Annotated in this window: 208 protein-coding genes, 15 tRNA genes, 2 rRNA genes, 1 pseudogene, 2 riboswitches and 1 other annotated feature (2 of these 229 cut by a window edge); of the genes and pseudogenes, 181 read left to right on the top strand and 45 right to left on the bottom strand. The window is 46.8% G+C overall.

Annotation, left to right across the window (positions count from 1 at the left end; all coding sequences use genetic code 11):
* From AC3ITG_RS27770 to AC3ITG_RS27740, 7 genes are all read left to right on the top strand, one after another.
* Positions 1–52: the 3' end of an ABC transporter ATP-binding protein gene (locus AC3ITG_RS27770; protein ID WP_413373698.1), read on the top strand. The gene continues 872 nt to the left of window position 1, outside the view; the window shows 52 of its 924 coding nt (coding positions 873–924); the start codon falls outside the window, past its left edge; the stop codon is at positions 50–52.
* Positions 45–743: an ABC transporter permease gene (locus tag AC3ITG_RS27765; protein ID WP_413373697.1), complete on the top strand. Its 699-nt coding sequence runs from the start codon at positions 45–47 to the stop codon at positions 741–743. Before AC3ITG_RS27770 ends, AC3ITG_RS27765 begins: the two co-directional genes overlap by 8 nt.
* A 104-nt stretch (positions 744–847) precedes the next feature.
* Positions 848–1,660 (top strand): bifunctional hydroxymethylpyrimidine kinase/phosphomethylpyrimidine kinase, encoded by an 813-nt coding sequence (gene thiD / locus AC3ITG_RS27760; RefSeq protein ID WP_413373695.1) that lies wholly within the window; start codon positions 848–850, stop codon positions 1,658–1,660.
* 244 nt (positions 1,661–1,904) lie between these two features.
* Positions 1,905–2,585: a response regulator transcription factor gene (locus tag AC3ITG_RS27755; RefSeq protein WP_413373694.1), complete on the top strand. Its 681-nt coding sequence runs from the start codon at positions 1,905–1,907 to the stop codon at positions 2,583–2,585.
* A complete protein-coding gene (locus tag AC3ITG_RS27750) occupies positions 2,582–4,339 on the top strand; it encodes a sensor histidine kinase (protein WP_489251944.1) in 1,758 nt (585 codons plus the stop codon). Before AC3ITG_RS27755 ends, AC3ITG_RS27750 begins: the two co-directional genes overlap by 4 nt.
* Positions 4,340–4,359: 20 nt before the next feature.
* On the top strand, positions 4,360–4,905 hold the full coding sequence (gene pssA / locus AC3ITG_RS27745; protein WP_063566539.1) for a CDP-diacylglycerol--serine O-phosphatidyltransferase: 546 nt from the start codon (positions 4,360–4,362) through the stop codon (positions 4,903–4,905).
* 13 nt (positions 4,906–4,918) lie between these two features.
* Complete coding sequence (locus AC3ITG_RS27740) at positions 4,919–5,404, top strand: DedA family protein (protein ID WP_053780148.1); 486 nt, start codon at positions 4,919–4,921, stop codon at positions 5,402–5,404.
* 141 nt (positions 5,405–5,545) lie between these two features.
* On the opposite strand, the gene AC3ITG_RS27735 is transcribed toward AC3ITG_RS27740, so the two are convergent.
* The gene (locus AC3ITG_RS27735) at positions 5,546–6,736 is read right to left on the bottom strand and encodes a cation:proton antiporter (RefSeq protein ID WP_489251943.1); all 1,191 of its coding nucleotides are present in this window, start codon (positions 6,734–6,736) and stop codon (positions 5,546–5,548) included.
* Between the two features lie 376 nt (positions 6,737–7,112).
* Here AC3ITG_RS27735 and AC3ITG_RS27730 point away from each other — a divergent pair, with 376 nt between their 5' ends.
* The 5 genes from AC3ITG_RS27730 to AC3ITG_RS27710 all read left to right on the top strand — a co-directional run bounded on the left by AC3ITG_RS27730 (position 7,113) and on the right by AC3ITG_RS27710 (position 10,378).
* Complete coding sequence (locus tag AC3ITG_RS27730) at positions 7,113–7,697, top strand: DUF420 domain-containing protein (protein WP_170867957.1); 585 nt, start codon at positions 7,113–7,115, stop codon at positions 7,695–7,697.
* A 72-nt stretch (positions 7,698–7,769) separates the two neighbouring features.
* Positions 7,770–8,513 (top strand): 2,3-diphosphoglycerate-dependent phosphoglycerate mutase, encoded by a 744-nt coding sequence (gene gpmA / locus AC3ITG_RS27725; protein WP_489251942.1) that lies wholly within the window; start codon positions 7,770–7,772, stop codon positions 8,511–8,513.
* 219 nt (positions 8,514–8,732) lie between these two features.
* Complete coding sequence (locus AC3ITG_RS27720) at positions 8,733–8,906, top strand: hypothetical protein (RefSeq protein ID WP_413373687.1); 174 nt, start codon at positions 8,733–8,735, stop codon at positions 8,904–8,906.
* Between the two features lie 152 nt (positions 8,907–9,058).
* A complete protein-coding gene (locus AC3ITG_RS27715; RefSeq protein ID WP_413373686.1) occupies positions 9,059–9,967 on the top strand; it encodes an aldo/keto reductase in 909 nt (302 codons plus the stop codon).
* 84 nt (positions 9,968–10,051) lie between these two features.
* On the top strand, positions 10,052–10,378 hold the full coding sequence (locus AC3ITG_RS27710) for a thioredoxin family protein (RefSeq protein WP_063566544.1): 327 nt from the start codon (positions 10,052–10,054) through the stop codon (positions 10,376–10,378).
* A gap of 203 nt (positions 10,379–10,581) precedes the next feature.
* Here AC3ITG_RS27710 and AC3ITG_RS27705 read toward each other — a convergent pair whose 3' ends face one another.
* Positions 10,582–11,370, bottom strand: coding sequence for an undecaprenyl-diphosphate phosphatase (locus tag AC3ITG_RS27705; protein WP_064641143.1), 789 nt, complete (start codon positions 11,368–11,370; stop codon positions 10,582–10,584).
* 239 nt (positions 11,371–11,609) lie between these two features.
* Here AC3ITG_RS27705 and AC3ITG_RS27700 point away from each other — a divergent pair, with 239 nt between their 5' ends.
* From AC3ITG_RS27700 to AC3ITG_RS27680, 5 genes are all read left to right on the top strand, one after another.
* Positions 11,610–12,242 carry a TetR/AcrR family transcriptional regulator gene (locus AC3ITG_RS27700; protein WP_489251941.1) on the top strand — a complete coding sequence of 211 codons (633 nt, stop codon included), beginning with the start codon at positions 11,610–11,612 and terminating at the stop codon, positions 12,240–12,242.
* A gap of 175 nt (positions 12,243–12,417) precedes the next feature.
* Positions 12,418–13,251 carry a substrate-binding periplasmic protein gene (locus AC3ITG_RS27695; RefSeq protein ID WP_489254540.1) on the top strand — a complete coding sequence of 278 codons (834 nt, stop codon included), beginning with the start codon at positions 12,418–12,420 and terminating at the stop codon, positions 13,249–13,251.
* Between the two features lie 31 nt (positions 13,252–13,282).
* On the top strand, positions 13,283–13,927 hold the full coding sequence (locus tag AC3ITG_RS27690; protein ID WP_076291212.1) for an amino acid ABC transporter permease: 645 nt from the start codon (positions 13,283–13,285) through the stop codon (positions 13,925–13,927).
* Positions 13,928–13,943: 16 nt separating this feature from the next.
* On the top strand, positions 13,944–14,690 hold the full coding sequence (locus AC3ITG_RS27685) for an amino acid ABC transporter ATP-binding protein (protein WP_413373682.1): 747 nt from the start codon (positions 13,944–13,946) through the stop codon (positions 14,688–14,690).
* A gap of 148 nt (positions 14,691–14,838) precedes the next feature.
* The gene (locus tag AC3ITG_RS27680) at positions 14,839–15,261 is read left to right on the top strand and encodes an OsmC family protein (protein WP_413373681.1); all 423 of its coding nucleotides are present in this window, start codon (positions 14,839–14,841) and stop codon (positions 15,259–15,261) included.
* A 97-nt stretch (positions 15,262–15,358) separates the two neighbouring features.
* Here AC3ITG_RS27680 and AC3ITG_RS27675 read toward each other — a convergent pair whose 3' ends face one another.
* The gene (locus AC3ITG_RS27675) at positions 15,359–15,970 is read right to left on the bottom strand and encodes a TetR/AcrR family transcriptional regulator (RefSeq protein ID WP_413373679.1); all 612 of its coding nucleotides are present in this window, start codon (positions 15,968–15,970) and stop codon (positions 15,359–15,361) included.
* A 143-nt stretch (positions 15,971–16,113) separates the two neighbouring features.
* On the opposite strand from AC3ITG_RS27675, the gene AC3ITG_RS27670 reads away from it, so the two are divergent.
* The 31 genes from AC3ITG_RS27670 to AC3ITG_RS27520 all read left to right on the top strand — a co-directional run bounded on the left by AC3ITG_RS27670 (position 16,114) and on the right by AC3ITG_RS27520 (position 59,432).
* Positions 16,114–17,292 (top strand): MFS transporter, encoded by a 1,179-nt coding sequence (locus AC3ITG_RS27670; RefSeq protein WP_489251940.1) that lies wholly within the window; start codon positions 16,114–16,116, stop codon positions 17,290–17,292.
* Between the two features lie 193 nt (positions 17,293–17,485).
* A complete protein-coding gene (locus tag AC3ITG_RS27665; RefSeq protein ID WP_413373677.1) occupies positions 17,486–19,276 on the top strand; it encodes a sensor histidine kinase in 1,791 nt (596 codons plus the stop codon).
* Positions 19,269–20,873, top strand: a complete 1,605-nt coding sequence (locus tag AC3ITG_RS27660) for a response regulator transcription factor (protein WP_489251939.1) — start codon at positions 19,269–19,271, stop codon at positions 20,871–20,873. Before AC3ITG_RS27665 ends, AC3ITG_RS27660 begins: the two co-directional genes overlap by 8 nt.
* A 355-nt stretch (positions 20,874–21,228) precedes the next feature.
* Positions 21,229–22,212, top strand: coding sequence for an ABC transporter permease (locus AC3ITG_RS27655; protein WP_489251938.1), 984 nt, complete (start codon positions 21,229–21,231; stop codon positions 22,210–22,212).
* A 15-nt stretch (positions 22,213–22,227) separates the two neighbouring features.
* On the top strand, positions 22,228–23,130 hold the full coding sequence (locus AC3ITG_RS27650; protein ID WP_489251937.1) for a carbohydrate ABC transporter permease: 903 nt from the start codon (positions 22,228–22,230) through the stop codon (positions 23,128–23,130).
* Between the two features lie 186 nt (positions 23,131–23,316).
* Positions 23,317–25,005: an ABC transporter substrate-binding protein gene (locus AC3ITG_RS27645; protein WP_489251936.1), complete on the top strand. Its 1,689-nt coding sequence runs from the start codon at positions 23,317–23,319 to the stop codon at positions 25,003–25,005.
* Between the two features lie 382 nt (positions 25,006–25,387).
* Complete coding sequence (locus AC3ITG_RS27640; RefSeq protein ID WP_489251935.1) at positions 25,388–27,091, top strand: ABC transporter substrate-binding protein; 1,704 nt, start codon at positions 25,388–25,390, stop codon at positions 27,089–27,091.
* Positions 27,092–27,410: 319 nt separating this feature from the next.
* Positions 27,411–29,108, top strand: coding sequence for an ABC transporter substrate-binding protein (locus AC3ITG_RS27635; RefSeq protein WP_489251934.1), 1,698 nt, complete (start codon positions 27,411–27,413; stop codon positions 29,106–29,108).
* Between the two features lie 268 nt (positions 29,109–29,376).
* Complete coding sequence (locus tag AC3ITG_RS27630) at positions 29,377–31,758, top strand: glycoside hydrolase family 95 protein (RefSeq protein ID WP_489251933.1); 2,382 nt, start codon at positions 29,377–29,379, stop codon at positions 31,756–31,758.
* A gap of 16 nt (positions 31,759–31,774) precedes the next feature.
* Positions 31,775–33,121, top strand: coding sequence for a GH1 family beta-glucosidase (locus AC3ITG_RS27625; protein WP_489251932.1), 1,347 nt, complete (start codon positions 31,775–31,777; stop codon positions 33,119–33,121).
* A 396-nt stretch (positions 33,122–33,517) separates the two neighbouring features.
* A complete protein-coding gene (locus AC3ITG_RS27620) occupies positions 33,518–33,781 on the top strand; it encodes a hypothetical protein (protein ID WP_489251931.1) in 264 nt (87 codons plus the stop codon).
* Between the two features lie 317 nt (positions 33,782–34,098).
* Positions 34,099–35,052 carry a ubiquinol oxidase subunit II gene (cyoA, locus tag AC3ITG_RS27615; RefSeq protein WP_489251930.1) on the top strand — a complete coding sequence of 318 codons (954 nt, stop codon included), beginning with the start codon at positions 34,099–34,101 and terminating at the stop codon, positions 35,050–35,052.
* Positions 35,053–35,073: 21 nt separating this feature from the next.
* Positions 35,074–37,044 (top strand): cbb3-type cytochrome c oxidase subunit I, encoded by a 1,971-nt coding sequence (locus AC3ITG_RS27610; protein WP_063566559.1) that lies wholly within the window; start codon positions 35,074–35,076, stop codon positions 37,042–37,044.
* Positions 37,045–37,665: a cytochrome o ubiquinol oxidase subunit III gene (gene cyoC / locus AC3ITG_RS27605; protein ID WP_489251929.1), complete on the top strand. Its 621-nt coding sequence runs from the start codon at positions 37,045–37,047 to the stop codon at positions 37,663–37,665.
* Positions 37,666–37,995 carry a cytochrome o ubiquinol oxidase subunit IV gene (cyoD, locus tag AC3ITG_RS27600; protein ID WP_063566561.1) on the top strand — a complete coding sequence of 110 codons (330 nt, stop codon included), beginning with the start codon at positions 37,666–37,668 and terminating at the stop codon, positions 37,993–37,995.
* Positions 37,996–38,208: 213 nt separating this feature from the next.
* Positions 38,209–39,225, top strand: coding sequence for a LacI family DNA-binding transcriptional regulator (locus AC3ITG_RS27595; RefSeq protein WP_413373658.1), 1,017 nt, complete (start codon positions 38,209–38,211; stop codon positions 39,223–39,225).
* Between the two features lie 156 nt (positions 39,226–39,381).
* On the top strand, positions 39,382–41,712 hold the full coding sequence (locus tag AC3ITG_RS27590) for a glycoside hydrolase family 65 protein (RefSeq protein WP_489251928.1): 2,331 nt from the start codon (positions 39,382–39,384) through the stop codon (positions 41,710–41,712).
* Positions 41,713–41,738: 26 nt separating this feature from the next.
* A complete protein-coding gene (locus AC3ITG_RS27585; protein ID WP_413373654.1) occupies positions 41,739–43,025 on the top strand; it encodes an ABC transporter substrate-binding protein in 1,287 nt (428 codons plus the stop codon).
* A gap of 59 nt (positions 43,026–43,084) precedes the next feature.
* Positions 43,085–43,981 (top strand): carbohydrate ABC transporter permease, encoded by an 897-nt coding sequence (locus tag AC3ITG_RS27580; protein ID WP_053780124.1) that lies wholly within the window; start codon positions 43,085–43,087, stop codon positions 43,979–43,981.
* A 14-nt stretch (positions 43,982–43,995) separates the two neighbouring features.
* Positions 43,996–44,838: a carbohydrate ABC transporter permease gene (locus AC3ITG_RS27575; protein ID WP_063566566.1), complete on the top strand. Its 843-nt coding sequence runs from the start codon at positions 43,996–43,998 to the stop codon at positions 44,836–44,838.
* Between the two features lie 56 nt (positions 44,839–44,894).
* A complete protein-coding gene (locus tag AC3ITG_RS27570) occupies positions 44,895–47,090 on the top strand; it encodes an alpha-L-rhamnosidase-related protein (protein ID WP_489251927.1) in 2,196 nt (731 codons plus the stop codon).
* 214 nt (positions 47,091–47,304) lie between these two features.
* Positions 47,305–47,994, top strand: coding sequence for a beta-phosphoglucomutase (pgmB, locus tag AC3ITG_RS27565; protein WP_413373651.1), 690 nt, complete (start codon positions 47,305–47,307; stop codon positions 47,992–47,994).
* 21 nt (positions 47,995–48,015) lie between these two features.
* On the top strand, positions 48,016–49,659 hold the full coding sequence (locus AC3ITG_RS27560) for a glycoside hydrolase family 13 protein (RefSeq protein ID WP_413373649.1): 1,644 nt from the start codon (positions 48,016–48,018) through the stop codon (positions 49,657–49,659).
* 121 nt (positions 49,660–49,780) lie between these two features.
* Positions 49,781–50,764 carry a zinc-dependent alcohol dehydrogenase family protein gene (locus tag AC3ITG_RS27555; protein WP_489251926.1) on the top strand — a complete coding sequence of 328 codons (984 nt, stop codon included), beginning with the start codon at positions 49,781–49,783 and terminating at the stop codon, positions 50,762–50,764.
* Between the two features lie 170 nt (positions 50,765–50,934).
* The gene (kduI, locus tag AC3ITG_RS27550; protein WP_413379833.1) at positions 50,935–51,774 is read left to right on the top strand and encodes a 5-dehydro-4-deoxy-D-glucuronate isomerase; all 840 of its coding nucleotides are present in this window, start codon (positions 50,935–50,937) and stop codon (positions 51,772–51,774) included.
* Between the two features lie 229 nt (positions 51,775–52,003).
* Entirely contained in the window at positions 52,004–52,762 is a 759-nt protein-coding gene (locus tag AC3ITG_RS27545; RefSeq protein WP_489251925.1) for a DeoR/GlpR family DNA-binding transcription regulator, read from the top strand.
* An 81-nt stretch (positions 52,763–52,843) separates the two neighbouring features.
* Positions 52,844–53,596, top strand: a complete 753-nt coding sequence (gene kduD / locus AC3ITG_RS27540; RefSeq protein ID WP_413373645.1) for a 2-dehydro-3-deoxy-D-gluconate 5-dehydrogenase KduD — start codon at positions 52,844–52,846, stop codon at positions 53,594–53,596.
* A gap of 35 nt (positions 53,597–53,631) precedes the next feature.
* Positions 53,632–54,477 (top strand): sugar phosphate isomerase/epimerase family protein, encoded by an 846-nt coding sequence (locus AC3ITG_RS27535; protein WP_489251924.1) that lies wholly within the window; start codon positions 53,632–53,634, stop codon positions 54,475–54,477.
* 246 nt (positions 54,478–54,723) lie between these two features.
* On the top strand, positions 54,724–56,031 hold the full coding sequence (locus tag AC3ITG_RS27530) for a homocysteine synthase (RefSeq protein WP_489251923.1): 1,308 nt from the start codon (positions 54,724–54,726) through the stop codon (positions 56,029–56,031).
* Positions 56,032–56,392: 361 nt separating this feature from the next.
* Entirely contained in the window at positions 56,393–58,405 is a 2,013-nt protein-coding gene (locus AC3ITG_RS27525) for a heavy metal translocating P-type ATPase (protein ID WP_489251922.1), read from the top strand.
* A 211-nt stretch (positions 58,406–58,616) separates the two neighbouring features.
* Entirely contained in the window at positions 58,617–59,432 is an 816-nt protein-coding gene (locus AC3ITG_RS27520; RefSeq protein WP_413373641.1) for an alpha/beta fold hydrolase, read from the top strand.
* A 152-nt stretch (positions 59,433–59,584) separates the two neighbouring features.
* On the opposite strand, the gene AC3ITG_RS27515 is transcribed toward AC3ITG_RS27520, so the two are convergent.
* A complete protein-coding gene (locus AC3ITG_RS27515; protein ID WP_053779008.1) occupies positions 59,585–60,316 on the bottom strand; it encodes a ZIP family metal transporter in 732 nt (243 codons plus the stop codon).
* A 253-nt stretch (positions 60,317–60,569) separates the two neighbouring features.
* Here AC3ITG_RS27515 and trxB point away from each other — a divergent pair, with 253 nt between their 5' ends.
* Together trxB and AC3ITG_RS27505 are read left to right on the top strand one after the other, a co-directional pair.
* A complete protein-coding gene (gene trxB, locus AC3ITG_RS27510; protein ID WP_064640605.1) occupies positions 60,570–61,511 on the top strand; it encodes a thioredoxin-disulfide reductase in 942 nt (313 codons plus the stop codon).
* A gap of 60 nt (positions 61,512–61,571) precedes the next feature.
* Positions 61,572–61,802 carry a glutaredoxin family protein gene (locus AC3ITG_RS27505; RefSeq protein WP_024631391.1) on the top strand — a complete coding sequence of 77 codons (231 nt, stop codon included), beginning with the start codon at positions 61,572–61,574 and terminating at the stop codon, positions 61,800–61,802.
* A 219-nt stretch (positions 61,803–62,021) separates the two neighbouring features.
* Here AC3ITG_RS27505 and AC3ITG_RS27500 read toward each other — a convergent pair whose 3' ends face one another.
* Both AC3ITG_RS27500 and AC3ITG_RS27495 read right to left on the bottom strand, forming a co-directional pair.
* Positions 62,022–62,219, bottom strand: a complete 198-nt coding sequence (locus tag AC3ITG_RS27500; protein ID WP_053779005.1) for a hypothetical protein — start codon at positions 62,217–62,219, stop codon at positions 62,022–62,024.
* Between the two features lie 145 nt (positions 62,220–62,364).
* On the bottom strand, positions 62,365–63,531 hold the full coding sequence (locus AC3ITG_RS27495) for an ROK family protein (RefSeq protein WP_489254539.1): 1,167 nt from the start codon (positions 63,529–63,531) through the stop codon (positions 62,365–62,367).
* Positions 63,532–63,730: 199 nt separating this feature from the next.
* Between AC3ITG_RS27495 and xylA the strand changes: the two genes are divergently transcribed.
* The 9 genes and pseudogenes from xylA to AC3ITG_RS27450 all read left to right on the top strand — a co-directional run bounded on the left by xylA (position 63,731) and on the right by AC3ITG_RS27450 (position 75,913).
* Positions 63,731–65,047 (top strand): xylose isomerase, encoded by a 1,317-nt coding sequence (xylA, locus tag AC3ITG_RS27490; protein ID WP_063566575.1) that lies wholly within the window; start codon positions 63,731–63,733, stop codon positions 65,045–65,047.
* A gap of 479 nt (positions 65,048–65,526) precedes the next feature.
* Positions 65,527–67,020 carry a xylulokinase gene (xylB, locus tag AC3ITG_RS27485; RefSeq protein ID WP_489251921.1) on the top strand — a complete coding sequence of 498 codons (1,494 nt, stop codon included), beginning with the start codon at positions 65,527–65,529 and terminating at the stop codon, positions 67,018–67,020.
* Positions 67,021–67,313: 293 nt separating this feature from the next.
* Complete coding sequence (locus AC3ITG_RS27480; protein WP_489251920.1) at positions 67,314–68,030, top strand: glycosyltransferase; 717 nt, start codon at positions 67,314–67,316, stop codon at positions 68,028–68,030.
* A pseudogene (locus AC3ITG_RS27475) lies at positions 67,927–68,514 on the top strand (glycosyltransferase family 2 protein); the annotation flags it as partial. The gene AC3ITG_RS27480 and the pseudogene AC3ITG_RS27475, both read left to right, overlap by 104 nt.
* A gap of 426 nt (positions 68,515–68,940) precedes the next feature.
* Complete coding sequence (locus tag AC3ITG_RS27470; protein ID WP_489254538.1) at positions 68,941–70,011, top strand: glycosyltransferase; 1,071 nt, start codon at positions 68,941–68,943, stop codon at positions 70,009–70,011.
* A 234-nt stretch (positions 70,012–70,245) separates the two neighbouring features.
* Complete coding sequence (locus AC3ITG_RS27465; RefSeq protein ID WP_413373637.1) at positions 70,246–70,878, top strand: bifunctional 4-hydroxy-2-oxoglutarate aldolase/2-dehydro-3-deoxy-phosphogluconate aldolase; 633 nt, start codon at positions 70,246–70,248, stop codon at positions 70,876–70,878.
* A gap of 155 nt (positions 70,879–71,033) precedes the next feature.
* On the top strand, positions 71,034–71,984 hold the full coding sequence (locus AC3ITG_RS27460; RefSeq protein ID WP_413373635.1) for an alpha/beta hydrolase: 951 nt from the start codon (positions 71,034–71,036) through the stop codon (positions 71,982–71,984).
* Positions 71,985–72,186: 202 nt separating this feature from the next.
* The gene (locus tag AC3ITG_RS27455; protein WP_489251919.1) at positions 72,187–74,586 is read left to right on the top strand and encodes a YcdB/YcdC domain-containing protein; all 2,400 of its coding nucleotides are present in this window, start codon (positions 72,187–72,189) and stop codon (positions 74,584–74,586) included.
* 199 nt (positions 74,587–74,785) lie between these two features.
* The gene (locus AC3ITG_RS27450) at positions 74,786–75,913 is read left to right on the top strand and encodes a transglutaminase domain-containing protein (protein WP_413373632.1); all 1,128 of its coding nucleotides are present in this window, start codon (positions 74,786–74,788) and stop codon (positions 75,911–75,913) included.
* Positions 75,914–76,080: 167 nt separating this feature from the next.
* Here AC3ITG_RS27450 and AC3ITG_RS27445 read toward each other — a convergent pair whose 3' ends face one another.
* Together AC3ITG_RS27445 and AC3ITG_RS27440 are read right to left on the bottom strand one after the other, a co-directional pair.
* On the bottom strand, positions 76,081–77,547 hold the full coding sequence (locus AC3ITG_RS27445; protein ID WP_413373631.1) for an amino acid permease: 1,467 nt from the start codon (positions 77,545–77,547) through the stop codon (positions 76,081–76,083).
* Positions 77,548–77,663: 116 nt separating this feature from the next.
* Positions 77,664–77,881: riboswitch (Lysine riboswitch) on the bottom strand.
* Positions 77,882–78,023: 142 nt separating this feature from the next.
* Positions 78,024–79,166: a virulence factor gene (locus tag AC3ITG_RS27440; protein ID WP_489251918.1), complete on the bottom strand. Its 1,143-nt coding sequence runs from the start codon at positions 79,164–79,166 to the stop codon at positions 78,024–78,026.
* 225 nt (positions 79,167–79,391) lie between these two features.
* Here AC3ITG_RS27440 and AC3ITG_RS27435 point away from each other — a divergent pair, with 225 nt between their 5' ends.
* Positions 79,392–79,832, top strand: coding sequence for a hypothetical protein (locus AC3ITG_RS27435; RefSeq protein ID WP_489251917.1), 441 nt, complete (start codon positions 79,392–79,394; stop codon positions 79,830–79,832).
* 40 nt (positions 79,833–79,872) lie between these two features.
* Here AC3ITG_RS27435 and AC3ITG_RS27430 read toward each other — a convergent pair whose 3' ends face one another.
* Positions 79,873–80,571: a response regulator transcription factor gene (locus AC3ITG_RS27430; RefSeq protein ID WP_413373628.1), complete on the bottom strand. Its 699-nt coding sequence runs from the start codon at positions 80,569–80,571 to the stop codon at positions 79,873–79,875.
* 344 nt (positions 80,572–80,915) lie between these two features.
* Here AC3ITG_RS27430 and AC3ITG_RS27425 point away from each other — a divergent pair, with 344 nt between their 5' ends.
* The 6 genes from AC3ITG_RS27425 (at position 80,916) to AC3ITG_RS27400 (ending at position 89,649) form a co-directional block, all read left to right on the top strand.
* Positions 80,916–83,762 carry an ATP-binding protein gene (locus AC3ITG_RS27425; RefSeq protein ID WP_489251916.1) on the top strand — a complete coding sequence of 949 codons (2,847 nt, stop codon included), beginning with the start codon at positions 80,916–80,918 and terminating at the stop codon, positions 83,760–83,762.
* A 327-nt stretch (positions 83,763–84,089) separates the two neighbouring features.
* Complete coding sequence (locus AC3ITG_RS27420) at positions 84,090–85,436, top strand: cytochrome ubiquinol oxidase subunit I (RefSeq protein WP_489251915.1); 1,347 nt, start codon at positions 84,090–84,092, stop codon at positions 85,434–85,436.
* Positions 85,433–86,467, top strand: a complete 1,035-nt coding sequence (locus AC3ITG_RS27415; protein ID WP_489251914.1) for a cytochrome d ubiquinol oxidase subunit II — start codon at positions 85,433–85,435, stop codon at positions 86,465–86,467. Before AC3ITG_RS27420 ends, AC3ITG_RS27415 begins: the two co-directional genes overlap by 4 nt.
* An 8-nt stretch (positions 86,468–86,475) precedes the next feature.
* Entirely contained in the window at positions 86,476–86,673 is a 198-nt protein-coding gene (gene cydS, locus AC3ITG_RS27410; RefSeq protein ID WP_413373624.1) for a cytochrome bd oxidase small subunit CydS family protein, read from the top strand.
* Between the two features lie 70 nt (positions 86,674–86,743).
* Positions 86,744–87,808 (top strand): MBL fold metallo-hydrolase, encoded by a 1,065-nt coding sequence (locus AC3ITG_RS27405; protein WP_489251913.1) that lies wholly within the window; start codon positions 86,744–86,746, stop codon positions 87,806–87,808.
* Positions 87,809–88,023: 215 nt separating this feature from the next.
* A complete protein-coding gene (locus AC3ITG_RS27400; protein ID WP_413373622.1) occupies positions 88,024–89,649 on the top strand; it encodes an ABC-F family ATP-binding cassette domain-containing protein in 1,626 nt (541 codons plus the stop codon).
* 168 nt (positions 89,650–89,817) lie between these two features.
* On the opposite strand, the gene AC3ITG_RS27395 is transcribed toward AC3ITG_RS27400, so the two are convergent.
* Entirely contained in the window at positions 89,818–90,006 is a 189-nt protein-coding gene (locus AC3ITG_RS27395) for a hypothetical protein (protein WP_063566591.1), read from the bottom strand.
* Positions 90,007–90,298: 292 nt separating this feature from the next.
* On the opposite strand from AC3ITG_RS27395, the gene AC3ITG_RS27390 reads away from it, so the two are divergent.
* On the top strand, positions 90,299–91,189 hold the full coding sequence (locus AC3ITG_RS27390; protein ID WP_413373621.1) for a cation diffusion facilitator family transporter: 891 nt from the start codon (positions 90,299–90,301) through the stop codon (positions 91,187–91,189).
* Positions 91,190–91,294: 105 nt separating this feature from the next.
* Here AC3ITG_RS27390 and AC3ITG_RS27385 read toward each other — a convergent pair whose 3' ends face one another.
* Positions 91,295–91,798, bottom strand: a complete 504-nt coding sequence (locus tag AC3ITG_RS27385) for a hypothetical protein (protein WP_489251912.1) — start codon at positions 91,796–91,798, stop codon at positions 91,295–91,297.
* Positions 91,799–92,196: 398 nt separating this feature from the next.
* Positions 92,197–92,361: a DUF1328 domain-containing protein gene (locus tag AC3ITG_RS27380; protein ID WP_017692264.1), complete on the bottom strand. Its 165-nt coding sequence runs from the start codon at positions 92,359–92,361 to the stop codon at positions 92,197–92,199.
* 219 nt (positions 92,362–92,580) lie between these two features.
* On the opposite strand from AC3ITG_RS27380, the gene AC3ITG_RS27375 reads away from it, so the two are divergent.
* From AC3ITG_RS27375 to AC3ITG_RS27325, 11 genes are all read left to right on the top strand, one after another.
* On the top strand, positions 92,581–93,093 hold the full coding sequence (locus AC3ITG_RS27375; protein ID WP_413373618.1) for a DUF948 domain-containing protein: 513 nt from the start codon (positions 92,581–92,583) through the stop codon (positions 93,091–93,093).
* Between the two features lie 66 nt (positions 93,094–93,159).
* The gene (locus AC3ITG_RS27370; protein WP_489251911.1) at positions 93,160–93,693 is read left to right on the top strand and encodes a hypothetical protein; all 534 of its coding nucleotides are present in this window, start codon (positions 93,160–93,162) and stop codon (positions 93,691–93,693) included.
* A gap of 93 nt (positions 93,694–93,786) precedes the next feature.
* The gene (locus AC3ITG_RS27365) at positions 93,787–94,131 is read left to right on the top strand and encodes a YflT domain-containing protein (RefSeq protein ID WP_064640589.1); all 345 of its coding nucleotides are present in this window, start codon (positions 93,787–93,789) and stop codon (positions 94,129–94,131) included.
* 391 nt (positions 94,132–94,522) lie between these two features.
* Positions 94,523–95,692 (top strand): PP2C family protein-serine/threonine phosphatase, encoded by a 1,170-nt coding sequence (locus AC3ITG_RS27360; RefSeq protein ID WP_413373615.1) that lies wholly within the window; start codon positions 94,523–94,525, stop codon positions 95,690–95,692.
* The gene (locus AC3ITG_RS27355) at positions 95,689–99,408 is read left to right on the top strand and encodes a response regulator (RefSeq protein ID WP_489251910.1); all 3,720 of its coding nucleotides are present in this window, start codon (positions 95,689–95,691) and stop codon (positions 99,406–99,408) included. Before AC3ITG_RS27360 ends, AC3ITG_RS27355 begins: the two co-directional genes overlap by 4 nt.
* Before the next feature lie 71 nt (positions 99,409–99,479).
* Positions 99,480–100,352 carry a CheR family methyltransferase gene (locus AC3ITG_RS27350; protein WP_489251909.1) on the top strand — a complete coding sequence of 291 codons (873 nt, stop codon included), beginning with the start codon at positions 99,480–99,482 and terminating at the stop codon, positions 100,350–100,352.
* A gap of 16 nt (positions 100,353–100,368) precedes the next feature.
* Complete coding sequence (locus AC3ITG_RS27345) at positions 100,369–102,045, top strand: response regulator (RefSeq protein ID WP_489251908.1); 1,677 nt, start codon at positions 100,369–100,371, stop codon at positions 102,043–102,045.
* An 86-nt stretch (positions 102,046–102,131) separates the two neighbouring features.
* On the top strand, positions 102,132–102,470 hold the full coding sequence (locus AC3ITG_RS27340) for an STAS domain-containing protein (RefSeq protein ID WP_053778980.1): 339 nt from the start codon (positions 102,132–102,134) through the stop codon (positions 102,468–102,470).
* 18 nt (positions 102,471–102,488) lie between these two features.
* Positions 102,489–102,941, top strand: coding sequence for an anti-sigma B factor RsbW (gene rsbW / locus AC3ITG_RS27335; protein WP_063566601.1), 453 nt, complete (start codon positions 102,489–102,491; stop codon positions 102,939–102,941).
* Positions 102,938–103,711 carry a sigma-70 family RNA polymerase sigma factor gene (locus tag AC3ITG_RS27330; protein ID WP_024631358.1) on the top strand — a complete coding sequence of 258 codons (774 nt, stop codon included), beginning with the start codon at positions 102,938–102,940 and terminating at the stop codon, positions 103,709–103,711. Before rsbW ends, AC3ITG_RS27330 begins: the two co-directional genes overlap by 4 nt.
* Positions 103,712–103,840: 129 nt before the next feature.
* A complete protein-coding gene (locus AC3ITG_RS27325) occupies positions 103,841–104,869 on the top strand; it encodes a magnesium transporter CorA family protein (protein WP_489251907.1) in 1,029 nt (342 codons plus the stop codon).
* Between the two features lie 25 nt (positions 104,870–104,894).
* On the opposite strand, the gene AC3ITG_RS27320 is transcribed toward AC3ITG_RS27325, so the two are convergent.
* From AC3ITG_RS27320 to AC3ITG_RS27305, 4 genes are all read right to left on the bottom strand, one after another.
* On the bottom strand, positions 104,895–105,260 hold the full coding sequence (locus AC3ITG_RS27320) for a DUF5665 domain-containing protein (protein WP_489251906.1): 366 nt from the start codon (positions 105,258–105,260) through the stop codon (positions 104,895–104,897).
* Positions 105,261–105,342: 82 nt separating this feature from the next.
* Positions 105,343–105,750 carry a YtxH domain-containing protein gene (locus tag AC3ITG_RS27315; RefSeq protein ID WP_413373609.1) on the bottom strand — a complete coding sequence of 136 codons (408 nt, stop codon included), beginning with the start codon at positions 105,748–105,750 and terminating at the stop codon, positions 105,343–105,345.
* A 64-nt stretch (positions 105,751–105,814) separates the two neighbouring features.
* A complete protein-coding gene (locus tag AC3ITG_RS27310) occupies positions 105,815–106,072 on the bottom strand; it encodes a GlsB/YeaQ/YmgE family stress response membrane protein (RefSeq protein ID WP_413373608.1) in 258 nt (85 codons plus the stop codon).
* A 134-nt stretch (positions 106,073–106,206) separates the two neighbouring features.
* A complete protein-coding gene (locus AC3ITG_RS27305; protein ID WP_489251905.1) occupies positions 106,207–106,902 on the bottom strand; it encodes a phosphatase PAP2 family protein in 696 nt (231 codons plus the stop codon).
* 179 nt (positions 106,903–107,081) lie between these two features.
* Between AC3ITG_RS27305 and AC3ITG_RS27300 the strand changes: the two genes are divergently transcribed.
* Both AC3ITG_RS27300 and AC3ITG_RS27295 read left to right on the top strand, forming a co-directional pair.
* Positions 107,082–108,101: an asparaginase gene (locus tag AC3ITG_RS27300; RefSeq protein ID WP_489251904.1), complete on the top strand. Its 1,020-nt coding sequence runs from the start codon at positions 107,082–107,084 to the stop codon at positions 108,099–108,101.
* A 143-nt stretch (positions 108,102–108,244) separates the two neighbouring features.
* Positions 108,245–108,970 (top strand): pirin family protein, encoded by a 726-nt coding sequence (locus AC3ITG_RS27295; protein WP_489251903.1) that lies wholly within the window; start codon positions 108,245–108,247, stop codon positions 108,968–108,970.
* A gap of 73 nt (positions 108,971–109,043) precedes the next feature.
* Here AC3ITG_RS27295 and AC3ITG_RS27290 read toward each other — a convergent pair whose 3' ends face one another.
* Positions 109,044–109,268: a DUF1128 domain-containing protein gene (locus tag AC3ITG_RS27290; protein ID WP_413373603.1), complete on the bottom strand. Its 225-nt coding sequence runs from the start codon at positions 109,266–109,268 to the stop codon at positions 109,044–109,046.
* A gap of 160 nt (positions 109,269–109,428) precedes the next feature.
* Here AC3ITG_RS27290 and yyaC point away from each other — a divergent pair, with 160 nt between their 5' ends.
* From yyaC to AC3ITG_RS27265, 5 genes are all read left to right on the top strand, one after another.
* The gene (yyaC, locus tag AC3ITG_RS27285; RefSeq protein ID WP_413373602.1) at positions 109,429–109,971 is read left to right on the top strand and encodes a spore protease YyaC; all 543 of its coding nucleotides are present in this window, start codon (positions 109,429–109,431) and stop codon (positions 109,969–109,971) included.
* A 76-nt stretch (positions 109,972–110,047) separates the two neighbouring features.
* Complete coding sequence (locus AC3ITG_RS27280; protein ID WP_413030464.1) at positions 110,048–110,839, top strand: alpha/beta fold hydrolase; 792 nt, start codon at positions 110,048–110,050, stop codon at positions 110,837–110,839.
* A 241-nt stretch (positions 110,840–111,080) separates the two neighbouring features.
* On the top strand, positions 111,081–111,770 hold the full coding sequence (locus AC3ITG_RS27275; RefSeq protein WP_489251902.1) for a DUF6483 family protein: 690 nt from the start codon (positions 111,081–111,083) through the stop codon (positions 111,768–111,770).
* Positions 111,771–111,860: 90 nt separating this feature from the next.
* Positions 111,861–113,138 carry a class I SAM-dependent methyltransferase gene (locus tag AC3ITG_RS27270; protein WP_413373599.1) on the top strand — a complete coding sequence of 426 codons (1,278 nt, stop codon included), beginning with the start codon at positions 111,861–111,863 and terminating at the stop codon, positions 113,136–113,138.
* Between the two features lie 239 nt (positions 113,139–113,377).
* Positions 113,378–115,552: an O-antigen ligase family protein gene (locus AC3ITG_RS27265; RefSeq protein WP_489251901.1), complete on the top strand. Its 2,175-nt coding sequence runs from the start codon at positions 113,378–113,380 to the stop codon at positions 115,550–115,552.
* Positions 115,553–115,621: 69 nt separating this feature from the next.
* Here the strand turns inward: AC3ITG_RS27265 and AC3ITG_RS27260 are convergent, their stop codons facing one another.
* Positions 115,622–115,969: a hypothetical protein gene (locus tag AC3ITG_RS27260; protein ID WP_064640579.1), complete on the bottom strand. Its 348-nt coding sequence runs from the start codon at positions 115,967–115,969 to the stop codon at positions 115,622–115,624.
* A gap of 160 nt (positions 115,970–116,129) precedes the next feature.
* On the opposite strand from AC3ITG_RS27260, the gene uptA reads away from it, so the two are divergent.
* The 17 genes from uptA to AC3ITG_RS27175 all read left to right on the top strand — a co-directional run bounded on the left by uptA (position 116,130) and on the right by AC3ITG_RS27175 (position 129,764).
* Complete coding sequence (gene uptA / locus AC3ITG_RS27255) at positions 116,130–116,744, top strand: undecaprenyl phosphate transporter UptA (RefSeq protein ID WP_413373595.1); 615 nt, start codon at positions 116,130–116,132, stop codon at positions 116,742–116,744.
* Between the two features lie 2 nt (positions 116,745–116,746).
* Positions 116,747–117,316 carry a thioredoxin family protein gene (locus AC3ITG_RS27250; protein ID WP_113055371.1) on the top strand — a complete coding sequence of 190 codons (570 nt, stop codon included), beginning with the start codon at positions 116,747–116,749 and terminating at the stop codon, positions 117,314–117,316.
* A gap of 6 nt (positions 117,317–117,322) precedes the next feature.
* Positions 117,323–117,955, top strand: a complete 633-nt coding sequence (locus AC3ITG_RS27245; RefSeq protein WP_090904734.1) for an MBL fold metallo-hydrolase — start codon at positions 117,323–117,325, stop codon at positions 117,953–117,955.
* A gap of 359 nt (positions 117,956–118,314) precedes the next feature.
* Positions 118,315–118,551 (top strand): hypothetical protein, encoded by a 237-nt coding sequence (locus AC3ITG_RS27240; protein WP_489251900.1) that lies wholly within the window; start codon positions 118,315–118,317, stop codon positions 118,549–118,551.
* Between the two features lie 107 nt (positions 118,552–118,658).
* Entirely contained in the window at positions 118,659–119,186 is a 528-nt protein-coding gene (gene sigY / locus AC3ITG_RS27235; RefSeq protein WP_113055490.1) for an RNA polymerase sigma factor SigY, read from the top strand.
* A 2-nt stretch (positions 119,187–119,188) separates the two neighbouring features.
* Positions 119,189–119,524 (top strand): YxlC family protein, encoded by a 336-nt coding sequence (locus AC3ITG_RS27230; RefSeq protein WP_413373593.1) that lies wholly within the window; start codon positions 119,189–119,191, stop codon positions 119,522–119,524.
* Positions 119,517–119,750 carry a sigmaY antisigma factor component gene (locus tag AC3ITG_RS27225; RefSeq protein ID WP_413373592.1) on the top strand — a complete coding sequence of 78 codons (234 nt, stop codon included), beginning with the start codon at positions 119,517–119,519 and terminating at the stop codon, positions 119,748–119,750. Before AC3ITG_RS27230 ends, AC3ITG_RS27225 begins: the two co-directional genes overlap by 8 nt.
* A 128-nt stretch (positions 119,751–119,878) precedes the next feature.
* Complete coding sequence (locus tag AC3ITG_RS27220; RefSeq protein ID WP_024631336.1) at positions 119,879–120,262, top strand: hypothetical protein; 384 nt, start codon at positions 119,879–119,881, stop codon at positions 120,260–120,262.
* A 303-nt stretch (positions 120,263–120,565) separates the two neighbouring features.
* Positions 120,566–120,853, top strand: a complete 288-nt coding sequence (gene gatC, locus AC3ITG_RS27215; protein ID WP_110001637.1) for an Asp-tRNA(Asn)/Glu-tRNA(Gln) amidotransferase subunit GatC — start codon at positions 120,566–120,568, stop codon at positions 120,851–120,853.
* A gap of 27 nt (positions 120,854–120,880) precedes the next feature.
* Positions 120,881–122,338: an Asp-tRNA(Asn)/Glu-tRNA(Gln) amidotransferase subunit GatA gene (gatA, locus tag AC3ITG_RS27210; protein ID WP_064640573.1), complete on the top strand. Its 1,458-nt coding sequence runs from the start codon at positions 120,881–120,883 to the stop codon at positions 122,336–122,338.
* A gap of 26 nt (positions 122,339–122,364) precedes the next feature.
* On the top strand, positions 122,365–123,804 hold the full coding sequence (gatB, locus tag AC3ITG_RS27205; RefSeq protein WP_090954751.1) for an Asp-tRNA(Asn)/Glu-tRNA(Gln) amidotransferase subunit GatB: 1,440 nt from the start codon (positions 122,365–122,367) through the stop codon (positions 123,802–123,804).
* 121 nt (positions 123,805–123,925) lie between these two features.
* Positions 123,926–124,390 carry a GNAT family N-acetyltransferase gene (locus tag AC3ITG_RS27200; RefSeq protein WP_413373590.1) on the top strand — a complete coding sequence of 155 codons (465 nt, stop codon included), beginning with the start codon at positions 123,926–123,928 and terminating at the stop codon, positions 124,388–124,390.
* A gap of 33 nt (positions 124,391–124,423) precedes the next feature.
* Entirely contained in the window at positions 124,424–125,134 is a 711-nt protein-coding gene (locus AC3ITG_RS27195; RefSeq protein WP_099858589.1) for an MgtC/SapB family protein, read from the top strand.
* Positions 125,135–125,281: 147 nt separating this feature from the next.
* A complete protein-coding gene (locus AC3ITG_RS27190; RefSeq protein WP_413373588.1) occupies positions 125,282–125,875 on the top strand; it encodes a hypothetical protein in 594 nt (197 codons plus the stop codon).
* 26 nt (positions 125,876–125,901) lie between these two features.
* The gene (locus AC3ITG_RS27185; RefSeq protein ID WP_489251899.1) at positions 125,902–127,302 is read left to right on the top strand and encodes a DUF4097 family beta strand repeat-containing protein; all 1,401 of its coding nucleotides are present in this window, start codon (positions 125,902–125,904) and stop codon (positions 127,300–127,302) included.
* A gap of 172 nt (positions 127,303–127,474) precedes the next feature.
* A complete protein-coding gene (perR, locus tag AC3ITG_RS27180) occupies positions 127,475–127,897 on the top strand; it encodes a peroxide-responsive transcriptional repressor PerR (RefSeq protein ID WP_024631328.1) in 423 nt (140 codons plus the stop codon).
* A 136-nt stretch (positions 127,898–128,033) separates the two neighbouring features.
* On the top strand, positions 128,034–129,764 hold the full coding sequence (locus tag AC3ITG_RS27175) for a glycosyl hydrolase family 18 protein (protein WP_489251898.1): 1,731 nt from the start codon (positions 128,034–128,036) through the stop codon (positions 129,762–129,764).
* A 123-nt stretch (positions 129,765–129,887) separates the two neighbouring features.
* Here AC3ITG_RS27175 and AC3ITG_RS27170 read toward each other — a convergent pair whose 3' ends face one another.
* Entirely contained in the window at positions 129,888–130,292 is a 405-nt protein-coding gene (locus AC3ITG_RS27170) for a YgzB family protein (RefSeq protein WP_053778954.1), read from the bottom strand.
* 122 nt (positions 130,293–130,414) lie between these two features.
* On the opposite strand from AC3ITG_RS27170, the gene AC3ITG_RS27165 reads away from it, so the two are divergent.
* The 18 genes from AC3ITG_RS27165 to AC3ITG_RS27080 all read left to right on the top strand — a co-directional run bounded on the left by AC3ITG_RS27165 (position 130,415) and on the right by AC3ITG_RS27080 (position 138,090).
* The gene (locus AC3ITG_RS27165) at positions 130,415–131,296 is read left to right on the top strand and encodes a nucleotidyltransferase-like protein (protein WP_489251897.1); all 882 of its coding nucleotides are present in this window, start codon (positions 130,415–130,417) and stop codon (positions 131,294–131,296) included.
* A 458-nt stretch (positions 131,297–131,754) separates the two neighbouring features.
* Positions 131,755–133,306, top strand: a 16S ribosomal RNA gene (locus AC3ITG_RS27160).
* Positions 133,307–133,614: 308 nt separating this feature from the next.
* Positions 133,615–136,540, top strand: a 23S ribosomal RNA gene (locus AC3ITG_RS27155).
* Together the 16S and 23S rRNA genes with 15 tRNA genes alongside form the textbook arrangement of a ribosomal RNA operon.
* Before the next feature lie 67 nt (positions 136,541–136,607).
* A tRNA-Asn gene (locus AC3ITG_RS27150) sits at positions 136,608–136,683 on the top strand.
* 3 nt (positions 136,684–136,686) lie between these two features.
* A tRNA-Ser gene (locus AC3ITG_RS27145) sits at positions 136,687–136,778 on the top strand.
* A 6-nt stretch (positions 136,779–136,784) separates the two neighbouring features.
* Positions 136,785–136,856 (top strand) — tRNA-Glu (locus AC3ITG_RS27140).
* Positions 136,857–136,924: 68 nt separating this feature from the next.
* Positions 136,925–137,000 (top strand) — tRNA-Val (locus tag AC3ITG_RS27135).
* A gap of 18 nt (positions 137,001–137,018) precedes the next feature.
* Positions 137,019–137,092: transfer RNA gene (locus tag AC3ITG_RS27130), tRNA-Met, on the top strand.
* A gap of 27 nt (positions 137,093–137,119) precedes the next feature.
* Positions 137,120–137,197 (top strand) — tRNA-Asp (locus AC3ITG_RS27125).
* Between the two features lie 96 nt (positions 137,198–137,293).
* A tRNA-Phe gene (locus AC3ITG_RS27120) sits at positions 137,294–137,369 on the top strand.
* An 18-nt stretch (positions 137,370–137,387) separates the two neighbouring features.
* A tRNA-Thr gene (locus AC3ITG_RS27115) sits at positions 137,388–137,463 on the top strand.
* 9 nt (positions 137,464–137,472) lie between these two features.
* Positions 137,473–137,558 (top strand) — tRNA-Tyr (locus AC3ITG_RS27110).
* Between the two features lie 6 nt (positions 137,559–137,564).
* Positions 137,565–137,638, top strand: a tRNA-Trp gene (locus tag AC3ITG_RS27105).
* A gap of 29 nt (positions 137,639–137,667) precedes the next feature.
* Positions 137,668–137,740, top strand: a tRNA-His gene (locus AC3ITG_RS27100).
* Positions 137,741–137,753: 13 nt separating this feature from the next.
* A tRNA-Gln gene (locus AC3ITG_RS27095) sits at positions 137,754–137,828 on the top strand.
* Between the two features lie 4 nt (positions 137,829–137,832).
* A tRNA-Gly gene (locus AC3ITG_RS27090) sits at positions 137,833–137,907 on the top strand.
* 6 nt (positions 137,908–137,913) lie between these two features.
* Positions 137,914–137,987, top strand: a tRNA-Cys gene (locus AC3ITG_RS27085).
* A 24-nt stretch (positions 137,988–138,011) separates the two neighbouring features.
* A tRNA-Leu gene (locus AC3ITG_RS27080) sits at positions 138,012–138,090 on the top strand.
* Between the two features lie 438 nt (positions 138,091–138,528).
* Here the strand turns inward: AC3ITG_RS27080 and AC3ITG_RS27075 are convergent.
* Entirely contained in the window at positions 138,529–138,780 is a 252-nt protein-coding gene (locus AC3ITG_RS27075) for a zinc-binding dehydrogenase (protein ID WP_489251896.1), read from the bottom strand.
* Positions 138,781–139,641: 861 nt separating this feature from the next.
* Between AC3ITG_RS27075 and AC3ITG_RS27070 the strand changes: the two genes are divergently transcribed.
* From AC3ITG_RS27070 to AC3ITG_RS27040, 7 genes are all read left to right on the top strand, one after another.
* Positions 139,642–140,736 carry a GntR family transcriptional regulator gene (locus AC3ITG_RS27070; protein ID WP_489251895.1) on the top strand — a complete coding sequence of 365 codons (1,095 nt, stop codon included), beginning with the start codon at positions 139,642–139,644 and terminating at the stop codon, positions 140,734–140,736.
* A 273-nt stretch (positions 140,737–141,009) separates the two neighbouring features.
* Positions 141,010–141,921 carry an ABC transporter permease gene (locus AC3ITG_RS27065; protein WP_413373574.1) on the top strand — a complete coding sequence of 304 codons (912 nt, stop codon included), beginning with the start codon at positions 141,010–141,012 and terminating at the stop codon, positions 141,919–141,921.
* A 12-nt stretch (positions 141,922–141,933) separates the two neighbouring features.
* Positions 141,934–142,824, top strand: a complete 891-nt coding sequence (locus tag AC3ITG_RS27060; RefSeq protein ID WP_489251894.1) for a carbohydrate ABC transporter permease — start codon at positions 141,934–141,936, stop codon at positions 142,822–142,824.
* A 61-nt stretch (positions 142,825–142,885) separates the two neighbouring features.
* The gene (locus AC3ITG_RS27055) at positions 142,886–144,544 is read left to right on the top strand and encodes an extracellular solute-binding protein (protein ID WP_489251893.1); all 1,659 of its coding nucleotides are present in this window, start codon (positions 142,886–142,888) and stop codon (positions 144,542–144,544) included.
* Positions 144,545–144,620: 76 nt separating this feature from the next.
* A complete protein-coding gene (locus tag AC3ITG_RS27050) occupies positions 144,621–146,789 on the top strand; it encodes a glycosyl hydrolase family 95 catalytic domain-containing protein (RefSeq protein ID WP_489251892.1) in 2,169 nt (722 codons plus the stop codon).
* Positions 146,790–146,831: 42 nt separating this feature from the next.
* Complete coding sequence (locus AC3ITG_RS27045) at positions 146,832–149,495, top strand: glycoside hydrolase family 38 N-terminal domain-containing protein (RefSeq protein ID WP_489251891.1); 2,664 nt, start codon at positions 146,832–146,834, stop codon at positions 149,493–149,495.
* Between the two features lie 391 nt (positions 149,496–149,886).
* Entirely contained in the window at positions 149,887–150,813 is a 927-nt protein-coding gene (locus AC3ITG_RS27040) for a class I SAM-dependent methyltransferase (RefSeq protein ID WP_489251890.1), read from the top strand.
* A 167-nt stretch (positions 150,814–150,980) separates the two neighbouring features.
* Here the strand turns inward: AC3ITG_RS27040 and AC3ITG_RS27035 are convergent, their stop codons facing one another.
* Entirely contained in the window at positions 150,981–153,368 is a 2,388-nt protein-coding gene (locus AC3ITG_RS27035) for a helix-turn-helix domain-containing protein (RefSeq protein ID WP_489251889.1), read from the bottom strand.
* Positions 153,369–153,861: 493 nt separating this feature from the next.
* Here AC3ITG_RS27035 and AC3ITG_RS27030 point away from each other — a divergent pair, with 493 nt between their 5' ends.
* The 12 genes from AC3ITG_RS27030 to AC3ITG_RS26975 all read left to right on the top strand — a co-directional run bounded on the left by AC3ITG_RS27030 (position 153,862) and on the right by AC3ITG_RS26975 (position 164,432).
* Positions 153,862–154,170, top strand: a complete 309-nt coding sequence (locus tag AC3ITG_RS27030; RefSeq protein WP_062324034.1) for a LiaF transmembrane domain-containing protein — start codon at positions 153,862–153,864, stop codon at positions 154,168–154,170.
* Positions 154,171–154,203: 33 nt separating this feature from the next.
* Positions 154,204–154,875 carry a PspA/IM30 family protein gene (locus AC3ITG_RS27025; protein ID WP_063566170.1) on the top strand — a complete coding sequence of 224 codons (672 nt, stop codon included), beginning with the start codon at positions 154,204–154,206 and terminating at the stop codon, positions 154,873–154,875.
* Between the two features lie 4 nt (positions 154,876–154,879).
* Complete coding sequence (locus tag AC3ITG_RS27020; RefSeq protein ID WP_063566169.1) at positions 154,880–155,116, top strand: PspC domain-containing protein; 237 nt, start codon at positions 154,880–154,882, stop codon at positions 155,114–155,116.
* Positions 155,117–155,133: 17 nt separating this feature from the next.
* Positions 155,134–155,640: a PspC domain-containing protein gene (locus tag AC3ITG_RS27015; RefSeq protein WP_063566168.1), complete on the top strand. Its 507-nt coding sequence runs from the start codon at positions 155,134–155,136 to the stop codon at positions 155,638–155,640.
* A gap of 1 nt (position 155,641) precedes the next feature.
* Positions 155,642–156,349, top strand: a complete 708-nt coding sequence (locus tag AC3ITG_RS27010) for a PspA/IM30 family protein (protein ID WP_413373563.1) — start codon at positions 155,642–155,644, stop codon at positions 156,347–156,349.
* 149 nt (positions 156,350–156,498) lie between these two features.
* Positions 156,499–157,146, top strand: coding sequence for a cell wall-active antibiotics response protein LiaF (gene liaF, locus AC3ITG_RS27005; RefSeq protein ID WP_413373562.1), 648 nt, complete (start codon positions 156,499–156,501; stop codon positions 157,144–157,146).
* A gap of 33 nt (positions 157,147–157,179) precedes the next feature.
* Positions 157,180–158,301 carry a sensor histidine kinase gene (locus AC3ITG_RS27000; protein ID WP_489251888.1) on the top strand — a complete coding sequence of 374 codons (1,122 nt, stop codon included), beginning with the start codon at positions 157,180–157,182 and terminating at the stop codon, positions 158,299–158,301.
* Positions 158,237–158,911: a response regulator transcription factor gene (locus AC3ITG_RS26995; protein WP_489251887.1), complete on the top strand. Its 675-nt coding sequence runs from the start codon at positions 158,237–158,239 to the stop codon at positions 158,909–158,911. Before AC3ITG_RS27000 ends, AC3ITG_RS26995 begins: the two co-directional genes overlap by 65 nt.
* 242 nt (positions 158,912–159,153) lie before the next feature.
* Positions 159,154–159,891: a YwmB family TATA-box binding protein gene (locus AC3ITG_RS26990; protein ID WP_489251886.1), complete on the top strand. Its 738-nt coding sequence runs from the start codon at positions 159,154–159,156 to the stop codon at positions 159,889–159,891.
* A gap of 246 nt (positions 159,892–160,137) precedes the next feature.
* Positions 160,138–161,688, top strand: coding sequence for a glucose-6-phosphate dehydrogenase (zwf, locus tag AC3ITG_RS26985; RefSeq protein ID WP_489251885.1), 1,551 nt, complete (start codon positions 160,138–160,140; stop codon positions 161,686–161,688).
* Between the two features lie 403 nt (positions 161,689–162,091).
* On the top strand, positions 162,092–162,490 hold the full coding sequence (locus AC3ITG_RS26980; protein ID WP_413373553.1) for a DoxX family protein: 399 nt from the start codon (positions 162,092–162,094) through the stop codon (positions 162,488–162,490).
* A gap of 358 nt (positions 162,491–162,848) precedes the next feature.
* Entirely contained in the window at positions 162,849–164,432 is a 1,584-nt protein-coding gene (locus AC3ITG_RS26975) for a peptide chain release factor 3 (protein WP_489251884.1), read from the top strand.
* A gap of 394 nt (positions 164,433–164,826) precedes the next feature.
* On the opposite strand, the gene sspI is transcribed toward AC3ITG_RS26975, so the two are convergent.
* Complete coding sequence (sspI, locus tag AC3ITG_RS26970; protein ID WP_413373550.1) at positions 164,827–165,060, bottom strand: small acid-soluble spore protein SspI; 234 nt, start codon at positions 165,058–165,060, stop codon at positions 164,827–164,829.
* 184 nt (positions 165,061–165,244) lie between these two features.
* Between sspI and AC3ITG_RS26965 the strand changes: the two genes are divergently transcribed.
* The 4 genes from AC3ITG_RS26965 to AC3ITG_RS26950 all read left to right on the top strand — a co-directional run bounded on the left by AC3ITG_RS26965 (position 165,245) and on the right by AC3ITG_RS26950 (position 168,308).
* Complete coding sequence (locus tag AC3ITG_RS26965) at positions 165,245–165,907, top strand: potassium channel family protein (protein WP_064635682.1); 663 nt, start codon at positions 165,245–165,247, stop codon at positions 165,905–165,907.
* A 101-nt stretch (positions 165,908–166,008) separates the two neighbouring features.
* On the top strand, positions 166,009–166,797 hold the full coding sequence (locus AC3ITG_RS26960; RefSeq protein WP_489251883.1) for a TrmH family RNA methyltransferase: 789 nt from the start codon (positions 166,009–166,011) through the stop codon (positions 166,795–166,797).
* 175 nt (positions 166,798–166,972) lie between these two features.
* Positions 166,973–167,560: a sigma-70 family RNA polymerase sigma factor gene (locus AC3ITG_RS26955; RefSeq protein WP_489251882.1), complete on the top strand. Its 588-nt coding sequence runs from the start codon at positions 166,973–166,975 to the stop codon at positions 167,558–167,560.
* A complete protein-coding gene (locus AC3ITG_RS26950) occupies positions 167,547–168,308 on the top strand; it encodes a DUF3600 domain-containing protein (protein ID WP_489251881.1) in 762 nt (253 codons plus the stop codon). Before AC3ITG_RS26955 ends, AC3ITG_RS26950 begins: the two co-directional genes overlap by 14 nt.
* A gap of 77 nt (positions 168,309–168,385) precedes the next feature.
* On the opposite strand, the gene AC3ITG_RS26945 is transcribed toward AC3ITG_RS26950, so the two are convergent.
* A complete protein-coding gene (locus tag AC3ITG_RS26945; RefSeq protein ID WP_489251880.1) occupies positions 168,386–169,252 on the bottom strand; it encodes an AraC family transcriptional regulator in 867 nt (288 codons plus the stop codon).
* Between the two features lie 112 nt (positions 169,253–169,364).
* Here AC3ITG_RS26945 and AC3ITG_RS26940 point away from each other — a divergent pair, with 112 nt between their 5' ends.
* Positions 169,365–170,522: a Gfo/Idh/MocA family protein gene (locus tag AC3ITG_RS26940; RefSeq protein ID WP_489251879.1), complete on the top strand. Its 1,158-nt coding sequence runs from the start codon at positions 169,365–169,367 to the stop codon at positions 170,520–170,522.
* Positions 170,523–170,605: 83 nt separating this feature from the next.
* Here AC3ITG_RS26940 and AC3ITG_RS26935 read toward each other — a convergent pair whose 3' ends face one another.
* Positions 170,606–171,733: a glycoside hydrolase family 88 protein gene (locus AC3ITG_RS26935; RefSeq protein ID WP_489251878.1), complete on the bottom strand. Its 1,128-nt coding sequence runs from the start codon at positions 171,731–171,733 to the stop codon at positions 170,606–170,608.
* Positions 171,734–171,875: 142 nt separating this feature from the next.
* Here AC3ITG_RS26935 and AC3ITG_RS26930 point away from each other — a divergent pair, with 142 nt between their 5' ends.
* Positions 171,876–172,748 (top strand): AraC family transcriptional regulator, encoded by an 873-nt coding sequence (locus tag AC3ITG_RS26930; RefSeq protein ID WP_489251877.1) that lies wholly within the window; start codon positions 171,876–171,878, stop codon positions 172,746–172,748.
* Between the two features lie 164 nt (positions 172,749–172,912).
* Here AC3ITG_RS26930 and AC3ITG_RS26925 read toward each other — a convergent pair whose 3' ends face one another.
* On the bottom strand, positions 172,913–173,233 hold the full coding sequence (locus AC3ITG_RS26925; RefSeq protein ID WP_024632671.1) for a winged helix-turn-helix transcriptional regulator: 321 nt from the start codon (positions 173,231–173,233) through the stop codon (positions 172,913–172,915).
* 414 nt (positions 173,234–173,647) lie between these two features.
* On the opposite strand from AC3ITG_RS26925, the gene zwf (AC3ITG_RS26920) reads away from it, so the two are divergent.
* The 4 genes from zwf (AC3ITG_RS26920) (at position 173,648) to yunB (ending at position 178,196) form a co-directional block, all read left to right on the top strand.
* The gene (zwf, locus tag AC3ITG_RS26920) at positions 173,648–175,102 is read left to right on the top strand and encodes a glucose-6-phosphate dehydrogenase (RefSeq protein WP_489251876.1); all 1,455 of its coding nucleotides are present in this window, start codon (positions 173,648–173,650) and stop codon (positions 175,100–175,102) included.
* A 393-nt stretch (positions 175,103–175,495) separates the two neighbouring features.
* Positions 175,496–176,389, top strand: a complete 894-nt coding sequence (gnd, locus tag AC3ITG_RS26915; RefSeq protein ID WP_063566149.1) for a phosphogluconate dehydrogenase (NAD(+)-dependent, decarboxylating) — start codon at positions 175,496–175,498, stop codon at positions 176,387–176,389.
* A gap of 86 nt (positions 176,390–176,475) precedes the next feature.
* Positions 176,476–177,120 carry a fructose-6-phosphate aldolase gene (gene fsa / locus AC3ITG_RS26910; protein WP_024632668.1) on the top strand — a complete coding sequence of 215 codons (645 nt, stop codon included), beginning with the start codon at positions 176,476–176,478 and terminating at the stop codon, positions 177,118–177,120.
* Between the two features lie 206 nt (positions 177,121–177,326).
* The gene (gene yunB / locus AC3ITG_RS26905; protein ID WP_489251875.1) at positions 177,327–178,196 is read left to right on the top strand and encodes a sporulation protein YunB; all 870 of its coding nucleotides are present in this window, start codon (positions 177,327–177,329) and stop codon (positions 178,194–178,196) included.
* Positions 178,197–178,330: 134 nt separating this feature from the next.
* On the opposite strand, the gene AC3ITG_RS26900 is transcribed toward yunB, so the two are convergent.
* A complete protein-coding gene (locus tag AC3ITG_RS26900) occupies positions 178,331–179,401 on the bottom strand; it encodes a M23 family metallopeptidase (RefSeq protein ID WP_489251874.1) in 1,071 nt (356 codons plus the stop codon).
* Positions 179,402–179,604: 203 nt separating this feature from the next.
* Here AC3ITG_RS26900 and lipA point away from each other — a divergent pair, with 203 nt between their 5' ends.
* Together lipA and AC3ITG_RS26890 are read left to right on the top strand one after the other, a co-directional pair.
* Positions 179,605–180,504: a lipoyl synthase gene (lipA, locus tag AC3ITG_RS26895; protein ID WP_413373529.1), complete on the top strand. Its 900-nt coding sequence runs from the start codon at positions 179,605–179,607 to the stop codon at positions 180,502–180,504.
* Positions 180,501–180,902, top strand: a complete 402-nt coding sequence (locus AC3ITG_RS26890) for a YutD family protein (RefSeq protein ID WP_413373527.1) — start codon at positions 180,501–180,503, stop codon at positions 180,900–180,902. Before lipA ends, AC3ITG_RS26890 begins: the two co-directional genes overlap by 4 nt.
* A gap of 28 nt (positions 180,903–180,930) precedes the next feature.
* Here AC3ITG_RS26890 and AC3ITG_RS26885 read toward each other — a convergent pair whose 3' ends face one another.
* Positions 180,931–181,734 carry an NAD kinase gene (locus AC3ITG_RS26885; RefSeq protein ID WP_024634403.1) on the bottom strand — a complete coding sequence of 268 codons (804 nt, stop codon included), beginning with the start codon at positions 181,732–181,734 and terminating at the stop codon, positions 180,931–180,933.
* A gap of 104 nt (positions 181,735–181,838) precedes the next feature.
* Positions 181,839–183,092, bottom strand: coding sequence for a sporulation integral membrane protein YlbJ (gene ylbJ, locus AC3ITG_RS26880; protein WP_489251873.1), 1,254 nt, complete (start codon positions 183,090–183,092; stop codon positions 181,839–181,841).
* Between the two features lie 562 nt (positions 183,093–183,654).
* Here ylbJ and AC3ITG_RS26875 point away from each other — a divergent pair.
* Positions 183,655–184,032 carry a globin domain-containing protein gene (locus AC3ITG_RS26875; protein ID WP_489251872.1) on the top strand — a complete coding sequence of 126 codons (378 nt, stop codon included), beginning with the start codon at positions 183,655–183,657 and terminating at the stop codon, positions 184,030–184,032.
* A gap of 36 nt (positions 184,033–184,068) precedes the next feature.
* A complete protein-coding gene (locus tag AC3ITG_RS26870) occupies positions 184,069–184,800 on the top strand; it encodes a DUF2225 domain-containing protein (protein ID WP_489251871.1) in 732 nt (243 codons plus the stop codon).
* A 17-nt stretch (positions 184,801–184,817) separates the two neighbouring features.
* On the opposite strand, the gene AC3ITG_RS26865 is transcribed toward AC3ITG_RS26870, so the two are convergent.
* Together AC3ITG_RS26865 and AC3ITG_RS26860 are read right to left on the bottom strand one after the other, a co-directional pair.
* Positions 184,818–185,051 carry a hypothetical protein gene (locus AC3ITG_RS26865; RefSeq protein WP_063566143.1) on the bottom strand — a complete coding sequence of 78 codons (234 nt, stop codon included), beginning with the start codon at positions 185,049–185,051 and terminating at the stop codon, positions 184,818–184,820.
* Positions 185,048–185,218, bottom strand: a complete 171-nt coding sequence (locus AC3ITG_RS26860; protein WP_064506463.1) for a YycC family protein — start codon at positions 185,216–185,218, stop codon at positions 185,048–185,050. The genes AC3ITG_RS26865 and AC3ITG_RS26860 overlap by 4 nt, the downstream gene beginning before the upstream one ends.
* Positions 185,219–185,336: 118 nt before the next feature.
* Here AC3ITG_RS26860 and AC3ITG_RS26855 point away from each other — a divergent pair, with 118 nt between their 5' ends.
* Positions 185,337–187,136, top strand: a complete 1,800-nt coding sequence (locus AC3ITG_RS26855) for a M3 family oligoendopeptidase (protein WP_489251870.1) — start codon at positions 185,337–185,339, stop codon at positions 187,134–187,136.
* A gap of 272 nt (positions 187,137–187,408) precedes the next feature.
* Entirely contained in the window at positions 187,409–187,822 is a 414-nt protein-coding gene (locus AC3ITG_RS26850; RefSeq protein ID WP_413373518.1) for an O-methyltransferase, read from the top strand.
* Positions 187,823–187,902: 80 nt separating this feature from the next.
* Here AC3ITG_RS26850 and AC3ITG_RS26845 read toward each other — a convergent pair whose 3' ends face one another.
* Entirely contained in the window at positions 187,903–188,136 is a 234-nt protein-coding gene (locus AC3ITG_RS26845; protein ID WP_017692382.1) for an alpha/beta-type small acid-soluble spore protein, read from the bottom strand.
* 202 nt (positions 188,137–188,338) lie between these two features.
* Complete coding sequence (locus AC3ITG_RS26840) at positions 188,339–189,313, bottom strand: aldose 1-epimerase (RefSeq protein WP_489251869.1); 975 nt, start codon at positions 189,311–189,313, stop codon at positions 188,339–188,341.
* A gap of 249 nt (positions 189,314–189,562) precedes the next feature.
* Positions 189,563–189,829 (top strand) — a binding site (T-box leader).
* A gap of 64 nt (positions 189,830–189,893) precedes the next feature.
* On the opposite strand from AC3ITG_RS26840, the gene trpS reads away from it, so the two are divergent.
* Positions 189,894–190,886 (top strand): tryptophan--tRNA ligase, encoded by a 993-nt coding sequence (gene trpS, locus AC3ITG_RS26835; protein WP_489251868.1) that lies wholly within the window; start codon positions 189,894–189,896, stop codon positions 190,884–190,886.
* A 105-nt stretch (positions 190,887–190,991) separates the two neighbouring features.
* On the opposite strand, the gene AC3ITG_RS26830 is transcribed toward trpS, so the two are convergent.
* Positions 190,992–191,189 (bottom strand): hypothetical protein, encoded by a 198-nt coding sequence (locus AC3ITG_RS26830; protein ID WP_489251867.1) that lies wholly within the window; start codon positions 191,187–191,189, stop codon positions 190,992–190,994.
* A 120-nt stretch (positions 191,190–191,309) separates the two neighbouring features.
* Between AC3ITG_RS26830 and AC3ITG_RS26825 the strand changes: the two genes are divergently transcribed.
* Entirely contained in the window at positions 191,310–191,528 is a 219-nt protein-coding gene (locus AC3ITG_RS26825) for an alpha/beta-type small acid-soluble spore protein (protein WP_017692386.1), read from the top strand.
* Between the two features lie 105 nt (positions 191,529–191,633).
* Here the strand turns inward: AC3ITG_RS26825 and AC3ITG_RS26820 are convergent, their stop codons facing one another.
* Entirely contained in the window at positions 191,634–192,614 is a 981-nt protein-coding gene (locus AC3ITG_RS26820) for a metal-dependent hydrolase (RefSeq protein ID WP_413373510.1), read from the bottom strand.
* A 253-nt stretch (positions 192,615–192,867) separates the two neighbouring features.
* On the opposite strand from AC3ITG_RS26820, the gene cyoE reads away from it, so the two are divergent.
* Positions 192,868–193,797, top strand: a complete 930-nt coding sequence (cyoE, locus tag AC3ITG_RS26815; protein ID WP_489251866.1) for a heme o synthase — start codon at positions 192,868–192,870, stop codon at positions 193,795–193,797.
* Between the two features lie 231 nt (positions 193,798–194,028).
* A complete protein-coding gene (locus tag AC3ITG_RS26810) occupies positions 194,029–194,640 on the top strand; it encodes an SCO family protein (RefSeq protein ID WP_053783327.1) in 612 nt (203 codons plus the stop codon).
* A gap of 80 nt (positions 194,641–194,720) precedes the next feature.
* Here AC3ITG_RS26810 and AC3ITG_RS26805 read toward each other — a convergent pair whose 3' ends face one another.
* Both AC3ITG_RS26805 and AC3ITG_RS26800 read right to left on the bottom strand, forming a co-directional pair.
* Complete coding sequence (locus AC3ITG_RS26805; RefSeq protein WP_024631255.1) at positions 194,721–195,068, bottom strand: toprim domain-containing protein; 348 nt, start codon at positions 195,066–195,068, stop codon at positions 194,721–194,723.
* A 505-nt stretch (positions 195,069–195,573) separates the two neighbouring features.
* Positions 195,574–196,749 (bottom strand): MFS transporter, encoded by a 1,176-nt coding sequence (locus AC3ITG_RS26800; RefSeq protein ID WP_489251865.1) that lies wholly within the window; start codon positions 196,747–196,749, stop codon positions 195,574–195,576.
* Between the two features lie 217 nt (positions 196,750–196,966).
* On the opposite strand from AC3ITG_RS26800, the gene AC3ITG_RS26795 reads away from it, so the two are divergent.
* From AC3ITG_RS26795 to AC3ITG_RS26745, 11 genes are all read left to right on the top strand, one after another.
* Positions 196,967–197,422, top strand: coding sequence for an ATPase (locus AC3ITG_RS26795; RefSeq protein WP_489251864.1), 456 nt, complete (start codon positions 196,967–196,969; stop codon positions 197,420–197,422).
* Between the two features lie 69 nt (positions 197,423–197,491).
* Positions 197,492–198,589 carry a transglutaminase domain-containing protein gene (locus AC3ITG_RS26790; RefSeq protein ID WP_489254537.1) on the top strand — a complete coding sequence of 366 codons (1,098 nt, stop codon included), beginning with the start codon at positions 197,492–197,494 and terminating at the stop codon, positions 198,587–198,589.
* Positions 198,590–198,694: 105 nt separating this feature from the next.
* A complete protein-coding gene (locus AC3ITG_RS26785; RefSeq protein WP_413373502.1) occupies positions 198,695–200,719 on the top strand; it encodes a peptidoglycan D,D-transpeptidase FtsI family protein in 2,025 nt (674 codons plus the stop codon).
* Between the two features lie 366 nt (positions 200,720–201,085).
* Positions 201,086–203,065, top strand: a complete 1,980-nt coding sequence (locus AC3ITG_RS26780) for a peptidoglycan D,D-transpeptidase FtsI family protein (protein WP_489251863.1) — start codon at positions 201,086–201,088, stop codon at positions 203,063–203,065.
* 203 nt (positions 203,066–203,268) lie between these two features.
* Complete coding sequence (locus AC3ITG_RS26775; protein ID WP_489251862.1) at positions 203,269–204,252, top strand: metal ABC transporter solute-binding protein, Zn/Mn family; 984 nt, start codon at positions 203,269–203,271, stop codon at positions 204,250–204,252.
* 31 nt (positions 204,253–204,283) lie between these two features.
* A complete protein-coding gene (locus AC3ITG_RS26770) occupies positions 204,284–205,105 on the top strand; it encodes a metal ABC transporter ATP-binding protein (protein ID WP_489251861.1) in 822 nt (273 codons plus the stop codon).
* Between the two features lie 3 nt (positions 205,106–205,108).
* A complete protein-coding gene (locus tag AC3ITG_RS26765; protein ID WP_489251860.1) occupies positions 205,109–206,068 on the top strand; it encodes a metal ABC transporter permease in 960 nt (319 codons plus the stop codon).
* Positions 206,068–206,940 carry a metal ABC transporter permease gene (locus tag AC3ITG_RS26760; protein ID WP_489251859.1) on the top strand — a complete coding sequence of 291 codons (873 nt, stop codon included), beginning with the start codon at positions 206,068–206,070 and terminating at the stop codon, positions 206,938–206,940. The genes AC3ITG_RS26765 and AC3ITG_RS26760 overlap by 1 nt, the downstream gene beginning before the upstream one ends.
* Positions 206,941–207,221: 281 nt before the next feature.
* On the top strand, positions 207,222–207,971 hold the full coding sequence (locus tag AC3ITG_RS26755; protein ID WP_285078475.1) for a Cof-type HAD-IIB family hydrolase: 750 nt from the start codon (positions 207,222–207,224) through the stop codon (positions 207,969–207,971).
* Between the two features lie 3 nt (positions 207,972–207,974).
* The gene (locus AC3ITG_RS26750; RefSeq protein WP_488732125.1) at positions 207,975–208,466 is read left to right on the top strand and encodes a DUF456 domain-containing protein; all 492 of its coding nucleotides are present in this window, start codon (positions 207,975–207,977) and stop codon (positions 208,464–208,466) included.
* A gap of 60 nt (positions 208,467–208,526) precedes the next feature.
* Positions 208,527–210,155 (top strand): putative polysaccharide biosynthesis protein, encoded by a 1,629-nt coding sequence (locus AC3ITG_RS26745; RefSeq protein WP_489251858.1) that lies wholly within the window; start codon positions 208,527–208,529, stop codon positions 210,153–210,155.
* 149 nt (positions 210,156–210,304) lie between these two features.
* On the opposite strand, the gene AC3ITG_RS26740 is transcribed toward AC3ITG_RS26745, so the two are convergent.
* Entirely contained in the window at positions 210,305–211,585 is a 1,281-nt protein-coding gene (locus AC3ITG_RS26740) for a DUF2515 family protein (protein WP_489251857.1), read from the bottom strand.
* 143 nt (positions 211,586–211,728) lie between these two features.
* On the opposite strand from AC3ITG_RS26740, the gene AC3ITG_RS26735 reads away from it, so the two are divergent.
* The 6 genes from AC3ITG_RS26735 (at position 211,729) to AC3ITG_RS26710 (ending at position 217,262) form a co-directional block, all read left to right on the top strand.
* The gene (locus AC3ITG_RS26735) at positions 211,729–212,073 is read left to right on the top strand and encodes a thioredoxin family protein (RefSeq protein ID WP_413373495.1); all 345 of its coding nucleotides are present in this window, start codon (positions 211,729–211,731) and stop codon (positions 212,071–212,073) included.
* A gap of 296 nt (positions 212,074–212,369) precedes the next feature.
* Entirely contained in the window at positions 212,370–213,308 is a 939-nt protein-coding gene (locus AC3ITG_RS26730; protein ID WP_489251856.1) for a COX15/CtaA family protein, read from the top strand.
* A 214-nt stretch (positions 213,309–213,522) separates the two neighbouring features.
* Positions 213,523–214,251: a Cthe_2314 family HEPN domain-containing protein gene (locus tag AC3ITG_RS26725; RefSeq protein WP_489251855.1), complete on the top strand. Its 729-nt coding sequence runs from the start codon at positions 213,523–213,525 to the stop codon at positions 214,249–214,251.
* 130 nt (positions 214,252–214,381) lie between these two features.
* A riboswitch (SAM riboswitch) is annotated at positions 214,382–214,523 on the top strand.
* Between the two features lie 128 nt (positions 214,524–214,651).
* Positions 214,652–215,686: a methionine ABC transporter ATP-binding protein gene (locus AC3ITG_RS26720; protein WP_489251854.1), complete on the top strand. Its 1,035-nt coding sequence runs from the start codon at positions 214,652–214,654 to the stop codon at positions 215,684–215,686.
* A complete protein-coding gene (locus AC3ITG_RS26715) occupies positions 215,687–216,346 on the top strand; it encodes a methionine ABC transporter permease (RefSeq protein WP_072735491.1) in 660 nt (219 codons plus the stop codon).
* 79 nt (positions 216,347–216,425) lie between these two features.
* A complete protein-coding gene (locus tag AC3ITG_RS26710) occupies positions 216,426–217,262 on the top strand; it encodes a MetQ/NlpA family ABC transporter substrate-binding protein (RefSeq protein ID WP_053783256.1) in 837 nt (278 codons plus the stop codon).
* A gap of 168 nt (positions 217,263–217,430) precedes the next feature.
* Here the strand turns inward: AC3ITG_RS26710 and AC3ITG_RS26705 are convergent, their stop codons facing one another.
* On the bottom strand, positions 217,431–218,429 hold the full coding sequence (locus AC3ITG_RS26705; protein ID WP_489251853.1) for a DUF2167 domain-containing protein: 999 nt from the start codon (positions 218,427–218,429) through the stop codon (positions 217,431–217,433).
* A gap of 324 nt (positions 218,430–218,753) precedes the next feature.
* Here AC3ITG_RS26705 and AC3ITG_RS26700 point away from each other — a divergent pair, with 324 nt between their 5' ends.
* Positions 218,754–219,533, top strand: coding sequence for an SDR family oxidoreductase (locus AC3ITG_RS26700; protein ID WP_489251852.1), 780 nt, complete (start codon positions 218,754–218,756; stop codon positions 219,531–219,533).
* A 68-nt stretch (positions 219,534–219,601) separates the two neighbouring features.
* Here AC3ITG_RS26700 and AC3ITG_RS26695 read toward each other — a convergent pair whose 3' ends face one another.
* Positions 219,602–219,847, bottom strand: coding sequence for a NifU family protein (locus AC3ITG_RS26695; RefSeq protein WP_024632664.1), 246 nt, complete (start codon positions 219,845–219,847; stop codon positions 219,602–219,604).
* Between the two features lie 80 nt (positions 219,848–219,927).
* Between AC3ITG_RS26695 and AC3ITG_RS26690 the strand changes: the two genes are divergently transcribed.
* Positions 219,928–220,182 (top strand): YuzB family protein, encoded by a 255-nt coding sequence (locus AC3ITG_RS26690; RefSeq protein ID WP_413373483.1) that lies wholly within the window; start codon positions 219,928–219,930, stop codon positions 220,180–220,182.
* Here AC3ITG_RS26690 and AC3ITG_RS26685 read toward each other — a convergent pair.
* Positions 220,179–221,240, bottom strand: coding sequence for an NAD(P)/FAD-dependent oxidoreductase (locus tag AC3ITG_RS26685; protein WP_063566178.1), 1,062 nt, complete (start codon positions 221,238–221,240; stop codon positions 220,179–220,181). The genes AC3ITG_RS26690 and AC3ITG_RS26685 overlap by 4 nt on opposite strands.
* A 216-nt stretch (positions 221,241–221,456) precedes the next feature.
* Positions 221,457–222,563, bottom strand: a complete 1,107-nt coding sequence (gene mqnE, locus AC3ITG_RS26680) for an aminofutalosine synthase MqnE (protein WP_413373481.1) — start codon at positions 222,561–222,563, stop codon at positions 221,457–221,459.
* Between the two features lie 441 nt (positions 222,564–223,004).
* Here mqnE and AC3ITG_RS26675 point away from each other — a divergent pair, with 441 nt between their 5' ends.
* Both AC3ITG_RS26675 and AC3ITG_RS26670 read left to right on the top strand, forming a co-directional pair.
* Positions 223,005–223,361 (top strand): HesB/IscA family protein, encoded by a 357-nt coding sequence (locus tag AC3ITG_RS26675; protein WP_163761050.1) that lies wholly within the window; start codon positions 223,005–223,007, stop codon positions 223,359–223,361.
* Positions 223,362–223,577: 216 nt separating this feature from the next.
* Positions 223,578–224,219 carry an NAD(P)-dependent oxidoreductase gene (locus AC3ITG_RS26670; protein WP_489254536.1) on the top strand — a complete coding sequence of 214 codons (642 nt, stop codon included), beginning with the start codon at positions 223,578–223,580 and terminating at the stop codon, positions 224,217–224,219.
* Positions 224,220–224,320: 101 nt separating this feature from the next.
* On the opposite strand, the gene AC3ITG_RS26665 is transcribed toward AC3ITG_RS26670, so the two are convergent.
* The 3 genes from AC3ITG_RS26665 to AC3ITG_RS26655 all read right to left on the bottom strand — a co-directional run bounded on the left by AC3ITG_RS26665 (position 224,321) and on the right by AC3ITG_RS26655 (position 226,924).
* Positions 224,321–224,830 carry a hypothetical protein gene (locus AC3ITG_RS26665; RefSeq protein WP_489251851.1) on the bottom strand — a complete coding sequence of 170 codons (510 nt, stop codon included), beginning with the start codon at positions 224,828–224,830 and terminating at the stop codon, positions 224,321–224,323.
* A 470-nt stretch (positions 224,831–225,300) separates the two neighbouring features.
* Positions 225,301–226,281, bottom strand: coding sequence for a glycoside hydrolase family 53 protein (locus AC3ITG_RS26660; protein ID WP_413379817.1), 981 nt, complete (start codon positions 226,279–226,281; stop codon positions 225,301–225,303).
* Positions 226,282–226,696: 415 nt separating this feature from the next.
* A complete protein-coding gene (locus AC3ITG_RS26655; protein ID WP_413373477.1) occupies positions 226,697–226,924 on the bottom strand; it encodes a hypothetical protein in 228 nt (75 codons plus the stop codon).
* A 437-nt stretch (positions 226,925–227,361) separates the two neighbouring features.
* On the opposite strand from AC3ITG_RS26655, the gene ppk1 reads away from it, so the two are divergent.
* Positions 227,362–229,443, top strand: a complete 2,082-nt coding sequence (gene ppk1 / locus AC3ITG_RS26650) for a polyphosphate kinase 1 (RefSeq protein ID WP_413373476.1) — start codon at positions 227,362–227,364, stop codon at positions 229,441–229,443.
* On the opposite strand, the gene AC3ITG_RS26645 is transcribed toward ppk1, so the two are convergent.
* Positions 229,403–230,686 carry the 3' portion of a Ppx/GppA phosphatase family protein gene (locus AC3ITG_RS26645; RefSeq protein WP_413373474.1) on the bottom strand. 243 nt of this gene lie beyond the right edge of the window, so the window shows 1,284 of its 1,527 coding nt (coding positions 244–1,527); its start codon lies off the right edge, out of view; the stop codon is at positions 229,403–229,405. The genes ppk1 and AC3ITG_RS26645 overlap by 41 nt on opposite strands.

The raw sequence follows: 230,686 nt of genomic DNA, 5'->3' as shown, positions 1-230,686 counted from the left end.
ATTGGAAGAACACTTCATGAACTTAATGAAAGGGGATGGGGACGTTGCTTAAACTGATCCAGCTGGAACTGCGCAAACATCGGTTTGCCCGGAATTTCAGAACGGCAGGTATCGCCAATCTCGTCCTTATCCTGTTTCTCATCATGGTTGGAGTCACCGATCAGGGGGCAGAAGATTACGCTTTTGCCGATTACCACGTCTCCTTCATGTTAATAGATACGTTTGCCCGAGCCGTCTTTATCATCTTTGGCGGTGCGTTGATAGCGAAACTGATTATCAGTGAGTATCGAAATAAAACGATGAACGTCATGTTTACCTACCCGATCAAACGCCAGAAAATCATTGCCGCCAAACTGATCATCATCTTTGTTTTTACCTTTGTGATGATTTTGTTTACCGATCTGCTGATGGGAGCATTGTTAGTTATTACAAACCATTTCTACTCCTTCATTCCAGACACGTTGTTGGTGAGTGATGCGCTGGTACTGTTGCTGAAGTATACCATTAGTTCTTTGTCCGCTGCGGGCATGGCTCTGATCCCTCTATTCTTCGGGATGCGCAAATATTCGGTCACGACCACACTGGTATCATCCATTCTGCTTGTTCTTGTGGTGTGTTCAGGATTCAATGGGCCTACGTTTTCCATCAACACGGTTATCGTGATTCCACTGACGCTTGGGGCAATTGGACTGTGGATTGCTTCGCTGTCCATGATTCGTCTGGAGACAAAAGATGTGAACTGATTCCTCTGGAAACCATACTCCGTCTGGCTTCACATGCCATTGACATCTGCTCGTACAAGGGATAGGATAATGTCAACTGAAGGACGAAGGAGAATGCAACTACCATGACGATTCCAAAAACATTAACAATCGCTGGTTCGGATACGAGCGGCGGTGCTGGGATTCAAGCAGATTTGAAAACTTTTCAGGAGCTTGGTGTGTATGGCATGACTGTGCTGACTACCGTTGTGGCGATGGAGCCTGATACGTGGGATCACCAGGTCTTTCCTGTGGAATTAAGTGTAGTCGAGGCTCAACTGCGCACCGTTCTGGATGGTATCGGCTTTGATGCAATGAAGACGGGTATGTTGGGTTCTGTAGACATCATTGAATTGGTTGCGAAGCACATCCGACGGAGCGGACTGCCACAGATCGTTATCGATCCGGTAATGGTCTGCAAAGGTACGGACGAAGTGCTGCAACCTGAGAATACAGAAGCAATGATCGAATTCCTGTTGCCGGGTGCTGATCTGGTTACCCCGAATCTGTTTGAAGCATCGCAGCTCGCGAAAAGCGGACCGATTCGCTCCAAGGAGCAGATGGAAGCTGCAGCAGCTGTCATTCACAATCATGGGGCGAAACATGTCCTGATCAAGGACAGAGGCGTTATTAACCCCGGTAAAGCGATGGATCTTCTCTATGACGGAACGAACTACGAATGGTTTGAAGCCGATGTTGTTGGCTCCGGATACACACACGGTGCAGGCTGCACCACATCTGCGGCAATTACCGCAGGTTTGGCGCGCGGTCTTACCGTGAAAGAGGCTGTTCGTGAAGGTAAGGCCTTCGTGACCAAAGCGATTGCTGGCGGATTTCCGCTGAACCGCTTTGTTGGCCCAACGTTACATGTAGCACACCGACTGGAGAATCAACGCTAAGCGGTGCGCACATGTGGTGTGTAATCGCGGAGAAAAAAACGTGGTCTTAACCGGAAGTAGCTGTCAATGAGCAGAGGTTTGCTCGTTGACGGCTTCTTTTTTGTGGGAAAACGTATGGGATTTAGTAACTTTTGGTATATATTAATCGTATATAAGATGGAGTTCATTCCAGAACATGGCTGGACACACGGACGACACACGGAATCGTTATGTTAACAACAGAATGCTAAAAGGAGAGTCGGCCATGGTCAGAACAGTGCTTCTGGTGGAAGACGAAAGCCGCATTCGTGAGATTGTGGCCGATTATTTCATAAAAGAACAATGGAACGTTATTGAAGCAGAACATGGGGTAGAGGCGCTGGAATTGCTGGCACTGCATGAAGTCGATCTAGTCATTCTGGATGTGCTGATGCCGGAAATGGATGGATGGACCCTCTGTGGGCATATTCGTTCCCAGTCGACCGTACCTATTATAATGCTGACTGCCCGATCGGAAGATGATGACAAGATTCATGGCTTCCAGCTCGGCGTGGATGATTATGTTACGAAGCCATTCAGTCCTCGTGTACTGGTGGCACGTGCAGAGACATTAATGAAGCGAGTAGAGGGTGCCGTTAGCAAGGAGCAGAGTGTGATCCGGTTTGGATGTGCCACACTTGATCCTTGGGCGCGGCGGCTTGAGAAGGATGGAATCGAAGTGGAGCTTGCTCCCAAGGAATATGACCTGCTGCTGTATTTAACTCGCAATCAAGGGATTGTACTGTCCCGTGATGCCATACTTAATCGGGTATGGGGATATGACTTTGAGGGCGATTCGCGTGTGGTGGATACCCATATCAAAAAGCTTCGCAGCAAGCTTGGGGATGAAGCCAAGTGTATCCGAACCGTTATCGGGACCGGTTATCGATTCGAGGTCGAGGCATGAGACGTAACGGTGTAACGATGAAACTGTTTCTGGTCATGGCTGGATTTCTGCTTCTTCTATATGGAACAACGGTGATTGCCCAACTGGTTTGGTTCCCGGACTTTTACCAACATCAGAAGATCAGCAGCATTAAGAAAAAATTAACGAAATTCGAACAACAATATTCCACTGGACATTGGAACGATGTGCAGCTGGCCAAGGAAACCGGGAAGTTCATGCGGCAGAACCAGTCGCATCTGGTCATCCTGACGAATACAGGCAAGCTGGTCAATGACCCATTCCACATCGTGCTTCTGCAAGAGGATGGCAAGCAGGTAAATATATCGCTGTCGTTGTTTATCAACAGTGAGAACGCAGGATGGCTTGCTTCACACTTGAAGTATGGTCAGCAATTGACCGTTACAGGCTCTGCAAGTGGCATGAATGATCCTATGGTCTATCCGCTGAAGATAAAGGATCAGAGCTCCGTGGTCAGCGGAACGGAAGATTTTCAGGAGTTAACGGAGCCGGTAGAAGAATGGTCAGGAACATTGAAGGACGTTGTTCTTCCCAACCTAGGAACATGGAGCCAGAGACAGGGTCTGCTCGTGCAGGCGCTGGATAGCCGCTTCCCACTCTCTACGGAAGACCAGCTCAGTCTCGCCAATGGAAAAATGATTAATGAGGAATGGACCGACAGCTGGAGTGGTGTACGAAATGTGCTTACCATTGCTCCGGTGCACAGCTCCGGACCCCAGCAGCAGCTCATTTTTTCTCTGACGTCCCTGCAGGAGATGAGGGAGGCGAGTGAAGCTACACAACTGTTTTATGCGTATTTTGGTATTGCTGCATTTGTGCTGATTGTGTTCCTTTCACTGCTTCTGTCCCGAATTGTCACCAAGCCATTGCTTGCCCTGAACCATGTTGCCAAAAAGATGTCTACCCTTGATTTCACAGTGAAATCGCCCATCCGCCGCAATGATGAAATTGGCAGCCTGTCCAACAGTCTCAACGCGCTGTCAACGACATTGGGTCAGACTTTGGAAGAACTAAGGCAGGCGAACAGTCAGATGCGTACCGATATGGAGATGAAACAGCGGATTGAACAGCGTCAGCGGGAGTTTTTTGCCGATGCATCCCATGAACTCAAAACTCCTATCAGCATCATCAAAGGGTACTCCGAAGGGTTGAAAGATGGAGTCAGTGAGAGCAAACGTGAGCGTTACATCGAGATCATTGCCGATGAAGCGGTCAAAATGGAAACGATGGTCGAAGAGATGCTGGATCTGGTACGGCTGGAATCCCAAGCGATTAAGCTGAACACCGATGCGGTAGCTCTTGGAGATATGATTGAAGATATTGCCGGACGTCTGGGTCCACAACTGAAGGAAAAGGAACTGGAGGTTGTACTGGTCTCCACTACCGAGCAGACTGTTGAGGGAGACCGCAGCAAGTTAGAGCAAGTCTTCTATAATATGATGATGAATGCTATACGTCATGCCGTTCCTAAGACCGATATTATGATTGAGATCAGCAGGCCGGAAGGGCAGGTTCGAATCTCCATCGAGAATCAGGGTGAGCAGATTTCGGAAGCGGAGCGCCAGTACATCTGGGAAAGATTCTACCGTGTGGAACGCTCGCGTAATCGCAAAATGGGGGGGACCGGGCTCGGCCTGGCCATCGCGAAGCAGATTCTCGATTTGCATGGATGCAGTTATGGCGTGGAGAACACGCCGGACGGAGTCCGTTTTTATATTATTTTTCCTAATGCTTAGTACGAAGGGGAGTCAAGTCTATGAAATCTTTACCGTCCATTCTAACGTTGGGCAACTTAACTTCAGGCATGCTGGCTGTCATTATGGCTATTCATGGCGAGTTTGCGCTGGCCGTGACGATGATTTGGGTAGCCATGTTCTTTGATCTGTTTGACGGGTTTGCAGCCCGCAAGCTGCATTGTGAGGGGGAATTCGGCAAAGCGCTGGATTCATTGGCTGATGTTGTTTCGTTCGGGACCGCACCCGTGTTGATCCTGTATTTGAACTCCATGAATGAGGTAAGTGCACTGGGTATGGCGCTAACAGCATTATTCCCGGTTTGTGGTGCATTGCGTCTTGCCCGTTACAATTGCCAGAAGACAGCAAGCCATGGTTTTGTGGGTATGCCGATTACGTTTGCAGGCGGTCTTATGTCCTTTTTCGCGCTCTGGAGTCCTTATTTTACTCATGGTGTAGCCTATCTTGTCATTATCGTATTATCCGGTCTAATGGTTAGCCAAATCCGATTCCCGTCTCTAAAACAAGTGCTAGCCCCCCATGAGAAGGATATTGTGGAACCGAAATAAGGAGCGAGTCAGTATGGAATTTGCAAGAGAATTTATTGGTCAATATGGTTATTTCGCAATTTACGGACTGCTGGCTCTTGGCGTGATTGGCATGCCTATTCCGGATGAGGTGATGATGACCTTTGTCGGTTATCTCGCCTCCATCTCGGTGCTGAATTATTCGGTGTCCATTGTTGTTAGTTTTGGTGGAGCGTTTACTGGAGGACTTCTGAGTTACACGATTGGCAAGAAGGCCGGCCGGCCACTGGTTGAGAAGTATGGTAAATGGGTCGGAGTCAACGCCAAACGGCTGGGCAGGGTGGAGTCCTGGTTTTTGAAATACGGGTACTGGTCCATCATACTGGGCTACTTCATTCCAGGCATTCGTCATCTGATGTGTTGCTTCTCCGGGATCAGCCGCATGGCTATAGGGCGATACGTGCTTGTCTCCAGCATTGGCGCGTTTATATGGTGTGTTGTCTTTATATCAATTGGTTTTTACGTAGGTGTGTTAACTTAAAATGGGACAACCTGTTATGAACAGGCGAGGATAAAGACCTCTTGTTAATGGAGTGGTCTTTTTTTGTTTGTGTTTAATTAACTCCCTTGGAAAATGAAAAGCCCACCGCAAGATGCACGGTGAGCTGATTATAAATTTTGTTTACCCGCTTAGATGGGATTCCTCAATACCTTTTTCAACACGAGTTTCCCCTTTTTTGCGTGCAAAGGTGATTTTGAGTAAAGGTGGCGTAACCAGGGTTGTAACGATAACCATGATGACCACACTGGTGAAATACTCGGCGTCGAGTAATCCGGAAGCAAGTCCAGTGGAAGCGATAATAAGAGCAACTTCTCCCCGGGAAATCATGCCTGCACCGATGGCGAGGGAGGATGAGCGATCAAATCCGGTCAGACGCGCACCTGCTCCTCCGCCCAGAAGCTTGGTTACAATGGCAATGAGACTGATGACGATAATGAACCAGATTTGTGAACCCACTCCGTCAAAAGTCACGTTCAAACCGATACTTACAAAGAATACCGGAACAAAAATCCCGTAAGCGATCGGTTCAAGCTTGGTTTCGACCTCATGTTTGAAGTTCGTTTGGGAGATGGCGATACCCGCCGCAAAAGCCCCGATAATGCCTGCAACACCCATCCATTCCGCAAAGTACGAAAAGCCAAAACAGATGATTAATCCGGCTGTAATAACGGTCTCGGTGACCTTCAGCGGTGCCATCCACTTCATGATCCGTGGAACAAGGAACCAGCTGGCGGCAATAATAACAACAAAGAATAACAGCTTCTTGCCAATTAGCAGAGAGATTGAAGAATCGGTTGCGCCTGTTCCGAGCAAACTCATCATGATAGCGAGGATGACCACAACGAGTACATCATCGACGACAGCTGCTCCAAGAATCGTTGTACCCTCACGAGAGCTGAGCTGATTCATGTCTTTTAACGTTTGAACCGAAATGCTGACCGAAGTGGCACAGAACAAAAGTCCAAAGAACAAAGCGTGTGTCTGCGACATGCCGAAAGCACCGGCAGCTCCATAACCTCCGATGAATGGTAAAATAATACCACCCACCGCAACAGCAAAGGCTGCCTTCCAATTTTTCTTCAATTGCTCCAAATCCGTTTCGAGTCCAGCAATGAACATGAGCAGTAATACCCCAATTTCGGCCATATAATGGATGAAATCATTCGGTTGAACCCAGCCGAGCAGGGCAGGTCCGAGAATAACACCGACAATCAATTTGCCCAATACCGATGGTTGACCGAGTCTTACCGACAAATCTCCAGCCAACTTGGTGAAAATAAGAATGAGTGCAAGAACCAAAATAAATTCCATAGGTGTACTCCTCTCCAGCAGTAGCGTTTATAGGATTACCAGTCCAAGGGGGGATCATTCCAGGCCTCAGGAACAGAAAAAGGCATAAAACGGCGCTTGTAATAGTGCCGCTTTATGCCTTAAAAAAAGACAAGGAGGGCCCTTGGTGACAGGCTCCTCCAGTTCAACGCGTATTTGATTAATTGCATTAATTATACCATGAATACAGGATGGGGTAAACCAGTGATGGTGGGCTTTTAATGAAAATGGCCTGAAGGGGGCACTTTAAGGGTACCTGACAAGGCTTTTTGTTCAGAGTGTTGTCACTTAACAGTCGAGAAATGGCAAGATATAATGAGATAGAACATAGAAGTTAGGATATGAGGAGGATTTTTCATTGGGCAAACAGGACAAAGGGGACCCGAACATTCAATCCAATCAGATTGCCCCGACCAGTAATAAAAATTTTGCAGGTCTCATTATTACCATTTCCATTATCGCCAATGTCATTATTTTATTGTTGTTCTTTGCGCCGTCGATCGGATACAAAGGCGATGTAGCCTTTGACATTACAGTGTTGCCGCGGTTTAACGCCGTGTTCAACAGCTTCACCTTCATCTTCCTGCTTGCGGCCTTGATAGCCATTATTAAGCGGAATGTGAAATTGCACAAACGTTTCATTCTTGCTGCATTTTCAACAACCCTTTTATTTCTCGTTACGTATTTGTCGTTTCACTATCTGTCTCCGGAAACGTCCAAATACGGCGGAGAAGGTATCATTCGTTCCATCTATTTCTTCATTCTGATCACACACAGCATCCTGGCAGCCATTATTGTGCCGCTTGCTCTGTTCACTCTGGTATGGGGCTGGACGAATCAATTGAAGAAACACCGTAAAATTGCTCGCTGGACGATGCCAATCTGGCTCTACGTGAGTTCTACGGGTGTAGTTGTATATCTGATGATGGCACCTTACTATTAATAATTTCACATATCATGGGCATATCCGGCTCGCCTTGCGGGTAATGGTTTCATGGAAGGAGGATTCACGCTTATGTACAGAGTCGTATTGATTCGCCATGGACAGAGTATGTGGAACGTGGAGAACCGTTTTACCGGTTGGACGGATGTGGATCTGACGACCGATGGATACGGAGAAGCGCGCAAAGCGGGAAAGATCCTGAAGGAACAGGGTTTTGATTTTGACTACGCTTATGCTTCGGTACTCAAACGCTCCATTCGAACACTGGATATTGCACTTGATGAGATGGACCGAATGTGGATTCCGATCACGAAGACGTGGAAGCTGAACGAACGTCACTATGGTGCACTGCAGGGATTGAACAAACAGCAGACTGCGCTGAAGTACGGCGAGGAGCAGGTGAAGGAGTGGAGACGCTCCGTTAGCGTATCTCCTCCGGCACTGGACGAAACAGATGAGCGTTATGTTCAGGATCAGGACAAGTATCAACGGCTAGGCTGCATCATCCCGCGTACCGAGAATTTGATGGATACATCGAAGCGGGTGCTGGAGTATTGGAATGCAGAGATCAAACCGGTTGTGTCAGCGGGCAAAAGGGTACTCATCTCCGCGCACGGAAATACGCTCCGTTCACTCGTCATGCATCTGGACCAAATGTCCGAAGCAGACGTAATGGCGCTTAATATCCCGACAGGCATTCCGCTGGTCTATGAACTGGATGAAGATCTGCATCCGATCGGGCATTTCTACCTGACTGCGGATGGTTCAACATACAAACATGAGGAAATGACGCATGTCGCACCACCGTCCGATTGATCGGACGATTGTTCTGACCATACGGGTATACAGTAGTAACGATGAGTTCGACTTATACATCACGTTAGAAGATGGCTCCTGAATTCTCAGGGGCCATCTTTTTACGCTGTAATAGGCCATTCTCTAATTTTAGCGATTGCATCTGACGTTTCGTTTTTCTCCTACAGGGTAATCTCAAGCAAGACACGATGTACACTAATCCTGAAGGAGGAACAACATATGTCTAAAAAAAGTGGAATTATTGTAACAGCCATAGGAGCAGGCGTGACTTATTTGATGAGGAACAAACAAGCAAGGGATAAGCTGTTCAGTACGGTGTCAGGACTGATGAAAAGTTCAAGTCCATCTTCAAGCCCGTCTTATGGAAGCAAAAAAGGTTCACGTGTGAATTAAAATAGATATTGGTATGCGAGTCACTTTGCATGAGAAGCCCGGAGCTGGTATGGTCCCGGGTTTTTGTGTGTACTCATATGTCACATGCGATTTTTGCCATCAAGAATGATACAATGGAAACTTGCAGACGTATGGAAGGGGATGTACAACATATGAAGAAAAATCGTCTGGGTTCATCCGAACTCATGGTTGGTGAAATTGGGCTAGGCTGTATGTCACTTGGAACCGAAGTGAAACCTGCTGTAGCCTTGGTTCATGAGGCATTGGATCGTGGCGTTAATCTTCTGGATACCGCTGACCTGTATGATGCAGGATTAAACGAAGAAATCGTGGGCCAGGCTATCCAGGGACGCCGGGATCAGGTCATTGTGGCAACCAAGGTTGGTAATCGTCGCATACCGGGAAAAGAAGGCTGGTCATGGGACCCGTCCAAAGCCTATATCAAACAAGCTGTACGAGACAGCCTGAAACGGCTGCAGACGGATTATATTGATCTTTATCAGCTGCATGGTGGCACTCTGGATGATCCAATCGAAGAGACGATCGAAGCCTTTGAGGAACTGAAGCAGGAAGGTCTTATCCGGTATTACGGCATATCCTCTATCCGGCCTAACGTGATTCGTGAATATGTGCAAAGAGCTTCCATTGTCAGCGTGATGAACCAATACAGCGTTGCGGATCGCCGGGCCGAAGAGGAAGTATTGCCTTTATTGGAGCAAAAGGGTATTAGCGTTATCGCTCGTGGACCTGTGGCAAGTGGGGTTCTCGCCGATTCTGGTGCTGCCAAGGCAGATAAGGGGTATCTGGATTATACACCTCAGGAGTTGCACATCATACGGGAAGGCCTGAGCCGTTTGGTAACAGACAATCGCAGCATGGCTCAAACGGCTATTCGTTATGCTCTGGCGCATCCCGCTGTTGCCGCTGTCGTGCCAGGCGCCAGTTCGAGAGAGCAGTTGTTGCATAATATCGCTGCTTCGGAATCTGCACCACTTACGGCTGCGGAGATTAACGAATTACGAGAGATCAGCCCCGCCAATCTGTATAAGCAGCACCGTTAAACGTTGGCAGCCTATTTTCAATTGTAACTATACAAGGTACAATGAAGGTCAACCATAAAGAATCAAATAAGGGAGAGAAGACATATGGAAAGAATTCAAAGTGAACAACAATATCGCGATACAATCAATTCTGACGGAATGACCGTCATTAAATTTGATACAACCTGGTGTCCGGATTGCAAAAACCTGGATCGCTTTATTGGGGACGTTATCGACCAGCATGCGGATAAAACCTTCTATGCCCTCGATGCAGAAGAGTTCCTGCCGTTTGCTGAAGAGAACGGTGTACGGGGCATTCCAAGCCTGCTCGTATTCCAGAACGGCAAGAAAATTGCACATCTGCACAGCAAATGGGCAAAAACGCCTGCTCAAATCTCGGAGTACCTGCAGACTTTGGAGTCCAAGGTATAACAGGAATCAGTTCATTTAGATCGCAGTAGTCCTATGAAACGCCTCCTATCGCAGATAGGGGGTGTTTTGGTGTTGGGGGAGGGGGGAAGGTAGAAGTGAAAATCGGCTTGTTGATGAGGTTGTGCAAATTAAAAATGGCAACCTGGTTCCGAAGGGAACACAGGTTGCCATTGGCTTTTTTGTTACATGACTTGAAGATATGGTTACATCATTAAAATGATAAAGAATACGGCTGCCAGCACGAAACGATAGACTGCAAAGACGGTCAGACTCAGTTTTTTCAAAATGGACAAGAACGTCTTAATGGCAAGCATGGCTACGATAAATGCGGCAATGAATCCAATCGCGAAGATTGGGAAATCGCTGGTATTCAGATGATCGATACTTTTGTATAGATCATATCCTGTGGCCCCAATCATAATCGGCACAGATACCAGGAATGTAAATTCCGCTGCAGCTACCCGGCTTACCCCTGCGAACAGTCCACCGGAGATCGTCGAACCGGAACGGGAGAAGCCTGGCCATAATGCGAGAATCTGAAAAAGACCCACTACAAATGCCTGTTTATACGTAATATCGTCCACATCATGGGTTGTAATGCGCTCGCTACGGTGGCTCCAACGTTCAGCAACAATCATTAGAATACCACCAATAACAAGACTGTACAGCACCGTTTGTGCTCCAAACAGATGCGCCTTGATCCAATCCCGGAATACAAGTCCAATGACCACGGCTGGAACCATCGCCAAAAAGATATGTATGAGGTTCAGACGGGAGGTGTAACTCCTTTTGCCTCCGGTGAAGCGGAACATATCAATGAATTTGTTCCAGTACAGTACAACGACAGCAAGTACAGCTCCGAGTTGCACAACCACCTCAAACGTTTTGACTGACTCGTTGTCCTCTGATAATCCCAGCAAATGGGCAGTCAGAATCATGTGTCCGGTCGAGGACACGGGCAAAAACTCAGTCAAACCTTCGATGATGCCCATAATAATCGATGATATAAAGTCCAATTCTCTTCCTCCTTGAAATGCAGATGACAGCTTATAGGCTGTCCTGCGTGACAATGCCCGCTCATTTGAACAAGGCTATCATCTATTATGATCACAAATGCGCCCAACTTCAACTTATGCTCGTAATGAATTGTTTAAAACCATATTGACAAAAACCTAGTTATCCAATAGGATATACATTAACTGACTGACTGATCAATCGGGAGGATAGGCAAATGTCTAAAAACAATCATTTGGAACCCGGAGAAGAACGCCGGGACCAAATTATACGCATAGCGATGGAACGTTTTGCGACCCAGGGCTACCATCAGACGAAAATTTCCGATATCGTCCGGGAAGCGGGCGTCGCGCAAGGCACTTTTTACTGGCACTTCAAAAGTAAGGAAGCCATTGCATCGGAGATTGTGTTAACCGGCAGGGAGAAGCTGCTTGAAGCGATTGGACAAGGCTACCGCAAGGATGCCGGATCGGTTGAGGATATGGTAAGAGCTTCGGAACGGCTGTTTACCGACTTATTCTCCTTTGCAGCGGACAATCGTTACTTTATGGAGTTGTTGCTTAAAGGCATCGTGTCGGAGGATTCGGTACGCAGTTTGGTCGAGGAGACACGGGGTGCGGTGGAACAAGCGTTTCGCCACAATATGCAACGGGCCATTGAGCTGGGTATGCTGCCTGATTCCATGGATGTACCGCTCCGTGCTGCGCTGCTGGTTAGCATGATTGAAGGCATGATTACGCGCTGGCTGTTTGGCTCGGAGGAGCTTCACAGCGAGTTCTCATCAATGACAGCAACGAAGCTGGCTGCGGAGGCGGCAAGCTTTGAGTTTTACGGACTGCTCGGCACATAAAGTGTGCTGGCCCTGAAGCTTTATTTTCAATAACTGGATTAAATATTTACATGATTAAGCCAGCAGCAGGGAATAATGGGTACAACTGCAGTTTAGGAAGATAGGAAACAGAAGTTTCAACAAGACATGACTACATGGATGAGAGGAAGTTAATGACATGAATAAAACATATGGAATGAAATCTCGCAAAGGCTGGACTTTAACAGCCCTGCTGCTAATGACCGTGCTGGTACTCAGCGCTTGTGGCAGTAAAACTACGGACAACGGAAACAGCAATGGAGCACAGGCGAACAATGAACTGGAGCAGATTAAGTCTGCTGGCGTCATCAAAGTGGGCATGATGGGCACATACGCACCATACAACTTCCTGAACGATAAGAAAGAAATGGACGGCTACGATGCAGATATCGCACGTGAGGTTGCGAAGCGTCTTGGGGTTGAGGTTGAATTTATATCCCAGGAGTTCTCCGGCCTGACACCAAGTCTGCAAGCCAAAAAGCTGGATGCCATCATCAGCCAGATGACGATTACCGATGACCGCAAAAAAGTATTGGATTTCAGTGATCCATATATTACGAACGATGTGAAAATCATTGTGAAAAAAGATAACAATGACATTACCAAGCTGGAAGATTTCAAAGGGAAAACGATCGGTGTAGGCCTCGGTACCAATGATGAAACGTACCTGCGTAACGAAGTGCTACCGAAAGTCGGCAATTTCACCATCAAGACTTATGACGATGTTATCACATCATTGAAAGATTTGGACGCTGGACGGATCGATGCAACGATCAACAACCTGTACGCGCTGAAACCGATCGTAGATGCCAACGGCTTCAACATCAAAGCAGTAGGTGAGCCAATCAAGAGTGACCAAGCGGGCATCGCTGTTCGCAAAGACAATCCGGAACTCGTAGCTGCACTGAATGATGCACTGAAAGGGATGAAGGATGACGGAACGTACAATACCATCTTCAAAAAATGGTTTGGTGAAGAGCCTGCGCAATAATGAACCGGCAGGGCGAAGGGAAGTTTGATCCATGGAATTGGTATTTGAGAATATCCCCTTCTTTCTGAAGGGGGCTTACTATACGCTGTATGTAACTGTGATCTCCATGTTTTTTGCCTTTATCATCGGAGTGCTAGTCGCTATCGCTCGTCTGAAGGGGCCGATGTGGCTTAGGTTGATCGCAAGGTTTTATGTATCCATCATGCGGGGAACACCGCTGCTAGTGCAATTATTCGTTATTTATTTTGGGCTGGTCGATTATGGAGTAACTTTGGGCTCGCTCACGGCAGCATGTCTCGGGCTTAGTCTTAATGCGGGTGCATTTCTGTCCGAAACGTTCCGTGGAGCGATTCAGGCTGTACCAAAGGGGCAGACGGAAGCCGCATATGCTACAGGCATGACACCGGCTCAGACCATGAGAAGGATTATATTCCCCCAAGCGGTGCGAATTGCGATCCCTCCGATGGGCAACACTTTTATCGGGATGCTGAAAGAAACATCACTTGTGGCAGCCCTCGGGGTTACAGAGTTGCTTCGCTCGGCACAGTTGCTGGTCGCGCAATATTACGTTAATATGCCGTTTTATCTGGCAATTGGCGTGATCTACTGGATTATGAGTATCGGCTTCTCGGCCATTCTGGAACAAGTGGAGCGCCGGCTGGCCCGGGCTTACTGATAGGAGGGGAGAACCGATGATTACAACAACAGGACTGACCAAACGTTTTGGGGAAAATGAAGTTCTCACAAATATAGATCTTCATGTCGATGCGAAAGATATTGTTGTTCTGCTGGGACCCAGTGGATCGGGCAAAAGTACATTGTTGCGCTGTCTAAACGGTCTGGAAGAGCTCTCTGGCGGCAAGATTGAAGTGAATGGTGTTGTAGTAGACAGTGCCGACTCGCAGCGAATCCAGCGGGCTCGGGTATTGGAAATCCGTCGGCAGACCGGCATGGTATTCCAACAGTTCAATCTGTATCCGCACAAGACGGTGCTCGGCAATGTGATGGAAGGGCTCGTGACTGTGAAAAAAATCAAGCGGGACGAAGCGGCCGAACGCGGCCGGATTCTGCTGGATCGAGTCGGCCTGTCGGACAAGCAGGATGCATATCCATCCCGTTTGTCTGGTGGACAGCAGCAGCGCGTAGCGATTGCCCGCGCGCTTGCCATGGAGCCTGAGGTGATGCTGTTTGATGAGCCTACCTCAGCCCTTGATCCCGAACTGGTGGGAGAAGTGCTCTCCGTTATGAAGGAGCTGGCACAGGAAGGCATGACGATGCTGGTCGTTACGCATGAGTTGAAGTTTGCCCGGAATGTGGCTAACAAAATTGTCTTTATGGCGGATGGATCGATTGTGGAAGAAGCAAGTCCGCAGGCCTTTTTTGAACACCCGACCCAGGAGCGGACACGCAGATTTTTGCAGCAAATTACTGAATTCTAAGAATTCTCAGAGATAAGCAGACTGAGTGAAGGGGACGGAATCGATTCTGAAGAAGCGTAGCGTTCGCCTTTGTCTCCAAATGAACGATCCGTACCCAGAACGGATATCTGCAGAGCGTAAACTATTCTAAGAAAGAAGGATAAACATCATGAATGTAACAACTGTATGGAAAGGCAAACGCGCGTTTACTTCCGAAGGACCCTCTGGCTACGCGATTGGCATGGATGCCACAGCAGCCTATGGTGGTGACAGCAAGGGTGCTACACCCATGGAATTGTTACTGGCAGGTCTCGGAGGTTGTATGGGGATCGATATCACGATGATTCTGGACGCTTTCCTGGACAAAATTACTGGCATTGAGATTGAAGCACAGGGTACTCGCAGTGAAGGTATGCCGAAAGGTTTTACTGCCATTGATCTGATCTTCAAGGTGGACGGCGATATCCCGGATTACCGGATCTGGAAAGCCATCCAAATGGCTGAAGAGAAGTATTGTGCAGTTTCCGCTTCACTTAGCGCAGATATTCATCCCAAACTGATTCTGAATGGGGTAGACACACCCCGTCCATAACGGGACGGACATGGGTAAATTATATACTGAAGAGGCACTTCCAATTATGGGAGTGCCTTTTTGATTGTTCTAACATTTCGACCATTAGGAATTAAGGTCACGCTGGATGTTGAGCAAGGTCCCAGATGCCCATAATTTCGGTGATAGCCTGATCAAGCGTTGCATAAGGAACACCGTCCCGGGCTTGTGTAGAGATACCTTGCATAAAAGTATCAAAAACAGTGGTCAGCATCGAGACATTCGTGGAGGCAGGCAGTTCGCCGATTTCCACAGCGCGCTGGATGCAACCCTGCAGGCGGTTGCGAGTCAGCTTTCTTTTCTCTGCGGTAATGTCTCGGATATGATTGTTTTTGGAAGAACATGTGCTGGCTGACAGCACAATTAAACAGCCAGATGGATGTGCGCTGTCTGTTTGCATTTTGGCGGTACTTCTTAAAGTTGTTTCAATCGCTTCTCTTGGAGATAGCGTAAGATCCGAGAAGCTTTCCGTAACGCGTCCAAACGAACCCATATATCGTTCTACCGCTTCTTTATAAAGAGCTTCTTTGGATTCAAAGGCTGCATAGAAGCTGGCTGCTGAAATATCCCCCATGACCGCTCGAAGTTGAAGCAATGAGGTGGCTTCGAATCCTTGTTCCCAAAAGAGCATCATTGCCTGCAACAGGGCTTCATCCCGATCAAAAATGCGGGGACGTCCGGTTCTTGCCATAAGAGATTCCCCCTCGTTTTTCTTAATTATATACTAATCGATCCAAAAGTCGTTGACAAGGTGGGAGAGGGTGGATAATATAAGGAATGATCGATCCATAATTCGATTCTATGTCCTATATTATCTAAAAAGGAGCTGCACAGATGTCCGATAAATCTTCTCAACGTTTCCCATGGTTTGGGCTGCTGGCCTTGGCTATGGCTGGTTTTATAGCTATTATGACTGAAACTCTTCCTGCGGGGTTGCTGCCGCAAATTAAGGAAGGGCTGCAGGTCTCTGAGGCAGGGGCAGGGCAGCTTGTCACATTTTATGCAGTAGGTTCTCTGATTGCCGCCATACCTGTGGCCGTGTTGACAAGAGGCTGGCGACGCCGTCCGCTTTTACTTCTAGCGATTATCGGTTTTCTGGTCTTCAACACCATTACAGCCCTCTCTTCAAACTATGTACTGACTCTTGTCGCTCGTTTTTTTGCCGGTGTTGCAGCCGGTGTCTCCTGGGGTCTGATTGGCAGTTATGCACTACGGATGGTGCCTGATCATCTGAAGGGCAGGGGCATGGCTGTTGCGATGATTGGTACACCGATTGCCTTATCGTTCGGTGTTCCCGCAGGTACGCTGCTGGGTTCCTTTATGGGCTGGCGCTCGGTATTCTGGCTGATGTCGCTGCTGGCGTTTGTACTGATTTTCTGGGTGCTCTGGAAAGTACCCGATTATCCTGGGCAGTCTGCTGATCAGCGCATTTCTTCAATAAAGGTGCTGCTGACCCCTGGAGTAATACCCATTCTGGCTGTCGTTCTGGCCTGGATGCTGGCTCATAATATTTTGTACACCTATATCGCTCCTTTCCTTGCCGATGTTGGTCTGGAATCAAAGGTTGGACTTATGCTACTTGTGTTTGGCCTGATGGCATTGGTGGGCATCTGGATTACAGGTATTCTTATTGATCGTTGGTTGCGTATGCTGGTTCTCATCAGTCTTGCGGGCTTTGCCCTAATCTCTCTGGTATTGGGTCTTTGGAGCGAGCACGTTGCCGTTGTCTTTGGTTCAGTTGCACTGTGGGGGCTGACATTTGGCGGTGCGGCTACACTGTTACAGACTGCACTTGCCCAAGCCGCCGGGGAGCAGGGTGTAGATATCGTTATGCCGATTAATACGACTGTGTGGAATCTCGCTATTGCTATTGGTGGATTGGCGGGAGGCGTGCTTCTGAATCAATGGGGAGCCCCGTCCTTTACCTGGGCCATCCTGCTCCTATCACTTGTAGCTCTGATTGTTGCGCTACGTGCCAAAGGACATGGATTCCGCTCAGCACGCAGCCGCTAAGCAATCTGCTTTCCTTCCTACATTAGAAACAGCTATACAAACTTCATGTTTGTTTTATCACTCAGCATACAGCCTTTTTTTGAAGCCCTTTTGCAGGGCTTTTGCTGTTATGTGGTATGATGAATTGGAAGGGCAGGCGTAATATGTACTGACCTTTATATGTAAGCGCTTATAAGCGACGGAAGGTGCAGATATGTTTAAAAGGCTCATACGAACATCCAACAATCTTAAATTAAAGCATAAATTGCTCATATCCTATGTACTTGTCGTCATGATTCCGGTACTAATTATTGGACTTGCTGTAACCGGATACTTTCGCAAGCAGGCGCTGGACAATGCAATTGGACAGACGATCAACAACGTGGACAAGGTCAAGAGTCAGACCATCACACTACTGCGTGTACCTACGGATATTTCCAACATTCTGATGTTCAACAATGAACTGAAGGAAATTGTGAACAAACGATACCAAAGCGTTGTGGAGCTGACCTCGGCTTATCTCGCGTATAAAGATTTTCAGGAATATAAGCGTCTGTACCGTGAGGTTGCGGGCATCCGGTTTTACTCCACCAATCCGACGTTGATCAACAATCTGGAGTTCATTCCGGTGGACAAGCAGACCGAGGAGAGCTACTGGTACCAAAAGGCACTGAAAACGACGAGCATCGGCTGGTTTTATATTCCCGACAAGGGAGATAATCCGGTGCACAAGCTCAGTCTGGTGCGCAAAGTGCCTTTTGCCGAATATCGGACCGAGGGTGTGCTGATGATTGTAATCAATCAGGATGAGCTGAATGGATTGTTACGTCAGGAACCGTTCGAGACGTTGATTACGGACGAACAGGGTTATGTGGTTGCAGCCAAAAATACCGAACTGGTGGGTAAAACGCTGGACGAGCTTGATTTTGGTGTAGATCTGCAAAATCAGGCCAAAGGCACAATTGAAGCAGATTTTCAGGGGGAGCCATCCAATATTGTCATTGATGAGCTGCGTCCTGGATCGAGCATGAACAGCCTGAAGATCATTTCGGTTTTTGCCACCAAAAATATTGTCAAAGACGCCAATACGATTAGCATGATCGGTATGCTTTTCATTACGCTTGTGCTGGTCATTGCATTGTTGCTTGTATATATCATTTCATTTCTCACGTCGAACCGATTGTTACGCCTTAGCAAACATCTGAATAAGCTCGCGCTGGGTGATTTGAATGTCACCTCCCGCATTGATGGGAATGATGAGATTGGGCAACTGTCGAGGCAGTTCAATTACATGGTGAAGAGCATTAATGAACTGATGACTCAGGTGGTGGAGGCAACGGAACAGAACAATCAATTGGAAATCGCGCAGAAAGAGATTAAACTGAAAATGATGGCCAGCCAGATCAATCCTCATTTTTTGTTTAATGCACTGGAGTCGATCCGCATGAAAGCCCATATCAAAGGCGAGGCGGAGATTGCCAATATCGTCAGGCTGCTAGGCAAACTGATGCGCAAGAGCCTTGAGATTGGCAGCGGCAAAACGACTTTCAGAGCCGAACTGGAGATGGTACGTTCTTATCTGGAAATTCAGAAATTCCGTTACGGCGACCGACTTGCTTTCCAGATCCATATCGATCCGGAGGTGGAGAAGATGTACATCCCTCCTTTGATCATTCAGCCTCTGGTTGAGAATGCGATTGTGCATGGTTTGGAAAATAAAGAGGGCACGGTCCGTGTGAATATAAATATTCGTTTGGTGGAGGATGTTGTCCAGGTGCGTGTCGATGACGATGGGGCAGGCATTACGCCGGAGCGTCTGGCTGAAGTGATGCAGTTCATCTGTGGACCGGAAGAACAGGAGAAAAGCCGAATTGGCATGCGTAACGTACATCAACGTTTAACGTTGACCTACGGCGAGCCATACGGATTACAGATTAAGAGTGTGTATGGGGAAGGAACAGAGGTTTCTTTCACCTTGCCAGCAGGAGGAGACCAGCATGTATAAAGTGTTATTGGTAGATGATGAACCGAGCATACGTGAAGGACTGACAACGATCATTGATTGGGAAAAATACGGCTTTCAGGTGGTTGGTACAGCTGCCAGCGGGCGTGAGGCCATCACCCGGTTCGAAGAGCTGGAACCGGACCTGACGATCATCGATATTCGCATGCCCGGCATGACCGGACTGGATGTCATAGAAGAATTGCGGCAGCACCATCCGGGGTCGCACTTTCTGATCCTGAGTGGGTACGCCGATTTCGATTATGCCAAGAAAGCCATCAGTTTTGGCGTGGATGGCTATCTGCTCAAGCCAGTGGATGAAGAGGAGATTATCAGTGAGCTGGAGCGGATCTCTGTGATGCTGACAAGGGAGCGTGTGACACTGGCCCGCCATGCTGGCGAGGATACAGCCTACCGTGAGCATCAGATTGAAGCATTGCTTTTTGATAGCCTGGAAGGTACGGAAACAATGGAAGCAAATGCTCTTGGGTTGAATTGGTCGCAGTATCAGGTTGTGCTGCTGGAGATGCATGCCGAACCTGATTTACAGCGTGGTAGTGTGGTGAAACGCAGACTGGCGGAAGCTTTTGACCAGAAAGATCGGGGCATTGTGTTTTCGTTCCATTCCGGACTGGGACTGTTATGCAAAGAGCCTATTTTGACTGAACGAGCTGCCGGGAATTTATATGATGAGTTGGAAGGGCTGCTGGGAGAGTGGAATATTCATATGTACGCGGCAGCAGGTCAACCTGTAAACTCCACAGCAGACATCGCACATTCCTATAATCAGGCCAACGGCGTATTGGGCGGACGTTTCCTATTCGCGGAACAACGAGTTACGTTATGGAATGAAGGTGAGAAGAGCGAAAGTGATTCCGGGCCAGTTGTTGCCATTGAGGAAAAAAGTAGTGAACCGGATGAAGCAGAGCTGGCGGACAAGCTGTATTATGCGCTCGACATTCGGAGCAACGAGTCAGTAATGCGTGTGCTGACCGAGATGGAGGAACGCCTAATTCCGCATCACCAGACAGAGCAGGCGATTAAGACGGCGTTCTCCCAAGTGTTTTCATTGGCTATTAACAAACTTGCGGCAACCAATCAGCATATGCAATCCATTATGCAGGAGCATTCTGTTCTTATTACGGAGGTTTACCATCAATTAACGTTGTTGGATCTCAAAGTGATGGCCGCTGAACACCTGAACCGGCTTATTCAGCGCATGGGTGGAGGCAGCAAGGATACGGTACTGAAACAGATGATTGAATTTATCCGTCGTAATCCCGGCGAAAATCTCAAGCTGGAGGTACTCGCAGAGGTATTTAACTACAATAGCAGTTATCTGGGCAAGCTGTTCAAAAACCATACCGGAGAATATTTCAATGCATTTCTCGATAAGGTTCGAATGGAGAAGGCGAAGGAACTGCTCGATGAAGGCTTAAAGGTACACCAGGTTGCCGCGAGGGTGGGGTATGCCAACGTGGATTACTTCCACGGCAAATTCAAGAAGTATGTAGGAGAATCACCTTCCGCTTACAAACATGCTAGAGAGCTTGCCAGATCACAGTCTAAAGATTCTTCAGGAGACCCGGAACGGGAGTAGCCCCTGTTCAGAGGATAGTACTTCTATACCTGGTATTTCTCCTGATTAGGTAAAAAACGTTTTCGAACTATTAGTCTATTGAAAGGACCCCTGAGGTCCTTTTTCTTTTTGGTATGAAGTAAAGTAAACGATTTCTATAAAACGTTTTCGATAATTACCATTTTCAAATTAAATTCCCTTTTAATTTCAATGATTAATAATAAACAGCGTCATTATCACTAATTTTATAGATATAATATCGGATTTTATAGGGGGATATCTAATTTTCATATGATTTTCTCTAAAATCCAGCTGGTATTTTGAAAACGCTCTATCAGGTATGATTATTTTATAAATCAGAGGAGGGGGAACGGAGATGGAAACGCTAACAGAAAAATCCGCTTCCGCGAAAAAAAGCAGTGACCCCAATCCGCCAACACAAAAACGGCGGAACAGAGTTTGGGACAGTATGAAACAGCAAAAGTATCTCTATCTCATGTCATTGCCATTCGTAGTTTGGGTTTTTGTATTTAACTATCTGCCACTATGGGGATGGACGATGGCTTTCCAAAACTATAAACCGGCCAGATCGTTCGGCGATCAACAGTGGGTTGGTTTTAAACACTTTGCAGAGCTGTTCAGCGATGATCGCTTCTATCTAGTACTTCGAAATACGCTTGCAATGAGCTTGATGGGACTGATTATCGGTTTTATCGTGCCGATTTTCTTTGCGATTCTCTTAAATGAGATGAAAGGCATGTTCTTCAAGCGCGCAGTGCAAACGGTATCATATCTGCCTCACTTTGTATCCTGGGTCGTAGTGGCAGGGATTATTACCAAGATGCTCTCCACCGATGGTGGGATTATCAATGACATTTTGGTAAACCTAAACATTATCGATCAGCCAATCCAATTCATGGCGAAGGGGAACTTGTTCTGGTACATTGTAACCGCTTCAGATATGTGGAAGGAAACCGGTTGGAATGCGATCATCTATTTGGCGGCCATTACCGGTATTGACCAGGAGCTTTACGAAGCATCCCGGGTAGACGGAGCAAACCGCTGGAGACAAATGTGGCACATTACGTTGCCTGGCATACGGACCACGATTTCCGTACTTTTCATTATGTCGATCGGGCATCTGATCAGTATCGGTTTCGAGAAGCAGTTCTTGCTTGGCAACAGTCTGGTGACCGATTACTCGGAAGTCCTTGATCTATACGCACTTAATTATGGTTTGAATATGGGACGATTCTCGTATGGTACAGCCATAGGCATATTCAACTCCGTTGTTAGTATCATCCTTCTGTTTACAGCGAACGGATTGTTCAAAAAATTCACCAAAGAAAGCATCATGTAGGGAGGGGACGACATTATGGCGAACAAAGCATTCAATGCTACTCGGGGCGATAAGCTGTTCGATATATTCAACATCCTCGCGATGACCCTGGTGCTGATTGTAACACTGTATCCATTCCTGAACGTACTGGCTATCTCACTCAATAACTCGACAGATACCGTACGTGGTGGAATTTACTTGTGGCCTCGTGATTTCACATTGCAAAACTACAAAACGATTTTCCAATACGATGGATTGCTGCAAGGTTTGCAGGTATCCATTCTACGTACGCTTGTAGGTACGTTACTCGGCTTGATCAGTTCCTCAATGATCGCATTTACACTGAGTCGTCCTGACTTTAAGTTGAGAAAGTTTGTTTCTACTGCACTTGCACTCACGATGTATTTCTCCGGTGGTCTGATTCCGGTGTACATCCTGATGCGTGACCTAAACCTGATCGGTACATTCTGGGTATATGTATTGCCAGGTATGATCAGTGCGTTTAACGTGTTCATTATCCGTTCCTTCATTGATGGCCTGCCGTATGCATTGCAGGAATCAGCAAAGCTGGATGGTGCGAATGACTTTAAGATCTATTACAAAATCATTTTGCCGCTCTGTAAACCGGTACTTGCAACCATCGCGTTGTTCCTGGCTGTAGGCCAGTGGAATGCCTGGTTCGATACGTACCTGTATAATGGTTCGAAGGCGCATCTGACCACGCTCCAGTACGAGCTGATGAAAGTACTGCAAAGTACACAGCAAGGCTCTGGAGCCGGACGTAACGCCAATGACATGGCACAGCAGATGACACAGATTTCACCGGAATCCATCAAAATGGCGATCACGATCGTTGTTACGGTTCCAATCCTGATTGTGTATCCATTCCTGCAAAAGTATTTTGTAGGTGGTATGACATTGGGTGCAGTAAAAGCTTAAGCAAGTTTGTACAGGCCGCCACATAGATAGAGTGGCCGTATAATAAAAGAAGCATCAGAATGCCCGAAGCGCAGCCATTTGGCCTGCGCTTCACCGTATAGGGCTGCGGAGTGGCATTCATGAAGCTATAGACAGGGACAAAAAAGTCCCGGATAGACAGACATATGAAACGGGAGGATTACCATTATGGCAAGTAACAAAATGAAGATTGCACTGGCTCCAGTGCTTGCGATGTCTTTGCTCGCAGGTTGCGGTGGAGGAAACAGCGGCGAAACGTCGTTTAAGGACACTAGCGGTGATACGTCTCCGATTACTTTTGACTTTTTTAGCGTCGATCCCAGTCCGAACTGGAACGGTATGAAGGATGAAGTGGGGAAGGTCCTTACAGAGAAAACGGGAGTAACCCTTAACGGTGAGTTTGCCGTCAGTGGTGGTCAGGATAAAGTATCCTTAATGGCAGCAAGCGGAGACTATCCGGATATCGTGTCACCCAAAGGAGAGCTAAGCAAGCTCGTGGATGCTGGGGCAATGGTCGATCTGACTGATCTGATCGAGCAATATGCTCCCAATCTGAAGAAGCTGTATGGTAATTACATGGACCGGCTGAAATATAGCAACGAAGATCAAGGGATTTATGTACTACCTACGTATTATGCGGTAGACCAGAAGTATTTTGATGCAGGTGGCGGATTTGGGATTCAGCAGCGTGTACTGAAAGAGCTGGGATACCCTGAAGTGCGTACGCTCCAGGATTACGAAAATGTATTGAAGGCATATAAGGAGAAACATCCAACGATTGACGGTCAACCAACGATTCCGTTATCCCTGGACGCAGATGACTGGAGAATCATGATTACGGTAACAAATCCGGCCTTCTTTGCAACAGGCGCTCCCGATGACGGCGAGTACTATATTGATCCTGAGACATTTGAGGCAAGTCTGCATTACAAACGTCCGGAAGAGAAAGAGTATTTCCGTTGGTTGAACCATATGTACGCAGAAGGACTGCTTGATCAGGACAGTTTCGTACAGAAAACGGATCAATACAAATCCAAAATTGCAAGTGGACGTGTACTGGGCGTCATTGACCAGGATTGGGGTTATTCCGATGCGGAGAACGCATTGAAAGCAGCGGGCAAAGATGAAGCGACCTATTCACACTTCCCGGTAACTCTGTCTAAAGATATCAAGGATCATTCCTTCCAGGACCCTGGGTTTGTATCTGGATGGGGTGTAGGGATTACAACATCGAATCCGGACCCGGTTCGTACAATTAAATTCTTTGATTACCTAGCTTCTGAGGAAGGTCAAGTGCTGATGAACTGGGGTATTGAAGGTAAGCAGTACGAAGTGAAAGATGGCAAACGTGTGATTCCGGCGGATATTCAGGACCAAAAAACGAATAATGCTGCCGTATTCCAGAAAGAAACAGGTATTGGCCTCTATACCAATATGTCTGGTCACTATGGAGATGGCGTTAAAGATTCCACGGATAACTATTACACAACGAATTTCCCTGAGCAGATTGTAGCGGCTTATTCCGATGCGGAGAAAGAGACACTCAAAGCATACGGCGCAACAACGTGGAAAGATCTGTTCCCAAGTGAAGATGAGTTCCCAGTTAAATCATGGGGAGCAGCGTACAATATGCCGACTCCAGGTGACTCGGATTACAACGTTATTTTCCAAAAAACACAGGATATTATCCGTAAACGGATCCCAGAAGCAATCCTCAGTTCTCCAGAGCAATTTGATGCCATCTATGACGGAATGATTGCTGAACTTAACAAAGCAGGAGCAGAGGACATGGAAAAACAATACACCGAGTTGGTACAAAGCCGTGTTCAATTGTGGAGCGGTGAAGAGAGCAAGTAATGCATTTCAGCAGACTTAGTTTTTTCGAAAAAAAGGGCCCAGGAAACTGGGTTCTTTTTTATACCTAAAACGTTTTCCGAAAAACGTTTTCAATTTTGTGAATTCACTATTGACAAGGACTTTTAGAGGGATTATTATTCAAATATGAAAGCACTTTCATTGCTAATTTATCAAGGCGTGTACACGATTCTCTTCAGTCAAAAAGAGTAAGGATTGGTTCCTCGAATTACTGGATAGAATGAGTGTTTTTCACTTCATTTAGAAAACGCTTTTTATGTTATAAAATCAAACGTTTTACAATGAGAATCACCCAATTACGGTATGTGCAGGTCAGCCTGTTCTACAATAGATAGCTTCATTTTATCCATAAGGGGGATTACACATGAAGGGAAAAACACCAAAAACATTCGCAATGCTTCTGTTAGCAAGCGCTCTTGCCATTACAGCAGGATGCAGTGGTAGCGGAGGAGGAACTACGGCTTCAGAGACACCAACGGACACAGGGGATACGACCAGTCCAATCACCTTTACGTTCTTTGGTGCTGACGCAAGTCCAAACTGGAACAACATGAAGGACGCAGTCGGCCAAGAAATTACGAAACAAACAGGTGTTACAATTGAAGCCGAGTATGATGTGAATAATGGTGGCGACCAAAAGATACCTTTGATGGCTGCCAGCGGTGAATACCCTGATATTATCTATCCTAAAGGTAACTTGTCTAAGCTTGTGGATGCAGACGCGATGCTTGACCTGACAGATCTGATTGACAAATATGCACCAAACCTGAAGAAAATCTATGGGGACCAGATGAACCGTCTGAAATACAGTTTGGAAGATCAGTCCATTTACACGATCCCAACGAACATGGGTGTAGACAATGTTGCGTTTGATGCTACAGGCGGATTCGAGATTCAGCAAAAGGTATTGAAAGAACTTGGCTACCCAGAAGTAAAAACGCTTGAGGATTACGAGAAAGTTCTGAAAGAATATTATGCAAAACATCCAACACTTGACGGACAGCCGACCATTCCGCTGACGCTGAATGCAGATGACTGGAAGATTATGATTACGGTAACGAATCCAGCCTTCCAGGCAACAGGAGGCCCGGATGACGGTGAATATTACATTAATCCTGAAACGTATGAAGCGGTGCTGCACTATAAACGTCCAGAGGAGAAAGAATACTTCCGCTGGTTGAACAAAATGTACAATGAAGGCATTCTCGACAAAGATACATTTGTGCAGAAGGACGATCAATACAAATCCAAAATCGCAAGCGGTCGGGTACTGGGGCTGATTGACCAGGAATGGAACTATGGTGAAGCTGAGAATGCTTTGAAATCAGTTAAAAATGGCGAGAATACCTACGCTCACTTCTCTGTATCCCTCAACAAGGATATTGTGGATCATACGTTCCAACCAACCGGATTCGATGGATATGGCATCGGAATTTCCAAAACTGCAAAAGACCCAGTACGTATTATCAAATTCATGGATTGGCTCGCTTCGGATGAAGGCCAGGTGCTGAGAAACTGGGGGATTGAAGGCGAACAATACAAAGTGGAAAATGGCCAACGTATCATTCCTGAGGATGTACAGGACCGCAAGACCAATGACAACTCTGCGTTTACCAAAGAAACAGGAGTCGGTATGTATAACATCTTCAGCGCAAGATATGGCGATGGTGTTAAAGATTCCACAGGTAACTACTACACAACGAACTTCCCTGAGCAGATCCAAGCAGGTTATACTGCCGCAGAGAAGGAAACATTGAAAGCCTATGGCATCACAACGTGGAAAGATTTCTATCCTTCTGAAGACGACTTGAAGCTGAAAGATTGGGGCGCAGCATATAACATGCCAGTACCTTCGGATACGGATTATAACGTAGCGTTCCAGAAATCACAGGACATTGTCCGCAAACGTATTCCTGAAGCTATCCTTGCCAAACCTGAGAACTTCGACAAAGTGTATGATGATCTCCTGGCAGAGCTTGATAAAGCAGGTGCGGTAGAGATGGAGAAACAATACACCGTTTGGATCAAGGAACGTGTAGCTCTGTGGACAGGTAAAGACGTGAAATAATACTGAAAATAAGTCAATATAAACGATCATTTTCAAAGCGAAATGGGTCCCTTGAAAGGGGCCTTTTTTGTTGTTGACGAAAGGGGGAGGATAGCATATAATCATTAATGTAAGCACTTTCAGTAAGCGTTTTAAATTATTTTCCGAAAACGTTTTACGGATGTTGGAAGAGAGTTTTCATGAGTTTTAGATTTGATAAAAAAGAGTGCAAATTTAATTTTTTAGTAAGCGCATACAGAAATGCGTCTTACAGCGGTATCCTCAGGCTTAAAACCTGTTATACAGATAAAACCTTCATAAATAATAGGGGGACTAGACAATGAGAGGCAAAATGAAAGGCAATACACCCAAGACGTTTGCAATGTTGATGCTCGCAAGTGCAATGCTGGTTACAGCTGGCTGCGGAAATTCGGGAAGTAAAGAAGCCTCGGAGTCCAGTGGAACCGATCCGGTTACTTTCACATTCTTTGGTGCGGATGCGAGTCCAACCTGGAACAAGATGCAGGATGCAGTCGGTAAAGAGATTACCAAGCAAACAGGCGTTACGATTGAAGCAGAGTATGATGTAAACAATGGTGGAGACCAGAAAATTGCACTTATGGCGGCTAGCGGTGAGTACCCTGATATTGTTTTCCCAAAAGGTAACTTGTCTAAACTAGTAGATGCAGGGGCGATGCTTGACCTGACGGATCTGATTGAGGAGCATGCTCCAAACCTGAAAAAAATATATGGGGACCAGATGAACCGTCTGAAATACAGTTCGGAAGATCAGGCCATTTATACAATCCCAACAAATATGGGTGTTGATAATGTTGCGTTTGACGCAACAGGCGGATTTGAAATTCAGCAAAAAGTACTTAAAGAGCTCGGATACCCTGAAGTGAAAACACTTGAGGATTACGAGAATGTATTGAAAGAATATGTGAAAAATCACCCAACGATTGACGGTCAGCCGACCATTCCATTGACGCTGAATGCAGATGATTGGAAGATTATGATTACAGTAACGAACCCGGCCTTCCAGGCAACTGGAGCACCGGATGATGGAGAATATTACATCAACCCTGAAACATATGAAGCGATGTTGCACTACAAACGTCCAGAGGAGAAAGAATACTTCCGCTGGTTGAACAAAATGTACAATGAAGGACTGCTGGACAAAGATACATTTGTCCAAAAGGATGACCAATATAAATCCAAAATCGCAAGTGGTCGCGTACTCGGTCTGATTGACCAGGAGTGGAATTATCAAGAAGCAGAAAATGCACTCAAATCAGCGGGCAAAGATGACAGCACATATGCTCACTTCTCTGTATCCCTGAACAAGGACATTGTGGACCATACATTCCAGCCAACCGGATTTGACGGATATGGCATCGGGATTACAACTTCTGCCAAAGATCCGGTTCGCATTATCAAATTCATGGACTGGCTCGCTTCGGACGAAGGTCAAGTGTTGAGAAACTGGGGAATTGAAGGCGAACACTACAATGTAAAAGATGGTCAACGGGTGATTCCTCAAGATATCCAGGATCGTAAAACCAATGACAACTCCAACTTCACTAAAGAAACAGGAATCGGTATGTATAGTGTGTTTAGTGCGAGATACGGTGATGGCGTGAAAGATTCCACGGATAACTATTACACAACGAACTTCCCTGAGCAGATTCAGGCTGGTTATACTGCGGCAGAGAAAGAAACGTTGAAAGCATATGGCATTACAACATGGAAAGAATTCTATCCTTCTGAAGATGATTTGCAACTGAAAGACTGGGGCGCAGCATACAACATGCCTGTACCTTCAGGTACAGATTATGAGGTAACGTTCCGAAAAACACAGGATATCGTGCGCAAACGTATTCCTGAAGCTGTTCTGACTACAGCTGCGAACTTTGATAAAGTATACGATGATTTCCTCGCCGAGTTGGATAAAGCTGGCGCAGTCGAAATGGAGAAACAGTACACTGTTTGGGTTAAGGATCGTGTTTCCCTGTGGACAGGTAAAGACGTAAAATAACTTATGTTTTAATTGAATAGGCGGATATACAAAAAAAGGCCCTGAGCAAGGGTCTTTTTTTGCTGTCCATGTGATGTTTAACATTGACGCAAATTTCAAAATCAAATATAATTTTCTTACTGTAAGCACTTTCAGATGAACGACGATTTAGCCTTGTAGGTAAGCGGATTTCGAGCAAGTAAAACAGTATTTATATTGGTTATTTAGTTATACCGAAAACGTTTTAGTAATAATTAAAAAACAGCTGATTCATGAATAGGAGTTATCTATGTCCCCATTTAATGAGAGAACAAAAGAAAATCGTCTGTGGTATCGTCAGCCCGCTACTCGCTGGGAAGAGGCGTTGCCTATCGGCAATGGTCGCCTTGGCGGTATGGTGTACGGCGGAGCAGCGGATGAACAAATCCAGCTAAATGAAGATACATTGTGGTCCGGATTTCCACGCGACACCATTCAGTACAGCAGTCAGCGGTATCTGAAGCAGACCCGTGAACTGATTATGTCCGGGCAATATAGCGAAGCTGAACAATTACTGAATCGCGAAATGTTGGGACGGGATGTGGAAGCTTATCAGCCGATGGGCCACTTTAAGTTGCAGCACGATGAACTGGATGGGATCCCGTACGATGAATTTGAGCGGGAGCTTAATCTCCACACCGGCATTACAACGACGAAGTATTCATATAAAGGCATTCGTTATGTACGTGAAGTATATGCCAGTGCGCCGGATGATCTCATGGTCTGTACCATCACTGCTGATCATGAGGGATCTGTAAACGTCAGCGTTACGTTGGACAGTCCACATCCTTATAACGTTCAGGCTTCGGGCGATGCACTTACACTGTTCAGTCGCTGTCCAAGTCATGTTGAATCGAATTATTTCAGGGATCATCCGGAGTCTGTCATCTACGAAGAAGATCGGGGAACGGCTTATGCTATGCGATTGGCCGCGACTGTGACGGGCAAGAATGCCGAAATATCGGTTATGGACGGGAGACTTCATATTCAGGGAGCTAACCAGGTTATTTTTTATCTGGCAGCGGTGACCGCCTTTGAAGGCTATGATGTGGCGCCTGTTAAAGATGGTGTGCTTCTGGATCAGGAGTGCAGGGAGGTAATCACTAAAGCGATGGTTCATGGCATGAAAGTACTTCGGGAGCGCCATGTGATGGATCATGGGACTTTATTTTCCAGAGTATCTATTGATCTCGGCGCATCAGCGAATGAAGCATTGCCTACTGATGAGCGACTGCAAGCTTACCAGGCTGGAGCCAATGATTCCGGTCTGGAGGCACTCTATTTTCAATATGGCAGATATCTATTAATGGGTAGTTCACGAAAGGGAAGTCAGCCTGCCAATCTGCAGGGAATCTGGAATCATCAGGTGGAGCCGCCCTGGCACAGTGATTACACGATTAACATCAATACCGAGATGAATTACTGGCCAGCAGAAGTATGCAACCTGAGTGAATGCCATGAGCCACTGTTTGGCTTGTTGGAGGATCTAAGCGATACCGGGAGAAGGACGGCACGCATTTTGTACGGAGCGCGCGGCTGGACAGCCCATCATAATGTAGATATCTGGCGGACATCCACGCCTACAGGCGGAGACGCAAGTTGGGCGTTCTGGCCGATGGGCGGTGTGTGGCTGACTTCACACCTATGGGAGCATTATCTGTTTACCCGTGATCAGCAATTCCTCGCGGAACGCGCGTATCCAATCATGAAGGAAGCGGCACTCTTCTGTCTCGACTGGCTGGTGGAGGGACCGGACGGATATCTGGTTACGGCTCCATCAACCTCTCCAGAGAACAAGTTTCTCACCGAGGAAGGTGAGGCTCGCAGCATCTCCATGGCTTCGACTATGGATATGACATTGATTCGTGAGTTGTTCGATCGATGCATTGAGGCAACCAAACAGCTGGATGTGGATCAGCAACTGGCGAATGAGTGGAGCGAGGCACGCAGCAAACTCTATCCATTCAAGATCGGAAGCGAGGGGCAGCTGCAGGAATGGTTTAAGGATTTTGCCGAATCCGAACCGGGGCATCGTCACGTCTCCCATCTGTATGGTCTGTATCCGGGGGAGCAGATCAACCGACTGGATACGCCTGAACTGGTGGAAGCAGCGCGAGTGTCACTAGAACGTCGCATCTCACAAGGTGGCGGGCATACAGGTTGGAGCTGTGCTTGGTTGATCAATCTGTATGCGAGGTTGCTGGATAGTAAGCTCGCACATCAGTTTGTCCGTACACTGCTGGCTCGATCCACGCATCCTAATCTGTTCGATGATCATCCGCCGTTCCAGATCGATGGCAACTTTGGTGGCACTGCGGGGATCGCCGAGATGTTGTTACAAAGCCATTTGGGTGAATTACATCTGCTGCCAGCGCTGTCTGAGTACTGGGCCAGTGGCAGTGTGAAGGGGCTTCGGGCACGAGGTGCATATACGGTGGCAATTGAGTGGACAGATAGCAGACTCTCAAGCGCCGAAATCAAGGCTGATCACGATGGCTCGATAACCATTCGGAGCACATACCCACTGCGTGTGGAAGGGAACGATCAGGCTAAGGCGCAGCTTACACCTCAGGGTGATTATGTAGTTATTTTAACCATGACCGCAGGACAGACGATCTGCGTGTCATCATGAGACGGAGGAGTAAACGATGACGATTTTTCAATTTCCACAAGATTTCCGCTGGGGAACAGCTACAGCTTCCTATCAAATTGAAGGTGCAGCGCAGGAAGGCGGACGCGGGGTATCCATCTGGGATACGTTTGCCCGTACGCCCGGCAAAGTATTCAATGGAGATAATGGTGATGTGGCATGTGACAGTTACCACCGTTACGAGGAAGACATCGAGCTGATGAAAAAGCTTGGGATCAACACCTACCGATTCTCCATCGCCTGGCCGCGTATTATTCCTGATGGAGATGGCGAGATCAATCGTGAAGGATTGGACTTCTATCATCGATTCGTGGATAAGTTGCTTGAAGCGGGAATCGAACCTTTCTGTACGCTGTATCATTGGGACCTGCCCCAGACGTTGGAAGATATCGGAGGTTGGGGCAATCGCAGGACGGTGGATGCATTTGTAAAATATGCTGAAGTCATCTTCAAGGAGTTTTCCGGTAAAATTAATTTCTGGCTGACTTTCAATGAACCATGGTGTATTGCGTTTCTGTCCAACTTGCTTGGCATTCATGCACCAGGAAATAAGGACCTGCAAACATCCATTAATGTTGCTCACGGACTGCTCGTTGCTCACGGTAAAGCCGTTCAGTCGTTCCGTCGCTTGGATACAACAGGACAGATTGGTATTGCACCCAATGTATGCTGGGCTGAGCCTTACAGCAAATCTCCAGAAGATCAGGCAGCCTGTGATCGGGCAATTGCTCTGAATACGGATTGGTTCCTAGATCCGATCTACAAAGGATCGTATCCACAATTTATGGTTGACTGGTTTGAAAAAGCAGGTGCCACAGTGCCGATTCAGGAAGGCGACATGGAAATTATCTCGCAGCCCATTGATCTTCTTGGAATTAACTACTACACCATGGGAATCAATCGTTTCAATCCAGAGGCGGGTGCATTGCAATCCGAAGAGGTCGATATGGGACTTACCAAGACTGATATTGGCTGGCCTGTGGAATCACGTGGACTGTATGAGTTCATGCATTACTTGCAAAAATACGGGAATGTGGATGTCTACATCACAGAAAATGGTGCTTGCATCAATGATGATTTGGAAAACGGAAAAATCAATGATGATCGCCGGATTGCATACTATGAGCAGCATTTGGCCCAAATTCATCGGATTATCAACGACGGGATCAACCTGAAAGGCTACATGGCTTGGTCTCTGATGGATAACTTTGAGTGGGCGGAAGGATACCGTATGCGCTTTGGTCTTGTGCATGTGGATTACCGTTCATTGGTCAGAACACCTAAAGAAAGCTATTACTGGTATCAAAATGTGATCAAAAATAATTGGTTGGAAACTCGAATTTAGGCTTTAATTTCAATGTTTAGGAAGAAGTGTTCTGAAACCTGACATAAAAAGTAATAACGTTAGTTCAATTGTTAAATGTAGGAACATACGTGGTAATCAGAATAAAGACGGTGGTTCGGTAATCCGAAGCACCGTCTTTTTTATTGTTTTATTTTCAGCTAGGACTTACATGTTCATGAAGGTTTCATAAGGTCTAGGCTGTTTCATGTTATGAAAAGAGCGTTTTTGGGTTATAAGAAGTAAGAAGAAGTGATCTGGTTCTTGTCAACAGTTAAAATACAAATAAAGTGTCCAAATTGCGAAATAAATTTGAACATTTGTTGACTAAAAATCATACTGATGTGGTATATTGGTATAAGGAAAGCACTTACAAAAAGGGAAAAGGAAGTGTTTACTATGGCATCGAAGACAGCAATGGTAAGCCAATTGGATCGCAAAGATAAAAATATGCGGCGTGCAGTGTTAACGATGACAGTTCTGGCTTGGATTGCCCTCATTACGGGAGTAATCATGTGCCTGATCAACCTGAATGATTTTAATGATCGTAACCTCGGATTAATGGTGGGTATTGGTTTCTTGGTCGGTAGTGTATTTATTTATGTAATTGCCAAATCGATTGGACTTGTTCATACACGCCGGGAAGACGAAGGCGCCGATTAAATAATCTTGCGTTAATTCGTTCATAATAAGACTGGATGAGCACCCGGAATCCCAGTCAATAAAGCCCTTTGCGGATTCGTTGATACTGTTCAACGGGACTGCAAAGGGTTTTATTTTGTGACTTGAAGTGTAAAGATTACAATGAGGAAATATCAAGTGTGCAAGTGATTTGTGAGAAAAAATTCACACATTTAAGGTGCAAAATCGACAAATTTGTTAACATGAACAAAAAAGTTGCTCATTTCTGATATCTTTAGAAGGAAGAGAGTAGTATACTGTTTTTTCAGTATGAGCGAATTTAAGGAGAGGGGATCAAGATGAACAAGAAACCTAGGTCGCTAATTCGGATAATCATTCCGGTTGTCCTGACGTTGGTTACAATTGCATTGATTGTCTGGCCAATGCTGGCAGGCGGGCAGTACGTTGTTCTGGATCCGAAAGGGCCTATTGGCGCTTCGCAGAGAGATTTGATTGTCATTTCGACAATTCTGTGTGCAGTCGTTATTGTGCCTGTATTGATTTTGTCTGCTGTAATTGTATGGCGTTACCGCGACAAACCGGACAATAAATCTGCTTATGAGCCTAACTGGTCTCATAGCACTAAAGCGGAGGCTATCTGGTGGACCGTTCCGATTATTATTATTGGGTTGCTGGCGGTTGTAACAATTCGCTACACCTATGATCTGGAACCTTCGAAGCCATTGGCTTCCGAGAAAGCACCGGTGACCATTCAAGTATCTTCACTGGACTGGAAATGGTTGTTTATGTATCCGGAGCAAGGTATTGCAACGGTCAACACGTTGAATATCCCGGCAGACCGGCCCGTAAAATTTGAGCTCACCGCGGATTCACCGATGAACTCGTTCTGGATTCCGCAGCTTGGTGGACAGATTTATACAATGTCGGGTATGGCGATGACCTTGTACTTGCAAGCTGATCATGAAGGTCAATATTGGGGTTCAGGTGCCAACTTTACCGGGGAACACTTCGCCCAAATGCGTTTTGACGTCAATGCTACATCGGAGGAAGACTTCGACAAATGGGTGACTGAAGTGAAACAACAATCCCAACCGCTGACGCAAGAAACGTATAAAACACTGGCGGAACCGGGAACAAGCAATGTAGCTTATTATTCTTCCTTCCCTGAAGGACTGTTCCAAGACATCGTGACCAAGTATGTTATTGACGGTCAAAGTGCTCACAGCAAGCACGGTGAAGCTTCAGGTGCCAAAGAGATTACTACGCAAGACGTGGACAAGAGTGCTAACTAAAGATTCGAAAGGAGGCCCCCAATGTTAGAGAGACTTAAGGAGTTTGCATCGGAGTTTTTCGTTACCGGTGATCCGCTGATTTATGGTGCGGACGTGGCGATCGGAATTACGATGATTACCATCGTAGCGGTGCTGACTTATTTCAAAAAATGGGGCTGGCTCTGGCGTAACTGGTTAACTACCGTCGATCACAAAAAGATCGGTATTATGTATATTATTGCTTCCATTATCATGCTTTTCCGTGGTGGTGTGGATGCACTGATGATGCGTCTTCAGCTAGCTATGCCTAACATGGATTTCTTACATCCCGAGCATTATAATCAGGTCTTTACGACTCACGGTACGATCATGATCCTGTTCATGGCGATGCCGTTTATGTTCGGTTTATTTAATGTTATTGTACCGCTTCAAATAGGGGCAAGGGACGTTGCGTTCCCATTCCTTAATGCACTAAGCTTCTGGTTATTCTTCCTGGGAGCAATGCTGTTCAACCTGTCCTTCGTTATCGGTGGTTCACCGGACGCAGGCTGGCTCAGTTATCCGCCTTTATCGGAGCTATCGCATAGCCCGGGGGTGGGCCAAAACTTCTATATATGGGGTATTCAGATTTCGGGTATCGGTTCCCTGGCTACCGGTATCAACTTCCTGGTTACCATCATTAAAATGCGTGCGCCAGGCATGAAATGGATGAAAATGCCGATGTTTACATGGTCGGTATTCTCCACTTGTATTATCATTCTGTTTGCATTCCCAATCTTGACAGTGACACTTGCATTGCTCTTCCTCGACAGGTTTGCGGGGGCGCATTTCTTCACACTTGATCTGGGCGGTAATCCAATGATGTATATCAACTTGATCTGGATGTGGGGTCACCCTGAGGTATATATCGTTGTCTTGCCGGCATTCGGTGTGTTCTCCGAGATTGTAAGTACATTCTCGAAGAAAAAATTGTTTGGTTACAAATCAATGGTATTTGCGATGCTGATCATTAGCTTCCTGTCCTTCTTTACATGGGCGCATCACTTCTTCACGATGGGTTCGGGAGCAGACGTTAATGCATTCTTCGCCGTAACCACGATGTTGATAGCCATACCAACAGGGGTTAAGATCTTTAACTGGCTGTTTACCATGTTCCGGGGAAGGATACGCATGGATACCCCGATGCTATGGACACTTGCATTTATTCCATGCTTTATCGTCGGGGGTATGACGGGGGTTATGTTATCCGTGGCACCTGCTGACTTCCAGTTCCACAACAGTTACTTCCTGATTGCCCACTTCCACCAAGTGTTGATCGGTGGTGTAGTATTCGGATACTTTGCAGGTCTGTACTACTGGTGGCCTAAAATGTTTGGATTCCAACTGCCAGAAAAACTGGGTAAATGGGCTTTCTGGACTTGGAATATCGGTTTCTATGTCTGCTTCATGCCGCAGTACGCTGTCGGTTTGATGGGTATGACACGTCGTCTGAGCACCTATGGCTGGGATACCGGCTGGTGGGAACTTAACTTTGTATCCACAATCGGGGCTTTCCTGATGGGTGTCGGATTCTTGTTCCAGGTAGCACAAATCGCAGACGGCATTCGGAAATACAAAACACTCAAAGCATCTGGCGACCCTTGGGGTGGTCGTACGCTCGAGTGGTCGATTCCTTCACCTGCTCCTGAATATAACTTCGCCATTACACCGCGCGGAGATGATATTGATGAGTGGTGGGAAGAGAAAGAACGTCGTGCCAAAGGCATCTATCCACCTGAACAGCCGCTTGAGCCGATTCATATGCCTAAAAATTCCGCGATTCCGTTCATCATGTCTATATGCTGGTTCGTTGCCGGTTTCGGCTTTGTATTCGGATGGCTGTGGATGGCGATTCTTGGACTCGCTGGCGTAGGGATTTGCATGATCGCTCGTTCATTCTCATACGATACGGATTATTATATTCCGGTTGACGAAATTAAGCGTACCGAAGCGTCGTTAAGGGGGTCGGTATAAATGGCTCAAGCAGCCGCGAAGCACGGTCATAACCATGCACATGATCATGACCATGGTCACCATGACCCGCAAGAATTGAAAATACTCGGATTCTGGTTCTTCCTGATTTCCGACGTTATCCTGTTCTCCGTGTTGTTCGCAACCTTTATTGTGTTGCGTGACAATTCGGCGGGCGGACCTGTATTGTCTGAACTGATCAAAATGCCTGGCGTTATTGCCGAGACATTTATCTTGCTCACAAGTTCATTCACAAGTGGACTTGCGGTTCTTGCCATGAATCAGGGCAAGGTGAAGCAATTGATCAGCTGGCTGGCAGTTACAGCTGTTCTGGGTGCGAGCTTTATCGCCCTGGAAGTAACGGAGTTTATTGAGTTGATTCATGAAGGGTTCAGTTATACAACGAGTGCAGCTTCTGGTGCATTCTTCACCCTTGTGGGAACTCACGGGCTTCACGTATCGCTCGGTCTGATCTGGATGATCGGATTGATGCTTCAACTGAAAAAACGTGGAATTACCGATGTTACTCGCGGTAAAATCAACGTAATCAGCTTGTACTGGCACTTCTTGGACGTCGTCTGGATTTTCCTCCTGTCGATCGTCTATCTGATGGGGGTGATGTAGATGGCAGAGCATAACTCACATGAATCCCATGGCCACGAACAGCATGGTTCACTCAAGTCCTATGTCATCGGCTTCATTCTGTCCGTTGTCCTGACCATTGTTCCTTTGGTAGTGGTTCTGAATGACATGATGGGCAGAACAGCAACGCTGAGTGTCGTTCTGGTAACAGCAGCACTTCAGTTTGTGGTTCAACTCTTCTTCTTCATGCATATCCGTGAATCGGAGAAGCCGCGTTGGAATGTAATGGCTTTGATCTTTGGTCTGTTGATCATGATGACCATCGTTATTGGTTCCATCTGGATCATGTTGAACAATACAGTTGCACATTAAGTTTTATGCAATAGGTAGGGATCTCCCGACTTTATTTAAAAGTCGGGAGATCTTTTTTTTACCCTTTTTTCATCCTGAATGCGGGCAGAATAAGGGAAGGGACGCATGAGATATAAAAAGGCGAAAATAATGTCGAAAAAAGTTCTTGATTTTTTCTCTCGAATCCGTATACTCAGAAATATAAGTAATCCGAAACGTTTTGGAGGAAAGCAATTGGCTACAATCAAAGACATATCACAAATGACGGGATTTTCGATTACGACCGTATCCAGAGCTCTGAATGGGTACTCGGACGTCAGCGATAGTACGCGCAAACTGATAAAAGAAGCCGCCGAAACCCTGAACTATAGTCCAAATGGTCTAGCGAGAGGCCTGGTCATGAAGGAAACCAAAACGCTGGGGTTGCTCGTATCAGGCATGACGTACAAAAACATCGATAACAACTTTGTATTCGAAGTGCTTTGCGGTATTAATGATAGCGCTGCCAATTCGGATTATGATCTGATTTTGTTCAGCACAAATACAGCGAAGCAAAAGATGAAAACGTACACACAGCTGTGTAGGGAACGAAAAGTGGATGGTGTCATTCTTCAGGGTGTGAAGACGGATGATCCGTATTTGCAGGAAGTATTGGATAGTGACATTCCTTGTGTATTGATTGATATACCCATTCACAGTGAGTATGTTGGTTTTGTATCAACGAATCACAAACAAAGTGCACAGACTGCTGTAGAGCACCTTATTGGTTTGGGTCATCGGCAGATTGCCATGGTGAACGGGTACCCCGAGGCTTTTGTATCCAAGGAGCGCTATGAAGGATATTCCGATGCAATGCGAAATGCAGGGTTGAGCTTGAAGCCTGAATGGATCGTAAACGGGAATTTCACGGAAGAAGAAACACAGCAGCAAGCTTCAGAGTTGTTGAAGGCTTATCCGGAAATTACCGCAATCTTCTGTGCAAGCGACATGATGGCTCTGGGTGTAATGAAGGCTGCGAATGAACTAGGCATCTCTATACCAGATGAATTGTCTGTAGTGGGATTTGACGACATTCCAACAGCCGCATATTTTCAACCACCACTCACCACCATCGGACAGAACATGTATCAGTTGGGACATGAAGCTGCAAACCTGCTGATGGGCATGCTGAGATCGGAAGACAGCCCCAAATTTAATATTTTGCAAAATGAATTGGTTTTGAGATCCTCGACAGCCAAACCAGGTCGCTGAGTTTAGCTGAGAATACGGTTCGCGAGGGATTGCAAAATGAACGAGATGAAGAGAGAACCGAAATGTTTTATTAAATCCGAAACGTTTCGGTATTATTTTCACTCAAATCCAAAACGTTTCGGATACAACATAAGATAGACATAGGGGGAATACACATTGCTGAAATATGATGCAGGACAAGGAGAATGGAGTAACTGGCTGGTAACTGAAACCGGGTTTGATCCGGCTCATCAAGGGAAAGGCGAAGCTGTGCTCTCACTTGGAAACGGCTACATGGGACTTCGCTCGGCAACGGACGAAAATTATGTTGGACAGGTGCGGAACTGGTTCGTAGCCGGAACGTTCAATAAGTTTGACGAGCATGAGGTAACAGAACTCCCTAATGCAGCGGATGTAACGGAACTTTCAATCACCCTGAATGGGGAAACCTTCAGCTTGGAAAAAGGAAGAACGATCAGCTACAGTCGTCAACTGAATCTCAAGAACGGTGAGCTGACCCGTAACGTGGTATGGCAGAGCCCGACAGGAGAAAGCTTTGAACTTGAATTCCGTCGCTTTGTTTCCTTGAGTAACCGTCATCTGGTTGGTTCATCTGTAAGCATCAAGCCACTGGATGGTCAAGCGCGTGTTCACATTGCATCCGGTATTAATGGACAATGGACGAACTCGGGTGCGCAGCATTTCACGGAAGGCGAAAAACGGATATTTGAAAAGACTTATATCCAAATGACGTCAACGACGACACAATCGGCTGTTGATTTTGTAACCAATACGGTGCACCACTGGCAGCTGAATGGTGCAAAGGTTGAGCCGGAATTGCGTCAAACGATGGGACGCCGCAAGGTTGGCATCGAAGGCACAGTAACCGTGGAAGCCGGACAATCGGTAACACTGGAAAAAATCTCGAATGTGCATACCAGCCGCGATCTGGTGTACAACAACGGTGGATATTCACTGGAGCAAATGCGTGAATCTGCACTGACGGAGTTGAAGCAAGAGTCGCAAAAAGGGTATGATCAGCTATTTCGTGAAAGCGCTAACGCCTGGGCGGATACTTGGTCCACGTACAACATTGAAGTGGACAGCACAAGTGGATATGACCAGCTTGCCATCCGTTTCGCCATCTATCACCTCGTCATTATGACACCTGCTCATGATAATCGTATGGGAATCGGGGCGAAAGGATTAAGCGGTGAAGGGTACAAGGGACATTCCTTTTGGGATACGGAAATCTTCATCCTTCCATTCTTCATCTACAGCAATCCCAAGATCGCAAGATCCTTGCTGGAATATCGATATCAGGGGTTGGATGGAGCTAGAAGCAAGGCCAAGGAGAACGGATTCGAAGGAGCCATGTATCCGTGGGAAGCAGCCTGGATCGAAGATGGCGAAGTTACACCGGTATGGGGAGATGTAGATATCGTAACCGGAGAGCAGACGAAGATCTGGTCCGGCTTCATTGAACAGCATATTACCTCTGACATCGCTTATGCCGTTTGGCATTACGTCCAGTCTACAGGCGATGAGGCGTTCATGGATCAATATGGCTACGAGATCATTTTTGATACAGCCACATTCTGGGCCAGCCGTCTGGAGTGGGATGAGGCCCAAGGCCGCTATCACATCAATGAGGTTGTTGGACCGGATGAGTATAAGGAGCATGTGGACAACAATGCATTCACCAATCATATGGCTCACTTCAATATGGAACTGGCCATTCAATATTATGAAAAGCTTCAGCAGGAGAAACCTGAGTTGCTCAAAGCATTGTCTGCGAAGCTTGACCTGACATCTGCTCGGGAAGCATGGAACAGACTGGATCAAATGTATCTGCCAGGGCCGAATGAACAAGGACTTATTCCACAAGATGATACCTACTTGCAGAAGAAAGTCATTGATCTTACCCCTTATAAAAATCAGACGAAAGTCGCCAGCATCTTCAATGACTACAACCTGGATCAGGTTGGTGAAATGCAAATTTCGAAGCAGGCTGACATCATGATGCTATTCTTCCTGCTTGAGAATAAATTTGAACCCGCTATCAAACGTGCGAACTATGACTACTACGAGGAAAAAACATTGCATGATTCCTCATTGTCCTTGTCGACGCACAGTATCCTTGCCAGTGACTTCGGTAATCGTCCGCTCGCATATGATCTGTTCCGCCGGGCGTCCGAGATTGATCTGGGACCGCATATGCACTCTTCGGATGCAGGCATCCATTCAGCTTCTCTGGGCGGAATCTGGGAATGTGTTGTGATGGGATTTGCCGGAGTTCGTATGTTGGATGGCCAGCTTCATCTCGATCCAAAGCTGCCAGAGTCCTGGAGCAGTCTGAAATTCCCGCTTTACTGGCAAAACCAGCTGTTGCATATCACAATCACGTCCGAGGGTATTCTAATCGAGAGTGATGCAGAGGAAGAAATTTCTCTCCTTCTGTCCGGTCAGCAAGTTACTTTCAGCAAACGGTTTCAAACCTTGGTTTAATATAAATCCATGTGGAGGTCATTCAAATGAAAAAAGGGTCCGCAAGTTTGGTCATGATGCTGATTTTGGTATTAGTGTTATCCGCGTGTTCTTCAGGTGGAAGTAATAGCGCGGAAGGCGGAAAAGGAGAAAAAGTAAAACTCACCTTCTCCGTATGGGGAGATGTCAACTCCGGTGCGGATGAAGTGAAGCTTGCGGAAGAGTTCAATGCTGCACACCCGGATATCGAAGTGAAGTTTGAGCCTATTCCAAGTGAAGGTTATGGAACAAAACTCACTACATCTCTGGCAGCAGGTCAGGCACCAGACGTATTCCTGGTTGGTGAAGGCGACTACTACAAATACGTTGATAAAGGTGTAATTGAGCCACTCGACGATTATTTGAGCAAAGACACTGCGTTTAATCTGGATATTTTCCAAAAGGATCTCATTGAAAATATGAAAATCGAAGGCAAACAATACTACTTGCCTAAAGATTTCAACCCACTTGCTCTGTGGTACAACAAACGCATGTTTGATGAAGCGGGAATCCCTTATCCAACAGATGAATGGACATGGGATGACATGATTGCAACTGCACAGAAACTGACTAAAAAAGATGGAAAAAAATATACTCAATTCGGATTCAACGCCGGCAAATGGGAATATCCAATCTATACGTACCTGTGGGATTACGGTACAGACATCGCGAATGAGGATGGAACAGCTGCAGAAGGTTACATGAACAGTGAAAAAACGATAGCGGCAATGGATCAATATGTTTCCTGGTCTCAAGGAGATAGCCGTGTATCCCCGACGCCACTGGATTCCGAGACGCTTGGCGGAGATTCATCGATGTTCATGACAGACAAGCTTGCCATGATGATTACAGGTCGTTGGATCAAAGGTGATCTCGACAAATCCGATGTTCAATATGGTTCTGCACTTATTCCACAAAATACGGACGGTACTCGTTCAAGCATCATCGCAAGTGCGGGTTGGGCTATCAACGCAGCAGGTAAAAATAAAGAAGCGGCTTACGAACTGGTGAAGTGGCTCTCGGGTACAGATGCACAGAAGCTTCGCTCTGCGAACGGTAAAGTATTACCAGCGACTGTGAAAGAACTAGACGAAGTCAAAGCCAAAGAAGTAGCAGACAAACCAGTCATCGAAATGATGGATTATGCTAAAAAACCGGTAACCATGCGTTCTACAAACGGTCCTGTGTTTGTTGAAGAATTCACCAAGGCGCTGGAAAAAGTGCTGCTTGGCAAACAGGATGTCAAAGGCGCTCTGGATGAAGCTGCGAAGAACGTTGACAGCAAAATCAAGTAAAAACCATGCGGGTGAGTCGGCGGCCATGCTGATTCACCCTCTTCATCAAGGAGGCTGCTATGCGTAATTCTAAATCCGAGCGTGCCGGGTATTGGTTCATATTGCCCTGGCTTATAGGCTTGTTGCTCTTTACCATTGGTCCAATGTTATTCTCCCTGCTGCTGGCTTTTAGCAAATGGGATATTATTACCGGCGTACAATCGATTGAATGGGTCGGTCTGGATAACTTCAAAACGATGTTTCATGATGAGCTTTTCTATCAATCGTTGAAAGTTACCTTTATTTTCGCTCTGGTATCCGTACCGCTGTATCAAGTGGCATCACTGCTTATCGCCTTGCTGCTGAATATGCGGAACAGAGGGATGAAATTTTTCCGCTTGATCTATTTCATGCCATCCGTCATTCCGGCTGTAGCGGCATCGATGATGTGGATTATGATTTTCAATCCGGAATACGGCATTCTGAACCGGGCGCTTGCCTTCTTCGGCGTACAGGGGCCAGCTTGGCTTCAAGATCCGAGCTATGCGCTGGGTGCACTGATTGTCATGGGTTTGTGGGGCGTCGGCAACACGATCATCATTTATTTGTCTGGCTTGCAGGGAGTTCCCGAAGAGCTGTATGAAGCTGCCAATCTGGATGGAGCGGGACCGTTTCAACGGTTTTTCAACATCACATTACCTATGATTTCCCCAACGGTGTTCTTCAACGTGATTATGGGTATCATCGGCGGATTCCAGTATTTTACACAAGCATTTGTTATGACCAACGGGGGACCGCTTAACTCGACCTTGTTCTATAACTTGTATTTGTACAATAAAGCTTTTACCGATTTTGAAATGGGTTATGCTTCGGCATTGTCCTGGGTATTGTTCATCATCATTCTGGCGTTTACGTTGCTGGTCATCCGCAGTTCTTCGATGTGGGTCTATTACCAGGGCGATAACGAAAAGGATTGAGAGGAGGACAAATGATGAATCAAGCAACGACACGGAAACCGGTCTACTCGAAACTATTCTCTATGCTCATGCTTATCGCTGGTGCAGCCGTCGTGCTGATCCCGCTGTTATGGACGTTTGCAACGTCTCTTAAAACACCTGCCGAGGTGTTCAAAGATGATTTTTTCCCGGCTGTATGGATGTGGTCTAACTATAAAAATGCCGTCTTGGCCATCCCGTTTTTTACATTTTTGAAAAATACGCTGATTATTCTGATTCCGGTATTAGTCGGTACCGTATTCTCGTCTGCCCTATGTGCGTATGGTTTCGCCCGGTTTAACTTCCGCGGCAAACGCACGCTGTTCCTGGTGCTATTGGCGACGATGATGCTGCCTTCGCAGGTAACGATGATCCCGATGTTCATCATGTTTAAGGAAATCGGCTGGGTTGATACATTTTTACCACTCATTATCCCTGCATTCTTCGGGGGCGGAGCGTTTAACATCTTCCTGATTCGCCAGTTCATGCGCGGTATTCCGCGTGATCTCGATGAGTCCGCTTTTGTAGACGGAGCAAATAAAATGCAGATTTTCACCAAAATCATGCTGCCACTGTCCATGCCGCCACTGATTGCCGTATCGATCTTTACCTTTATGGGCGTATGGAATGACTTCCAGGGACCACTCATTTATCTGAACTCCAGTGAGAAGTATACGCTGGCACTTGGTTTGTCAATGTTTAAAGGACTTTATAACGTGGAATGGAACATGCTAATGGCTGCAACGATGCTGATTATGCTTCCGCCACTCCTTGTGTTCTTTGTTGCACAAAAATACTTTATTGAAGGCATTTCCATCTCTTCTGCAATCAAGGGCTAATCGTCCGTATGAATAGAAGAGATGAGCGGTGAGCCAAACCGCAGAGGAGGATTATCATGGCCACATTAACAAGCAGACATCCATTTAATTTGTATTATAACGCAGGTGAATACGTGAAAATTTGCGGTACCCAGGACGGATACTTTCCCGATTTTGGGCATCATATGGCTAACGAAATGGGCGGTGTATGGCTGCATCCGATCAAGCTGTTGGACGGCTTCTGGCTGAAGGTAACCGATCTGGATCGCAACATTGCGGTATGGGCAAGGGCAGACGGATTCACAAGTGAATCCTGGGGCGGAAGCCGGTTCGATTATGATCACGGATTGAGCCACATTCCGGTATCCATTGAACGCAACCAGTTTGCCCCCGATTATGAAAAAGGCATGGTCGCAGAATATGAGATCAGCGCTTACGGCAAAGGAACAACCCGGCTCAAGTTGGAGCTGCTGTCACGTACCGATCTCCGTCCAGTGTGGTATTCCGATGAGATCGGAATTATCCCAGGAGCGGGTGAAACAGCAGAAGCCATTTCTTCGCGCAAAGTCATCGTCAAAGATGATGCCCAAGACTGGTATGCTGTGATTGGAAGTGACCTGCCTGGAACGGAAATGACAGTTGGTCCTGAGATTTACGGACCAGAACTGACGGCAGGCAAGGGCACAGGCATTTCTTTTGTAACCGAATGCACGCTGGAGGAGAAGGATGTATTCCGCTTCCGGTTATTTGTTGCCGGTTCGGAGTCGTCCCGTGAAGCCTGTGAGCAGACTTATGCAGTCATCGAACGTGACTACGTCAGCTTGAAAGAGCAGAAGCAGCAACTCTACGACAAGTTGGATCAGCGCGCAGTGTTGACCATTGAAGGCGAGGATGAGCTGAACGAGCAATTTGCCTGGGTGAAGCGCAATAATCAGTGGCTGGTGCAGCAAGTAGACGGAATCGGTCGCGGATTGACGGCAGGTGGACCCACGTATCCGTGGTGGTTCGGCTGTGACAGTACGTATGCGCTTCAGGGTGTGCTTGCTACGGGAGATCATCAACTGGTGCGGGATACGTTGAATCTATTGCTGGAGAAATCCAAGGAAGCGAACGGCAATGGACGTTTTGTGCATGAAGTGACCACGATAGGAGCCGTGTCTAATCGCGGCAACACGCAGGAGACGGCACACTATATCGCCTTTGTATGGGAAATGTTCCTGTGGACCGGAGACGATGCACTTCTGCGGGAGCATTATGACTACTGTGTTCAGGGAATCGACTGGCTGCTGGGTGAGATGGATCCGGACGGAGACCTGTTCCCTTCCGGTTATGGCATCATCGAGATTGCCGGATTGAATATGGAACTGATTGATAGTGCCGTATATACAGCCAAGGCTCTTCAGGCGCTGGAGCACATGAGTCTCTATTTGGGTGAAACGAAGCGGCACCAGACATATCAAAAACTGGCCGAACAAGCGGTACGTGCGGTGAATGATGTGTATTGGTCTGAAAAAGACAGCCTCTATGCGGATGCCGTTGCACCTATTTCCGATATTGTGCCCAAGGTGGATTACATGGTTTCTCTCGCTGAAAAGCAAGGGATCACAGACTACCGGGAGTACGTGGAAGGATTGCTGGCCGATGCAGGTGAAAATCAGAAAGACCGCGGTTGGCTGCTGAACAAAAACTGGGTCATTGTCACTCCGATGGAAGCAGGAATTGCCGATCAGGACAAAGCACAGCGTGCTCTGGAAGCAATGCGAAACCGCGATTTCATTGGTGAATACGGTACGTATCTTGCTGCCATGTATCAACAGGGCACGATGACAATCTCTACTGGAGCACATGCGGTTGCAGAAGCGGCGTACGGGCATCCGGATCACGCGCTGGATTTACTTCGCCGGATGGGGAAAAGCTTCTCACGTGTACTGCCGGGTTCATTCTCGGAGATGTCCCCGGACTACGGCTGTGTAGTCCAGGCGTGGACGATCTATGCACTGGCTGTACCTGTGGTACGACATTTCTTCGGCGTTCAACCGGAAGCACAGCATCGCCGTGTAACCTTATCACCTAATATGCCGCAGGCATGGGAAAACAAAACATGCAGTCTGGAGCATCTGATGGTAGGCGATGCAGAGTTCGATATTCATTTTGAATCCCGTGAGGGCAAACGGTATGCGAGCATTTCCAATGCATCGGGCTGGACGGTCGTTCTGGACTGGAAGGGCGAGAGACGGGAAAGCAACGAGAAACGAATTGAATGGCAACTATAATGTTCAACTAAAAATTTATACGATAACGGAGAGGGCAGAAATAACCTGAAGAAACGCAGTGTTCGCCTTTATTCCCGGATTTTCCCTTCTGAGAAGGATATCAAAAAAATCTGGGGATAACAGCGATCGGAAGGTTGTTCTGTCATCGTAGTGGCCAGTGTAAATATCTTTTAGTTGAACTCAACTAGAGCAATAACATGGGGAGGAACGGGTAATGAAAGGGAACGGAGCACTTCAAGCCGTTATTTTTGATTTGGATGGTGTCATTACTGACACGGCGGAGTACCATTATGTAGCGTGGAAAAAGCTGGGGGAATCGCTGGATATTCCGTTTGATCGGGAGTTCAACGAGCAGTTAAAGGGCATTAGCCGTGGGGAGTCGCTGGCGCGCATTTTACGTCTGGGTGGCAAGGAAGATACGTTTTCGGCTGAGGAAAAGGAAGAATTCGCACAGCGTAAAAACGAACATTATGTTTCGTTGCTGGACTCGCTGACACCCGAGCACACCTACCCTGGAATTCGGGAATTGCTGCTTGAACTGCAAGCTTCCGGCATTCCTGCGGTTATCGCCTCGGCCAGCAAAAATGCCCCTCAAATTCTGAAGGCGCTGGAGTTGGACTCGCTGTTCCGCTATGTGGTACATCCAGATTCCGTACCGCACGGCAAACCTGCACCAGATCTGTTCCTGCGTGGAGCAGAAGAAGTAGGTGCTGACGTTAAAGCCTGCATCGGCATCGAGGATGCGCAGGCAGGTATTGAGGCTATCAAATCCGCAGGCATGATCGCCGTGGGTATTGGTGAAGAAGCTGTACTTAAAGGTTCCGGAGCGAACGTGGTGCTGAAAGATACGACACAGCTCACGCTGTCATTCCTGGAGCGTACGTTGCGGGAGCACAGCCATTAAGCACAAAAGGGGAGATGCAGCATGAACCGGGCATGGTGGAAAGAAGCCGTTGTATATCAGGTCTACTGGCGGAGCTTCCTGGATGCGAATGGAGACGGCATCGGGGATTTGGAAGGATTGATGCTCAAGCTGGACTATATCAAAAGTCTGGGTATTGATGTCATCTGGCTTAATCCCATCTATGAATCGCCGGATAAAGATAACGGATATGACATAGCGGATTATTATCGCATCATGGCGAAAGCCGGAACGATGGAGCAGTTCAAGCAATTGCTGGACAAGGTCCATGAACTGGGCATGAAGCTCATTATGGATCTGGTGGTCAATCATACATCAGAGCAGCATGCATGGTTTGAAGAATCACGTTCATCTGTCGATAATCCGAAACGCGACTGGTATATATGGAAGCCGGGGAAGCCGGATGGCCCGCCGAACAACTGGCGCTCCTATTTTGAACCGTCGACCTGGACATATGACGAGCGGACGGGAGAGTATTATTTCCACTCCTTTGCCAAGGAGCAGCCTGATCTGAATTGGGAAAATCCCGAGCTGCGTGAGGAGATTTATCGGATGATGCGTTTCTGGCTGGATCAGGGCATTGATGGCTTCCGCATGGATGTTATTAATCTGCTCGCCAAGCTGGAAGGTTTCCCGGATGCGGAGCACCCGGAGAACATTGATTATCTGGGCAATAATCCGGGCATTCATGAATATTTGCAGGAAATGAATCGGGAGGTTCTCCAGCATTATGACATCATGACCGTAGGAGAAATTCCGTTTGTCACACCTGAGGATGGCCTTCTGTATGTGGGCGACAATCGGAAAGAGCTGCATACGTTATTCCATTTCCAGGTGGCGGATGACATGCCTACATGGGATCTGGCACGGTACAAGGAAATTCAGGAGAGCTGGTATGAAGCGTTCCGCCATGAAGGTTGGAACTCCCAGTTCCTGAACAATCACGATCACACCCGACAGGTTTCAAGGTATGGCAATGATGGACAATACCGTGTGGAATCGGCCAAACAACTGGCGACCATGATTCATACCCTTCCGGGAACACCGTATGTATTCCAGGGAGAGGAGATCGGCATGACGGGTGTCCGGTTCTCTTCCATTGATGAATATCACGATATTGCAATGAAGAACAAATATAAGGAAGAAATCGGTAAAGGCCGTGCGCCAGATGAAGTCCTCCACAGTCTTCAGCCGCTGAGCCGGGATAATTCCCGCACACCAATGCAGTGGGACAGCAGCAAGCATGCCGGGTTTACCGAAGGGCAGCCGTGGATGCAGGTGAATCCCAACTATGAAGAGATTAATGTGGAGCGGGATTTGGCCGCGCAGGACTCCATATTTGCATATTACCAGCAGCTGATTGCCCTGCGTAAAACGCACGCGGTTATGGTCTATGGAGATTATCGTGACCAATCGGCCGGGGAAGAACATGTATATGCATATAGCCGCAGTCTAGATGGAGAGACATGGCTTGTCATGCTCAATCATTCGGACCGGGAGCAGTCCTATCGTCTGCCTGCTTCTTTCGCAGATCGAGCCATGAATGCCCGCTTGGTCATTGGCAATCTGGATCGCTCAACCTCGGATGAGGTTAGAGAAGGCACCCTTCGTTTGCGTCCTTATGAGGCGCTGATTTATTCCTTGTAATACATCGTAAGATCACCAGAGCCTGGCGGGGATTTTCCCGTCGGGTTCTTTGATTTATCCGAACATTGGGGACACTAGTGATATATTTTATTTAAGAAAAATGATTTTAGGAGATGCAATAATGAAGACTAAGGTTATACGTTATTATCGTTTCGGCGAGCCGAACGAAGTGATGTGCATAGAAGAGAAGGAGTTAGTACCCCCTGGCCCTGGTGAATTAGCGGTGAGGATGTGCGCAAGGCCTATTAATCCCTCAGATGTCATTCCTGTTCGAGGCGCATATCCGCATCGGACCCTTCTGCCAGCTGTTCCGGGGTTCGAGGGAGTGGGTGTAGTGGAGGCAGTAGGGCCGGGAGTATCCAATCAAATGTTGGGTCGGCGCGTCCTGCCGCTGAAAGGCGAGAACACGTGGCAAGAGATGGTGAGAACTTTGGATCGAAATGCGATCATTGTGCCTGATGATATTAATGATCAATCGGCAAGTCAGATCTACATTAACCCGATAACAGCTTGGCTGATTTGTACGGATATACTTCATCTTACGTACGGCGATACCTTGATTGTCAATGCCGGTGGTTCCGCAATTGGGCGAATCTTCGCACAATTATCGAAGATTCTGGGATTTCGTATGATTGCGCTCACAAGAAATGTTCGCCATACTGCTGAGTTATATTGCCTTGGGGCAGTTTCTGTTGTGAATACGATGGAAGAGTTGCTACAGGAGAGAGTTGCAGAATTAACGGAGGGGCGTGGCGCTAATGCGGCTGTCGACTGCATCGGAGGGGCAGATGGAGAGCAGCTCGTGAGTTGTTTAAGGCCGCATGGCACGGTAATAAGCGTCGGACTGCTCTCGGGTATCTCACCGTTATGGCATGAGATGACCCGCGGAACGCAAGTTAACGTTAAACTCTTTTGGCTAAAGCATTGGGTAGAGCGATGTTCGCAAGAACGATGGGAACAGGTATTCAATGAAGTGATTGAGTTAGTTCGGGAAGGCCGACTATTGATGGCAAACATTGGGGCAACATATGAGCTTGCAAATGTGAAACAGGCCATTGCAACCGCTGAATCGAGCATCGAGGGAAAGGTTCTTCTATTAAGCTAATGCAATAGATTGTAAAAATATCGAAGTATAGGATGCTGTTCGTATTATGAGGTTAACCAATAAATACTGGTTAGCCTTTTTTTTATAAAAAAAGGTACACAAAAGATACAAAATGAACTAAAATGAACTTATATGAACATTATCTGACTAACGAAAGGAATGGATTAATGATGCAAAACCGTTATGCTGCACACCCAAATGAAGTGAAAAACTATGATACATCCCGTCTTCGCGAGGAATTCCTGATGGAGCAATTGTTTGCAACAGATGAATTGGTGACCGTTTACTCTCATGTGGATCGTTATATTGTAGGAACGGCTGTACCTCAAAGCAAGGATATTGCACTTGAAGTGAATCTGAAGGATATCGGAACGAACTTTTTCCTGGAACGTCGTGAAATCGGTATCATTAATGTGGGAGGCCATGGAACCGTGACAGCCGACGGTCAAGGATACGAGATTGGTGCGAAAGAGTGCCTGTATATCGGCAGAGGTGTAAAAGAGGTTGTATTCAAGAACAGCGGCAACGACCAGCCAGCTCAGTTTTATTTTGTTTCCACACCGGCGCATCATACTTATCCTACGCAAAAGGCAACTCAGGAGCAGGCTCAGCCGAACCATCTCGGTAGCATCGAAAGCTCGAATGAACGGACCATTTATCGCTATATCCACCAGGGAGAAGGCGGAATCCAGAGCTGTCAGCTGGTAATGGGTATTACGGAACTCGACAAGGGTAACATGTGGAACACAATGCCTGCACATACCCACAACCGCCGTTCCGAAGTATACTTATATTTCAACCTGCCGGAAGATGGCGTCGTGTTCCATATGATGGGCGAGCCAAACGAAACACGGCATCTGGTTGTACGTGACCGTCAGGCCATCATCTCTCCTAGCTGGTCTATCCACAGTGGTGTCGGTACGAGCAGCTATACCTTCTGCTGGGCAATGGCTGGGGAAAACCAGACGTTCGAGGATATGGACGGCGTGGCGATGAAGGACTTGAAATAATAAATTACAAATATCTTTTTTAAGTTGAACTCAAGAAGACATGAGAACGGAGGGGACAGAAAGGACCTGAAGAAGCGAAGCGTGCGCCTTTATCACCGGATTTCCCCCTTGAAGAAGGGGTTCAAAAAAATCTGGGGATAAGAGCGATCGGAAGGTTTTCTGTACCCAAAGTGTTACGTGTTAAACTTGTTATTCACCTTAATAAAGATGTATAGGAAGTTGATCTGTGATGAATCCATTGAAAAGACATGAAAAAATTATGGAGGCTCTGCTGGAGCGGCAGGAAGTCACCGTCAGTGATCTGAGTGAACTGCTGCAGGTGACGGGCAAGACTGTACGGGAGGATCTCGATAAGCTGGAAGGCATGGGATTGCTCGTACGTGTCCACGGGGGCGCGATGCTGGCTCAGAACGACCAGTACGGCATCCTCACGAGTCGTGGGGCTACGGAAAAGCATCATTCGGAGAAAACCGAGATTGCCGAGCGAGCCCTTGCTTATATCCGCCCAGGAGATATTGTTGCCCTGGACGGCGGAAGCACCACGTTGGAGATGGCGAAGCGTATGGACAATCAACCCATTACCGTGGTTACCAATGATCTGTTCATTATTGCTGAGCTGACCAAAAAGGAGCAGGTGCGACTGGTTGTGCCTGGCGGGGCAAGAGTCCGCAATATGCTGGTGGGAGACGACACGGCGGCCTTCATTTCGGGTCTCAACATTCACAAAGCGTTTATCTCAACGACGGCACTTCATCCGGAATTTGGACTTTCCATATATACAGGAGATCTGGTGCCACTTAAAAAATCGATGATCTCTGCATCTCAGCAGGTCTATGGCGTCGTGGATCATTATAAATTCGGACAATTTGCCCTTCGGACCTTTGCACACTGTTCGGAGCTGGACTGCATCATCAGCGACAGTCGGCTGAATGAGGAAACAGCAGCCCTGTACAGGCAAAATGGCATCGAAGTCGATTATCAGAGCTGACCTTCAGTTCCACAGTGGTTACGTGACTGCCGAGGCTGAAGAACACGGTTTGCAACCCAATAACATGCGGAGGAATCATTCATGAACCCATTTGATTTAAGCGGACAAGTTGCACTTGTCACTGGTACATCAGGAGGTCTTGGGCAAGGAATGGCGATTGGCCTTGCCGAAGCCGGGGCAGATGTTGTGCTGGTGTCTTACTCCAATCCATCGGAAACAGCGCGTGCCATTGAGGCTCTAGGACGCAAAGCGTATGTGGTTGAAGCTGATTTGAGTCGTGAGGACGAATTGACCGGGGTGTTTGAAAAGGCATTAGACTTTCAAGGGAGAATTGATATTCTGGTCAATAATGCGGGAATTATTCGTCGTACACCTGCAGCCGATCACGGTCAACAGGACTGGCATGATGTCATAGGTCTTAACCTGAATACGGTATTTTTCCTGAGCCAGTTGGCCGGCAGACATATGATTGAACGGGGAAGCGGAAAGATCATTAACATTGCCTCCATGCTGTCTTATCAGGGTGGAATTAACGTACCGGGATACACGGCCAGTAAACATGGGGTAGCCGGTTTAACGAAAGCACTCGCGAATGAATGGGCAGGCAAAGGTGTTCAAATCAACGGGATTGCACCAGGCTATATGGAAACAGACAATACAACTCAGATTCGCGCCGATGAAAATCGGTACCGTGACATCACAGCACGGATTCCGGCTGGACGCTGGGGAACACCTGAGGATCTGAAAGGTCCGGTTGTTTTCCTGGCATCGGCGGCTTCGGATTATTTGAATGGTCACGTACTGAATGTGGATGGCGGCTGGATGGCTCGTTAACCCTGTCAGCGATCGATGGCAAAGGAGGCAGTGACATGAAACTTGGTATTCTTGCGCATACGTTTGGCAAACAGCCTACAGCACAGCTTGCACAGACCATCGCGGATAACGGATTTAATTCGGTACAGCTGGCATTAGCCAAGGCTTTGTCAGATGTGGACTCGGCCAATGGCAAGCTGAGCCCTGGACTGGCGAATGAGATCGGAGATCGATTTGCACAGCGCGGAGTCAAGATTGCGGTATTGGGTTGCTACATTAACCCGATTGATCCTGATCCTGTGGCCCTTCGTGCAGACATTGATCGATTCAAGGAGCATCTGCGTTATGCCCGGGATTTCGGTTGCAGCATGGTGGCAACGGAGACCGGGGGCCTGGATACGTATCGCGACTCTCATCCGGACGGATATGAAGAAAAGGCGTGGACGGTGCTGCGGGAGACGGTAGAGGAACTGGCGGAAGAGGCGGAAAAGTGGGGCGTTCATGCGGCGATTGAGCCTGTATCTACTCATACACTTCATACACGTGAACATATGATCCGCCTGTTTGAAGAAATTCCTTCATCCAATCTGGGCATGCTGTTCGATCCTTGTAATTTGATCAAACAACCGCATGTGGCTGACCAGTCTGCATTTCTGCGTGAAGTGATGGAAACGCTGTATCAGCGCATCATTGTCATTCATGCCAAAGATGTGGCTTTCAATGCACAGGGTGAAAAGTTCAATCCGGTGCCGGGTGAGGGCATTCTGGATTATCCGTTATTTTTTGAACTATTGAAGACCTATAAACCACACATCGATATTTCACTAGAAGGGGTAACGGCGAAAGATGCTGTCCCAGCGGCCAAGCATTTACGTGAGATATGGAGTGGCGTTCGGGTATAGACGGTATAAAGTCGGGCAGAAGTTCAGCAGGTGATGGTTGAAAAAAATCCGGAAAACCTTTGCGGGAGCAAAGGTTTTTTTGGTGTAGCAGTCTTACTGTTACATATTTAACATTTCTTATCGGAAAGATCGGAAATACTTCTTTTCAAAAGCGACATCTTGTGAGAGAATATGGAAAACATACGCCACCATGTCATGACATCTAGGGATTTGCCAAACGTATAAGTTAAGGGAGGAAACAGATTTATGTCAAACGAACGTGAGCTTTCATTTGAAACATTGGCAATCCATGCCGGCCAGGAGATTGATCCGACCACCCATGCACGTGCTGTACCGTTGTACCAAACAACATCCTACGGATTCCGTGATACGGAGCATGCAGCCAATCTGTTTGGATTGAAAGAGTTTGGCAATATCTATACGCGTCTGATGAATCCGACCACGGATGTGTTCGAACAACGTATTGCTGCACTTGAGGGAGGCGCTGGTGCACTGGCTACCGCTTCCGGTCAGGCAGCGATTACGTTCTCTCTCTTAAACATCGCAGGTGCGGGTGACGAGATTGTTTCCGCAGCGAGTCTGTATGGAGGAACGTATAATCTGTTCTCAACCACACTACCGAAACTTGGCCTGGATGTAAAGTTTGTAGATTCCAGTGATCCTGAAAATTTCCGGGCGGCGATTACGGATAAGACAAAAGCATTGTACGCTGAAACTATCGGTAATCCGCAAGGCAACGTACTGGATATTGAAGCTGTGGCAGCCATCGCCCATGAACATGGCATTCCTTTGATTGTAGACAATACATTCCCAAGTCCATATCTGCTTCGTCCAATCGAGCATGGAGCTGATATTGTCGTTCATTCGGCTACCAAATTTATTGGCGGTCACGGTACTTCCATTGGTGGAGTTATTGTGGACAGCGGCAAATTCGACTGGAAAGCGAGTGGCAAGTTCCCGGGACTGACAGAACCGGATTCCAGCTATCATGGTGTCGTATATACAGAAGCGGTTGGACCGATTGCTTATATTATCAAAGCTCGTGTACAATTGCTGCGTGACTTTGGTGCTACTATCTCACCTTTCAATTCATGGTTGCTCATTCAAGGACTGGAGACACTGCATCTGCGTGTTGAACGTCATAGCAGCAACGCACTGGCTGTGGCGCAATATCTGGAGAAACATGAGGATGTGGACTGGGTAAGCTACGCAGGTTTGCCGAGTCACCCTTCCTATGAACTGGCACAGAAGTATTTGCCGAAAGGCCAGGGAGCCATTCTGACCTTTGGTATCAAAGGCGGAGTGGATGCAGGACGCAAACTGATTGAGAATGTGAAGCTGTTCTCTCACCTTGCCAACGTAGGTGACTCCAAGTCACTGATCATTCATCCGGCAAGTACGACGCACCAACAGCTGACAGAAGATGAGCAGACTGCAGCAGGCGTTAATCCTGAGCTGATTCGTTTATCTGTGGGTACAGAGAATATTCAGGATATCCTCTACGATCTGGAGCAAGCCATTAAGGCTAGTCAGCAATCAAGTGTTAGTGTTTAATTCATAACGTTAATAAATTAAATTCACACGAGCCGCTTGTCCTTATGGACGAGTGGCTTTTTTTAATTTTACATCGGCTAAGGTGAAAAACCCATTTACAAATGCAGAACACAGGCATATAATGAAGCAAAAGTTGCATTGGGTAAAAATAATTGCATAAGTACAAAAATGATTATCATTCTCATTCAAAATCATTCAATAACCATTCAATAACCATGCTGCTGCGGGATTCCCGCAGCAGCATGTGTCATTTTTAGGGCATTAACAATGGCTCTCATTCTCAATACGACTTCAATACAGGGAACATGGATGCTGCAAAATGCACTCCACAACCCGACAATCAGAAAGGATTGTGATTCATATGCAAGCGATACACCAACCTATTCAAACCCAAGCAAAAGCTGAACAGCGCTCTGCCAACACACCTGGTCCGGGACGAGGGCGCAAACCAGACTTTCGGGCTATGCTGCGCAACAAGGAAATGCAAGCTGCTCTGGGCAGTGGACTTTTGATGCTTATTGCTTGGGCGACTGCATCGTGGTCCAACCCATTATCCGTACTGCTATATATCGTTGCGTATGCCATAGGTGGATGGACCAAGGCCAAAGAAGGCATAGAGACACTGGTCAAGGATCGTGATCTCGATGTAAATCTGCTCATGATTGCAGCATCGTTGGGAGCGGCAGCCATCGGTTACTGGAATGAAGGCGCCATGCTAATCTTTATTTTTGCGTTAAGTGGTGCGTTGGAAAGCTATGCAACGGAGCGCAGTCACAAGGATATTTCATCACTGCTGGCGCTCAAACCGGAAACGGCGCTGCGTATTGAGGACGGGAAGATGAATCGTGTATCCATCGATGATTTGCAGCCGGGGGATCTGTTGCTGGTCAAACCAGGCGAACTGGTTCCGGCGGATGGTGTAGTGTACCGGGGTAGCTCTTTTATCAATCAGGCCTCGATTACAGGAGAATCCTTACCTATAGACAAAATCGCTGGTGACGAGGTATACGCAGGTACCGTGAATGGCGAAGGTGCTCTATATGTGGAGGTGACCAAATCCGCTGAAGGATCGTTGTTTGGCAAAATCATTAAACTGGTGGAAGAGGCGCAGACGGAAGTGCCGGATTCCCAACGCTTTATTGAGCGATTCGAGGGGATATACGCCCGTATTGTTGTCGCCGTAACGGTGCTGGTTATTGCGGGAACACCGTTATTGCTTGGTTGGACATGGAACGAGGCGTTTTACAAAGCAATGGTGTTTCTGGTTGTAGCTTCACCTTGTGCCCTGGTTTCTTCGATTATGCCGGTCATGTTATCAGCTATGTCCAGCAGTGCGCGTCGCGGTATTCTCTTCAAGGGCGGCGCTCATGTGGAGAACATGGCCCAGACCCGGGTGGTTGCTTTTGATAAAACAGGGACATTGACGATGGGCACCCCACAGGTGACCGATATTATAACGGCAGACGGATATGACCGGGCACAGTTGTTGGGTACGGTAGCCGCGATTGAGAACCTTTCGATGCACCCGCTGGCTCGGGCCATTGTGGAGCAGGCAAGCAAGGAGGACATCATACTCCCGATTGCTGAACAGGTTCAAGCTCTGACGGGCTGGGGGATTGAGGGGAAAGTAAACGGTGTTCTCTGGAAAATTGGCAAAACGGATGAATTGAATACGCATCATATCAGTGAGGTAAATAATGCAAATGATACAGAAGGACAATTGGGTGCTTCTGATATGAACGATCTGGCTGTGTGGCATGGCATACGTGCCCAACTTGAGGGAGAAGGCAAGACCGTGTCTGCCATAACAGCGAACGGGGAGATGGCCGGACTGATCGCGATGAGGGACACCGTGCGCCCACAAGCGTCCGCAGCGGTGGAAAAGCTGGAAGCTATGGGCGTGAAGGTAGCCATGCTGACAGGTGATCGTTCCGAATCGGCAGCGGTGATCGCCCGTGAGACAGGTGTAGGCTTGGTGTATGCAGATCTGTTGCCTGAAGATAAAGTGAAACAGGTGCATCTGCTTCGTGAACAGTATGGGCAAGTGTTAATGGTTGGCGACGGTGTGAATGATGCACCTGCACTTGCAGCGGCGACGGTGGGTATGGGCATGGGAGTATCGGGCAGCGGTACGGCACTGGAAGTAGCAGATGTTGTACTGATGAATGACAATATTGAAGAGATCGCCTGGGTGATCAGGCAGGCGCGCCGGGCACAGCGGACGGTGAAGCAGAATATTTTTTTTGCCATCACGGTAATTCTGGTTCTAATCACGGGCAACTTCTTACAAGATGTTGCATTACCATTGGGTGTAGTAGGCCATGAGGGCAGCACGATCCTGGTTATTCTAAATGGGCTGAGATTGCTACGATAACAAGGCTGAGAGTGGTTTATGTTGGATATCGCTTCTAACTCAGCTAAATCGCATGGCGTTTGAACCTTGGGTCAGAGGGTAATGATTCGAAGAGGCGATTCCAGAGGAACGTTCCGCACGGAACAGGAAATGGAGCGTTGTTATTGAAACATAACCATGCAGTTCGGCATATGCCGTTGCAACGACATGACAATAAAGGGAGCTGTGAAATATGGGACGTTACGTACAAGTTGAACCGAATGTGAGTGTATTTGTTGAAGATATTGGTCAAGGAACACCAGTTGTCTTTTTGCACGGCTGGCCAGTCAATTATAAAATGTTTGAATATCAATTAAATGTACTGCCGAATCATGGCATTCGTGCCATCGCAATAGATTTCAGAGGTTATGGCAAGTCGGACGCACCGTCCACAGGCTATGACTACGACCGGATGGCGGACGATGTGCGTGCTGTAATTGATGATCTGGAGTTGACTGACGTGGTACTTGCAGGCTTCTCCATGGGTGGAGCGATTGCCGTGCATTATATGGCCCGCCATGCGGGACATGGTGTATCCAAGCTGGCCCTATTGTCTGCGGCGGCACCGGTGTTCACGCAGCGTGATGGTTATCCGTATGGGCTGACTCCAGCGCAGCTCACCGAGCAGATTATCGAGCCGATCTTCGCAGATCGTCCGAAGCTGCTGGAGACATTTGGCGGCATGTTTTTCGCGAAGCAGCACAGTCAGCCGTTTATGGATTGGTTCCATGCACTCGGTATGGAGGCTTCGTCTTACAGTACGATTAACAGTGCCATTGCCTTGCGAGATGAGGATTTGCGAGGTGACCTGAGTGCAATTCAGGTGCCAACAGCGATTTTACACGGGAAGAAGGATGAGATCTGTCCGTTTGAGTTTGCCCAAGAGATGCACAAAGGCATTGCTGGTTCTCATTTGATTGCTTTTGAGGAAAGCGGTCACGGGGCGTTCTATGATGAATTGGAAAAATTCAATGCCGAATTGATTCGATTTATCAAATCCGGATTGTGATCGTCAAACGACCTTTACAGATCGTTCCAACTATTTCATTGAATCTTCATTTGTGAACAAAAAAAGAACCTGAAAGTCAGCGAGCCGCTGTCCTTTCAGGTTTTTGCCGTTCATCGTTGTGTTCATGTAAGGGCTGTTCTTTGTTCTTACCATTAAAAGAGTTCAGTCAGGCCAATCATGGTGATTAATCCGAGCAAAAAGGAAACCGTTGCCGCCCGTGCATTGCCGTCGCCGTGGCTTTCAGGAATCAGTTCCTTGTATACGATGAACATCATGGCACCCGCTGCAAAGGCAAGACCATAAGGGACCAGACCGGAGACCAGACTACTGAGTGTATAACCAATCATAGCTGTAACAATCTCAACTGCACCAGTCAGCGTGGCAATGCCGAGCGCCTTGAAGCGACCGATGTTCTGATTAACGAGGAAGAGGGCGACCAGGAATCCTTCCGGCGCATTCTGCAATCCAATGGAAAAGGCAATCAGATTGCCAAGTCCTGCGTCACTGCTTGCGTAGCTGACACCTACCGATAACCCTTCGGGCAGGTTATGCATGGTGATGGCTGCAATGATCATGAAGGCTTTGGCTTCAATTTTGAAAGGCATCTTCTCGGGATTTTCCAAATCAACATGTGGAATCTTCATCTCCAGCACAAGCAGGACCATGCTGCCCAGCATAATACCAAGGGCAAGTACAAACAAATTGGATTGCCCGAGCGCTTCCGGAATAAGATTGTACACCGAGGCAGAGGTCATGATCCCTGCTGCATAGGCAAGCAAAATATCACGCAGACGGTGGGTAACTTTACGCATAAATAGAATAGGTATGGCCCCAAGGCCGGTAGACATGGCTGAGATAAAGCTGCCAATGAGTGCATCGTTCATGCTTCCATTTTCCCTCCTGATGAAGACTTCTTCATAATCGCTGCCGAGCATTGACACCGTACATAAAAGAGATCATAATGAACAACAGATTAGAATGATTATAAATTAGAATTCCGTTTCTGCATAGGTTAATTGTCATAACGGGCAGTTCATGTGGACATGATGTAGGCTTTCGTTCTAGTGTATGCAAAAGCATTTGCTTTTGATGCCGGAGAGCCTGACCTTTTTGCAGAACCCGGGGGAGGAACTATACATGTATAAATCAATTATTATTGGAACAGGCCCTGCAGGGCTGACAGCAGCAATCTATTTGGCACGTGCCAACTTGAGCCCACTCGTTATTGAAGGACCGCAACCTGGTGGTCAATTGACAACAACAACAGAAGTGGAGAACTTCCCAGGTTTCCCTGACGGCATTATGGGGCCTGAACTGATGGACAATATGCGCAAACAAGCAGAACGCTTCGGTGCAGAATTCCGTACAGGCTGGGTAAACAACATCGATATGAGCGAGCGTCCATTCAAAATTCAGGTTGAAGGTATGGGTGAACTCGTATCCGAAACCTTGATCCTGTCTACAGGCGCATCTGCTAAATACCTCGGTATTCCTGGAGAAGAAACGAATGTGGGCCGTGGTGTCAGCACTTGTGCGACATGTGACGGATTCTTCTTCCGCAACAAAGAAATCATTGTTATTGGCGGTGGCGACTCCGCGCTGGAGGAAGCGAGCTTCCTGTCCCGTTTCGGTTCCAAAGTAACTTTGGTACACCGTCGTGAAGAACTGCGTGGTTCCAAAATCATGCAGGATCGTGCACGCAGCAACGAGAAAGTGGAGATGGCATTGAACCGTACCCCTCTTGAAGTGCTGGCTGGCGACAACGGCGTAACTGGATTGAAAGTACTGAACAACGAAACAGGTGAAGAAGAAATCATCCCTGCTAGCGGTGTATTCGTTGCAATTGGTCACACACCAAACACTGGATTCCTGGGCGGACAAATCACAACCGACGAACACGGTTATATTTTGACTACACCGGGCACATCCGAAACCAATATCCCAGGCGTATTCGCTTGTGGTGATGTACAGGATACCCGTTACAAACAAGCGATCACAGCTGCAGGTAGTGGATGTATGGCTGCGATGGATACAGAGAAATATATTGAGAGCTTGGAGCACAGCGCAGTAGTTCTGTAAGGGAAGAGCTGTTTTGATCAATAGATTAGTCTATAAAATAACAATATGAGGTGAATAAACATGGAAAACGTAATTGTATACACATCAACCAACTGCCCAAACTGCAAATCAGTAAAAAGCTTCTTGGCTGACAAAGGCATCTCTTATGAAGAGCGCAACATCGAGACAAGCGATGAGTTCGCACAACAAGTATGGGACATGGGCGTACGTGCCGTACCTCTGACTGTTATTGGTGAACACCGCATTCTGGGTATGAACAAAACTCAATTCGCCAAAGCGCTGGACGCTTAATTTACCCTGTATAGGGTAAGTTCAAGTCACATGCAGCTATTCCGGTTCGCGCGAGCCGTTTGAATATATATTGGAGAAGCCTTAGTCCGAATCAGGACTGAGGCTTCTTTTATCTGCAACATGAAAAATCCCCTTTCACAGCTACAACAGAGCACATGTTTCATGAACTCTTTTGTGGATGTAAAAGGGGATTTGACGTTAAAATCAAACATATTTTATCTAAAAAAATATACTCATAAAGGTCTGAAATACTACATACACCAGTACGCCTGACAGCATGTACATGAAACCAGCCTTCTTTTTGCTCTGAAACAATCGAAGTATGCCAAGGCTGAACAGCGGCGCAAGCACGATCAGGAACAGGAGTACGGTGACAAACATTTGCGCCGAGATATCTGAAGTATCCACGTAGGTCACGAATTTTCACTCCGTTTCGTCATCGGAATTAACACGGCGACATTCATGCCACCATGACAAAAATCACATAACCCTATTATACCTCTGGATTTCTTTAACAAAAAGGGAGGAAATGGGGCAAAATGATGTCAATTTTCATCGGTTATTAGACGGACACTCTTATTTTACCTAGAAATTGGGAAATTGCTGAGTAAGCGGCACCAACACGTGTGGACCGACTGCCCAGAGCAGCCCATTCAATCTGCAAACTGCGGCGGTGATAGGGCAACGTACGCTCCTCCACCACTTGTTTCAGCGCCGTTTCAATCCATGGCCCTGCTTCAGAAAGAGGGCCGCCGATAATGATGCGTTCAGGATTGAAACTGTTGACGATATTGGTGATGCCAACCCCCAGTTTGCGGCCGATTTCCTCATATAACTTCAATACATCTTCATGGCCTTGCTGTGCATAATCAATCAATTCCCGTGTCGTATGTGCCGGCAAAAGCAACTGATGATCCGGGTGCTCATAAGCTTTCTCCGAAGCATATAACTCCCAGCAGCCACGATTACCACAGGAGCATGGTCTGCCTTCTGCTTCAATGGACATATGGCCGGTTTCTCCGGCATATCCCCAGGCTCCTTTGTACAGCTCACCATCCACCATAATGCCTGAACCGATCCCGATGCCTGCACTAATGTAAATCAGATGACGTACACCGATGCCTGCACCAAAATTTAACTCTCCGTGAGCACCTGCATTCGCTTCATTATCGATCGTAACAGGTAGCTTGAATGCTTCTTCCAGCATGGCGCGCAGTGGCACCTTCTCCCACCCCAGGTTGGGTGCAAACAGCACCGTTCCTTCCTCGTCCACCATACCCGGCACCCCGATACCAATGCCAATTACCCCGTGAGGGGAGGGAGGGGCTGCATGAATCAGATGTTCTGCCGCAAGTTTCAACTGTTCAAATACAGAGGACACATCATGATGTTCCAGCTTCACGGCGTACTCTGTGATGATATGACCTTCCAGATCGGTGAGCACACCCTTTAAGTGGGTTACGCTGAGCTCCAAACCTACGGCATATCCCGATGTACCGCGAAATAGCAACATCAGAGGTTTACGTCCACCGCTGGATTCCCCAGGGCCAATTTCCTGCAAGAGTTCATCATTGATCAGATCGGCAACCAGATTGGATACCGTTGCTTTATTCAGCCCTGTAATCTCGGATACCCGCGCACGGGAGAGGGGGGCATGACGCCGAATCGTATCCAGGACGATCGACTTGTTTATTTTTTTGACCAGCATCTGGTCTCCGGTAATTTTCATATCCATAAGGCACTCCTATTCTTCTATAAAAGGGTTCAGACCCGCAATCCGTAAACAAGCTATTCGACTATTATAGCGTAAACAAACGTGCAAAAAAAATTTTATTTTTACTTTGTTTAACCAATAGACAAAGTATAACCGATGTGTTAGGATAACGTTGTAAACGATTACTTTTAAAACTATTGAGGAGGCATTTTATATGGCCTATTTTGAATCCGTTAATAAAATTTCATTCGAAGGTAAAGATTCCACGAATCCATTTGCTTTTAAACATTATAATCCGGAAGAAGTTGTAGCCGGCAAATCGATGGAAGAGCACTTCCGTTTCGGCATGGCTTACTGGCATACATTAACAGCGGGCGGTAGTGACCCGTTTGGTGCAGAGACTGCTGTTCGTTCTTGGGATAAATACTCCGGTCTGGACCTCGCGAAAGTACGCGTGGAAGCGGCATTTGAATTTTTGGAAAAAATGAATCTCCCGTTCTTCTGTTTCCACGATGTGGACATCGCACCAGAAGGCAACAGCCTGCGTGAGTTCTACAGCAACATCGATACGATCGTTGACCTGATTGAAGGCCACATGAAATCCAGCGGCAAAAAACTGCTTTGGAATACAGCCAATATGTTCTCCAACCCACGCTTCATGTTTGGTGCAGCTTCCACTTGCAACGCAGATGTGTACGCTCATGCTGCAGCGCAAATCAAGAAAGGTCTGGAAGTGGGGAAACGTCTGGGCGCAGAAAACTATGTGTTCTGGGGCGGTCGTGAAGGTTATGACACGTTGCTCAACACAGACATGCAACTGGAGCAGGACAACATTGCCCGCATGTTCCACATGGCAGTAGACTACGCTAAGGAAATTGGCTTCGATGCACAATTCCTGATTGAGCCTAAACCGAAAGAGCCAACCAAACACCAATATGACTATGATGCAGCAACTTCCATTGCCTTCCTGCAAAAATACGGTTTGGACAAACACTTCAAACTGAACCTGGAAGCAAACCACGCTACATTGGCTGGTCACACATTCGATCACGAGATCCGCGTTGCCCGCACAAACGGTATGCTCGGTTCCCTCGATGCTAACCAAGGCGACATGCTGATCGGTTGGGATACGGATGAGTTCCCGGTTGATATGTACGATGCTACATTGACTATGTACGAAGTATTGAAAAATGGCGGTATCGGCCGTGGTGGTGTGAACTTCGACGCCAAAGTACGTCGTGGTTCCTTCGAAGCAGACGATCTGTTCCTGGCACACATCGCTGGTATGGATACGTATGCTAAAGGTCTGAAAGTAGCAGCGAAATTGATTGAAGATCGTGTATTCGATGACTTCATTGAAAAACGTTACAGCAGCTTCAGCGAAGGTATCGGTGCAGATGTAGTTGCAGGTAAAGCAACACTGGCTTCCCTTGCAGAGTACGCGCTGAACAACGAAAGCCCACGCAAAAACCAATCCGGACGTCAGGAATTGTTGAGAGCAAAACTCAACCAATACATCCTGGCTGACTAATATCGGATTTCATCTGTGCAAGGCATGGCATGTAGCCATGCCTGCCCTGTACAAGCTTGTACCACGGAACGCCTGAACAAGCATGACATTCGGACCGTTCCCGACTTTCCCCTGGGAAGGCGGGGGCGGTTTTTTGATACCCGAGCCAATGATACACGAGTGACCTACAGGCGTATCAAGGTTTCATTTATAACCAATGACGAATCAAGGTCATTGGTCAATCTTTCCGCTATAAGAACGAGTACGTTTTACTGTTTTGATATAAATGTTTTTCTAAGATGGTGCATGCAGAACGAAGTGAGCAGAAAGGACCCGAGGAAGCGAAGCGTTCGCATTTATCCCCGGATTTCTCCCTTGCTAAAGGGTATAAAGGAAATCCGGGGGTAACGGCGATCCGAGGGTTTTCTGATCACGGAGTGCCCACATGAGCATCAAAGTTTCATTTATACAATCCTGTTACAAACGAGAGGAGTTAACTCATGAGTTACGTAATTGGTGTCGATCTGGGAACAAGTGCAGTCAAAACTGTGCTGGTTAACCGTGAAGGGAAAGTGGCGTTTGAAGCATCCGAGGCTTATCCACTGTACCAGCCCAAAGCTGGATACAGTGAGCAGAACCCTGAAGATTGGGTAGAGCAGACAATTGTTTCGCTGCGCAAATTGCTGGAGGTGTCCGGCGTACATCCTTCGGAAATTGAAGGACTGAGCTTCTCCGGACAGATGCATGGATTGGTGCTGGTGGATGCCGAGGGCAAACCGCTACGCAATGCAATTCTGTGGAATGATACACGGACAACGGCTCAGTGCCGCCGCATTGAGAAGGTGCTGGATGGCAAACTGCTAAGTATTGCCCGCAACCGTGCACTCGAAGGTTTTACCCTGCCCAAAATTCTGTGGGTACAGGAGAACGAGCCGGAATTGCTGCAACAGGCAGCCCTGTTCCTGTTGCCGAAGGACTATGTGCGGTATCGCCTGACAGGTGATTATGCCATGGATTATTCGGATGCAGCAGGCACATTGCTGCTGGACGTTGCAGGCAAACAGTGGAGCAAGGAAATCGCGGAAGCTTTTGAACTGTCGGTATCCTTGTGCCCACGACTTGTGGAGTCATTTGAAGAAGTGGGCACACTGCTGCCTGAGATTGCGGATCAAACCGGACTTGCAGCCGCAACCAAAGTATATGCAGGCGGTGCGGACAATGCATGCGGAGCCATTGGCGCAGGCATTCTGAGTGAAGGACAGACCATGTGCAGCATCGGAACGTCCGGGGTTGTGCTTTCCTATGAAGAGCGTAAAGATCTCGATTTCGAAGGCAAAGTGCACTTTTTTAACCATGGCGAGAAAGATGCGTTCTATATTATGGGGGTAACGCTTGCGGCAGGATATAGCCTGTCCTGGTTCAAGGATACTTTTGCAGCAGACAAATCATTTGATGTGCTCTTGCAGGGCATTGATGCAATTCCGGCTGGAAGCAACGGGTTGCTGTTCACGCCTTATATCGTCGGCGAGCGTACACCACACCCGGATGCGAACATTCGTGGTAGCTTTATCGGCATGGATGCCGGACATAAGCTGGAGCATTTTGGACGTGCTGTGATGGAGGGCATTACATTCTCGCTGCGCGAGTCCATTGATATTCTGCGTAACGCTGGCAAAACGGTCAATGAAGTTATCTCCATTGGTGGTGGTGCTAAAAATGAAGCCTGGCTTCAAATGCAGGCCGATGTCTTCAATGCAACCATTGTGAAATTGGAAAGTGAGCAGGGCCCAGCAATGGGCGCGGCGATGCTGGCAGCTTATGGCTGTGGCTGGTTCCCATCCTTGCAGGAATGTGCAGCAGCGTTCATTCGCCCTGCCAAATCCTACGCGCCTAACCCGGAAACGGTCAAGGTTTATGACGGACTATTTGCACTGTATCAGGATGTGTACGGGCAAACACGCAGCCTGAATGACCGTCTGGCAGCATATCGTTGATTATTCAGACCTCTTCCATATCGAGATCCCAATAGGTCATTAAATATTAAACCAATGAAATATTAAATTAAGGAGGTACCTGCGAAAGCGGGTGCCTTTTTTGTCGTTGTTCATGAAAGAAGGACATATCATATTTTGAAGGTTCCTAAACGTCATGAAAGGTTCCATGCCAGACATAACCCTATTCCAGACGCGCATAGATTAGATATTAAGGTTAACAGGGGTTATGCCATTTTAATCAGCCATATTACATCAGGTAATATGCGTGACAGACTCAGCCTGGAGGTGGGGAGTTGGAAGATAGTGAAACAACCACGAGGCCGCATGTCACCTTGTCCATGATTGTCCGCAATGAGGGGTACAGGTATCTCAGACAGGCGTTGGAGACGCACCGGCCGTGGATTGATCGTGCGGTGATCATTGACGACGGAAGTACAGACCATACCGTCGCTTTATGCCAGGAAATGCTGGAGGGAATCCCGCTTACGTTGATTGTGAACCCGGTCTCCCTGTTTGCAGATGAGGTGAGTTTACGCAAGCAACAGTGGGAGACTACGGTGGCTACCAAACCGGAATGGATTTTGAATCTGGACGCGGACGAAATTCTGACGACGGATTTTGGTATTGTTCGGAATCAACTGTTGGGTGGAACGCAGGACGCCATTTATTTCAGGTTGTTTGATATGTGGAGCGATACACATTACCGGGAAGACCAATACTGGCAGGCTCATGTGTATTATCGGCCATTTCTGGTCCGATACCGACCGGAATGGAGCTATGAATGGAAGGAAACTCCGCAGCACTGCGGCCGTTTCCCTTTAACCATTCAGCATTTTGCCTATGGATGTCACTCCCCTCGGGTGAAGCATTATGGTTGGGCACGTGCAGAGGACCGGATTCGTAAATATGAGCGCTATCAGGCACTGGACCCGGATGCGAGATATGGCTGGAAGGAACAGTACGAATCGATTTTGGATGCAGATCCAAGACTCCTGCAATGGTCGGAATAAGGGAAGGAGGACAATAGATTTGAAGAGGGAAAAAGAAAAAGGTAAAGAAGAGCCAAAGGAAAAGGTTCTTATCGCAAGTCCTGTTCGGCAGACGGCTGCGGTACTCCGTGAATTTCTCCAGTCCTTGGAATCGCTTGAGCGAACGACGGTAACGACAGACTATCTGTTTGTGGACGACAACGAAGAAGAAGCGGCATCCAATATGCTCCAGGAGTTTGTACTTCGGCATGAAGGCAACCTTTTGGATGCCAATGTAGATGAGGCAGATGCCAGTCAGGGAAAAGGAATTTACAACAAGGACGAGGGTGGGCATTATTGGCGCGACGAACAGATCTGGCGGGTAGCCGGACTGAAAAATCGTATTTTGGCATATGCCCATGACCAGAAGTACGATGCCGTTTTCTTGATTGATTCCGATCTCGTCCTGCATCCACGGACATTGGAACAGCTCGTATCGAAAAGGAAGGAGATCATCTCCAATATCTTCTGGACACGATGGCAGCCGGGCACAAGGGAAATGCCACAAGTCTGGTTGCAGGATGAGTACGCCCTATTTCGTAAGAACAAACGGGTCACAGGGGAGGAGGCAGAGGACGAGAGTACACAAACGGATACATTTCTGAGGCAATTGCGTACCCCGGGTTGTTATGAAGTGGGGGGACTTGGGGCGTGTACCCTCATTCGTAGGAACGTATTGGACTCCGGGATTTCCTATGACCAGATTCCGAATGTATCTTTCTGGGGTGAGGACCGTCATTTTTGCATTCGTGCACAGGCACTGGGTTTCCGTTTATACGTGGATACACATTTTCCGGCCTATCATATCTATCGACTATCGGAATTGCCGGGAGTAGCTGCTTTTAATCGCAGAGCCATACGCGGAGAGGAATCGATCAGTATTTCGCTGTGTATGATTGTGAAAAATGAAGAGGCTTCCCTTGCCAGATGTCTGGATTCGGTTAATGGGATTGCTGACGAGATTGTGATCGTAGATACGGGTTCGACGGACCAGACGCGTCAGATCGCGGCTCGTTATACGGAACGCATTGTTGATTTTGAGTGGGTGGATGATTTTGCGGCAGCACGGAACTTTGCCTTTGAACAAGCAAAAAGTGAATATATACTATGGCTGGATGCAGATGATGTGTTTGAACCGGATGACCGGGTGAAGCTCATTGAACTGAAGCGTTCCCTGGACCCCGCTGTGGATAGTGTTACGATGGATTATCATCTGTCCTTTACGGCGGAGGGACAGGTGGCATATAGTCTGAGGCGGAACCGGCTGGTGCGCCGGGATCGGAATTATCGCTGGATTGGTGCAGTGCATGAATATCTGGAAGTGACCGGTCATCTGCTGCATAGTGACGTGGCAGTCACGCATAAGAAAGACAAGGAATACACGGACCGCAATCTAAAGATTTATCGTAAACGCGAACAGGCAGGGGAGGAATTCTCTCCGCGTGATTTATATTATTTTGGCAATGAACTGAGAGACCACGGGCATCTTGAAGATGCAGTACAATACTATGGAAAATTTCTGGACACCGGGCTGGGATGGGTCGAGGATCAGATTGCAGCATGCCAGAAGATAGCTGATTGTGAGGTAGCACTTGAACGTTCGGAAAAGGAAGTCTCGGCATTGCTGAGATCCTTTGCCTTTGATTTGCCGAGGGCAGAGATCTGCTGCCGATTGGGTGGATATTTTGCCGATCGTACCGATTACCGCAAAGCCTTATACTGGTATGAACAGGCGACCCGCGCCGTACGCCCGACTGATCCAATGGTTGTATTGAACGAAGCTGCATGGACATGGATGCCGCATTTACAATTGTGTGTGTGTTATGACCGGATGGGCAATCGAGCAAAAGCCAAAGAGCACAATGACATTGCTTTGATATACCATCCGACACATCCCAGCATGTTGTATAATGATAAGTATTTTAAGGATCTGGAGAAGGATAATGTACTGGAAAATGCTTAGAACAAACCTCTCTAATGGAACAAAGTGGATGAATAATCCCTTTTTCCATGGAGAGGTTTTTGCGTTTCCAATTAAGTGTATATCGGAGACTTTGATGCACACTCTCTTACAAGAAATTGGATCAAATGATTTCATCCAGGGGACGATATGCTTTACAATAGTGACTAACGGAAAAGCGGTGATAAAGAATACTTGTCTTCGGCTGCCGAATCTATGAAACAAGGGGAAGTTGGCATGAATCTGACGGAAGTATTATTGGAATCGAGACTGGTCGCTATTGTGCGCGGTATTAGCCGGGAATCTGCTCAGGCAGCAGGGCAGGGGATGACAGATGGGGGAATCCGTCTGATGGAAGTGACGCTGAACACACCTGGGGCACACGATATTATTGCAGACTGGCGTGCAAGGCATGAGGGTAAGGCTTATATCGGGGCGGGCACGGTACTCAATGTGCAGATGGCCAAAGAAGCCGTTGCAGCGGGTGCTCAATTTCTGGTGTCTCCGAATGTCGATCTGTCCGTTATTGAATATGCTGTAGAACATGGAGTGGAGATCTGGCCCGGTGCGATGACTCCAACGGAGATTGTGGCTGCCTATGAAGCAGGAGCAAGAGTGGTGAAGCTGTTTCCAATGGCGAGTCTGGGTATTCCGTATTTACGTGAAATCAAGGCTCCATTGAATCATATTCCACTGCTTGCCACAGGAGGAGCCACTCTGGATAACATTGCAGATTATTATGCTGCGGGTGCGGCAGCAGTGGGCCTTGGAAGTGCACTTTTACCACGAGAAGCACTTGCAGCAGGGAATGATGAGCAGATTGCCGCTTGCACACGTGCATTTGTGGAAATAGCGAAAATCGAGGGTTGAACCTTGAAGCCAACGGAAGTGGATTAGACACATCAGGGTATATAAGAAGAGCTTCTGTACCATTAGATAATATAAGAAGTGATGTGGATTAACGTCCTGTTAACCTTGCTGTCGTATGATGGAGTTAGGCCAGAAAACGGAGAGGAGTGACACCAGTGAAAGCTAAAACGATGATTGGCGGGATGATTGCTGTTGCCGCGGTAACTGCGGGTAGTTTATGGAAGGCAGCTGTGAAGAGTCAAACCCCCAAAAAGATTCCGATTACGCTCACACCGCCCATGCCATTTGAGGATATAACCTTCGAGAGTGGAGGCGGGCGAGTGCATGGCTGGTTCATTCCGGCTGGAGCTCATGTCCCGAAGCCTTGGCCGTTGGTTATTATTGCACATGGATGGGGCTCCAACCGATCCCGGGTCCTCCGTTATGCACGTCCCATTTGGGAAGCAGGTTATGCGCTCTTTATGTACGATGTTCGAAGCCACGGAGCCAGTGATCCGGTTAAAGCGGCCTCAGCTTACCTGTTCCGCGACGATCTGCTGTCAGCATTGCAATATACGTCGTCACGGCCGGAAATTGATCCTGCTGCAATCGGTGTGCTTGGGCACTCCTTAGGCGGACTAGGGACGATCCTCGCTGTGACGGAGGGCATTCCTGTATCAGCGGTGATCACGGACTCCATGCCATCCCAATTCGAGGTTATTGTCAGTTCCGAGCTGAGACGGCGACGTCTGCCTCTGTTTCCACTGGCCCAGCTGATTCCGCGAATCTGGTTCTGGCGGCTTGGAGAATCTCTGAAAACGTATCGCCAGCGTGATCCAGTTATGCTGCTGAATGAACGGCGCAAGGGAATGCAGCTGCCGATGCTTATGGTACATTCCAAAGGTGATAACTTTATTCCACCGAGCGAACTTGAATATTTTATGTCTAAAGCGGATCCGCCCGTAGAGCATCTATGGGTCAATAGTGGAGGCCATAGCTGTTCAGAAGAAGATCCTGTGTTCTGGAATACGGTGATTCCTTTTTTGAAAACTCATGTACAGGTGCAGGCTCAGTCCAATGAATCTGTTATACCTAACGTCAATATAGAGAAAATTCAGCCCAATTAATGCTCAAGCTGATCGTTGAAACGCCAACGCTGTTGGCGTTTTTTGCTGTTTCTATAAAATATGCAGAAATTCACATTTGTAAAATTGTTGGGAAAATGACGATTAAAAAGGAAGCTTATGGTATCATAGAATAGACTGGCAATATTCATGCGAGGTGATTTTGCATGCATCCTTGTATGAAATTGAAGGGAGAGGTCCAGATTTGAGTTTTGATTGGAATTTTAATGTACGATTCAAAATGTTTACAGCCAAAGCGGCTACAGCAGCCATGGCAACTTTGCTTCTGGCATCACAGACACCAGGGTTTGCAGGCAGCGCGTCGGCAGCGACAGCGGAACAGGTAACAGAATCCGCAGCGGGGGAAACGGAACAACAACTTGGATTAACAGACAACGAGGTGCCTGAAGGAGCCAAAATCTCCTCCAAGCAAGCCAGCGAGAATATACTGAAATTATTTCCATTGTTAAAGAAGGCAACGATTTCATACGCACGATTTGATTCACCGAATTCTTTTCCACCACCAGATTATAAGGCGTGGGATATCGGATTTGAACTGCGTGAAGGGAACCGATCCACTGGATTCAGCGCAACGGTACATGCGGTTACAGGGGAAGTGCTAAGTGTACATTTGCCTTCTGAGTTGCTGGAAAAGCAGGTTTCGGATTCGGAGACGAAATTAACGAAAACCGAAGCGAGAAAGCAGGCAGATGAGTTCCTGTATAAGGCAATTCCGAATCTGAAGGAAGGTGGTTTTGTTGCCGTTGATGAACGGTATATAAACAACGCGCAGCAATCCCTATTTGGCCGAACAGAATATACTTACAGCTACCAACTGAAACATGAAGGCTTGGTATCCGAGGCGGAAACAGCCTACATAAGTGTGGATCAGAGCGGTGTGGTGACAGGATATTCACGAACTACGATTGGAGCTGAATATCCATCATCGAAGGCAGCCATTTCAGCGGAGCAGGCTCAGCAGAAGTTCGAGGAACAGTTCGATGTTCAGCTGGCCTATATTAGCGAAGAACGATTTTCTTCTCGCAAAGGCCAGAAGTATTACTTGGGGTACACGCCGAAGAACTCAAGTGTTACTCCACTAAATGCGGATACACTGGATCGAATCAATAGCTTGACAGGTGAATCCCTTGCCCAGGAAGCTTCCCAGAAGGACAAACCTCTTAAAGGCAGTGTAGCTGCTTTTACACCGAATACTGGATCGAAATTGAATGCTCAGCAGGCAGAGAAGCTGGTCAAAAAGAGTTTTAATATACCGGAAGGTTATCAATTGGAGTATAGCCAGTTAACCAAAGGCAGCTTTGCAAGTCCAAACAATCAGGTCTGGAGCCTGAGCTGGAGCAACCGCAATGCAAGTGTGTCTTATATGTTTATGAGAGACATTTCGGCACAGGTTGATGCGGCAACCGGACAGATCTACAGTGTGAACATTTATCAGCGCATGATGCCGGGCATGGATCAGGAGAAGCCGGAGATGGAAGTGAAGGGCAAGACCGTGACCAAATCTCAGGCAGAGAAACTGGCTGTCAATACAGTCATCTCACTTGTGCCGGATGCAAGCAAGCAATTCCGACTTTCAACGGTGCTTGAATTGGACGATGCACGAACATTTATATTCGAACGGTACCTAAACGGAATTTTGGTTAAGGATGATACGGTTCAGGTACAAGTTTCAAATGATGGAACGCTCAATGAATATTATGCGCTGGTTGCTGCAACGCCAGAACAGCTGCCGACGGATGTCAAACCGGCCATCAGCTATGAGAAAGCCAGAGCTACCTATCTTGAAGAATTCAAATTGGTACTGGTCTACTCTCGTTATGGGGGGTTCAGCATGGGCAACAGTGAATCCGTTCCCGTGGGTGTGAAGCTTGCCTACATGCCTACTCGAACTGACAGTTCGTTGACTAGCATCACGTATGAAGTGCTGGATGCCAACACGGGAGAATGGAAGTCGATGTACGGCAGTATCACTGGAGCAGTTCAAGTTACAACCAGTGATATTACGGGACATGCCGCTGAAGCAGCCCTTCAGAACATGGTGCAACATGGAGTGCTTCTTCCAGATGAACAGGGACGTGTATTCCCAGACCGGGTCATCACCAAGGGTGATTGGTTTACCTATCTGGCAAGAGCAGTTAATCCAAATATGGATATGTATTATAGTGGAGATGGGGATGGCAATTTATATGCTGACATTACCCCGGAGAGCCCTTATTACCAAGCTGTGCGGACATTGATTGATCAGCGCTGGTTAGCGGGTGCTGACTCTGAAACGAAGCTAAATCCAGAAGAGGAGATGACTCGTGAAGAGCTGGCGGTATTGCTCGTACGCATTTTGCGCTATGAGAAATTAGCCGGATTCTACACATTGCCATCGGATCTTCCCAACCTGGCAGATGCCAGTGCAGTCAACAACAAGGGAGCTGTCTCCCTCAGCATCAAGCTGGGATTGTTGCCTTCAATCGAAGGACGATTCATGCCTGCACGCAAAGTGACGGTTGCCGAAGCGGCTCAGGTATTGGAACGTCTGGCCAAGCTTCAGGGTAAGACGGATACCTTTATGAGCGGCAATCGTTTATATTGATTGGAGTTTGTTGCATAAATGCCCGGAAGAGTCATATGATGAGGATAACGGGTAGGTTAGGTTTGGTTTGATGAAGACAGAGGGACCTTCTGCGGAGGGTCTCTTTTGATGCTTTTCGACAAAACTAGAAGCCTGCCGTCAATCCCTTTTGTGATACAATGAGGCATGAGAACTTTGCAAAGAGAGGTGGTATCCTTTCATGGGCAAGCACGGAAAACGAGTGATAACCCTGCTATTGGCTGGCTGTCTCGTCGCTGTGGCACTGCCACATGCGGTCGATCTGGATCAGCTGTACGCGGCGTCGGGAACATCGGACATATCCACGAATACGGATCTGCGCGAGACGTTGCTTAATGCGATGTCCCAGCGTACGGAGGAACTTGTTTTTACATACAAAGGCAATGTGAAAGGCCTCAAGAAACAGTTGCAGAGCTCCATTGACGAAGCAATGACCAGTGATCCTTATATTCAATATACCGTTAAAAGTTACGCATTTAACTATAAAGGCTCCAATGTATCCGCAGAGGTGCATGTGAAGCTGGCATATCGGGAAACGAAGGAGCAGACCGATTATGTGAACCGTAAGGTGACCAACGTGCTCAAAGAGATTATCGTGCCTGGCATGACGAATCATGAGAAAGTTAAAGTCATTCATGACTGGATTGTACTTAACCTTTCCTACGATACATCCTTGCAGAAATATACTGCCTACGATGGACTTGTTACCGGCAGTACCGTATGTCAGGGGTATTCATTACTGGCTTATCGTATGCTGGAGCAGGTGGGTATAGAGAACCGGATTGTGGAAGGAACGGCTGGTGAGCAATTACACGCCTGGAATCTCGTCAAGCTGGATGGCAAGTGGTACCATATGGATACGACGTGGGACGATCCTACTCCAGACCGTAAAGGCAAGGTAAGTCACAGTTATTATTTGCTCAGTGATGATGAGATGGCACGTGACCATGTCTGGACAGCTAAAGGCAAGTATCCTGCTGCATCTGCCCCTTATCGTGAAGCTTTGCAAACTTTGGTGAAGGCGGGAGGCAGCAAGGCAACCACGTATCAGAAGCTGTATCGTACGCTGGAATATTCGCTCTATGATGAAAGTGATGCGGTTAGTGGTCATTCCGCTCTGAAAACAAAAGTTCAGAGTGCGCTCAAGGATGGCGGAACCTCGCTGACTTTCAGATACAAGGGTACTGAGACAGGACTAGTAGAGGATTTGCAGGATTTGTATCAGCTTGGCATGAAGTCGATATCGTATTACGTGTCCAACATGGAGGATACCGTCGATCTGCGTGTGAAGATTACTTGGACCATGTGAACAGCAGACTTTTTATGAATGATTATAATAGGACACACCTTATGGTGAACAAGGACGCTCGTGGATGAGCGTTCTTTTTTTGCGTGGATGATAGCTATCTCGAAACTTGGACGAACCAAAAAGGCATCCTTCTCTCCAGTGGAAAGAAGGATGCCTGTGCAATATCGTTATTCGTTTGTTGTTGTAAAATCACATTCCTGTAATGGTACAACTTTTGTTTTCTTAATGAATTTATAACCCAGCCATAAGATCAGGAACAGCGGAACGCTCAAGTAAGCGACGAGGGCACCGCTCCAATCGATCTGATCGCCCGTGAACGCCTGATAGTTTTGTCCAATAATTACGATGATACATAACACAAAAGCAAAGATCGGACCAAATGGGAACCAGCGTGCACGGTAGGGCAGATCGTTCAGATCCCGACCTTGGGCCACATAGGCACGGCGGAAGCGATAATGGCTGATGGCAATACCAAGCCAGGTGATAAAGCCACACATACCAGATGCATTAAGCAGCCAGGTGTATACAATACCATCACCGAAAAGGGAGGCTAGAAAAGCGAGCATACCCACCGCTGTGGTCAAGAGAAGGGCATTCATTGGAATGCCCTTTTTGTTCAACCGACCCAGGAAGCGAGGCGCTTTGCCATCCCGGGCAAGAGCATACAGGACACGACTTGAAGCGTACATGCCTGAATTCCCGGCAGACAGTACAGAAGTCAGAATAACGGCATTCATGACGGAAGCAGCAATGGCCAGACCCGCTTTTTCAAAGACAAGGGTAAACGGACTAACTCCGATGTTGTTCAGATCACCTTTAAGCAGATTCGGATGTGTGTAAGGAATGATCAGACTGATGACTGTAATCGCCAGAATGTAGAAGATCAGAATACGCCAGAACACTTGCCGAATAGCACGAGGGACATTTTCACGCGGATTTTCGCTCTCACCGGCTGCGACACCAATGAGCTCTGTTCCCTGAAAAGAGAACCCAGCAGCCATAAATACACCGAGAACCGCGAAGAATCCGCCATGGAATGGTGCGTCCCCTACAGTAAAGTTACTGAACCCCACCGCTTCTCCCCCGATAATGCCGAAGATCATGAGCACACCAACGGTAAGGAAGATGATAACTGTAGCGACTTTGATAATGGCGAACCAGTATTCCGACTCTCCATACCCTTTAACGGACAACACATTCAGGGCAAAGATTAATACAAGAAATAACAGACTCCACAACATGGATGAACTGTCAGGGAACCAGTATTTGATGAGTACGGTTGCGGCAGCGAGCTCTGCCGCAATGGTGACTGCCCAGTTGTACCAGAAGTTCCAGCCCATGGCGAACCCAAGGGCCGGATCGACAAAGCGGGCCGCATACGTATTGAATGAACCGGAGTCGGGCATGAAGGTAGCCAGTTCTCCGAGACTGGTCATTAGAAAGAAGACCATGATGCCGACGGCAACGTAAGCAATCAGTGCACCGCCGGGTCCGGCAGTGGAGATGGCGGTGCCGCTAGCGAGGAACAGTCCTGTACCAATGGATCCACCAAGTGCAATCATGGTCATATGTCGTGCACGTAGTCCTTTTTTCAGGGTGGGTCCTGTTGTGGTTTGGTTGTTGCGGTCTTGCATGGAAACACTCCTTCTTTCAGCGTACTAATGGGTTCAGAACAATGGAAAATAACACAAAAGACCGCAGGCATTAGCCTGCGGTCTTTATTATCGATCGTCCGCACCTCGTCCCAAATGTTTAAGATAGCTCAACACAGATGAAATCATACCCTCCGAGGAAGGCATCATACATCTGTGACAGTTCTGCACCTTTCGGCAACAGCCCCAGCCGCGCTGGACAACGTAAGGAACCGTCCTGCGGGCTTCGGCGGGTGCACCTTTCGGCTGAATTCATAAGCGGCTCCTTAGCGCCTCCTTCAGCGTACTGATCGCACCCGCGACCTCTACCTCATCATCATGGATGAGGTGTATCTATTGTCTATGAAATTATAAATCACAGAACGTAACACTCGATGTTCTGTTTAGTAAACAGACAATCAGTATAACCCCCATGGTATTCCAGTGCAATAACAATTGTTGGATATGAATCGAAAGGACTATTCCGACGTCTTGTTACGCCCAGCCATCTGCTGCCATACGGTTCCGGCTGCCTGTTCCCCGGATTCAATCCGTTCCAGTGCCATTTTGGCTTGCAGGCTGACTTCAAACTCCGGGTCATCGGCTGCTTTCCGCAGAGCTTGCTCTGCTTCTTCGGTTCCCACTTCGTACAGGAAGCGGGCCGCACGCCAGCGTACAAGCTTGCTTTTGTCGGATAACGTAGCTGTCATGGCTGCCGTTGCTGCAGGATCACCGATATCGGAGAGGGTATCTCCGGCAGTCCGACGTACAGCAGGTGAACTATCCTGCAGAGCTTCGTACAGCAGTTCCATCGCTTCCGGTGTACGGATATCCCCAAGATATACAACAGCCAGGCGGCGAATCTGCATTTTATTATCATGAAGTGCATGGGCAACGAGTGGCAGTCGTTCTACTGTGGGCTCCATACCATCAAATGCAGCGTAGCGAACATTCCAGTCCTCATTATGCAGAGCTTCTTCAAGCTCGGCACCATCCAGCTGGCGGCGACGTTCCACGAACTCTTCAGAATTAGTGCCGTGCTCAATGGCTTGTTGGATCACGCGTTCCAGACGCTCTGGCGGATAGGCTGCTTCCAGCTCCTGTTCAACTTCTCTTGCAATTTCAGGCAATTCCCCGTAGCGGACGCCGTAATCACTCAGTTTCCGTTCCTTGATCAGCGTTGCACTGGCGACTTCAGTAACCGCTTTGACGAACCGATCCGAGAGCGAGATCCGCTCTTCCTTGGCGCCGGCTTTAACCCGAATTTGCATCGGCACACCTCTGAAGAATTGAACGAATACCTGTGCTTCACCGAAGTGTTCACCAGAGACGTCTTCAGATTCAATCCAGTCCAGATCAATTCCTTGCTGCCCGAGACGACTTTGAACTTCGCCAAGTATGACGGACCAATCCGCATTTCCCTTGCGGTCAAGCGCTACGAAGTCGGTCGTGTGGAATACACTTTTTACTCCGGGAATATGAAGCATCTGGCGAATAAACGCCGGAGCAGACCGTTCGTTATCCAGTGTATATGTTCTGCGGATCCCGTCCTCCAGACGTTCATCCAGATGCAGCATCATCGTATTGGGACTGGGTGTTGGTTCAATGGAAACAATATTCATCGGTTCATAACCTCCTGTACCGGATTCATTCTTAAAGTTCCCGCAATTAGCACGGGCATATCCCTATTTTACATGAATTGCCGCAAACTGCGAAATGGGTAATGAACCTTACACAGTTTGTGAAGAGGTACGAAGATAGTTAACACTTCTTTTATGTTCACACACGAACATTTTTAAATGAAGATTGGCACAATAAGAAGAGAGAATGAACTGGAGGTTATAACTATGGAACCCATTACCGTACTTTCGGACGGAAGTCGTGGTATTGATTATGACAATATGATTGAATTGTTGAATGAATGGATAACAGACGAGCAGAGGGAGTCCGCAGTTAAAAAAGAAAGGAACGTGGAAAGCGAGGCTGGCTCGGAATGGGGCACAGCTCGATATTGTATTATCGATTATCAGGACGCCGGGCAAGCCGTTTCAGCAGCAAATGCCATTCGGGCATTTATGCCTCAGATTCCTTTACTGGTGATTACGGATTTCCAATCCCTGATTCGCAAGCGCCATTTGCAGCTTATTACCGGTACGGGTCTGATGAAGATGATCCTCTGGCAAGAGAAAGAACCAGATAGGCTGATCGTGGAAATCCAGCGGTGGCTGCATTCTTTTGCATACAAAACAAAAACAGCTCAGCCCTCAACCCAGTCGATGAGACGATGACAGAGTGAGGACATGAGCCATTATTTCATTTCGGCGTGTACTAAATGACGTATTTATATCCCGTTCCCCAAACCGTCTTGATATACCGTGGGTTTTTGGGGTCGGGTTCAATTTTTTTACGCAGGCTGGAGATGTGCACATCGATTGTACGATCCAGATATGCCCGTTCTGAGCCTTTAATTCGATCCATGAGTTCATTGCGGGTGAACACTTTGCCGGGATTTCGGTACAACTCCTTCATAATTTCAAACTCAATATGAGTGACCTCAATTTCAATGCCATTCACAAACAAGGTTCTTCTGTACTCATTCACACTGACATGTCCGACAACTTCAGCAGGTTTATCCTCTTTTATCGGTTTGTCCGGGTAGGAGATAGCGGATCTGCGCAGTAATGCCTTAATACGCGCATCAAGCTCTTTCAGACTAAAGGGTTTACAAAGAAAATCATCCGCACCATTGTGTAATGCTCGGAGCCGATCATTCAGCATGGTGCTGGCCGAGATCATCAATATGGGCACAGTCGAGTGCTGGCGAAACGCATCAACCAGATCATTACCGTCTGTTTCAGGCAGCATCAAGTCAGTCACTACAATATCGGGCTGGAATCGTGGGAAAAGTTGAAGTGCTTCGCGTGCATGATGAACCCATTCAGTTATGTAACCCTCCTCCTCAAGAAAGAAAGCAATCATGTCGGCCAGATTTTTCTCATCTTCTATAAGAAGAACTTTGATAGACATTGAGGTCACACTCCTGATGAAATGAATTTGTTAAGAAACTTCTAAAAAAATGGCGTGATTTGTGTGGAAATGCTGCAAAAATTTTAATGTTTGTATTCCAGAATATAGGATGCATATGTAGTAAGTTCTATAGATTTGAAGCCAAACTTCAGTATTTTACCATGAATGAAGGTCATTTGCCGATCATTCAAAATTTCCCAAAGCTGCGTTGAGTAGTAATTACAGTATAATGTATCAGAACGGTTTGAGGGAAATAAAGTAGCTCTTACGAGCTTTAATCCATAGGAGGTACCAACGTTGTTGTTGAATGCAAACATAGAAATCAATCATAAGGACGGCTGCCTGTGGACTACATAAGAGTAAACAAGGTGTTGGAGTGGATGGTAATCAAACTCCGTATTCCGTGGTTGGGTACGGCTATACTTATTATCCTGGGTACGCTGGGAACGATATTTCCGTTGACTCTTTTTTACGGGGTACAGCTCTTGTTTGGTACAGCCGCAACTTTTATTGCCTTGCGCTTACATGGAGCCATATACGGATTCACTACTTTGATAGCAATCTGTACCTTGGGTGTGTTATTCGCGGGTCTAGTCCCAAATAGTTTTTTTATGATTGGCGCTCATACTATTGAATTAATCTGGATGCTGGGATGGCAGATCCGATGGAAGAATGGAAGTGTCATGAAGGCCAATGCTGCATTCTGGGTCGTGATGTTATTGCCAGTGACCTGTTACGGATATTTCATTACGGGCATGAATCTTGAAGAATTAAAATATACCTATATGCATGTCGCTGTGACCAGCATGGTTAATGCACTGATTGCAGGTATTGTGGTGGACTTCTGGATTACAAATGGCGAGCTGAAGTCGAAACGAACAGGAACCATTCCGCTCACACGAATTGCTTTTAAATACGTCGTAGCCTTTGTAGTCGTTGTCTCTCTGGTTCTGTTATCGGCCGATAGTCGCAGACAACTAGGTCAGATCAATAACACTATCGTTTCTAATCTAAAACATGCTGCGAATGCTGTGATCAAGGATTTGAATGAACAATATCTAACCGAGGAGAACATGCATCAAAGTATGGAGCGTTACCATCATCTATTGGATGTGAACGTCATCATTCTCGATCCGAATGATAAGGTCATTGCTTCAGGGCTTGATACACTTCCAGTGGGGGAATACCTGGATATCAACAAATATCGTTTTCTCAAGCCAGGGGAGAACAGCATACTATTCCATTCCGGGGATGCTTATTATAGCGATGTGCTTACTCACTGGAAACAGGCATCGTTCATGTATGAAGCGGATATGACAACAAGTACACCATACAGGGTATTCGTTGAGACTGACTCAGCCAACTATTATACACGGATTGAGTCGATCTATCTGACTACGCTTCAATCTCTGTTTATCATTTTCGTGGCTTCTATGATTGTGGCTGCTCCGCTCAGCAAGAAAGTCGTAAGTCCAATGAAACGCCTCACACGGATGACAGGTTCCCTTCCAAGACTGTTATTTCGTAATGGCAAGATGGATTGGCCGACCAGCCACGTCACCGAAGTACAGATTCTGATTGGCAATTTGCGCAAAATGGCCGATGTGCTCCTTGAACAATTTGAGCAAATACGTCAGGACAAGCTTACGCTGGAAGACAGAGTCAGAGAACGAACCAAAGAGCTGAAGAATAGTGAGGAGATCAAACGAGCAATTATTGATTCATCTATTGATGCTATTATTTCTGTGGATTCAAACGGACTGATTATCGAGTTCAATCCCGAAGCCGAAAGAATGTTTGGACTGAAACGGGAAGAAGTTGTATTCGAGAAGGAGGCCCCTTCCCTTTTTCAGGGAGCGAGCTGCATGGAAATCAAGGAAATGCTGAATCAATGCGAGTATATTCGGGGTAAACGGCATGTCATTGTCGAAGAGATTTCAGGCATCCGCCGGGACGGTTCGGTTTTTCCAATTGAGTACAAAATAGTAGAAATTCAGTTGGGCAATAACGAGACGCTCTATAACTTATTTATTAAGGATATTACCGAGCGGACAAGGGCTGAAGAAGACCGTGTACGTCATGCGCTGGCTCTGGAGAAGCTGAATGCGGAGCTGTTTCATGAAAAAGTTGCTATTCAGGAACAGCGGGATATCAGCGAGCATTTCATTGAATCCGTTCGGGAAGGTCTGGTCATGTCTGATCGTTCTGGCACCATCACGATAGTTAACAGAAGGATTGAAGAAATGTTTGGCCTCGGAGATTTTTCGGGCAGATCCATCGAAGACTTAGCCAATGCAATTGATACTCTGGTGTTAACCGCCGAGTTCAATTTGGTGGAGCAGACTCGTGCTTTTCTGAACGGAGAACTGGCCTTTGTTGAGACTGAGTTTATATTCAATGATGTGGAAAAGAGTGTGTTTTCCCTGTACATGAAGCAAATGGATGTTCCCGGTAAAAACCATGGATTTCTTTTGGTGTTCCGCGATCGTACGGAGGAAGAACGCCTGAATCGGATGAAAAACGAACTGATCAGTGTGGTGTCGCATGAGCTTCGTACCCCTGTAGCGACCATTATGGGCTATGTGGAACTAATGATGATGTATGACCTTCCCACTTCGCAGCGTCAGGAGTTCATGGAAACCATTTCTTCGGAAGGCGCACGGCTGAGTAGTCTGCTGGATGATGTACTTGATATTCAACGTCTGGACAATGAAGGCATGACCTACCACAAGACGTATGTACCGTTGCTTGAGTTGGTTGAGGGTGTTGCTGAGCAATGGAATATGCAATCCATTCAGCGCATCTATGTACATGCGTTTAATGGAGACTTTTTTGCTTACGCGGACCAGAACCGGATGGTTCAGGTACTGCATAATTTGGTTGGCAATGCAGTCAAGTACTCACCTGGAGCAGACCGAATCGATATTACGCTGTGGGAAGAAAAAGAATGGTTATGTATCGATGTACGTGATTATGGAATAGGTATTCCAGAGAACATGCAGGACCTGCTGTTTACGAAGTTTTATCGTGTGGACAATTCGGATCATCGTCAGATTGGCGGGACTGGACTGGGGCTTTACATTTCGCGGAAAATTGTAGAGGATCACCAGGGAACGCTTACCTTTATATCCGCGCCGCACAAAGGAAGTACGTTCAAGGTTCGATTGCCCAAGCAGGACGAACTCTTGTAAGGCAAGAGAAGTCTTATCTAATAGGATGCTTTCATCCTGAAATAGATAAAGGCTTTTTTTGTTTTTCAAAATTCCCCGGATAAAAAAACAACTTCTTTTGCAAACTGTCTACAGAGCCATAATTTGCATTCCATGCAAAAGGAGGACGGCCGGTCTATGTTCCGTAAACAAGAGAAAACCCTTATTATCGTCTGCCTGGTCGCAGCCGTGATCGTGCTGTATGCCGTTGTCAAAAGTATTATCCGGATCATGAGTTATTGAGGCATTTCATCACACAGGTGGTATGAAGTCGTACATAACGATTATGTGAAAGAGGAGTGTAACCCCATGTCATCCCTGGATCCTGTTCTGCTCAGCCGGATACTGACCGGTCTTACCCTGTTTGTGCACATCATTTTTGCTTCCATCGGTGTAGGCGTTCCACTCATGATCGCCTTGGCTGAATGGCGCGGACTGCGCACCAATGATATCCATTACACCTTACTGGCGCGCAGATGGGCGCGAGGTTTTGTCATTACCGTTGCCGTTGGTGTGGTTACAGGCACCTCAATCGGTTTACAGCTCAGCCTGCTGTGGCCGATGTTTATGCGAGTAGCGGGGCAGGCGATTGCCCTGCCGCTGTTTATGGAGACGTTCGCCTTTTTTGTGGAGGCGATCTTTCTTGGCATTTACCTCTACACATGGGACCGTTTCAAAAAGAAATATACCCATATGCTGCTGCTGATTCCGGTGGCACTAGGTTCCTCTGCCTCTGCGATATTCATTACAACGGTGAATTCTTTTATGAACCAGCCTCAGGGGTTTACCCTGATTAATGGCATCATGAAGGACATCCATCCAATTGCTGCGATGTTGAACCCGGCTACCCCGACCAAGGTATCCCACGTGCTCGCCTCGTCATACACATTGAGTGCGGGTATATTGGCAGGCATCGCCGCATTCAGCTTGCTTCGGGGTAGGGATCATGTGTATTACAAAAAGGCACTTAAACTCACAACGGTATGTGCGCTCGTATTTGCGGTCAGCACCGTCATGATCGGAGATTCTTCCGGTAAATTTCTGGCGAAATACCAGCCGGAGAAGCTGGCTGCCGCAGAGTGGCATTTCAAAACGATGACAAAGGCGCCGCTGGTCTATGGGGGGATTCTTGACGAGAACAATGAAGTGAAATACGCCATTGAGATTCCCTATGCACTCAGCATACTGGCGGGAAATAGACCCGACACGGAAGTGAAAGGGCTGGAAGAATTTCCGGCCGATCTGAGGCCGCCGTTGTCCATTCACTATATGTTTGACCTGAAAGTAACGACCGGCGTGATCATTCTGCTGATTCCGGTGCTCTATGTGTTCCGGCGCTGGCTGCCGGGGCGCAAGCCTTATCCCAAATGGCTCTTGCTCGGCATCGTCCTGCTTGGGCCACTGGCCATGATTGCCATTGAGCTGGGCTGGATGTTCGCCGAGGTCGGCAGACAGCCCTGGATATTGCGCGGTTACATGAAGGTGTCGGAAGCAGCAACAACATCATCCTCCGTAGGCTGGATGCTGGTTCTGTTTATACTGCTGTACCTGATCCTTTGCTTTTCAGCGATTCGGGTACTCAGCAAGCTGTTCCGTAACAAGGAAGCAGAGAAGGAACTGGAGTCTCTCGGTCTGGAAGGAGGGATCGTGCATTGAGCTTTGAAATAGCGGGCATCGCGATCTTGTGGACGTTTCTGTTTGGTTATCTGATCGTGGCTTCAATTGATTTTGGAGCCGGATTTTTCAGCTTTTACAGCATACTAAGCGGACACGAGAACAAAATCCATAACATTATTCAGCGCTATCTCTCACCCGTGTGGGAAGTGACGAATGTGTTTCTGATCTTTTTTGTTGTCGGTCTGGTCGGATTTTATCCGGATAGCGCTTTTTATTATGGGACAGCGTTGCTTGTTCCAGGTTCATTGGCCATTGTGCTGCTTGCGATTCGGGGCGTGTATTACGCCTATAATACCTATGGGAATCATGGGCAGAACAGCCGAATCTACATGGCATTGTACGGAGCGACGGGATTGCTGATCCCGGCGGTGTTTTCCACCATTTTGGCGATATCCGAAGGTGGAATTATTGAGGAGGTAGGTGATCAGGTATTTTTTCGCTGGCGTGAGTTTCTGACGAATCCGTATACCTGGTCTGTTGTATTGCTTGCTCTGGTAAGTGTGCTGTATATCTCAGCGATGTTTCTTTCCTACTATGCCAAGCGGGCGGAGGATGAGACTGCGTTTGAAGTTCTTCGAGAGTATGCGCTCCTATGGAGCCTGCCTACGATCTTCGCCAGCTTTCTGGCATTTTTGCAAATTAACAAACAGAATCCTGCACACTTTGAGCAGATGTTGAATATCTCATGGATGTTTATCGCATCTTTTATCTGTTTTGTGATCGCCGTCTCGCTAATATGGAAACGTAAATATTTGGGCTGGTGCTTTATCGCCGTCATGCTGCAGTTTTCCTTTGCCTGGTACGGCTATGGGCGCTCACATCTTCCATACATTCTGTATCCGTACATTAATATATACGACAGCTTTACGAACAAGACGATGGGTATTGCGCTCATTACGGCGTTCAGCCTGGGATTGCTGGTGCTCATTCCTTCACTCGTGCTCATTATGAAGCTGTTTCTGTTTGATGCCAATTATGTGCGGGGTAATGCTGGCAAAAAGAAAGGATGAGTCCGTTCATGCTTCCCAACATGCTGTTCATCATGCTTCCACGGTTGTTTTTCAGCTCTGACGCGGGAGTGACAGGTATTCCGGGTATAACGGGATTAAGTTTTTTTGAGACCTTTACGATTATGTACGCCCCACCACTGATCATCGTGGCTGCAATTGCGTTTTTGTTCGTCTACTTGGCGAAGTGCACAAATCCAAAGGATTGATTCGTTGGTACGTACTTTCCAATTCCGGGTAATCTTTTGTTAAGATACGAGGAGGGAGGAGGGCCCTTTCATGCCGAAAATCCGTTATAACAACATTGATAATGTAAGTACGGACAAAACGCTGAAGGAATTCAAGCAATGGAGGGAGCAACGGCGCAGCAAAGTTAAGGATTATTCCTACATCGTGCCCAAGCACCCACCTGAACTGGATTACCTGCACGCCAACCGGGCTGAAACAACGATTACCTGGATCGGGCATTCCACGTTCTTTATTCAATATAATGGACTAAATATCGTGACAGACCCGGTCTGGGCCGAGAAAATGGGATTTCAGCGCAGGCTCGGTGCCCCTGGCATTCCGATTCAGGATATTCCACCTTTGGATGTCATTCTGATCTCACATTCCCACTATGATCATTTGCATCTCGCATCGCTGCGGAAGTTGGTCACAGCCAAGACGCTGCTCATTGTTCCCGATGGTCTCAAACGCAAAATGGTGCGCAAAGGATTCCATCGGTGTCATGAGATGAAATGGTGGGAACATATTACGCTTGGCGGTGTCAAAATAACCTTTGTACCTGCGCAGCACTGGACGCGCCGAACCTTATTTGATACCAACACGTCCCATTGGGGCGGTTATGTATTCGAGCAGAATCACCCGGCAGTCATTCCGTCTGAGGAGAGTGCTGCGATGAGCGAAAATCATGATCATGAAAATTCCCGAGCAGAAGGAACGGATGATCCAATAGAGGCATCGGCTGATCATCCTAATGGCGGCCCGCCGGTTATTTATTTTGTAGGAGATACAGGATACTTTCAGGGATTTAAAACGATCGGTGAACGCTTCGATATCGGTGTCACCCTGATGCCAATCGGAGCGTACGATCCAGAATGGTTTATGACATCCCAGCATGTGACGCCGGAAGAAGCGTTGCAGGGATTTGTAGAAACGGGTTCCCAGCTTATGGTCCCTATGCATTATGGAACATTTAAGCTGGCGGATGACACACCCAAGGAAGCACTCGATCGAATGGACGTGGAACGAGAAAGACTGGGAATCAACGCCGAACGTATTCGGGTACTGGGACATGGCGAGACGCTCCGCATCCGGCACGAGAAAAGTAAACAAGACTAACAAAAGTGATCCAGATATGCTAATGTAAGGGTATACCCGCATGAACAGTACATTTACCAAATCTTTAACGATTAAAAAGCGGCCAATTTTCGAATTTGCCGCTTTTTTGTGTTATAATATGGTGCCAGAATAGGCTTCGGGATATTGAATCCATGATTAATGCAAGTTGCTATTCATGCAGTATGCAGAATATTAAATAAAGGATGGTATGCTTAATGATCAGTACAAGCGGCATCACGCTTCGCTACGGAAAACGTGCACTTTTTGAAGATGTGAATATCAAATTCACGCCAGGCAACTGTTACGGCCTGATCGGCGCCAATGGAGCCGGCAAATCAACGTTCTTGAAAATTTTGTCCGGTGAAATTGAATCGAACTCGGGAGAGGTGCACATCACCCCGGGCGAACGCATGGCCGTATTGAAGCAAAACCACTTTGAATATGATGAATTTCAAGTGCTCGAAACGGTAATTATGGGCCACAGTCGCCTCTATGCCATTATGAAAGAGAAAGATGCGCTGTATGCCAAATCAGATTTTACGGAAGCAGACGGCCTGCGTGCCGGCGAGCTTGAAGGTGAATTTGCCGAGTTGAACGGTTGGGATGCAGAGCCGGATGCAGCAGCACTACTGATTGGTCTTGGTATTGACCGTGACATGCATGAGAAGAAGATCGTAGAACTGAGCGGAAACGAAAAAGTTCGTGTCCTGCTTGCACAAGCATTGTTTGGTCGTCCAAACAACCTGCTGCTCGATGAGCCTACCAACCACTTGGATCTCGAATCCATTCAGTGGCTGGAGAACTTCTTGATGGACTATGAAGGTACTGTTATTGTCGTATCCCATGACCGTCACTTCCTGAATAAAGTATGTACGCACATTGCGGATATCGACTTTGGTAAAATCCAGCTGTACGTAGGAAACTATGACTTCTGGTACGAGTCCAGCCAATTGGCACTTGCTCTGCAACGTGATGCCAATAAGAAAAAAGAAGAGAAGATTAAAGAGCTGCAAGCCTTTATCCAACGTTTCTCTGCGAATGCTTCCAAATCGAAGCAAGCGACTTCGCGTAAGAAACAGCTCGACAAAATTACGCTGGATGACCTTCGTCCATCGAACCGTAAATATCCATTCATTAACTTCAAACCTGAGCGTGAAGCAGGTAAACAATTGTTAACCGTAGATCGTATCAGCAAGTCGATTGATGGTGTGAACATGCTGAATGATCTCAGTTTTGTAGTGAATAAAGGGGATAAAATTGCCTTTGTTGGCCCGAATGGCAATGCCAAATCGTTGTTATTTGATATCCTTATGGGTGAAACGGAAGCAGATGGTGGCGAATACACTTGGGGTATTACCACAACCCAGGCTTATTTCCCGAAAGATAACTCCAAATATTTTGACGGAGTAGATATGAGCCTCGTGGACTGGCTTCGTCAATATTCCAAAGATCAGGATGAAACGTACCTGCGTGGATTCTTGGGTCGTATGCTATTCTCAGGAGAGGAATCCCTGAAGAAAGCAAGTGTACTCTCCGGAGGCGAGAAAGTTCGCTGTATGCTGGCGAAAATGATGCAAACTGGCGCCAATGCTCTGATTCTGGATGAGCCAACGAATCACTTGGATCTGGAGTCAATTACCGCACTGAACAACGGTATGATTGATTTTGACGGCACCATGCTGTTTACATCGCATGACCATCAGTTCATTCAAACCATTTCTAACCGGATTATCGAAATCACGCCAAACGGCATCATTGATCGCCAAATGAGCTATGATGAGTATCTGGAAAGTGACGAAATTAAAGAATTGCGTAACAAAATGTACCCAGTAGAGGCTTAAGATAAGCTAATCTGTTTACATCGAGTATTGTTAACATGGTTAAACTGTTTGTTTTTATAAAGTGAAAAAAGAACCGCAAGCTCTCCAGAGGAGGCTTGCGGTTCTTTTTTTGGTCATACAGGGTGATCCTGTAACCATAGAAACTCTCATACAAGAGCTTCTTGCGGTCTAGGATCCGCCAGTACGGCGGCGCTGATTGTTAGGCTTTTTGTTGTTTTGGCTCTTCATTGCTTTGGGTCCGCCTTCAAAATAGGCACTGGACTGGTTACCTGTGTTTGCCTGTTCTTTCTTCTGCGCCAGTTTCTGGCGTATGGCATCCTGCAAACTGACCTTTTTCGGTTCGTTATTATCGCTCATCGTTGTTTCCCTCCCGGTCTTACAGTAAGCCGTCCAATTTGGACGGGATGTACTCATTTTATACGTTTTACAAAAGCCCCACAAGGGCAACCTGATAAAATGCTGGAATCCTTCACTTTTTTGACTGGGGCAACATTCTTTCTCTTCACCTACAGCCCTGCGGTCTGGCAACTTTGTTTCGGCTTCCCTACAGCAATGCAGCTTGGCAACACTGTTTCTGTAGACCCACATGGTACGCATTTGGTAACATGGAACAACCGTAATACGAAACGTTAAAGGAGTGTCGCCCGGTTTGAACGCCTATGAAGAAATACGCAAAGGGGAGCGCGGGGCTTGGGTCAGTATCGTGGCCTATCTCGTCTTGTCCGCCTTTAAACTGATCTGTGGATATTTATTTGCTTCCAGCGCTTTGCTGGCGGATGGTTTTAATAACCTTACGGATATTGTTGCTTCCGTTGCTGTGTTGATCGGGCTTCGGATATCCCAGAAACCACCCGATTCGGATCATGCCTATGGTCATTTTAGAGCGGAGACGGTTGCTGCTCTGATTGCTTCATTTATTATGGCTATGGTCGGCCTGCAGGTGCTGGTTGAAGCTGTTCGTTCCTGGTATGAAGGAGATTTTGTTGCTCCCAATCTTTGGGCCGCAGCAGTTGCTGTGGTCTGTGCGGTAGTGATGCTGGGCGTATATCGCTACAATCACCGTCTTGCCAAGCAAATTAACAGTCAGGCCCTGATGGCCGCGGCCAAAGATAATCGTTCGGATGCCTGGGTCAGCATAGGGGCTGCGGTCGGAATCATCGGTGCACAATTTGGTCTTCCTTGGTTGGACAAAGTAGCTGCAATTGCTGTAGGTCTGTTGATCTGTAAGACAGCTTGGGAGATTTTTCGGGATTCAACACATCGTCTGACAGACGGATTTGATCAGAAAGAACTGACAGACCTAAGATCATCTGTGGCTCGGGTTCCTGGTGTGGAAATGATCAAGGACGTGAAAGCGCGTGTGCACGGCAGTCATGTACTGGTGGATGTGGTTATTGAGGTGGATGGAGGACTGAGCCTGATCGAAGGTCATCAGATCTGTGACCGGGTTGAAGAGCGCTTGAAACGTTCACATAATATTATGCATGTACATGTGCATGTGGAGCCGAAGATGGAAGAAGGCACGACGGGAAGCCCTTAAAACCGGGAGGGACAAACCGGAAATAAGCGCATTTGAAATGAAAAAGAGGACAGCCGCTGCCTGCGTGCTGTCCTCTTTACTTATCGTTAGAACGATTATACGATACTATTGAATAGCAACGTGGATCCAAGCTTTACCTTTCCACGTATATACTTGTACCCATTGACCGCCATCGAATCCATCTACAACTTCACCTGTCGTATCGATGACTTGGGAACCCAGTGCACCAATTGGTTTGCCATTAGGTGCATCATAGAACCATGTGCGCTCCAACAGGTTGAGCAGCATCGTAGGGACCAGCACCTCATCTCCTGCTTTTACAACAGGCTCATCGAACATTTTTCCGTCAGTTGATGGAGCTGTTGTTTCAGTAGTCGTTGAAGTACCTTCTGTACCCGTTGTGTCTTCTGTTGTGCCAGTTACGGTCTCAGCTGTGCCTTCTACAGTGTCTACAGCAGGTTTGTTCACTTCAACAGCCGGCGTTGTTGTGGTTGCCTGTGTTCCCGTTTCTGGAGCTACCGTTCCGGTAACCGCTTCCTCAGCACCTGCGGCTGCAGCCATGGAACCCATCAAAGTCAGAGCAGCGGCAAAACTTACGATTTTTTTCATTTGTTTTTCCTCCTCGGTTAGGTATGTAATTTGTTGTCCTGTGTTAAAAGTAACCAAGCAAGCTCACTTGTGAATCACAAATTATAACAATATTTTCTTGGATTCTCCAGTGTCAACTGGAGCATATGTGGGTATAAGGAGAGCCTGTAAATATCATACTTCGGTGGGAGAAAACCGGGTTGGCTATGTCATAATGGTCCTGTTTTTATGATGTAATCGGGGAGAAGCGATGGAATAGACCAGAAGGGAGCGTAATACATAATAGAGATAAGTCGCGATGTCCTTGGGGAACAATTGTTGCAAAAAAGATATTATGAACGCACAAAAGCCTACCGGCTTTTGCAAGCACGATAGGCTTTTGTATGTATCGAGTGTTGTTCATATTTGGGAAGCCCCATTCATCGCATTCGGCTGCGTCCCGTAATCAGGGAGATGACGAACAGTACAACAAAGATGAAGAAAAGTACTTTGGCAATGGAAGCAGCTGCCTCAACAATACCGAAGAATCCGAAAATACCTGCAACAAGAGCAATAATTAGAAATAGTACCGACCATTTCAACATGGGTATCATCCTTTCGTTTATAGAACTTGGTAGCGAGAAGTGTTCGTCTCACTGCCGTGTGTAGTTGTTCTTTAACCGAGGTCTTTCGGGTTGAAACATTGCGATATTTTACCAGCCGGGGTTGTTTTTACCGTTGATATCCTATTTGTTTCGCCTCGGAATTGGTCGGGTAACTAAGCAATAACAAAACCGATTTATACTGGAAAGTGAGGTTCTTTTATGATCTATCAAATTAGTGTGGCTTTAATTGCAATTGCATTTGCAGTACTTGTATTCTTTTTAATTCGTACCTTAAAGTCCGCTCAGGGTTCACTCGACAATGTGTCACAGACACTGCAGGAAGTTCAGAAGACCATTGATGAGCTTAGTTATGAAGTCAAACAGACGGTAAGGCATGCCAATGATATTACGGTTGATGTGCAGCACAAAATGAAACAAATTGATCCCGTTATGGAATCTGTACAAAATCTGGGAGAAGTACTGAACGAAGTAACGGAAGCAGCAAAGCAGGTGTCATCCACTTTGATGGCCAAGTTTCAGACGAAACGCAGCAGCAGTGAACAGAGCAAACGTTCAGAAGTAGACAATGTAGTACAGACGCCGCCTGCTACACCGACAGATCGGACACTACAATCCTATGAAGCTACATATCATGATGATGCCAAAGGCGGGAAAAGCTGGCTGAAATATGTGGATGTAGCCGCTAATGTATGGCAACGTATGCGGAAATAGCATGACCGTTTTGTAATTAATAGATGTCTTCAGAGCGGTGATGAACCTGATGAAAGGGTGAGAATCATGATGAAACTACTGCTTGTTATGTTTAGCGTAATTTCTCCCTTTTCCGTTCAACCGGCAGCGGTACCCGCTGCTCATGATATGCAATGGACGGTAGTGGAAGAGGAGACACCAGAGATCATTCTGGCTGCTGATCGATCCGGACCTGTCCAGCACTTTCGGACTCTGAATGGCATTTCTCTGGATGACAGCATCGATGATATTTTAGCCAATAAAGGCCAACCGGTTCATAAGGAACATGATCCTTATCTGGGTTGCCCTGAGTACCAATTCAAAGATGTAACGGTTGGGCTCTGCGAAGATACAGGAGTGGTCAATTATGTGCATATTGATTCATCCGAGAAACGTCTGAAGCTTAATCAGGAATGGATTGATATGAATATTGAAGCCATTCGAGATGTATTAGGCAAGCCGTATTATGTAGCAGAGGATGGAGAAGTATTTCTTCGAGGAAGTCAGGCGCTGAAGGTTTATATGAAACCAGGCTCCAATCATATTGAAGGAATAGACCTCTTTGATGAATCGGTTTCCTAGGATTGGTTAATCCAGAAGCGTTTCAACCCGATATCGTATGGTTATATACTAAGTAGCTCGATAAAGAAGATCAATCAGAGGAGAGTGGAAACGATGAATTCAACCAATGCGCAAGCTTATGCAAAAGTGGTAGAAAACGGAGTCCAAGCGGTAGAAGCGGTGAAAGAATTGCAGATTACCGGATACCTTGCTGATCATATCTTCGTTCTAGCCCATGAAAAGGATCGTACAGATCGGATTGCCGATACGGCAGATGCCAAAGAGATTGGCATCAAGGAAGAAGGCGTATTTGATTCCTTGGCGAATCTGTTCCGCTCCCGCGGTGATGAACTCCGGGCCAAAATTGTTTCGATGGGCTTCACCGAAGCTGAGGCAGATTTTTACGAGAGTGAACTCGATAAAGGCAAAGTACTTGTGATTGCCAAAAAGAAAGAATAGCTTAGCCGATACACACACGTAAGCTGGAGCCCTCTGAAAATGGACAAGCTTCAGAATCGAGTATTTTGCATCATTCAAAAGAGCTTTCAAGTTGATGACGCAGAATGCTTAACCAAAAACATAGATAAGGAATGGGGATATCCCCATTCCTTATCTATGTTTTTGCAAGTTTGGAAGCGGGATCAGAACGCAGCAAAAACAGGGTAACAAGCGGGGGAATTCTCCTGCGATGGTGCCATTTACTGATAGAAGTTTTCTGATAATACGATTATAGTTATACTAGGAATTATTATGTCTACCGCTGTGTTGTATGCGAAATTTGTATAATTAAGGTTGTTAGCTGACCTGATAAGAATCGACAAACCCGGACGCCACAGATAAGGAGATAGAAATGAGAATACTTATTGTTGACGACAATCCGACGAATGTCATTATCATTCGAGAAATTCTGAAAAAAGAAAACTATCGTGACATTGTAACGGCAAGTTCTGCCATGGAGATGTTTGAAGTCCTTGGGATTGGTGAGGAAAACAATGAACTTCGTCCCAAGCCGTCGGATATTGACCTGATTTTGCTAGATATGATGATGCCGGAGATGGACGGAATCGAAGCATGCAGCATTGTGCAGAAATTTGAAAATCTCAAGGATATACCTATTATTATGGTAACCGCGATCGGAGATTCCAAGAAATTAGCCGAGGCGTTGGATGCAGGTGCATCCGATTATGTGACCAAACCTATTAACAAAGTCGAACTGATGGCCAGAATCCGTCTTGCGCTTCGTCTGAAGCAAGAGAAGGACTGGCATAAAGAGCGTGACCAACGGATTCAGGATGAACTGAAACTTGCGGCAATGGTACAGAATGCTGTGTTAAGTCCCGCTATTGAAGATCCGTTGTTTCACGTTAATGCTATTTATAAACCTTCGTTTGAACTTGCGGGTGATCTGTATTCGTGGTACCCACTTGGTGAAGGCAGATATGGAGTCCTGCTGCTGGATATGATGGGGCATGGGATATCTTCATCACTATTTACCATGTTCATTGCTTCCGTGCTGAAAGACACCGTTACAACGTATGTAGACCCGGAGAAGGTTATTCAGGAGTTGAATCGTCGCTTTAATCAGTTGCATCTGGAAAAACAGCTGGTGCAGTACTATTTTACAGCCATATATCTGGTAGTAGATACACGAATGAAACGTATTGATTATGTTAACGCAGGGCATCCGCCAGCACTCTTTTTCCGTCACGACGGAAGTGTGACAACGTTTGACAGCGTCTGCTGTCCTGTAGGTCTGTTCGACAAGATGGATATTGAACCACAGACGATTCACTATGAAGGCGATGGGCACATTGCACTTTATACGGATGGTTTAACTGAAGCCGTTCAGGGCGATCAGGAAATGCAGCAGGCTTTTCTAAAGGAACAACTGGCGGGTTCCCACGAGTGGGATGAAGCGGCCATGCAGGCGTTGTTCTTCGATGATGAAATTCCGCAGGAGCGGGATGATGATAAATGTTTGGTATGGATTACCTTAAATAAAGGGGTCGAAGCTGAATGAAGATCAGAAATAAACTGCTGATTGGCTTTACAGCTCTGATGGCCATTATGATCGTGCTTACGTTTGTGAGTTACGAACGGCTTAACAGCAGTAATCAACAGATCGATCAGATGTATCAGGAGCGATACCTCAAAGTCAGATATACTTCTGCTGCACGTGGAGAGGTCAATGATATAGCCAAAGTGCTGGCTAACTTGTTGCTTAATCCCAATAATTCGATTAGTGCTGCAGACGGTGATTTGAAGGAAATGCAGGAAAAGGGCGAACGCTACCTTGAGGAAGTTCGGAATCGGGCGGACAGCGCACCAGAGCATCAACTGGTGGATCGTGTGAATACGGCCTGGGCAGCTTACAATGCTTATGCCGCAAGACAGGTCAGTTTTATGTCTCAGAATCGGGCAGAGGATGCCAATAACTACCGGAATTCAACCGGTTTGGCGGTACAAAAGGAAGCTGTAGACAGCCTGAATGCCCTGTCCCGTTATCAGGACCAGGAGATAGATACCGAGATTAAGGATGCGAACGCAGCCTATATGCGCGCGGTACAGATTACAGTAGCCATCATGATTGCCGGATTGCTACTCGCATTGGGTGTCATTATGTGGGTACTGCCAAGCATTACACGTGGTCTGAACACCGTGTCCATGATGATCAACAGTTTTGGTAAAGGCCGTTATCGAACCATTCGGCGTATACAGGTCAAGTCCACTGACGAGATCGGTCAGATTGCTAGGGTGTTCAAGGATGTCTCCAATGATTTGGAAGAGAAACTGGAAATCGAGAAAGCTTATGTACAAGCACAGCAAGATCAGAACTGGATGAGTTCGAACATAGCCAGAGTTCCGGAATTGTTGCGGGGCATAGGTTCAATTCGCCAGATTTCACAGATGTTCATCAGTGAATTTACACCTGTACTTGGAGCTCAACTGGGTGTCGTATACCTGATCGACGAAGAGAAGCATCCGGACGAACTGAGACGTTATGGTGCTTATGCATTTGAAGAGAATGAAGATGTTGGCAAAGAGGTTTACCGTATCGGCGAGGGATTAATTGGCCAAGCCGCATTGGATATGACGCCAATTATTCTGGAAAAAACCCCGGAGGATTATGTGAACATCGGATCAGCAACGGGGTCATCGCGTGCTTCTGGTGTGATGATCTACCCTGTCGTATTTGAGGATGAATTGATTGGCGTTGTCGAACTGGCTTCGTTTGAAGGGTTCACGAATCTGCATACACAGCTGTTCTCGCAGCTGATTATGAATCTGGGCGTCATTCTCAACAACGTTCGTCGCCGTTTGCGGGTGGAGGAGCTGCTGCGTGAATCCCAGGCGCTCACCGAAGAATTGCAGGTGCAATCTGAAGAGCTTCAGACACAGCAAGAGGAGTTACGCCGTTCCAATGAGAATCTGGAAGAACAGACAGGTGCCCTCAAACGTTCTGAAGAGCTGTTGCAGCGTCAACAGGAAGAATTGGAGCACTTTAATACCGAGCTGATTGCCAAGACTCGCGCACTGGAAGAACAGGTGCGTGAAGTGGAAGAGAAGAACGACGAGATAGAGATAACCAAAACACAGTTGGAACAGCAAGCCATGCAATTGTCGATGACGAGCAAGTACAAGTCGGAATTTTTGGCAAACATGTCGCATGAACTGCGTACACCACTTAATAGTCTTTTGATTCTGTCCCAATTGTTATCTGAGAACAAGGATGGAAATCTGAGTGTTAAACAGCAGGAATATGCACAGACGATCTATATGTCCGGTGCCGACTTGCTGAAAATGATTGATGAAATTTTGGATCTGTCCAAGGTGGATGCAGGCAAAATGGATATCAATTATGAAACGGTGCGAATGGAAGAACTGACCAGCTTTGTTCAACAGAATTTTGGCCCAATGGCGAATAAAAAAGAACTCAACCTGAACATTGAATTCGACAGCAATTTGCCGGAATGGGTATATACCGACAGCCATCGCGTCAAGCAGATTTTGCGGAATCTGTTGTCGAATGCGTTCAAGTTTACCAACCGGGGATCTGTAAGCCTGATTGGACGGAAGATGAAAATTGAAGAGCTTCCAGGGTACCTGAATACGAACCAGGAATATGTAGGATTTACCGTGAAGGATACCGGGATCGGAATTCCTTCGGACAAAACGGATCTGATTTTTGAAGCATTCCAGCAGGTGGACGGTACAACCAGCCGCAAATATGGCGGAACGGGCCTGGGACTGTCCATCAGTCGCGAACTTGCCCGCCTGCTTGGCGGTGCTATCCAGGTAGAGTCTTCCGAAGGTGTGGGAAGTTGCTTCACCTTGCTCCTGCCAGATAATCACGATGAGGAGGTTCAGGTGGACGATGCGGCAAGAGAAGCCGCTGCTGCTTCTGAGAGTGAAAACTTTGGAAGAAACTCACGGATGATGGGTTCGGGCAGACAGACCGTACTCACACCTGATCCGGAAAGTAGTTCATTTATGGAGCTGCCTCAATCGGACTCACCTGTGCTTGCACAACTGGAAGATGATCAGGAGAACCTCTTGGAAGGTGACAAGATTCTCCTCATTATTGAGGACGATGTGAATTTTGCGCATATTTTGATGGATATGGCGAGAGGCAGAGGATTTAAGGCTATTGTGGCGCTTCAGGGAGACAAAGGACTCGAAATGGCCCGTCAATATTTGCCGGATGCGATTATCCTCGATATTCAGTTGCCTGTGATGGATGGCTGGGCGATTCTGGGTGAACTGAAAAGCAGCTCGGCGACACGTCATATCCCGGTACATGTTATTTCGGTGATTGATGATATGAAACAAGGGCTAATGATGGGAGCCATTGCTTATCTGAAAAAACCTTCCAGTAAAGATTCGCTGGATAAAGCTTTCTCGCATATCGAATCCTATACAGAGAATCAATTGAAACGACTATTGATTGTGGAAGATGATGAAATACAGCGGAAAGCCATCATTGAACTGATTGGCCACGATGATGTCGCAATCACAGCAGTGTCCACGGGCAGTGAGGCCTTGAATGAATTGCACAGTCAACGCTATGATTGTATGGTTCTGGACTTGATGCTGACAGATATGACTGGATTCGAGTTACTTGACCAGATTCGGGACGATCAGTATCTGAATGATCTGCCGATCATTATTTATACTGGCAAAGAGCTGGACAGCAAAGAAGAGATGAAGCTTCGTAAATACGCGGAGTCCATTATCATCAAGGACGTGAAGTCACCAGAACGTCTGCTTGATGAGACGACCTTGTTCTTGCATCGAGTAGAAGCTAACCTGCCGGAAGACAAGCGTCGAATTCTGCAGAAGCTGCATAATAAGGAAACCTTGTTTGAAGGTAAGAAAATATTGCTTGTGGATGACGACATCCGTAATGTATTTGCCCTTTCAAGCGTGCTTGAAGGCTATCGCATGGATGTGACATTTGCGGAGAACGGCCGTGAAGCTCTGGAGATTCTGGATAAGAACCCGGAAATTGATCTGGTATTAATGGATATGATGATGCCGGAGATGGACGGTTATGAGGCCATGACACGAATCAGACAGATACCGAAATTCGAAAAATTGCCAATTATTGCCTTAACCGCAAAAGCTATGAAAGATGACCGTGGCAAGTGTATTGAGGCTGGAGCATCCGATTATGTGAAAAAACCGATCCAAACGGACCAATTGTTATCCTTAATGCGGGTATGGCTGTATTCGTAACCCGATAGTTTGGGTAATGAAAGACAATACATCTATTACGCAAGTAACAAATGAAGAAGTGGAGAGAAAATATGACACCGTGGGAACCTACCGAGGCGGAGGCAGAATCGATCCGCATGCCGCAAGACGAAGAGCGTGAACTGATCGAGATCGAGTTGCTGTTGGAAGGTATGCACCGTTTATATGGATATGATTTCAGGAACTACGCGTTACCGTCGTTAAGACGCAGAATCTGGCATTATGTACATGCCGAAGGACTGAAGACCATTTCGGGTTTACAGGAGAAAGTACTTCATGACCGTTCTGCATTTGATCGTTTTGTACAGAATCTGTCCATCCCTGTAACGGAAATGTTTCGTGATCCAACCTTGTTTCGGTTCTTTCGGGAACAGATTATTCCTGTACTGAGGACTTATCCATATATCCGGATATGGCATGCTGGCTGTTCTACAGGGGAAGAAGTCTATTCCATGGCGATTATGCTGCATGAGGAAGGACTGTACGACAAGGCAAGAATATACGCAACAGATATGAATGACCGCTCATTGCAACAGGCCAAGGAAGGCGTATATGGCATTGAGAAAATGAAATTATATACTACAAATTATCTGGAAGCCGGGGGCACCCGCGCATTTTCGGAGTATTACACCGCGAAATATAATTCCGTTATATTTCATCCTTATTTACGGAAAAATATTATTTTTGCCGAACATAATTTGGCAACAGACCGGTCTTTTAACGAGTTTAATGTGATCTTTTGCCGCAATGTCATGATTTATTTCAATGATGAACTGCGGAACCATGTACACGGACTTTTTCATGAAAGTTTGAGCCACTTCGGCATCCTTGTTCTGGGATCTAAGGAATCCATACATTTTACGGATTTCAGCGATGCTTACGAGCCGTTAGACCGGACGGAAAAAATATACCGGAAGATTAAATAGGGGGTTAAGCTTAGTCATGGGGCTCAATGAACCAATCCACATATTATTGGTAGATGACCGCCCCGAGAACCTGCTCGCTCTCGAAGCGGTTCTGGAATCGGAACAGTACAAGCTCGTCAAGGCAACCTCCGGGGAAGAGGCACTTCGCTGTTTGCTGAAAGACGAATTTGCGGTCATTGTGCTGGATGTGCAGATGCCTGGGATGGACGGAATTGAGACAGCAAAGTTAATCAAGGCGCGTGACAAGTCCAAGGACGTGCCGATCATTTTCATCTCTGCAAATAGCAGAGAGGCAGAGCACTTATTTGCAGGTTATTCCGCAGGGGCCATTGATTATATGGTCAAGCCGTTTATCCCTCAGATACTGAAATCCAAAATTGAGGGCTTTGTAGAAATGTTTATCACGAATAAACGTTTGAAAACACAGACGATGCTGCTGCATCAGAAGACGCAGGAACTGGAGAAGATGAATCAGCAACTCATTCAGGCTAAAGAGGAAGCGGAAATCGCTGCAAACGCGAAGACCGAGTTCCTTGCTATGATGAGTCATGAGATTCGCACCCCGATGAATGGCGTCATCGGTATGGTTGATCTGTTGATGGAAACGGATCTGAAGGAAGATCAGAAGGAATACGCGGACATTGTTCGTCGCAGTGCCGATGCACTCGTTACGGTGATTAACGATATTCTTGATTTCACCAAGATGGAATCTGGCAAAATGGAGTTGGAGGAGCATCCGTTCGAACTTGTTTCCTGTATTCGTGAAGTATTGAGACTGTTCGCGGCAGAAGCCGGCAAAAAGAATATTGAGCTGGAATATTTCCTGGAAGATTCGGTACCCGAATTGATCTATGGAGATATGGCAAGACTGCGTCAGGTTTTGCTGAATCTGATTGCCAATGCTATCAAGTTCACGGACCATGGCGGCGTGTATCTGATCGTATCCGTTAATGAGGAAAAAGACGGGCGAATGACGCTGGAGTTTGCTGTGAAAGATACAGGAATAGGTATAGCGCCAGACAAAGTAGACCGTCTGTTCCAGCCGTTTTCCCAACTGGATACATCTATGACGCGCAAGTATGGTGGAACCGGTCTGGGGCTGGCTATATGCAAAACGCTCGTTGAAATGATGGGTGGAAAGATATATCTAGATACGTCGGAGCTGCGTGGTGCAACGTTTGTATTTACTATTCAGGCGCAGCGGTATGTCGAAACTGAGCTGACGACAGGTATGGGGGACGTTCAGCTTACGGACATTAAAAAAAACTATGAAATGCATCCAAGCGTATTAATCGTCGACGATCACCCTATTAATCAGAAACTAATGTCCATTATGCTGAGCAAGCTTGGACTCATCGCAGATATCGCCGAAGATGGCAAGAAGGCGCTGGAGATGGTTTTGGCGAACCGCAACTATGATTATATATTTATGGATTTACAAATGCCCGTGATGGATGGATTGGAGTGTACTCGCAGAATTCGTGAGAGCCTTCCTCAAGACCAGCAGCCGGTTATTGTAGCGATGACCGCTAATGTCATGGATGGTATTCAGCAGCGATGCTCCACTGTAGGTATGGATGATTACATCAGCAAACCTGTGAAAATGGGCAATGTGAAACAGAAGTTGTCCCGATTTCAGGAAGAAAGGCAAGTGTTCAAATCCAACGCATCGGCCATAAATCAGGCCAATTGAAATATTTGCTAATTCGATTACTGTTTCATATGTGCTGTAGATGGGTTATTAGGTAAAGAAACCATTGATCAGGAGAGAGATGTCTAATGAATACAAATAAAAATGAAAAATTCAATGCAAGAACAGAAACACATGACGGCGTGTGCACGGTGTATCTGACTGGCGAACTGGATTTGTCGGTTGCTCCTGAATTCCGTTTAGTGATGGAGCCGCTTGTGGACAACAAGGAACAAGATTTGATCATTAACATGCAAGACTTGAAGTACATCGATAGTACAGGGATTGGTATCCTGTTATCTGTTCTGAAAGCACGGCATGGAATGGAAGCTCGCTTTGAAGTACAGGAAGTTCCTGCGCAAATTCAGAAACTTTTTGATATGACGGGTATTGCCAAATTCTTTGTCTCACAGAAGAATTCCCAATAGGAAAGGATCGAAAAAGGAATGAATGCAGAAGTTCAAAGAGTCACCCTTAATTTACCGGCGACAGCTGATTACGTTGATATTGTAAGACTCAATCTATATGGTGTTGCGTCCAAAATGGGATTTTCTTATGAGGACATTGAGGATATGAAGGTTGCTGTATCCGAGGCCTGTAATAACTCTGTACTGTATGCTTACTCACACGAAGGCGGCATGGTTGAGGTTGTGTTCGAAGTGGATAATGACACGCTGGCTATTACCGTCAAAGATGAAGGAGCCAGCTTCGAGAATATTAATCCAGCGGTATCCCGTGCAGGCCTTCACGACAAAGAGCTGACAGATGCCCAAATCGGTGGACTTGGATTTTACCTGATGCAAGCTCTGATGGACGATGTCAGTGTGGAAAGTGAGACGGGCAAAGGTACGAAAGTAGTACTCGTAAAACGTCTTGCAAGAAGTGAGGAGAAAGTATGAATGAAAAAGTGACTCCCCCAGAGTCCATGTCTGAAGCAATAGGTTTGATCTGGGAATACCAGCAAACCCAGGATAACGAAATTGCAACAGTTCTTATCCGCAAATATGAACCGATGGTGAAGATGGCAGCAGGTAAAATTGCGCGGAATCGACCCGATCTGTATGAGGATTTGTATCAGACCGGGCAGATGGCCCTAATTCGTTTGCTTAAGCAATACGATATTAATCTGGGTATTCCGTTTGAACCTTATGCCATGAAGAGCATGATTGGTCATATGAAGAATTATTTAAGGGACAAGTCCTGGTATATTCAGGTGCCCCGCAGAATTAAGGAAAAGGGAGCACTTGTCCAGCATGCCATTGATGAATTGACAGTGAAGCTGGAGCGTTCACCAGGTGTGAACGAGATTGCTGAATATCTGGATTTAACCCCTGAGGAAACCATCGAAGTCTTGGCTGGTCGGGAATGTTACCACTATGTGTCACTGGATTCTCCGCTATCACAGGATGAGAGTGCAGCCACTTTGGGCGAACTGATCAGTTCTGATGTGAATGACTTCGATTCGGTTGAGAAGCGGATGGACTTGCAGCAGGCATTGGGACAGTTGAAGGAACAGGAACAAAAGGTGCTTATTTTGGCATTTCAGGATGGTCAGTCGCAGCGGGCAATTGCTCAGAAATTGGGAGTCTCCCAAATGAGTGTATCCCGTATCCAGAAGCGAGCCACTGAGAAATTAAAACAGATTATGTCGAATGCTTCATTATTATGAGATGCAGATCGGTGATGATATTGAGCACGGCATAGAGAAGGACACGTGATTCCAATGGAATGCATACGTGTCCTTTTTTTGGGATCAATGATTTTCTAATGAACAGTATGAATGCAGGAGTGGATGTTTGTGATTGTGGATAAAGTCAAGCTGGAAGCGCGTCGGGACAAGCTTACCTACTCAGACCATTGGGAATGGTGGGATTGGGTGGCACCTGATCAGGAGAGTATGGCTGATGCCTTGGAGGAACTAACGAGCGTATTTCCAGAAATGCAGTACTGGCTTCGCAAAATACCGGAGGTAGAGTCCAACTACCTGTCCGTCCGCTTCATGAACGGCACGGAGCCCGTGATATTCGGGTCATTATTATATGCGGTTAAGAATGAAAGAAACGATCAACGTAAAGATAATCAGATGTTTTTCTATGTGGATCAAGAAAGACTGGTTACCTTGAATGTAGATGACAATACCAGAGGGATTATGAATACAGGTGAACGTGCAGCCATGTTACAACAGTGCAGTGAAGCAAGGGACGGCATGTTTGTGCTCTTTCGCGCGATATTGCATTATTACCATGTGGGTATGGATCATTTTGAGATGAATCTGAGGGAATTGGAGCGGACGATGGAATCCCGCAATGCTCGCACGTTGATGGATCAGATACTTGCGGCTAGATTTGAGCTGCTGTATTGGAGTAATCTGTTCATTCCGTATTCCGAGCTGATGGCCGCCGCCAGGGAAGCCTACCTGGATGAATTGAAAGAGAATCGCTTTTTCCAGCAGCTCCAACACCGGATCGAAAGGATGGAGCGTTTGTTCAAACATTATGAGACAGAGATTGATACACTGATCTCCATTGATAATGCCATTTCAGGGGTGCGGGGCAATGAGATTATGAAGACACTGACCCTTGTAACCTCGGTATTCACGCCGGCAACGGCTGCAGGAGCCATCTGGGGAATGAACTTCGAGAATCTGCCTTGGATCGACAAAACATGGGGTGTTGTACTCGTCCTTGCGCTTATAATCATTAGCATGATCAGCATGTATGTATGGATGATGATGAAGGGCTGGACAGGGGATCTGCTCAAAGTGAAGTCCTCCCAGCCGTCGGCCAAAGAAACAGAGAAGCGTGCCAATGGCAAACGAAGGCGATGACTTTGTCAGCCTCACCCTGTGCCTTTTATTTTTTGTAATCTTCAATGTATCCCAGTAAGTCAGCAATATATTGTCCCACAATCGGCATGTTTACGAATTGACTGAGAATAAATGCGAGCAGACCAAGAACGACGAAGGTCCCTACCGTCAAACCCAAACCACGTGCCATACCAGCGGTGAAGTTGGTAATGATACGTTTTTTGGGACTGCTGTAGTTTTCGATAATATCCTTGATTTGAGATTTTTCCAGACTGTCTGCAATCTGATCCAGCCGTGTGTTCAGACGTTTGACCTCATGACGCAATTCAAAAGGGTGTTCTGTTGTATCATACTGTTGTTCGGGTTTTCCTCTGGTAATGGGCGTATTGCCGTTCATTGTGACTTTACTCATGTTCTTCCTCCTTTAATCTCGCAGTGGATAAAAAATAGCCAGCTGGAATACAGCTGGCTATTGGTCACTCGATCAACAAGCCTTACAGGCTGGTCGAGTTCAATTCTTTACGTGCATCTTCCTTTGCTTCTACAGAAGCGGCAGCCACTTCGTCCGACGCTTTGGATGCTTCATTCGCCACATCAGCGGAAGCTTTTCTTACGGAGTCCATAACGTCATTACGGCCTTGGTTTACCGTTTTTGCAATATCAGAAGTTTTGGAAGAGACCGTTTTAGCCAGTTCGGAAGCTTTATCCCCGACAACCGCTGCAACTTCTTTTGTGCGATCTGTAACGATCCCCACTTTCTCGGAAAGGTCACCACGCAATTCGCGCCCTGGTTTAGGGGCAAAGAGTAATGCTGCTGCTGCTCCCAGCAAACCTCCGATGAAAATTCCTTTGGCGAAAGTGGAACCGCTTTGTACAGGATATTGTTCTTCTGTTTTATTCATGTCAAATCACTCCTTCTTCAAATTTAAGAAACGGATACGAAACAACGAACACCTTGTTGACCGATCAGGCAGCCTGTCTGAACAGTCTGGACACAAGCCCCAGCAAAAAGACAAAGAGCGCTGTTCCAATGATGGCAGGAATTACGGCAAAGTTACCGATGACCGGTCCCCAGTTACCAAGCAAGAGTGCTCCCAGCCAGGCTCCGGCAAATCCGGCAACCATTGCACCGATGATTCCTCCAGGCATGTTATGGCCGGCAAGTGCATCACCAATCACACCGATAATGACTGCCATAACAATGCTGATAATGATACCCCACATAACAACCGCCTCCTTTTTGTTTGATGTAGGATGGTGTCTGTTCGCGTTTGCTTACTTCGTATATAAACGCCGTGCTTCCAGGTGAAACAATCAATGTAGGGAGAAATGTACTGGAAATTGTAGGATAATACAATTCAGACGGAACGTTGAATCCCCTTAATCATGCAGAAGATCCAAGCCAGACCAGCGGCGAATCCGGTGAAGACATCAGTTGGATAATGTACCCCCAGCATAATGCGACTGATACCGATCAGGAATATAAACAATATTCCGCAGAGGACAGGCAGAGTAACTCCAGATGCCCGTTGATGTCGTTCAATCGCCCAGATGACAAAGAGCATTCCGTAAAAACCCATCGAAATCATCGCATGACCACTTGGAAAACTATATCCGTGTACGACCAACAGATGATCCAGTTCAGGTCTGCTCCGCTTGAATATTTCCTTCAATAAGGTGTTGAGGATCCACATCATGGCAAAACTGCTGAGTAACGCATATCCATATATGAGGAAACGAGGACGACGCTGCCACAAGAGTAGAATTGAAAAACCGATAGCTGCCATGGCAGAAAGTCTGAAAGAACCGAGCGCAGTAATGAATGAAATGAAAGGCAACAGATGAAGACGTGAATCCGAGTTCAGATAAAACAACTGCTGGATACGATCATCCAATGAAAGGATAACATCGTTACCCAGCAACGCTCCCAGAGTCGCCAGCAAAAAGACGACCGAAACGCTGGTTATAATTCCGACACCAGCCCAATTGAGCAGTGGACGTACCGAAGTTTTGCTAGCTAATCCGGAAGTGGGTGAATGCGTTTTGCGCAGCATAAATGAATATCTCCTTCAGCGATGGTAGTAGGTAGATAAAGATTGATAAAGGATTACCCGAAATGTCTGTCGAAAAAACTGTAAAAACGTCGCTTTTGTACTATACTATTTAAGATATCCCATGCGGCGTCGTGACGCAAAGCAGAGATGAATTCGGGAGTATAAAGGAGAGAACTCGCATGGAGAGTGCCCTGTTAATTAAAGAATACCGTGCGGGCGTTATGGAATGCGCCCATTACGGACACATAAGCATTACGGATGAGAACGGCAATGTTGTATATTCAGCCGGCGATCCTCATTTTAGAGCGTTTACCCGTTCCTCCGCCAAACCTTTTCAGGCCATTCCGGGGATTCGGGCTGGTATTGCCGGTCATTATGGCCTTACATCTCAGGAAATTGCCATCATGTCTTCCTCGCACCGATCGGAACCGATGCATATTCAGGTGCTGGAGCAGTTAGAAAGCAAAATAGGATTGGGTGAAGAGTGCTTGATTTGCGCACCGAGTTATCCCCTAAATGAAGAAAGCCGGAATCAATGGCTGCGTGCTCAAGGAGAGAAGCGTCGTATTCTCCACAACTGCTCCGGTAAACATCTAGGCATTCTCGCATACACTCAGATGAAACAGGCCGATTTGGGAAGTTATGCAGAGCCAGAGCATCCAGTACAGCGTGAAATTCTGGAGACCATGGCCTATATGGCAGGGATTGAACAGAAAGAGATTAAACTTGGGACGGATGGCTGCGGCTTTCCGGTATTTTCGTTGCCGTTATCGGCATTGTCGAACGCATATCTGAAGCTGGCTTGCCCGGACCTGATCGAGGACCCATCTACACGCTCCGCGGTAGAGACCATTACTGGAGCCATGAACGAATATCCGTTAATGGTAGGAGGAACGCAGCGTGTGGATTCCGTGCTGCTTGAAGACAGCAACATTGTAGCCAAAGGCGGTTTCAAGGGTGTGTTTGGTTTTGCCCTGAAAAAGGAACGCCTCGGAATTACGTTCAAAGTGCTTGACGGTTCGGAAGAAGAATGGGCCTTTATTGCCCAATCCATTCTGGAGCAGATTGGGTATAGCAATCGGAAAACCATTGAACGACTGGCAGAAGTATATCCACCTGACATTCGGAACGACGCAGGTAAAGTCGTAGGGCGGGCAGATAGCGAATTCAAGCTTCACTCACCAGAAGAAAGCGTATAACCATAAGCAGGGGGCGTGATTAGAATTCCCGGACCACGGGTAAAGATGACATACCAACTGGTATTGATCTATAGAATTCTAAATATACACGCAAGAACTGCTGCGATAGTGCGGCAGTTTTAAACCCTTGGAGGTGGATGAACATGATTAAAGTAGTGACATCGGAAGAAAGGCACACGTCGGATCGAGGTTGGATACACAGTGAATTCAGCTTTTCCTTTGCGGACTATGATGATCCAAGCAATGCCCATTTTGGTTGTCTTCTGGCTCATAATGACAACACACTGATGCCGCAGGAAGGCTTTAAGCGACATCCACATCATGACTTGGAGATTGTTAGTTATGTAATATCAGGTACGTTGAAACATACGGACAGCATGGGAACAGAGCAATTGTTGGAACCGGGAACGGTTCAGGTCATGAGTGCGGGTACCGGGGTAGAACATTCAGAGACTAACCCGTCAGAGGATGAACCGGTACGCTTCCTACAGATGTGGTTCTTGCCTTCCCAGCGCATGCTGAAGCCAGCGTATACCAATCGTCGTGTGGAGGCTCAGGAGCATCTGAACCGTCTTTGTCCGATTGTATCGGGACAAGGGGGAGAAGGAGCCGAAGGAGCATTGCCTATTTCACAGGATGTAACTTGCTATCTATCCCATCTGGAATCCGGCAAAAAATTAATGTACTCTCAACATGAAGATAGGCGTACACATCTCTTTCTGATTAGTGGTCACATTGAGATTGTATGTTCAGATGGTAACTTCAATCTCAAGCCGGGTGATGCTGCACGAATCCGCAAAAGCTGTGATCTGCAAATTACAGGTACAGGCAGCGAGACTGCTGAATTTGTATTGGTGGATTTGCCTTGACGAAAAAACAACCGCAAAAGGACCTGTTTCCACTGTGATGTGGAGGACAGGTCCTCTTTTCCATGGGCAATGCCTAGGATTTGCGGAGATTACCCAGTTCGGAAGCGACAGCTTCCACTTCAGAGATACTCAGATGTTCCTTGCCCAGGACCATCTCATACAGGTCAAACAAATCTTCATACTTCTCAAGTGGGAAAGCCGAAGCCTGCATGGCAGCTCCACTGGCCATCCGCAGCTTCGTTTTGATCGCCTCAATCATATATTCCATGTTGGCTGCGCTTGCTTGCGTTAAATCCATCGTTATGTCCATCCCTTCCTTATCGGAAACTGTTGTCATTGTATCATGATTGGACAGGCCCAGGCCAATGCTTTTGCGGCGAAATCAAGCATCGGGTAAAATGAGGAATATAACCATAGAGCCTCAGGTAGGGAGCACATGTGTAAAGGAGGTAAATAGATTGGCAGCATATAAGCGGGAATTGGTTCGTCATCAAAGTAGGGAAGCCCGCCAAAATGTGCAGGGAGAAGACTTGGTATTATTTTTCAAGCACATCTATAAGCTTCATTCACCGGATGAAATCACCTTTGTCTGTATCGGGACGGACCGTTCCACCGGAGATGCACTGGGCCCACTGACAGGTAGTCTACTGCAGGAGTATGGAGTGAATCACGTTGTAGGGACTCTGGCTTCTCCTTGTGATGCTGATACACTGGAGAAGAGGCTGGCGCTTGTCCCGTCACATCATGCCATCATCGCCATAGATGCTTGTCTGGGTCCAAAACAGGCAACAGGTACATACTATCTTGCGGAACATCCACTTATTCCGGCAAAATCGGTTGGCGGCAAGCTGCCGCCAGTTGGTCATTACAGCGTGGCTGCTGTAGTGAATGCAAATGGACCGAGACCTTATTCCATTCTACAGATGACCTCGCTTCATTTCGTAATGGGCATGTCCCGAACGATTGCTGAGGCGGTCGCCGAAGCAGTGAAATACAGATAAACGTTTCATTAATGATATGCAGGCTTAATAATATACAACTTGAATTAATTTAATTCGCGCAGAGAGAGGGATTTATATGGAAAAAGTGATGTGTGACGGAACGACGATTTGTTATGCCGAACAGGGTAAGGGAGAAGCACTCATTTTGCTCCACGGATACTGCGGCAGTTCATCCTACTGGGATGAAGTGGTGCCTGAGCTTGCACGCAGCTATCGTTGCATCGTACCCGATCTGCGTGGACATGGCAAAACGGACGCGCCTGTAGGTAGTTATACCATTGATCAGATGGGCAATGACGTATTGCAATTAATGGACGAGCTAAAGGTGGACAAGGCTGTCCTGCTCGGTCACTCCATGGGCGGATATATCGCACTTTCTATTGCACAGCGCCACCCAGAACGATTGAATGCCTTCGGCTTGATTCATTCCACAGCGTATCCGGATAGTGAAGAGGGTAAAGAAAAACGCCTTCGTGCAGTATCCACCATCCAGACGGAAGGCATTGTTCACTTTGTAGATGGGCTGGTTCCCGGTTTGTTTGCACCAGAACATGTGGAATCGCTATCGACGCAAGTGACTCGTGTGAAGGAAATTGGTTACCAGACTGCACCGCAAGGGGCAACTGGAGCTGCACTGGCTATGCGGGAACGACCGGACCGCCGTGATGTATTGTCCGCTACACCGCTTCCTGTCCTGCTGGTTGCCGGAGAGAAGGATGCCGTCATTCCGCCGGAACGTACATTCACAAGTGACAAGCCACATATTACACAAGCCGTGATTCCTGGAGCAGGACATATGAGCATGTATGAAGCTCCAGAAGAATTAATTCAGGTCATTAAACAATTTTTGACGGGATTATCGAAGTAATAATGGAACATGAATAGAGTATCAGATGATTTCGCCTCCTTGGCGGAGCGTCGGTACCTTGCTAAACCCCTGTAACGTTCGCTCAAGAACGGCAGGGGTTTTATATTTGTTCAGGGCCAGAGCATAGGACGAGCCATAGACCATGTTTTGGCTTTTTGTCATGGCATGAATTAAAATGATGAGAATGGATCACTCAAGTGAAACTGGATGTACACGATCGAACGATGAGGGGGCACATAGCATGTTCAGGAAAGATTATCTGCTCCGCATGATGGAGGAAATGACAGAAGCGATCGGCAAAGTATTTACACTCAAACAACAGCGAAAACACACGGAGGCTTTGTCTGAGCTGGACGAGCTGCTGCGCAGGCAGTTTGGTTTGAATTTATCTCTGCTGAACTCACTGCCGGCCGAAGATGTCATTGAAATGTTCCGTTTTCGCGGCGTCATTGAAGTGGACAATCTGCAACAAGCCGCCAGGCTGATCGAAGAAGAGGCGTACATTTATAATGAAAAGGCCAAAGTAGAGGGCATAGATGACCAGGAAAAAATGGAGTCAGAGAATGAAGCACTTATTCGTCTGATGAGATCACTTCATTTTTACCTGTACGCACTGAATAATGGGGCTAATCCGAAGCTGCTGGATGCACCAGATCGTGTGGAGGGAATATTGGAGCAGACGAAACAATACGAACTTCCGGCACGAACGGAAAAGCAGCTTGCCCTGTATCGTGAACAGCAGGGGCGTTATGATCAGGCTGAGAATAGCTGGTACAGACTGCTGCAGGTAGACGACAGCCATCCTATTCAGTATCGGGGTGAGGTACAGGCTTTCTATGAAAGGTTAAGACAACTGGAAGATGAGCAGTTGCAACAAGGTGGCTTGCCTCGTGAGGAAGTGGAAGAGGGGCTTGCCAAGCTGAACCGTTAAACCGATGAATAGGACGTTAACTTGGAGAGGGAACGGAATTGTGTTATGGTAACGGTTGACCAAACCAAACCGAAAGTGAGATGTACCCCCGTGGATTCATTGCGAAAGCTTATACAAGACATCTTTGAACAGAATTCGCTGATTACAGCGACCTGGAGCCAGCTGCGCAGACGGGACAATGTCTCGTATACGAAAGTGCAAGTCAAGCCGGTAACGCTCAAGAATCAGCTTCATTATCAATTCGCATTTCATTATACCAACAAAGTGCTGCACGAGAATTTGACTCCGGATGAAGCGGCAGAGCGCATGACTTTGCTATGCGAAGAGACGTTTCGTCAAGGTCTGCTCTGTACTACAGACGCAGACTATCAAATTTTGATCAGCAAAAAATATAAAGTGTCCATCTTGACCAAGTCGCCTTCCAAGACGGCGGTGGACCTCTCGCATAATCGCAAAAAGCAATATGTGCTGGAAGATGGAGTTCCCGTTTCGTTCCTGGTCGAGCTGGGGATTATGAGCGAGGAAGGCCGCGTTTTGGCTCGCAAGTACGACAAGTTTAGACAGATCAACCGTTTCCTCGAAATGGTACAGGATGTCATCCCGCATCTGCCGGAGGGCCGTCCACTTACCATTGTTGATTTTGGTTGCGGGAAGTCTTATCTCACCTTTGCTTTATATCACTATTTGTCCGTACAGCAGCGCAGATCGCTTAAAATTATTGGCCTCGACTTAAAAGCCGATGTTATTGAACACTGCAATGACTTGGCAAACAAATTGCATTACGGTGACCTGAAGTTCCTCGTTGGAGACATCGCTGACTACGACGAGCTGAATGAAGTGGATATGGTCGTAACGCTGCATGCCTGTGATACAGCAACCGATGCTGCTTTGGAGAAAGCGGTTCGATGGGGCGCTTCGGTCATTCTATCTGTACCGTGCTGTCAGCACGAGCTGTTTGACCAGATTGAATCCAACGTGATGAATCCGTTGTTGTCACACGGTATTCTGAAGGAACGCTTCTCCGCTTTGGCAACTGATGCCATTCGGGCCAAGCTGCTCGATCTGATGGGATACAAAACGCAGTTGCTCGAATTTATCGACATGGAGCATACGCCGAAAAATATATTAATCCGTGCAGTACGAGGCCAGGCTGGGCAGACTGCTGACATGTGGAATGAATATACTGCATTCCGTGATTTCATTCACGCAGATCCTTATTTGGAGCGGGCTTGTGCGGACTTGCTTCCAGGTGACGGCAAGCTGAAAGAAGCTGCGCCGAACCATGGGGCAGATGCGAGCCAAGAGAATTCAAATGGGGAATCTATCAAAGATGTCACCCAAGATGCTAGCCACTGTGATCACTGTTGAATGTGAATGTTTACGGGATAATGAAAAGCGATGCATGATTTAGTTGCTTGATCCTTTGAGACGATGTAGATCGTCTGCCATCGCCTTTGACGGGACATACTGGTAAGAGGGTCCCGTGAAAATATATATAATGTGCCAAAGGCATGTAATCAGGCAGAAGACCCTAATGGGGACTTCTGTCTTTTTTTGTTTGAAACTAATTAAGAAGAATACGGAGACGGGAAAAAGGAGAGGGACGCATGAAGGGGGGGAAATCAGATAAGAAGGCTAAGTGGAGTTCAGAATCGGCATTAACGGCAGTTCTTGGTTTAATTGCAGTGGCTTTACTGTTGGCAGGATGTCTATGTAGGGGATTGTTTTATGCTACGGACGTATATCCTATGGTACTGATGGCATCAGGAAGTGTACTTATTTGGTTTGTTTTGTTCATTATGTGCTTCAATGCACCGAAGACGAGAGGGCAGCTAGGGATTGCTCAGTGGTTGGATTACCTCAAACGACTATATGTGGCCATTATGCAGTATGCTCATTTCCGCTGGATGCTTTGTCCCCTGGCTATGGCAGTCTGGTTTGGCCTGCATGTATGGATGGGCTCTGTCAGTGTACAGGGAAGCTTGGATGAGATGCTGCGCTGGAGCCTTCTGGCGATATTTGCGTTGCTAACCGTCATACTGGCCTCACGCGCAAACGGAGCGCGATGGTTTGCCTGCGGCTGGCAATTGGCAGGCGGCCTGCTTGTACTAAGCGGAGTACTTGCCGCGTGCGGTGTGCTGCCGCTGCCTTATGGGGTCATGCGAACCGCTGACCCCGAGATCAGCTCCGCCGGAGCCCGGCTCGGTGGATTGCTGCAGTACCCCAATGCGTACGGTGCCGTTGTTGGCATGTACGCATTGGAGCGGCTGGCTGCCGCCGCACGCGTCATGGCCCGGCCGCTGTCGGCCGGGCGGCTCATCGCGGCAGCACTGCCGCTCATGCCCGCGCAAGCCGCGCTCCTACTGAGCGAGTCGCGCGGCGCTTGGCTGGCGACCGGCTGCGCCGCGGTCGCCGCCTTCGCATTGCAGCGGCGCGGTGCCCGCCTGCCGCTGCTGCTGGCCACGGCCGCGCCCCTGGCGTGCGCGGCCTGGCTCTACCGCCAGCTGGCTGCTGCCCAGCTGGCGCCTGCACCCGTGCCCGGCCTGCTGGCGCTGGCCGGGGCATGGGCAGCTGCGCTGCTCGGCACGCTGCTGCTGTGCCGTTTGTGGCACAGCGGCGCTCATGCGCGCGCCGCTGCCCTTACGGCCACAGTGCTGGCGGCAATCACCGCCGCCACTGTGGCCGTGGCCTCCACCGCCGACCGCATGGCGGCTGGTGTCGGCACAGGGTTATCCCGCCTTCAGATGTGGCGGGACGCCCTGAAGCTCTGGACCGAGGCCGCATGGCTGGGCCACGGGGGAGAGACATGGCGCAACATGTTTCGCGCCATCCAATCCTCGCCTTATGTCGGAGGCGAGGTCCACAACAGCTTCCTCGATCTGGCCCTCGATACAGGCGTGATCGGGTTGCTGCTTATCGCCGGATGGTTCTTTTCCACCTTGCGAACGATGTGGAGGCATGCACCACAGCTGCTGCCTTCGGTTATTGTTTTTGGCCTCCATGGCGCTATGGACTTTGACTGGAGCTTCACCTTCCTTTGGATGATGTTTATTTGGCTTGGAGGCTGGGCCCTCTCGTCGCCAACTCTACTGGATGCCTCGGCTGAAAAAAAACACCCCCGTTTTTTCCCACAGTTGAGCCCGTGGCCTCAACGGATATTAACTGGACTGTTCGTCATGTTTTGGCTTGGCGGGACAGCCTGGCTTGCTGGACAACATGTGGCGGCAGAACAACAATACCGTCTAGCAATGTCAAAAGATACAGGAAGTGTTGAACGAAAGGCGCTGCTTACTTCGGCGTACAAGTTCAACCCCTACAGACCGGATATCGCCATCTCTCTGTCCCGTACGCTTCCTGCGGAAAAGGCTGAATCCATGTTGGTACAGAGCTTGTCCTATTCCCCTGTTTATCCCCAACTCTACGGAGAGCTGGGGCGGTTAGCCGCTCAATCTGGTAGAGGAGAGTCGGCCGGGAACTATTTTGAACAAGGCCTGGCCCTGAATCGTTTTGACGCGTCATGCCAGTCCCAAGCCTTGTATTGGATGGAACAGGTATCACGGAGGGAACTGGCGGCAGGGTATGCTGAACGAGGGAGGCAGACCGCTGCTGCTGGAGTAAGGATTTATGAACGTTACAGACAACTGGCGGAAGAAGTGGCAGCAGGGGAGGAGAGAAATGATCGGCGTTTTGGGCTTGGAGAAGAAGCATTACGTTATGGGGATAATCTGCGCCTCCTTACTTTTGGTCCACTTGCTTCAGAAGTGACCAGAAAGAGTCCCTGAATATCTGACCTCACACAACGCCGATAGTGAACAAATTCCATGAAAACAATGATTCAACATACTCCCAACCTACAGGCGATATCCGCCAAACGCATTCTTAAAGGCAGCTTGCAGCGGTTCTACCTCCACACCCCATAGAGTCGCAATCTCTAAGCTGACATCCGCGTTCCACCATTCGCATAATTTTTTGCGATTATCCCTATTTTCTCCGATCCAGAGCAGATTGGCGATGACCTTCCCATAATACAATTCTTCCGCTTGCTTCATCAGCTCAGGGGAGATATATACCTTTAACTTTTTGGCTGTTCGATACAGCTCTTTGCTGCATGCTCTTCGGATACCTCGGGCAGAAGGCAGTTTCTGGCCTGGGGTGTTATGTTTTACCGGGGGAGTACCGGGTGCTGATTTGAATGACATCTTCTCACGCTCCTCTCCCGATACCATATGCAAACGGCTGCTTGCGGGACACTATCCCAAACGGGGGAAGTAGCAACAGCTACATGCCTGTGATAAAATAGGGACGAACATCCATGGTGCGGAAGGGCACTGCCAATCAGGATGAAGAAAGAGGGTCGAGATGGACGTTATTCATAACATTGTCAATCAATTATTCGATTGGATTCAGAGTCTTGGATACTTTGGAATTATGCTTGGACTAATGCTTGAAGTTATTCCGAGTGAAATTGTACTGGCATATGGAGGTTTTCTCGTTTCACAAGGCCATATTAATTTTTTCGGTGCAATGATTTTTGGTACCGTGGGCGGTGTCATAGCCCAGCTATTTATTTACTGGATTGGCCGTTATGGCGGAAGACCTGTACTTGAACGCTACGGAAAATACATATTGATCCAGAAAAAGCACATCGACCATTCCGAAGAGTGGTTCCGCAAGTATGGGACAGGTGTCATTTTCACGGCGCGTTTTGTTCCGGTCGTAAGACATGCCATATCGATTCCTGCCGGTATATCCAAAATGCATACGGGTCGATTTATTTTGCTGACAACCCTCGCTGTTATACCTTGGTCTGCATTGTTTATATATTTAGGGATGATACTTGGAGATCAATGGCAACATATCAACGAGAAAGCGGCACCTTATATTATGCCGATTCTGCTCGTTGCTCTCGCACTTATGATTGTTTATGTACTTATTAAATGGATGAATGTTCGTAAAAAGAAGGGAAGTGTCTAGTTATGGGAAAACCAAACTTGTCTCACAAATTCGGTAAAGGTCTGCCACCGAAAGAATTCATTGAGAGCATGACGAAGAACCAAAGTGAGTTTCAGGCAAACTACGACAGCTTTGCATGGCCAAGCGAGGATGATCGTGAATTTTTCGAAAGCCTGAATCACCGCGATGATTTGCGTGTGTTAATTTTGGCTGCTGACTGGTGTGGCGATGTGGTACGTAATGTTCCGGTCGTGTTCCAGGCGCTGGAAATCTCCGGCATTCCGACAGAAGTTCTTATTTTGGAAAATCACCCTGAAGTGATGGATGAGTTCCTTACGATGGGCGGTCGCTCTGTCCCTGTCGTTATTTTTGCAGATACGGGCGGACATGTACTGGGTCAATGGGGGCCTCGTCCGCAACATGTGCAGGAAGTTATGGTTGAATTCAAACGTCTCAACCCGGACCGTGAAGCGGCAGATTATCAGGATAATTTGGCTGTTGCACGTCAAGAGATTGGGAAACGTTATGGGGAAGGAACGGAGTCAAATGCAGCGATTATTCGTGAGTTGCGTGAACTGATTTCGGGTTACTAAGCCGATATGCTTAACATTCGTACATTTTCATTGGGACCGCTCCAGACCAATGCGTATCTGTTGCAGGGTGATGATCCAGGTAAAGCCGTAATCATTGACCCGGGAATGAATCCGGGCCCATTACTCAAAGCCATTCAGGACCTGGAGATCGAAGCGATCCTGCTAACTCACGCGCATTTTGATCACATGGGTGGCGTGGATGAAATTCGCAAATTGAAAGGCTGTCCCGTTTATTTGCATGACTTGGAGAGCGATTGGCTCACGACGCCGAAATTGAATGGTTCTTTGAACTGGCCTCAGGCTACCCCGCCGCTTTCGACAGATCCAGCTGAATATGCCATGGACGAAGGGCAGACTTTGAACTTTATTGGCCATACGTTCAAAGTGTACCATACACCGGGACACTCACCAGGCAGTGTAAGTCTGCTATGTGGTGATGATCTGTTTGCAGGTGATGTTCTGTTCCGTATGGGTGTAGGCAGAACGGATCTGACCGGAGGCCGTGAACGGGATCTGATTGATTCGATCCAGAACAAGTTATACACCTTCTCGGATGAGGTCAAAGTGTATCCAGGTCATGGTCCCAAAACGACAATCGGTTATGAGAAGAAGAACAATCCTTACGTGTCTGCAAGATGATCCGACAATTTATGTGAAGAAAGTCTGGACAAGTGACAACTTTTTCATTAGAATAGCAATTAGTTGTTACAAGCGTTTAAGCACCATCTAACTGAAGCAATAAAAAGAAACACCCTAACTTGCGAAGCACGCAGACTGTGGTCTATACCCGGTTTGCGTTCTTTTTTTGTTTTCAGCCTCTTTTTTATCAAAGTTACATCCCGTTTAGCCCTACATACAGATCGTTGACAAGTATCTACAGAAGATTGTTCTAGTCCATTTAGTCAGTCGAATTATAATAAGCTTGAGATGATAATAGTCAGAAGAATTATGAAACAATAGCTAATGAGAGCGAGGAAATAGAAGTGGAGAAAAAGCGAGTGATTCAGTTGGGACAACGTGCCGAGCATGTGATCATCGAAGAAAACCGTCGAGCAATGGAAAGTAGCAGAATAGAAGCAGTTAACCAGCGTCCTCAACTACATAACTACATGAATAATGAGATGAATCCAATCAAAGATCAACAGCAAAATATCTGGAGAAGTCGTTTAATAAGCAGCGGAGCCCGCAACCAACCGTGGTTCGACAAACTGCAAGATTACCGAAATGAAGTCTGATTGCCCGGGAAATTGTCGGCTTCAGATTTTTTTTGGATTGAATTGAACGTTTCTGCAGAGCCTGTCGTAATAACATAAGACTGAGCGGAGAGCAGGTGATGATTCAGATGGAGGCAGCCGAACTGGAAGAGGTACAGAGAGCGATACAGGGAGATGACAGTGCACTGGCAGAACTGCTGCAGCGTCATTACGCTTTTGTGTATAAGTATCTTGTCAAAGTAACGATGGACCCCAACGTTGCCGAGGAGACGGTGCAGGATACAATGATTCGATGTATGGAAAATATTCATAGATACGATGGCTCGTCTGCCTTTTCGTCATGGATGATTACGATTGCCACCCGTATATATATCGACAAGACTAGACGCAGGCGAAGAGAACAGATTTGGCTGGAAGCAATTCGTAATCAGGCTGTACGAAAATTGCGATGGCAATTTGAGAGCCGGAATGAAGAATGGACAGATGTGATGGATGCTATGACAAGGTTAACCCCAGAACATCGTATTGCCGTCCTGCTGAAGCATTATTATGGTTATGGCTATGATGAAATTGGTGAAATGCTTGGTATTCCATCCGGAACGGCGAAGTCTCGAACTGCCTATGGCCTTCGTCAATTGAGAAAGGAGCTGGGATGAGCATGAGTGGATCTGAAGAACAGGATGAACAAGAGATTCTGATGCGGATGCAACAACAGTTGAAAGTGCTCGATGATGCGTATGAACCTGTAAATATTCCTTCATTAGCCTCAATTGAAGCCCAAGTCAAGGAACGAAGACAAATGAGACGACGAGCCAATCGGATCGAAATGATCTTGTTCTGGATTGTGGGATTGTTCATTATCGCTTTTGGTGCCTTATTGTTCCATTCGGCTCCAGCTCTATATTTGGGTATCCAGGCTATTAGCTTGTGCGCAGCGATTGCCGTGGCAGCAATCTGGTCAGGGCGACGCCGGAAGGAGACTCGTCATGAATGATCTGCATTATCCTTTAAATGAAATTCCGCTCATATGGCTTATTCTGATTGCCATTCTTTTGCTGATACAGGGAACATGGATCTTTCAGGATGCACGAAGGCGTGACCGTTTCCCTTGGTTATGGGGATTGTGGGGCATCACCGGATTCCCCACACCTTTGATCATATATTGGTTCGTTGTGATCCGAGCAGACCGCAGGACTCCTAAGCAAACATCGGGCAAATAATGAGTTTGCAACATGAAAAAAAGATTTTGCACAAATGTTTTGTTTAATTCTAGTAATCGTAGACATCGCTATTCTTTTCTAGTAGACTATACAAATAATAAAAAGATAGACTACCAGGAGGTTAGACGATGCTGCGATTAGGAGAGAAGGTTGTCATCGTCGCGGATGCGTTTGAGCAGAATCTTCCTGTGGGGGAATATGGTTTCATCATCGCTTATGACCGGAATCCGGACAATGCGTTCGATTACGTGCTTCGAGTGCCGCAGGTGAATCGGAACTTTTTTGTTCCATCCGGCGACGTCGATCTAGAAGAGGTTCTGCTGAAGCAGGAAGCTGAGCGGGTCGAGCGAGAAGCGTTGATAGATTACGCCCTTGCGACACACAATGAGAAACTGTTTCATCATCTGATGAACGGAGATTTTCAAGCTGTGGAAGAGGAAGAGGAAACCGCGAACGATGTTATGTCACAGGCGGATTTTATAAAGCAGGTTAACCTGCGTGCATGGATTTAGAATTTTAAGAGTCGGCTGATGCCGGCTCTTTTTTGATTAGATTGGAACGTATGAACGTTGAAGCCCTCATTATACTGGTTATGCGTGTGAAAATTCAGTTAATTAGGTTTTGAAATTTGCATTAAAGGAAGACTCCATTGTTATGGGGTTATTTTGCATATTCGGTAACTCGGGTCATTTGCATTGAATTGTCGAACTATCTCACCTATAATGAAAAAAGTTATCTTGGGACTTTAGCCCGTTAAACGAACGATTCGTTTTGGCGGTTTCAGGAATTAGAACGAATGAAGGAGGCATCCGGAAATGAGTATTTCGAATAATGACGTTCAGCATGTGGCCAAGCTGGCCCGGCTTAATTTGACTGCCGAAGAAGAGCAGACCCTGACTGGACAGCTGAACGCGATTTTAAAATATGCTGAGAAGCTGAATGAACTGGATACAGAGAACATTGAGCCAACCACTCACGTGCTGCACGTCAGCAATGTGATGCGTGAAGATGAGACGAAGGAAAGTCTGTCGATTGAACAGGTCATGCGCAATGCACCAGAAGAAGAAGAAGGGCAATTCAAAGTGCCTGCTGTAATGGAATAACGGATAACCGGAAGGAGGACGAATTACGTGAGTTTATTTGAACAATCGTTGCCGGAGATACATAACAAGCTGCACGCCAAGGAGCTGTCGGTCAGCGATCTGGTGAATCAGGCATATCAGAACATTGGTGAACGGGATGAAAAGGTTAAGGCTTATCTGGCGCTGGATGAAGAACAAGCACGTGCACGTGCACGTCAACTGGATGATCGTCTCGTCAGCGGTGAGGAGAAAGGTTTACTTTTCGGTCTGCCAGTCGGCATTAAGGACAACATCGTTACGAACGGACTGCGCACAACATGCGGCAGCCAGTTTTTGCGCAACTTCGACCCGGTATATGATGCAACGGTTGTCGAGAAGCTGAAAGCGGCGGATACCGTGACGATCGGGAAGTTGAACATGGACGAATTCGCCATGGGCGGCTCCAATGAAAATTCAAGCTTCTACCCTGTACGTAACCCTTGGGCACTCGATCGTGTTCCAGGCGGCTCAAGTGGTGGATCTGCTGCGGCTGTTGCGGCAGGAGAAGCTTATTTCACATTGGGATCAGATACAGGGGGCTCCATCAGACAGCCTGCATCCTATTGCGGCGTTGTCGGATTGAAACCTACCTACGGACTCGTTTCCCGCTTTGGTCTGGTTGCATTCGCATCTTCACTGGATCAAATTGGACCTTTGACGAAAAATGTCGAGGATTCTGCCTATGTGCTGCAAGCCATTGCTGGATATGACGCCAAAGATTCGACATCCGCGAAAGTGGATATCCCAGATTACTTGAGCGGACTGACAGGGGACGTCAAAGGACTTCGCATTGCTGTTCCGAAGGAATACATTGGAGAAGGCGTTGATCCTCAAGTTAAAGAAACCGTCCTGTCTGCCCTGAAAGTCCTCGAAGGACTTGGCGCAACATGGGAAGAAGTATCCCTTCCGCATACCGAATATGCGGTGGCTACGTATTATCTGCTCGCTTCCTCGGAGGCTTCTTCGAACCTGGCTCGTTTCGACGGCGTACGTTATGGTGTCCGTGCAGACAATCCGGAAAACTTGCTGGATCTGTACCACCAGTCCCGCAGTCAAGGTTTTGGTCCTGAAGTGAAACGACGCATCATGCTTGGAACCTATGCACTCAGCTCGGGTTACTACGATGCCTATTATTTGAAAGCTCAGAAAGTGCGTACGTTGATCAAACAGGATTTCGACGACGTATTTGCCAAATATGATGTCATCATTGGACCAACTGCGCCAACAACAGCATTCAAACTTGGTTCCCAAGTCGATGACCCACTTACGATGTATCTCAACGACATTCTGACGATCCCGGTCAGCCTGGCTGGTGTACCTGCGGTCAGCATCCCTTGCGGATTCTCGGATGGCCTACCTGTCGGCATGCAGATTATCGGTAAAGCTTTTGATGAAACGACCGTACTGCGCGTAGCGCATGCGTTTGAACAAAATACGGAATTCCACAAGCAGCGTCCGCAGCTGTAGACTGCCCGGAACGGAGGAATATAGAAATGTCCGCATCTAAATATGAAACGGTCGTTGGACTTGAAGTCCATGTCGAGTTGCATACAAACTCCAAAATCTTTTGCGGCTGCTCCACTGCCTTTGGAGCTCCGCCAAATACACATACTTGTCCGGTCTGTCTCGGACATCCAGGCGTATTGCCTGTATTGAATCGCCAAGCTGTAGATTACGCGATGAAAGCAGCCATGGCCCTTAACTGCACCGTTGCTGATGTCAGCAAGTTTGACCGCAAAAACTACTTCTATCCCGATTCTCCGAAAGCTTATCAGATCTCACAATTCGATCAACCGATCGGTGAGAACGGTTGGATCGATATTGAAGTAAACGGTGAAACGAAGCGAATCGGCATTACGCGTCTGCATCTGGAAGAAGATGCAGGGAAGCTTACCCACGTGGATGGCGGCTATGCTTCATTGGTCGATTTTAACCGTGTTGGTACACCGCTCGTGGAGATTGTCTCTGAGCCGGAGATTTCTTCTCCGGAGGAAGCGCGTGCATATCTAGAGAAATTGCGTGCGATCATGCAGTACTGTGATGTATCCGACGTGAAGATGGAAGAAGGCTCACTGCGTTGTGATGCCAACATTAGTTTGCGTCCGCATGGACAGGAGAAGCTGGGAACGAGAGCCGAACTGAAAAACATGAACTCCTTCCGCGGCGTTCAGCGTGGTCTGGAATATGAACAGTATCGCCAAGCGGAAATTCTGGACGACGGCGGTGAAGTGGTTCAGGAAACTCGTCGCTGGGATGAGGCTCAAGGGAAAACACTGTCGATGCGTGGTAAAGAGCAAGCACATGACTATCGTTATTTCCCAGACCCGGACTTGGTGAAGCTGCATATCGATGCAGCCTGGAAAGAACGGATCAGAGCTTCCATACCGGAGCTTCCGGACGAGCGTAAAGCCCGTTATACCGCTGATTATGGACTGCCTAATTATGATGCGGAGGTTATTACCTCTTCCAAAGCGGTCGCTGATCTTTTTGAAGACAGTCTGAAATACACCAAGGATGCCAAAGCCGTATCCAACTGGATTATGGGAGATTTGCTCGGTTACTTGAATACCAGCAACCTTGAATTGACTCAGGTGCCACTGACTGGCCAAGGTCTGGGCGAGATGATTGGACTGCTTGAAAAAGGTACAATTAATAGTAAAATCGCCAAAACGGTATTTAAGGAAATGCTCGAGAGCGGCAAGCTTCCACAGCAAATCGTTGAAGAAAAAGGTCTGGTCCAGATTAGTGACTCAGGTGCCATTCTCGCCATTGTGGAGCAGGTTGTTGCGAACAACCCACAATCCGTGGAAGATTACAAGGCTGGTAAGCAGAAGGCCATTGGCTTCCTCGTTGGTCAAGTCATGAAAGAAAGCAAAGGCAAAGCCAATCCGGGACTAGCCAATCAACTGCTTACAGATGTACTGAACCGCTAATCCATCCGGTGAGGCCGGACAGAAAGAGGCTCGTCCCTGTGACAGCCTCTTTTTGTTAGGGGCACAAGTTTGATTTTATTGTCCTGGATTCAGTGGACGTATGAAGGAGATGAGGTAGGTTATGAAGATTCAATCTTTGTCATTGAGTGATCTGGAGACAGTAGGTCAGCTCTGGCGACTGCAGCATGTAGCTTATCGGCTTGAAGCCGAAATCATCGGGTTTCAGGAAATTCCACCTTTGATGGATACGATGGAGACGCTGCAGAACTGTGGAGAGACTTTCTATGGCTATCTGGACACGGATGGCGAATTGCTTGGTGCGGTTGCAGTGGATGAGGAAGAGATCAATACGTTGACGATTACACGAATGATGGTGCATCCTGATCATTTTCGTAAAGGAATTGCTGCTGCTTTGATGACGTATGTGTTTGAGCAGTATCCGGATCTCCCTCGTTATATCGTTTCCACAGGAACGTTGAACCAGCCAGCCGTGAAATTGTATACCAAGTTCGGTTTTAAGCCCGTGGAAGTTGTACAGATTGCACCTGGAGTGGAATTAACGACATTTCATAAGAATAAAGATTAATGATGTGAACAACTTGGAGGAGGAATACCGGCTTTGGGCAATCCCTGGTTAATAGATGAGTGGCACATTTTATTACGATTATTACTGGCTATGCTGCTTGGAGGGCTTGTAGGCCTGGAGCGGGAGCGTTCCAATCATGCTGCCGGTCTGCGTACCCATATTCTGGTGTGCCTTGGATCTGCACTAATCATGATGTTGTCTATTTATGGTTTTAAAGATTTTGCAAATGAATTAAACGTAAGGATTGATCCGGCCCGTCTGGCTACAGCCGTTATTACAGGCGTTGGGTTTCTTGGAGCGGGCACGATTCTTTTTACCGGCAAGTCGATTACCGGACTGACAACGGCAGCTTCCATTTGGGTTGTGGCAGCCATCGGACTGGCAACAGGCGCGGGATTCTTTTTTGCCTCTATCGTGTCAACAGTCTTGGTATTACTTAACCTCTGGGTATTCAATAAGTTGGAGCTTAGGTATATACGGGGAAACAAACTGCATGTCGTTACACTTCATACCTTGTCTGAGCCCGGTTTTCTGGAACAGGTATCTTCATTTATGGAGCAGGAGAAGATCAAAATCCGTAAAATAACGGTTAATGAGCAGGATTTGGCTTATGCAGAAATGATATCGGTTGAACGCAAAATTGAAATTGTGTTGCATGTTTACATGCCGCATGAGTTCAGTGCAGTGCAGCTCGTATCCAAGTTAAGACAGTGGGAACATGTAACGAAAGTGTCAGTCGAATAAATGAATTAAACCCTCTGAGGCCTGTAGTGCCGGAGGGTTTTTGCTCATAACCATATTTCTTCCAGTTACTCTCCTGGCTCTTTAGGGTACTATCTAACCAAATGCATGAAGAGCGGGAACGTCAGCCCCGGAAGAAAGGAGTCGTTTATGAAACGGAAACGTCAGTCGAACAATAATTCCAGCGGAACGCGCAGAAAACCTGTCCGAAATCGGACTCACAAGTTTATTGCCGGGTTGCTAAGTGCGGTTATTCCGGGTCTTGGCCATATTTATCTCCGATTATACATGAGAGGTCTGACTTTCATGATGCTTGTGCTTTTGGACCTGTCAGCACTCTTGTACTTCTCAACTATTGGAATACAGATCAATGTACCATTGCTTATCCTGCTAGCGTTGTTTATTCCGGTGATTTACTTTTACAATGTATTCGACGTATTGCAATCTGCGGACTGGGTGATGATGCGCAGGAGAAGAGCGGTTACCCATAATAGCTCGGACAAGCCCATCCCTAATGATCGTTCTGCAGGGGAAGCCATGATGGTGTGGGAGAGAGGCATTTCGTTTGGGTTGCTTCTGATCGTAGGGGGATCGCTGCTGGTATTGTTCTTTCGTAAACCACGTTGGTTTAAAGAGCTAATCGCTGTCTATGGCGGATACACTTTTGCTGTTCTGATGATCGCAGGAGGACTAATCCTTTTCGGACGGGAAATCTGGGTCATGCTTCGCAAGAAGAAAATCTAGTGTGAACTATTCAAGGAGGGATAGCCATGAACCGTAAAGTCCGGGTCGGCCGCTATACGGCTGCCGCCTTACTCGTAGCTGTCGGTGTGCTGTTGATTTTGGATAAACGGTGGGGAACGGACTATGTATATGAGATGGTCGATTGGTGGCCCCTCTTGCTCGTTGTGTTAGGTGTAGAATACATACTGTTGTTCTTAGTGACACGTCGAAGAGGGAATGCAGCTTCAGACAACCAAGGTGAGAAAATTAAAATGCGCTTTAGACCCGATGCGAAGGGCATCCTGACGTCCCTTGTCCTGACGGCTTCTGTATTTATCGTTTCAGAGCAGGATCACTATATGCATTTGTGGAACAGGGTGAGTCTTAATCTGGGAGCAGCATCCATGGATTATAGTCAGGCAGCAGGATATATGGAAGATAAGGGCACGATTCGGGTGCCTGTAGGTATGGATACGTCGGACCTTGTAGTTGAGGGAGTTAACGGGGATATCTCGATACAGCGGGGGGACACAGAAGAGATTGAAGTGCGCACGGTAGTTTGGGTGGATCAGACAACTGAAGTACAGGCCAAAGCAGTAGCGGACGCTTCCTTTGTTGAGGCAGACGGGACAAAAGTGATTCATATCAAGACTACAGGCAAAACGTATGGAGAGAACGAGAAAACACAGCCGCGGATGAATATCACCATAACGATCCCGGATGATCGTCGTTTTAATCTCGATATTCGAACGTCCAATGGAGCCATACTGTTGAATCGTCCGGAGGCCATTAGTACTATTTTGGCCGAGACCGGAAATGGACGTATACGAATTACGAATGCGGTAGGTGATATTTCCGGTAAAACGCTGAATGGTGATGTCGTTGTGGCAAATGCGATCGGAAATGTGGACTTGAACAGTAATCGAGGCGACATGAAAGCCCGTGGGGTTTCTGGAAATGTGAATCTGACTACACAAGTCGGAAGTATTAGCATCACGGACTCCGTCGGAGAGATCACGGCGGATACCCGAAACGGAAATATCAGTGTAGACGGCGCAAGTTTGGCAGTCAAAGCTCAATCCCTCAATGGTAGTATAAGTATTGTATCCGCCAAAGTAGGCGGTGACTGGGACGTTTATAGCGCTGTAGGTGCTATTAACATTCTGCTTCCGGAGCGGGGGGATTATAGCCTCAGTGGTTCCAGCAGTTATGGAGATCTGCAAACGGATCTGCCGTTTAAAGTGAAGAATAAAACGATTGAGGGCCAGCTTGGTGAAGGAGAGTATACGGTTAAAGTTGAGGGAAACAGCGACCTCACTATTGATCGTAATCCTGCAGTGCCTCCTGTTGGAACGAATTCACTGGATTCGGAAGATACGGATGATAACTTGGAACAAATAACCGAAGACGGACAGAATTCCCAAGACCAAACGTCCGAAGTTCCCTGACTGACGCGTTGACAATAAACTTGCAATCGCCGTACAATAAATATAAACTGGCAAGGTTACACGGCAGGAAAATGTAAGTCGTTGTTCCAGCCGAGGATCAACTCTGAATGAAGAGAACAGTGATCATACATTCTGTCTCTGCAGAGTAATGAAAGGTAAGGCGGTGGGTTTTATGGCAACACGTGTCCAACATGCGTTGGAGCATCTGAAAACGACCGGTGTCCGTATTACACCCCAGCGTCATGCCATATTGAACTATCTGATGGAATCCATGGGGCATCCGACAGCCGATGAAATTTACCGTGCGCTTGAACCCCAGTTTCCCAGTATGAGCGTGGCGACTGTATATAACAATTTGAAGATGTTTCTGGAAGCGGGCATGGTCCGGGAGTTGACATACGGAGATAACTCAAGTCGCTTCGATGCCAATGTGACGGATCATTACCATGTTATCTGCGATAAATGCGGCAAGATCGAAGATTTTAGTTATCCTTCGCTAAAAAGCGTGGAGCTCCAGGCGGAGTCAAGTACAGGATTTGAAGTACATGGTCACCGATTGGAAGTTTATGGTGTTTGTAAAAGTTGCAGGGATTAAGAGAGTTGAATTACAATATTAACGTGCAGAATTCAGATTGGATTCTTCACGTTTTTTGTTTTTAGGACGATAAAATGTATATAGTCCCAGCAGGTTAGATATTTCATGATTCAGCATGATTAACGGAGGTAGACGTTTGAGTAGAAAAAGCAGATATACACGTCAGAAGCGCCGCTCGTTCTGGCCTGGATTTTTGGCTGCCTGTGTTATTGCAGGCGGTGCTTATTGGCTAATAACGAATGTTTGGCTTAATCAGATTCACGAAGACCCCGACTGGATTGGAATGAACCAACCTATTTTTGTGGACGGACAACTGATGGATGGTGAGGCTTCAGGAACGGGGGATCAGCTTAAGTTGCCTGTATCGGTGCTGCAAGAGGCGATCGATTCCGGAATACGTTATGAAGCTGACACAGGAGATATCATTATTGCAACACCGCAGCGAGTTCTCCATATGAAGGAAGGCAGTACGAAGGCGGAACTTAATCATCGAGATTATCCCATGACGGTTAAACCGGAGGTGGTTGGGGGAGAAGCTTATATTCCGCTCAAACCATTAAAAGAAGTATATGGGATAGCGATACAGGAAGATGCTACAACGGGTGCGGTGCTACTGATGCGTGGAGGTGACACCATTCAATATGCAGAGATTGATACATTGTCTTCCAAGGTGGACAAAACGGTTCCACTATACAAACGCGGGGGAGAATCTTCTCCCATCATTGCTGATATGGAGCAGGACGCACGAGTAAGAGTATGGCAAACAGGAGATGACCAGAGCTTTGTTCAGTTGGATAATGGTTATGCCGGTTATGTGGCTAATAAGTATGTCACCCTTACGGAGAAAAAGGAACTGGACAAGCCCAAATTCACACTGACTGCGGCGGAGAAAAAGTGGCAGAATAAACCGGTCAACCTGGTTTGGGAAGCTGTATACAATCGACAGCCTGATGTGGCTTCAATTGGCAAGATGCCTGGAGTTAATGTGGTCAGTCCCACGTGGTTCCATATTACAGATGGACAAGGCAACGTAAAAAGCAAAGGGGATAAAGCATACGTCAACTGGGCTCACCATTCCGGCATGGAAGTGTGGGGCTTGATGGATAACAGCTTTGATCCGGATATTACGAAAGAAGCTGTTGCCTCATATGAGACACGTACGCATATTATTGAGCAGATGCTGGAGTATGCACAGACCTATCATTTGGACGGCATTAACATTGATTTTGAGAACGTCTATACAGACGATGGACCGAATATCACTCAATTTGTCCGCGAAATCAAAGCGATGGCGCGCATTCATGGCTTGATGCTCTCGGTTGATGTGACGCCGAAATCGAACAGTGAGATGTGGTCTGCTTTTCTGGATCGTCGCTCGTTAGGCTCTTTTGCCGATTATATTGTCGTTATGGCGTATGATGAGCACTGGGCTGCCAGTCCAAAGGCCGGTTCGGTTGCCTCGCTTCCTTGGACCGAGTCTTCTATGAGACGGATCCTGGAAGAGGATGAAGTACCATCGAACAAATTGATTATGGCTGTGCCGCTATATACTCGAATTTGGACGGAAGAGACCAATGATCAAGGAGAAGTGAAAGTGTCTTCCAAAGCGGTAGGCATGAGCACCGTCACAGACCTGATCAAGGAAAAGAAACTCAAACCTGTTCTGGATAAACAAAGCAGACAGAATTATGTGGAATATTCCGAGGATGGGGCCACTAAGAAAATCTGGATAGAAGATGCCGTTTCGCTTCAGGCACGTGTTGATTTGGTTGCTTCGTTGAAATTGGGCGGAGTAGCTGCATGGAATCGAAGCTTCGCCGATGCATCGGCATGGGAGACGTTAAAACACGCAGGGTATTCGAAATAAACATGAAATAGCTCTATTGAACTTATATATTAATTAATTTAAAAGTCTTTCTGAAATTCAAAAAAAGGTCCGGTGAAGATACCGGGCCTTTTTTCTGTCTCTGGGCTTTGATGAAAAGAACATCTAGCTGTTGGAACTCATGCCATGATCTGTGTCGGAAGGGGATGGAGGTGTGGAATGCGCTTTCAGTTGTGAACTGGTTGTATTGGCCTGATTAGGGTCCAGGGTAAGGATGGTGTGACAGAACATACAACGATCCGTCTTGCCGAGCATTTTGGTTAACTTGCCACATTCCGGACAGTCCACTTGTACTGCGCTTGTGGAAAGCATGCCAGCCCAGAAATAAATGGCCAGACTAGCCATCATGGCAATTAGGCCGATGACGAGTCCCACAGCGGCAAATACTTTGCCCGCGTGTCCCCAGAACACAATTCCGGCAGTTCCCAGTACCATTAGGCCCATGCCTAGCATGGTAAGTAGTAGTCCCCAAGTGCGAAAAGCATTAATTTTTGCTGATTTAAAAATCATGAAAAATGCTCCATTCGTATGAGTAGTATCGGACCTGGATAAGAAGGAAACTTCAATCTGCATGTAGAATTACATTATAACTGACTTGGCGCTTATCTGCCATGAATTGTATGGAGGGAATCGTGGAACTAAAGAACCTTGCTTTTTTGTCCGAACAGTCGGAAGAGACAGGGGCAGTTGGGGCTATCGCTTATTCCCACTCGGGAGAGCGATTCCACGGCTCCCTAATCCAGGATTTTGAATTACTCGTACTTGTTGTTCATAATACCGACCAGTTGATATCCAAGGTTGGACACTACAAATATGGTGATCTTCGTTATCAAATGATCTATATCAGCCGTCATGAGCTGCAGAGCAGTGTAATTACGGGGGATAACAATAACATCATGCAGTGCCTTATTGAAGGTGAGATTATCTGGGAAGCGGATAACGCCTTGAGCGATTTGCGAGAGGAGCTATCTGCTTTTGGAACCGAGTTGCGTGAGCAAAAGCTGCTACACGAATTCGCCAGTTTTTTGAGAATGTATGTGGAAGCCAAACGTTACATTCAAGAGGGCCATGTTGTTGATGCCTATTACAATGTGCTTGAGGCTCTGGGGAACTGGGCTAGAATTGTACTCATTGAGCAGGGAATCTACCCGGATCAAGCCGTCTGGACACATGTGCAGAGTTTGGATCGTGCCTTGTGGAAGCTCTATCAGGAGCTTACAGTAAGCTCGGAGACGCTGGAACAGAGAGTAGAGCTTGTACTGCTTGCTTGTGAATTCTCAGTGATGTCCAAAATGAGCGATTGCTCTGGATTGCTTCTGCGTGTGCTTGGAAGTCGAAGAGAACCGTGGAGTATGGATGAACTTGTCCATCATCCACAGCTGAGATTTGTACGGGAGGATTTGCCGCTCATCCTTCGTAAGCTGGTGTTTCGTTCTATAGTAAAAGAATCGGCTGGATGGCCATCCTTTATAGGAGGAGATGGACGGGAAATCCGCTATTGGATTGAGGCGTAGATACTCGAGAAGCCTGTCGTTAAATGGCTTATAAAGTGGGAGGGGAAACCTTCCTTTTTTGTTTGATTAATAAATTATAAAAAGAGGTTGACTCTTATTCAGGAAATATGATACATTATATTTCGTTCCTCAAACGAGCTTATCGTCAACAAATGATAAATTCTGCATAGGAATTAGTGAAGAACTAAAAGCTTCAAAAAAAGAAATAAAAAAGTTCTTGACGAAAACAAACGAAATGTGATATATTATTTAAGTCGCCGCCGAAAACACGGTTGAGACGAAAAAAGAGTAACACAAACAAGTTTGATCTTTGAAAACTGAACAACGAGTGAGTAAACATTCTGCTTGCAGAATGAACGCGAAAGTTTGAAACAAGCCTTGGCTTGAATCGACTGGAGCATAAATGAGATTTTTAATCTCGTCAGTTTCAAAATGAGCTTATCGCTCTTTTCAATACTTTATTGGAGAGTTTGATCCTGGCTCAGGACGAACGCTGGCGGCATGCCTAATACATGCAAGTCGAGCGGACTTGAAGAGAAGCTTGCTTCTCTGATGGTTAGCGGCGGACGGGTGAGTAACACGTAGGCAACCTGCCCTCAAGTTTGGGACAACTACCGGAAACGGTAGCTAATACCGAATAGTTGTTTTCTTCTCCTGAAGAGAACTGGAAAGACGGAGCAATCTGTCACTTGGGGATGGGCCTGCGGCGCATTAGCTAGTTGGTGGGGTAACGGCTCACCAAGGCGACGATGCGTAGCCGACCTGAGAGGGTGATCGGCCACACTGGGACTGAGACACGGCCCAGACTCCTACGGGAGGCAGCAGTAGGGAATCTTCCGCAATGGGCGAAAGCCTGACGGAGCAATGCCGCGTGAGTGATGAAGGTTTTCGGATCGTAAAGCTCTGTTGCCAGGGAAGAACGCTTGGGAGAGTAACTGCTCTCAAGGTGACGGTACCTGAGAAGAAAGCCCCGGCTAACTACGTGCCAGCAGCCGCGGTAATACGTAGGGGGCAAGCGTTGTCCGGAATTATTGGGCGTAAAGCGCGCGCAGGCGGTCATTTAAGTCTGGTGTTTAATCCCGGGGCTCAACCCCGGATCGCACTGGAAACTGGGTGACTTGAGTGCAGAAGAGGAGAGTGGAATTCCACGTGTAGCGGTGAAATGCGTAGATATGTGGAGGAACACCAGTGGCGAAGGCGACTCTCTGGGCTGTAACTGACGCTGAGGCGCGAAAGCGTGGGGAGCAAACAGGATTAGATACCCTGGTAGTCCACGCCGTAAACGATGAGTGCTAGGTGTTAGGGGTTTCGATACCCTTGGTGCCGAAGTTAACACATTAAGCACTCCGCCTGGGGAGTACGGTCGCAAGACTGAAACTCAAAGGAATTGACGGGGACCCGCACAAGCAGTGGAGTATGTGGTTTAATTCGAAGCAACGCGAAGAACCTTACCAGGTCTTGACATCCCTCTGACCGGTACAGAGATGTACCTTTCCTTCGGGACAGAGGAGACAGGTGGTGCATGGTTGTCGTCAGCTCGTGTCGTGAGATGTTGGGTTAAGTCCCGCAACGAGCGCAACCCTTGATCTTAGTTGCCAGCATTTCGGATGGGCACTCTAAGGTGACTGCCGGTGACAAACCGGAGGAAGGTGGGGATGACGTCAAATCATCATGCCCCTTATGACCTGGGCTACACACGTACTACAATGGCCGGTACAACGGGCTGTGAAGCCGCGAGGTGGAACGAATCCTAAAAAGCCGGTCTCAGTTCGGATTGCAGGCTGCAACTCGCCTGCATGAAGTCGGAATTGCTAGTAATCGCGGATCAGCATGCCGCGGTGAATACGTTCCCGGGTCTTGTACACACCGCCCGTCACACCACGAGAGTTTATAACACCCGAAGTCGGTGGGGTAACCGCAAGGAGCCAGCCGCCGAAGGTGGGATAGATGATTGGGGTGAAGTCGTAACAAGGTAGCCGTATCGGAAGGTGCGGCTGGATCACCTCCTTTCTATGGAGAATCGTTTCCCGCGTGGAAACATTCAAATATGCAGCTTAGCTGCAAAACTTACTCACTCGTTGCTCAGTTTTGAGAGCTCAAACTCTCAAACAGCTTGCATTTGCATGGAGCTTGTTCTTTGAAAACTAGATATCGAAACGAAATTTTGCGATTTAGAACATTCCTTTTTAAGCTGAACTTGTGTTAAACAAGTTTCAATAAATAGTGAAAACTGCATTGCGATGGTATAGAGTGAGAGCGACTTTTGGCTTTGCGCAAGCAAAACAAGGGAAGCGAGCAGTCGAAACCGGAGCAAATATGGTTAAGCTACTAAGAGCACACGGAGGATGCCTAGGCGCTAGGAGCCGATGAAGGACGTGGCGAACAACGAAACTGCCTCGGGGAGCTGTAAGCAAGCTTTGATCCGGGGGTGTCCGAATGGGGAAACCCAGCTGGGGTAATTTCCAGTTACTCATAACTGAATACATAGGTTATGTAGAGGCATACCAAGGGAACTGAAACATCTAAGTACCTTGAGGAAGAGAAAACAATAGTGATTCCGTCAGTAGCGGCGAGCGAACGCGGAGAAGCCCAAACCAGAGAGCTTGCTCTTTGGGGTTGTGGGACGTCTCACATGGAGTTACAAAGGAACCGGTTAAGCGAAGAGGTCTGGAAAGGCCCGCCAAAGAAGGTAAAAGCCCTGTAATTGAAAGTCTGTTCTCTCCGAGATGTATCCCGAGTAGTGCGGGGCACGTGAAACCCCGTATGAATCCGGCAGGACCATCTGCCAAGGCTAAATACTTCCTAGCGACCGATAGTGAAGCAGTACCGTGAGGGAAAGGTGAAAAGCACCCCGGAAGGGGAGTGAAATAGAACCTGAAACCGTGTGCTTACAAAAAGTCAGAGCCCGTTTTAGGGGTGATGGCGTGCCTTTTGTAGAATGAACCGGCGAGTTACGTTCCCGTGCAAGGTTAAGGTGAAGAGCCGGAGCCGCAGCGAAAGCGAGTCTGAATAGGGCGACTTAGTACGTGGACGTAGACCCGAAACCGGGTGATCTACCCCTGTCCAGGGTGAAGGTGCGGTAACACGCACTGGAGGCCCGAACCCACGCATGTTGAAAAATGCGGGGATGAGGTGGGGGTAGCGGAGAAATTCCAATCGAACTCGGAGATAGCTGGTTCTCCCCGAAATAGCTTTAGGGCTAGCCTCGGAAAACAGAGTCGTGGAGGTAGAGCACTGATTGGGTGCGGGGCCCGCAAGGGTTACCAAGCTCAGTCAAACTCCGAATGCCATAGACTTACTTCCGGGAGTCAGACAGTGAGTGCTAAGATCCATTGTCAAAAGGGAAACAGCCCAGACCATCAGCTAAGGTCCCCAAGTGTGTGTTAAGTGGGAAAGGATGTGGAGTTGCACAGACAACCAGGATGTTGGCTTAGAAGCAGCCACCATTGAAAGAGTGCGTAATAGCTCACTGGTCGAGTGACTCTGCGCCGAAAATGTAACGGGGCTAAACACACCACCGAAGCTATGGCTTGATGCTTTGCATCAGGGGTAGGGGAGCGTTGTATAAGGGTTGAAGGTGTACCGTAAGGAGCGCTGGACATTATACAAGTGAGAATGCCGGTATGAGTAACGAAAAGATCAGTGAGAATCTGATCCGCCGAAAGCCTAAGGGTTCCTGAGGAAGGCTCGTCCGCTCAGGGTAAGTCGGGACCTAAGGCGAGGCCGAAAGGCGTAGTCGAAGGACAACAGGTCGAAATTCCTGTACCACCGTAAGCCGTTATGAGCAATGGGGGGACGCAGCAGGGTAGTGACGCGGACTGATGGATGTCCGTCTAAGCAGTGAGGCTGATGTGTAGGCAAATCCGCACATCGTAAGGCTGGACTGTGATGGGGAGCGAAAATTATAGTAGCGAAGGTCATGATCTCACACTGCCAAGAAAAGCCTCTAGCCAGGTGATGGTGCCCGTACCGCAAACCGACACAGGTAGGCGAGAAGAGAATTCTAAGGCGCGCGGAAGAACTCTCGTTAAGGAACTCGGCAAAATGACCCCGTAACTTCGGGAGAAGGGGTGCCCCGGTAGTGTGAATAGCACGAGGGGGCCGCAGTGAAAAGGCCCAAGCGACTGTTTAGCAAAAACACAGGTCTGTGCGAAGCCGTAAGGCGAAGTATACGGGCTGACGCCTGCCCGGTGCTGGAAGGTTAAGGGGAGCGGTTAGGAGCAATCCGAAGCTGTGAACCGAAGCCCCAGTAAACGGCGGCCGTAACTATAACGGTCCTAAGGTAGCGAAATTCCTTGTCAGGTAAATTCTGACCCGCACGAATGGCGTAACGACTTGGGCGCTGTCTCAACGAGAGATCCGGTGAAATTTTAATACCTGTGAAGATGCAGGTTACCCGCGACAAGACGGAAAGACCCCATGGAGCTTTACTGCAGCTTGATATTGAATTTGGGTACGATCTGTACAGGATAGGTGGGAGCCTTTGAAACGTGAGCGCCAGCTTGCGTGGAGGCACCGTTGGGATACCACCCTGATCGTATCTAGGTTCTAACCTGGTACCGTAATCCGGTGCGGGGACAGTGTCAGGTGGGCAGTTTGACTGGGGCGGTCGCCTCCTAAAGAGTAACGGAGGCGCCCAAAGGTTCCCTCAGAATGGTTGGAAATCATTCGAAGAGTGCAAAGGCATAAGGGAGCTTGACTGCGAGACCTACAAGTCGAGCAGGGACGAAAGTCGGGCTTAGTGATCCGGTGGTACCGCATGGAAGGGCCATCGCTCAACGGATAAAAGCTACCCTGGGGATAACAGGCTTATCTCCCCCAAGAGTCCACATCGACGGGGAGGTTTGGCACCTCGATGTCGGCTCATCGCATCCTGGGGCTGAAGTAGGTCCCAAGGGTTGGGCTGTTCGCCCATTAAAGCGGTACGCGAGCTGGGTTCAGAACGTCGTGAGACAGTTCGGTCCCTATCTGTCGTGGGCGTAGGAAATTTGAGAGGAGCTGTCCTTAGTACGAGAGGACCGGGATGGACGTACCGCTGGTGTACCAGTTGTTCCGCCAGGAGCACCGCTGGGTAGCTATGTACGGAAGGGATAAGCGCTGAAAGCATCTAAGCGTGAAGCCCCCCTCAAGATGAGATTTCCCAGTATGTAAGACCCCTTGAAGACGACGAGGTAGATAGGCTGGGGGTGGAAGTGCAGCAATGCATGGAGCTGACCAGTACTAATCGGTCGAGGGCTTATCCAATATGCAAGTTGTAAATCGCAAATTTCGTTTCGGATCTAGTTTTCAGAGAATGATCTCTGAAGCATATTCCCTGATAGCTCAGTTGGTAGAGCACTCGACTGTTAATCGAGTTGTCACAGGTTCGAGCCCTGTTCGGGGAGCCATATGGAGAGGTGTCCGAGCTGGCCGAAGGAGCACGATTGGAAATCGTGTAGGCGCCACAAGCGTCTCGAGGGTTCGAATCCCTCTCTCTCCGCCATAGTAAGGCCCGTTGGTCAAGGGGTTAAGACACCTCCCTTTCACGGAGGTAACAGGGGTTCGAATCCCCTACGGGTCATATTTAACTTCAAAAAAAGAAGTTGATTTACACAGCAGTTTTATGATAAGATCATAAATGTGTTGTTCGGAGGCTTAGCTCAGCTGGGAGAGCATCTGCCTTACAAGCAGAGGGTCGGGGGTTCGAACCCCTCAGCCTCCACCATATAACTTTTAATAACGACGCGGGGTGGAGCAGCCCGGTAGCTCGTCGGGCTCATAACCCGAAGGCCGCAGGTTCAAATCCTGCCCCCGCAATTATACTTTCTTTCAAGAAAGTGATCTGGAACCGTGGTGTAGTTGGCCTAACATGCCTGCCTGTCACGCAGGAGATCGCGGGTTCGAATCCCGTCGGTTCCGCCATTTTAATCTTTACATGAGGAATTTGTTCACTTAATCTGCTATATGGCACCGAACGCCCTAGATAAAGTGTAACGTTTCAAGATTAAACTTTATTGTGGCTCGGTAGCTCAGTCGGTAGAGCAGAGGACTGAAAATCCTCGTGTCGGCGGTTCGATTCCGTCCCGAGCCACCATTTATCACAACATAATACGCCGGTGTAGCTCAACTGGTAGAGCAACTGACTTGTAATCAGTAGGTTGGGGGTTCAAGTCCTCTCGCCGGCACCATGTAATCCTGGAGGATTAGCGAAGTGGCCAAACGCATCAGACTGTAAATCTGCTCCCGTACGGGTTCGGTGGTTCGAATCCATCATCCTCCACCAGTTTTTAGGGGCATAGTTTAAAGGTAGAACAACGGTCTCCAAAACCGTTGGTGTGGGTTCAATTCCTGCTGCCCCTGCCAATTAACTTTTAAGAACATATTGTATTATGGCGGTCGTGGCGAAGTGGTTAACGCACCGGTTTGTGGATCCGGCATTCGGGGGTTCAATTCCCCTCGATCGCCCCTTTGTTTTTTTTGGGGATTAGCCAAGCGGTAAGGCAACGGACTTTGACTCCGTCATGCATAGGTTCAAATCCTATATCCCCAGCCATTATGCGGACGTGGCTCAGCGGTAGAGCATCGCCTTGCCAAGGCGAGGGTCGCGGGTTCGATTCCCGTCGTCCGCTCCAAAATGTGGCGCCATAGCCAAGTGGTAAGGCACAGCTCTGCAAAAGCTTTATCCCCAGTTCGAATCTGGGTGGCGCCTCCAGTATATTTTTATAAAACATGATATGCCGGCGTGGCGGAATGGCAGACGCGCTCGACTCAAAATCGAGTGGGAAACCGTGGAGGTTCGAGTCCTCTCGCCGGTATTCAATCAAGTAAGTAAAAGCTCATTAGATGTAAAATCTAATGAGCTTTTTTTATTTCGCAGATATTAAGATGAAGTGTAGGAGAATCCAACATGATGTACTTGGGCAAATACGTGGCATTCTGGTATCTCTAGATCGTAAGCACTGCTTTACCCGTAAACTGGAGATCTATCAATTGATGTTCGTCTGCGTCAATTTCTTCCCATGATTTCTGCACTTGGATTATGGTTTGTAATTGCCCTTTAGCAACCAACTGTGCAAGCATGGCGCGGGCTCGTGGCGGTAGATTTCTTCACCTAGAAAAAAGCTATACAGTGTTCTTCTACCCAAGCCGAGAATATTCAAAGTTGTGCTTTCCGATGAGGAATGACCCAGTGAAAGGAAGAGAGCGGCGAGCGTATCCCCTCCTACAGGATCAATGATAAATCGTAAGGTCCACTAGCGGAATAGTTTTGTCATTTCATCCCCGACAAGGACTTCATTTGCTCCAAAAGCTCTAACTTGCTCCGCCTTTGATTCGGAGCGAGCAACACCAATTGTGTAAGCACCCGACAAGGCGGCCATTTGATGAGCGAATAATCCGACTCCCCCGGTTGATCCCGTTACCAGCACTCGCTTGCCGAGCAGCAATCCCCCTCTTTGCGTAGAGCGTTTAGAGCCGACAAACCAGCGACAGGCAATGTAGCGCACTGGCTAGGTGGGAGTCTCATGCGATTTACGGGATTCAGACCTTCAAGAAACACCATCCAGCTTTATTTGTAGACTCTAAGTATGAGTGGTTTCATCTCATGATGGAGAAGTATGTGGACATTCGCAAGTATTGGATAGAAAAGCGTTGACTGCAGAACAGGATTTTCACGACACGTGTTTGCTGCATTGGATTGTGCTGTTGATTTTTCATTATGAAGACTCACAATAAAGTCCTCGTCATGTTAACAGAATGAATAATGAGGTGTGTATTATAAAAGCCAGGTATAACACGATTACTACGCTTGATGGGAAATAAACAGAGAGACAGTCCCCCAACGGGTTTTTCAGAAATCCGGAAAAAAGTCCAAAGGATAAAATGAAGCTTGTTTGGGAAGGGAGTCCAAGTGACTCATAGTACTGAAAAAACTAAGGCAACATAACCCTGGAAGGGAAGTATCTTACAGAGATTAACACAGTGCTTTGCGAGTACGAGATGGATAGGATCACGACCGGAGGTTAAATACTTGGCCATCCTTGCTAGAATGAAACAGGGGTCATTATATTGTAATTCGAGTGTTTGTTGTTCCAAGACTGCGACATGCGTTCTTTCCTTCGTCTAAAATGACTGCTTTTGGTTATTGCCACGAGCCCTTACGAAGTAGTGACAATATACGGGCGACTAGCTTGTTTCTTCGTTCTGCCTAATAACCGCGAAGTGTGGAGTCTTCTCTCCATGCTTCACCGCTCATTCCATAACTTCAGAAGAGGCTTTGAATTTTGTTTCCTTGTATCATAAAACTTGACACAGATGGAAGCGGGAGGGTACAGTGAAGTATAAGATTACATGAGGAGAATGAAGCTGTGGCTAAGTACTCGGTTATCAAAGAAGATATTAAGCAAAGGCTGATAAGAGGAGAGTGGACTGAGAACTATAGGTTGCCATCCAGCCGCGAGTTCGCCCAATATTATGAGTCTAGTGTGAATACGATTGAAAAGGCGATTAAGGAGTTGGCGGAGGAAGGTTGGCTCATCCGGGATAGTCGTAGAGGAACCTTTATGAATAAAGGGAAGGAAACTTTGCAAAGTGGTACGCGTCTGGTGGCTGCTTTTGTTTTTGGCATTGATAATCCGATTTGGGCGACTGCGCTGCGAGGTGTGGAAGATACCTTATTTTTACGGGGCTATCAGCTGTTGAGTTCAAGTGATGATCGAAATCTTGAAAAGCTGGAATCCCTCGTACGAGGGGCAGTCGAAAGAAAGGTAGAAGGGGTTATCTTAAGTCCCTTTATGAGCGAAGGGCATGAAGAGATTAATAATCGGATCTTCTCCTTACTTCAGGATTATGGGATCAAATACATAAGCTTGGATCGGGTGGTCTATAACACAAGCATTCCCTATATAACCAGCGATAATATTGCGGGCGCTTACAACCTAACCAAACTGCTCATCGAACAAGGACATAGGCGAATATTATTTATTAAAAATAGTAATATAAGCACGATAAATGAACGGCTTATGGGCTTTAAGCAGGCTTTTATTGACTCGGAACTAGCGTATTCTGATGAATTTGAAGTCTTTATTTCAACCAAGTATGAGGATTTCTCCGATGAATTTGATGATTACTGTAAAATTTTAGAGAAAAAAATGAAAGAGATGCAGTTCACAGCTGTATTTACTGCGAATGATCAAATTGCCGAGGCTGCCATCCGTTCCTTAGAAAATCTGAATTATCGTATACCTGAGGATGTATCGTTCGTTACCTATGATGCAGAAAATTTAAATCGCAGAATCAAATTAAATGTAACTGGGGTCACACAGCCTTTTTATGAAATGGGACAATGTGCTGCGCAATTATTGCTGAACATGATTGCTGACAATGAAGACCCATTGTTTTACGGACAAGTTTGCAAATCGAACATTTATATCGGGGAGTCTGTTAATTCGATATCTGAATGATCTTTTTTGGCATAAATTTATTGAGCGGCTTCATTGAAATTCCGTTGCGGACTTTCGATGAGGTCGCTTTTTTTGATTCGTGTTTGGATAACTAATAAGTGAAATTAGGGCTTTCAACTAACGTCTGTATCATTTATTGTATCATTAATAATCTAATTATAAATAAAATATTGACACAGATATTCATTGGTTGTATTGTTTGTTGTAAGCGGTAACAATTATTTTTCTGGAGGAGCTTTAAGTGCTAAGTTTTTGAAGGGGGAAAGAGCAGAGATGGTAACTTCACACAAGTTTTTTAAACGTTTTTGGAAGCAAAGGTATTTATTTTTAATGGTCTTGCCTGGCTTTTTGGTTGTACTGGTGTTTAGTTACTTTCCAATGTACGGGATACAGATTGCCTTCAAAAAGTATAGTGCGGTTCGAGGGATGTGGGGCAGCGAATGGGTGGGGTTTAAGTACTTCATTTTATTTTTCCAAGATCCTATGGCGATGAGGGTGCTCAAGAACACCATATTGTTAGGTATCTATTCCTTGTTATGGGGATTTCCCGCTCCGATCATTTTGGCCTTGTTATTTAACGAATTAAAGTTTCCTAAATTCAAAAAAGCGGTGCAGACCATATCCTATTTGCCGCACTTTATCTCCACGGTCATTATTGTAGGTATTCTTCGGACATTTACTGAGAGGGATGGCTTGTTTAACAAAATTGCAGGTTGGTTTGGCGTTGATCCGATTGTGTTTCTGTCAGAGCCAGAATGGTTCAGAACCATATTTATCAGCTCAAACATATGGCAGGGGATCGGTTTTGGTACAATCTTGTACCTCGCGGCATTAAGCAGTGTTGATCCTACGTTACATGATGTAGCAAGCATTGACGGTGCAAATCGCTGGCAGAAGGTGCTGAATATTAACTGGCCGCACATCAAACCAACGACGATTATTTTGCTTATTTTATCTCTTAGCGGGATTTTGGGTACGGATTTCCAGAAAATTCTTATGCTTTATAACCCTGACACCTATGAGGTTGCGGATGTTATTGGGACCTATCTTTATCGTGAAGGGATCATGGGATCAAGATTTGAATATACGACAGCTATCGGGCTCTTCCAGTCCTTGGTTGCATTTATCTTGCTTATAGGGGCAAACATGTTAAGTCGTAAAGTATCAGATACGAGTATTTGGTAGGGGGTGTGGAACATGGTAGGTAAAGAAAGTGTTGGTTCAAAAATATTTGATCTGTTCAATATTTTGTTGATGCTGCTTCTATGTGTGGTCATGTTATATCCATTTTTGCACGTCATTGCAGTTTCTTTAAGTAGTTCTGAGCCAATTCTTAGAGGTGAAATTACGATTTTTCCGAAGGGTTTTAATGTAGGCGGTTACAAATACATCTTGCAGGATCCATTTCTGTATTCAGGTTACGCGCATTCCATTATATATGCACTCGGGTCTACCTTGTTTATGCTAACCTTTACTTCGCTAATGGCGTATCCGCTGACGATTCATGATTTCATGGCCAAAAAATTTCTTTCGATCTTTCTGATCATTACGATGTTCTTTAGTGGTGGCTTGATTCCTTCTTATTTGCTCGCACGCAGTCTTCATTTACTTGATACCTATTGGATTATGATTATCCCCGGCTGTGTATCTGCGTTTAATGTCTTTTTGTTCAGATCCTTTTATCAATCCATACCAGCAGATTTACGCGAATCCGCTGTTATTGATGGTGCTAACGATTTTCAAATCTTAACGAAAATTTATTTGTCACTTTCCAAGCCACTCTTGGCAACATTTGCACTATTCGGCATTGTCGGGAGCTGGAATGGATGGTTTGAAGCACTGGTGTATCTTCAGGATGAGAATAAGTATCCTTTACAACTGATCCTAAGGAAATATTTATTCTCCATTTCCTTCGATTCCGGGACGGGAACAGAAGTCATGCAAGCGATGATGGCGCAAATGAATGTGAATCCGAAAAATATTCAAATGGCGATTGTTGTCATTGCGATGTTCCCCATCATGGTGATCTATCCGTTCCTCCAAAAATATTTTGTGAAAGGTGTCATGATTGGCGCTGTTAAAGGTTAATTTAGCAAGGCAGCTGAGAGGATTGGGCAACAAGATGACAATGATTCCAGGAGGGGTAACGATGAGACAACGCTTCAAATTATCTTCTTTGTTGCTTGCAAGTGTATTAAGCGTGGGAACCATCTTGGCAGGATGCAGCTCTGACTCTAATTCCACAAATTCGGGAAACAGTAATACTGCGGAGCAAGCTGGAACGCTAAGCTTTTCTGTAACCCTGCCTTCCTTTGGCGCCAAAATTGAAGATTCTATGGTGCACAAGGAATGGATTAAACAGATGGAAACTCTAATGGGTGAGGAGCTGGACATTAAATATAATTACATCCCAATTGGTGAATACGAGGAGAAATCCAAGCTGCTGCTTGCGAGCGGCGATACAACGGATTTGTTCATGGTCATGAGCAAAGACCTTTTTAAGCAATATGAAACGGAGGGCACGTTCCTGGAACTGAGCAAGTATAAAGACCTTCTGCCTAACTATATGAGTTTAATCGACCAAGCGACAGATGGGAAAATCAAGGCGATCCGCTCGGATGGACAGTTCTATGGATTATGGAACATTGACCTTCCAAGGCAAGCAAAAGATAAAGGTATGGGCGTATACACGCCGGCAACCTATCGATATGATATTTTTCAAAAGGAAGGCATCCATATTCCAAGCACGATAGATGAGCTGTATGCAGCCGCAAAAACGTTAAAAGAGAAATATCCAAATGCCTATCCGGTGAATACGCAAAGCGGTTCTTTCGATCCACTCTTTTATGCTAATCACAATGGAGGCACGTCCATCTATTGGAACGGGAAAAACTATGTTTACGGACCATTCGAAGAATCGTATAAGGAAGCGCTGCAGTTTGCCAATAAGCTATATGCAGAGAAGCTGCTAGATCCTGAGGTGTTCTCGGATAAAACCGATGCTATTAAGAAAAAAGCAATGAGTGGTACGAACTTCATCTTGCTGTCCAATTGGTTCACCTTTGCTGGTGACTGGAATCGCGCATCAACGGGAGGGGAGAAGTTCGTCATTTCCCTATTCCCCGATAATCCAAAATACGGGAAAGCATGGCAAAGCGTAAACGACTTCAGTTCCGTAGGGGTTAGCTCGGGTGCGGTGATGGTGATCAATCCGAAGGCAAAGCATGTGCAGGAATTAGTGAAGCTGTTGGATTTGCAATATAAGCCGGAAATCATAAACTTGATCACTTGGGGGATTGAAGGTACCACCTATACTAAAGATGCCAGTGGCAAACCGACCTTTGTAGATTCGATCAAAAGTGCGGAGAACCCATGGATTGAAGGCGATAAATACGGAACGAGATCAAGCAGTTCTTACCGGCCTGGTCTGCAAATGGCCATTGATACAAAAGCATTCATTGATTTTGCACCTAAGGACTCCGGTATCGTAAATAGCAAACTCGTTGATCGACCATGGGAGACCGCGTTCCAAGACATGCCGTACCCTAATGATTATGTGCCTCCAATGATTTTCGAGCCTAGCCTTGAATTTACAGATGATGAACGCGAGCAGATCACTTCGGTCATGTCGCCGGTAAATACGTATGTAGCAGAAATGCAAAACAAATTTGTGAATGGAAAAGAAAGCTTTGATAAATGGGCGGATTTCCAGGCTAAGATTAAGAAAACAGGCGATCTGGACAAAGTCCTCAAGATCTATGACGATGCGCTGAAGAGATATGAAGAAAGACGTGCAGCGAATAAATAATTAACGATCATGCCCGCTATGTTCTTTCAAGGGGGGGCATGATTTTGAACATTAAAAACTGGTGGTGGATATCTGCATGGTAGCTGTGGAATGGAAACAGAGAGTAGAAAAGTATAAGGGGATCTTTACAGAACCTCCGAAAATTGTACCTTCAGACAAGGTCGTCGATAGCCCGGTCATTGGCAATGGCGATCTCGGTGTCACTATTAGCGGAAAGCCTGAACAGCAGCGTATATGGATCTCGAAAACGGATTTCTGGAAAGCGCAGCTGATGTACTCGAATGGTAGCCCGTGCTTGCTCGGCGGGATTGATATTCATATGCCCGATCTGGCAAATGCTTCGTATTATAGCGAGCAGCGGCTGGATGAAGCAAAAATCGTATCGACATTTCATGGAGCGGTAGCGTCGGTCACCATGACCTCCTGGATATCAGCCATGGAAAATGCGTTAATTGTGGAGCTGAGCTGCGACAAGCAAGCCGTTGCCGTTACGCTAGATCTGTGGGTACAGCCCGGAAATGGCTCGGAAACGGAGCAGGGGCAGGATGGTGACACTGCGTGGGCGGCACGTAAATTTACCGGTGAAGGCATCGAATGGCCGACGGAAGGTGTTATTGCTTTGCGTTGCTCGTCGGGCAGTCAGTCTTTTGAACTAAAACCTGGAACAAAACAATATATTATTGCTTACGTAGTGACGAACCATGATGAGGAAAACTATTTGCAGGAGTCTATTAGAAAAGTCGGGCTTATCGACGAGAATCGGATTGCTTCGCTGCGTTCGGAGCATGTTGACTGGTGGAGCGGGTTCTGGTCAAAGTCTGCAATTGAAATTGGAGATGAGTTGCTGGAGAAGTTCTGGTTCGGTTCCCATTATATTATGGCTTGCTGCAGCCGCAACAAGAAGTTCGCGCCGGGCTTATTCGGCAATTGGATTACGACAGATAATCCGGAATGGGCGGGAGATTATCATTTGAATTACAATTACCAGGCCCCTTGGTGGGGCGTGTATTCGTCCAACCACATAGAACTGAGCGAACCGTATGATACGCCGCTGCTGGAGTATATGCCTAATGGACGCCGGTATGCGGAGGAATACTTGGGATGTAGAGGGCTCTATTACGATGTTGGTATTGGCCCGAAAGGGTTGCCTACTGCACTATGTAATACACCCTATGAGAATGGGCACATGTTTTTGGGGCAGAAGAGCAATTCGGTGCTAAGTACAGTCAATATACTGATGCGGTTTTATTATACGTATGATTTGGAATATGCCGGCTTGATGTACCCGTTCCTGATTGAGGTGGCGAATTTCTGGGAGGATTACCTGACCTTCGAAGATGGCCGTTACGTGATTTACCGTGATGCTATTCATGAAGTCGGAACCTATACAGAGTCGCACGACAATGATGATTGGGATCGCGGTTTGGAGGATATGAATCCTATCCTTTCATTAGCGCTCATCCGGATGTTATTTAAAGGGCTGCTCGATATTTCTGGACAATTGCAGCTTGATGGGGATCGTCATGAGAAGTGGACTCATGTCTTGGAGCATATGAGCGATTATCCGACATTTGAGCGCGAAGGGAAAATGATATTCCGCTTAACGGAGCAAGGGCACGAATGGTGGGGGGACAATACACTCGCCATCCAGCACATATGGCCTGCAGGCGGGATAGGTCTAGATTCAGATCCCCAGCTTCTGGAGATTGCCAAGGACACGATTACAGTGTTAAATCGCTGGACAGATTATAACGGCTTTCCAACAATATTCACCGCCGCCGCGCGTGTCGGTTATGAGCCTGAGACTATTCTCCGTGAGCTTCGTCGTCAATGCTCGGAGCATAGCTTCCCAAATTTGTTTATTTTCTTTGGCGGAGGGGGCATCGAATGCTGTAGTGGCGTACCTTCGGCCATCAACGAAATGCTGCTGCAAAGCCATGAGCAGTTGATCAAGCTGTTCCCGGTTTGGCCGCAGGAGAAAGATGCCCGTTTTCATAACCTGAGAGCCGTTGGAGCATTTATTGTATCCAGTGAGCTGTCGGAAGGAAAGGTAACGCACATTGACCTTACAAGTGATAAGGGCAGAGCCTGCAGCATCTTGAACCCATGGCCAAACGGTGAGTTATCTGTTGTGGAAATAGATAGCGCTGGTAATCAACAAAGGGAAATCGAGTGGCAGTTGTCAGAAAACATTATTTCTTTTAATACAGAAGCCGGCAAGTCTTATAGGCTGCTGGGTCATTAGAAATAAAACTACTAGCTATGTAGCATGTCAGGAGGAAAGTGTGTGTCAAAAATTAAAGATATACTCGTGCTTCACCACAGCCATTTGGATATCGGCTATACTCATGCGCAGCCTATTCTACTGGAGCTGCAAAAGAAATATATCGATCAGGCTTTGCAATTATGCGAATCGACCGAGGATTGGGCGGAGGAAAATAAATTCCGCTGGACCTGTGAATCCAGTTACCCTGTGCTTCGATGGCTGGAGGATGCAACTGATAAGCAGGTTGAGCAGTTCCGTCGTTATCTGCACAGCGGGCAAATGAGCATCGCCGCTTCTTTCATGCATACAACACCTCTTGTGACCGCGGAGCAAACGACTCGTATGCTGCAGCCCATCATAGAGCTGCGCAGCCGATTTGGGATCGAAATTAATACGGCTATTCACCATGATGTCAATGGTCAGCCTTGGCCTTACAGCCAATTGCTGCTTGATGCGGGTGTAGAGTTTTTCATCATGGGGATCAACATCCATATGGGTGCCGTTCCATTCAAAAGGCCGAATGCTTTCCACTGGAAGGCACCTGATCTCAGGAAGCTGCTGACGTTTAACGGTGAGCATTATTCACTGTTCAGCCAAATCTGCGACGTAAACGCTAGAAGCACAGATAACATGGCGCAAGGCCTTGCCCCATATCTAAAGAAGATCGAGGATAATCCAGACTATCCATTCGATTTCGTCTATTTAACCGCAACCAATCTACCGTTATACGATAACAACCCGCCGGATCAGGAGCTGGCAGACCTCATCAAACAATGGAACAGTGAGTCGCGCGAACAGCGAATTTCATTCGTGACGCCGGAGCAGCTGCACGCAAGAGTGCGCAAGCATTCGGAGGAGCTCCCGACATATGCCGGGGACTGGACGGATTACTGGAACTTCGGTTCCGGCAGCGCAGCCAAGGAAACGAAGCTGAATCGCCGCTCGAAGCAAGGAATGAAGGCAGTCGAGCTGCTGGAAGCTTTCCAAGGAAAGTCGGATGGAAGATATCATGCGATCAAACGGCAAGCTTGGGAGCAAATCCATTTATACGACGAACACACCTGGGGGGCATTTAACGCCATCGCCGATCCCGATCATCTAAATGTTGATATTCAATGGGCACACAAATCGCACTACGCCTACCAAGGAAATAGTCTGACCGGCTATTTGCTTGGAAGCCAACTGGAGCAGCTCTCCGCAAATCCACTTCAGGGTGATGACCCCGAGGGGATCATGCTTGTGAACTATTCATCCGTGCCGATCAAGCATGATCTGCGGGTGCCCTCAAGCTTTCGAGCGCCTGGACGGCATCTTAGCGCGGACAGAATGAGGCAAGTGCTCATGAACAACGATCGCCTTACTGGCGGAGAGAGCTATGGTGTGATTGAACTGCCGCCGTTCAGCTGGCGGAAAATTCCGTTCGATAAGCTGCAGAAGGCGGAGCAGGCTTCAAATCTTGAAGCTTTTCCTGGCTCTAAGGAGCAATGGAACGATCCGTTTAGTGCGATGAATCGGGGATTTGAGATCAAGGTGCTAGACGGCCATATAGAGTCTCCTTATCACCGACTACAATTCGATCCAGTTCGGGGAAGAATTCTGAGCTTGTATGACAAGCAAAACGGCTGGGAAACGCTTGATTTGTCCAGCCCATGGACGTTGTTCCAATATGTTCAGGAGACGATTGACACGACCGCTGCTGAAAATAGCAGACAAACTATTTTTTCGCGGGAGATTGAGAAAGGCAACAATAGTGTCAGCTGCTGGAATAACGACTGGCCTGCCGTAAGGCAGACGTACTCCAACTTGATCGACTGCTTCGTCGAGCGGGGAGCGAATGATGCGACACTGGTGCTGCGGTGGGATGCGCCTGGAGTATATAACTTAGAGCAGCGCTTCATGCTATTCAGCTACCGGCCGGAGATTGAGATCAAAGTTTCTTATATGAAGCAAGACATCACCACCCCGGAAGGAACGTACTTCGCGATTCCACTCAATTTGGAAAACTGGCGATGCTTCTACGATACTGCCGGACAGCTAGTGGAGCTGGATGAACAGCAGTTGCCAGGTGTATGCAGGGATTTTGTGACCGTGGACAAAAGCGTTTCCCTATTCAACGAAGAACATGGTGTGACATTGGTTTGCCCCGATGCGCCTTTGGTTCAAGTAGGGGATTTTAATTTCGGCAGAGAGCACAAGCAAATCGATAAGTCGGGCAATGCCTTGCTGTTGGCCTGGCCTATGAATAACTACTGGGAAACGAACTTTAGAGCACGTCAGCCTGGTTTTAATTCTTTTACTTATCTGTTGTCGACCTATCGGATATTCGAACCGTCAGCCATCACTGAAACTTCCGCTCAAGCCGTCTCACAAATCTACGCAACGCCTGTTATGGATTGCAAGAAGGCAGATGAAGGGCAATTCATCCATTTTGTGAGTGAACATGTGCACATTTTCGATGTGAAACCGGCGGAGATAAGCAAGGGCATTATTATACGGGTAAGTAATGTGAAGGACGACAATTCAGAGGCACATTTGAGTTTTCCAGGCAGAGTGATTGCGGAAGCGTACGAATCAAATGTTCTGGAGGAGCAGCTGAATCCATTGGCTATCCAGGATGTAGATACGCTGCACATCAGCCTTGGAGTCAAGCAAATGCGGCATCTGCTAATTTTATTAGAAGAATAGGACAACGAAAGATGAGAAAATATATCTTCACCAGAGCATCATAGTGATTGGTGAATCGGTGCAGCATGTGCGACTCAAAATCGAATTGAAACCATAGGGGTTGGGTCCTCTCGCGCACTGAATAGCTCTACAAATTGCAAAAGCAATTTGCAGAGCTATTTTTATAATTACATTGGATGATACTGTCTTAAGAAAGGATATGGAACTATTTTTGTTTATGTATTGACGCATAAATTTAATGAGTATATTGTAGATATGTAATATCTCTGAATGTTTTCGACCAATTGTGGATATTATAGCTCTTTTAAATTCATATAAAAGATGCTTATCAAAACTAGATAATATCCTTTTTGCTAATTTATATTTTATAAAAGAAATGGAGTGAAGCAACATGTCTGAGGAAAAACATGTATCCAAGCATTCTGAAATTTTATTCGATCTATCTGTGTGGGAAGAAGCGTGGAGGAATCAGTCTACAGCTTCAAAATACAATATGAAAAGCGTGGCGTTTGACGCGACAGAAGCATTTGAACGATGGGCTAGAGAATATCATCAACAGTCGTTTACTGAAGAGGGAACGAAGCGATCCGAACGCATCATAGGCTGGATTGAAAATCAGGGAGTGAATTTTGACGGGTTATCGATATTAGACATTGGAGCAGCGTCGGGCATCTTTACGATCCCTTTTGCAACCAAAGGAGCGACCGTTACAGCTGTAGAGCCCTCTGAACTGTTAGTTTCATTAATGAAGGAAACAATTCCTGCATCCCTTACATCCAGTATTGATATTACTTCAGAACGGTTCGAGGACATATCAATTCAGGACAAGGGCTGGGAGAAGAAATATGACTTTGCATTTGCATCCATGTGCCCCGCGATGTCGAATTGGGAAACGATTGAACAGGCGATCAGCACTGCACAAAAGTATGTTTATATCAGCACGATGGCTGGGCCAAAAGAACACACACTAATTGATGAGCTTAAAGAGGTAGTAGGTGTTTATCCATCATACAGCGCTGGAGATATGGGATATATGCAACAGCTGCTGTACCTGAAAGATTATTCTTATACCACCTTGATCACTAAAGAAACAAGTTTCATTGAGATGCCTGTTGAGGAAGTCGTCGATAAGCTTAAGGAATGGCTTAGTACGTACGGATTACCTGCAGATGAAGATTCACTGGCACTGGCTGAACAATATATCAGAGACACTTACAATGATGGTGTGGTTACATTTTCACGCGGAGGGAAGTTCGGTAAAATTCTGATTCAATTGGAGCAACCGAACATGAAAGTGGTACGTACAAAGGAGTACTAAATCATTTCAGAAGTAATCATTTTAGATGAATTTAAAAGGGGCAGTTATTACTGCTCCCTTTTTGATGCTCAGATATAAAACAACTTATTCTTCGACTAATCAACAAACGTTCTTCTTCTATAGAAGAAATAGTTATAACCGTCATACTTCATCCTCAAAAGAGCCGCTTACTTTTTCATGGATAGATCAGGCTTCTGCTTACGTTCCCTATACTGTCCAGGCGTGATCCCTTCCCATTTTCGAAAAGAGCGGATAAAATTCTGCGGGTTGTTATAACGAAGCCGTGCAGCGATATCCTTGACCGTTAGCTGGCTTTCGTCCAGCCACTTTTTAGCCATACTGAAGCGGTACTTCGTCAGATACTCACTAAATGCACAGCCTGTCTCTTTGCGGAACACACTACTTAGGTAGTTTGCATTGTAGTGAAGTCTGGATGCGCACTCCTCCAACGTCAGATCTTTATCGTATTCTTGCTGAATCATGGCAATCATTTTCTCGGAGATATGCTGATATTGGGCGTACTGTCTTTCCTTCAAAATGAGAATGATCGGTATGATAATATGTTCGTTAAACCATTGCTCAACCTCAGCTGCGTACTGTAAAGCATGAAGTTCATTGAAAATAGACCCATGTCGTTTGGAAATCTGCCCCAGTCGTATACCGGATTCCTGCATCATCTGCAATATATGTGTTAACAATCGGGTAAGTGCTACCTGGTATTCTTCCGGTGTGCATTCCATGCCAAAAAGCACTTCAAGCAACTGATGGAGATGAGATGAGGCCTGAACTGCATCGGCATTTTGGATAGCCTGTATCAGCGTATACTCCAATGATTCGGGATATGGCAATGCCCAATGAGATATACGATTATCGTTCGCCTCAAATTGAAAGATGATGCCTGCTCCCAGTTTCATTCGATGCTTGAGCGCTTCAAGGGCCTCCGTATAAGCTTGCGGTATCTGAAATAGGGAGGTGTGAGGCTGACTAAAGCCAATGCTTACCTGGAGACTAAGGATCGCACTGATCTGATGTTGGAGTTGTTCCGTTAACGTATACAGATGCTGTGAAAAACGAACACGATCTTGCTCAGGGGTACCGATGATTGTAATGACAGCCTGTTCATATACCACAGGAAGTAACTGTTGTTCTACATAAACACTCTCCTCCAGTATATTTTGAACGGCAAACAGCAACAGATCACGATCCTTGGCATGATATTTGGTGTGATTTACAAGATCAGCCTGAACTGCAATGACGGCTATTTGTTGCCACTCGTGAAGCTGTGAACCATAACCATTCTCTCTGAGTGTGTCATGAAGAGTGGACGGTGCATTTTTGCCCAGTAGCAGGTTCATTAGAAAATGAGTACGGAGCTGCAACATATATTGATTTAGTTTGCTTTCAAGCTGGGATTGAGAAGTAGATAGCTGGGAAATGCCGGCTCCGATTTGATCAAATTCATCCATATGAAGTGTAGACTTGCTTCCAAGGCGATTTTTGGGTAAACGTTTGTCACCGAGTTGTGCAAGAAGCCTGCGGATGGGAATATGCATTCGCCTTGACCCGATCCATGAGAGCAACAGTGAAAGCAGTAGCATAGCGACACTGATATACATGGTGTGTAGCCCAATCTGAACATATTCGTGAGTAAGAATATTCGTAGGTGAAGCGAGAATATATGTCCACCCTTTTAGAGAAGAATGCGTATAGGACAGCGAGTAATGTGTATCAGCAATACGTACCTCCCGTTGGCCAGAAGAGGCAGCGAATCCGCGATTAGATAAAAGGTCGCTAAAGTTGGCACCCGATTTGCTATCTTTTATTCCTGCTGCAGCCATGGGCTGTCCAATATATCGAGGATCAGGATGAACCATAATACGCTGTTCACGATTCAAAATGATCAGTCCGGCCGCAGAGCTGTCTGGAGACTCCTCTTCCAGTGGTTTTTGCAGTGAACACGCGGGAATTCCCGCAATCAGGGCAGCGTCAGAAGAAACATTTACATCGGGTATCGATCTGGCAAGTGCAATATGATAGATGCAGCCGGAATTCACTAGGCGTTCATTATTGTTAAACACAGATGATGGTGTAAGCTGCCAACCGGATGTGAGTGTGTTCGATAACAAGTCTTTCATCGGTAGAGCCATTGGGAAATCAGCATTAAGGTATAGGCCAGCATGATCGATAAGCCAGTCCTGGGTCTGATTTACGAGTGTAATATCCATTAGAGGCTCCCATGACCTCATATTCTTGAATTCGGTCTGTAACTTCTCAGCAAACAAAGGTAAGGTGCCTTGGACCGATGATGATGAAGTTAGCGAATGGAGCGTGTCCGGTGACCGAACGGCCTGATCGAGCATATAGCTTACGGTTGCAAGTTTGTGCTCCACGTTGGTTTGCATTTGGATTAACAGTTGTTTATTAGCTTGAGCACGATGCAGCTCTGATTGATTTGAAGAATAGATAAAAGCGGCGATTCCCGTCAACAGAATGGGCAGGGTACTTAACAAGATTCCGAAGACTATCATTTTATGTAGATAGCTGAATGATCGCACAGGTCCACTCCTGACTTTTGAATTAGTAACACTTTCTATTTTAGTAAACGCTTACATGTAGAACAATCTAAATTTTGTTTATTTGGATAAAAAAGTAATAAAAATTTCAAGCAGAAATAAAGAGGTCATCAAATCGTTCAAATTATAATAGAGGTTGTTTTAGCTTTAATGGAAGGCATAATGGGAAACGTCAGTCGAGGGAGAACGTAGATAAGAGGTATGGACGTCGTATTCATACGGGGTGAAACGGCTTTGAAGAAGGTTGATAAGGGATATCTAAGGCCTTTATTCGGTATAGTGGCCAATGGTCTGATCCAGGGACAGTCAAAGGTCCAACCCGATCCCCGACCTGAGTCTAGGATGAAAAACCGTCCACGGTCTGTTTTGAAAAGTCGCAGTTTCCCCTAGAATAAGGACATAAGGTTAAACAAGAAACAAACGAACAAACACACAAACCAAAATTAACGAACCGAAAGGGTGGTGAACAATAATTATGAGATGGAATAAAGGAAATGGCTGGGCGGTTGTACTGATTGCATTGGGTGCACTCCTCCTCTTCGGGAAGTTAACTCCTCTACTGGGACATTTAATGGGTTATCTAATTCCGATCCTGATGATTGCACTTGGCTACTACGGAGTTAAACGAGGAAATGTACTGCTTGGATGGATTGTTCTCTTCATCGGTATCCTCTCATTGCTGGGTAAACTAGCCTGGCTGATCGGACCGATCATCGCGATTGGGTTAATCATCTTCGGATTCTCCATGTTGAGTAATAATCGCAGTCGTCGTGGCCGTTACTAAGCTTTCACGATTATGATAAGGAGGACAGACAAAATGAGTGTATTTCGTCGAATGCGGGACATTACCGTAGCTAATTTAAACGAACATCTGGAGCAAAGTCAGGATCCAGTCAAACTGATTGATCAGTTTCTGGTCTCGACCCGCCAAGACATCGGTGAAGCCGAGAAGCTTCGTCATCAATATGCAAGCCATACCAGACAAATGAAACAACAAGCGGATCAGGCAGCAGGTATGGTACACAAACGGGAAGAACAAGCTTCCATGGCTCTGAAAGCAGGCGAAGAGCATTTAGCTAAACTTGCTTTACAGGAGAAAATCCTACACGAGGAAAAAATGGAGCAATACAATGAATTGTACGCACAAAGCAACGCGGCTTTACAGGAACTGGACGAACAGATCGACCAACTGAAAGTGGAGTATCAAAATGTATACAGCAAACGCCAATATTACTACGCTCGTATGCAGACGATTCAATTGCAGCAACGAATGAATCAGAGAGGTCACTACAACGGTCAGAATGTACCCCGTATGTTCAACCGGCTGGACGATCAGGTTTCTGATCTCGAATATGAGGCACAAAGTCTCCGGGATTTGCGGCGGATGAGTCAGGATGGGTCAGGTACGTCTGGCACCATGTCATCCTCTACGCTGGACAAAGAACTGGAACGGCTGAAACAAAAGCTGAACAATGACAGAAAGGAGTAGACACATGAATAAACTTTACCGCTCATCGCGTAATCGTATGCTGACAGGTTTGATTGGCGGCATATCTGAAAATCTTGGATTTAGTTCCACGCTGCTGCGTATCATTTTCTTCATCAGTATTTTCGCTACGGGGGGTACATCATTGTTGATCTACTTCATCGCTGCATTGGTAGTGCCAAAAGAACCCTATCACGCTGATCCATACACTTATGGTGCTGATCACGTAAGAGGATACAAGTAAACGAAAGGAGTAAGCACATGAGCAAATTATATCGCTCAACGCGTGACCGGATGTTGACAGGATTATGTGGTGGTATATCCGAGTCGATCGGCATGGATTCAACCTTGCTACGTATCATCTTCGTCATCAGTATCTTCGTAACTGGCGGCACGTCGTTGTTAATCTACTTCATCGCAGCACTGGTGGTGCCAAAAGAGCCATATCCACCTTATGATCCATACGGCTATGGTCCGGGCCCTGGTCCTGGCGCTGGTAGAGGATACAACAACTTTGATCACGAGCCGCCAAGAGGTCCTTTCCAAAACAATCATAATCAAGGCCCTGGAAACTTTGGTCCTGGCCCAGGATACAACAGCAGACCTCAGTCTGGTCCACGTTCTTACGACAATAACGCCTACGGAGCAGGGTCACAGCAAGAAAGTGAACTTGATTCCATGATGAAAGATATTGAGAAAAAAGCATTGAAAAAAGAAGTTGAAGAGCTTCGCCAAAAATTATCTCGTTACGAGAAGGGAGAAAAGTAAAATGGGAGTATTTAAACGGATTAAGGATATGACTAAAGCGTCGGTAAATGATATGTTGGATAAAGTGGAAGACCCGATTGTAATGTTGAACCAGTACTTGCGTGACATGGAGGCTGAAATTCATGAGGCAGAGGTAACAGTTGCCAAACAAATGGCGAATGAGCGTCGCATGAAACAGCGTCTGGACGAAGCAGAACGTACATCGGTACAACGTGAGTCTCAGGCAGAGGCTGCACTGGCTAATGGTCAGGAAGAAGTGGCTCGTAAATTGCTGGAAGAGAAAATCTACTTCGATCAAAAAATTACGGAGTACAGAGAACTTCATGCTCAATCTGAAGCTCAAGCCAAAGATTTGCTGCAACAGCTGCATGACATGAAAGATGAGTTCTACAAAATGCGTAACAAACGTAATGAACTCGTATCCCGTGCACAGATGGCGAAAGCCAAAAAACAAATGTCTCAAATCAACAGCTTGCACTCCATCGAGAGTGGTGGTGCATCCCTTGGATTCCATCGCATGGAAGAGAAAATCATGCAAATGGAAGCAGAAGCTGATGTGACCCGCGCACCTTATCGTAATACACAATCTACGTACACAAATCCTGTAGATACAGAAAAGCAATTCAAAGTGGATCAACAACTGCAAGCTCTGAAAAACAAAATCGGCAATGGTGTCAAGAATGAAACGGGTGGTACTTCAAAAGAATAACTGTTCGCTCAGAAGACAATATGATATTCTATAAATCGTGAATAAAGAACGGTTTCTAGAACAAAGGTTAAGCCATACAGGTATTCAATGCCTGATATGGCTTTTCCGTCGAATTGGGAAGATTAACTTACAGAGGAGGTGCGGCAGAGATGAATAAGAAGGGTCAATGGCTTGCTGTTGTAATCATTGTCATCGGCATGCTGATGTTACTGAACCGAAGTATTAACCTGCTGACCGTCGCCGCACTGATTCTGTTAACGATAGGTATGGTGCAAGTTCGTAAGGGTGACACACACAAAGGTTATCGATATCTCGGTATCGGTGCAGCTCTGTTGTTGCTTGATAATCTAATGATTGTATTTTTGATTGTACTGGCTTCGCTGGCCTATTTTTATTCCAAAAACAAAAAGATTCATTTAGATGGAAATATCATGCGCAAACAAAATTTCATGGCTCGTTACTATTGGGATCAGGCACCATGGACATTGCGCAGCATGAGCCTATGGCATGCCTTGGGTGAGATCAATGCAGATCTGTCACTCTCCCTCCCGGAAGAGAAACAAACGATTGTACTTTTGCAGGGGGTTATGGGGAATGTTCGTCTGACACTGCCTGAAGATTATGGCGTTGAAATTGAGGCATCGGTACTCTTTGGACGGATTAGCCTGAATGGAGAGCAGGATAGTGGCATGATGAACAAATTGGTATGGAGAACTCCTGGATATGAGTCCAGTGAACATAAAGCAAAATTTGTCATTTCATATATTGTTGGCGACTTAAACATCAGTAATCCGTAATAAGTTAAATAGGTGGAGAAGGAGGAGACCCGGATGAAGACAAAACGACATACCGACATGGTAACCCGAAGTATGGGTGAAGGGATCCTCCTTGTTTTCATTGTGCTCATTGTAATCTTGTATGTATTGTATACATATGGTTATCTTGCCCCGTTTACCGGATGGAGCCATCTGATTCAATCAGGTCTGGCATTACTACTGCTCTTGACTGGTATGGGTGCGGTCTTCGGATTCTATCAGAGTTACCGGGTCAAACGCAGGCTTGAACTGTTGCGAGAGACGCTGCTGCAATGGGAAAAGGGCTCACTCTCACGTACTGTGCCGGACCTCGGCATTGATGATGTCGGCCGATTAAGTGAGCAGCTTGGACGAATCGGCAAAAAGTGGGAAGATCAGGTATCCTCACTGCAGAGGCTGTCTACGAATAACGCGCAGCTGGCTGAACAGGCCAGAATAACGGCCATTGTGGAGGAACGGCAGCGACTGGCACGAGAACTGCATGATGCGGTATCGCAGCAGCTGTTCGCCATATCCATGACCGCAACAGCGGTTGGACGCAGAATGGAAAAAGATTTTGCACGTGCCCAGCGGCAGGTGGCGTTAATTGAGGAGATGGCTTCGGTAGCCCAGTCGGAGATGCGTGCGTTGCTGTTACATCTGCGACCAGTCTATCTGGAGGGTAAACATTTGGAACAAGGTCTGCGTGATCTTGTAATGGAATTGAAAACAAAAGTACCTATGGACATTGTGCTCGAAATGGATGACGACATTCATTTGATCAAAGGCATTGAGAATCATCTGTTCCGTATTATTCAGGAAGCGATGTCCAATACCTTACGTCATGCGAAGGCAGAAAAGATGGAAATTCGACTTCAGCGCCGGATGGATGCCATTCGGGTACTGATTCGCGATGATGGTCAGGGATTCGATCTCGACGATCAGAAACAGGCCTCCTATGGTTTGACTAATATGCGTGAACGTGTGACTGAAATTGGCGGAGCTATTCAATTTGTAACGGCGCCGGGCAAAGGAACACGAATTGAGATTACAATACCTTTGATGATTGATGAAAGTGAGGAAGAACATGTCAATGGAGACGGGAATAGAAACGGAGACGGAAACGGAAACGTCGATCAAAGTGTTGCTCGTGGATGATCATGAGATGGTGCGTATAGGCCTCGCCGCGGTACTTGATACCGAAGATGGCATTGAAGTTGTAGGTGAAGCGGGCAGCGGTGAGGAAGGCATTCGGTTGGCACAGGAGTATAAACCTGATGTTGTCTTGATGGATCTCGTCATGGAAGGGATGGACGGGATTGAAGCTACGCGGCAGCTGCTCAAAATGTATCCGGATTGCAAGGTCATTGTGCTAACGAGTTATCTGGATGACGAAAAAATGTATCCGGTTATTGAGGCAGGAGCCTTCAGTTACCTGTTAAAAACATCGAGAGCGAATGAGGTGGCAGATGCGATCCGCGCAGCGGCTCGGGGGCAATCGGTTCTGGAATCACAAGTTGCTTCCAAAATGATGAACCGTTTCAGACAGCCTCAGGCAGCGGCACCAGCTCATGATGAATTGACTGATCGGGAGATGGATGTACTTCGGTTAGTAGCTAAAGGCAAATCGAACCAGGACATCGCAGATGATCTGATTATCGGGATCAAGACGGTCAAATTCCATGTCACGAACATCCTTGCAAAACTTGGCGTAGATGACCGTACACAGGCAGCCATCTATGCATATAAGAATGGACTTGCGGAGTAGGACATGAAGAATGTGCACGCACAGCATGCGCTATTGGGTTGTTGAGTAGATAGATGAAGTGAATAAATCGGGGGAGGACGCATTCGGAAGTGTGGTCTGCCCATGATATGATATAAGGTCCGATCAGCCATGAAGATGGTGGATGGGGCTTTTTTTGTATGCCAAAAAGAAGTTTAGCAAATGAGTAATGGGGGCATGCTGTTGATAGATTCATAGAATGCAAGAAAGAGCGGAGGATTCGAATGTTAAATCGATGGATGACAGCAGGCATACTGGCATTAGCAATCATTATACTTGTAGGCATGACTCATGTGTACGCTGAGAAGACGGAATCCGAAGCAGGCAAGCTGGAACAATTGATGAAGACCGCAGATACAGCAATCGATCATGTGGAGCGTTTAGTCATTAAATGGCAAGGGGAAGGCCGTGGAGATGCACAGGAGCAAGCAGAGCTGCTCGCTCATCGGCTGGGATTGCAACAGCCTGAACGCGTTGTACAGACGGGGCATGATGTGTATCGTAGTGAGAGGGTTGCTGATGCTCAGCACACAGGCATTCTGGTCAATGTTGTCGTTACGGGGGAAAAGGAATACTACGCGATCATCCAGTTATCAGGCAATGAATATACGGACCAACGTTTATTGACCACATTACATGAACAGGTATCCCAGTTGCTCACAGACTCGGGAATGAAGGCGGCATGGAATTTCGCTGTGCAGGGCACAGATGCAACGGAAAGTGGCGCCAGCAGTCAATTGCAGCAAATCGAGGAACAGCTGTCTGGAGATATGGACATGCAAGCGATAGAACGTTATACAGATAACAGCACTGCCAGCGTGTCTTATGAGGCATCGGATCTGCCCATAGCGATTAAGAGTGGTAACCATCACTTAAACATGCAGCTGGCGGTCCACCAGGATGATGAAAAGGGGACCACTCGAGTTACAGTAGGTTTCCCGGTGATCACGATTGAATATTAATGCAATATTAAAGCAGATTTATAAGTTTGATCATGAATTTTATAGATGAAATTTCCATGAATTGTGGAAAAATAATGATTATATTTCTTGGGAAAATTAGTGCAACCCATGGGGCTTTATGCTAAAATGGCATCACATCCAAGAAGGGAATTTGCTGGTAATTGACGGTTGTATGTTGCGTATATAACACCATTACATAGCTCGGGGAGAGTGTGGAGATGTCTTCCCGGAAAGAAAGAGGAGCCCATGGTCGAAAAACAAATGCAAGATGAAGTGCAGACACCAGGTGCAGTATTTTTCATTTTTGGAGCAACGGGTGATTTGGCCCGCCGGAAGCTGTTTCCGGCTATCTACAGTCTCTACCGCGAAGGCAAGTTAGCCGAAGACTTTGCGGTTATTGGTGTAGCGCGTCGTCCGAGGTCACCAGAAGAATTCCGGGAAGACATCTATGACTCCATTAAAGAGTTCTGCCGCTATCCGGCGGGGGAACCCGATGAGTGGAATGCTTTTGTCGAACATTTTGAGTATAAATCACTAGATATCAATAACGTGGACGGTTTCAAAGAATTGCGTGAGCAGACTGAGAGCCTGGAAGCGAAATTTAATACACCGGGTAACCGCCTGTTCTATCTGGCGCTGGCACCTGAGTTGTTTGGCAGCGTCTCATATAGTTTGCGTGATGGTGGAATGCTGGAGAGCCGCGGGTGGAATCGACTTGTGATTGAGAAGCCATTTGGATATGATCTGCAATCTGCGGAGCATCTGAATGAGCAGATCCGTGAAGTGTTCCGTGAGGAAGAGATTTATCGGATTGACCACTATCTGGGCAAGGAAATGGTGCAGAATATCGAAGTGATTCGCTTTGGTAATGCCTTTTTCGAACCGCTTTGGAACAATAAACATATTGCCAACGTTCAGATTACCCTGGGAGAGACGGTCGGTGTGGAAGAACGCGGTGGATACTACGATCACTCGGGAGCATTGCGCGATATGGGACAGAACCATATGCTGCAGATGCTGACGATGATTGCCATGGAGCCGCCAAGCCGTTTGTTTCCGGAGGACATTCGAGATGAGAAGGTTAAGGTATTGCGTTCTCTGCGTGCGTTTACCTCTATTGAAGAAGTAAGCACAAACGTTGTGCGCGGGCAGTATACCGAAGGGGAGTATCGTGGTAAGCAGCTTCCCGGTTATCGTCAGGAGGACAAGGTTGATCCGGAATCCAATACGGAGACTTATTTTGCCGCACGCGTATTTGTAGATAATTTCCGCTGGGCAGGTGTGCCATTCTATATTCGGACAGGCAAGCGCCTGCCGGTGAAAACGACCGAGATTGTAGTTGAATTCAAATCCATGCCGAGTAACGTTTATCTGGGGAAAAAGTACAAGCTGGAGCCGAATTTGCTCGTGATTCGGGTAAATCCGATGGAAGGCATTTATATTAAAATTAATGCCAAGAAGCCGGGCTCGGATTCCGAGATTCAGCCGCTCGCCATGGATTTCTGCCAGAGCTGCATGATTGGAATCAACTCGCCGGAGGCGTATGAACGTCTGTTGCATGATGCAGCAGAAGGAGACTCCACCTACTTCACCCGTTGGGATGAAGTTGCTACAGCGTGGTCCTTCGTTGACCGGATTGCGGCGGCTTGGGTGGAAAATCACGGAGAGCTGCACACGTATCCAGCAGGTACGTGGGGGCCGGAAGCAACAGGCAAACTGCTGGAGCAGGATGGGTTTCACTGGTGGCCGGTGAACGGTCAGGACGAAGACAGTGTGGTCTGGCAAGTGAACAATTAATCGCGGGAGTATCACTCATGAGTGGCAGGGATTTTGATTAGTGTGATGTCATTTTGTTGGTGATAAGATTAACACTGTTATAAATAAGACTTGGGAAGAACGCAGAGATGCGATCTTTTCAGGTCTTTTTTGCGATGGAGAAGTGGGAGGATGTAAAACCTTACATATAATAAAATAAGTTATTGACAAAAAGTAAGTATATAACTTATACTCAATTCAAGAGATAAAGAGATTACGCAAAGACATACGAAACCCGATGACGAATCGGATACGTACATCATTCATGAGATAAAATGTGAACCAGGTGAAGGGGTTACGAAATACATTCATGAAGAAAAAAATTTAGCATAATATCTTTAATCTAAGAATACTATTTTGTATATATTGAATGGAGGAAAAGAAAATGTTGGATGTAGGATTGTTGTTGATTCGTTTGGTGATTGGATTGTCGTTCATGGCGCACGGGGCTCAGAAACTGTTTGGATGGTTCGGGGGATACGGAATCAAGGGAACCGGCGGCTGGTTTGAATCGATGGGTATGAAACCCGGCGCAGTGGTAGCATTGCTGGCAGGGCTCGCTGAATTCGGCGGCGGATTGCTGCTCGCTCTGGGTCTGCTCACACCGGTAGGCGGCATTCTGATTGCTCTGACTATGGTCATTGCCATTGTGAAGGTTCATGGTGCGAACGGATACTGGTCCACGCAAAACGGATTTGAATATAACCTTGCAATCCTGGTGGTTGGTGTAGCACTGGCATTGACTGGTGGAGGACAATACGCACTGGATGCATTAATTTTCTAAGTTCGACAAACGAAATGAATGAGGAGTGCCTGGAAGCCATAATGATGGCTGAAGGGTGCTCTTTTTTTGCAATCGGTAAAGAGAAGATTCTGATGTACGTAATCGGTTATTTTCGGTAAAGATTATGGTACAATAGGAAAGTTGGATTATAGATCAGGTCTACGGCATGAATGGAAGCACAACGCTTAGGGAGGATGAACTCCGTTGTAAATGTGTAAAATTAACATAGGATGCTTAATTGCCTAATGTGCGAAATGCGAATGTACAATCAACCGGCATAGCCGGATTGCATAAAGATTGAATGGTAGACCGGCCTCGCCGGATTAACGTGAATGAACGGATGAAAGGGATAGAACCTATGAGCAAAGCTGCAGATAACATTCTTCAACAGGAAGTGGACAAACGCCGGACGTTTGCCATTATCTCTCACCCGGATGCGGGTAAAACGACATTGACTGAGAAGCTGTTGCTGTTTGGGGGCGCGATTCGTCTTGCCGGTACAGTAAAAGCACGGAAAGCAAGCAAACATGCAACAAGTGACTGGATGGAAATTGAGAAGCAACGGGGGATCTCGGTTACATCTTCCGTCATGCAGTTTGATTATCTGGATCATCGTGTCAATATTCTGGATACACCAGGTCACCAGGACTTCAGTGAAGATACGTATCGTACACTGACAGCTGCGGATAGCGCGGTTATGTTGATTGACGTGGCGAAAGGCGTCGAGGCACAGACGATCAAATTGTTCCAGGTTTGTGCGAAGCGTGGTATTCCCATCTTTACGTTCATCAACAAGCTGGATCGTGAAGGACAAAGCCCGTTTGATCTGATGGAAGAACTCGAAAATGTACTGGGTATCCGCTCTGTACCGATGAACTGGCCGATTGGTACAGGTCGCGAGCTGTGCGGTGTATATGACCGAATGAAAAATCAGGTGGAATTGTTCCAAGGGGACGATCATTCGACCATTAGAGTACAAAAAGTAGATGGCTACAAAGATCCGATTATCCGCGAGATGGCAGGGGAGTATCTGCATGATCAATTGTGTCAGGACTTGGAACTGCTTGATGTAGCGGGAGACCAGTTCGACATGGAGAAAGTACAGCGTGGGGAACTGACACCTATATTCTTCGGTAGTGCCATTAATAATTTCGGAGTGCAGACGTTCTTGGAGAATTTCCTGCAACTCGCACCGAAGCCTGAACCACGTCGTAGTACAGCAGGAGAGATCCAGCCGACGAATGAGAAATTCAGCGGTTATGTATTCAAGATTCAGGCGAACATGAACCCTGCACACCGCGATCGTATCGCGTTCCTGCGGATCGTGTCCGGTAAGTTCCAACGTGGAATGAGTGTGAAGCATAACCGTGTGGGCAAAGAGATCAAGTTGTCCCAACCACAGCAGTTCCTGGCACAAGACCGGGATATTGTGGAAGAGGCGTATGCAGGCGATATTATCGGTTTGTTCGACCCAGGTATCTTCCGGATTGGAGATTCACTGAGCCAAGGCAGCGAAGTTATATTTGAGGAATTGCCAACATTCTCACCAGAGATTTTCGCCAAAGTTACCGTGAAAAATGCGTTGAAACATAAACAGTACCAAAAAGGGATTGACCAGTTGACGGAGGAAGGAACCATTCAGGTGTTCCAGACCGTAAGTTTCGACGAGACCATACTCGGCGTAATTGGTCAACTCCAGTTCGAAGTATTTGAATACCGGATGAAGGGCGAGTATGGGGTAGACGTGCAATTGCAGCGCATGCCTTATCAATTCGCGCGCTGGATCGTGGACGAGAACTTGGACCCAAGTAAATTCCGGATCAACTCCGCTCTGGTGAAAGATAAAAAAGGCAATCATGTAGTACTGTTCGAAAATGAATACGCGATGAGAACCGCAATGGACAAAAACCCAACGGCGAAATTCCTGGAGACAGCTCCATAAGTCGTTTTATCCTAAAATAGCAAATACAGGAGAAACAAATGACCTAAATCCCTGATCAGAGGGATTTAGGTCATTTTTGTCGCTCCCAGCTTTTATATCTCATTAAGGTTTCACGTTTAGGGAAGAAGGGAGAATAACATGCAGTCATCATTCAGTTTGCTCATTGGTATTTAGAGGCGGCTGCTTCCTTGGGAGCTTCAGATATACACAAACAAGGTACAGCCTCCTGAGTTTTGCTCAGTGACTGTACCTTGTTTGGTTGGGGAGCCTAATTAGTCTATGGGGATATAACTGCCTTGCTCTTGGAGCAAGGCATCATCCAGACCAATGAGCCAAAATCTTTCTTTGCAGACAGAACAACGTGATGATGGTACCTTTCCCTCCAAGGCTTCAGTTATCTGATGGGTTGAACGGGAATGGTGTGCAGATGCTCCTGCGCGATTTGAATTAATTCTTCCTGCTTGGCTGTTTCCGTGTTCTTCCAGATCATTTCGAAAATGGCACCAAGTCCGGGTAATGCTGCTTCCGGTCCATCTACAGAACCTTCGATCATCTCCCGGAGCTGATCATCACTTTTGTCATGAACCTTATGAACAATCGCTTCACGCAGGCTTAATGTAATTGGCATCGCAAGTCCCTCCTCGTATATTCGGCTGCTCTAATACTGTTCCCTGGGAAGCGTGAGCGCATTCAAGTTTATTGGGCTTTGTGGTATACTACGAAGGATATTTAAGTAAACATTCACCCTTTAATTGAAAAATGGACTACCAATAGATGCGTAATGCTGAAGTGCAGCGGGAGGTTAGACCTTAATGGCAAAAAAACAATATGCCGTCATTGGCATGGGACGGTTCGGATCAAGTGTAGCCAATGCACTGAGCGGCATGGGATTCGACGTACTGGCAATTGATGCGGACGAGCAGCGGACCCAGGAAATGTCCAATGTGGTGACTCATGCCGTATCGGCAGATTCGACCGACGAAGAAGCGCTGCGTGCGCTGGGCATACGGAATTTTGATGTCGTCGTTGTGGCGATTGGTGAAGATATTCAGTCGAGTATTCTTACGACCCTTATTCTGAAGGATATGGGTGTACCTGTTTTGATTGTAAAAGCACAAAATGAACTTCATGGTAAAGTATTACAGAAGATCGGAGCAGACAAGGTTATTTATCCTGAGCGGGATATGGGACTGCGTGTAGCCCATCATCTAACATCTCCAAACATTCTCGATTACATCGAGTTATCTGAGGATTACAGCATTTTGGAGATGAGAGCGTCCGAGCAAATGATCGGTAAAAATCTGCTGGAGCTAAATATTCGTGCACGTTTCGGTTGCAACGTGATGGCGATCCGCAGTGGGAATTCGATGAATATCTCTCCGTATGCGGAGGATCGGATTGCGGACGGGGATGTGCTGATCATCGTTGGTCACAAGGACCATTTGACGAAAATGGAGCTTGCGTATCCAAAGTGATAAGTATGATGATTGGATAATGGAACATTCTTTGGTCGGAAAATTTCAATTCGTCATGTAACTTGTTGATAAAAAATCCCGCAGACGGGAAGGATGGAAAGATGGATATTGTATCACCGCAAAATACACGTGTGAAGGAATGGGCACAGCTGCTGGAGAAAAAGCACCGTACCCGTCAACATAAATATATTATTGAAGGCATTCATCTCGTACAGGAAGCGCTGCGTGCCGGGGCAGATCTGGAATGCATCGTTTACGATGGGGAGCAGGGTGTACCCAAGGAACTGACTGGACTGGAAGCTCCACTTCAGCGTGTGGAATGGATCAGTGTATCCCCTGCGGTTATCGCCAAGTGCACGGATACGATGACACCCCAACCTGTTTTTGCCGTTGTACATAAAGGTCGTGAGCTGCTGCAAAGCTTGTTGTCTTCCTCCAAGGGGCTGGTCGTGGTATTGGACAATGTTCAGGACCCCGGTAATGTGGGGACGATCATTCGCAGTGCGGATGCAGCGGGAGCGGCAGGTGTTGTGCTAGGTGCTGGTTGTGCCGATGTCTATAATCCGAAAACGATCCGTTCGACGATGGGGTCATTGTTTCATTTGCCAATCGTAGAAGGTCCGTTGGAAACGTTGCTGCCTGAAGCGAAGGCTGCGGGCGTAAAGTTGGTTAGTACGTCTTTACAGGCAGAGTATTCTTGTTATAGTTATGATTTTAAACAATCGGTGTGGCTTGTGATTGGTAATGAGGGTAAGGGCATATCGGAGTCTACTGCACAACTGGTGGACGATGCGATTACGATTCCAATGCAGGGACAGGCAGAGTCACTTAATGCCGCGATGGCGGCGACGATCTTATTGTTCGAGGCGATGCGGCAACGGATGGTTTAGCCCATAAATAATATACTTTATGTTCATATGAATTAAGAAATATAAGCTTATTCCAACTCGAACGACGAGTGAGGAATGGGCTTTTTTTGTATGGTCGGAGAAATTTGAAATAAATAAATCGAACGATATGGAGCAGGTATGCCAATATATAGTGTAAGGAGGAAGGAGATGGATAATGAGTGAGACAGAAAAGTACATAAAACTTGTGGAATTAACCCGGGCTGGCGACTACGAAGCATACGGGGACTTATATGAACTAACGGTGATGGATGTGTATCGCACTGTTCGTTTTCTGATTCGTGACTCATCTGACGCGGAAGATCTGGTACAGGAAATTTATATTCAGGCATACAGGTCATTAGAGGGATACGATTCGGAGAGAGCGTTTCGTCCATGGTTAATGGGTGTGACGATGCGGCAGGTCCGAAGTTACCGGCGCAGACAGTTGACACAATTTCGTTTTAACAAGCGGATGGAGAAGTCTGATACTGGGCTGGAGTATGATTTTTCCGGTGATTTAATCAACAAACTGGCAAATCGCCCTCTGCTTGAGCAGGTGCACCGATTGCCATACAAGCTGCAGCAGGTGGTAACTCTTCACTATTTGAACGAGTACACGCAAGAGGAGATTTCATGCATATTGGACATTCCGCTAGGAACGGTGAAATCGCGTATTCATGCGGCATTAACCAAGCTGAGGCAGAATCAGAAGTTGGACCTAGGCATTCGGGGAAAGGTGGAGGATTTACATGAATCTCGATGAACAGCTGCGAACAGCCTACCAGGAAGAGACCAAAGACTGGACAATTCCTGAGAGAACAAAACATAAAATCATGAATGCTATTCGAAGTGAATCACATCTCAAAAGACATCGGAAAAAATGGCTGGTTACTGTGCTGCTGGCTGCTGTGCTCATCATTCCTACTGGAGCTTATGCAGGGTATACCTACTTGGCTAACGAAATGTATGGTTCACAGGAAAATATATCAGCGGTGGGTGGAACATCGGAGGATTACATGAGACTGGAAGAGAAGCTGCAGACAGCCAAAGCACATTTAAGTGAAGAGGAATTTATTCAATTTATGGGTCTGATGAAGCAAATGGGGCAAATGGCTTTGAAGTATGCGGATCAACAGGGAGAGATGCACCCCGAGCAATGGAGTGTCACAGAACAGACGGAGTTTAATCGTCTTACTGCAGAACTGGAACCATTTTTCAAAAAGCTGGAGGCAGCAAGTGTAGACTCTCCAAAAGAACCTAAGGACCAGGAACAATTTTGGAAGGAACATCTAGCAATGGCAGAGACGAAGTTTTCCAAGGAGCAGTTTACCGAGTTCAAATCGTTGTATGCACAGATGAAGCAGTATGAAGCCATGGTGATGGATCAGGATGGGAACATCCATGAAGAACGATTGTCTGCGGAGCAGAAGGAAGAACTGAAGCAGGTACGCGAGCAGATTTTTCCCTTCTTGGAGAAGTTGGGACTGGATGTACGCAAGCCGGGTGAGTAACTTGGGTAGTGTTCAGGAGCTGAGGAGCGAAAGGATGTTACACCTTTTGCTCCTTTTCGTTTCGTTGGATGACCTTCTTATCTGCCCTGCACATTCAGCCGATACTGATGCGGCGTGGTGCCTGTTGCGTTGCGGAAGACTTTGCAAAAATAAGATGGGCTGGACATGCCTACACGGTGGCCTATTTCCGGAACAGTATGTGTGGTACTTGTGAGTAACACACAAGCATGACGAATACGTGTAGCTTGGGCGTAAGCAACGATGGTGGTGCCGGTAGCTTTTTTAAATATATGGGACAAATGATAAGGCGAGAGATGCAGTGTATCTGCGATATCCTCCAGACGAAACGGTTCATTGTAGTGCTCTTCAATCCATTGCATGACAGCCTCAGCATGAGGATGCAGAACGGAAGAACCCGTTGGAAGTGTATTAGCGCTGGAATACTGCCTGTCCTTCCAAAGGTAGCGAAGCTGTGCGAGCAGTCCAAGTAAAAAGAGACGTGTATCCTCTTCCGTTTCATGTGGAAGTAACGTAGGTAGAATATCGGCAAATTGCTCAATCATCTGAACCAGTGGGGACGAAGCGGATAGACGGATCGGTTGAAGCGGAGATGTTTGCCCGAGAAGGTCCATTGTAAAACGATTTGATACGGCAAATTGCCGAGAGTGCGGGTTCAGCAGGTGCTGCTCATACATCAGTACGCTGCGAATAAAGGGATGTTCTTTCGTGACTTGAATCTGGACCTGATGCAGCTGAAAAGGCCGGAATATCATCAGTGTACCCGGTTCAAGGGGGAATGCCTGTCCCTCTGTTATCAACTGTCCATATCCATCATGGATATACGTGATTTCCATCTGTGAATGAGCGTGAAAAACCTCTCGGAACGCAGTGGTGGAGGTGCGACGGCATGCCAGATTAAATTGATCCTCGGTGATGATGGGCATTAAGACTGCCTCCCCTTCAAGAGCGCAATATAGTTTCATTTTATCACAAGATGAACGCATAAAAGCGCTTTATTATTGTGTATTGTGAAGGGAATAAGGGAGGTATGCATTCATGTTGAAAGTAGCCATTATTGGAGCAGGCGCGATCAGTGCAGCGCACATTACAGCGTATTTGGCATTTCCTGAACGATGCCAGATCGTAGCTGTGGTGGATATGTATACGGAAAAAGCACAAAAGCGAATTAACGATTATGGATTGAAAGGTGCGCAAGCTGTTACCGATTATCATGAATTGCTGGATCAAAACATTGACCTGGTTTCCGTCTGTACCCCTCCGTATACACATGCACCGATAACATGTGATTTTCTGCATGCAGGAACACATGTGTTGGTTGAAAAACCAATGGCTTCTTCTTTACAAGAGGCGGATATGATGCTGGAAGCGGCGCAAGAGAGTGGTAAGCTACTATCGGTTGTGGCGCAGAATCGTTTTACGACACCGATGATGAAATTGAAAGATGTGCTGGATAGCAAACTTATGGGTCCCATTGTCCACGTTCAGGTCGATTCTTTTTGGTGGCGGGGCCATAATTATTATGATCTGTGGTGGCGTGGTACATGGGAAAAGGAAGGCGGAGGCTGTACTCTTAATCATGCGGTACATCATATTGATGCGATGCTTTGGATGATGGGTCCTCCGATGGAATTGCAGGCCATGATGGCGAATACGGCGCATGATAATGCCGAAGTGGAGGATATTTCCATGGCAATGCTTCGTTTTCAAGAAGGAGCACTTGGTATGATCACCAGTTCCGTGGTACACCACGGAGAGGAGCAGCAGTTGATTTTTCAAGGTAAAGGGGCCAGGGTATCTGCGCCTTGGAAGGTCGTTGCTTCTACGGCACGAACGAATGGTTTCCCAGAACCCAATCCAGATTTGGAACAACAGATTCAGAAACTTGCTGACGAATTACCGGATGTTATCCATGTCGGTCACGCAGGGCAAGTGGAGAATGTGCTAAACGCCATTGAGACAGGATCACCCCTTCTGGTGGATGGGAAGAGTGGACGGAATACACTGGAACTCATTGTAGGTATTTATAAATCGGCCAGTACGGGGGAGAAGGTTACTTTTCCACTAGAGGCGGAGGATGCTTTCTATACAAGGGAAGGGATTATGCAACATGCGGTGCATTTTTATGAGAAAAAGACAGCGGTAGAGAACTTCGAGGATGTGGATATTACGTTAGGGAGAAAGTTGGAGTCTTAGTTATATAACAAAAAAAGAGGCCAGTCCCACAGATATTGTGAGGTCTGGCTTCTTTTTATTGGAATCATATTTACAAAACAAAATCAATACACCCGATGTTTCCATCCATTCAACTTCGCGATGGCCTCCAGATAATAATAATCTCCATAGATCAGGGAGACATCAATGAAGGAATTGCCGCTGCCTGTGGCGTGCAACAGAATCGATTCATGCTCTGGCTGATCCCAGACCGCATAGTTCTCTGTTAAGGAACGCAGGATTCGTTCGGCTGCATCGGCATAGAGGTGTTTTTCACCTTCAGGAACGGCGGTGGCCAGCTCAAGCAGACCGGATGCGGCAATTGCTGCTGCAGAGCTATCTCGGGATTGACCCTCCAAAGTCGGAAGTCTGAAATCCCAGTAAGGTACATGATCCTCTGGCAACGCAGCAATAAAGTAATGGGCGATCTTTTTCGCTGTGTTCAGGAAACGCTCATCCTGGGTATAACGATACGAATTAGCGAATCCATATAACCCCCATGAGGTACCTCGACTCCAGGAGGATTCAGGAGCATATCCCTGTCCGCCAAGACATTCAATATAACGACCATCCTCTGGGTCAAAGGAAAGGATATGTTTGGTTGATCCGTCTTCACGAACACCATACTGCATGGTCGTCTCGGCATGGCTAATGGCAATATGTTTGTAACGGGGATCTCCCGTCACTTCTGAAGCCCAGAACAACAAAGAGATATTCAGCATGCAATCAATGATGGCCCAGCCATATTTGTCTTCATTCCACGCACGAATGAATTTGCCTACGGGATTATAGCGTCCTGCAAGGAAATTGGCTGCCTCCAGACCACGTCTGAGAGCGTCCTCATCACCTGTAATTTTATGTTTGATAACAGCAGTAGAGAGAAACTGGAAGCCAACATCGTGATGAAGCTCTCCTGTTGGTCTTATAAACCATTGCTCCAAAGTTTCATCCCACGACCATGCCGCATCCCGGTAGCTTTCCTCTCCTGTCATATCGTACATAATCCACAGCATACCCGGCCAGAAACCTGAAACCCACCAATCAGTGTTGATGTTATCATACTTCCCATCATCGCCGGCAAAATGAGGACATTTATCCCCAATGTTTTTTTTCATCTCGGGCAATTTGTTTTCCAGCTTCTGCATGACTTCCTGCCAATATGTCGTAGATACAGCGGATTCCGCCTTGGCCATGAGATAACCTCCTTAGGTTTAATTAGAAAGTAAAGATAACGCTTTCCTATAAGGAGATTATATCTTTTTAAAAACCTTAAAAGTTGTGTTAGGATATGAAGAAATGTTGCTCTGTTGTCATTGTGAAGAAGGGGGAATGAGAATGTTTGAGCGTGTGGACTTTGAGGGAAATACTTTGGTGTGGGATTATCAAATTAAATCGGTGAACGATTTCAAAGGATATTATCATTGGCATCAATGTGGGGAAATCCTCTATGTCCATGAAGGGCAAGGTATTGTGGTTTTGAATAATCATACCTATCCCATTCGTAAAGGCATGCTCTTCTTTTTTCAGCCATATCAGCTGCATCACGTTTATGCCGAGGTTCATTCAGATACACCGTATGAAAGGAATATTTTCTATGTAGAACCCATTGTAATGGATCGATATTTGGAAGCGTTCCCGCATCGCCGTGCTTTTTTTTCGAGGTTATGGAAAGGACGCAATCAACCGCAGGTTTTTGATCTGAGTTCATCTATGGATCAGCTGGATTGGGTATATAAATGTTATCATCAGTCACGCAGTCGGGTTGGGGGAGAATGGGAGGAAACGGTGCTGTTTTTGCTTCAGCTCTTGAATATTTTGGATCAACAAAGTGATGGGGAACATGCGGGGCAAACGCACTTGGTCGAATCACGTCAATTAAGACATGCGGAGAAGATGATGCATTGGATTGAAGAGCACTATATAGACGAAATCAGACTGGATCATATGGCGGATGATATCCACTTATCCAAGTCATATGCTTCCCGTATCTTTCAGCAAGAAACAGGAAGCAGTATTACGGACTACGTCACAGCCCGAAGACTCAAGCAGGCTTATCTTCTGCTGGAAACGACAACTCTGTCCGTTGAGGAGGTTGGTAGGCGGGCGGGATTTCCCAATGGATCTTATTTTATTCAATTATTTCGCAAATCGGCGGGAACCACTCCGCTACAGTATCGGCAGCATTTTGAACGCAGCAGCAGACATTAAATTACATGAGAGTTACTGCTGATGTTATTAAAGGTAGCGTCAGTACATTATCGTGGTGAAATTTAAAGTGTTATTTTTAATTCTCAATGTGTCGGTAGTTAAATTAAAAATGAAGTTTCTCCTCTAAAATAGAATGAGCTCCTATACTTTCCTCAAAAGTAGTGCTACAGCCACTTATCGGCCCATCGTTCTACGGCGCTTAATGCGCGCCCCAGCTCTGTGCCTTTGCGGGACAACATATATTCTGTCCGAACAGGACGTTCCGTAACCACATGACGCACGACAAGTCCCTCTTCCTCCAGTTCCTTCATCCGTTCATTAAGTACCCGTTTGCTCAGGTCCGGGATATAAGCGTGAATTTCACTGAATCGTTTGGGTTCTTCCATCAATGTATGAATAATGAGGGCTACCCATTTCCGGCCAATGATCTGATAAGACTGTTCCACCTTTTCGCATATTTGCTTGGCATTCTCATCATCGCTCATAATAGTACTCCTTTGATTTAGTTATGCTTATTATAGCATTAGTATACTTATTGTAACCTGAGTGTCCACAAGCCCTATGTGTAAAATGTCACATACCAATTGTTCTTAATGTTACCACATAAAGCGTTAACATTAAATAAAAACCCTATAAACACTGGTGTTCACAGGTTAGACACGATTGTTGACGAATTGTGACGACAGGTGTAATATGGGTAACGTCAATTCAATTGGTTACAATTTATAACCTTGATTAAGGTTGTGGAGAGAAGGAATGTTCCATGTTTAATTCAGGTCAGATACACAAGCGGAGGTAAGGCGGGGAACTCCCCCACTAATTCCGTCTTTTGTCATGCTTGGATTTGAACATTTTGCATCATCATATACTATACTGCACAGATCACAGGAGGCACTCCAATGGACGCAATGACATTTGTCCTCTTCGGGGCAACAGGCGATTTAGCCAAACGTAAGATTTACCCTGCATTATATAATTTGTACATTGATTCGAAAATGCCGAAATCCTTCTCCGTTATTGGTCTTGGACGGCGTGAATTGTCGGATGCTGACTTCCAGGCGAATGTCGAAAAGTCATTGCATACCTTCTCCCGTCAAACACCGGAAGAAGAAGCTCAGGTTCGCGACTTTATTGGTGCTTTTCGTTATTGTTCTTTAAATAATACGAAGCTTGAAGATTACACCAAATTGCTGGAACTGGTTCAGAAACGTGAACAAGAGCTCAATATTCCCGAGAATCGCATGTTCTACATGTCGGTTGCACCGGAATTCTTTGAGCCAATCGCACTGAACATTCAAGAAAGCGGCTTGGGTAACACCAAAGGCTGGAAGAAACTCATCATCGAAAAACCATTTGGACACGATCTGCAATCTGCTCGTGATCTGAACGAAAAATTGAGCAATACCTTTGCAGAAGAAGAAATTTACCGTATTGACCATTTCCTTGGTAAACCGATGGTTCAAAATATTGAAACCCTCACTTACGCGAATCCGGTCATTCAGGCTTTGTGGTCAAACCGTTACATTGCCAATGTACAGATTACAGCAAGTGAAACGGTTGGCGTTGAAGAACGTGCCGCGTATTATGACCAAAGCGGTGCCCTTCGTGACATGTTCCAAAACCATATGCTTCAGTTGCTGATGATGATCGGTTTGCATTTGCCAAAACGCTGCACACCGGAAGAAATTCAATTCAAAAAGCAGAAGATTGCTGAAGCTCTTCGTCCATTGACGAAAGAGAATATCGCTTCTGAAGTCGTTCGTGCCCAATATGGAGCAGGCGAACTGCAAGGTGCTTCTGTTGTTGGATATTTGGACGAGCCTGGCATTCCAGCTGGTTCTCAGAATGAGACATATGTTGCCGCGAGACTGTGGATCGATGATCCATTCTGGAGTGAAGTTCCATTTTACATTCGTACAGGCAAACGCCTGGCTGAAAAATCGACCCGAATTGTTGTTGAATTCAAGGCTCCACTGAAAACAGGTCATGAATCCGAAAATACAACGGAACCTAACCTGCTGACGATCGAAATTGGTCCGAAAGAAAGCATCTCGCTTCAATTAAATGCGAAAAACCCACTCAATCAAGGCGAAGTGGAACCGATGCATATGAGCTTCAACTCAGGTGAACGCAACATTCCGGAAGCTTATGAAAACCTGATCTTTGACGCGATGCGTGGAGATTCTACATTCTTTGCTCACTGGAACGAAGTTGAACTGGCTTGGCAATGGGTACAGCCGATCTTGGAAGCATTCCAGGAGGGCAGTGTGCCACTCGATACGTACAGCGCAGGTTCGCAAGGACCTGAGTCAGCAGATCGTCTGATTGCAGAGAACGGCTACCGTTGGTGGTAAGTCTAATGTAAGAGCAGCATCAGAGAAGAGAACACTACAATCTGTTCTGCTCTACAAAATTTTTATGAAGTACACCGTTCCAATTTTGCATAAGCCCTTCCGGTAATACCCGGAAGGCCGCGAAAATTTTTGATATAGATTAGCGGCTCAATCTAAATCAGTTCGTAACAATTACGCGCGAGTAGTGTAGGGGACGAAATCGATTCTGAAGAAGCGAAGCGTGCGCCTTTATCCCCGGATTTCCCCCTTTAGAGGGGAATGAAAAGAAATCTGGGGATAAGAGCGATCGAAAGAACGATTCGTAACCGGAACGGCTACTGCGCCATGGTTAAGCACTTATTTTGGAATTGGCCAGATAAAACTAGAAATGTTCATAACAGGAGGAACTTAGCAATGAAACTTGGACTTATTGGATTAGGTAAAATGGGATTGAACCTGGGTAGAAACCTGATTGACCACAAACATGAAGTGGTTGCTTTTGACCTTAACGCTGAAGCTGTAAATGAAATGAAAGAATACGGCGCAGCAGGCGTATCTTCTTATGCAGAAATGGTCGCTTCTCTTGAATCCCCACGTGTATTGTGGATCATGGTTCCTCACAACGTGGTTGACGCTGTATTGGCTGAAGTAAGCCCACTGTTGTCCAAAGGCGACATTATCATTGAAGCGGGTAACTCGCACTACAAAGAGTCCATCCGTCGTTACGAAGAAATGAAACCTAAAGGCATTCACTATATGGATGCTGGTACATCCGGCGGTATGGAAGGCGCACGTAATGGCGCATGTTACATGATCGGTGGCGATCCTGAAGCTTGGGCAGTGGTTGAGCCTGCGTTTAAGGATACTTCCGTTGAAAATGGTTACCTGTATGCAGGTAAAGCGGGTAGCGGTCACTTCCTGAAAATGGTTCACAACGGTATCGAGTATGGTATGATGGCTTCCATCGGTGAAGGCTTCGACGTATTGGAGAAAAGCGGCTTCGATTTCGACTTCGAACAAGTTGCTCGTGTATGGAACAATGGTTCCGTTATCCGTTCTTGGTTGATGGAATTGACAGAGCGTGCATTCTCCAAAGACGCTAACCTGGATGAAATCAAAGGGGTTATGCATTCTTCCGGTGAAGGACGTTGGACGGTTGAAACAGCATTTGACCTGCAAACTGCTACGCCAGTTATCGCGTTGTCCCTGTTGATGCGTTACCGCTCCCTGGAAACAGACACGTTCACAGGTAAAGTTGTTGCAGCATTGCGTAATGAATTTGGCGGTCACGCTGTAGAAAAAAATTAATTCATATATAACTGTTAACATATACGGATAATTGGGTAATGATGAGTATAGTTGTTTATAAATTCATCAAGTGGAGGGAACATATCATGAAATTTTTCTTAGATACAGGTAATGTTGAAGAAATCAAACGGATCGAACGTCTTGGTCTGGTGGATGGAGTCACGACCAACCCGTCTTTGATTGCCAAAGAAGGTCGCGTATTTAAAGAAGTGATTCAGGAGATCTGTGGCGTTGTTAAAGGCCCGGTCAGTGCTGAAGTGATCGGACTTAAAGCCGAGGATATGTTGAAGGAAGCTTATGAAATTGCAGAATGGGCACCGAATGTAGTGATTAAACTACCGATGACCGAAGATGGACTCTATGCTTGTCATGAACTGACCCAAAAAGGAATTAAAACTAATGTAACGCTGATCTTCTCTGCAGCACAGGGTCTGATGGCGGCAAAAGCTGGAGCAACATACATCAGTCCATTTGTTGGCCGTCTGGATGATATTGCGGTGGATGGCATGAAGCTGATTCGCGATCTGCGTCTCATTCTGGATACGTATGATTTGCCTTCCGAAATTATTGCAGCAAGCATCCGTAATATCAAACATGTCGAGGATGCAGCTCTTTCTGGTGCGCATATCGCGACCATTCCGGGTTCGCTCCTGCCAACATTGTGGAAACACCCGCTGACAGACAGCGGCATTGAACGTTTCTTGAAAGATTGGGAGTCCGTTCCGAAATAATAAAATGTGGACAGGGATCTGATTCCTCAGAGCCATATTCCATTAAAAAGCCTTCCGTCTTGCAGACAAAATCTGCTGGCGGAAGGCTTTTTTTGTTGTAAGTGATGATATCCACGTACGAGCAGGTGCTGTCCTTCTTTTTCGGGACAACAGTGCATAAGGATAGTATATAGCCTATAGCTCATCCCGCAGGGGAGGGACGCCCGATGATGAGAAGACGATGGCGAAGTCGAAGACGCCGCAAGCCGCCAAGTGGAAGGCGCAAAATGTGGTTGATTATTTTATTGGTAACAGCGTTTTGTTTGATGCAGGGTTTTGCCTATGTGGATAAGAAAATGAAACCACCCATCATGCATCTGGCTAAAATCAGAGTAAAGCAGATTGCAACGGAAGCGATCAACAAGGCGATTACAGCGCAGGTTTCCGAAGGCAAATCCACCGAAGGATTGATTGATTGGAAAACCGATACGGCTGGGAAAGTGTCCGGATTCATGCTGAATTACGATGAGCATATGCGAATCACCGCGAGTACGATGAACATCGTGCAATCCACTTTGCAGAACGTGCATATGTTAAAAGAAAAAATTCCGCTGGGGCAGGCGTTGGGCAGTCCGGTACTGGCATCCTTTGGTCCAAGTATACCGGTTCGTATTGAGCCTCAGGGAGCCGTCAAGGTGGATCTGAACACCCGTCAGCAGAATGCCGGTATAAACATGATTCTGGTGGAAGTGTACATTCACATCATTGCCGAAGTTGCGGTAGTGGTGCCCTTTGACATGGAACCCGAGACCGTCGATACGGAAATTCCGATATCTTACCTGTTGGTGGTCGGGGATGTGCCGATGTACTACTACGATAATCAGGGCAAACCGGTAGGCACCAACGGCAGCAATGCACCCGCGATTGCACTGCCATCGGGTCAGACGGGTGTTTCGAGTGGTCATGGAGGAACGCCTAATTCAACCTCTCCCAACCAGCAGCAGGCTCCAGCAAACGGTCTGAACGGAAATGGACTGGAGGTTGAGCCGGATTTGTCTGATGAGGGATTGCAGCTTGACGTGGATGTGAACCACTAATGAGTCAAAGGCAAATATCGAATAAAAAAACGGGGCCCCTATGATAGAGGTCCCACTTTGTATTAAAAATCATCTCAAACTAAATAGATTACTAAATAGATACTTATAATCCTTTGTTCCAACCTCATTTTGCCTCATTTGCCTTTGGCTTTTTTCTGTTTGCGTTCTTCCTGCTCCCAATGCTTCAGATTCGGGTAAGGGTCAAAGGACCATTCATTCAGACCACTGTCACGATAGATGCCATAGTGGAGATGAGGAGGAAACTTGCCTTGTGTACCTGGTTTTCCATAGCCTGAACTGCCCACCCAGCCCAAAACCTGACCAGGGGTAACCACTTCGCCGATATGGGCGTTTTTGTCGAAGCCGGATAGATGAGCGTAATAGTGGTAATGGTTGTTCAGATCACGAATACCGATACGCCAGCCGCCAAACGGATTCCAGCCTTTGATTTCCACGACACCGTAACAGGTACTGCGCACAGGCAGGCCATGCGGTGCAAAAATATCTGTGCCTTCATGAATACGGTACCCGCCCCAACTGCGTTTAGTTCCCCAGGTGCTGCGATATGAATAGTTGGTTCCGAGAGGGACGGGAAAGGCGTGACCAAAGAGATCGAGGCTGTCAAAATGCTCATATAATTTCGCGAATTGCTGAATGCGTTGCACAGCCCGGGAGTTATGATAATATTCCCACAGAGCGATGTTGAAGTCCTCCGGCTTGTTCCCATAATTCTGAACAATGGAAGCCATGCTGTAAAGTACGTCCAGGTCATTATTAGCATCTGCTACACCATCACCAGAACCGTCACGACCATACCCATTGAAAAAGACAATGGAACCCGGTTGTTGATCCGTCTCATCCGGATTTAGCCAGCCTCTCCAGGCAGGGGAGGTCATGAATATGCCGGTCAGCCGTTCCGGATGTTTACGATCTTTCGGATGTGCACGCGAGATGGTTCGTTCATATTGATCAATCGCTGCGAGCCTGTACCAGGGAATTTGGGTCATCTGACCAATGCTTTCATATAGATGTCGGCGTGAAGCGAAAATGTCCGCTGGTTTTTGCTCTACAGCTTGAGGTTTGGAATCAGCGGCGGTGGGTTCACCGTAAACATCAACAGGCAAGAATGGGAGAAGCAGTGTGCCTGCAAGCAATGTTTTGATCCAAAAGGAATAAGTTAACCGCGATGTAAAGCGATCTTGCACAGGGAAGCAGCCCCCTTTCCAATGAGATGATGCATATGGTGCCCGGTGAACCAAGCTATAACCTAGCGTTCTTCAAAAGTCTTCATTTTATCCATGTAAGACATGAATGCACAAGATGTGACAAATGGGGGTTTTTCCAGCGCTTTCATGGTATAATATGTTCCGAGCAACAGCCTAACTTCAGTAGAAAGAAGGTTTATGCATTGGCTAAACGTGTTAAAGAACCGAAACCGGACTGGATTCGGATCAAATTGACAACCGGCGATAACTATCAGGAAATGAAAACGATGATGCGTTCCAAAACGCTGCATACAGTATGTGAGGAAGCACGGTGCCCGAATATTTATGAATGTTGGGCCAATCGGACGGCTACTTTTATGATTTTGGGCGACATTTGCACACGGGCATGCCGTTTTTGCGCGGTGAATACCGGCTTGCCAACGGAACTTGATTTGCAGGAACCAGAACGTGTGGCAGAAGCAGCAGAACAGATGAATCTGCAACACTGCGTAATTACAAGCGTGGCGCGTGATGACCTGAAGGATGGAGGAGCGACGATCTTTGCGGAGACGGTCAAGGCCGTTCGTCGTCGTTTGCCTTTATGTAGCGTAGAAGTGCTGATTCCGGACTTTTTGGGTGACCGGGATTCCTTGCAGATTGTGATGGATGCCAAACCGGATATCTTGAATCATAACATCGAGACCGTTGAGCGGTTATCGGACAAAGTCCGTGCCAAGGCGAAATACAAGCGTTCACTCGAACTGCTTGCTCGTGCCAAGGAAATGCAGCCAAATATCCCAACGAAATCGAGCATCATGCTTGGTGTAGGTGAGGAATATCAGGAAATTTTGCAAACAATGGATGATCTGCGCGCTGTGGATTGTGATATTATGACGATTGGTCAATACTTGCAGCCATCAGAGAAACATCTGTTTGTGGAGAAGTATTATCCGCCAGAAGAGTTCGCATCATTGAAGCAGGAAGGACTGAAGCGTGGATTCAGCCACGTCGAATCCGGACCTATGGTCCGCAGCTCCTACCATGCCCATGAACAAGTGAAATCTGCTGCGAAAAATACTGAAAAGGCGGCATCTCACGCATGATGGAGGAGACAGGTTTGGAAGAAGAAAAAAGTTCAGAACAGATTCAGGAATCGGTTCAGGAGCCTGTCCAGGACGAACCCAAAGAACCGGTTATTGTTCAAATCGGCGGAAAGAATTATGAAATCGTGCAGAACCACAAAGAAGGCTGGAATCCTGAAGTCTTCCGCGATCGTTACAGCGAAGTGCTGGAGCGGTACGATTACATTATTGGGGACTGGGGTTACAGCCAGCTGCGGTTGAAAGGTTTTTACCGGGACAACCATCCCAAAGCAACGAAGGATTCCACGATCTCCAGCATGGTGGATTATATCAATGAATATTGCAATTTTGGCTGTGCGTACTTTGTGCTTCAGAAGAGCAAAGATCAGCCTCAAGCCAAAGCAAAAAGCGGTTCCTGAGAAGGACCGCTTTTTTTGTTGCGTGTATTTAGTCCAAAAAAGCTGTGCGAACCCTGTTCCAAAACGGATAGGGCCGGAAACGGGCGAAGCTGACCTTGTGACGGGCCACCTGGCAGCGTACGGATATGAGATCTTCCACCATAACGTTTACGTGGTCAATGGTAAGCAATAACCGCTGATCCTTGCGTGAGAAGATATCACAGTGATGGTGCTTGGGCAAAATAACCGGTGAACCCAGCGTCCGATAGACGCGGTTATTGATTGAAGCAATCTCGGCGATCTGAATAGCCTCGATTGTGGGATGCACCATGGCGCCGCCAAGCGCCTTGTTGTATGCCGTACTGCCTGAAGGTGTCGATACACAGATACCGTCTCCCCGGAACATCTCAAACGTCACGTCATTAATGTCGACCTGAGCAACGACCGTACCGTCTACACCTTTTAACGTAAATTCGTTCAGTGCGATATAAGAGGTATTGCCCGACTTTTTACGAATCTCAAGCTCCAGCAGCGGATACTCCACAATCCGGGGTTTGAGTCGTTCCGGGTCTCCTTTGCCGCTCATCAATCTAACCAGTTCCCGTAATTCTTCCTTCTTCCAATCGGCATAAAAGCCGAGATGGCCTGTATGAACCCCAACAAAAGCAATGTCCGGGATGCGGTCGATGAAATTGTGAAATGCTTGCAGCATCGTACCATCGCCTCCGATGGAGATGACAATCTCCGGCGATTCTGCATCCAGCTTAAACCCTTCCTCTTTTGCCAGCGCATGAAACTGCTGACTGAGATCAATCGATAACTGGTCTCCGCGGTCTTGAACATAGTATCTCAAGATGAAAGCTCCTTTGTGGTCATTATACTACCGATGATAATCAATTCCAGAGAAGAACACAATGTTGGATTGATATTCAGTTGAATATGAACGCACAGGATGGCTTATTTTTTCATACGTCGAGGTAAGAAAAAGGGACTTATTAGAGAAAGCATGAGCAGTAAAAGTAATACGCCTCCAAGTACACCTACTCCCGAAAACAGGATCTGTCCCCAGTCTGGTGTATACGAAAATAATTCTGGCTTGGCACCCGTTTGGAACAAAACAGGCCATTCCGAATCACCCATCATAGGCATCCATAGCAAAAGTACAAGTATGGGGGCAATGAGAGCATGGATTGCTCTGGCAAACAGAAAGGGGCCATATCTCATTGGTGTGTTGCTCAGGACACTCATAATCTGGGCATGAACGGATAACCCGCCCCAGGAGAGGACGAAAGCAGCAGCAGCAGCTTTGTACACAAGCGGAATGGATATGCCCGCCCCTCCTGCTTCCTTGGCTCCCAAAGTGACTTCGAATAATCCGCCTACGAGACTGTGGGATAAGGCAGGGGGGAATCCTGTATATAGAAGCAGTTGTTCCGTAATGGCATATAATCCACCTAGCCATCCGGTTTGAACGAGTAATTCCATCATAACGGAGAAGAATACAACTAACCCGCCTACGATAATAATAAGGCGAAGGGATGAGGAGACTGCCTGGCGCAGCAATTCACCAAATGCCCGTCCGTCAGCCTTTCTTGCCTCGTGCATTGCATAAATGGCTCGAAGCAGTCTGTTTCTGTGTACCTCTTCAGATGCGGAGGGAGAGTCGATGATCGACTGTTTATCCTTTACGGAGACTCCGCCATGGAACCGCATGAGCAGGCCCACAAGAAATGCAGCACCATAATGTGATGTGACCAGTACGGGAGCGATAGCTACATTATGAAAAAAACCGACCGATACGGCTCCAATCATGAAGATGGGATCGGATGATGTGGTGAAAGCAACGAGGCGTTCACCTTCTTCCCGAGTAACTAATTTTTGTTCCCACAATTGTGCAGTCAATTTGGCTCCAGTGGGATAACCGGAAGCGCAACTGACAGCAAACACAAAGCCGCCGCTTCCGGGAACGCGAAATAGCGGACGCATCAATGGATTTAAGAGGGTACCCAAAAAATGAACAATGCCGAAGCCAAGAAGCAGCTCGGATAGTACCAGAAAGGGAAAAAGGGAGGGGAAAAGCACGTCCCACCAAATGGATAGTCCACGTACGCCTGCATGCCAGGTTTCCGCAGGAAACAGCACCATCAATACACACAGGATCAGGAGAGCTAGTGGGATCAGGACATGGGTGATTCGTTGTGAAGCGGCCATGAATTCTTCTCCTTTATTTTTGGAATGGTCAGTGTGCAGCAGATCGCTGGTGCTTTTGCCATCAATATATGAGACAAAGCGGACAAACAGTACAAATTAATGTTTAGAAAGCGCTTGCAAAAGTGGCTGTCTTTTTAAGAGATGTATGCTAAAATGATAAAAACGCCTGAACGTCACCTAATTACCTAGAAGGTGGAATTAAATCGGATGGAGTGATGATTATGAGTCTTGTCACCGGAATCCTGGTTTGTGCTTTTGTTTATGTTATACGTGCCTCGCTTGTGCGCTCTGAAGAAGAGGACTGGCGAAGTTATTAATGAAATATCTGGTGCGCCAAACCTCATGTTTGGCGCTTTTTTTGTGTCTTCTGTATGAGATAGACCTGTATGAGACATGGCTATGTGGGACCATAACCCTTTTATGTTATATAGGACTTTTGGGATTTTTTTGATAGAATGAAGATTAAGGCGTTCGTGGCCTTGTTCTTCTATCTCCTTTCATAATTAAGCATGGGAGTGTAATATATGTCAAAATTCGACACCTGAAAGGAGGGGAAAGCGGAATGAATCCTAGTTTGAGTATCTATGACAATCTTGGTGGAGAGGCAGGCGTTCGCGCACTGGTCGAAGCTTTTTATCCGATTGTTCAGCAGAATGAGAAGCTGGCATCTCTTTTTCCGGAGAATATTCAGCCGGTAATGGACAAGCAATACATGTTTTTGTCTCAATTCTTCGGTGGTCCTGCATTGTTTTCCGAGGCTTTTGGTCATCCGATGATGCGTGCCCGCCATATGCACTTTGAAGTAACGGTTGAACGGGCAGAAGCCTGGCTTGCATGTATGGATCAGGCGTTGACACAAGTTGGTGTGGAAGAGCCTTTGCATTCTTTTGTCCTGCAGCGATTGTCGGGGCCAGCACATCATTTTGTGAATACACCTTAGTTCCGATTACAAGCTTATGGGAGAGGGATGGAATGAGTGGAATTAGAGCCTCTGTATAAGGTAAAGGTGAAGTGTCATTATTGCGAGACTGAGTATGATACCTCACGCGTAAGACCAAGCTTAAAACGGCCATATCGGACGGATTCCGATTTTTGCGCGTATTACAAGCGGGAAAATCCAGATTTCTATGTTGTTCGAATCTGTCCGAAGTGTGGATTCGCTTCGACAGAGAATTCGACGGAACAATTGAACGATAAACAGCGCAAGGCTTTCAAGGAGCAGATCGGCAATCGTTGGGTGAAACGAGGCTATAGCGGAGCGCGGACACTGGAGCAGGCGATGGATTCATACAAGCTTGGATTGCTGTGTGCTCAGGTTATTCAGGAGAAAGATCGTGTCGTTGCCGGCCTGCTGCATCATATTGCCTGGTTGTATCGTTACATGGAGGATCATACCCAGGAAAACCGTTTTCTTGAATTTAGCCTTGAGGCTTATGTAAAGGTTTATGAACGGGAAGGTACTGGCGGGAATGAAGCCAAGCTGTTGTATCTGCTGGGAGAGTTGAACCGCAGGGTAGGTCGATTCCATGAGGCTGTAAAATGGTTCGGCAGGGTCATTCATGACAAGCGCATTACCGATGCTGCCATGATTCGTGCTTCACGGGAGCAGTGGGCATTGCTGCGGGAACAGATGATTTCGGGCAAGCTGGAATTGCCAGATGAAATGATTGAAGCAGACAAAGAGGCTGCGAAACGCAGCCCCATTTGATAAGTGACAGTTGTTCTCTAATTGCGGACAGGACGACTGGATAGCAGGTAATCACTATCGTTGTCGATCACAGTCATGCTGGCATTACAACAAGGAAAGACCAGTAATTTCTTTTTGCCTTCGCGAATGCGTACAAGCTCCTTCGGTTTGAGTGGCAGCAGTACATTGTTTGCATGGCAGTACGGACATTGCTGTACATAAATGTCCCCCATTACAATATCGTAAGGCCAGCTGTTCTCAAAGGGGATCATTCTTGCTCGCCTTCCGTAGAGGCAGGTTTAGCCGCTTCTTCTTTGGCCAACTCGGCGATTTTCTGCATCAGAATATGCTGCGGCATATGCATCAGATGTTCGAGAGGAACACCCAGAGATTCTGCTAATTTGACGGCTGTGTCAGCCGAGACTTGTAAAGGTTTCATACGATTACCTCCTGAAAATAGCTTAAACTATTTCTCTAGTATAGAGATATAGCGCTTATAAAACCAGTTCTAATTCAAGGTTAATTATCCATTCTACTGAGAGAGGTGCCTTATTTAAATGAAAACACCATTACAACCCGTCTGGGATCTGGAGTCCATCTTTAGTGGAGGTTCTGCCTCCGAGTCGTTCGCTGCGTATTTGATTGAGCTGGAGCAGGATGTACGCAAGCTGCAAGCCCTTTTGAAAGAAACATCTGCACCCAAGTCGTTGGAAGAAACGAATGCGTTTGATCCGATCCTGGCATTGCTTCAGAGCTGTTATATCCGAATTTCGGAAGGGTCGGCATTTGTGTCCTGTCTTTCTTCACAAAACCAAAAGGATAAAAAGGCAGTTCAGCTTCAGGGAACCATAAGTTCTCTTAGCGCGATGTTCAACAGCACCAAGTCCCAATTCGATAATACGCTTAGCCAGACGACAGACTCTGTATGGGAAGCATGGATTGCCCGGGAGAATATTCGGCCGCTTGCCTTTGCATTGAACGAAAGCCGCACGCAAGCTCGTGAGAAACTGTCTCCTGAGCTTGAAGGCCTTGCGCTTGATTTGGGCGTGGATGGTTACCATGGCTGGGGCAAATTCTATAACACCATTGTGAGCAAGGTTAACATTCCATTTGAGCAAAATGGTGAAACGGTTATGCTGTCCGCAGGCCAGGCTTCCAACAAGCTGAGCGACAGTGACCGGAATGTGCGCGAGACTGTATTCGCCAATTGGGAACAAGCTTGGACCGATGTCGAAGACTTCTGTGCAGATACATTAAACCATCTGGCAGGCTTCCGTCTCAAATTGTATGAGAAGCGCGGCTGGGATGATATTCTCAAGGAACCTTTGGCGATCAATCGGATGTCGCGTCAGACGCTCGATACAATGTGGAACGTAATTAACGGTGCCAAACCTGCATTGGTTCGATATTTGGAGCGCAAGGCAAAACTGCTTGGTGTGGAAAAACTCAGCTGGAGTGACGTGGATGCACCTGTAGGCAAGTCGGGTGGAAAAGTCACATATGACGAGGCAGCCATCAATATTGTTGATCAATTCGCCAAGTTCAGTCCCAAACTTTCCAAATTTGCAGAGATGGCGTTTGAGAAACGTTGGATCGAAGCAGAGGACCGTCCTGGCAAGCGTCCAGGGGGATTCTGTACGTCCTTGCCACTCAGCAAAGCAACACGTATTTTCATGACCTTCTCTGGAACGCCGTCGAATGTGTCGACACTTGCCCATGAACTTGGTCACGGATATCATCAGCACATTATGGAAGAACTGCCGGCCTTGAATCAACGCTACGCCATGAATGTGGCGGAAACGGCATCTACCTTTGCTGAGTTGATTGTAGCCGATGCACTGGTTCAAGCAGCAACGGATGAGCAAGAGAAGCTTGCTCTGCTCGAAGACAAGATTCAACGAAGCGTTGCATTTTTCATGAATATTCACGCTCGTTTCCTGTTCGAAAATCGGTTCTATGAGCAACGCAAACAAGGTTTGGTGAATGCAGATGAGTTGTCCAAACTGATGGTGGAAGCACAGCAAGAAGCGTTCTGTGGTGCGCTTGCATCCGATCATCCGCATTTCTGGGCATCCAAGCTGCATTTCTATCTGACAGGTGTACCATTCTACAACTTCCCGTATACGTTCGGATATATGTTCAGTGCAGGCATATACGCCAGAGCGCAGGAGGAAGGCACGGCATTTGCCGATAAATACGATGACTTGCTGCGAGATACGGGCCGAATGACGGTAGAAGAACTGGCTCAGAAACATCTGGGTACAGATCTCACACAACCTGATTTCTGGCAAAATGCAGCGAACCTGGTCATTGCCGATATTGATCAATTTCTTGAGATGACAGAATCCGCAAAATAGTATTCCTATATATGTAATGGGGCTGCAATCCTGTGTAAATACACACGGGGTTGCGGCCTTTTTTGTGTTTTTTAAAGTTAAGCTCCCGCTAAATAATTTGTCGCAATTAAGAGAAATAACTCGCTAAAAGGACGCAAAATGGCAATTAATTGTGCAAATTATAGTTATAATTACCCAAGTTTGTTTGTCTTTGTTGAATGACCACATTTGTTGTCATATAATGAGTCGTAAGTCCTTGTTTTGAAGGATGAAGTGCATAAAGGAGGAGCGTTATGGTAAAAATTGACCAGCTTTCATTAGCACGACAGTTGGATCTGGTGTTCAAAGAGCTTGATCATGAATTATCAGGGTTAGATTCAGGTGTAGTTTTTGTGCAAATACGAAATAATGTAATTGGAAAGTTTGGGATTCGACATAATCCGATAACCGGACGTGACGGTCAAATGGAAGTGGAGGACGGTGGACTAAACGAAACCCAGCGCTCTTCTTTCCGCGCAATGGCACTGGAGACTTTGAAATTTAAGCGAAATTGGACTCATGGGGAAATTGCATTTGATTTTACAGTAAGACAAGGCATGATTCTGGTTGATGCCACGATGGAGTCCAACTATAATATGGCGAACCTGATGATTCGTTATCCAAGAACCAATACATACATGGATTCAGGCATGGAGTCGTCTTCATAATTGTAATGAGCACACAGGAAAGCGGCACTTCCGAGGAAGGCCGCTTTTTGTTCTTGCATATACGAGCACAAATTACGAGCTTACGAACGACCCGATAATTGCTGCTCAGCGATTTGTACCAGACGTTTAGTGATGTAACCACCCAGAGAACCTGTCTCACGGGAAGTGTAGTTACCGTAGTAACCGTCTTGGGGAATAGTTACACCCAGCTCTTGTGCAGCTTCAATTTTCAATTGTTGCAATGCTGCTGTTGCTTGGGGAACAACCAGATTGTTGGAGCGGCTTCCGCTACCTTGGTTTTGACCTCCGTACATGTGTGTCACCTCCTTATGGCTTGGTGATGTTAGTATGGTTAGAGAATGAGGAAATATGCATGATATGGCGTAAGGTATAATTTGGATAAAAGAGATGAGATATAACATGGAAAAAGCCGATCCAGTATGGATCGGCTACGAAGAATAAAAGGGAAATATAGGGGCTATGTCCCATAGAAGGCCCCTGAGAGTGCAAGAGTTACTACTCGGTTGGGGGAACAATCTCAATACGTGTAAATAGCTCAACTGGCTGTTCAGGTTCCAGACGAATCAGTCCCGTTTGCTCGTCTGTTAATTTCAAATTGGGTGCATCAGGGAGCCATGTGTAGGGTTCAATGCATAGAAATTGATCGGATTCGCCCTTTGTAAAGAGGACCCAATGTTTGAAATATGCTTCATCCGCTGAATATTTCAGCGTATATCCATCCTGCCTGCGCAAGTGAGCTACCGCTGGTTGCCCTTCGGCAGCTTTCAAAATAGTATCCCAGTTTCGTCCTTGCATGTTCGTGCCATCGTTCAAAGAAGACCATTCTCCGAGAGATTCAATCTCACCTGTAGGCAGTTGTTCTTCATTCTGAGCGTAAATTCCGGACACAGGAAGTTGAAGTGTCCATTCGGCAGGTTTGCCGTCAAGCAGAAACCATGTATGATATCCCATTCCAAAAGGAGCAGGAGTAGAGCTCAGATTGGTCACACGCAGACGCTGGCTTAACACCGCGTTTTGTAGTCTGAACGTCATCTTAAGCTTCAAAGGAATTGGAAATTGAGCCATCCAATGCTCTTCATTTTCAGTTAATAATTCCGTTGTAATTGCACAGCCATCTTCATCTTCTTCGATGTCGCTGACACACCAGGACTGGCTGCGGTGGAGGCCGTGAATATGGTTGTCATTGGCCGTATTCTGATCGAATTGGTAATGAACTCCCTCATATTCGAATTGTCCTCGATGAATGCGGCCTGGCGGAACAAGAAGCGGAACGCCGAAGTGATACGGCTTCTGCAAATAAAAGGCAAGTTCGTCTTCTTCCGGACTGCGAACGACATCGCGGCCCTGCACCAGATCGCGAATCGAAATAATATTATTTCCAAGACGCGGCAGCAGGGTAATCTCCAATTCACGGCTATGTAGGATATACGTGTCGTAACCATTCCATTGGCCTTTGGTCACTTTTTTCATATCGATGCTCCTTTTCCCACTTGAAATCTGTCTGCAAACGACCATTCCTATATGCCGTTGCAGGCGTGTCATTGTGTACATGCCACTTATCCCATTAGCATACCGAATGAATGCTGGTAATTAGGATAAGCAATTCCATCATAACAGATTTCTGTGAAGTGGGTAAAAAAAGCTATTCCCATTTTGACATTCTGCTCCGTGCGGATTAAGATGGTATTCTGAACGAAGTGTTTTATTTAATGAATTATAATCAAAGCGATGACAGGGACAAGTAAGCCAAGAGAACTCTCTTCAGAAAGCCGATGGATGATGTGAATCGGTGTGAACTCTTTACCGAATGGACCTTTGAGTGCTGGTTTGAACAGGCGATGTCTGGAGCTTGGACTACCCTTAGTAGAATCGGACGTATACTCCACGTTACGGAGAAATGAAGGCATTTCTTCTACATGATCTAATCAGGTCTTGAGGATTGGAGAAATGCGAATAAGGGTGGCACCACGGTCTCACGTCCCTTGCGGATGTGGGGCCTTTTTGCGTTCGCGGAGAATAGGAACAAACAAATAGGGAGGCGTTATGTGAAATGAAAACAGTACTTTCGGGTATTCAGCCGAGTGGCAAGCTCACATTGGGCAACTACATCGGAGCAATTAAAAACTTTGTGAAATTGCAGCATGACTATCAATGTCACTTCATGGTGGTTGATCTTCACGCTGTAACGGTAGCTCAAGAGCCAGCAGCGCTGCGTGAGCAGTCTGAGGCGGTAGCTGCATTGTTCATCGCAGCTGGAATCGATCCTACGAAATCCAATGTGTTTCTGCAATCCCATGTACCGCAGCACGCGGAATTGGGCTGGTTGATGACCACCCTGACTTCGATGGGTGAGCTCGAACGCATGACTCAGTTCAAGGACAAATCATCCGGTAAAGATTCTGTTGGCGCCGGACTGTTTGTATATCCTTCATTAATGGCTGCTGATATTTTGCTGTATAATGCTGATCTTGTGCCAGTAGGCGAAGACCAAAAGCAGCATCTGGAACTGACACGCGATTTGGCGGGACGTTTTAACCATCGTTATGGTGAGTATTTCACGATTCCAGACCCTTATATTCCACAGGTGGGTGCTCGTGTAATGTCACTGGACGATGCTTCTTCCAAAATGAGCAAAAGTAATCCCAATGCAGGCAGCTACATCGCCTTGCTTGATCCGCCAGATGTGATCCGCAAAAAAATTAGCCGTGCCACAACCGATTCTGGTCGTGAAGTTGTATATGATCCGGCAAACAAACCTGAAGTCAGCAACCTGATGAGTATCTACGCTGAATGCGCAGGTCTGACATTGAACGAAGTAGCGGAACGCTATGAAGGCAAAATGTATGGACCGTTCAAAAAAGAACTGGCTGAAGTGGTGGTATCCGTTATTGAACCTTTACAGGAACGGTATCGTGAGATTCGCGAGTCTGGCGAATTGGCCGACATTCTGGAAACTTCAGCTCGTCGCGCAGAAGCGGTGGCTTCCCAGACACTTAATGCGGTTAAAGAACGCATGGGGCTTGTTCCTAGACGTACGTTGTAGTAGGACGAGGCAAGTAACTTAAAGTAAATGAATTGTTCACATAATAAAGAGGAGCCCTATTGGGGCTCCTCTTTATTATCGTACTATCCTATGAAGTTTACTGGGTCAAGAGGCGGTTTCTGAAGTGGTACGTGCTTCACGACGCTCTTTCTTTGCGCGAATAACGAATCCCCAGCCGATGTTGGCAACGGACACGATAAACAGCAGCGTAGCCAACCAGCCGGAGTAAGAGATCATAATCGCCGTAACCGCTAACAACATAATCGAAGAGAATGCAAACCATAGCGATAAACCTTTGCTCATTGGGAAAAACCTCCATATAGAAATTTGATGAAATTCCGTATAACCTGATGCGCACGAGCCATAATAATCTTGCAAGCTTGCAATTACATTACAGACACAGATTGAAGGGAGATTTTAAATATGGCTCAAGGATCTCGTTCTAACAACTTGGTGGTACCTCAAGCAAATTCAGCACTGCAACAATTGAAAATCGAAGCTGCACAGGAACTGGGTGTAACTATCCCACAAGACGGTTACTACGGTAACTACACTTCCCGTGAGACAGGATCTCTGGGCGGGTATATCACCAAACGTCTGGTACAAATCGCTGAGCAGTCTCTGGCTGGGTCTGGCAAATAATTATTATAACCAAACAGCAACAAGCAGAAGCCCGGAGCGGTAACGCTCCGGGCTTTCTCGCGCATTCGTTCCTATGTCTGATTGTGCCCTTCCATGCACCTTTCGTCAAGAGCGTGCGGATAAAAGTTTTTTATCCATTTTCTCGTCACTTAACCAGCCGACATACGTATCAATCGTTTCGAAATTTCGATCCATAACGACTACAGCGACAAATGGATATTGTTTGCGGTGTCGATAACGTACATCTGCCCAGCGAACCTTGTATCCTGCTGGTAATTCTTCCACCTCTGCAACAGCATAGGAGGTGAAGTACAGAAACGCAGTGACTTCAGGAGAGTTGCGTGAGGCGGCGACAGCCGCGTGAGTGGACGATGAAGCATGGAGATTCCAGGTTAAGACGGAATGATCCATTTTGCCAATCTCATAACTGCCGTCTTCATATCTTTTCACCACATGCCATCGGTTCCAGGATATCGTTGGGATGACCATGTAATGAGCCTCAGAATTATTTTTGTCGAGTCGCTTCACCTGTCTAACAGCCATAGCACGTGCTATTGTCCGCCATACATAATACAAGCCAATCAAAATATACAGTGAAACAAAGAGTGGAGCAGGAGCAATCAGATCGAAAGCCCATAACAAAATGGCCAGCACATGTGTGGTAAACAGAAACGGATCAAAAATATGAATGATGTTCCAGGCAATCCAGCGTTCAGTAAAAGGCCGTGCTGCCTGAGTTCCATAGGTATTGAACAAATCGGTAAAAACGTGAACGCATACAGCGACAGCAGTCCAAGCCGCGACGTGTCCAACAGCGACACCCGGGAAGATCAGTGCAATGACACCGGTGATGAGCAGAACCCATAACAGGAGAAATGGCAGTGAATGAGACATACCCCGGTGATTCCGAATGTAGAGCGAGTTGCTTTTGAGACGTAACGCAGTGTCGATGTCAGGAGCCTGCGAGCCTGCAATGGTGCCAACCATGACCGCAGCTGCGAGCATGGGACTCGTCGCGACAACAGGATCGACATAAGCCAGACCGGCCAAACCAATCCCCATGACAAAATGTGTAGAAGTATCCATAAACGTCTCCTTTGTGTGGTGTATCGTTAATGCGAGTTGCTTCTCTATCTAGGTGATACCCATATATAGTGTATATTATCCGCCTACCGGGAAGCAAAACACTCTAATTTGCAAAGAAATGACAAGAACCTGCTCAATTGACAGCAATTGTACGAGCATTGTCAAACTCTTTTTCCTTTTCCTGTGATAAACTTTATATCGGAGGCAGAGAGAGAAACCTCCATGAGATCAAGAAGAAGGGGGATTCACAAGCGTGGACAATCCATTGAGATACCAGGCTTCTTCCGATTCGGCAACACGATCTGCGCCTCCGATGAAATCAGGGACGTGGAAAGATTTTATCCATATTACGAAACCGGGCATTCTTCGAACCAACCTTATTGCGGTTTTTGGTGGCTTTTGGCTTGCATCCCAGTGGGACGTCGACTATGGCAAGATGGTGCTGACCCTGCTTGGGATGGTACTGATTATGGCTTCTTCTTGTGTATTTAACAATTACTTTGACCGTGAACTTGATCTCAAAATGGAACGTACCCGCAACAGGTCCTTGCCAACAGGACGTTTAACACCCAAAGTCGTTCTATCCTATGCCATTATTTTGGGTGTGATTGGATTATCCGTACTCTTTTCCTTCTCCGGGGTACTTGCCGGATTATGCGGCATTTTTGGCATGTTTGTCTATGTGATTATGTACACCCTTTGGTTAAAGCGTTCGTCGACATGGAGCACCTCCATTGGCGGTCTGTCTGGTGCAATGCCGCCAGTCATCGGGTATGTTGCAGTAACCGGACGGATGGATCTTGGTGCATGGCTTCTTCTGGCCATGTTGTTTTTATGGCAGCCTCCACACTTCTGGGCGCTCGCGATCCGCAGGGTAGAAGATTATCGGGCTGGTGGATTTCCGCTATTACCGGTTGTAAAGGGTATTGAACGGACCAAGATTCAGATGATCCCTTATCTGGTTTTGCAAATCTTTGTCCCAGTCCTCATGTATGCTTACGGATACGCAGGCATCTTTTATCTTACCGTTTCACTGATACTTTCCGTGCTGTGGCTGTACTACGCACTTAAAGGCTTTCGTGCACAAAATACAGATGCTTGGGCCAAAAAGGTATTCCTTTACTCCATTAACTATTTATCCTTGAGTTTTATATTGATGATTCTGGATACAGTGCACAAATGAGCAGAATGAAATGCTTTAATAAACATTAGATGGGCACGGGTCCGTGGAACAGCTACAATAACAAGGGGGCCCATTGTCGGTTGGGTTCTTGGTATACATATGCATCAAAGTGGTATGGGAATGAGGAAATGGCATTAAAAACACGATCCAGAGTCCGTAAATTTTATAGAGAACCGTTAAAACTTTATGTATGCGTATTCATACGATCTGATATCGGAAGGGACGATAATGATGCTGAAAAAGTATAAATGGACATGGATGCTGCTAGGGCTTGCGCTGATTATGGCGGTGTATTTAATGTGGGGCACCGTATTTGCCAGCAAGGAAAAGTTACCCGAAATTCGGGAGATTCAATCCTTTTCGATGGAAAATGTGGATGGAAGCACAGTATCTCTGGATGATACCAAAGGCAAGGTGCGTTTGTTCTACTTTTATTTCACCAGTTGTCCGGATGTGTGCCCAATTACGACGTTTACGTTATCCCAGGTGCAGGATCTGTTGAAAGAGGACGATACCTTTGGCAAGGATGTCTCATTTGTGTCCATCTCGTTTGATCCGAAAGTGGATACCAAGGAGAAGATTAAGGAATTTGCAGATCGATTCCACGCGGATTATGAAGGCTGGTACTTCCTGCGGGGGGATATGGATCAAACGAAACAGCTCGCAAGGGATTCATTCCAGATCCTCATTGAGGGTGAGAACAAGGACGATTTTGCCCATATGAACATGATTGGATTGGTGGATCGGAATAACCAGTTGCGCAAGGTATACAATGCGTTTAATACAGAGGATGTTGAACCAGCAGTCATTGCGGAAGACATTCGCAATCTGATCAAGGAATAAAGATGCGTTCATTATAATCGCCAAATAAAGAGGCTGCTTCCTGGGTTGAATGAATACCCTGGCGAGCAGCCTCTTACGGTTTAAAACGATGGGAATTCAGGATATTGGATATACGATTCCAATCCGGCTTTCTCCAGCTGGGCGATGATGTATTCATCGGGAGTTCCCTCTACACCCGCATAACCGCGTCGTGTATACATCTGTACTGCATCCGGAAAGGCATCTCGCAGCACACCCCTGATTTTTTTACCCGAACTGTCATTATCCATAAATAAGTAGACCTCATCGTAACCAACCTGTTTGCGCAGCGACTCAAGTTTGAGAGAATTCAGTGTTCCAAACGTGCACAAAATGTTGATTTCGGGTCCTACAAGACGTTTTAGTTTGCTGCGGTCATTTTTACCTTCCACAATGACATGAATAGGCATCATATTCACCTCTTGATCGAGAGCTTGTGTCGACATTCCCCGGGAAATGTTGCAGCGAAAATCGACTGGAATATATAAAATGGACTTCTAATTTTTACATGGCGACTACGCTGACAGAAATCTCTCTGATTTCTAACTTCTTTTTCACATTCTGAGGTGAGTGTCTCAGCAACAGTGGACGTTCCGTTTACGGATCGTTCTTTCGATCGCTGTTGCCTCCAAATGTTTTGAATTTATTTTTGAAAGGTATAACATCTGGAGTCAAAGGCGAACGCTACCGCTTCTTCAGAATCGATTCCGTCCCCTCCACTACTTCCGCTGATCGTCCATTCCTAATGAGGATATTTAAGAAGAAATCTTGAAGATGAAGAAGTCACCTCGTTTGTGTGTAAAACATCAGTCCATTTTATATAGTTTAGCTGTAAATGGGGGAATGATGCAAAGCCAAGAAAAATACAAGCCTTTCTGTTGTTAAAGGGTTCGGACATAGATCATCTTGATACGGTTAACCCAGTATGCTTTTGGGATCAGATAGCGAAGCTTCGCGTCTGGCTGTGAAGTAAGGGAGCAGCATAATACCGATCATTAATAATACAAAGCCAATGAAATATGGTGATAGACCCACGCGAAGCTGTCCTGCTGTGATTGGGCCGATGAAAGAACCAATTGAGGTAGCGATAGATTGCAAAGAGAAGATGCGACCCAGCTTGTTTCCGCCGCTTAAATGAATAAACAGTGTTGCCATGGCAGGGAAAATAATGCCTTTGGACATCCCCAGAACGAAGAGCACGGAAGACAACGGAATTTGTGGTATCGCCGCCATAGCAAAGAAACATAAAGACATTAGCAGCACACCTGCAATCAACCGCAGTTTGGGAGAATAACGGTTGAGAAATAGCATGCTCAGGGTAAATAGTGCTCCAATACTGATAATGGAAAACAAAAGTCCGGTAGACATCATGGACGAATGTCCACCTCCACGCAGAGGCAGTTCAAAAAAAAGAATTCCTTGGGCACAAGCAATGACAAGGGGCAGAGCAAAGTATCGCCAGGATACGGGCAGGAATTTTCTTTTTTCTTCAACCAGGTTGCTAGGCATGGCGGGCTCGGTCATTACTTCGTGCTGAACTTCAGCCAAGCCTTTGGGCATGGATAACCATGCGATAACGCCGGACAGAATGAGCAGATAACCGAGACTCGCAAAGGTGGCGGAAAATCCTAAAGCTCCGACGATTAATGCGCCTGCGGCGGGGGAAACCACGGATGCCAGCGTATGTACGACGCCATGGCCTGACATGTACTTGCCTTGCTTGATTGGATCACTTGACAGTTGCGCAAGCAGTGCGAGACAGGCCGGAGACAGAAAAGCAAGTACAAACCCGCTGATGGAGCGCAGGGCGAGCAGCTGCCATGGTGTATGGATTTGCGCCTGGATAAGCAAAATGATGCCTGCACCCAGCAAACTGAATACAATGTAACGACGACTGCCATGTTTGTCGATTTGGGTTCCGGCAATCAGATTGCCTGGGAGATGAGTCAAGGAATAGATGCCCATCATCCAGCCGATGAAGGTCGGGGCCGCCCCGAGCGAGATAGCGAAAGGGGTCAAGATTGGATACTGTGCGTGCAGATCAAAAACAGCAAGGAACAAAAATAGATATAGCCAGATGGCCGTTTTCACATAAGCCCCTCCTTGTTAAGCGATGCATGTTCAATAACTGGTCATGCCGTGTTCCCCGTTCCTTTGGACAGAACCTCATGGTACTACTTGTACGCCCGGCGGGACGAACTTAGACCGTTTATTTTTACATAGGAGGGCTTAGCTGACAGCAGCTTCGGAAATCATGTATAATATTCGGGAAGTGTTAATAATCAACTCTAATACGGAAGGTGTAGTCATGAACATAGAAGTAATCAAAGAGTTTGTGATGCAGAACTGGCTGGTGATCGTGGTTGCGTTGATCATTTTGTTCTTTGTTCTGAATGTGGTCAAAACCGTATTGAAATGGGCGATTGCCATCATCATTATTGCGGCTCTACTGATATACAGCGGCATCTCCATTGATCAGATCAAACAGACAGTTACTGACGTCCAATCGAGTACGATGGACACATTGAAGAAGGAAGCGACCAGCATGATGCTCAAGGAAGCTTCCAAAGCAACATACACCAAGGGACAGGATGGAGCATTTACCATCACAAGCCCCAATGTGGAGATTAAGGGTAGAACGAATTCGGATAAAGTCGATGTTACATTTCGGGGGATCTCAGTGGGTGAATGGAATGTCGACAATGAAACGATACGAACTTTTGTCAAACAGGCACAGGAGAACGGAACAGCACCGGCTTCGTAGTAAAGGAGGAATGGATACGTGCTGCAAAGTTGGCTGGATAGTCTGAAAGAATTCAACGGCATAACGATTATGCTGCTGCTGATTGTGGCCGCTTCATTGCTTCAGGGGTGGTCCAGAGGTGCTTCGCGTTCGGCAGGAAGACTCTTTGGATTCCTCATGGATGGCATTATGGCGGTCATTGGTATTCTGTTATCCATCGGTTTAACATTATGGCTTGCGCCATATGTTCAGCAATGGTTGTCTGTGCATGCGGCAGACATGCCAAACCGTGAATTAAACCGATGGGAGCAGATGTATTATACATTGATTACGGCCATTGCCGATTTTCCGCTGATGCGGTTTGCCGTGTTGTTTGTGCTTAGTTATGGCTTCATCCGATTGATTCTCGGATTGCTCTCTTCCTTTATTTTCAGCAGAAGATACAGTTCAGCAGAGCAAGAGAGCAGACCAAAAGGATTTTTCAGCCGCTTTACGGGTGCTGTGATCGGTACAGTCATTGGCTCAGTCCGTGGGATGATTGTGATTGCTGTGTTGTTCATGATTGTCAGTCTCTATCCGGGCAGCATGTTTAGTCGCTATGTAGAGGCTTCGCCCATTTATATGCAGGGGGCCAAATCCGTTATAGAGCCATTATCAGGTACATTCATCAAGGACAAGCTGCCCGTGTTTACTCAAGCGGTCCAAAAGGAACTTGGCGCGATCCTGCAACGCAAATATGAAGTCATTGACCATAACATTCCGGCGGATATTGAATCTGCGGCAAAAGAAATTGTGAAAGGGCACACGACAGATGAAGCCAAAGCCAGGGCATTATATGACTGGGTAGGTTCTCGCATTCAGTATGACTATGGTAAAGTGGATGACTATGAGCAAAAGGGCATATGGCATGAGCAAACGCCACAAAATACATTTGATACACGTCAAGGCGTATGTATCGATTACGCTCGTCTATATGCAGTCATGGCTCGTTCACAGGGTCTGGAAGCCAAAGTGGTTACAGGTCTTGGTTATAACGGGCAGGGTGGATATGGTCCGCATGCTTGGAATGAAATATATTTGAGTGATTCGGAAAGTTGGATTCCGCTTGACCCCACTTGGGCGATTAGTGGTGATTGGTTCAATCCTCCTAACTTTGCCGATACCCATCTGAAAGATCAATCAGCTTAACATTACGCCGGACATGGGTCCGGGAGATGACGACGTTGCCAGGTTATCATGCCGAGGCTGTACAGCCTGGACGGTATGCATCAAGTCATGAAAGAGGTAGGATGAATGAAAAATCATTCAAAAGAGAAGGACGAACATACGGACAAGCGGCGCTTCAGTTACCGGATGAACGTATTTTTCTTCGCTTCCTTTGTTATTTTTAGCGTTATTATTGTACGGCTGGCATTTTTGCAATTCGTGGAAGGGCCTGAGCTCAGTCAGGAGGAAGCGAGCAATATTACCAAAGATGTACCGCTCGCTCCCGTGAGAGGAACCATCTATGATTCCACAGGTGAGGTGAAGCTGGCTTACTCCAAGCCGATTCAATCCTTGTATCTGACCTTATACAAAAATTATGGAGATGTAGATGGTAAACCCAATCCGAATATAGCGGAAGTGGAGGACATCGCCACCCGGCTGCATGATGTTTTTGAGCAGTATAAGAAAAAGGATTCCGAGGCCCTTACGGTCGATAACATCTTAGAAGCAATGGACCTCAATTCGCGTAAAGCGAATGGGTTCATGCCACGTCTGATCAAGAGTGATCTGTCCGATGAGGAAGTAGCCTATTTTCTGCAGCACAAGGATGAATTCAAGGGAATTCAGATTGTAGAGGAAAGTGTGCGCTACTATGATCCGGATACGGTAGCCGTTCAGACGATTGGTTATCTCAAAAAGTTCAAAAGCTCTAAAACACTCAATAAATACAAAGAGGTCGATGAGGCCAATAAAAAGCAAACGGACCCAGGTCTTGTATATACCGAGAATGAGTTTGTTGGCTTCGATGGACTGGAACTGCAATATCAGGATGTTCTGCGGGGGAAAAGCGGTTATAACTCCGTTGATGTTGACTTGCGGAACTTGCCTGAAGGTGTAGCAGGTTCTACCCCACCCGAAAAAGGGTATGACCTAATTACAACCATTAACAAAAATGTTCAGGTGAAGACAGAACAGGCGATTCTGGATCAACTAAGCTGGCTTCATTCACATCCGGTTTCTGGTAAGCTGCATCCGAATGCCAAAACAGGTTTTGCGGTAGCGATGGAAGTGGATACAGGGAAGATTGTTTCGATTGCCAGTATGCCAGATTATGACACGAATATCTGGAGAACGGGTAGTATTAGCAACGATCAATATGATGACATCAAGTATGTATACCAAAATGGTACAATTCGTTCGTTCCCGCCCGACGATTCTAAAAAACGAGCTGAATCTATCGTATTACTTGGTTCAACGATTAAACCGCTTAGTGTATTGATCGGTTTGAAAGAAGGATTTTTCACCACAAATACGGTTTATTCAGACAGAGGTTCAACGACTTTCGGTGGAGATAACCGCAGAGTCCAGAACTCATCAGGACACGTGTATGGTTCGTTAACACCCCATGATGCCATTCGACATTCCTCAAACGTGTTCATGATTGACGAGATTGGCAAGAAGCTTTACTCCCAATATGGTGCAGAGGGAATCAATGTTTGGGATAAATACATGAAGCAGTTCGGTTTGGGTGTATCTACTGGGGTTGATCTGCCGAATGAATTCTTGGGTATTCGGGATTATATGAACACCGATGAAAGTTCACTAACTCGACTTGTTTACGGTTCCTTTGGACAACAAGGGAAATATACAACGATGCAGCTGGCACAGTATGCTACGATGCTAGCGAATAAAGGAAAACGTATGGAACCACAATTAGTCAGTGAGTTCCGTGATTCGCAAGGCAATGTGGTTGAGAAAATGAAACCGAAAGTGCTCAGCACAGTCGATTTTAATGATGCTTACTGGAATGAAGTACAGCGAGGCATGGCAACCGAAGTAACGGCGTTTAGTGGATTCCCTTATGACTTTGCAAGAAAAACAGGTACATCCACACAGTTAGTCGGAGGCAAATTGGTGGATAACGGGGTGTTTATTGCTTACGCTCCACGCAACAATCCGAAGCTGGCTGTAGCTGTGGTCATTCCGGAAGGGGGCTTCGGTTCGAACAGTGCGGCTCCCGTAGCACGTGCGATCTTCGATGCGTATGATGAGGAGTTTGGTCTGGACGGTGTACCGAAAAAAGATAAAAATAAAGAATCAGATACGCAGTAATGTGAGTCTTTGATTCAAAGAGGGGACCCTTTCGAGGGTCCTTTTTACGTTTGTCAGGACTGAGAGGCCACTTTCCCACAAGCTGCTGCAAATCAGTATGTAACAAACATCGTTTATGACACGTTTATATAAGAGAATGAAAATTTATTTCAAGAGTAAAGAGATTAACGATATGTCTGTATTGACATCGTTTCGAAAGAATCGGCATATGTCTCTCCTGTTTACGAAAATGTAACCAAAATCTGGAGGACATGGCAGTTGACCTTTGATAGACTTGTAGAAGGAAAGGTATGTTATTTGAACCGATTGATGCAATATGCGTGATAGATGAATCTACTTTTACATAAGAACGGAGAGGCTTATCCCATGTTTAACCGATTGAGGAAAAAGAAAATGTCCAATGAAGATACACCAGTCAACAACAAGCCGTCTAGTGTAAGAATGAATATGTTTTTTTTCGCTGCGTTTGTGATATTCAGTATCCTAATTTTTAGGTTGGCCTTTGTACAATTTGTCGAGGGACCTGAACTGACCTATATGGAAACCAGCCGTAATACCAAAGATATTCCGCTCGCCCCTGTTCGTGGGCCAATCTACGATGCGACAGGGGAAGTTGCGCTGGCTTATTCGGAACCTGTGCAGTCCCTCTATGTATTGTTGTATGAGGATTATAGAAATGATGACCGCAAGCAGGAGGCGCAGGGACTTGCTGGTGAACTGGCGGCTGTGTTTAAACAGTTTAATCCGGGTGACAAAGAACAACCAGATGCAGAAGAGATCATGAAGCGACTGGATCTGGATTATCAGAAGACTTTTGGGTATGTACCAAGGTTGGTTAAATCCGATTTAACAACCAAAGAGATTGCCTATTTTATGGAGAAAAAAGCAGAGTTTCCAGGCGTTATGGTTCTTGAGGAAAATGTCCGAAGGTACGACCCAGATGGGGTAGCCGTTCAAGTGATTGGATATACAAGAGAATTCAAACGGGCGCCGGATACACTTAAAAAGTATAAAGCCATTCGGGAATCAGCAAGTACCCAGCGTGACCCGGGTCTTATTTATCACGAAGAAGAGAAGGTAGGCTTTGACGGCTTGGAGCTGCAATATCAAGAAGAACTTCGTGGACGAAGTGGCTACCAGTCCATTGATATTGATGCACGAAATTTGCCGGACGGGACGATGAATCTGACTCCACCTGAAAAGGGATACGGGCTTGTAACAACGATCAACAAGGAAATTCAGATGGTTGCACAACAAGCTATTACAGATGAATTAAGGAAGTTGCCTAAAGCTATAACGGGATACGCGGTAGCCATGGAAGTGGATACAGGCAATGTAGTGGCTATGGCGAGTATGCCGGACTATGATCCGAATGATTGGGATTATGAGAAGATCAAGTATGTATTCCGCAACGGAACCACGGAGTCGTTCCCTCCTAATGAATCAGGTAAAAAGGCCGAGTCCGTTATTTTGTTGGGTTCCGTTATTAAGCCTCTTAGTGTACTAATTGGGTTGAAAGAAGGTCTGTTCAGTACAGGGCAAACCTATTATGACCAAGGCTATGCTACATTAGGCAAAGATGGAAGAAAGGTTAGGAATTCACACTCGGCATTTAACGGCTCTATTACGGCGAGAAGAGCGATTGAGAAATCTTCTAATGCTTTTATGATCGATATGGTGGGTAAGGGTCTCTATAACAAATATGGGGCGACCAAGGGTGTAAAAGTGTGGGACGAACATATGAAAGAGTTCGGTTTAGGCGTGTCTACAGGAGTTGATCTTCCGAAAGAGTATCTGGGTACTCTGGAATATAATAGTAAAAATAATGAATCAGGTTTGACACGTCTCGCTTTTGCCTCATTTGGTCAGCAAGGTAAATATACAACGCTTCAACTTGCACAATATACCACGATGCTTGCGAATAAAGGCAAACGGATGGAGCCTCATTTAGTAAAGGAAATCCGTGACGCAGAAGGCAATGTGGTGAAGAAAATTAAACCAAAAGTGTTAAACGAGGTTGATTTTGCTGATGCATACTGGAATGAAGTGCATAAGGGTATGGTCACCAAAGTAAGCTCGTTTGACGGTTTCCCCTACGATTATGCGAGAAAAACAGGAACCTCGGAGCAGGGAACAGGGCCGAACAAAAAGGAAAACGGAGTATTTATCGCTTTTGCGCCACGGGATAATCCCAAGCTGGCTATAGCCGTTGTTGTACCCGAAGGTGGATTTGGATCGGTCAGTGCGTCTCCAATCGCACGCAAAATCTTCGATGCATATGATGAAGTTTATGGCCTTGATGGGACTCCAAAAGGGAAGAAAGATCAGGGAAAAGATACAGAGTAACGTGAAGCAACGCAAAGGAATTAGGACTGATAAGCGAAAAAGACAAGCAAGCTAAATAAATCGCCAATATACTCATTTGGACAGGCAGGGGAAATTATCCCTTGCCTTTTTATTTTGCATCGGCTAAAATTTGCACAAGGGAAACATTATTAGTCTAGTATAAATTTTAATACCTTGTACAACAAAATTAGATGAGGACAATTATGTTAGGAGAGGGAAAGGGGCGGTTTGAATTGTTGATGGTGAAGATGAGGAGCATTCAGAGAGGGTTGATGACGCTGGCTGCTGTTGTTCTGGTTATCGTGCTAACAGCATGCTCAGGTGCAGCGGAAACAGGAGGTAGTGAAGGGAAGGTACGGGTCACAGCCACAACAGGCATGATTGCGGATGTAGCGCGTGAAGTCGGCGGGGCATATGTTGATGTGACCGGGCTGATGGGCCCAGGGGTAGATCCTCACTTGTACAAGGCTTCGCAGGGAGATATTCGGAAGCTGGAGCAAGCGAAGGTCATTTTCTACAACGGGCTGCATCTTGAAGGAAAAATGACAGACATCTTGGAGAAAATGTCCAAGAGCAAAATAGTAACAGCTGTCACGGAGAAAATTCCGGTGGATGAATTGCGATCAGGAAAAGATACAGGCGGAACTGAATACGATCCCCATGTTTGGTTTGATGTCAGCCACTGGATGCATGCCGCAGAGGCTGTCCGCGATACACTCGTGGAGGCGGACCCCGAACATGGAGAAGCGTACAAGGCCCAGGCAGCGCAGTATCTAACGAAACTGGAAGCATTGGATTCCGAGGTACGGGAAAAAATCCAGGAGATTCCGGAAGCCAGCCGGGTATTGGTCACGGCGCATGATGCCTTTGGATACTTCGGCCAAGCCTATGACATGAAAGTAATGGGGCTTCAAGGAATCAGTACAGCAGCAGAATATGGTGCGAGGGATGTCAGTGAGTTGCGGGATTACCTTGTGGACAACAATATCAAAGCGGTATTTGTAGAATCTAGTGTACCGGCAAAAGCAATGGAAGCGATTATTGCCGGTGCAGCCGAAAAAGGACATACCGTAAGCATTGGTGGTGAGCTGTTCTCGGATGCGATGGGTGCTGAGGGAACAGAAGAAGGAACGTATATCGGTATGATCCGACACAACACTGAGACGATTGTAGAAGCATTAAAATGAGAAACCATATGAAGAGAGGAGTGGATATTGCATGAGCGATGCAATTTTATTCGAGAAATCTCAACCACAACCAAATGCTAACCATCTGAAGGGAACACAGCCAACATCAGCTCCTCTTAGTGTTCGGGATCTGGCGGTGGCTTACCATAAAAAGCCGGTGCTCAGTGGGGTATCTTTTGACATCCCGGAAGGTCAGCTAATTGGTATTCTTGGCCCTAATGGGGCAGGGAAATCAACCTTGATCAAAGCCGTTCTGGGACTAGTGCCCAAAATGCACGGCGAGGTGAAAATTTTTGGTCAGTCCTACCGAGAACAGCGTCGCCGTATCGGCTACGTACCTCAGCGTGAATCTGTTGATTGGGATTTCCCGACTCACGCCCTCGATGTTGTCATGATGGGGCGTTATGGACATCTGGGCTGGTTCCGCCGTCCAGGCAAAAAAGAACGGGATCTGGCAGCTCACTGCCTGGAGCAAGTGGGAATGGGTGATTACATGTACCGCCAGATCAGTCAGCTGTCCGGTGGACAGCAGCAGCGTGTCTTTCTGGCACGGGCACTGGTTCAGGATGCCGAATTGTATTTCATGGATGAGCCGTTTGCAGGTGTGGACGCCACAACGGAAAAAGCTATCATTTCACTTTTGGAACAGTTGAAGAAGCAAGGTAAGACCGTACTGGTTGTTCACCATGATCTGGCGACAGTAGAGGAATATTTCGACCATGTGTTGCTGCTTAATGGAAGGCTGGTTGCAGGTGGACCCACGAATGAAGTATTTGTACCGGATACTTTGCAAGAGACGTACGGAGGCCGGATAGCGATGATCGGAAGCCGGTCGGAGAAAGGCCAGGTGTAGTGCATGTGGAACTGGATAGTAGCCATTTTGTCCGATCCCAATACACGCTGGATATTGCTTGGCTGCTTGTTACTCGGATTCAGTAGTGGAATTATTGGCTCTTTTACATTTTTGCGTCGTCAAAGTCTCATGGGGGATACGTTGGCTCATGCAGCTCTGCCAGGAATTTGCATCGCGTTTATGTTGACTGAAACCAAATCAGTAGGATTATTTCTGTTCGGTGCGCTCGTGGCTGGGATCGTTGCGACCTTCGGCATATCGTGGATTACACGGTATTCTCGGATCAAGCAGGATGCGGCAATGGGGATTGTGCTGACTGTATTTTTCGGTATTGGCGTAGTGATGCTTACTCGGATTCAGCACGGTGCGAGTGGCAGTCAGAGTGGACTTGATAAATATTTGTTTGGTCAGGCCGCATCCATGGTGATGACGGATGTGTATGTTATGGGCGGTGTCTGTCTTTTATTATTGATTGCTTGTCTGGCATGGTTCAAAGAATTCAAGCTGGTGAGTTTTGACCCGGGATTCGCACGGGGTATGGGACTGCCGGTTGGTATGTTGGAACAACTGATTCTGCTTTTGACTGTTATTGCGGTTGTTGCGGGAATTCAGGCGGTTGGCGTGGTGCTTGTCGCCGCTTTGCTGGTTACCCCGGCAGCAGCAGCTCGCTGTTGGACGGACTCGCTCTCGCTTATGGTACTGTTGGCCGGCGTATTTGGAGCACTGAGCGGTGCGACAGGTACAATCTTCAGCACCCTGGTGCCTAATCTGCCGACAGGGCCAGTAACGGTACTGGCAGCAACAGTGCTATTTGCGGGTTCCGCATTGCTTGCTCCACGACGCGGACTGTTAGCACGGCGTTTGCGAAGTATGCAGGCGAAATCCGCTTACTTGAGAGAAGAGCATGCCACGCTACAGACACTCTCTGCACAGCGAGCACAGCAGGAACGGGGTGAGTTGTAATGGCAACTTTCTGGATTATATTGACGGCCATCCTGGTATCCTCCGCCTGCGCTATTCTTGGCTGTTTTCTAATATTAAGGCGGATGGCTCTGGTTGGAGATGCGATCAGTCATGCGGTTCTCCCGGGTATTGCGATTGCTTTCCTGTGGAGTGGCTCACGTGATTCGTTATGGATGCTGCTCGGTGCAACGGTATTTGGATTACTGACGGTGTTCTTCATTCAAAGCTTGCAGGCAGGAGGGCTATCATCGGATGCTTCCATCGGAATAGTGTTTACGGCACTCTTCGCAGTGGGTGTGATTTTGATCAGTCTGAATGCCGGGCATATTGATCTGGATCTCGACTGTGTCTTGTTCGGTGAGATCGCTTATGTCCAGTGGGATACCCTAACCCTTGGAGGGACGGATGTAGGCCCAAGGGCAGTCTGGATGCTGGGCATCACCTTGCTGGTCATCCTCCTTGTAATCGGCTTGTTCTACAAGCAGTTCAAGTTGTGTGCTTTTGATCCGGCGCTGGCTGCGGCCTGCGGCATTCCGGTGGTGCTGTTCCACTATCTGCTTATGGGGCTCGTTTCTATGACATCGGTGGCTTCATTTGAGAGCGTAGGATCCATTTTGGTGGTAGGCATGTTGATTGTACCTGCAGCGACGGCTTACTTACTCACGGATCGATTGGGCAAAATGATTCTGTACAGCGTGCTCTTAGGAGCGGCTTCCTCGGTTGGAGGCTACATCATGGCTTACGCGTTGGATGCTTCCATTGCAGGTTGTATGGTGGCGGTAGCAGGAATTCTGTTTGTCCTGGCCCTGTTGCTGTCTCCAAAGCATGGTATTGTCTTCCGGTATGCTCGTCGCAAATTCGCTTCACGTTAATGGATAAAAATTAGCAGCCGCCTGCATTGCAGGCGGTTTTTTCATGGATACGGGTAAGTTTTATCTCATACCAGACTCTTACACGAGGTGGAACAGACATCTGTTGCTGTTGCAAAGGTTCACCCGCATCGCGGGTTACTTTGTTGCAGGCCGACGATCTGTGGTAAAATGTCGTTAGCTGTGACGTCCGGAGCATCCGCCTACATGGATGCCGGGCGATCTTTTTGTGAGAGTATGTTGGATAGGGAGAACTAGAGAGACAACTGAGGAGGAAATACGGCATGAGTGAACTAAAATACAAATTGCTTGCATTGGATATGGATGGAACACTGCTTAACGATAATCATGAAATCACACAGGAAACCGCCAAGTGGATTCAAATCGCCATTCGTCGGGGAGTGCATGTGTGCCTTTCGACGGGAAGAGCTGTTTTTCATGCGATGCCTTATGCGGTACAGCTTGGGCTGGAGACCCCGATGATTACGGTCAATGGCAGTGAAGTCTGGAAAGCTCCGCATGATCTGCATATGCGCCATCTGATGGACCCGGCATTGATCCGCAAAATGCAGGAGATTGGCGAAAAATATAATAGCTGGTACTGGGCATACTCCGTGGAAGAGCTGTTCAACCGTGATCGCTGGACGGACAATATTGAAGGTCTGGAATGGCTGAAATTCGGATTCAATACCGAAGTGGATGAAGTCCGTCACCAGATTATGATGGAGCTGCAACAAATGGGCGGCTTGCAAATGACGAACTCCTCACCTGTTAATATTGAGATTAACCCCGGTGGTGTATCCAAAGCGAGCGGTGTAGCTGAAGTCTGTAAGCTGCTGGGCATAGAGATGTCCGAAGTGGTTGCTGTTGGAGACAGCTTGAATGATCTGGCCGTTATTGAAGCCGTGGGTCTTGGTGTTGCCATGGGCAACGCGCAGGAACAAGTGAAGGAAGCGGCTGACCTGATCGTAGCGAGCAACAACGAAGATGGCATTGTCGAAGTCATCCGTGAACATATTTTGAAGGGGGAATAACCTTTGCTCGCAACCGTTGGCTGGATTTTAATTGTACTGCTGTTTGCGGTGGGGATGGCCGGAACGGTATATCCCATACTGCCTGGTGCTGTAGCGATTTTCTTCGCGTTTCTGGTCTATGGCTGGTTCTTCAGCTTTGTTCCGTTCGGTGTATGGTTCTGGATTATCCAGATTTTGATCGTAGTGGTGCTGTTTGTTGCTGATTATGTCGTCAGTGCCTGGGGTGTGAAGAAATTCGGCGGCTCTAAATTATCGACGACTCTCAGTACGATTGGTGTCATCATTGGCCCATTTGTCATTCCGGCATTCGGACTGGTACTGGGACCATTTATCGGTGCTTTTATCGGGGAACTGATTGGAGGTTCTTCACCAGCCAAAGCTTCCAAAGTCGGATTTGGTTCCGTGGTGGGGCTGTTTACTAGCACCGTAATGAAAATTATTTTGCAAATCGTCATGATTGTTCTGTTTATTATCTGGGTGGTAAGATTCGCATAGACGTTCGGGAGCGGCTTCATCTGGATGCACGTCGGTGTGGGGGAAAGAAGGGGAATTGGCTTGTCTAAGAAGGAAACATTCATTAGAGGTACGCTCATCTTGGCGGCAGCTGCGCTGATTGCGAGGGTACTCGGATTGGTTCAACGGGTGCCGCTGGAGCATATCCTCGGCGATATCGGTAACGCATCGTTTACCATCTCCAACACGGTATATTTAATGCTGTTAACCGTTGCTACAGCAGGCATACCGAGTACACTTAGTAAAATGGTGTCGGAACGTTATGCGCTGGGACGCGCCGGTGAAGCACAACAAATCTACCGTGCAGCCCTGATCTTTGCGGCTGTAGCCGGGGTAGTCATGTCTGCTTTATTGTGGTTCGCAGCACCTTATTATGCTACGTACGTATCCAAAGTACCGGAATCGGTGAGCGCCATTCGGGCCTTGGCTCCAGCGCTACTGCTCTTCCCAGCCATCGCAATGATGCGTGGATATTTCCAGGGTCGCGGCAATATGACGGCAGGCGGCATTTCACAGATTGTAGAGCAGTTTGCACGTGTAGGTACAGCGATCATCGTGGCGTTTGTTATGCTGCAATGGAATTATGATGATCAAACCATTGCGGCAGGGGCTTCATTTGGGGGCGTATTCGGAAGCATTGGCGCTTTTGCTGTCATGTTGTACTTCACCTTGAAGCTTCGCAAAAATGACCGTGCGGCGCAATTGAATTACGAGCGTCCGGAGCAATTGCCCATGCGGGGCATCTACAGCGATATATTCAAACTTTCGATTCCAATCGTATTATCTTCACTCGCTGTTCCAGCGATTAACTTTATCGATTCATCGCTGGTAGTGCCGCTGCTTAGCGGACGAATCGGACTGGAAGAAGCGACAGGAGTACTTGCGATCCTCGGTGCCAAGGCCCAAAGTATTGCAGGCATTCCTCCGATTCTGGCTATCGCATTGAGTCAATCGCTTGTGCCAGTCATTTCGGCGGCTTTTGCACGCAAGGATGAAGTTCATCTGAAAAATCAGGTGACGCTTGCTTTGCGCATTTCGATTCTGACAGGAATGCCAATCGTTATCGCTCTATGTGCGGCAGCGTATTCCGTTAACGGCTTGTTATTCACCAGCCCAGACGGGACACCAATCATTACATTGCTGACATTTGGTACCATTTTCCAAATTACGATGATGACCACGAACTCCATTTTGCTTGGGGTAGGTAAACCACGGATTACAATGATTAGTGTGGCAGCGGGTATCGTAGTCAAACTCATAGCGAGTTTAATCCTGGCTCCAATCTTTGGCATTTACGGGATCATTATTGCTACCGCATTGTGTTTCCTGGTTATTACGTACCTCAATCTGCGGGTACTTCGGAAAATTGTTGATTTCTCGATCATGGGTGATCGCTGGAAAGGGTTCATCATTACCGTACTGCTTGCAGCGGGTGTTGGTTTTGCGGCGAACTGGGCCGGAAACTCCATCTTTGATCTATTCCTGCCAACACGTGTATCATTCCTCGTTACCTGTCTGTTTGTGGGTGCCCTTGTGGTTGTTGTGTACCTGGTACTCATGGTGGTTCTACGTGTACTTCGTAAAGACGAACTGGGCAGTTACCCTCGTATTTTGCAAAAGATACTCCGTCCGCTCATGCGTCTACAACGTGGAGCCGGGCAACGTGGATAATCGATTCAACAAACAATACACACTTCGTTATATTGTTTGAAATAAGTACAAGCTCTGTCTGCTTCTATAGCGGACAGGGCTTTTTTGTAATACCGAAAAAAGGTAGGCCATTTGCTTTCTAGACGATTTCCCTGGTAAGGCCTCTGTCCTTAATGAGTTAAGGTTTTGGCATCATGGGCCAATGCGGTCTTCAGCATGCCATACCGATGTTCATGGCTCATCTCAAACAGCCAAGGGCGGCGTGGGATCGTGAGATGACCGAGGCAATCTCGATTTTTAAGCCAATCCTGCCTTGTAATCGGTTCATACGGCGTATCACCCCATACAGCCAGCAATTCAGGACTATATAACCGTTGTCCTTCCGCTAGCCATTCGTGATCCAGCAGCTCCTGACTATAGCGCTCAGCTTCTCCGGCTTCATCTTTATGTGCGGTGAACAGACCTGGCCAATATTCAGCACGTGAGCCACGGTGGGGAACTGAGCGCGCAAACTCCAATACTTGTGTGTACACTTGTTCCACTCCAAACAGCATCGCATATAAACCTTTGCCAAACATAATCCGCTCATCCAGCTTGCCAAAATGTTCAATAACCCGGCCTGCAAGACCTTTTTCCCGTCCGAGTGGAAACACGATATGATTCAGCCCAGCCAGATTATGCAGATGGAATGCGGGTTTGGAAAGCACTTGTTTTTGAAAATAAGGATGCTGCACGACCCGGCTCTCGATATAGTTCTGCTCATTAATAATTAATGCCACACTAAGCAGCGAGCTGCATCGCTCCAGCCAAAATCGTTCCCAGAACGGCGTCATGAACGCCGATACATGAAAATGGGACAACAAATGAAAACAGCTCCGGCCGATCCGGAGGCTGTTCATATACAGTAAAAGTTGGGGATATGCGTCTTGGAAAATGAGGGCATTGCATCGCTCTAGTAGTCGATACATGTGCTCTCGGTCTGTTTGATTTTGCAGATTATGCATAAGGTCACTCTGGAGATCGGTCATGTGATATCCGCCGTTGCGGGATACCATATGGGCCAGCAAGGCCCAATGCAGCTCTGGATATTGTTCGTAACATTCCAGGTATGCTGCTGTGCGAGTGATGTTACTCCGGTTGTTCTCCTGCGTTAATGTTTTGATCTCTTCCAGAATAATGCAGTCCTCTTCACAGACCAGTGCGCTGAGCGTATTTCTTGCAAAAGAACTCTCGTTTCCAGGCAATAGGCGCTCCACCTCTGCTTGTAAGGTTGCAGCCATGTCAGAGTCCCAAGCCATATCACGCAAGGGATGACGAAGCTGTGTAGAGGCCTGCCAAGCCGCCTGTTTACCCCTCCATACTTCCCGGGCCGCACCTGGGATGGATCGAACCATCTGCAATATCGACCCGTGATGGGCAGACTCGGAGGAATCCGTTTTAACGGAAGTCATGACATGACATCCTTTCCTGATATTCTGATTACGGTTTTAGTTTAAGAAGCTGTTGATCTCAGTATGCGCCGAATATTTGACTTCCACTCCGCAATTTGCTTCACTTAGAGGATAAGACAAGGTATAGAAAGGAAGATGTTGTAATGGAAAAGATTACATCTAAACCGGAATTTGATGTGGCAATCCAATCTCCGCGTTTGACTGTAGCTGTATTTAAGGCAGATTGGTGTGGTGATTGCAAGTACATCGATCCGTTTATGCCTGAAGTTGAAGAGAAGTTTGCTCGTGAGCTGAAGTTGATTGAGGTCGACGTAGATCAGGTGGGTACAGTGAGCGAAGAGCAAAATATTCTCGGCATCCCCAGCTTTGTAGCTTACACAGATGGCCGGGAACTTGTTCGTTATGTGAACAAACTGCGCAAGTCGAGAGAAGAGATTGAACAATTCCTGCAGCGTGCAGTTGAGGTGTATACCACGATTCATAAATAAATCATGACAGGTTCACCATGTTAAAGGTTATAATTAAAGGAACGCCATTTCTCTTGAAATAGGGAAGTGGCGTTTGTATTTTTAACATTTTTCGGGGAAGCTAATGATGTACATAGTCCTGCATAAATGGAGGGTCAACTTTTCGACAGACGTTAACATTTTGTCACAAAGCGCGACGTCAATGACACATTTATCCGGTATAATGAATTTAGTTGTGAAATAAGTGTCAAAGTATCGAATCAAGCGGAGGATGTAGTTCTTCGCAATCTTAAACCAACAGCGGGTGAGAAAAAAAATTGAAGCACTTAACCTTGTTTAAATGGTTAACCGTATTAACCTGTCTTGTCATGTTTCTGGCCACATTTGGCGGAGGCGTTGTAACCCGAACGGAATCGGGCCTCGGCTGCGGCGCGGAATGGCCTTTATGTAACGGAAAACTTGTGCCTGCACACACTGTTGCCTCACTTATTGAATTTTCCCATCGCGCCGTCAGCGCACTGGCAGGACTGTTGTCCATAGCCTCTTTTGTAGCATTTTTGCGGTTTGGCAAATCACGCCGTGATCTGCAATTGTTTTCATTGTTAACTCTGATATTTGTTATTGTCCAGGGAATCATGGGGGCTTTTGCCGTCGTATTCTCCCAATCTTCCGCAGTCATGGCACTGCATTTCGGATTTGCCTTAATCGCTTTTGCCAGCTCATTGATGATGGCGCTTGGTATTCGGCAGGAAACTCGCCATGGTGGATTGGAAAGACTGAATCGATATCCGCGAGTCAGCAAAGGCTTCCGAAATCTGGTGTGGTTTTCCACGATCTATACGTACCTCGTGGTATATACTGGAGCATTTGTGAGCCATACGGATTCTGCTGGAGGCTGTTCAGGCTTTCCTCTCTGTAACGGGCAGATTATTCCTGAGCTCTCGGGAGGCGTAGCTGTTGCTTTTGCTCACCGGGTGGCGGCTGTTTCATTAGTAATCGTCATTGCAATCCTCGGTCATTTTGCGTATCGCAAACATCCGGATAACACGGAATTAAGAAAACTCGGCATCATTTCTGTTGTGCTGGTTTTGTTGCAAGTGGTCATTGGTTTTGGACTGATGCTCACGATGAACCGCCCGGAAGTGTATATGTTCGTGGCGCTGGCGCATATGCTTGATATTGCCATTTTGTTCGGTGTATTAACCTATATGAGTTTCCTGGTGTACAAGTTGCATCGCCCCGTTAACCGTTTCTAATATATCCGAATTATTGTAGTTCAGGGGATGAATCCAGTGAAGTTCACCATCCGATGATGTACATCATTGGACAGGTGAACTTTGTTTGATGTCAGGCGTGTCAGGGCACCCTATTGTAAGCAGCGGTCATACGTTTACTCTGATTCCAGTTTTGTTTAATATGATGTATTATTATTAATTTGATGATCTGCAGAGTGGAAAGAGGAGGCTATATATGCTGCGAACGTTGCTGGGTGAAAAGCCGCGTAAAAACGAAGGCATACTAAAGGACGCGATAGAGGCGATGGCAGATACGCTTGAGCTATTTCAGCGACAGATGCATGTGGACCATGATCCTACCCATGATTTTCGAAAACTGTATGTGTGGACCCAGGGACTGATCTCCTCGCTGGATGAATTGGAGCAAAGCTGTTTTGCAGCTTCCCATTTCCGTCAGAAAGTCAAAGCGGGCTCTACGGATGATATGACGATACCAGAAAAAGCGGAGTACGCCCGTTACGTCTATTTCTATAAGGATTGCTTCATCCGATGTTTTGCCATTCTGGATAAGTTAGGTACGGTGTTGAATGAAATATTTGAGCTGAACACAACCAATGTTAAAACTCATTATTCTTATTTTACCGTATTAAGACAGTTCGGATATGATAAGCTGCATTATGTTCTTGCCAACGAACTAATCCAGATCAAGGACTCCTACCGGGAGCCAATGAGCAAATTGCGCAAACGACGAAACATGGAGATTCATTACATGAACTCCGAAATGCAGGATGATCTGTGGCAGCTGCACCAGACTTTGCAAGGGAAAGTGAAACTGGAGGATTTGGACCAGCATCTCTTGGAACTCCGCCAGGGTGTGGAAATGGTATGTGAGACGTTAAAAGCAGCGTATGGCTACATCAACAAGAAGTGGCATAAGCAGGGAATGAATCAACCGGCGAACTGAATGGATAGTAATATTTACCTTTGACAAATCGGAATACTTGGATTATACTGAGTTCCTGATCGACAGTTAGATGGAATTAACATTTATGACATTAACATTATAACTACTACTGAACTTATAAATTAAATATTTCTTATCGAGAGCGGCGGAGGGACAGGCCCGATGAAGCCCGGCAACCGATTTATAACTGCATGACAGCTGTGTCATACTTTATAGATGTTAGGTGCTAATTCCTACAAAATGGTGCAAGGCACGATTTTGGCAGATGAGAAGGTATAATCTTTCACGTGAAGAGCCCTTTTTGTTTCTGCAAAAGGGGCTCTTTTTTTTGTACGATGAAGGGGAGTTTTCCTTTCATTCGGGTAAAGATACATGTAGGCAGTGGGAAGGAGCAGTAATTTTGATTGAATTAAAAGGTTTAACCAAGACGTACGGTAAAGGTTCAAAAAGTACGACGGCCTTATCCGATCTAAATTTGAATATCCGCAAGGGTGAAATATTTGGAGTTATCGGCCATTCCGGTGCAGGCAAGAGTACATTGATCCGTTGTATCAATTTGCTCGAACGCCCCACGGCAGGCGAGGTTTGGGTTGATGGAATCAACCTAACCGATCTCAACAAGTCCGATTTGCAACAACAACGGCGAAAGATCGGCATGATTTTTCAACACTTTAATCTGTTATCCTCAGCTACGGTATACGACAATGTGGCTTTTCCTTTGAAGCTCGTTAATACGCCCAAGGCAGCAATTGATCGGAAAGTGAAGGAAATGCTCGCATTGGTTGGACTGGAGGACCACAGCAATAAATATCCGACCCAACTGTCAGGCGGACAGAAGCAAAGAGTAGGCATTGCGAGAGCACTCGCGAGTGATCCGAACGTGCTGCTGTGTGATGAGGCGACATCGGCACTTGATCCCCAGACAACCGATTCGATTCTGAAGTTATTGCTGGATATCAATGAAAAGTACAATCTCACGATTGTTCTAATCACCCATGAGATGCACGTGATCCAGAATATATGTGATCAGGTGGCGGTTATCCATCAGGGAGGAATCGTGGAGCAAGGGCCAGTAACGGAAGTATTCCTCAAGCCGCAGCATGCAATTACCCGTGACTTTATGATGCGGGACCATGAGGTGGGAATTGCATTGGAAGAGACCGCTCTGGCGAGTGCGGATGTTTCATTGCAGACGAACGGAGCTTCAAAGCTTGTGAAAATATCCTTCCTGGGCAATAAAACCTATGAGGCGATTTTGTCCAGAACGGTTCGTAAAACAGGAGTGGATTTCGCCATTTTGCAAGGCACCATTTCAACAATCAAACAAGTTCCCTATGGACAGCTGACCGTTCGGTTTGAGGGGCAGTCAGATGAAATTAATCTCACCATTAAAGAGTTAGTGGATCAGGGACTTGATGTGGAGGTGCTTCGTTAAATGGATTTTTCAACGGTACGTTGGGAAGAAATCGGTAAGGCTTCAATTGAAACACTGCAAATCCTAGGAGCATCGGGCCTATTCACGATAATCATTGGTTTGCCGCTAGGCGTATTGCTATTTATGACGGCAAGGTCGACTTCGATTCAGTCTCAAGTGGTGTACACGATACTATCGTTTATTGTAAACATTCTGCGATCGGTGCCATTTATCATTCTGATTGTTGCACTCATTCCGTTTACGCGTTCACTGGTTGGCACAGCTACAGGGGTGCTGGGTGTTATACCTCCGCTCGTCATTGCCGCAGCTCCATACTTTGCCCGGTTGGTGGAAACTACACTGCGTGAAGTTGATCGTGGCGTCATTGAAGCGGCACAGGCGATGGGAGCTTCAACCGGACAGATTGTGCGACGTGTACTTCTGCCAGAGGCATTGCCGGGTCTGATAGCTGGTATCACCATTACAATCGTTACCCTTGTTTCCTACACGGCAATGGCGGGGATGGTTGGTGGTGGAGGTCTGGGAACATTGGCAATCAACTACGGATACTTCCGTTATCAGAATGAAATTATGATTATATCCGTTGTATTTATGATCATTCTGGTGCAAGTGCTTCAGATGGCTGGCGATCGTTTGGTTAAATGGTTCACCAGGAAATAACACATATATAGCATTTGCCTGATTCGGTATCGACTTGGTGCAAAATGCAAAAAAAATTATTGGAGAAGGGGTTTTACACATGAAAAAATGGTCTTTTGCTCTACTTAGTATTATGCTGATTGCGGTTCTAGCGGCTTGCGGAAACAATAAGGATTCCGACAGCGGCGCTGACAATGCTGGAGGCGCACCGCGCACCGTAGAATTGAAAGTGGGAGCATCACCTACACCACATGCGGAAATTTTGGAAAGCATCAAGCCTGAACTCGAAGCTGAAGGCATTCGCTTGCAAATCGTGACTTTCAATGATTATGTTCAACCTAACCAACAGCTTGAAGATAAACAACTGGATGCGAACTTTTTCCAACACCAGCCTTACCTGGATACAGAGAACAAAGAACGTGGTTTCCACCTCGTTGCTGTAACACCTGTGCATGTTGAGCCATTTGCTGGCTATTCCAAAAAAATCAAATCATTGGATGAGTTGAAAGACGGCGCAAAAGTAGCTATTCCTAATGACCCATCCAACGGTGGTCGTGGACTGTTGTTGCTTGCAAAAGAAGGACTTATCACGCTGAAAGACAACACAAATATCACTTCTACGATTCAGGATATTACAGCCAATCCGAAAAACCTGAATATCATCGAGCTGGATGCAGCCATGATGCCTCGTCAACTGGATGAAGCAGACCTGGTATTCATCAACGCCAACTACGCGCTGGAAGCCAATCTGAACCCAGAGAAGGATGCGCTGTTGATCGAGGACCTGCAAGGTAACCCTTATGCAAACATCCTCGTATCCCGTGAAGATAACAAAGATGCTGATGCTATCCAAAAACTGGCTGCAGCTCTGCATTCTGAAGAGGTTAAAACGTTCATCAAAGAACGTTATCAAGGGGCTGTAGAACCTGCGTTTTAAGCTAAACGATTAAGCTGGAAATTAATTGTATACTCGGCTCCACTTCTTATGGAACTACTAAAGAAAGCCCTGCATTCTCTTTATAGAGAATTCAGGGCTTTTTGTTTTGTGCATCATGTTAGAGAGCGCTTTGATGTAAAATACATTAGGTACTTTACTTTGTAAGTTTTAAGGTTTATTCGGATCAGTATCTGAATGACCATCTGTCTGTTGGCTATCAGAGCCTGAGGACTCCTGTCCAGCAGCATGCTGTTGGTAAGCTTCCTCTGCAGGAGATAGCGAATTCTGATCTCCTGGGTCAGCATCTTTTTTGCGGCCGGTCAGCTTGCGACGAATCCATCCGAAAGCACCAACAATAGCGGCCACGATGACAAACCATCCTTTTTTAAGTAAAAGCAATAATCCAACTTTCTTAGCTACAGCTACACCAGCACCACCGAGAATCAGACTGGTCAGGCCAAGTTCAGATTTTTTGTCTACGGATGCATCAAACTCTTCATAGGTATTTCCTTTGATCACGTTGAGCTGGTTAAGCACGGAGCTTTCAAACTGTTTGCGATTTTCTTCAAAGTTGGCACTATCCGTAACGAGGATAACACCGATGTATCCTTCGCGGGTGAGTACGTTCACATTGTAATTGACGAGTTTTTCCCGCTCTGAATCCTCAAGACCAAGAGAATAGATCAATTGATGTTTGCTGCTGTCATAGGCAGGCTCAATTTCCCATCCGGTGATAAACAGTTGATTTTCGGGTGTTGTTTTCTCATTTTGATCTTCTGTACCTCTTTTGTAGCTATCGAGCAGTTCATCGGCGTCCAGATCGTCTTTCTCACTGTCGTCGACATGACCGGTATCGTTATATTCGAAAATAACATACCAGTTGGAGTTTTCGCCGGCACCATAGATACTTCCAATTTCCGTTCCATTGGGGAAGGAATCGGTGTCTTCCAAAAACCTTTGGGTGTTAGCTGCATCGAGATAGGAGAGGTTTTCGGCTACGGTTAATGTTGCTTTGTTATCAAGTACTACGTTTGAAGGCCCGTCAATCCATTGATAATCTTCGGTGGAGCTATTGCTTTCACTTTCTGCAGATGCTGTGGTCGAGAATGGAGCTTGAAATGAGGCCATAAGCAAAATTGCGAGTAGAGAGGCTAACCATCTTTTCATTTACGTTATATTCCTTTCGAGGGTGTCATGCAATGTTGTCATTTACATGAACATATGTATTGTGTCGTTATGTTCATAAGAAAATAAGGACTTATCGACAGTACCATAGGCATCCGGACCAGACAAGGGAATTCTGGAGATAAAGGGTTAATTTTCCTACAAAAGACCTAATTCATTTTATTTCAGTTGTTTGAAAGATAAGTATTTAGTCCTTAATTTACACTTTTTTGCAAATGGTACAGATTGGTGGGAAACGCGAGTTGTGGGGGAATGATAAATCTTTTATACTGGATGAGTGACTGCTCTTTGAAGAGGGGGATGAACGTGAAGGGAAAGATTGCCCTCATAACGGGAAGTGCCAAAGGTCTTGGTAAAATGACGGCCCTCAGTCTGGCGGATCAGGGTTGCCATATTGCTCTGAATTACGTACATAGCCGTACGGAAGCTGAGGCGTTAAAGGATCAGATCGTAGCCAAGGGTGTGCGGTGTATTGCCGTTCAGGCCGATATTTCCAAGACAGAAGAGATCACTATGCTGGTTGCAACGGTTGAAGAGAAACTGGGCAGCATTGATATCCTGGTGAACAACGCGGGTCCTTTTGTCCGTGAACGTCGACTGTTTGCCGAGTATTCGGAAGATGAGGTCCAGATGCTTGTGCAAGGAAACCTGCTTGGACCGATGCTGCTGGATCAGCGTGTATTGCCTGAGATGCGGCGCAAGCAGTGGGGCAGAATTATACATTTTGGCTTCAGTCATGCTGGAGAAGCGAGGTCATGGCCTCATCGGGCGGTTTATGCTGCTGCGAAGGTAGGTCTGGTTTCATTTACAAAGACACTTGCTGTGGAGGAAGCTCCCTACGGTATTACGGTTAATATGGTTTGTCCAGGTGATATTCGCGGTGCCAACAAAGAGAAAACGATTGATGAGATGGCAGGTATAACCGACGAGGAAACGCCGAGAGGACGTCCTGGCAGCGGTGAAGATATTGCGCGAGTGATCACCTATCTGTGTCTGGATCATTCCGATTTTATAACAGGCAACATTATGGATGTATCTGGAGGACTTGATCCGATTCGCCCTAACATACAGCGTGAGGATGCATAGCACAAAAAAAGAGCCCTCCGCTTCATGCGAAGCGAAAGGCTCTTGAGGTTTATTTCGTGAAGGATTGATTAGAATACTTGTACGACTTCTTCGACACCCTCAACTTCTTCAAGAAGGGCGCGTTCAATCCCGGCTTTTAAGGTAATGGTGGAGCTTGGGCAGCTGCCGCAGGCACCGACCAGTTTCAGCTTAATGATGCCGTCCTCCACGTCGACTAGTTCCACGTCACCGCCATCGCGTTGCAGGAACGGACGAAGTTTGTCAAGCACTTCAGATACCTCATCGTACATGGTGCTTTGTGCGTTTTCGCTCATTTTTTTCAACTCCTTTCCTCACTATATTATATTACAATTGGCCACAAATTAAAATGGTCAAACAAAGCAGGTGAACCTATATGAGACCGATTATTGAATTTTGTGCCAATAATATGCATTTTGGCACAGATGAAGTCATGGATCAACTGGAAGAAAATCCAGACTATGATGTGATAGAATACGGCTGCCTCAGCAACTGCGGCCAATGTTACATGACTCCATTTGCACTGGTGAATGGCGAGTTAGTCATCACCGACAAAGTGGAGGATTTATATAACGCCATCTTGGCCAAAATTGCCGAAGCCGATGCCTGGGATCAGTTGGATCTCGATTAACCGAGATGACGCTTGGACATCCAGAGCACGCCGCTTTTTAGAATACGTGGCACACGTCCCATCATGGACGTTTTGCCCATCAGCCCAAATCCAGCCTTCTTGCCGAGTGCACCGAGTGTGCCACGAAGCTTGAGTGGCTGCGGATTGGGCTTTTCGCCTTTCCAGAGGGCATGCTGAATATGGGCGATTTGTTCACCCTGTACTTCGGCAGCCTGACCGCTTGGTGCATAAGGCACGCTGGCGCAGTCACCTACTACATAGACATCGGTATATTCCGGAATTTGATAATATTCGTTCAGTACGACACGACCTTGTGGATCCTTGGTCACATCGAGATCCTGTACGACTTTTACGGGCTGAATTCCGGCAGTCCAGACTACCGCATCCGTTAGAATTTCTTCATCCCGGTTGAAAATGGCATTCGGTTCAAGTCGGGAAATGGCAATATGCCCACGTGTCTCGACCTGATGTTCGCCGAACCATTCATGAACATAAGCGGACAAGCGCTGCGGAAAAGCGGATAATACACGTTCACCACGGTCCAGGATGCTGATGTTCAGATCCGGTCTGCTCTCACGAAGCTCGGCAGCGATCTCGACGCCGCTCAATCCACCGCCGACGATATGCACGTTACCATAAGCTTTGACTTCGTTAAGACGAAGGTAGGTTTCCCGTGTTTTGCTAAAGCTTTGAATCGTACAGCTATATTCCTCGGCTCCGGGCGTGTTGTGGAATCGGTCTGTACATCCAAGTCCAATCACGAGCTTGTCATATTCCAAAGGGTCTTGTCCTTCAAATTCAATCTGACGCTGTTCCAAGTCGATCGAAGTTACTTCTCCGTAACGATAAGTGACTTTGTCACTGACTGGAAATTGGATACGCAGGTCATAATCGGATACGGTCCCTGCTGCGAGTGCGTAATATTCAGTTTTCAATCCTTGGAAGGGACTGCGGTCCACCAACACGATTTGTGTATCTGACGGGATCTTGCCTTCCAGAAGTTCCTTGATAATCGTGAGGCCACCGTAGCCGCCTCCGAGAATGACGAAATTTTTCATGACTCGGCTTCCTTTCTGCATCAGTCCCGTGTGAACGGGGCTGTAACCTGTGGAGCAGCTATGCAATAACATAGCTGCTCCTTTTGTTTTTATTTGAAATAATTGAAAATAGGAATTTGAAATTACAGATATGTTCCAGTGATTTTGCATCACTCCATGCCAAACACTTCCGGGTAGGATGAAAGTGGGTTATGGGAATGATGCTCATGTTACATGCTATTCGTACACTTGAATTTCATTGTAGAACGTATCGCGTTCAACCGGAATACGGCCTGCGCCTTTAATTAACCATATAAGCTCTTTGCGGGTGAGGCCTTCAGGCGTTAGTGCGCCTGCTGCATGACTAATCCGTTCGCGAACGATCGTGCCGTGTGCATCCGAAGCACCGAATCCAAGAGCGACTTGAGTCAGCTGTGGACCGATGTTGATGAAGTAGGCTTTGATATGATCGATGTTATCCAGCATCAGACGACTGATCGCAATCGTTTTGAGATCCTCGTATGCGGAGTTACGACGCATGATGCTGGCGTTTTTGCTTTTCGGCTGCATGGAAAGCGGGATAAAGACCATGAATCCGTTGGTTTCATCTTGCAGTTCACGAATCTGTACCATATGGTTCACGCGATCCTCATAGGACTCAATGGATCCATAAAGCATCGTTGTATGGGTACGCATGCCCAGATTATGAGCAGTACGGTGCACTTCCAAATAACGGTCAACGTTCGCTTTGTTTACGCGCATTTTTTTGCGATATTCATCGGACAGGATCTCAGCGCCGCCGCCAGTCAGTGATTTCAGACCTGCTTTTTGCAGTTCTTGTAGTACTTCCTTGATGCTCAGTCCGCTGATGCGGGTGAAGAAATCAATCTCGGCAGCCGTGTAGGCTTTCAACGTAACGTCCGGATATTTCTCGTTTAAAGCACGCAAGGAATCGACATAATATTGAAAAGGAACATGGTTATTATGTCCGCCTACAATATGGAACTCGCGTACACCTGGGTGAATATGCTGTTCTACGTAATCAATCATTTCCTGACCGGACAACGTGTAAGAGCCATCTTCGCCCTGATCTTTGCGGAAGTTACAGAAAGCACAGTGGGCTTCGCATACGTTGGTAAAATAAAGGCTCATGTTTTCAATAAAATAAACTTTCTTGCCATTCTTACGTAGGTTGGCCTCATTGGCCAGTTGGCCCAAAGTCAGCAGATCATCCGTTTCATACAGATAAACGCCGTCTTCTACGGTCAGCCTTACGCCGTTCTGCACTTTCTCAACGATTTCAGCCATTCTTTTGTCTGTGAACGGTGTTACCAATGTAGACATTTTGTATCCTCCTATTCTTAACCGGAATCGAGTTGTGTGTAGGACTTACTTACAGAACTACATAGAAAAGATGCGGTCATCTGCCGCTTCTTATATGGACTAACTCTTATTTACCCGGTGCAGCCTGTGCTGCGTACGTAAAGCTAAGTTTTCATCAAAATGAGTCTTATGACTCTATATGCATTGGGGACTGCGTGCAGTCTCGAAATGTGAAAAAAATTACAACTCCATATATGACCATCACCTGAATAAGTCATGACAAAATATCGACATTTCAAAGCGATCACCTACTCATTATAAACCTCGTGTCCCGGGGGTTCAATACACTGGGAAGAAAAAGGAGTTAAGGGGGAACGCGGAAACAGGCAAAGATGACTTGAGCCCCTTGACGGGGTGGAGTATAATTTAAAGAAGAGTTAACGAAAAGGAGAGTGACCTGGCATGATTAACATCAGCGAAACGGCTGCTGACAGATTGAAAGAAATGCTTGCACAGCAAGAGACACCTGGTATGTTCTTGCGTCTTGGCGTAGCACCGGGCGGTTGTACCGGCTTTTCGTACGCCATGGGCTTTGACGATAAAGAGTCCGATGAGGACCTCTATATGGATATTCAGAATATGAAGGTTGTTGTAGAGAAGGAAAACCTGAAATATTTGAATGGACTCGAAATTGATTTTGAAGAATCCGGCATGTCCGGTGGTTTCACCATTCACAACCCGAACGCAGTGGCAACATGCGGCTGTGGATCATCCTTCCGTACGAGGGAAGAAGCAGGCGTACCGGATAAAGATTGTTAATCATTGCGAATCGCGACCTCTATAGCGGATTAGTCTCGTACTAATCACGTTATGGAGGTCTTTTTGTTGCGTAATGGGTTGGTAGTTACATTTGTTGTTCATATTAAGGGGGCACCTGAACGCTTTTTTATAGGGAGCTGAAGTTGACAAATTATGTTGTAACTAATATAGTTACATTACATAGTTTAACAGAACCTAACCAAAGGAGAGATCATGATGAAGATTGGAATTATTGGCGCGACAGGCAAAGCAGGGAATTTTATTTTGAAAGAAGCGTTGGATAGAGGGCATGAGGTGACAGCGATCGTTCGTAATGCATCCAAGGTGGAAGATAGAAGCCTGAATGTACTTGAAAAAGATGTATTCGACCTCACGGCAGAGGATGCCAAAACATTCGACGTGATCGTCAATGCATTCGGTGCGCCAGCCGGGAAAGAGAATCTGCATGTGGAGGCAGGACAAGCCTTGATTAACACTCTGAAAGAGGCGCCGAATACTCGTCTGATCGTTGTTGGTGGTGCAGGCAGTCTGTTCACGGACGAAACTCAAACTTTGCGTGTTGTAGACTCCCCTGGATTCCCTGATGCATACAAAGCAACAGCAACCAACCAGGGTAAAAACTTGCAGGATCTGCAAGCTTCTTCAGGTATCCAATGGACATTCCTGAGCCCGGCGGGATTCTTTGATCCAGAGGGTGTACGCACAGGCAAGTACCAATCGGGTAAAGATCAGATTTTGGTGAACAGTGAAGGCAACAGCTATATCAGCTATGCTGACTATGCCATCGCTTTGGTCGATGAGATCGAGAACCCGCAGCATAAGAACGAACGCTTTACGGTTGTAGGCGAAGCGAAGTAATTGATTTGATTTGAACTGAAAGAGATGTAAAATGGACGCTAATCTTATAAGATTAGCGTCCATTTTTTTATTATGAAGTTGAAGTTCTATAATCCTCGATGCTAGTGAGGTGTAACGTCATCTATATTAGGATTTTCTATCAATTCTACGGACTCTGCTGACTCTATACTTTCAACACCATCCACAACCTCAACGAGTCCCACAGCCAATGTAGTAACTGCTGCAGCGGCAATTAGATTCTTGGCCCCGAGCTTTACTCTCTCCATGTCCTCGTTTTTCATGCCGACAACAACATCTTTGCCACCGTTATACACATACTTAGCTGATACTACTACGCCTTTAGTTGTATTGGAAACAGCTCCTCCAATATCGGCAAGTCCCACATCTAACGTTGTATTATCTTTTCTGATCACACCACTGGCCATATCATATGTACCGCTGGCAAGTTGTCCTACCGTTTTCCCTGTGTTAATCGTAGCTTTCTCAACGCCATTACCAATTTCTTTGATGAATGGACTCCCTGTAAGTTCTCCAGCCACTCTGACAGTGCCGCCGAGTACTTTTCCGGTAACTTCTCCAGCAAATTGACCCAGTTCTTTTAAAAATCCCATACATATTCCCCACCTTTGAAATAAGGTTGCACATGTGCTGTCTGAATCTTTATCTTATTATATAAGTATATGAGCGAAAAGACTATTTACGTTTAGATTCATCAAAGCGTTCCTAATTAACATGAAACAAATCCACGAATCGATCTAACGGAACTAAAAAAGCTAACCGATCTAGCCTTGCTTAAACTCACTACAACCCCCAAAAAAGGCGCTGCTCCCCAACGGAAGTAGCGCCTTTTTCTTTTTACTACCCAAAATCACTACTTAACACATTTTAGAAGTGTCTCATAAGCAGCCAACGTAGTGGAGGGGACGGAATCGATTCTGAAGAAGCGGTAGCGTTCGCCTTTATCCCCGGATTTTGTCCTATGAAATAGGACATTCAAAAAAATCTGGGGATAACAGCGATCAGAAGAACGATCCGTACCCGTAACGGCCACCTACTGCTCACCAGTCACTTATCACCGTGTTTAGTCGATAAACCCTTCCAACATTACGGTCGGCAAGCCATTAGACTGCCAGGCACCTTTGCTATAACCGCCGTTGTAGCCCGGTGTTGCTTCAGGCTCCCAGTAGAATACGCCTTTACCTTTGCTGCTCGGCAGATTGCGGAATTGCGTTTTCATCGCTGCGACAAAACTTTTACCAGCTGCCGGTTGGGCATTATCCATCCCGATTTCCGATACGATAATCTCCTTACCATACCGGTTGATCAGATCCTTGGCGTTGTTCACAGCATTGGTGACAGCCGTGTTCCAGCCGGAAGCGGAAGGATAGAGGGACATGGCAATCATATCAAAGTTAGCACCGTTATCGATCAGACCACCGATATTCCATACATAGAGGGCATTGTCATCTCCGCCCGCCAAGTGAACGATTGTTTTGGTGCTGGTGCTGATGGACTTCACGGCATTATGGCCTGTGTTCACCAGCCACGCATAATTTTTCATGTTGGTGGATGCTTTTCCATCTTCCCATAACATACCGTTGCTTGTTTCGTTACCGATTTGTACCCAGTCCGGAGTTACACCTTTGCTCTGCATGGCCGTCATGACTTCACGCGTGTGATTCCATACAGCATCCATCAGCTGCTGGAACGTGTAGTTTTTCCAGGCCGCAGGTTTCGTTTGCTGACCCGGGTCAGCCCAGGAATCGCTGTAGTGTAGGGTCAGCATGACACTCATGCCTGCATTTTTGGCACGCAGGGCCAGAGCGGCTGCACGATCTTTGTTCATGTAACCGTTACCATAATCATTCGAAGGATTAACAAAGACACGAATACGAACGGAGTTGATCTGGTAATCATTTTTCAAAATATCAATAATATCACGCTGCACTCCGTTTTTGTCTTTCCATTTGTAACCTTGCGCTTCCATCCCGGGAACCCAACTGATGTCGGCTCCTTTGGCGAAGCTCGGTGCTGCACTGGCATGCTGGCCTGCAGGCAGCATAATGGAGGTGAATAACAAAACAAAGACCAGAGCGATGGATGTTTTGAAACCCCTTACATTTTTGAACATTACAATATGCCTCCTCGAATATGGGTTGAGTTGCAACCTAATTATATCGAGCATCGTTTACTCAGCTACAGGGTCCATTTCCAATATTTTGGTTGTTTTTTCAACCTCTCCCGAAAAAAGGCAAAACAAAAAGCCGTCCGAAGACGGCTTTTCTACCCGTGGCGCTTTTTGAAACCTTGATCCGTATCCCGCGCCTCCACTAGAATCAGTTAATTTGAGCTAGTGGATCGGGTAAGGGACACGTTCAACATGTGATTAGATATGTTGACGCACCTCCTTTCCTTGTGGCAAGAGTATACAACACTCTTTTCCGGAAAGCTAGTCTTTTTTTCATATTTACGCAAAATTATTTTTCGGTTTGGAACATCGTGATATCCCGGTCATAATGACTCTTCGTACCGTTATCGTTGCGAATGCGCACGCTATCTTCGCCGATCCGCTCTACGATGCCACGCCCTACCTCGCAGTACACCCCAGCCGGATCTTCCTGCCATGCGGTTACCGTGCATTGGGATAGGGCAGCTGTGAAAAATTCTATATTTTTTTGTAACGTTCTAGGTTTATTAGATTTCATTATATACTCCTTTAACAAAAACAATTTTGGAATGTGAACAGGAAACGAACCATTTTACACTGTACATCACTTTACTCTGTCTACTTCTCTTTGTAAAGGGATGGAAAAAGTTATCGCCATAAGGTATCATTTACATAAATTTTACATAGCATTTACACTGCGCTGACGCTTGTAGCCAATCACGAATAGTACAATTATATTAGCATCTATAAAAAAATTGAACTAAACATTTACACGAACGGAGAGGACAGAAAAAAGCTGTAGAAGCGGAGCGTTCGCCTTTATCCCCGGATTTTCACCTTTGAAAAAGGAAATCAAAAAATCTGGGGATAACAGCGATCGGAAGGTTGTTCTGTCATCGGAGTGGCAAGTGTAAATACTCTTTAGTTCAATTTATCTAACCAAGAATAGATATGCAACAAATTCGGAGGCCATACATGCATAGAGATGTCAAAACAGGTAATTACGTTAACCGTGATTTAAGTTGGGTAGAATTCAATCGCCGTGTGCTCCAGGAGGCGCAAGATCCAACAACACCTCTGCTGGAACGCATGAGGTTTCTTGGTATTGTCGCCAGTAATCTGGACGAGTTCGTAAGTGTAAGGGTAGCGGAGACGAAAGAGAAGATCAAGGCTGGATTTACGCAAAAGGATTTTACGGGCTACACCCCTGCTGGTTTGTACCGTAGATTGATTAAACGAACGGGGACCATGGTCGCCGAGCAATATAAAACCTATCGGGAGCTCATTCGTCTTCTCGCCAAGAAAGGCGTCCATTTTCAGGAATATACAGATCTGAATATGACCCAACAGCGTGCAATGGACCAGTATTTTCATGAGATCATTTTTCCGGTATTAACACCAATGGCTATCGATTCGAGCCGGCCATTCCCACTGGTGCACAATAAGTCTGTATATCTATCCGTGATGCTGCAGAAGGAAGAAGAGCAGGAGGGCGAGCCATTTTTGGCTATTGTTCAGGTGCCTTCCAATCTGCCACGGGTCGTTCAGGTGCCTTTAAGGGCTAATAGTAAAAAGAAAACGTTCATTCTGATTGAGGATCTCATCAAACATCATATTCATACCTTATTTAGCGGATATGTACCGCTGGCTGTACAGGAATTCAGAGTGACCCGCAATGCGGATCTTTCTATTAATGAAGAAGAAGCTGAGGATTTGCTTGAAGCTATTGAGAAGGAACTACGGCGCAGACGCCGGGGAGCACCGGTACGACTGGAGATTTGCAAAGATTTCCGCCCGGATGCGTTGCTAGAGTTGCAGGAAGAGTTCGATATTCAAGACCCTGTGTACGAGATCGATGGACCGCTGGACTTGAGCTTTCTGGCCGGGTTTGTGGATAGTCTGGAAGGGTTCACTCATCTGAAATACAGTCCGGTGCAGCCAGTGTATCCCCTGGAGTTCCTACCGCGGGAAAGTCACTTCGAATTGCTGCGTAAACGGGATGTGCTCGTTCACCATCCGTACGAATCGTTCGAACCGGTAACAGATTTTATTGTGGAAGCTTCGGAAGATCCACGCGTGATGGCGATCAAAATGACATTGTATCGGGTGAACGGAGATTCCCGACTCATTCCTGCACTGGCGCATGCAGCCGAGAGCGGCAAACAGGTGACGGTTGTTGTTGAATTGAAAGCCAGATTTGATGAAGAACGGAATATTGCATGGGCCCGCACGCTGGAGAAGGCAGGTTGTCATGTCGTATATGGATTGGTCGGATTAAAGACTCATGCCAAGATTATTCTCGTCGTACGCAGGGAGCAGAGTGGTCTGAGAAGGTATGTGCATGTCGGAACAGGTAACTATAATGAAAGTACAGCCAAAGTATACACCGATGTAGGACTGTTTACCTCCAATCCCATCATTGGTGAGGATGCATCGGAATTGTTTAATGAGATTACCGGATATTCAGGACCCAAAGCGTTGCAGGCATTCCGCGTCGCCCCTGACGGCATGAAGGATGAACTGTTCGCGCTCATTCGTCGGGAAAGGGAGCATGCATTCAAGGGAAGACCGTCCAGGATTATTGCAAAAATCAATTCCTTATCCCATCAGGATATCATTGATGAATTGTATCTGGCATCTCAAGCTGGAGTACAGATCGATCTGATCGTGCGCGGTGTATGCTGCTTGCGTCCCGGGGTAGAGGGACTTAGTGAGAATATTCGTGTGATCAGCATCGTGGACCGGTTTCTGGAACACTCCAGACTGTTTTATTTTGAAAATACCGGGAACCCGGATGTGTATCTGTCCAGCGCAGACTGGATGACCCGTAATTTGAAGCGGAGAATAGAACTGATGTGTCCCGTGTTTGATCCAGAGCTGAAAAAGATGCTGGTCGACATATTGAATCTGTCGCTTATGGATAATGTGAAGGCAAGAGAGCTTATGCCTGGCGGCAATTATGTATTTGTACAAAATGAAAAACCCCCGCTGAGAAGTCAGACGGAGGCGATGGGCATTATTCCCTGGAAGCCTGCTGAATGGAGTGCGTTAACGTAACTCCCCAAGCTTCCTGCAGATCCTTGACGGCCTCTTCAAGGCCGCTCAGTTCCAGTAACGGCTCGGCTGTACAGATGAATTGCATCTGCAGCGAGTCGTTTTCTTTTGTTGCCATTATGGCGGTAATACTTTCAGAGCGATTAATCGCTTCAGTCACGCGCAGCAGAGAGCCCAAGCGATGGGCATGCCGTTCGTCCGAATCCTTGAGAATGTCCTTGTGCTTATGCAGCAGCTGGGGCGTTCTTTTTTTGGGATGATAATCGGCTGCAATAGCACTCAGGATGGTCTCCCGATGAGATAGTCCATAGATGCTTGCATTCATGATCCAATAGGCCGAGTGCTGAGGATACCGGAAATAGTTAATCTGTTTTCCAGCCATGTGCAGCATGGAGACCGTGTACAGAATCCGGGCATCCGCTGGATCGGGAGCACTACCTTGTAGGGCAGTATACAGGGTAAGCGCATCATGGTGGATCCGATTCAGACGTTTCTCCGGAATGGGTGGACCAAAATGGATGAAGTTGCGAATGCTGTCCTTCAGCGCATCTGGCACGACCGGCTTACCTTCAGCCAGGAGATCCCTTAGCAAACCATCTCGTAATCCCGCTCCGCTCACGACATAACGATCCCCCTGGATGATTCGGAAGACCGTCCGCAATATGAGTACACCTGGAACAATAATGTCCGCCCGATCCTTGGCAAGTCCGGGGACTTTCTTGCGTTGTGCCGAGGTTAGATGTGGCAAAGAACGAGCGATATTTTCCATTTCTTCTGCACCGATTTCGTAATGATGTGTAACCGGTAATGAATACTGTGTTCTCTTCTGCTCCACTTTGGCCAGTGTACGCATGGTGCCACCAAGCCCTATAAGAGGTAGTCCGGGATGTTGTCTGACCCAATCCTGGTCACTTAATGCCTGTATAACTTCATTACAAAGTGCAGTCGCATTAGCTTCAGTCCACTGATCTTCCCCACCATAACGGGCATGTGAGTTAACCGCACCAATAGGCAGAGAGATGCTGTGCAGTCTTTTTCGATCACGGAATACAGTGATCTCGGTACTGCCGCCGCCAATATCCACAACATAACCATCTGGAAGTTCAATCGATTGAGTGACACCAAGGAAACCGTAATAGGCTTCCTGATCACCGGACACACATTCGATGGTGAGTCCCGTCTCGGCTTCCAACCAACCTATAATTTCTGGAGCATTGCCTGCATTCCGAACGGCAGCCGTGGCTGC

The organism is Paenibacillus sp. GL_099_B (assembly GCF_057835695.1).
The sequence above is the reverse complement of the archived record's forward strand: the minus strand, read 5'-3'. Positions and strand labels throughout refer to the sequence as shown.

Coding starts and splice junctions, on each gene's coding strand:
- zwf (WP_489251876.1), top strand. CDS start 173,648: ATGGACGCAATGACATTTGTCCTCTTCGGGGCAACAGGCGATTTAGCC.
- gpmA (WP_489251942.1), top strand. CDS start 7,770: ATGTACAGAGTCGTATTGATTCGCCATGGACAGAGTATGTGGAACGTG.
- AC3ITG_RS27580 (WP_053780124.1), top strand. CDS start 43,085: ATGCGTAATTCTAAATCCGAGCGTGCCGGGTATTGGTTCATATTGCCC.
- AC3ITG_RS27025 (WP_063566170.1), top strand. CDS start 154,204: ATGAGTGTATTTCGTCGAATGCGGGACATTACCGTAGCTAATTTAAAC.
- AC3ITG_RS27465 (WP_413373637.1), top strand. CDS start 70,246: ATGAATCTGACGGAAGTATTATTGGAATCGAGACTGGTCGCTATTGTG.
- rsbW (WP_063566601.1), top strand. CDS start 102,489: ATGAATGCAGAAGTTCAAAGAGTCACCCTTAATTTACCGGCGACAGCT.
- AC3ITG_RS26875 (WP_489251872.1), top strand. CDS start 183,655: ATGAATCCTAGTTTGAGTATCTATGACAATCTTGGTGGAGAGGCAGGC.
- AC3ITG_RS27685 (WP_413373682.1), top strand. CDS start 13,944: ATGATTACAACAACAGGACTGACCAAACGTTTTGGGGAAAATGAAGTT.
- ylbJ (WP_489251873.1), bottom strand. CDS start 183,092: ATGGCCGCTTCACAACGAATCACCCATGTCCTGATCCCACTAGCTCTC.
- AC3ITG_RS26960 (WP_489251883.1), top strand. CDS start 166,009: ATGGATATTGTATCACCGCAAAATACACGTGTGAAGGAATGGGCACAG.
- AC3ITG_RS27000 (WP_489251888.1), top strand. CDS start 157,180: ATGAAGACAAAACGACATACCGACATGGTAACCCGAAGTATGGGTGAA.
- AC3ITG_RS26690 (WP_413373483.1), top strand. CDS start 219,928: ATGAGACCGATTATTGAATTTTGTGCCAATAATATGCATTTTGGCACA.
- AC3ITG_RS26995 (WP_489251887.1), top strand. CDS start 158,237: ATGGAGACGGGAATAGAAACGGAGACGGAAACGGAAACGTCGATCAAA.
- sspI (WP_413373550.1), bottom strand. CDS start 165,060: ATGCCAATTACATTAAGCCTGCGTGAAGCGATTGTTCATAAGGTTCAT.
- AC3ITG_RS26775 (WP_489251862.1), top strand. CDS start 203,269: ATGTTAGGAGAGGGAAAGGGGCGGTTTGAATTGTTGATGGTGAAGATG.
- AC3ITG_RS26780 (WP_489251863.1), top strand. CDS start 201,086: ATGTTTAACCGATTGAGGAAAAAGAAAATGTCCAATGAAGATACACCA.
- AC3ITG_RS27735 (WP_489251943.1), bottom strand. CDS start 6,736: ATGGAATTTATTTTGGTTCTTGCACTCATTCTTATTTTCACCAAGTTG.
- cyoD (WP_063566561.1), top strand. CDS start 37,666: ATGGCAGAGCATAACTCACATGAATCCCATGGCCACGAACAGCATGGT.
- AC3ITG_RS27505 (WP_024631391.1), top strand. CDS start 61,572: ATGGAAAACGTAATTGTATACACATCAACCAACTGCCCAAACTGCAAA.
- AC3ITG_RS27305 (WP_489251905.1), bottom strand. CDS start 106,902: ATGCTGCGCAAAACGCATTCACCCACTTCCGGATTAGCTAGCAAAACT.
- AC3ITG_RS26930 (WP_489251877.1), top strand. CDS start 171,876: ATGTTTGAGCGTGTGGACTTTGAGGGAAATACTTTGGTGTGGGATTAT.
- AC3ITG_RS27440 (WP_489251918.1), bottom strand. CDS start 79,166: ATGAATATTGTTTCCATTGAACCAACACCCAGTCCCAATACGATGATG.
- AC3ITG_RS27365 (WP_064640589.1), top strand. CDS start 93,787: ATGAATTCAACCAATGCGCAAGCTTATGCAAAAGTGGTAGAAAACGGA.
- xylB (WP_489251921.1), top strand. CDS start 65,527: ATGAGTTACGTAATTGGTGTCGATCTGGGAACAAGTGCAGTCAAAACT.
- AC3ITG_RS27295 (WP_489251903.1), top strand. CDS start 108,245: ATGATTAAAGTAGTGACATCGGAAGAAAGGCACACGTCGGATCGAGGT.
- perR (WP_024631328.1), top strand. CDS start 127,475: ATGGCAACACGTGTCCAACATGCGTTGGAGCATCTGAAAACGACCGGT.
- mqnE (WP_413373481.1), bottom strand. CDS start 222,563: ATGTCTACATTGGTAACACCGTTCACAGACAAAAGAATGGCTGAAATC.
- AC3ITG_RS27170 (WP_053778954.1), bottom strand. CDS start 130,292: ATGATTTTTAAATCAGCAAAAATTAATGCTTTTCGCACTTGGGGACTA.
- AC3ITG_RS27370 (WP_489251911.1), top strand. CDS start 93,160: ATGATGAAACTACTGCTTGTTATGTTTAGCGTAATTTCTCCCTTTTCC.
- gatC (WP_110001637.1), top strand. CDS start 120,566: ATGAGTATTTCGAATAATGACGTTCAGCATGTGGCCAAGCTGGCCCGG.
- pgmB (WP_413373651.1), top strand. CDS start 47,305: ATGAAAGGGAACGGAGCACTTCAAGCCGTTATTTTTGATTTGGATGGT.
- AC3ITG_RS27020 (WP_063566169.1), top strand. CDS start 154,880: ATGAATAAACTTTACCGCTCATCGCGTAATCGTATGCTGACAGGTTTG.
- AC3ITG_RS26975 (WP_489251884.1), top strand. CDS start 162,849: ATGAGCAAAGCTGCAGATAACATTCTTCAACAGGAAGTGGACAAACGC.
- AC3ITG_RS26755 (WP_285078475.1), top strand. CDS start 207,222: ATGAGTGAACTAAAATACAAATTGCTTGCATTGGATATGGATGGAACA.
- AC3ITG_RS27430 (WP_413373628.1), bottom strand. CDS start 80,571: ATGTCTATCAAAGTTCTTCTTATAGAAGATGAGAAAAATCTGGCCGAC.
- AC3ITG_RS27715 (WP_413373686.1), top strand. CDS start 9,059: ATGAAGAAAAATCGTCTGGGTTCATCCGAACTCATGGTTGGTGAAATT.
- AC3ITG_RS26955 (WP_489251882.1), top strand. CDS start 166,973: ATGAGTGAGACAGAAAAGTACATAAAACTTGTGGAATTAACCCGGGCT.
- AC3ITG_RS27015 (WP_063566168.1), top strand. CDS start 155,134: ATGAGCAAATTATATCGCTCAACGCGTGACCGGATGTTGACAGGATTA.
- AC3ITG_RS27665 (WP_413373677.1), top strand. CDS start 17,486: ATGTTTAAAAGGCTCATACGAACATCCAACAATCTTAAATTAAAGCAT.
- AC3ITG_RS26795 (WP_489251864.1), top strand. CDS start 196,967: ATGAACATAGAAGTAATCAAAGAGTTTGTGATGCAGAACTGGCTGGTG.
- AC3ITG_RS27695 (WP_489254540.1), top strand. CDS start 12,418: ATGAAATCTCGCAAAGGCTGGACTTTAACAGCCCTGCTGCTAATGACC.
- AC3ITG_RS27420 (WP_489251915.1), top strand. CDS start 84,090: ATGTCATCCCTGGATCCTGTTCTGCTCAGCCGGATACTGACCGGTCTT.
- AC3ITG_RS27405 (WP_489251913.1), top strand. CDS start 86,744: ATGCCGAAAATCCGTTATAACAACATTGATAATGTAAGTACGGACAAA.
- AC3ITG_RS26770 (WP_489251861.1), top strand. CDS start 204,284: ATGAGCGATGCAATTTTATTCGAGAAATCTCAACCACAACCAAATGCT.
- AC3ITG_RS27645 (WP_489251936.1), top strand. CDS start 23,317: ATGGCAAGTAACAAAATGAAGATTGCACTGGCTCCAGTGCTTGCGATG.
- AC3ITG_RS27225 (WP_413373592.1), top strand. CDS start 119,517: ATGAATGATCTGCATTATCCTTTAAATGAAATTCCGCTCATATGGCTT.
- AC3ITG_RS27065 (WP_413373574.1), top strand. CDS start 141,010: ATGGTAACTTCACACAAGTTTTTTAAACGTTTTTGGAAGCAAAGGTAT.
- AC3ITG_RS27265 (WP_489251901.1), top strand. CDS start 113,378: ATGAAGGGGGGGAAATCAGATAAGAAGGCTAAGTGGAGTTCAGAATCG.
- AC3ITG_RS27350 (WP_489251909.1), top strand. CDS start 99,480: ATGACACCGTGGGAACCTACCGAGGCGGAGGCAGAATCGATCCGCATG.
- AC3ITG_RS26805 (WP_024631255.1), bottom strand. CDS start 195,068: ATGCCTATTCATGTCATTGTGGAAGGTAAAAATGACCGCAGCAAACTA.
- cydS (WP_413373624.1), top strand. CDS start 86,476: ATGCTTCCCAACATGCTGTTCATCATGCTTCCACGGTTGTTTTTCAGC.
- AC3ITG_RS27690 (WP_076291212.1), top strand. CDS start 13,283: ATGGAATTGGTATTTGAGAATATCCCCTTCTTTCTGAAGGGGGCTTAC.
- AC3ITG_RS27495 (WP_489254539.1), bottom strand. CDS start 63,531: ATGAAAATTACCGGAGACCAGATGCTGGTCAAAAAAATAAACAAGTCG.
- AC3ITG_RS26950 (WP_489251881.1), top strand. CDS start 167,547: ATGAATCTCGATGAACAGCTGCGAACAGCCTACCAGGAAGAGACCAAA.
- AC3ITG_RS27530 (WP_489251923.1), top strand. CDS start 54,724: ATGTCAAACGAACGTGAGCTTTCATTTGAAACATTGGCAATCCATGCC.
- AC3ITG_RS26740 (WP_489251857.1), bottom strand. CDS start 211,585: ATGACTTCCGTTAAAACGGATTCCTCCGAGTCTGCCCATCACGGGTCG.
- AC3ITG_RS27675 (WP_413373679.1), bottom strand. CDS start 15,970: ATGGCAAGAACCGGACGTCCCCGCATTTTTGATCGGGATGAAGCCCTG.
- AC3ITG_RS26830 (WP_489251867.1), bottom strand. CDS start 191,189: ATGAGCAAAGGTTTATCGCTATGGTTTGCATTCTCTTCGATTATGTTG.
- AC3ITG_RS27655 (WP_489251938.1), top strand. CDS start 21,229: ATGGAAACGCTAACAGAAAAATCCGCTTCCGCGAAAAAAAGCAGTGAC.
- AC3ITG_RS27640 (WP_489251935.1), top strand. CDS start 25,388: ATGAAGGGAAAAACACCAAAAACATTCGCAATGCTTCTGTTAGCAAGC.
- AC3ITG_RS27445 (WP_413373631.1), bottom strand. CDS start 77,547: ATGCAAGACCGCAACAACCAAACCACAACAGGACCCACCCTGAAAAAA.
- AC3ITG_RS27720 (WP_413373687.1), top strand. CDS start 8,733: ATGTCTAAAAAAAGTGGAATTATTGTAACAGCCATAGGAGCAGGCGTG.
- gnd (WP_063566149.1), top strand. CDS start 175,496: ATGAAACTTGGACTTATTGGATTAGGTAAAATGGGATTGAACCTGGGT.
- AC3ITG_RS27560 (WP_413373649.1), top strand. CDS start 48,016: ATGAACCGGGCATGGTGGAAAGAAGCCGTTGTATATCAGGTCTACTGG.
- cyoA (WP_489251930.1), top strand. CDS start 34,099: ATGAACAAGAAACCTAGGTCGCTAATTCGGATAATCATTCCGGTTGTC.
- AC3ITG_RS26710 (WP_053783256.1), top strand. CDS start 216,426: ATGAAAAAATGGTCTTTTGCTCTACTTAGTATTATGCTGATTGCGGTT.
- thiD (WP_413373695.1), top strand. CDS start 848: ATGACGATTCCAAAAACATTAACAATCGCTGGTTCGGATACGAGCGGC.
- AC3ITG_RS26855 (WP_489251870.1), top strand. CDS start 185,337: ATGAAAACACCATTACAACCCGTCTGGGATCTGGAGTCCATCTTTAGT.
- AC3ITG_RS26670 (WP_489254536.1), top strand. CDS start 223,578: ATGAAGATTGGAATTATTGGCGCGACAGGCAAAGCAGGGAATTTTATT.
- AC3ITG_RS26840 (WP_489251869.1), bottom strand. CDS start 189,313: ATGAAAAAAGTGACCAAAGGCCAATGGAATGGTTACGACACGTATATC.
- AC3ITG_RS27680 (WP_413373681.1), top strand. CDS start 14,839: ATGAATGTAACAACTGTATGGAAAGGCAAACGCGCGTTTACTTCCGAA.
- AC3ITG_RS27200 (WP_413373590.1), top strand. CDS start 123,926: ATGAAGATTCAATCTTTGTCATTGAGTGATCTGGAGACAGTAGGTCAG.
- AC3ITG_RS27030 (WP_062324034.1), top strand. CDS start 153,862: ATGAGATGGAATAAAGGAAATGGCTGGGCGGTTGTACTGATTGCATTG.
- AC3ITG_RS27290 (WP_413373603.1), bottom strand. CDS start 109,268: ATGGATTTAACGCAAGCAAGCGCAGCCAACATGGAATATATGATTGAG.
- AC3ITG_RS26945 (WP_489251880.1), bottom strand. CDS start 169,252: ATGCCCATCATCACCGAGGATCAATTTAATCTGGCATGCCGTCGCACC.
- zwf (WP_489251885.1), top strand. CDS start 160,138: ATGGTCGAAAAACAAATGCAAGATGAAGTGCAGACACCAGGTGCAGTA.
- AC3ITG_RS27300 (WP_489251904.1), top strand. CDS start 107,082: ATGGAGAGTGCCCTGTTAATTAAAGAATACCGTGCGGGCGTTATGGAA.
- AC3ITG_RS26990 (WP_489251886.1), top strand. CDS start 159,154: ATGTTAAATCGATGGATGACAGCAGGCATACTGGCATTAGCAATCATT.
- AC3ITG_RS27620 (WP_489251931.1), top strand. CDS start 33,518: ATGGCATCGAAGACAGCAATGGTAAGCCAATTGGATCGCAAAGATAAA.
- AC3ITG_RS27355 (WP_489251910.1), top strand. CDS start 95,689: ATGAAGATCAGAAATAAACTGCTGATTGGCTTTACAGCTCTGATGGCC.
- AC3ITG_RS26850 (WP_413373518.1), top strand. CDS start 187,409: ATGGTAAAAATTGACCAGCTTTCATTAGCACGACAGTTGGATCTGGTG.
- AC3ITG_RS27705 (WP_064641143.1), bottom strand. CDS start 11,370: ATGGGCATCATCGAAGGTTTGACTGAGTTTTTGCCCGTGTCCTCGACC.
- AC3ITG_RS26685 (WP_063566178.1), bottom strand. CDS start 221,240: ATGAAAAATTTCGTCATTCTCGGAGGCGGCTACGGTGGCCTCACGATT.
- fsa (WP_024632668.1), top strand. CDS start 176,476: ATGAAATTTTTCTTAGATACAGGTAATGTTGAAGAAATCAAACGGATC.
- AC3ITG_RS27635 (WP_489251934.1), top strand. CDS start 27,411: ATGAGAGGCAAAATGAAAGGCAATACACCCAAGACGTTTGCAATGTTG.
- AC3ITG_RS27310 (WP_413373608.1), bottom strand. CDS start 106,072: ATGTGGGGTATCATTATCAGCATTGTTATGGCAGTCATTATCGGTGTG.
- AC3ITG_RS27345 (WP_489251908.1), top strand. CDS start 100,369: ATGGGGCTCAATGAACCAATCCACATATTATTGGTAGATGACCGCCCC.
- AC3ITG_RS27055 (WP_489251893.1), top strand. CDS start 142,886: ATGAGACAACGCTTCAAATTATCTTCTTTGTTGCTTGCAAGTGTATTA.
- yunB (WP_489251875.1), top strand. CDS start 177,327: ATGATGAGAAGACGATGGCGAAGTCGAAGACGCCGCAAGCCGCCAAGT.
- AC3ITG_RS27525 (WP_489251922.1), top strand. CDS start 56,393: ATGCAAGCGATACACCAACCTATTCAAACCCAAGCAAAAGCTGAACAG.
- AC3ITG_RS27670 (WP_489251940.1), top strand. CDS start 16,114: ATGTCCGATAAATCTTCTCAACGTTTCCCATGGTTTGGGCTGCTGGCC.
- AC3ITG_RS27010 (WP_413373563.1), top strand. CDS start 155,642: ATGGGAGTATTTAAACGGATTAAGGATATGACTAAAGCGTCGGTAAAT.
- AC3ITG_RS27250 (WP_113055371.1), top strand. CDS start 116,747: ATGGGAAAACCAAACTTGTCTCACAAATTCGGTAAAGGTCTGCCACCG.
- AC3ITG_RS27375 (WP_413373618.1), top strand. CDS start 92,581: ATGATCTATCAAATTAGTGTGGCTTTAATTGCAATTGCATTTGCAGTA.
- sigY (WP_113055490.1), top strand. CDS start 118,659: ATGGAGGCAGCCGAACTGGAAGAGGTACAGAGAGCGATACAGGGAGAT.
- AC3ITG_RS27710 (WP_063566544.1), top strand. CDS start 10,052: ATGGAAAGAATTCAAAGTGAACAACAATATCGCGATACAATCAATTCT.
- AC3ITG_RS26695 (WP_024632664.1), bottom strand. CDS start 219,847: ATGAGCGAAAACGCACAAAGCACCATGTACGATGAGGTATCTGAAGTG.
- AC3ITG_RS27360 (WP_413373615.1), top strand. CDS start 94,523: ATGAGAATACTTATTGTTGACGACAATCCGACGAATGTCATTATCATT.
- AC3ITG_RS27470 (WP_489254538.1), top strand. CDS start 68,941: ATGATTGTGAAAAATGAAGAGGCTTCCCTTGCCAGATGTCTGGATTCG.
- AC3ITG_RS27315 (WP_413373609.1), bottom strand. CDS start 105,750: ATGAATAAAACAGAAGAACAATATCCTGTACAAAGCGGTTCCACTTTC.
- AC3ITG_RS27320 (WP_489251906.1), bottom strand. CDS start 105,260: ATGAGTAAAGTCACAATGAACGGCAATACGCCCATTACCAGAGGAAAA.
- AC3ITG_RS26980 (WP_413373553.1), top strand. CDS start 162,092: ATGTTGGATGTAGGATTGTTGTTGATTCGTTTGGTGATTGGATTGTCG.
- AC3ITG_RS27515 (WP_053779008.1), bottom strand. CDS start 60,316: ATGAACGATGCACTCATTGGCAGCTTTATCTCAGCCATGTCTACCGGC.
- AC3ITG_RS27570 (WP_489251927.1), top strand. CDS start 44,895: ATGGCCACATTAACAAGCAGACATCCATTTAATTTGTATTATAACGCA.
- AC3ITG_RS27230 (WP_413373593.1), top strand. CDS start 119,189: ATGAGTGGATCTGAAGAACAGGATGAACAAGAGATTCTGATGCGGATG.
- AC3ITG_RS27220 (WP_024631336.1), top strand. CDS start 119,879: ATGCTGCGATTAGGAGAGAAGGTTGTCATCGTCGCGGATGCGTTTGAG.
- AC3ITG_RS27750 (WP_489251944.1), top strand. CDS start 2,582: ATGAGACGTAACGGTGTAACGATGAAACTGTTTCTGGTCATGGCTGGA.
- AC3ITG_RS26705 (WP_489251853.1), bottom strand. CDS start 218,429: ATGAAAAGATGGTTAGCCTCTCTACTCGCAATTTTGCTTATGGCCTCA.
- AC3ITG_RS26820 (WP_413373510.1), bottom strand. CDS start 192,614: ATGGATACTTCTACACATTTTGTCATGGGGATTGGTTTGGCCGGTCTG.
- AC3ITG_RS27650 (WP_489251937.1), top strand. CDS start 22,228: ATGGCGAACAAAGCATTCAATGCTACTCGGGGCGATAAGCTGTTCGAT.
- AC3ITG_RS26785 (WP_413373502.1), top strand. CDS start 198,695: ATGAAAAATCATTCAAAAGAGAAGGACGAACATACGGACAAGCGGCGC.
- AC3ITG_RS27340 (WP_053778980.1), top strand. CDS start 102,132: ATGAATACAAATAAAAATGAAAAATTCAATGCAAGAACAGAAACACAT.
- AC3ITG_RS26660 (WP_413379817.1), bottom strand. CDS start 226,281: ATGCTGCCTGCAGGCCAGCATGCCAGTGCAGCACCGAGCTTCGCCAAA.
- AC3ITG_RS27585 (WP_413373654.1), top strand. CDS start 41,739: ATGAAAAAAGGGTCCGCAAGTTTGGTCATGATGCTGATTTTGGTATTA.
- AC3ITG_RS26865 (WP_063566143.1), bottom strand. CDS start 185,051: ATGATCCCCTTTGAGAACAGCTGGCCTTACGATATTGTAATGGGGGAC.
- AC3ITG_RS26810 (WP_053783327.1), top strand. CDS start 194,029: ATGCTGAAAAAGTATAAATGGACATGGATGCTGCTAGGGCTTGCGCTG.
- AC3ITG_RS27380 (WP_017692264.1), bottom strand. CDS start 92,361: ATGTTGAAATGGTCGGTACTATTTCTAATTATTGCTCTTGTTGCAGGT.
- AC3ITG_RS27575 (WP_063566566.1), top strand. CDS start 43,996: ATGAATCAAGCAACGACACGGAAACCGGTCTACTCGAAACTATTCTCT.
- kduI (WP_413379833.1), top strand. CDS start 50,935: ATGCAAAACCGTTATGCTGCACACCCAAATGAAGTGAAAAACTATGAT.
- trxB (WP_064640605.1), top strand. CDS start 60,570: ATGTATAAATCAATTATTATTGGAACAGGCCCTGCAGGGCTGACAGCA.
- trpS (WP_489251868.1), top strand. CDS start 189,894: ATGAAAACAGTACTTTCGGGTATTCAGCCGAGTGGCAAGCTCACATTG.
- AC3ITG_RS26665 (WP_489251851.1), bottom strand. CDS start 224,830: ATGGGATTTTTAAAAGAACTGGGTCAATTTGCTGGAGAAGTTACCGGA.
- AC3ITG_RS27625 (WP_489251932.1), top strand. CDS start 31,775: ATGACGATTTTTCAATTTCCACAAGATTTCCGCTGGGGAACAGCTACA.
- AC3ITG_RS27330 (WP_024631358.1), top strand. CDS start 102,938: ATGAATGAAAAAGTGACTCCCCCAGAGTCCATGTCTGAAGCAATAGGT.
- AC3ITG_RS27385 (WP_489251912.1), bottom strand. CDS start 91,798: ATGAAAAAAATCGTAAGTTTTGCCGCTGCTCTGACTTTGATGGGTTCC.
- AC3ITG_RS27740 (WP_053780148.1), top strand. CDS start 4,919: ATGGAATTTGCAAGAGAATTTATTGGTCAATATGGTTATTTCGCAATT.
- AC3ITG_RS27040 (WP_489251890.1), top strand. CDS start 149,887: ATGTCTGAGGAAAAACATGTATCCAAGCATTCTGAAATTTTATTCGAT.
- AC3ITG_RS27610 (WP_063566559.1), top strand. CDS start 35,074: ATGTTAGAGAGACTTAAGGAGTTTGCATCGGAGTTTTTCGTTACCGGT.
- AC3ITG_RS27260 (WP_064640579.1), bottom strand. CDS start 115,969: ATGTCATTCAAATCAGCACCCGGTACTCCCCCGGTAAAACATAACACC.
- AC3ITG_RS26655 (WP_413373477.1), bottom strand. CDS start 226,924: ATGAAATCTAATAAACCTAGAACGTTACAAAAAAATATAGAATTTTTC.
- AC3ITG_RS27755 (WP_413373694.1), top strand. CDS start 1,905: ATGGTCAGAACAGTGCTTCTGGTGGAAGACGAAAGCCGCATTCGTGAG.
- cyoC (WP_489251929.1), top strand. CDS start 37,045: ATGGCTCAAGCAGCCGCGAAGCACGGTCATAACCATGCACATGATCAT.
- AC3ITG_RS26965 (WP_064635682.1), top strand. CDS start 165,245: ATGGCAAAAAAACAATATGCCGTCATTGGCATGGGACGGTTCGGATCA.
- AC3ITG_RS27395 (WP_063566591.1), bottom strand. CDS start 90,006: ATGAGCGATAATAACGAACCGAAAAAGGTCAGTTTGCAGGATGCCATA.
- AC3ITG_RS27520 (WP_413373641.1), top strand. CDS start 58,617: ATGGGACGTTACGTACAAGTTGAACCGAATGTGAGTGTATTTGTTGAA.
- AC3ITG_RS27545 (WP_489251925.1), top strand. CDS start 52,004: ATGAATCCATTGAAAAGACATGAAAAAATTATGGAGGCTCTGCTGGAG.
- AC3ITG_RS27280 (WP_413030464.1), top strand. CDS start 110,048: ATGGAAAAAGTGATGTGTGACGGAACGACGATTTGTTATGCCGAACAG.
- AC3ITG_RS26715 (WP_072735491.1), top strand. CDS start 215,687: ATGGATTTTTCAACGGTACGTTGGGAAGAAATCGGTAAGGCTTCAATT.
- AC3ITG_RS27050 (WP_489251892.1), top strand. CDS start 144,621: ATGGTAGCTGTGGAATGGAAACAGAGAGTAGAAAAGTATAAGGGGATC.
- AC3ITG_RS26735 (WP_413373495.1), top strand. CDS start 211,729: ATGGAAAAGATTACATCTAAACCGGAATTTGATGTGGCAATCCAATCT.
- pssA (WP_063566539.1), top strand. CDS start 4,360: ATGAAATCTTTACCGTCCATTCTAACGTTGGGCAACTTAACTTCAGGC.
- AC3ITG_RS26790 (WP_489254537.1), top strand. CDS start 197,492: ATGCTGCTGCTGATTGTGGCCGCTTCATTGCTTCAGGGGTGGTCCAGA.
- gatB (WP_090954751.1), top strand. CDS start 122,365: ATGTCCGCATCTAAATATGAAACGGTCGTTGGACTTGAAGTCCATGTC.
- AC3ITG_RS26760 (WP_489251859.1), top strand. CDS start 206,068: ATGGCAACTTTCTGGATTATATTGACGGCCATCCTGGTATCCTCCGCC.
- AC3ITG_RS27660 (WP_489251939.1), top strand. CDS start 19,269: ATGTATAAAGTGTTATTGGTAGATGATGAACCGAGCATACGTGAAGGA.
- AC3ITG_RS26845 (WP_017692382.1), bottom strand. CDS start 188,136: ATGTACGGAGGTCAAAACCAAGGTAGCGGAAGCCGCTCCAACAATCTG.
- AC3ITG_RS26725 (WP_489251855.1), top strand. CDS start 213,523: ATGCTGCGAACGTTGCTGGGTGAAAAGCCGCGTAAAAACGAAGGCATA.
- AC3ITG_RS26890 (WP_413373527.1), top strand. CDS start 180,501: ATGATGGAGGAGACAGGTTTGGAAGAAGAAAAAAGTTCAGAACAGATT.
- AC3ITG_RS27060 (WP_489251894.1), top strand. CDS start 141,934: ATGGTAGGTAAAGAAAGTGTTGGTTCAAAAATATTTGATCTGTTCAAT.
- AC3ITG_RS26940 (WP_489251879.1), top strand. CDS start 169,365: ATGTTGAAAGTAGCCATTATTGGAGCAGGCGCGATCAGTGCAGCGCAC.
- AC3ITG_RS27435 (WP_489251917.1), top strand. CDS start 79,392: ATGGAACCCATTACCGTACTTTCGGACGGAAGTCGTGGTATTGATTAT.
- AC3ITG_RS27245 (WP_090904734.1), top strand. CDS start 117,323: ATGCTTAACATTCGTACATTTTCATTGGGACCGCTCCAGACCAATGCG.
- AC3ITG_RS27535 (WP_489251924.1), top strand. CDS start 53,632: ATGAAACTTGGTATTCTTGCGCATACGTTTGGCAAACAGCCTACAGCA.
- AC3ITG_RS27630 (WP_489251933.1), top strand. CDS start 29,377: ATGTCCCCATTTAATGAGAGAACAAAAGAAAATCGTCTGTGGTATCGT.
- AC3ITG_RS27450 (WP_413373632.1), top strand. CDS start 74,786: ATGGGCAAGCACGGAAAACGAGTGATAACCCTGCTATTGGCTGGCTGT.
- AC3ITG_RS26925 (WP_024632671.1), bottom strand. CDS start 173,233: ATGAGCGATGATGAGAATGCCAAGCAAATATGCGAAAAGGTGGAACAG.
- AC3ITG_RS27190 (WP_413373588.1), top strand. CDS start 125,282: ATGAAACGGAAACGTCAGTCGAACAATAATTCCAGCGGAACGCGCAGA.
- uptA (WP_413373595.1), top strand. CDS start 116,130: ATGGACGTTATTCATAACATTGTCAATCAATTATTCGATTGGATTCAG.
- AC3ITG_RS27400 (WP_413373622.1), top strand. CDS start 88,024: ATGATCAGTACAAGCGGCATCACGCTTCGCTACGGAAAACGTGCACTT.
- AC3ITG_RS27185 (WP_489251899.1), top strand. CDS start 125,902: ATGAACCGTAAAGTCCGGGTCGGCCGCTATACGGCTGCCGCCTTACTC.
- AC3ITG_RS26935 (WP_489251878.1), bottom strand. CDS start 171,733: ATGGCCAAGGCGGAATCCGCTGTATCTACGACATATTGGCAGGAAGTC.
- AC3ITG_RS27275 (WP_489251902.1), top strand. CDS start 111,081: ATGTTCAGGAAAGATTATCTGCTCCGCATGATGGAGGAAATGACAGAA.
- AC3ITG_RS26765 (WP_489251860.1), top strand. CDS start 205,109: ATGTGGAACTGGATAGTAGCCATTTTGTCCGATCCCAATACACGCTGG.
- ppk1 (WP_413373476.1), top strand. CDS start 227,362: ATGCATAGAGATGTCAAAACAGGTAATTACGTTAACCGTGATTTAAGT.
- kduD (WP_413373645.1), top strand. CDS start 52,844: ATGAACCCATTTGATTTAAGCGGACAAGTTGCACTTGTCACTGGTACA.
- liaF (WP_413373562.1), top strand. CDS start 156,499: ATGAATAAGAAGGGTCAATGGCTTGCTGTTGTAATCATTGTCATCGGC.
- AC3ITG_RS27555 (WP_489251926.1), top strand. CDS start 49,781: ATGAAGACTAAGGTTATACGTTATTATCGTTTCGGCGAGCCGAACGAA.
- AC3ITG_RS27700 (WP_489251941.1), top strand. CDS start 11,610: ATGTCTAAAAACAATCATTTGGAACCCGGAGAAGAACGCCGGGACCAA.
- xylA (WP_063566575.1), top strand. CDS start 63,731: ATGGCCTATTTTGAATCCGTTAATAAAATTTCATTCGAAGGTAAAGAT.
- AC3ITG_RS26860 (WP_064506463.1), bottom strand. CDS start 185,218: ATGAAACCTTTACAAGTCTCGGCTGACACAGCCGTCAAATTAGCAGAA.
- AC3ITG_RS26825 (WP_017692386.1), top strand. CDS start 191,310: ATGGCTCAAGGATCTCGTTCTAACAACTTGGTGGTACCTCAAGCAAAT.
- AC3ITG_RS26675 (WP_163761050.1), top strand. CDS start 223,005: ATGATTAACATCAGCGAAACGGCTGCTGACAGATTGAAAGAAATGCTT.